202 protein-coding genes, 1 pseudogene, 1 riboswitch and 1 other annotated feature (2 of these 205 cut by a window edge) are annotated in these 230,686 nt (G+C 58.3%); of the genes and pseudogenes, 108 read left to right on the forward strand and 95 right to left on the reverse strand.

Annotated features, from left to right (window positions below; all coding sequences use genetic code 11):
• Positions 1–537, reverse strand: partial view of an MDR efflux pump AcrAB transcriptional activator RobA gene (gene robA / locus ABLU95_RS15055; RefSeq protein WP_004204217.1) — the 5' portion only. The gene continues 333 nt to the left of window position 1, outside the view; 537 of the gene's 870 nt are visible here — the first part of the coding sequence; its start codon is at positions 535–537; its stop codon lies beyond the left edge, outside the window.
• Positions 538–746: 209 nt separating this feature from the next.
• Between robA and creA the strand changes: the two genes are divergently transcribed.
• From creA to creD, 4 genes are read left to right on the forward strand one after another with little or no spacing between them, the layout of a single operon-like run.
• Positions 747–1,220 (forward strand): protein CreA, encoded by a 474-nt coding sequence (creA, locus tag ABLU95_RS15060; RefSeq protein ID WP_009309170.1) that lies wholly within the window; start codon positions 747–749, stop codon positions 1,218–1,220.
• Between the two features lie 12 nt (positions 1,221–1,232).
• Positions 1,233–1,922 (forward strand): two-component system response regulator CreB, encoded by a 690-nt coding sequence (gene creB / locus ABLU95_RS15065; RefSeq protein WP_023291904.1) that lies wholly within the window; start codon positions 1,233–1,235, stop codon positions 1,920–1,922.
• Positions 1,922–3,346 (forward strand): two-component system sensor histidine kinase CreC, encoded by a 1,425-nt coding sequence (gene creC / locus ABLU95_RS15070; RefSeq protein ID WP_101993058.1) that lies wholly within the window; start codon positions 1,922–1,924, stop codon positions 3,344–3,346. The genes creB and creC overlap by 1 nt, the downstream gene beginning before the upstream one ends.
• A 59-nt stretch (positions 3,347–3,405) precedes the next feature.
• Positions 3,406–4,764 carry a cell envelope integrity protein CreD gene (gene creD / locus ABLU95_RS15075; protein ID WP_065883312.1) on the forward strand — a complete coding sequence of 453 codons (1,359 nt, stop codon included), beginning with the start codon at positions 3,406–3,408 and terminating at the stop codon, positions 4,762–4,764.
• 63 nt (positions 4,765–4,827) lie between these two features.
• On the opposite strand, the gene arcA is transcribed toward creD, so the two are convergent.
• The gene (arcA, locus tag ABLU95_RS15080) at positions 4,828–5,544 is read right to left on the reverse strand and encodes a two-component system response regulator ArcA (protein ID WP_002887843.1); all 717 of its coding nucleotides are present in this window, start codon (positions 5,542–5,544) and stop codon (positions 4,828–4,830) included.
• A 95-nt stretch (positions 5,545–5,639) separates the two neighbouring features.
• Between arcA and yjjY the strand changes: the two genes are divergently transcribed.
• From yjjY to thrC, 6 genes are all read left to right on the forward strand, one after another.
• On the forward strand, positions 5,640–5,780 hold the full coding sequence (gene yjjY / locus ABLU95_RS15085; RefSeq protein ID WP_004146984.1) for a protein YjjY: 141 nt from the start codon (positions 5,640–5,642) through the stop codon (positions 5,778–5,780).
• Between the two features lie 396 nt (positions 5,781–6,176).
• The gene (locus ABLU95_RS15090) at positions 6,177–6,863 is read left to right on the forward strand and encodes a tRNA/rRNA methyltransferase (protein WP_065883314.1); all 687 of its coding nucleotides are present in this window, start codon (positions 6,177–6,179) and stop codon (positions 6,861–6,863) included.
• 211 nt (positions 6,864–7,074) lie between these two features.
• On the forward strand, positions 7,075–7,143 hold the full coding sequence (gene thrL, locus ABLU95_RS15095; protein ID WP_004222578.1) for a thr operon leader peptide: 69 nt from the start codon (positions 7,075–7,077) through the stop codon (positions 7,141–7,143).
• Positions 7,082–7,199 (forward strand) — a sequence feature (Thr leader region). (Overlaps the previous gene by 62 nt.)
• A 25-nt stretch (positions 7,200–7,224) precedes the next feature.
• Positions 7,225–9,687 (forward strand): bifunctional aspartate kinase/homoserine dehydrogenase I, encoded by a 2,463-nt coding sequence (gene thrA / locus ABLU95_RS15100; protein WP_044525310.1) that lies wholly within the window; start codon positions 7,225–7,227, stop codon positions 9,685–9,687.
• Position 9,688: 1 nt separating this feature from the next.
• Complete coding sequence (gene thrB, locus ABLU95_RS15105; RefSeq protein WP_002887853.1) at positions 9,689–10,618, forward strand: homoserine kinase; 930 nt, start codon at positions 9,689–9,691, stop codon at positions 10,616–10,618.
• 3 nt (positions 10,619–10,621) lie between these two features.
• Positions 10,622–11,902, forward strand: coding sequence for a threonine synthase (thrC, locus tag ABLU95_RS15110; RefSeq protein WP_002887863.1), 1,281 nt, complete (start codon positions 10,622–10,624; stop codon positions 11,900–11,902).
• Between the two features lie 49 nt (positions 11,903–11,951).
• Here thrC and yaaA read toward each other — a convergent pair whose 3' ends face one another.
• Together yaaA and ABLU95_RS15120 are read right to left on the reverse strand one after the other, a co-directional pair.
• Positions 11,952–12,725, reverse strand: a complete 774-nt coding sequence (gene yaaA / locus ABLU95_RS15115; protein WP_032452393.1) for a peroxide stress protein YaaA — start codon at positions 12,723–12,725, stop codon at positions 11,952–11,954.
• 77 nt (positions 12,726–12,802) lie between these two features.
• Positions 12,803–14,233, reverse strand: a complete 1,431-nt coding sequence (locus ABLU95_RS15120; RefSeq protein WP_348879885.1) for a sodium:alanine symporter family protein — start codon at positions 14,231–14,233, stop codon at positions 12,803–12,805.
• 202 nt (positions 14,234–14,435) lie between these two features.
• On the opposite strand from ABLU95_RS15120, the gene tal reads away from it, so the two are divergent.
• From tal to ABLU95_RS15135, 3 genes are all read left to right on the forward strand, one after another.
• Complete coding sequence (gene tal, locus ABLU95_RS15125) at positions 14,436–15,389, forward strand: transaldolase (protein ID WP_004204228.1); 954 nt, start codon at positions 14,436–14,438, stop codon at positions 15,387–15,389.
• Between the two features lie 99 nt (positions 15,390–15,488).
• Entirely contained in the window at positions 15,489–16,076 is a 588-nt protein-coding gene (gene mog, locus ABLU95_RS15130) for a molybdopterin adenylyltransferase (RefSeq protein WP_004204229.1), read from the forward strand.
• Between the two features lie 119 nt (positions 16,077–16,195).
• The gene (locus tag ABLU95_RS15135; protein WP_023291913.1) at positions 16,196–17,497 is read left to right on the forward strand and encodes an MFS transporter; all 1,302 of its coding nucleotides are present in this window, start codon (positions 16,196–16,198) and stop codon (positions 17,495–17,497) included.
• Positions 17,498–17,552: 55 nt separating this feature from the next.
• Here the strand turns inward: ABLU95_RS15135 and satP are convergent, their stop codons facing one another.
• From satP to ABLU95_RS15150, 3 genes are all read right to left on the reverse strand, one after another.
• Positions 17,553–18,119 (reverse strand): acetate uptake transporter, encoded by a 567-nt coding sequence (gene satP, locus ABLU95_RS15140; protein ID WP_032452395.1) that lies wholly within the window; start codon positions 18,117–18,119, stop codon positions 17,553–17,555.
• Between the two features lie 88 nt (positions 18,120–18,207).
• Positions 18,208–18,957, reverse strand: coding sequence for an acidic protein MsyB (msyB, locus tag ABLU95_RS15145; protein WP_348879886.1), 750 nt, complete (start codon positions 18,955–18,957; stop codon positions 18,208–18,210).
• A gap of 28 nt (positions 18,958–18,985) precedes the next feature.
• Positions 18,986–19,390, reverse strand: a complete 405-nt coding sequence (locus tag ABLU95_RS15150; RefSeq protein ID WP_023291916.1) for a DUF2541 family protein — start codon at positions 19,388–19,390, stop codon at positions 18,986–18,988.
• Positions 19,391–19,787: 397 nt separating this feature from the next.
• Here ABLU95_RS15150 and dnaK point away from each other — a divergent pair, with 397 nt between their 5' ends.
• The 8 genes from dnaK (at position 19,788) to nhaR (ending at position 30,702) form a co-directional block, all read left to right on the forward strand.
• Complete coding sequence (dnaK, locus tag ABLU95_RS15155; RefSeq protein ID WP_023291917.1) at positions 19,788–21,704, forward strand: molecular chaperone DnaK; 1,917 nt, start codon at positions 19,788–19,790, stop codon at positions 21,702–21,704.
• Between the two features lie 87 nt (positions 21,705–21,791).
• Positions 21,792–22,925, forward strand: coding sequence for a molecular chaperone DnaJ (gene dnaJ, locus ABLU95_RS15160; protein WP_002887955.1), 1,134 nt, complete (start codon positions 21,792–21,794; stop codon positions 22,923–22,925).
• A gap of 602 nt (positions 22,926–23,527) precedes the next feature.
• On the forward strand, positions 23,528–24,295 hold the full coding sequence (locus tag ABLU95_RS15165; RefSeq protein ID WP_065883321.1) for an outer membrane protein OmpK: 768 nt from the start codon (positions 23,528–23,530) through the stop codon (positions 24,293–24,295).
• A gap of 20 nt (positions 24,296–24,315) precedes the next feature.
• Positions 24,316–25,809, forward strand: coding sequence for a sulfatase-like hydrolase/transferase (locus tag ABLU95_RS15170; RefSeq protein WP_049014573.1), 1,494 nt, complete (start codon positions 24,316–24,318; stop codon positions 25,807–25,809).
• Between the two features lie 99 nt (positions 25,810–25,908).
• On the forward strand, positions 25,909–27,108 hold the full coding sequence (locus tag ABLU95_RS15175; protein WP_086075200.1) for an anaerobic sulfatase maturase: 1,200 nt from the start codon (positions 25,909–25,911) through the stop codon (positions 27,106–27,108).
• Between the two features lie 27 nt (positions 27,109–27,135).
• On the forward strand, positions 27,136–28,404 hold the full coding sequence (locus tag ABLU95_RS15180; protein ID WP_048336371.1) for a cytoplasmic protein: 1,269 nt from the start codon (positions 27,136–27,138) through the stop codon (positions 28,402–28,404).
• A 171-nt stretch (positions 28,405–28,575) separates the two neighbouring features.
• Positions 28,576–29,751, forward strand: a complete 1,176-nt coding sequence (nhaA, locus tag ABLU95_RS15185) for a Na+/H+ antiporter NhaA (protein WP_218810385.1) — start codon at positions 28,576–28,578, stop codon at positions 29,749–29,751.
• A gap of 54 nt (positions 29,752–29,805) precedes the next feature.
• Positions 29,806–30,702 carry a transcriptional activator NhaR gene (nhaR, locus tag ABLU95_RS15190; RefSeq protein ID WP_023291923.1) on the forward strand — a complete coding sequence of 299 codons (897 nt, stop codon included), beginning with the start codon at positions 29,806–29,808 and terminating at the stop codon, positions 30,700–30,702.
• 109 nt (positions 30,703–30,811) lie between these two features.
• Here the strand turns inward: nhaR and rpsT are convergent, their stop codons facing one another.
• Complete coding sequence (gene rpsT, locus ABLU95_RS15195) at positions 30,812–31,075, reverse strand: 30S ribosomal protein S20 (protein WP_002887965.1); 264 nt, start codon at positions 31,073–31,075, stop codon at positions 30,812–30,814.
• 116 nt (positions 31,076–31,191) lie between these two features.
• Between rpsT and ABLU95_RS15200 the strand changes: the two are divergent.
• From ABLU95_RS15200 to ABLU95_RS15235, 8 genes and pseudogenes are all read left to right on the forward strand, one after another.
• Positions 31,192–31,397: pseudogene (locus ABLU95_RS15200) on the forward strand (DUF2575 domain-containing protein); the annotation flags it as partial.
• Between the two features lie 7 nt (positions 31,398–31,404).
• Positions 31,405–32,343, forward strand: a complete 939-nt coding sequence (gene ribF, locus ABLU95_RS15205) for a bifunctional riboflavin kinase/FAD synthetase (RefSeq protein ID WP_218810384.1) — start codon at positions 31,405–31,407, stop codon at positions 32,341–32,343.
• 43 nt (positions 32,344–32,386) lie between these two features.
• Positions 32,387–35,203 carry an isoleucine--tRNA ligase gene (gene ileS, locus ABLU95_RS15210; RefSeq protein ID WP_044525330.1) on the forward strand — a complete coding sequence of 939 codons (2,817 nt, stop codon included), beginning with the start codon at positions 32,387–32,389 and terminating at the stop codon, positions 35,201–35,203.
• Positions 35,203–35,703, forward strand: coding sequence for a signal peptidase II (gene lspA, locus ABLU95_RS15215; RefSeq protein WP_023291926.1), 501 nt, complete (start codon positions 35,203–35,205; stop codon positions 35,701–35,703). Before ileS ends, lspA begins: the two co-directional genes overlap by 1 nt.
• 116 nt (positions 35,704–35,819) lie before the next feature.
• Entirely contained in the window at positions 35,820–36,269 is a 450-nt protein-coding gene (gene fkpB / locus ABLU95_RS15220; protein ID WP_023291927.1) for an FKBP-type peptidyl-prolyl cis-trans isomerase, read from the forward strand.
• A gap of 1 nt (position 36,270) precedes the next feature.
• Positions 36,271–37,221 carry a 4-hydroxy-3-methylbut-2-enyl diphosphate reductase gene (gene ispH / locus ABLU95_RS15225; protein WP_002887979.1) on the forward strand — a complete coding sequence of 317 codons (951 nt, stop codon included), beginning with the start codon at positions 36,271–36,273 and terminating at the stop codon, positions 37,219–37,221.
• 67 nt (positions 37,222–37,288) lie between these two features.
• Positions 37,289–38,203 carry a ribonucleoside hydrolase RihC gene (rihC, locus tag ABLU95_RS15230; protein ID WP_065882784.1) on the forward strand — a complete coding sequence of 305 codons (915 nt, stop codon included), beginning with the start codon at positions 37,289–37,291 and terminating at the stop codon, positions 38,201–38,203.
• A 29-nt stretch (positions 38,204–38,232) separates the two neighbouring features.
• Positions 38,233–38,598 (forward strand): DUF805 domain-containing protein, encoded by a 366-nt coding sequence (locus ABLU95_RS15235; protein WP_065882783.1) that lies wholly within the window; start codon positions 38,233–38,235, stop codon positions 38,596–38,598.
• Here the strand turns inward: ABLU95_RS15235 and ABLU95_RS15240 are convergent.
• On the reverse strand, positions 38,546–39,475 hold the full coding sequence (locus tag ABLU95_RS15240) for a LysR family transcriptional regulator (protein WP_218810383.1): 930 nt from the start codon (positions 39,473–39,475) through the stop codon (positions 38,546–38,548). The genes ABLU95_RS15235 and ABLU95_RS15240 overlap by 53 nt on opposite strands.
• 92 nt (positions 39,476–39,567) lie before the next feature.
• Here ABLU95_RS15240 and ABLU95_RS15245 point away from each other — a divergent pair, with 92 nt between their 5' ends.
• On the forward strand, positions 39,568–40,197 hold the full coding sequence (locus tag ABLU95_RS15245) for an alanyl-tRNA editing protein (RefSeq protein ID WP_348879889.1): 630 nt from the start codon (positions 39,568–39,570) through the stop codon (positions 40,195–40,197).
• Between the two features lie 5 nt (positions 40,198–40,202).
• Here the strand turns inward: ABLU95_RS15245 and ABLU95_RS15250 are convergent, their stop codons facing one another.
• From ABLU95_RS15250 to citS, 6 genes are all read right to left on the reverse strand, one after another.
• Positions 40,203–40,907, reverse strand: coding sequence for a response regulator (locus tag ABLU95_RS15250; RefSeq protein WP_048296651.1), 705 nt, complete (start codon positions 40,905–40,907; stop codon positions 40,203–40,205).
• Positions 40,900–42,528, reverse strand: coding sequence for a sensor histidine kinase (locus tag ABLU95_RS15255; protein ID WP_048296653.1), 1,629 nt, complete (start codon positions 42,526–42,528; stop codon positions 40,900–40,902). The genes ABLU95_RS15250 and ABLU95_RS15255 overlap by 8 nt, the downstream gene beginning before the upstream one ends.
• Positions 42,529–42,692: 164 nt before the next feature.
• Positions 42,693–43,994 carry an oxaloacetate decarboxylase subunit beta gene (locus ABLU95_RS15260; RefSeq protein ID WP_023291143.1) on the reverse strand — a complete coding sequence of 434 codons (1,302 nt, stop codon included), beginning with the start codon at positions 43,992–43,994 and terminating at the stop codon, positions 42,693–42,695.
• 15 nt (positions 43,995–44,009) lie between these two features.
• Positions 44,010–45,779, reverse strand: a complete 1,770-nt coding sequence (gene oadA, locus ABLU95_RS15265) for a sodium-extruding oxaloacetate decarboxylase subunit alpha (protein ID WP_348879891.1) — start codon at positions 45,777–45,779, stop codon at positions 44,010–44,012.
• 15 nt (positions 45,780–45,794) lie between these two features.
• Complete coding sequence (locus ABLU95_RS15270) at positions 45,795–46,046, reverse strand: oxaloacetate decarboxylase subunit gamma (protein WP_048296656.1); 252 nt, start codon at positions 46,044–46,046, stop codon at positions 45,795–45,797.
• A gap of 160 nt (positions 46,047–46,206) precedes the next feature.
• The gene (citS, locus tag ABLU95_RS15275; protein ID WP_023291938.1) at positions 46,207–47,547 is read right to left on the reverse strand and encodes a citrate/sodium symporter CitS; all 1,341 of its coding nucleotides are present in this window, start codon (positions 47,545–47,547) and stop codon (positions 46,207–46,209) included.
• A 256-nt stretch (positions 47,548–47,803) separates the two neighbouring features.
• Here citS and citC point away from each other — a divergent pair, with 256 nt between their 5' ends.
• From citC to folA, 12 genes are all read left to right on the forward strand, one after another.
• Positions 47,804–48,832: a [citrate (pro-3S)-lyase] ligase gene (citC, locus tag ABLU95_RS15280; protein ID WP_348879894.1), complete on the forward strand. Its 1,029-nt coding sequence runs from the start codon at positions 47,804–47,806 to the stop codon at positions 48,830–48,832.
• Positions 48,833–48,862: 30 nt separating this feature from the next.
• Complete coding sequence (gene citD / locus ABLU95_RS15285) at positions 48,863–49,156, forward strand: citrate lyase acyl carrier protein (RefSeq protein ID WP_023291940.1); 294 nt, start codon at positions 48,863–48,865, stop codon at positions 49,154–49,156.
• Positions 49,153–50,022 carry a citrate (pro-3S)-lyase subunit beta gene (gene citE / locus ABLU95_RS15290; RefSeq protein WP_023291941.1) on the forward strand — a complete coding sequence of 290 codons (870 nt, stop codon included), beginning with the start codon at positions 49,153–49,155 and terminating at the stop codon, positions 50,020–50,022. The genes citD and citE overlap by 4 nt, the downstream gene beginning before the upstream one ends.
• A 10-nt stretch (positions 50,023–50,032) precedes the next feature.
• Entirely contained in the window at positions 50,033–51,559 is a 1,527-nt protein-coding gene (gene citF / locus ABLU95_RS15295) for a citrate lyase subunit alpha (RefSeq protein ID WP_348879896.1), read from the forward strand.
• 18 nt (positions 51,560–51,577) lie between these two features.
• Positions 51,578–52,486, forward strand: a complete 909-nt coding sequence (gene citG, locus ABLU95_RS15300) for a triphosphoribosyl-dephospho-CoA synthase CitG (RefSeq protein WP_032453157.1) — start codon at positions 51,578–51,580, stop codon at positions 52,484–52,486.
• A 226-nt stretch (positions 52,487–52,712) separates the two neighbouring features.
• The gene (dapB, locus tag ABLU95_RS15305) at positions 52,713–53,534 is read left to right on the forward strand and encodes a 4-hydroxy-tetrahydrodipicolinate reductase (RefSeq protein ID WP_348879898.1); all 822 of its coding nucleotides are present in this window, start codon (positions 52,713–52,715) and stop codon (positions 53,532–53,534) included.
• Between the two features lie 457 nt (positions 53,535–53,991).
• Positions 53,992–55,140: a glutamine-hydrolyzing carbamoyl-phosphate synthase small subunit gene (gene carA / locus ABLU95_RS15310; RefSeq protein WP_023291945.1), complete on the forward strand. Its 1,149-nt coding sequence runs from the start codon at positions 53,992–53,994 to the stop codon at positions 55,138–55,140.
• Between the two features lie 17 nt (positions 55,141–55,157).
• Positions 55,158–58,382 carry a carbamoyl-phosphate synthase large subunit gene (gene carB, locus ABLU95_RS15315; RefSeq protein WP_004204267.1) on the forward strand — a complete coding sequence of 1,075 codons (3,225 nt, stop codon included), beginning with the start codon at positions 55,158–55,160 and terminating at the stop codon, positions 58,380–58,382.
• Between the two features lie 169 nt (positions 58,383–58,551).
• Complete coding sequence (locus ABLU95_RS15320) at positions 58,552–58,785, forward strand: YgdI/YgdR family lipoprotein (RefSeq protein WP_002888059.1); 234 nt, start codon at positions 58,552–58,554, stop codon at positions 58,783–58,785.
• A gap of 131 nt (positions 58,786–58,916) precedes the next feature.
• Positions 58,917–59,450, forward strand: a complete 534-nt coding sequence (kefF, locus tag ABLU95_RS15325) for a glutathione-regulated potassium-efflux system oxidoreductase KefF (RefSeq protein ID WP_004204269.1) — start codon at positions 58,917–58,919, stop codon at positions 59,448–59,450.
• A complete protein-coding gene (gene kefC, locus ABLU95_RS15330) occupies positions 59,443–61,308 on the forward strand; it encodes a glutathione-regulated potassium-efflux system protein KefC (RefSeq protein ID WP_348879900.1) in 1,866 nt (621 codons plus the stop codon). The genes kefF and kefC overlap by 8 nt, the downstream gene beginning before the upstream one ends.
• Positions 61,309–61,481: 173 nt before the next feature.
• Positions 61,482–61,961 carry a type 3 dihydrofolate reductase gene (gene folA / locus ABLU95_RS15335; protein ID WP_004204271.1) on the forward strand — a complete coding sequence of 160 codons (480 nt, stop codon included), beginning with the start codon at positions 61,482–61,484 and terminating at the stop codon, positions 61,959–61,961.
• Between the two features lie 280 nt (positions 61,962–62,241).
• Here the strand turns inward: folA and apaH are convergent, their stop codons facing one another.
• Genes apaH through lptD form a run of 6 tightly spaced genes read right to left on the reverse strand, consistent with a single transcriptional unit; the run spans position 62,242 to position 68,977 of the window.
• A complete protein-coding gene (gene apaH, locus ABLU95_RS15340; RefSeq protein WP_261901779.1) occupies positions 62,242–63,090 on the reverse strand; it encodes a bis(5'-nucleosyl)-tetraphosphatase (symmetrical) ApaH in 849 nt (282 codons plus the stop codon).
• A gap of 4 nt (positions 63,091–63,094) precedes the next feature.
• Positions 63,095–63,472, reverse strand: coding sequence for a Co2+/Mg2+ efflux protein ApaG (gene apaG, locus ABLU95_RS15345; RefSeq protein WP_004204274.1), 378 nt, complete (start codon positions 63,470–63,472; stop codon positions 63,095–63,097).
• Positions 63,473–63,474: 2 nt separating this feature from the next.
• Positions 63,475–64,296 carry a 16S rRNA (adenine(1518)-N(6)/adenine(1519)-N(6))-dimethyltransferase RsmA gene (rsmA, locus tag ABLU95_RS15350; RefSeq protein ID WP_023291950.1) on the reverse strand — a complete coding sequence of 274 codons (822 nt, stop codon included), beginning with the start codon at positions 64,294–64,296 and terminating at the stop codon, positions 63,475–63,477.
• Positions 64,293–65,282 (reverse strand): 4-hydroxythreonine-4-phosphate dehydrogenase PdxA, encoded by a 990-nt coding sequence (gene pdxA, locus ABLU95_RS15355; RefSeq protein WP_023291951.1) that lies wholly within the window; start codon positions 65,280–65,282, stop codon positions 64,293–64,295. The genes rsmA and pdxA overlap by 4 nt, the downstream gene beginning before the upstream one ends.
• Before the next feature lie 5 nt (positions 65,283–65,287).
• Positions 65,288–66,574 carry a peptidylprolyl isomerase SurA gene (gene surA / locus ABLU95_RS15360; protein ID WP_023291952.1) on the reverse strand — a complete coding sequence of 429 codons (1,287 nt, stop codon included), beginning with the start codon at positions 66,572–66,574 and terminating at the stop codon, positions 65,288–65,290.
• Positions 66,575–66,628: 54 nt separating this feature from the next.
• The gene (lptD, locus tag ABLU95_RS15365; RefSeq protein ID WP_032429098.1) at positions 66,629–68,977 is read right to left on the reverse strand and encodes an LPS assembly protein LptD; all 2,349 of its coding nucleotides are present in this window, start codon (positions 68,975–68,977) and stop codon (positions 66,629–66,631) included.
• Positions 68,978–69,220: 243 nt separating this feature from the next.
• On the opposite strand from lptD, the gene djlA reads away from it, so the two are divergent.
• Complete coding sequence (gene djlA / locus ABLU95_RS15370) at positions 69,221–70,048, forward strand: co-chaperone DjlA (RefSeq protein WP_008807470.1); 828 nt, start codon at positions 69,221–69,223, stop codon at positions 70,046–70,048.
• Positions 70,049–70,079: 31 nt separating this feature from the next.
• Here djlA and ABLU95_RS15375 read toward each other — a convergent pair whose 3' ends face one another.
• The gene (locus ABLU95_RS15375; RefSeq protein WP_023291954.1) at positions 70,080–70,778 is read right to left on the reverse strand and encodes a response regulator; all 699 of its coding nucleotides are present in this window, start codon (positions 70,776–70,778) and stop codon (positions 70,080–70,082) included.
• Positions 70,768–72,393 (reverse strand): sensor histidine kinase, encoded by a 1,626-nt coding sequence (locus tag ABLU95_RS15380; protein ID WP_348879904.1) that lies wholly within the window; start codon positions 72,391–72,393, stop codon positions 70,768–70,770. Before ABLU95_RS15380 ends, ABLU95_RS15375 begins: the two co-directional genes overlap by 11 nt.
• Positions 72,394–72,716: 323 nt before the next feature.
• Between ABLU95_RS15380 and ABLU95_RS15385 the strand changes: the two genes are divergently transcribed.
• Entirely contained in the window at positions 72,717–74,081 is a 1,365-nt protein-coding gene (locus ABLU95_RS15385) for a 2-hydroxycarboxylate transporter family protein (RefSeq protein ID WP_044520990.1), read from the forward strand.
• A gap of 179 nt (positions 74,082–74,260) precedes the next feature.
• Entirely contained in the window at positions 74,261–74,800 is a 540-nt protein-coding gene (citX, locus tag ABLU95_RS15390; RefSeq protein ID WP_004204286.1) for a citrate lyase holo-[acyl-carrier protein] synthase, read from the forward strand.
• A 42-nt stretch (positions 74,801–74,842) separates the two neighbouring features.
• On the opposite strand, the gene rluA is transcribed toward citX, so the two are convergent.
• The 6 genes from rluA to araB form a co-directional block, all read right to left on the reverse strand.
• Positions 74,843–75,502 carry a bifunctional tRNA pseudouridine(32) synthase/23S rRNA pseudouridine(746) synthase RluA gene (gene rluA / locus ABLU95_RS15395; RefSeq protein WP_023291957.1) on the reverse strand — a complete coding sequence of 220 codons (660 nt, stop codon included), beginning with the start codon at positions 75,500–75,502 and terminating at the stop codon, positions 74,843–74,845.
• 11 nt (positions 75,503–75,513) lie between these two features.
• Entirely contained in the window at positions 75,514–78,420 is a 2,907-nt protein-coding gene (gene rapA, locus ABLU95_RS15400) for an RNA polymerase-associated protein RapA (protein WP_032453828.1), read from the reverse strand.
• A gap of 187 nt (positions 78,421–78,607) precedes the next feature.
• A complete protein-coding gene (gene polB, locus ABLU95_RS15405; RefSeq protein WP_023291958.1) occupies positions 78,608–80,965 on the reverse strand; it encodes a DNA polymerase II in 2,358 nt (785 codons plus the stop codon).
• Positions 80,966–81,141: 176 nt separating this feature from the next.
• The gene (araD, locus tag ABLU95_RS15410) at positions 81,142–81,837 is read right to left on the reverse strand and encodes an L-ribulose-5-phosphate 4-epimerase (protein ID WP_017901201.1); all 696 of its coding nucleotides are present in this window, start codon (positions 81,835–81,837) and stop codon (positions 81,142–81,144) included.
• Positions 81,838–81,974: 137 nt separating this feature from the next.
• A complete protein-coding gene (gene araA, locus ABLU95_RS15415) occupies positions 81,975–83,477 on the reverse strand; it encodes an L-arabinose isomerase (protein WP_023291959.1) in 1,503 nt (500 codons plus the stop codon).
• Positions 83,478–83,487: 10 nt separating this feature from the next.
• On the reverse strand, positions 83,488–85,197 hold the full coding sequence (gene araB, locus ABLU95_RS15420) for a ribulokinase (protein ID WP_101862333.1): 1,710 nt from the start codon (positions 85,195–85,197) through the stop codon (positions 83,488–83,490).
• Between the two features lie 336 nt (positions 85,198–85,533).
• Between araB and araC the strand changes: the two genes are divergently transcribed.
• Complete coding sequence (araC, locus tag ABLU95_RS15425) at positions 85,534–86,379, forward strand: arabinose operon transcriptional regulator AraC (RefSeq protein WP_004204301.1); 846 nt, start codon at positions 85,534–85,536, stop codon at positions 86,377–86,379.
• Between the two features lie 128 nt (positions 86,380–86,507).
• On the forward strand, positions 86,508–87,275 hold the full coding sequence (locus tag ABLU95_RS15430) for a DedA family protein (protein ID WP_348879906.1): 768 nt from the start codon (positions 86,508–86,510) through the stop codon (positions 87,273–87,275).
• Here ABLU95_RS15430 and thiQ read toward each other — a convergent pair.
• The 4 genes from thiQ to sgrR all read right to left on the reverse strand — a co-directional run bounded on the left by thiQ (position 87,265) and on the right by sgrR (position 92,461).
• Positions 87,265–87,963, reverse strand: a complete 699-nt coding sequence (thiQ, locus tag ABLU95_RS15435) for a thiamine ABC transporter ATP-binding protein ThiQ (RefSeq protein WP_348879908.1) — start codon at positions 87,961–87,963, stop codon at positions 87,265–87,267. The two genes, ABLU95_RS15430 and thiQ, sit on opposite strands and share 11 nt — an antisense overlap.
• A complete protein-coding gene (gene thiP / locus ABLU95_RS15440; protein WP_072422266.1) occupies positions 87,947–89,557 on the reverse strand; it encodes a thiamine/thiamine pyrophosphate ABC transporter permease ThiP in 1,611 nt (536 codons plus the stop codon). The genes thiQ and thiP overlap by 17 nt, the downstream gene beginning before the upstream one ends.
• Positions 89,533–90,516, reverse strand: coding sequence for a thiamine ABC transporter substrate binding subunit (gene thiB, locus ABLU95_RS15445; protein ID WP_023291964.1), 984 nt, complete (start codon positions 90,514–90,516; stop codon positions 89,533–89,535). The genes thiP and thiB overlap by 25 nt, the downstream gene beginning before the upstream one ends.
• A gap of 32 nt (positions 90,517–90,548) precedes the next feature.
• Positions 90,549–90,768: riboswitch (TPP riboswitch) on the reverse strand.
• A gap of 37 nt (positions 90,769–90,805) precedes the next feature.
• Positions 90,806–92,461, reverse strand: a complete 1,656-nt coding sequence (sgrR, locus tag ABLU95_RS15450) for an HTH-type transcriptional regulator SgrR (RefSeq protein ID WP_044521013.1) — start codon at positions 92,459–92,461, stop codon at positions 90,806–90,808.
• An 87-nt stretch (positions 92,462–92,548) separates the two neighbouring features.
• Between sgrR and sgrT the strand changes: the two genes are divergently transcribed.
• The gene (sgrT, locus tag ABLU95_RS15455; RefSeq protein ID WP_004204309.1) at positions 92,549–92,701 is read left to right on the forward strand and encodes a glucose uptake inhibitor SgrT; all 153 of its coding nucleotides are present in this window, start codon (positions 92,549–92,551) and stop codon (positions 92,699–92,701) included.
• Positions 92,702–92,978: 277 nt separating this feature from the next.
• Positions 92,979–94,163: a sugar efflux transporter gene (locus ABLU95_RS15460; RefSeq protein ID WP_023291966.1), complete on the forward strand. Its 1,185-nt coding sequence runs from the start codon at positions 92,979–92,981 to the stop codon at positions 94,161–94,163.
• A 44-nt stretch (positions 94,164–94,207) separates the two neighbouring features.
• Here ABLU95_RS15460 and ABLU95_RS15465 read toward each other — a convergent pair whose 3' ends face one another.
• A complete protein-coding gene (locus tag ABLU95_RS15465) occupies positions 94,208–95,518 on the reverse strand; it encodes an MFS transporter (protein ID WP_087848873.1) in 1,311 nt (436 codons plus the stop codon).
• Positions 95,519–95,749: 231 nt separating this feature from the next.
• Between ABLU95_RS15465 and ABLU95_RS15470 the strand changes: the two genes are divergently transcribed.
• Positions 95,750–96,646, forward strand: coding sequence for a LysR family transcriptional regulator (locus ABLU95_RS15470; protein ID WP_004204315.1), 897 nt, complete (start codon positions 95,750–95,752; stop codon positions 96,644–96,646).
• A gap of 37 nt (positions 96,647–96,683) precedes the next feature.
• Here ABLU95_RS15470 and aroD read toward each other — a convergent pair whose 3' ends face one another.
• From aroD to leuL, 9 genes are all read right to left on the reverse strand, one after another.
• Positions 96,684–97,439: a type I 3-dehydroquinate dehydratase gene (aroD, locus tag ABLU95_RS15475; RefSeq protein ID WP_348879912.1), complete on the reverse strand. Its 756-nt coding sequence runs from the start codon at positions 97,437–97,439 to the stop codon at positions 96,684–96,686.
• A gap of 30 nt (positions 97,440–97,469) precedes the next feature.
• A complete protein-coding gene (locus ABLU95_RS15480) occupies positions 97,470–98,684 on the reverse strand; it encodes an MFS transporter (protein WP_032453837.1) in 1,215 nt (404 codons plus the stop codon).
• Positions 98,685–98,694: 10 nt separating this feature from the next.
• Entirely contained in the window at positions 98,695–99,558 is an 864-nt protein-coding gene (locus ABLU95_RS15485) for a shikimate dehydrogenase (protein ID WP_218810372.1), read from the reverse strand.
• A gap of 11 nt (positions 99,559–99,569) precedes the next feature.
• Positions 99,570–101,603 (reverse strand): FAD-dependent oxidoreductase, encoded by a 2,034-nt coding sequence (locus ABLU95_RS15490; RefSeq protein WP_348879914.1) that lies wholly within the window; start codon positions 101,601–101,603, stop codon positions 99,570–99,572.
• 397 nt (positions 101,604–102,000) lie between these two features.
• A complete protein-coding gene (leuD, locus tag ABLU95_RS15495; protein ID WP_048336394.1) occupies positions 102,001–102,606 on the reverse strand; it encodes a 3-isopropylmalate dehydratase small subunit in 606 nt (201 codons plus the stop codon).
• A 10-nt stretch (positions 102,607–102,616) separates the two neighbouring features.
• Positions 102,617–104,017 carry a 3-isopropylmalate dehydratase large subunit gene (gene leuC, locus ABLU95_RS15500; protein ID WP_023291973.1) on the reverse strand — a complete coding sequence of 467 codons (1,401 nt, stop codon included), beginning with the start codon at positions 104,015–104,017 and terminating at the stop codon, positions 102,617–102,619.
• Positions 104,018–104,019: 2 nt separating this feature from the next.
• Positions 104,020–105,111 carry a 3-isopropylmalate dehydrogenase gene (gene leuB, locus ABLU95_RS15505; protein WP_023291974.1) on the reverse strand — a complete coding sequence of 364 codons (1,092 nt, stop codon included), beginning with the start codon at positions 105,109–105,111 and terminating at the stop codon, positions 104,020–104,022.
• A complete protein-coding gene (leuA, locus tag ABLU95_RS15510; RefSeq protein WP_023291975.1) occupies positions 105,111–106,682 on the reverse strand; it encodes a 2-isopropylmalate synthase in 1,572 nt (523 codons plus the stop codon). The genes leuB and leuA overlap by 1 nt, the downstream gene beginning before the upstream one ends.
• Positions 106,683–106,777: 95 nt before the next feature.
• Positions 106,778–106,864 carry a leu operon leader peptide gene (gene leuL, locus ABLU95_RS15515; RefSeq protein WP_017901192.1) on the reverse strand — a complete coding sequence of 29 codons (87 nt, stop codon included), beginning with the start codon at positions 106,862–106,864 and terminating at the stop codon, positions 106,778–106,780.
• A 614-nt stretch (positions 106,865–107,478) separates the two neighbouring features.
• On the opposite strand from leuL, the gene leuO reads away from it, so the two are divergent.
• The 23 genes from leuO to mutT all read left to right on the forward strand — a co-directional run bounded on the left by leuO (position 107,479) and on the right by mutT (position 134,796).
• Entirely contained in the window at positions 107,479–108,447 is a 969-nt protein-coding gene (gene leuO, locus ABLU95_RS15520) for a transcriptional regulator LeuO (protein WP_072140386.1), read from the forward strand.
• 394 nt (positions 108,448–108,841) lie between these two features.
• Positions 108,842–110,566 carry an acetolactate synthase 3 large subunit gene (gene ilvI, locus ABLU95_RS15525; protein ID WP_218810370.1) on the forward strand — a complete coding sequence of 575 codons (1,725 nt, stop codon included), beginning with the start codon at positions 108,842–108,844 and terminating at the stop codon, positions 110,564–110,566.
• A 2-nt stretch (positions 110,567–110,568) separates the two neighbouring features.
• Positions 110,569–111,060, forward strand: coding sequence for an acetolactate synthase small subunit (ilvN, locus tag ABLU95_RS15530; protein WP_002888536.1), 492 nt, complete (start codon positions 110,569–110,571; stop codon positions 111,058–111,060).
• A gap of 181 nt (positions 111,061–111,241) precedes the next feature.
• The gene (gene cra / locus ABLU95_RS15535; RefSeq protein WP_004145952.1) at positions 111,242–112,246 is read left to right on the forward strand and encodes a catabolite repressor/activator; all 1,005 of its coding nucleotides are present in this window, start codon (positions 111,242–111,244) and stop codon (positions 112,244–112,246) included.
• A gap of 640 nt (positions 112,247–112,886) precedes the next feature.
• Positions 112,887–113,345: a division/cell wall cluster transcriptional repressor MraZ gene (gene mraZ / locus ABLU95_RS15540; protein WP_004204327.1), complete on the forward strand. Its 459-nt coding sequence runs from the start codon at positions 112,887–112,889 to the stop codon at positions 113,343–113,345.
• Positions 113,346–113,347: 2 nt separating this feature from the next.
• Entirely contained in the window at positions 113,348–114,289 is a 942-nt protein-coding gene (gene rsmH / locus ABLU95_RS15545; protein ID WP_004204328.1) for a 16S rRNA (cytosine(1402)-N(4))-methyltransferase RsmH, read from the forward strand.
• Positions 114,286–114,651 carry a cell division protein FtsL gene (gene ftsL, locus ABLU95_RS15550; protein ID WP_002888550.1) on the forward strand — a complete coding sequence of 122 codons (366 nt, stop codon included), beginning with the start codon at positions 114,286–114,288 and terminating at the stop codon, positions 114,649–114,651. Before rsmH ends, ftsL begins: the two co-directional genes overlap by 4 nt.
• A 15-nt stretch (positions 114,652–114,666) precedes the next feature.
• Positions 114,667–116,433, forward strand: coding sequence for a peptidoglycan glycosyltransferase FtsI (locus tag ABLU95_RS15555; RefSeq protein ID WP_023291977.1), 1,767 nt, complete (start codon positions 114,667–114,669; stop codon positions 116,431–116,433).
• Positions 116,420–117,907, forward strand: a complete 1,488-nt coding sequence (gene murE, locus ABLU95_RS15560; protein WP_023291978.1) for a UDP-N-acetylmuramoyl-L-alanyl-D-glutamate--2,6-diaminopimelate ligase — start codon at positions 116,420–116,422, stop codon at positions 117,905–117,907. The genes ABLU95_RS15555 and murE overlap by 14 nt, the downstream gene beginning before the upstream one ends.
• A complete protein-coding gene (gene murF / locus ABLU95_RS15565) occupies positions 117,904–119,262 on the forward strand; it encodes a UDP-N-acetylmuramoyl-tripeptide--D-alanyl-D-alanine ligase (RefSeq protein ID WP_348879917.1) in 1,359 nt (452 codons plus the stop codon). The genes murE and murF overlap by 4 nt, the downstream gene beginning before the upstream one ends.
• Positions 119,256–120,338, forward strand: a complete 1,083-nt coding sequence (gene mraY / locus ABLU95_RS15570) for a phospho-N-acetylmuramoyl-pentapeptide-transferase (RefSeq protein WP_004204335.1) — start codon at positions 119,256–119,258, stop codon at positions 120,336–120,338. The genes murF and mraY overlap by 7 nt, the downstream gene beginning before the upstream one ends.
• 2 nt (positions 120,339–120,340) lie before the next feature.
• Positions 120,341–121,657: a UDP-N-acetylmuramoyl-L-alanine--D-glutamate ligase gene (gene murD, locus ABLU95_RS15575; protein ID WP_023291980.1), complete on the forward strand. Its 1,317-nt coding sequence runs from the start codon at positions 120,341–120,343 to the stop codon at positions 121,655–121,657.
• A complete protein-coding gene (ftsW, locus tag ABLU95_RS15580) occupies positions 121,657–122,931 on the forward strand; it encodes a cell division protein FtsW (protein WP_004204337.1) in 1,275 nt (424 codons plus the stop codon). Before murD ends, ftsW begins: the two co-directional genes overlap by 1 nt.
• On the forward strand, positions 122,928–123,998 hold the full coding sequence (gene murG, locus ABLU95_RS15585) for an undecaprenyldiphospho-muramoylpentapeptide beta-N-acetylglucosaminyltransferase (RefSeq protein ID WP_032429099.1): 1,071 nt from the start codon (positions 122,928–122,930) through the stop codon (positions 123,996–123,998). Before ftsW ends, murG begins: the two co-directional genes overlap by 4 nt.
• A gap of 47 nt (positions 123,999–124,045) precedes the next feature.
• Positions 124,046–125,521 (forward strand): UDP-N-acetylmuramate--L-alanine ligase, encoded by a 1,476-nt coding sequence (gene murC, locus ABLU95_RS15590; protein WP_023291982.1) that lies wholly within the window; start codon positions 124,046–124,048, stop codon positions 125,519–125,521.
• Entirely contained in the window at positions 125,514–126,434 is a 921-nt protein-coding gene (locus ABLU95_RS15595; protein ID WP_085551405.1) for a D-alanine--D-alanine ligase, read from the forward strand. Before murC ends, ABLU95_RS15595 begins: the two co-directional genes overlap by 8 nt.
• 1 nt (position 126,435) lies before the next feature.
• Positions 126,436–127,266, forward strand: a complete 831-nt coding sequence (ftsQ, locus tag ABLU95_RS15600) for a cell division protein FtsQ (RefSeq protein ID WP_004204342.1) — start codon at positions 126,436–126,438, stop codon at positions 127,264–127,266.
• Positions 127,263–128,525, forward strand: a complete 1,263-nt coding sequence (gene ftsA, locus ABLU95_RS15605) for a cell division protein FtsA (protein WP_004204343.1) — start codon at positions 127,263–127,265, stop codon at positions 128,523–128,525. Before ftsQ ends, ftsA begins: the two co-directional genes overlap by 4 nt.
• Before the next feature lie 62 nt (positions 128,526–128,587).
• The gene (ftsZ, locus tag ABLU95_RS15610; protein ID WP_002888628.1) at positions 128,588–129,739 is read left to right on the forward strand and encodes a cell division protein FtsZ; all 1,152 of its coding nucleotides are present in this window, start codon (positions 128,588–128,590) and stop codon (positions 129,737–129,739) included.
• 100 nt (positions 129,740–129,839) lie between these two features.
• Positions 129,840–130,757, forward strand: coding sequence for a UDP-3-O-acyl-N-acetylglucosamine deacetylase (lpxC, locus tag ABLU95_RS15615; RefSeq protein ID WP_002888632.1), 918 nt, complete (start codon positions 129,840–129,842; stop codon positions 130,755–130,757).
• A 323-nt stretch (positions 130,758–131,080) separates the two neighbouring features.
• The gene (gene secM / locus ABLU95_RS15620; protein ID WP_196531386.1) at positions 131,081–131,578 is read left to right on the forward strand and encodes a secA translation cis-regulator SecM; all 498 of its coding nucleotides are present in this window, start codon (positions 131,081–131,083) and stop codon (positions 131,576–131,578) included.
• A gap of 62 nt (positions 131,579–131,640) precedes the next feature.
• On the forward strand, positions 131,641–134,346 hold the full coding sequence (gene secA, locus ABLU95_RS15625) for a preprotein translocase subunit SecA (RefSeq protein WP_023291985.1): 2,706 nt from the start codon (positions 131,641–131,643) through the stop codon (positions 134,344–134,346).
• Positions 134,347–134,403: 57 nt separating this feature from the next.
• The gene (gene mutT / locus ABLU95_RS15630; RefSeq protein WP_004204347.1) at positions 134,404–134,796 is read left to right on the forward strand and encodes an 8-oxo-dGTP diphosphatase MutT; all 393 of its coding nucleotides are present in this window, start codon (positions 134,404–134,406) and stop codon (positions 134,794–134,796) included.
• 52 nt (positions 134,797–134,848) lie between these two features.
• Here the strand turns inward: mutT and yacG are convergent, their stop codons facing one another.
• The 3 genes from yacG to coaE are packed head-to-tail and all read right to left on the reverse strand — an operon-like array spanning position 134,849 to position 136,416.
• Positions 134,849–135,043 carry a DNA gyrase inhibitor YacG gene (gene yacG, locus ABLU95_RS15635; protein WP_004204348.1) on the reverse strand — a complete coding sequence of 65 codons (195 nt, stop codon included), beginning with the start codon at positions 135,041–135,043 and terminating at the stop codon, positions 134,849–134,851.
• A 9-nt stretch (positions 135,044–135,052) separates the two neighbouring features.
• Positions 135,053–135,796, reverse strand: a complete 744-nt coding sequence (gene zapD, locus ABLU95_RS15640) for a cell division protein ZapD (protein WP_017901182.1) — start codon at positions 135,794–135,796, stop codon at positions 135,053–135,055.
• Positions 135,796–136,416 carry a dephospho-CoA kinase gene (gene coaE / locus ABLU95_RS15645; protein WP_032453842.1) on the reverse strand — a complete coding sequence of 207 codons (621 nt, stop codon included), beginning with the start codon at positions 136,414–136,416 and terminating at the stop codon, positions 135,796–135,798. Before coaE ends, zapD begins: the two co-directional genes overlap by 1 nt.
• A 344-nt stretch (positions 136,417–136,760) precedes the next feature.
• Between coaE and ABLU95_RS15650 the strand changes: the two genes are divergently transcribed.
• Positions 136,761–137,804, forward strand: a complete 1,044-nt coding sequence (locus ABLU95_RS15650) for a GMP reductase (protein ID WP_023291988.1) — start codon at positions 136,761–136,763, stop codon at positions 137,802–137,804.
• Between the two features lie 36 nt (positions 137,805–137,840).
• Here ABLU95_RS15650 and hofC read toward each other — a convergent pair whose 3' ends face one another.
• The 4 genes from hofC to nadC all read right to left on the reverse strand — a co-directional run bounded on the left by hofC (position 137,841) and on the right by nadC (position 141,938).
• Positions 137,841–139,046 carry a protein transport protein HofC gene (hofC, locus tag ABLU95_RS15655; RefSeq protein ID WP_048336404.1) on the reverse strand — a complete coding sequence of 402 codons (1,206 nt, stop codon included), beginning with the start codon at positions 139,044–139,046 and terminating at the stop codon, positions 137,841–137,843.
• Entirely contained in the window at positions 139,036–140,421 is a 1,386-nt protein-coding gene (gspE, locus tag ABLU95_RS15660) for a type II secretion system protein GspE (protein WP_023291990.1), read from the reverse strand. Before gspE (ABLU95_RS15660) ends, hofC begins: the two co-directional genes overlap by 11 nt.
• A gap of 10 nt (positions 140,422–140,431) precedes the next feature.
• Entirely contained in the window at positions 140,432–140,863 is a 432-nt protein-coding gene (gene ppdD / locus ABLU95_RS15665) for a prepilin peptidase-dependent pilin (protein ID WP_004204358.1), read from the reverse strand.
• A 181-nt stretch (positions 140,864–141,044) separates the two neighbouring features.
• Positions 141,045–141,938 carry a carboxylating nicotinate-nucleotide diphosphorylase gene (nadC, locus tag ABLU95_RS15670; RefSeq protein WP_023291991.1) on the reverse strand — a complete coding sequence of 298 codons (894 nt, stop codon included), beginning with the start codon at positions 141,936–141,938 and terminating at the stop codon, positions 141,045–141,047.
• A gap of 133 nt (positions 141,939–142,071) precedes the next feature.
• On the opposite strand from nadC, the gene ampD reads away from it, so the two are divergent.
• Together ampD and ampE are read left to right on the forward strand one after the other, a co-directional pair.
• Positions 142,072–142,635 carry a 1,6-anhydro-N-acetylmuramyl-L-alanine amidase AmpD gene (gene ampD / locus ABLU95_RS15675; protein ID WP_023291992.1) on the forward strand — a complete coding sequence of 188 codons (564 nt, stop codon included), beginning with the start codon at positions 142,072–142,074 and terminating at the stop codon, positions 142,633–142,635.
• Positions 142,632–143,486 (forward strand): beta-lactamase regulator AmpE, encoded by an 855-nt coding sequence (gene ampE / locus ABLU95_RS15680; protein ID WP_032453846.1) that lies wholly within the window; start codon positions 142,632–142,634, stop codon positions 143,484–143,486. The genes ampD and ampE overlap by 4 nt, the downstream gene beginning before the upstream one ends.
• A 220-nt stretch (positions 143,487–143,706) precedes the next feature.
• On the opposite strand, the gene ABLU95_RS15685 is transcribed toward ampE, so the two are convergent.
• From ABLU95_RS15685 to aroP, 3 genes are all read right to left on the reverse strand, one after another.
• Complete coding sequence (locus ABLU95_RS15685) at positions 143,707–144,657, reverse strand: family 43 glycosylhydrolase (RefSeq protein ID WP_032453847.1); 951 nt, start codon at positions 144,655–144,657, stop codon at positions 143,707–143,709.
• A complete protein-coding gene (locus tag ABLU95_RS15690; protein WP_017901173.1) occupies positions 144,657–146,063 on the reverse strand; it encodes an MFS transporter in 1,407 nt (468 codons plus the stop codon). Before ABLU95_RS15690 ends, ABLU95_RS15685 begins: the two co-directional genes overlap by 1 nt.
• Before the next feature lie 183 nt (positions 146,064–146,246).
• Positions 146,247–147,617 carry an aromatic amino acid transporter AroP gene (gene aroP, locus ABLU95_RS15695; RefSeq protein ID WP_023291995.1) on the reverse strand — a complete coding sequence of 457 codons (1,371 nt, stop codon included), beginning with the start codon at positions 147,615–147,617 and terminating at the stop codon, positions 146,247–146,249.
• A gap of 644 nt (positions 147,618–148,261) precedes the next feature.
• On the opposite strand from aroP, the gene pdhR reads away from it, so the two are divergent.
• The 5 genes from pdhR to ABLU95_RS15720 all read left to right on the forward strand — a co-directional run bounded on the left by pdhR (position 148,262) and on the right by ABLU95_RS15720 (position 155,835).
• Positions 148,262–149,041, forward strand: a complete 780-nt coding sequence (pdhR, locus tag ABLU95_RS15700; RefSeq protein ID WP_002888699.1) for a pyruvate dehydrogenase complex transcriptional repressor PdhR — start codon at positions 148,262–148,264, stop codon at positions 149,039–149,041.
• Positions 149,042–149,178: 137 nt separating this feature from the next.
• Complete coding sequence (gene aceE / locus ABLU95_RS15705) at positions 149,179–151,842, forward strand: pyruvate dehydrogenase (acetyl-transferring), homodimeric type (protein WP_023291996.1); 2,664 nt, start codon at positions 149,179–149,181, stop codon at positions 151,840–151,842.
• A 14-nt stretch (positions 151,843–151,856) separates the two neighbouring features.
• Positions 151,857–153,755 carry a pyruvate dehydrogenase complex dihydrolipoyllysine-residue acetyltransferase gene (gene aceF, locus ABLU95_RS15710; RefSeq protein WP_023291997.1) on the forward strand — a complete coding sequence of 633 codons (1,899 nt, stop codon included), beginning with the start codon at positions 151,857–151,859 and terminating at the stop codon, positions 153,753–153,755.
• Positions 153,756–153,961: 206 nt separating this feature from the next.
• Positions 153,962–155,386, forward strand: a complete 1,425-nt coding sequence (gene lpdA, locus ABLU95_RS15715; RefSeq protein ID WP_002888731.1) for a dihydrolipoyl dehydrogenase — start codon at positions 153,962–153,964, stop codon at positions 155,384–155,386.
• A 164-nt stretch (positions 155,387–155,550) separates the two neighbouring features.
• Positions 155,551–155,835, forward strand: coding sequence for a hypothetical protein (locus ABLU95_RS15720; RefSeq protein ID WP_044521032.1), 285 nt, complete (start codon positions 155,551–155,553; stop codon positions 155,833–155,835).
• A gap of 44 nt (positions 155,836–155,879) precedes the next feature.
• Here the strand turns inward: ABLU95_RS15720 and ABLU95_RS15725 are convergent, their stop codons facing one another.
• The gene (locus ABLU95_RS15725; RefSeq protein ID WP_044521033.1) at positions 155,880–156,686 is read right to left on the reverse strand and encodes a DUF2950 family protein; all 807 of its coding nucleotides are present in this window, start codon (positions 156,684–156,686) and stop codon (positions 155,880–155,882) included.
• Positions 156,687–156,697: 11 nt separating this feature from the next.
• Positions 156,698–158,332: a DUF3300 domain-containing protein gene (locus tag ABLU95_RS15730; RefSeq protein WP_348879919.1), complete on the reverse strand. Its 1,635-nt coding sequence runs from the start codon at positions 158,330–158,332 to the stop codon at positions 156,698–156,700.
• A gap of 431 nt (positions 158,333–158,763) precedes the next feature.
• Here ABLU95_RS15730 and acnB point away from each other — a divergent pair, with 431 nt between their 5' ends.
• Both acnB and yacL read left to right on the forward strand, forming a co-directional pair.
• The gene (gene acnB / locus ABLU95_RS15735; RefSeq protein ID WP_218810364.1) at positions 158,764–161,361 is read left to right on the forward strand and encodes a bifunctional aconitate hydratase 2/2-methylisocitrate dehydratase; all 2,598 of its coding nucleotides are present in this window, start codon (positions 158,764–158,766) and stop codon (positions 161,359–161,361) included.
• A gap of 187 nt (positions 161,362–161,548) precedes the next feature.
• Positions 161,549–161,911 (forward strand): protein YacL, encoded by a 363-nt coding sequence (gene yacL, locus ABLU95_RS15740; protein WP_004204373.1) that lies wholly within the window; start codon positions 161,549–161,551, stop codon positions 161,909–161,911.
• Positions 161,912–162,067: 156 nt separating this feature from the next.
• Here the strand turns inward: yacL and speD are convergent, their stop codons facing one another.
• The 5 genes from speD to ABLU95_RS15765 form a co-directional block, all read right to left on the reverse strand.
• Positions 162,068–162,862: an adenosylmethionine decarboxylase gene (speD, locus tag ABLU95_RS15745; RefSeq protein ID WP_004204375.1), complete on the reverse strand. Its 795-nt coding sequence runs from the start codon at positions 162,860–162,862 to the stop codon at positions 162,068–162,070.
• A 24-nt stretch (positions 162,863–162,886) separates the two neighbouring features.
• Positions 162,887–163,747, reverse strand: a complete 861-nt coding sequence (speE, locus tag ABLU95_RS15750) for a polyamine aminopropyltransferase (RefSeq protein WP_004204376.1) — start codon at positions 163,745–163,747, stop codon at positions 162,887–162,889.
• 147 nt (positions 163,748–163,894) lie between these two features.
• Entirely contained in the window at positions 163,895–165,085 is a 1,191-nt protein-coding gene (locus ABLU95_RS15755) for an FKBP-type peptidyl-prolyl cis-trans isomerase N-terminal domain-containing protein (RefSeq protein WP_348879948.1), read from the reverse strand.
• Positions 165,086–165,738: 653 nt separating this feature from the next.
• Positions 165,739–166,149 carry a hypothetical protein gene (locus tag ABLU95_RS15760; protein WP_023292003.1) on the reverse strand — a complete coding sequence of 137 codons (411 nt, stop codon included), beginning with the start codon at positions 166,147–166,149 and terminating at the stop codon, positions 165,739–165,741.
• Between the two features lie 245 nt (positions 166,150–166,394).
• A complete protein-coding gene (locus ABLU95_RS15765) occupies positions 166,395–166,742 on the reverse strand; it encodes a YacC family pilotin-like protein (protein ID WP_004204381.1) in 348 nt (115 codons plus the stop codon).
• Between the two features lie 145 nt (positions 166,743–166,887).
• On the opposite strand from ABLU95_RS15765, the gene cueO reads away from it, so the two are divergent.
• Positions 166,888–168,489, forward strand: coding sequence for a multicopper oxidase CueO (gene cueO / locus ABLU95_RS15770; RefSeq protein WP_101978481.1), 1,602 nt, complete (start codon positions 166,888–166,890; stop codon positions 168,487–168,489).
• Between the two features lie 75 nt (positions 168,490–168,564).
• Here cueO and ABLU95_RS15775 read toward each other — a convergent pair whose 3' ends face one another.
• Complete coding sequence (locus ABLU95_RS15775) at positions 168,565–170,955, reverse strand: glucose/quinate/shikimate family membrane-bound PQQ-dependent dehydrogenase (protein WP_032455031.1); 2,391 nt, start codon at positions 170,953–170,955, stop codon at positions 168,565–168,567.
• Positions 170,956–171,034: 79 nt separating this feature from the next.
• On the opposite strand from ABLU95_RS15775, the gene ABLU95_RS15780 reads away from it, so the two are divergent.
• Positions 171,035–171,154: a hypothetical protein gene (locus ABLU95_RS15780; protein WP_032426021.1), complete on the forward strand. Its 120-nt coding sequence runs from the start codon at positions 171,035–171,037 to the stop codon at positions 171,152–171,154.
• A gap of 4 nt (positions 171,155–171,158) precedes the next feature.
• On the forward strand, positions 171,159–171,695 hold the full coding sequence (gene hpt / locus ABLU95_RS15785; protein ID WP_004204384.1) for a hypoxanthine phosphoribosyltransferase: 537 nt from the start codon (positions 171,159–171,161) through the stop codon (positions 171,693–171,695).
• Positions 171,696–171,743: 48 nt separating this feature from the next.
• Here the strand turns inward: hpt and can are convergent, their stop codons facing one another.
• Entirely contained in the window at positions 171,744–172,406 is a 663-nt protein-coding gene (gene can / locus ABLU95_RS15790) for a carbonate dehydratase (RefSeq protein WP_004204385.1), read from the reverse strand.
• A gap of 178 nt (positions 172,407–172,584) precedes the next feature.
• Between can and ABLU95_RS15795 the strand changes: the two genes are divergently transcribed.
• From ABLU95_RS15795 to ABLU95_RS15810, 4 genes are all read left to right on the forward strand, one after another.
• Positions 172,585–173,511, forward strand: a complete 927-nt coding sequence (locus ABLU95_RS15795) for an ABC transporter ATP-binding protein (protein WP_004204387.1) — start codon at positions 172,585–172,587, stop codon at positions 173,509–173,511.
• Positions 173,508–174,278 (forward strand): ABC transporter permease, encoded by a 771-nt coding sequence (locus ABLU95_RS15800; protein ID WP_004204389.1) that lies wholly within the window; start codon positions 173,508–173,510, stop codon positions 174,276–174,278. Before ABLU95_RS15795 ends, ABLU95_RS15800 begins: the two co-directional genes overlap by 4 nt.
• A 122-nt stretch (positions 174,279–174,400) precedes the next feature.
• Positions 174,401–174,841 (forward strand): PTS sugar transporter subunit IIA, encoded by a 441-nt coding sequence (locus ABLU95_RS15805; RefSeq protein ID WP_065882749.1) that lies wholly within the window; start codon positions 174,401–174,403, stop codon positions 174,839–174,841.
• Positions 174,842–174,899: 58 nt separating this feature from the next.
• A complete protein-coding gene (locus ABLU95_RS15810) occupies positions 174,900–176,153 on the forward strand; it encodes a polysaccharide deacetylase family protein (RefSeq protein WP_065804799.1) in 1,254 nt (417 codons plus the stop codon).
• A gap of 36 nt (positions 176,154–176,189) precedes the next feature.
• On the opposite strand, the gene panD is transcribed toward ABLU95_RS15810, so the two are convergent.
• The 9 genes from panD to thpR form a co-directional block, all read right to left on the reverse strand.
• Positions 176,190–176,570 (reverse strand): aspartate 1-decarboxylase, encoded by a 381-nt coding sequence (gene panD / locus ABLU95_RS15815; protein ID WP_004204397.1) that lies wholly within the window; start codon positions 176,568–176,570, stop codon positions 176,190–176,192.
• 93 nt (positions 176,571–176,663) lie between these two features.
• Positions 176,664–177,518, reverse strand: coding sequence for a pantoate--beta-alanine ligase (panC, locus tag ABLU95_RS15820; RefSeq protein WP_004204399.1), 855 nt, complete (start codon positions 177,516–177,518; stop codon positions 176,664–176,666).
• Between the two features lie 11 nt (positions 177,519–177,529).
• Positions 177,530–178,321: a 3-methyl-2-oxobutanoate hydroxymethyltransferase gene (gene panB / locus ABLU95_RS15825; RefSeq protein WP_023292010.1), complete on the reverse strand. Its 792-nt coding sequence runs from the start codon at positions 178,319–178,321 to the stop codon at positions 177,530–177,532.
• Positions 178,322–178,440: 119 nt separating this feature from the next.
• Positions 178,441–178,920, reverse strand: coding sequence for a 2-amino-4-hydroxy-6-hydroxymethyldihydropteridine diphosphokinase (folK, locus tag ABLU95_RS15830; protein ID WP_048296707.1), 480 nt, complete (start codon positions 178,918–178,920; stop codon positions 178,441–178,443).
• Positions 178,917–180,311 (reverse strand): polynucleotide adenylyltransferase PcnB, encoded by a 1,395-nt coding sequence (pcnB, locus tag ABLU95_RS15835; protein WP_348879950.1) that lies wholly within the window; start codon positions 180,309–180,311, stop codon positions 178,917–178,919. Before pcnB ends, folK begins: the two co-directional genes overlap by 4 nt.
• 62 nt (positions 180,312–180,373) lie before the next feature.
• The gene (gluQRS, locus tag ABLU95_RS15840; protein WP_048296709.1) at positions 180,374–181,255 is read right to left on the reverse strand and encodes a tRNA glutamyl-Q(34) synthetase GluQRS; all 882 of its coding nucleotides are present in this window, start codon (positions 181,253–181,255) and stop codon (positions 180,374–180,376) included.
• 59 nt (positions 181,256–181,314) lie between these two features.
• Positions 181,315–181,770 carry an RNA polymerase-binding protein DksA gene (dksA, locus tag ABLU95_RS15845; RefSeq protein WP_002888845.1) on the reverse strand — a complete coding sequence of 152 codons (456 nt, stop codon included), beginning with the start codon at positions 181,768–181,770 and terminating at the stop codon, positions 181,315–181,317.
• Between the two features lie 162 nt (positions 181,771–181,932).
• Entirely contained in the window at positions 181,933–182,649 is a 717-nt protein-coding gene (gene sfsA, locus ABLU95_RS15850) for a DNA/RNA nuclease SfsA (protein ID WP_023292014.1), read from the reverse strand.
• Positions 182,649–183,185 carry an RNA 2',3'-cyclic phosphodiesterase gene (thpR, locus tag ABLU95_RS15855; protein WP_023292015.1) on the reverse strand — a complete coding sequence of 179 codons (537 nt, stop codon included), beginning with the start codon at positions 183,183–183,185 and terminating at the stop codon, positions 182,649–182,651. The genes sfsA and thpR overlap by 1 nt, the downstream gene beginning before the upstream one ends.
• 72 nt (positions 183,186–183,257) lie before the next feature.
• On the opposite strand from thpR, the gene hrpB reads away from it, so the two are divergent.
• Positions 183,258–185,687, forward strand: a complete 2,430-nt coding sequence (gene hrpB, locus ABLU95_RS15860) for an ATP-dependent helicase HrpB (protein WP_348879921.1) — start codon at positions 183,258–183,260, stop codon at positions 185,685–185,687.
• 47 nt (positions 185,688–185,734) lie between these two features.
• Here the strand turns inward: hrpB and ABLU95_RS15865 are convergent, their stop codons facing one another.
• Genes ABLU95_RS15865 through ABLU95_RS15930 form a run of 14 tightly spaced genes read right to left on the reverse strand, consistent with a single transcriptional unit; the run spans position 185,735 to position 197,478 of the window.
• The gene (locus ABLU95_RS15865; protein WP_023292017.1) at positions 185,735–186,535 is read right to left on the reverse strand and encodes an A24 family peptidase; all 801 of its coding nucleotides are present in this window, start codon (positions 186,533–186,535) and stop codon (positions 185,735–185,737) included.
• Positions 186,536–186,549: 14 nt separating this feature from the next.
• Positions 186,550–187,278 (reverse strand): type II secretion system protein N, encoded by a 729-nt coding sequence (locus ABLU95_RS15870; RefSeq protein ID WP_023292018.1) that lies wholly within the window; start codon positions 187,276–187,278, stop codon positions 186,550–186,552.
• A complete protein-coding gene (locus ABLU95_RS15875) occupies positions 187,268–187,753 on the reverse strand; it encodes a type II secretion system protein M (protein WP_080901681.1) in 486 nt (161 codons plus the stop codon). Before ABLU95_RS15875 ends, ABLU95_RS15870 begins: the two co-directional genes overlap by 11 nt.
• Positions 187,746–188,942 carry a type II secretion system protein GspL gene (gene gspL / locus ABLU95_RS15880; RefSeq protein WP_289553024.1) on the reverse strand — a complete coding sequence of 399 codons (1,197 nt, stop codon included), beginning with the start codon at positions 188,940–188,942 and terminating at the stop codon, positions 187,746–187,748. The genes ABLU95_RS15875 and gspL overlap by 8 nt, the downstream gene beginning before the upstream one ends.
• The gene (gene gspK / locus ABLU95_RS15885; RefSeq protein ID WP_086075014.1) at positions 188,935–189,915 is read right to left on the reverse strand and encodes a type II secretion system minor pseudopilin GspK; all 981 of its coding nucleotides are present in this window, start codon (positions 189,913–189,915) and stop codon (positions 188,935–188,937) included. Before gspK ends, gspL begins: the two co-directional genes overlap by 8 nt.
• Positions 189,912–190,508: a type II secretion system minor pseudopilin GspJ gene (gspJ, locus tag ABLU95_RS15890; RefSeq protein WP_348879924.1), complete on the reverse strand. Its 597-nt coding sequence runs from the start codon at positions 190,506–190,508 to the stop codon at positions 189,912–189,914. The genes gspK and gspJ overlap by 4 nt, the downstream gene beginning before the upstream one ends.
• Positions 190,505–190,870, reverse strand: a complete 366-nt coding sequence (gene gspI / locus ABLU95_RS15895) for a type II secretion system minor pseudopilin GspI (RefSeq protein ID WP_032452553.1) — start codon at positions 190,868–190,870, stop codon at positions 190,505–190,507. The genes gspJ and gspI overlap by 4 nt, the downstream gene beginning before the upstream one ends.
• Complete coding sequence (gene gspH / locus ABLU95_RS15900; protein WP_065882744.1) at positions 190,867–191,382, reverse strand: type II secretion system minor pseudopilin GspH; 516 nt, start codon at positions 191,380–191,382, stop codon at positions 190,867–190,869. The genes gspI and gspH overlap by 4 nt, the downstream gene beginning before the upstream one ends.
• Complete coding sequence (gene gspG / locus ABLU95_RS15905; protein ID WP_002889054.1) at positions 191,382–191,804, reverse strand: type II secretion system major pseudopilin GspG; 423 nt, start codon at positions 191,802–191,804, stop codon at positions 191,382–191,384. Before gspG ends, gspH begins: the two co-directional genes overlap by 1 nt.
• 20 nt (positions 191,805–191,824) lie before the next feature.
• The gene (gspF, locus tag ABLU95_RS15910; protein WP_065882743.1) at positions 191,825–193,039 is read right to left on the reverse strand and encodes a type II secretion system inner membrane protein GspF; all 1,215 of its coding nucleotides are present in this window, start codon (positions 193,037–193,039) and stop codon (positions 191,825–191,827) included.
• 1 nt (position 193,040) lies between these two features.
• Positions 193,041–194,534 carry a type II secretion system ATPase GspE gene (gene gspE / locus ABLU95_RS15915; RefSeq protein WP_044521064.1) on the reverse strand — a complete coding sequence of 498 codons (1,494 nt, stop codon included), beginning with the start codon at positions 194,532–194,534 and terminating at the stop codon, positions 193,041–193,043.
• Complete coding sequence (pulD, locus tag ABLU95_RS15920) at positions 194,531–196,504, reverse strand: GspD family T2SS secretin variant PulD (RefSeq protein ID WP_023292027.1); 1,974 nt, start codon at positions 196,502–196,504, stop codon at positions 194,531–194,533. The genes gspE (ABLU95_RS15915) and pulD overlap by 4 nt, the downstream gene beginning before the upstream one ends.
• A gap of 9 nt (positions 196,505–196,513) precedes the next feature.
• Positions 196,514–197,356, reverse strand: coding sequence for a type II secretion system protein GspC (gene gspC / locus ABLU95_RS15925; RefSeq protein WP_348879929.1), 843 nt, complete (start codon positions 197,354–197,356; stop codon positions 196,514–196,516).
• Entirely contained in the window at positions 197,341–197,478 is a 138-nt protein-coding gene (locus ABLU95_RS15930; protein ID WP_168380065.1) for a hypothetical protein, read from the reverse strand. Before ABLU95_RS15930 ends, gspC begins: the two co-directional genes overlap by 16 nt.
• A gap of 184 nt (positions 197,479–197,662) precedes the next feature.
• On the opposite strand from ABLU95_RS15930, the gene pulA reads away from it, so the two are divergent.
• Entirely contained in the window at positions 197,663–200,953 is a 3,291-nt protein-coding gene (gene pulA / locus ABLU95_RS15935; RefSeq protein WP_348879930.1) for a pullulanase-type alpha-1,6-glucosidase, read from the forward strand.
• 255 nt (positions 200,954–201,208) lie between these two features.
• Positions 201,209–201,766, forward strand: a complete 558-nt coding sequence (gene gspB / locus ABLU95_RS15940) for a type II secretion system assembly factor GspB (protein ID WP_065882740.1) — start codon at positions 201,209–201,211, stop codon at positions 201,764–201,766.
• Positions 201,767–201,805: 39 nt separating this feature from the next.
• Here gspB and gspS read toward each other — a convergent pair whose 3' ends face one another.
• Positions 201,806–202,180, reverse strand: coding sequence for a type II secretion system pilot lipoprotein GspS (gspS, locus tag ABLU95_RS15945; protein ID WP_023292031.1), 375 nt, complete (start codon positions 202,178–202,180; stop codon positions 201,806–201,808).
• 62 nt (positions 202,181–202,242) lie between these two features.
• A complete protein-coding gene (locus ABLU95_RS15950) occupies positions 202,243–202,389 on the reverse strand; it encodes a hypothetical protein (RefSeq protein ID WP_044521095.1) in 147 nt (48 codons plus the stop codon).
• A gap of 377 nt (positions 202,390–202,766) precedes the next feature.
• Between ABLU95_RS15950 and mrcB the strand changes: the two genes are divergently transcribed.
• The 5 genes from mrcB (at position 202,767) to fhuB (ending at position 211,476) form a co-directional block, all read left to right on the forward strand.
• Positions 202,767–205,322 carry a bifunctional glycosyl transferase/transpeptidase gene (gene mrcB, locus ABLU95_RS15955; protein ID WP_032455574.1) on the forward strand — a complete coding sequence of 852 codons (2,556 nt, stop codon included), beginning with the start codon at positions 202,767–202,769 and terminating at the stop codon, positions 205,320–205,322.
• 234 nt (positions 205,323–205,556) lie between these two features.
• Positions 205,557–207,764, forward strand: coding sequence for a ferrichrome porin FhuA (fhuA, locus tag ABLU95_RS15960; protein WP_032452784.1), 2,208 nt, complete (start codon positions 205,557–205,559; stop codon positions 207,762–207,764).
• A 45-nt stretch (positions 207,765–207,809) separates the two neighbouring features.
• Positions 207,810–208,607, forward strand: a complete 798-nt coding sequence (fhuC, locus tag ABLU95_RS15965) for a Fe3+-hydroxamate ABC transporter ATP-binding protein FhuC (protein WP_086075010.1) — start codon at positions 207,810–207,812, stop codon at positions 208,605–208,607.
• The gene (fhuD, locus tag ABLU95_RS15970) at positions 208,607–209,497 is read left to right on the forward strand and encodes a Fe(3+)-hydroxamate ABC transporter substrate-binding protein FhuD (RefSeq protein ID WP_348879931.1); all 891 of its coding nucleotides are present in this window, start codon (positions 208,607–208,609) and stop codon (positions 209,495–209,497) included. Before fhuC ends, fhuD begins: the two co-directional genes overlap by 1 nt.
• The gene (gene fhuB / locus ABLU95_RS15975) at positions 209,494–211,476 is read left to right on the forward strand and encodes a Fe(3+)-hydroxamate ABC transporter permease FhuB (RefSeq protein WP_086075008.1); all 1,983 of its coding nucleotides are present in this window, start codon (positions 209,494–209,496) and stop codon (positions 211,474–211,476) included. Before fhuD ends, fhuB begins: the two co-directional genes overlap by 4 nt.
• A gap of 173 nt (positions 211,477–211,649) precedes the next feature.
• On the opposite strand, the gene hemL is transcribed toward fhuB, so the two are convergent.
• The gene (gene hemL / locus ABLU95_RS15980; RefSeq protein ID WP_017900647.1) at positions 211,650–212,930 is read right to left on the reverse strand and encodes a glutamate-1-semialdehyde 2,1-aminomutase; all 1,281 of its coding nucleotides are present in this window, start codon (positions 212,928–212,930) and stop codon (positions 211,650–211,652) included.
• A gap of 180 nt (positions 212,931–213,110) precedes the next feature.
• Here hemL and clcA point away from each other — a divergent pair, with 180 nt between their 5' ends.
• Together clcA and erpA are read left to right on the forward strand one after the other, a co-directional pair.
• Positions 213,111–214,529, forward strand: a complete 1,419-nt coding sequence (clcA, locus tag ABLU95_RS15985; RefSeq protein WP_348879932.1) for a H(+)/Cl(-) exchange transporter ClcA — start codon at positions 213,111–213,113, stop codon at positions 214,527–214,529.
• Between the two features lie 81 nt (positions 214,530–214,610).
• On the forward strand, positions 214,611–214,955 hold the full coding sequence (erpA, locus tag ABLU95_RS15990; protein ID WP_002889275.1) for an iron-sulfur cluster insertion protein ErpA: 345 nt from the start codon (positions 214,611–214,613) through the stop codon (positions 214,953–214,955).
• An 82-nt stretch (positions 214,956–215,037) separates the two neighbouring features.
• Here erpA and ABLU95_RS15995 read toward each other — a convergent pair whose 3' ends face one another.
• Genes ABLU95_RS15995 through mtnN form a run of 3 tightly spaced genes read right to left on the reverse strand, consistent with a single transcriptional unit; the run spans position 215,038 to position 217,192 of the window.
• Positions 215,038–215,664: a TRIC cation channel family protein gene (locus ABLU95_RS15995; RefSeq protein WP_023292038.1), complete on the reverse strand. Its 627-nt coding sequence runs from the start codon at positions 215,662–215,664 to the stop codon at positions 215,038–215,040.
• A 36-nt stretch (positions 215,665–215,700) separates the two neighbouring features.
• Positions 215,701–216,501 carry a vitamin B12 ABC transporter substrate-binding protein BtuF gene (gene btuF, locus ABLU95_RS16000; RefSeq protein ID WP_023292039.1) on the reverse strand — a complete coding sequence of 267 codons (801 nt, stop codon included), beginning with the start codon at positions 216,499–216,501 and terminating at the stop codon, positions 215,701–215,703.
• Positions 216,494–217,192, reverse strand: coding sequence for a 5'-methylthioadenosine/S-adenosylhomocysteine nucleosidase (gene mtnN / locus ABLU95_RS16005; protein ID WP_023292040.1), 699 nt, complete (start codon positions 217,190–217,192; stop codon positions 216,494–216,496). The genes btuF and mtnN overlap by 8 nt, the downstream gene beginning before the upstream one ends.
• A gap of 83 nt (positions 217,193–217,275) precedes the next feature.
• On the opposite strand from mtnN, the gene dgt reads away from it, so the two are divergent.
• From dgt to cdaR, 3 genes are all read left to right on the forward strand, one after another.
• The gene (dgt, locus tag ABLU95_RS16010; RefSeq protein WP_087776506.1) at positions 217,276–218,790 is read left to right on the forward strand and encodes a dGTPase; all 1,515 of its coding nucleotides are present in this window, start codon (positions 217,276–217,278) and stop codon (positions 218,788–218,790) included.
• Positions 218,791–218,924: 134 nt separating this feature from the next.
• Positions 218,925–220,358: a serine endoprotease DegP gene (gene degP / locus ABLU95_RS16015; protein ID WP_023292042.1), complete on the forward strand. Its 1,434-nt coding sequence runs from the start codon at positions 218,925–218,927 to the stop codon at positions 220,356–220,358.
• 166 nt (positions 220,359–220,524) lie between these two features.
• On the forward strand, positions 220,525–221,682 hold the full coding sequence (cdaR, locus tag ABLU95_RS16020) for a DNA-binding transcriptional regulator CdaR (RefSeq protein ID WP_023292043.1): 1,158 nt from the start codon (positions 220,525–220,527) through the stop codon (positions 221,680–221,682).
• 119 nt (positions 221,683–221,801) lie between these two features.
• Here cdaR and ABLU95_RS16025 read toward each other — a convergent pair whose 3' ends face one another.
• The 4 genes from ABLU95_RS16025 to map form a co-directional block, all read right to left on the reverse strand.
• Positions 221,802–222,188 (reverse strand): DUF3461 family protein, encoded by a 387-nt coding sequence (locus ABLU95_RS16025; protein ID WP_002889292.1) that lies wholly within the window; start codon positions 222,186–222,188, stop codon positions 221,802–221,804.
• Between the two features lie 107 nt (positions 222,189–222,295).
• A complete protein-coding gene (gene dapD, locus ABLU95_RS16030) occupies positions 222,296–223,120 on the reverse strand; it encodes a 2,3,4,5-tetrahydropyridine-2,6-dicarboxylate N-succinyltransferase (protein WP_002889295.1) in 825 nt (274 codons plus the stop codon).
• Positions 223,121–223,150: 30 nt separating this feature from the next.
• A complete protein-coding gene (gene glnD, locus ABLU95_RS16035; protein ID WP_087776504.1) occupies positions 223,151–225,814 on the reverse strand; it encodes a bifunctional uridylyltransferase/uridylyl-removing protein GlnD in 2,664 nt (887 codons plus the stop codon).
• Between the two features lie 57 nt (positions 225,815–225,871).
• The gene (gene map, locus ABLU95_RS16040; RefSeq protein WP_004204446.1) at positions 225,872–226,666 is read right to left on the reverse strand and encodes a type I methionyl aminopeptidase; all 795 of its coding nucleotides are present in this window, start codon (positions 226,664–226,666) and stop codon (positions 225,872–225,874) included.
• Positions 226,667–226,989: 323 nt separating this feature from the next.
• On the opposite strand from map, the gene rpsB reads away from it, so the two are divergent.
• The 5 genes from rpsB to ispC form a co-directional block, all read left to right on the forward strand.
• Positions 226,990–227,715, forward strand: coding sequence for a 30S ribosomal protein S2 (gene rpsB / locus ABLU95_RS16045; protein ID WP_004204447.1), 726 nt, complete (start codon positions 226,990–226,992; stop codon positions 227,713–227,715).
• 119 nt (positions 227,716–227,834) lie between these two features.
• Positions 227,835–228,686, forward strand: coding sequence for a translation elongation factor Ts (tsf, locus tag ABLU95_RS16050; protein WP_004151930.1), 852 nt, complete (start codon positions 227,835–227,837; stop codon positions 228,684–228,686).
• A gap of 147 nt (positions 228,687–228,833) precedes the next feature.
• On the forward strand, positions 228,834–229,559 hold the full coding sequence (gene pyrH, locus ABLU95_RS16055) for a UMP kinase (protein ID WP_002889306.1): 726 nt from the start codon (positions 228,834–228,836) through the stop codon (positions 229,557–229,559).
• Between the two features lie 150 nt (positions 229,560–229,709).
• The gene (gene frr / locus ABLU95_RS16060; protein ID WP_002889308.1) at positions 229,710–230,267 is read left to right on the forward strand and encodes a ribosome recycling factor; all 558 of its coding nucleotides are present in this window, start codon (positions 229,710–229,712) and stop codon (positions 230,265–230,267) included.
• 228 nt (positions 230,268–230,495) lie between these two features.
• Positions 230,496–230,686, forward strand: partial view of a 1-deoxy-D-xylulose-5-phosphate reductoisomerase gene (ispC, locus tag ABLU95_RS16065; RefSeq protein ID WP_044521082.1) — the 5' portion only. 1,012 nt of this gene lie beyond the right edge of the window; the window shows 191 of its 1,203 coding nt (coding positions 1–191); the start codon lies at positions 230,496–230,498; the stop codon falls past the right edge of the window.

The raw sequence follows: 230,686 nt of genomic DNA on the forward strand, positions 1-230,686 counted from the left end.
ATAGAGCACCGGGGGGATCGACGGCGAGTTGCCGAGGAAATCGCGCCAGAACTGGACCCGCATCTGGTTGCGGAAGTCGGAGATTTCCTCCAGCTTACAGGTATAGCTCTGGGTTACCCCCAGCAGTTGAGTCGTGGGCAGGGCGACAAATTCATGTTTCGGCAGGGTAAACTCGCCAAGACGCAGCGGCGGACGCATACCGAACGAGCTCCAGTCCGGCGAGCGGCGGTAGAGCGCCGGCGTCAGCGAGAACTGCTTCTTAAACGCCCGGGTGAAGGTCTGCTGGGAGTCGAAACGGTACTGCAGCGCAATATCAAGGATTGGACGGGCGGTAAGGCGTAATGCGACAGCTGATTTCGACAACCGGCGCGCGCGAATATAGGCACCGATGGCATGGCCGGTGACATCCTTAAACATTCGCTGCAAATGCCACTTGGAATAACCCGCCTTCGCCGCCACATTGTCCAGAGAAAGCGGCTGATCCAGGTGACCTTCCAGCCAGCTAAGGAGATCGCGAATAATCCCTGCTTGATCCATAAAATGTCCCCATCCTTAAACACAGGTGCCTGATATTAAAGTAGCGGATAATAGCATTTTTTGATGTTTTAGCATTCAGTGTTTTTTTTGCTTTTAAATGCGGTAGGTCCGTGGATCTGAACGAGAATTTTGTAAAGCTGTGATCTATAAACCTTTTCCGCAAAGTGCGTGATAATCACTCAGCTATATTTTTTAAGAATGGTAACAATATGAAATACAAGAAGTTTGCGATGGGCCTGCTGCTGCTGGCCGGCTGCCAGGTCGCTCAGGCGGAGCAGATTGGTTCCGTGGATACGGTCTTCAAATGGTTAGGGCCGGATCACAAAATTGTCGTCGAAGCCTTTGACGATCCGGATGTGCAGAACGTGACCTGCTATATCAGCCGGGCGAAGACCGGCGGGATCAAAGGCGGGCTGGGTCTGGCGGAAGATACCTCCGACGCGGCCATCTCCTGCCAGCAGGTCGGGCCGATTGAGCTGACGGACAAAATCAAAAATGGCAAAAGCCAGGGCGACGTGGTGTTCCAGAAGCGCACCTCGCTGGTGTTTAAAAAGCTACAGGTCGTTCGCTTCTATGATGCGAAACGCAATGCGCTGGTCTACCTGACCTATTCGGATAAAGTGGTTGATGGTTCGCCGAAGAACGCCATCAGCGCCGTGCCGATTATGCCCTGGAATAAATAAACGGGAGCGCGCATGCAGCAGCCACGGATTTGGTTAGTTGAGGATGAACAGAGTATCGCCGATACCCTGGTTTATATGCTCCAGCAGGAGGGCTTCCAGGTCACCGTCTTTGACCGCGGGTTGCCCGCGCTGGAGGCGGCGGCGCATCAGGCGCCCGATGTGGCCATCCTCGACGTCGGCTTGCCGGATATCAGCGGCTTCGAGCTCTGTCGGCGCCTGCTGACGCGCTTTCCGGCGCTGCCGGTGCTGTTTCTGACGGCGCGGAGCGACGAGGTCGATAAGCTGCTGGGGCTGGAAATCGGCGCTGACGATTACATCGCCAAGCCGTTTTCGCCGCGCGAAGTCTGCGCGCGGGTGCGCAGCGTGCTGCGGCGGCTGCAAAAATTCGCCGCGCCTTCGTCGGTAGTTCGCGTCGGCGAGTTTGTGCTTGACGAGCAGGCGGCGTCGATAAGCTGGTTCGGCCAGCCGCTGAACCTGACGCGCTATGAATTTCTGCTGTTGAAAACGCTGCTTCACGCGCCCGGTCGCGTCTTCTCCCGCCAGCAGCTGATGGAGCTGGTGTGGAGCGATGCCTGGGAAAGCCTCGACCGCACCGTCGACACCCACATCAAAACCCTGCGCGCTAAACTGCGGGTCGTTAATCCTGAGGTGGCGCCAATCAATACCCATCGCGGGATGGGCTACAGCCTGGGGCGCGGCTGATGCGCATCGGCATGCGCCTGCTGCTGGGCTATTTTCTTATCGTCGCGATCGCCGCGTGGTTTGTACTGTCGATCTTTGTCCAGGAAGTCAAGCCGGGCGTGCGCCGGGCCACGGAGGGAACCCTCAACGATACCGCCACCCTGCTGGCGGCGCTGGCGCGTGAGGACCTGCTGGCGGCAAACCCGCAGCAGGGCAGGCTGGCGCAGGCCTTTCACCAGCTCAACCAGCAGCGGCTCAACGCCAATATTGGCGGAATTAAAAAGGTGCGGAATGAGTACCGCGTCTATCTGACCGATGCCCGGGGCAAGGTGGTGTTTGACTCGAGCGGAGAGGCGACAGGGCAGGACTATTCACGCTGGAACGACGTCTGGCTCACCCTGCGCGGCCAGTACGGCGCGCGCAGTACGCGCAGCGATCCGCATGATGAAGCCAGCTCGGTGATGTATATCGCCGCGCCGGTGATGGATAAGGGGCGGATTATCGGCGTGCTGAGCGTCGGTAAACCCAACCTGGCGATGACGCCGGTCATTCAGCGCAGCGAGCGGCGGATCCTCTGGGCCGGCGGCGCTCTGCTGGGCATTGCCCTGTTGATTGGCTGCGGCGTCGTCTGGTGGATCAATTTCTCTATCGGCAAGCTGGTGCGCTATGCGGACTCGGTGACCGCTGACCGCCCGCTGCCGCTGCCGGAGGTCGGCAGCAGCGAACTACGTAAGCTGGCCCAGGCGCTGGAGAGCATGCGGGTGAAGCTCGAAGGCAAAAACGCCATCGAAAACTATGTCTATGACCTGACTCACGAGCTGAAAAGTCCGCTGGCGGCCATCCGCGGTGCGGCGGAGATCCTGCGCGAAGAGCCGCCGCCTGCGGTGGCGGCGCGGTTTACTGAGAATATCCTCGCGCAAAATACTCGCATGCAGCTGTTGGTGGAGCGGTTGCTCCAGCAGGCGCGACTGGAAAGCCGGCTGGAGATAAAGCCGCAGCCGGTGTCGATAGATGCGCTATACCAACGGCTGGCGGAAGAGCGCGACATCGCCCTGGCGGCGAAAGCCATCACCCTGCGCTGGCAGGAGAGTGGGATGCTGGTCAATGGCGATGGCGAACTGCTGTCCCAGGCGCTGGGCAATCTGCTCGACAACGCGATTGATTTTACCCCCCAGGGGGGCGAGATCGCCCTGGCAGTAGAGAAACGAAATGCAGAGGTGCGACTGAGCGTAACGGATAACGGATGCGGTATTCCGGAGTATGCCCTGACGCGGATCTTTGAGCGGTTCTACTCGCTGCCGCGTGAAGACGGCCACAAGAGCAGCGGCCTTGGGCTGGCCTTCGTTCGTGAAGTCGCGCGCCTGCATCACGGCGATATCCGTCTACACAATCGGCCCGAAGGCGGCGTGGTCGCCACGCTGAGACTTCACCGTCCCTTCACATAGCTTCAAATTCCCCCCACACAACCGCCCTATTGTGAGGCCATTACGATAGGGAGAAAGCTATGTTGAAATCACCGTTATTCTGGAAAATTACCACGTTAATAGGCTGTATTGTGCTGTTATCTCTGCCTTTGATGATAGTCAGGGAGCTCATCAATGAGCGGGCTGATTATCGCAGCGAGGTTGTGGATGCCATTGAACAGAGCACCAGCGGCTCGCAAAAACTCGCCGGGCCGCTGATCGCTATTCCGGTAACCGAGACGCTGACCCGCAGGGAGAACCAAAAAGAGGTCGAATATCAGCGGAGCTGGGAGTACTACTGGCTGCCGGAGTCTCTGGCGGTCACCGGCAAACAGACCGTGGAGTCGAGAAGGGTGGGCATCTACAGCGGACAGGTCTGGCATAACGCCCTGCAGATCAAGGCCTCCTTCGATCCGCTGCGTCTGGCGTCATTGCGAAAAACGAATATCTCCCTGGGCCAGCCGCGGCTGGTGGTGAGCGTCGGCGATGCCCGCGGCATTGGCGCCATTCATGCCCCGGAGGTTAACGGCAGCCTATTAAGCGTGGAGCCTGGGCTGGGGATCAGCGGCGATGGGGCGGGCATCCATATGCCGATGCCTGCGCTGGCGGAGGACAACAAGCCGCTTGAGATCGCTTTTTCGCTCGATCTGAACGGGACGGGCGCATTTTCACTGGCGCCGCTCGGGCGCAACAGCGAGCTGCAGCTGACCAGTAACTGGCCGCATCCCGGCTTTCTCGGCAGCTTCCTGCCAACGAAACGCGAAGTGAATACTGCCGGCTATCGCGCCCACTGGCAAAGCAGCTGGTTCGCCAACGATATGGGCAGCTATTTCAAGGATGATATGGAGATCCCGTGGTCGCGCCTGCCGGCGTTCAGTGCCGATGTCATGTCGCTTGCCGACCAGTACCAGCTAACCGACCGGGCGACAAAATATGCCATCCTGTTAATCGGGCTGACGTTTATGGCCTTTTTCGCTTTCGAAAGCCTGACCCATCGCTCCCTGCATCCGATGCAATATTTGCTGGTGGGCTTATCGCTGGTGCTGTTTTACCTGGTGCTGCTGGCGCTTTCGGAGCACATTGGCTTTACCGCCGCCTGGCTGGCCGCCAGCCTGTCCGGCGCGGTGATGAACGGGATCTACCTCCAGGCGGTGCTCAGGGGATGGCGTAACAGCTTGCTGTTTGTCGCGGCGCTGCTGCTGCTGGACGGGGTGATGTGGTTTCTGCTGCATTCCGAGGACAGTGCGCTGCTCTTGGGTACCGGGGTGCTGGTGCTGGCGCTAAGCACTCTGATGTTTTTGACCCGGCGAGTGGACTGGTATGCGTTATCGTTACCGAAAGGCAGTGTGCCTCCGCCGCCGTCTGCCGATGACGACAAACTGCGCCTCTGGAAAGAGTGACGGCATAAAAAAACGGCGCCCTCGGGGCGCCGTTTTCACATCATGGCTGCGGAATAAATCGCATTATTCCTGCAGATCGCCACAGAAACGGTAACCTTCACCGTGAATGGTAGCGATGATTTCCGGGGTATCCGGAGTGGATTCGAAGTGTTTACGAATCCGACGAATGGTCACGTCAACGGTACGGTCATGCGGCTTCAGCTCGCGACCGGTCATTTTCTTCAGCAGCTCGGCACGAGACTGAATTTTGCCCGGGTTTTCGCAGAAGTGCAGCATCGCGCGGAATTCACTGCGCGGCAGCTTGTACTGTTCGCCGTTCGGGCTGACCAGGGAACGGCTGTTGATATCGAGTTCCCAGCCGTTGAACTTGTAGCTTTCCACGCTGCGACGCTCTTCGCTCACGGTACCGAGGTTCATGGTACGGGAGAGCAGGTTGCGCGCGCGGATAGTCAGTTCACGCGGGTTAAACGGTTTAGTGATATAGTCGTCAGCGCCGATTTCGAGGCCAAGGATCTTATCCACTTCGTTGTCGCGACCGGTTAAGAACATCAGCGCGACGTCAGCCTGCTCGCGCAGCTCGCGCGCCAGCAGAAGACCATTTTTACCCGGCAGGTTGATATCCATGATCACCAGGTTGATATCATTTTCAGACAGGATCTGATGCATTTCCGCGCCATCGGTCGCTTCGAATACATCGTAACCTTCTGCTTCGAAAATACTTTTTAACGTGTTGCGTGTTACCAACTCGTCTTCAACGATAAGAATGTGCGGGGTCTGCATGTTTGCTACCTAAATTGCCAACTAAATCGAAACAGGAAGTACCAAAGTCCCTGACCTGCCTGCTGCATGTCGCAAATTAACATGCGCGGCGTAACATGACTAAAGTACGTAATTGCGTTCTTGATGCACTTTCCATCAACGTCAACAACATCATTAGCTTGGTCGTGGGTACTTTCCCTCTGGACCCGACGGTGTCAAAAACGGCTGACATCCTAACCATTTTAACAGCAACATAACAGGCTAAGAGAGGCCGAACACCCAATAAAACTACGCTTCGTTGACATATATCAAGTTCAATTGTAGCACGTTAACAGTCTTGTGAAATCATTGCATCGCCATGCTCTTTATAGTCACAATCTTTACCCGGCTCAACTAGTTGCGTGGATAAATTAATAAATACAGTGAATCCAATGCCTGCAACGATGCGTCAGGTGAAATTTCATTGCCCATCATATGGATAAATGGGTTCTGTTAACATACTCCTTGTCATGGCCTCCTGAGAACAGTTTAGATTTTTTTATGGGTAAGAAAACGCAATTTTAGTGATTTTTGTTGCAAATTTGTAAATTTTCACCGCGTAAAATGCGGGGCTCCGCGCCTCGACAACGCCTGAGAGAGAGAAAAAAACCGCAATGCGTTTAACGATTATTTTAGTCGGTCCTGCCCGGGCCGAGAACGTCGGCGCCGCCGCCAGGGCGATGAAAACCATGGGATTTCGCGATCTGCGGATCGTGGACAGTGAAGCCCATCTGGCGCCGGCGGCACGCTGGGTGGCGCACGGCTCAGGCGACATCCTCGATGGTATCACCACCTATTCCACCCTTGCCGAGGCGCTGCACGACGTCGATTTTACCGTCGCCACCACCGCCCGCAGTCGCGCGCGGTTTCACTATTACGCCACGCCGCAGCAGCTGTTGCCGCTGCTGGAGGAGAAGGCGAACTGGATGACCCATACCGCGCTGGTATTTGGCCGTGAAGACGCCGGATTAACCAATGAGGAGCTGTCCCTGGCCGATGTGCTGACCGGCGTGCCGATGGCCGCGGATTATCCTTCGCTAAACCTCGGTCAGTCGGTGATGGTCTACTGCTATCAATTAGCATCGCTTATGCAACAACCGGCGCCCGCCGCCGCCGCGGCAGACCATCATCAGCTGCAGGCGTTGCGCCTGCGCGCCCTGGCCTTGCTTTCGCGTCTGGGCGTGGAGGATGATGCCAAACTGGCCGACTGGCTGTCGCAACGAATGGGGCTGCTGCAGCAGCGCGACACGGCAATGTTGCATCGTTTGCTGCATGATATTGAAAAAAACCTGTCAGAATAAAGCTCTGTCATATATTTTAATTATGGTTGTATGTGCTGTTTTTGCGGGGGATGTTCCGCCGATCTGGATGTTTTTCCTTGTCGGGGTGGCGCAATACGTAAGCTTGCTGAAATGAGGTTAATTGAGAAATTCATTGACTTAAGAGGGCAGATACTTTAACCAATATAGGCAGGACACACAGACAGATAAAAATACAGAGTACACAACATCCATGAATCGCATCGGCATGATTACCACCATTATCACCACCACCATTACCACAGGTAACGGTGCGGGCTGACGCGTACAGGAAACACAGAAAAAAGCCCGCACCTGAACAGTGCGGGCTTTTTTTTTGACAAGAGATCAAGGGGTAAGAACCATGCGAGTGTTGAAGTTCGGCGGTACATCAGTGGCAAATGCGGAACGGTTTCTGCGGGTTGCCGATATTCTGGAGAGTAATGCCAGGCAGGGGCAGGTAGCGACCGTCCTGTCTGCCCCGGCGAAGATCACCAACCATCTGGTAGCGATGATTGAAAAGACCATTGGCGGCCAGGATGCCCTCCCCAATATTGCCGACGCTGAACGCATTTTTACCGAACTTCTTCAGGGCCTTGCCGACGCCCAGCCCGCTTTCCCGCTCGCCCAGCTGAAAGCCTTTGTTGAGCAGGAGTTTGCTCAGATTAAGCATGTCCTGCACGGTATCAGCCTGCTGGGTCAGTGCCCGGACAGCGTCAATGCCGCGCTGATCTGCCGAGGCGAAAAGCTCTCCATCGCCATCATGGCGGGTCTGCTGGAAGCCCGTGGTCATAAAGTCAGTGTGATTAACCCGGTGGAAAAACTGCTCGCGGTGGGCCACTATCTGGAATCCACGGTCGATATCGCCGAATCCACCCGCCGCATCGCCGCCAGCCAGATCCCGGCAGACCATATGATCCTGATGGCCGGGTTTACCGCCGGCAATGAGAAGGGCGAGCTGGTGGTGCTGGGGCGCAACGGCTCCGACTATTCGGCTGCGGTACTGGCCGCCTGCCTGCGCGCCGACTGCTGCGAAATCTGGACCGATGTCGACGGCGTGTACACTTGCGACCCGCGCCAGGTGCCGGATGCGCGTCTGCTGAAATCGATGTCTTATCAGGAGGCGATGGAGCTCTCCTACTTTGGCGCGAAAGTGCTGCACCCGCGCACCATCGCTCCTATCGCCCAGTTCCAAATCCCATGTCTGATTAAAAATACCGGCAACCCGCAGGCGCCGGGAACGCTCATCGGCGCCAGCCGCGACGAGGACGATCTGCCGGTCAAAGGCATCTCTAACCTCAACAACATGGCGATGTTCAACGTCTCCGGGCCGGGGATGAAAGGCATGGTCGGCATGGCGGCCCGCGTCTTCGCCACCATGTCCCGCGCCGGCATCTCGGTCGTGCTGATCACCCAATCCTCTTCCGAGTACAGCATCAGTTTCTGCGTGCCGCAGAGCGACTGCGCGCGTGCCAAACGGGCGATGGAAGATGAGTTTTATCTCGAGCTGAAAGAGGGGCTGCTGGAGCCGCTGGCCATTATGGAGCGTCTGGCTATTATCTCGGTGGTGGGCGACGGAATGCGCACCCTGCGCGGTATCTCGGCAAAGTTTTTTGCCGCGCTGGCCCGCGCCAATATCAATATCGTGGCGATTGCCCAGGGTTCATCCGAGCGCTCCATTTCGGTGGTGGTCAGCAATGACGACGCCACCACCGGCGTGCGCGTGACCCATCAGATGCTGTTCAACACCGACCAGGTGATCGAAGTGTTCGTCATCGGCGTCGGCGGCGTCGGCGGCGCGCTGCTGGAGCAAATCAAACGCCAGCAGAGTTGGCTGAAGAGCAAACATATCGATCTGCGCGTTTGCGGCGTGGCCAACTCTCAGGCGCTGCTGACCAGCGTGCATGGTCTGAATCTGGAAAACTGGAGTGAGGCGCTGGCGGAGGCGAAAGAACCCTTTAATCTCGGTCGCCTGATCCGCCTGGTAAAAGAGTACCACCTGCTGAATCCGGTGATCGTCGACTGTACCTCCAGCCAGGCGGTCGCCGATCAGTACGCCGACTTCCTGCGCGAAGGTTTCCATGTGGTCACGCCGAATAAAAAGGCCAATACCTCTTCGCTGGATTATTATCATCAGCTGCGCCACGCCGCGAGCAGCTCGCGCCGCAAGTTCCTCTATGACACTAACGTTGGCGCTGGCCTGCCGGTGATTGAGAACCTGCAGAACCTGCTCAACGCCGGCGATGAACTGCGCCATTTCTCCGGGATCCTCTCCGGCTCTCTGTCGTTTATCTTCGGCAAGCTGGATGAAGGCGTGAGTTTCTCGGCGGCGACGGCGATGGCCCGTGAGATGGGGTATACCGAGCCGGATCCGCGCGACGATTTATCCGGGGTGGATGTCGCGCGTAAGCTGCTGATTCTGGCCCGTGAGACTGGACGTGAACTGGAGCTGTCGGACATTATCGTCGAGTCGGCGCTGCCGGCGGACTTCGACGCCAGCGGTGATGTTGAGACCTTTATGGCCCGCCTGCCGTCGCTGGATGATGCGTTCGCCTCGCGGATCGCTAAGGCGCGCGATGAAGGTAAAGTCTTGCGCTATGTCGGTAACATCGAAGAGGATGGTACCTGCCGGGTGAAAATTGCCGCCGTTGACGGCAACGATCCGCTGTTCAAAGTCAAAAATGGCGAGAACGCGCTGGCCTTTTACAGCCACTATTATCAGCCATTGCCGCTGGTGCTGCGCGGCTATGGTGCCGGGAACGACGTCACGGCGGCCGGTGTATTCGCCGACCTGCTGCGCACCCTTTCCTGGAAGTTAGGAGTTTAAGATGGTCAAAGTATATGCCCCGGCTTCCAGTGCCAATATGAGCGTCGGGTTTGATGTGTTGGGCGCGGCGGTCACGCCGGTCGATGGCACGCTGCTTGGCGACAACGTCACTGTCGAAGCGGCGGAGCAATTCAGCCTGCAGAATCTGGGACGCTTCGCCAGTAAACTGCCGACGGCGCCGCAGGAGAACATTGTTTACCAGTGCTGGGAAAGCTTTTGCCGGGAGATCGGTAAAACGGTGCCGGTGGCGATGACCCTGGAAAAAAACATGCCGATTGGCTCCGGGCTGGGCTCCAGCGCCTGCTCGGTGGTCGCCGCGCTGGTGGCGATGAACGAGTTTTGCGGTAAGCCGCTGAACGAGACGCGCATGCTGGCGCTGATGGGGGAGATGGAAGGGCGTATCTCCGGCAGCATTCACTACGACAACGTGGCGCCGTGCTATCTTGGCGGCATGCAATTGATGATCGAAGAGAACGGGATTATCAGCCAGCAGGTGCCCGGGTTTGATGAGTGGCTGTGGGTGCTGGCCTATCCGGGGATTAAAGTATCTACCGCCGAAGCGCGGGCGATTCTGCCGGCGCAGTACCGCCGTCAGGATTGTATCGCTCATGGTCGCCACCTCGCGGGCTTTATTCACGCCTGCTACACCCGCCAGCCGCAGCTGGCGGCAAAATTGATGAAAGATGTGATTGCCGAACCGTACCGAACCAAACTGCTGCCGGGCTTTAGCGAAGCGCGTCAGGCGGCCATGGAGATGGGCGCCCAGGCTTGCGGCATCTCCGGCTCTGGCCCAACGCTGTTCGCGTTGTGCGATAAGCCGGACACCGCACAGCGCGTCGCCGACTGGCTTGGCGCGCACTATCTGCAGAATCAGGAAGGCTTTGTTCATATTTGCCGGCTGGACACGGCGGGCGCACGCGTAGTGGGATAACCAATGAAACTGTATAACTTAAAAGATCACAATGAGCAGGTCAGCTTTGCGCAGGCCGTTACCCAGGGACTTGGCAAGCATCAGGGCCTGTTCTTTCCGCACGATCTGCCGGAATTCAGCCTGACTGAAATCGACGACATGCTGGCGCAGGATTTTGTCACCCGCAGCGCCAAAATTTTATCCGCCTTTATCGGCGATGAGATCCCGCAGGATGTCCTGCAGCAGCGGGTCCGCGCGGCGTTTGCGTTTCCGGCGCCGGTGAGCAAGGTTCAGGAGGATGTCGGCTGTCTGGAGCTGTTCCATGGCCCCACGCTGGCGTTCAAGGATTTCGGCGGCCGCTTTATGGCGCAGATGCTGACCCACATCGCGGGCGATAAGCCGGTCACCATCCTCACGGCGACCTCTGGCGATACCGGGGCGGCGGTGGCGCATGCTTTCTACGGACTGCCGAACGTTAAGGTAGTGATCCTCTACCCGCGCGGCAAGATCAGCCCGCTGCAGGAGAAGCTGTTCTGTACTCTCGGCGGCAACATTGAAACCGTGGCGATTGACGGCGACTTCGACGCCTGCCAGGCGCTGGTGAAGCAGGCGTTTGACGATGAAGAACTGAAGGCGACGCTGGGGCTCAACTCGGCTAACTCCATTAACATCAGCCGCCTGCTGGCGCAGATCTGCTACTACTTCGAAGCGGCGGCGCAGCTGCCGCAGGAAGCCCGCAATCAACTGGTGATTTCCGTGCCGAGCGGCAACTTCGGCGATCTGACCGCCGGTCTGCTGGCGAAGTCGCTGGGTCTGCCGATCAAACGCTTTATCGCCGCCACCAATGCCAACGACACCGTTCCGCGCTATCTGCAGGGCGGCGAGTGGGCGCCAAAAGCCACCCAGGCGACGCTGTCCAACGCCATGGACGTCAGCCAGCCGAACAACTGGCCGCGTGTCGAAGAGCTGTTCCGCCGTAAAATCTGGCGTCTCAGCGAGCTGGGCTATGCCGCGGTCGATGATGAGACCACCAAAGCGGCAATGCGTGAGCTGAAGGCCATCGGCTACATCTCTGAGCCGCACGCGGCGATTGCCTGGCGCGCGCTGCGCGATCAGCTGCAGCCGGGAGAGTACGGTCTGTTCCTCGGCACCGCCCATCCGGCGAAGTTCAAAGAGAGCGTGGAGGAGATCCTGCAGGAGACCCTGCCGCTGCCGAAAGAGCTGGCCGACCGCGCCGACCTGCCGCTGCTGTCTCACAACCTGCCGGCGGATTTCGCCGCGCTGCGTAAGCTGATGATGGGCTAAATCCTTACCGTCCCCCTGTTGCGTCGATCGCCGTAGGGGGACCGTTTACTTACTGCTCGTGGCGTTTAAACACCAGTTCGCCTTTCTCCGACGCCTCCGCATCAAAGAAATAGCCTTCGCTATTAAAGGATTTCAGCTGTTCCGGCTGGGTTAAGCGGTTTTCAATAATGTAGCGACTCATCAGGCCACGGGCCTTCTTGGCATAGAAGCTTATCACTTTGAATTTGCCGTTCTTCTCATCGAGGAATACCGGCTTGATCAGCTGGCCCTGCAATTTTTGCGTTTTCACCGATTTAAAATATTCATCGGAAGCCAGGTTGATGACGATATCGTCGCCCTGAGCCTGCAGCGCCTGATTCAGCTTCTCGGTAATGGTCTCGCCCCAGAACTGGTATAGATCTTTGCCGCGGGGGTTTTCCAGACGGATCCCCATCTCCAGGCGGTAGGGCTGCATCAGGTCCAGCGGACGCAGCACGCCATACAGGCCGGAGAGCATGCGCAGGTGTCGCTGGGCGAAGTCAAAGTCGTCCTCGGTGAGCGTCTCTGCCTGCAGGCCGGTGTAGACATCGCCCTTAAAGGCGAGGATCGCCTGGCGGGCATTTTGCGGCGTAAAGTCAGGGTGCCAGTCGTGGAAACGGGTGGCGTTCAGATCCGCCAGCTTGTCGCTGATGCTCATCAGCTTGCCGATTTGCGGCGCGGTCAGCTGACGGGCGATGCTGATAAGCTGTTGAGAATACTCGAGGAGTTCGGGCTGGGTATAGCGAGTCGTTGCCAGCGGGCTTTGATAATCGAGCGTTTTAGCAGGTGAAATCAGAATCAGCATATCCAGTCCTTGCAGGTAATTTCGACGAATTTTAACAAAAAAAGTGCATGGTGGGATCGATAGCTGCGATTGCCGCGCTATTCGCGCGGCAGTTCATTCCACGCGCCGGGGGCCAGCTGTTGGTGAATCTCAGGATAGCGCGACGCATCGAAAGTGGGCTGAATGCCCAGCTGGCGCTGACGCAGATAATCACTGGCGATAATCCGCACCGTCGGGGAGAGCAACAGGATGGCCGTCAGGTTGGTCATCGCCATCAGCGCCATAATGATATCCGCGCTCTGCCAGACGACCGGCAGGCTAACCAGGGTTCCCAGCAGCACCATCAGGACGGTAAGTATCCGCAGCGCCCAGATATAGCGCGGCTTATCCAGGCGCAGAAAGACCAGATTATTTTCCGCGTACAGGTAGTTGGCGACGATAGAGCTAAAGGCGAACAGCAGCACGATGAAAGCGATAAAACCCGCCCCCCAGCCCCCGACCAGCATGCTCATCGCATGCTGCAGGGCCTGGATGCCGTTGAGCGTATACTCATTGTCGGGGTGGGGCGCCAGCATGACGATAATCGCGCTAGCGGTACAGATGACGATGGTATCGATAAACACGCCAATCATCTGCACGATACCCTGCGCCGCCGGGTGCGGCGGCCAGGAGGCGGCGGCTGCGGCGGCGTTAGGCGAAGAGCCCATTCCTGCTTCATTGGAGAACATGCCGCGCTGAAAGCCGCTGGTCAGCGCCTGGCTGATGGTGTAGCCCACCGCGCCGGCGGCGGCTTCCTGCCAGCCGAAGGCGCAGCGAAAGATGGTGGCGAAAATCGTCGGCAGGGCGGTGATATGCCACAGGCCGATAATCAGGCTGGTGGCGATCCACAGCAGCGCCATGATGGGGACGATCCACTGCATCAGGCGCGCCACACCGCGTAAACCACGGAGGATGGCCAGCAGAACGACAACGGCCAGCACGCCGCCGCTGACTGCCGCCGGCAGATCGAACGCATAGCGCAGGGCATGGGCCACGGAGTTGGCCTGTACGGTATTGAAGATAAAGCCATAGGCCAGCAGCAGGAGGATCGAAAACAGAACGCCCATCCAGCGCATGCCGAGCCCGCGCGCCATATACCAGGCCGGACCGCCGCGAAACTGCCCGCGGCTATCGCGCTCTTTATACAGCTGGGCAAGGGAACATTCGGCGAAGCTGCTGGCCATGCCGAGCAGGGCGGAGACCCACATCCAGAATACGGCGCCGGGCCCGCCGGCGGCGATAGCCAGCGTAACGCCGGCAAGATTGCCGCTGCCGACTCGCGCAGCAAGGCTGGTACAGAGCGCCTGAAAGGAGGTTAAACCGCCCGGCTGCGGGTGCAGGCTTTTTTTCAGGCTGCGGCCAAATTTGCGCACGTAACGGAACTGAATACCCCGGGTTTGCCAGCTAAACCAGATACCGGCGCCCAGTAGCAGATAAATCATCACTGAGCCCCAGAGTATTTCATTGATAAATGAGAGAAAATCAGGCATTAAACATCCTCTTGTCCATGCCGGCACGCCAGTGTAAGCGTTACCAATTAAGTGACAATCCTTGCGCTTTCAGCAAATTAATCTGCATAGTTTATCACACTCTGCGCTCTTCTCTCGTCGGCGGTTGCGCTGACCCGGCAGCGTGTTATCATCTGGGCAGACCGGTTACATCCCCTTAACTGCTGTTTAAGAGAAATATATCATGACGGATAAATTAACTTCTCTGCGTCAGTACACCACTGTCGTCGCTGACACCGGAGATATTGCGGCAATGAAGCTGTATCAGCCTCAGGATGCCACCACCAACCCTTCCCTGATCCTCGGCGCGGCTCAGATCCCTGAGTACCGTAAGCTGATTGACGACGCTGTGGCCTGGGCTCGTAGCCAGAGCAGCGATCGCGCGCAGCAGATCCTCGATGCTTCCGACAAGCTGGCGGTGAACATCGGTCTCGAAATCCTGAAACTGATCCCGGGCCGTATCTCCACCGAAGTGGATGCGCGTCTCTCCTACGACACCGAAGCGTCTATCGCTAAAGCCAAGCGCATCATCAAGCTGTATAACGACGCGGGCATCAGCAACGATCGTATTCTGATCAAGCTGGCTTCCACCTGGCAGGGCATTCGCGCCGCTGAACAGCTGGAAAAAGAGGGCATCAACTGCAACCTGACGCTGCTGTTCTCCTTCGCTCAGGCTCGCGCTTGCGCCGAAGCGGGCGTCTTCCTGATTTCGCCGTTCGTTGGCCGTATCCTCGACTGGTACAAAGCCAATACCGATAAAAAAGAGTACGCGCCGGCAGAAGATCCGGGCGTGGTTTCCGTCAGCGAAATCTACGAGTACTACAAGCAGCACGGTTATGAAACCGTGGTGATGGGCGCCAGCTTCCGTAACGTTGGCGAAATTCTGGAACTGGCTGGCTGTGACCGCCTGACCATCGCCCCGGCGCTGCTGAAAGAGCTGTCCGAAAGCGAAGGCGCCGTTGAGCGTAAACTGGTATATACCGGTGAAGTGAAAGCGCGTCCGGAGCGTATTACCGAATCTGAGTTCCTGTGGCAGCATAACCAGGATCCGATGGCGGTAGACAAACTGGCGGAAGGTATCCGTAAGTTTGCGATCGACCAGGAAAAACTGGAAAAAATGATCGGCGAACTGCTGTAATCCCGCATGTGGCCGACGTCCGTCGGCCACATTACACTGTCTGTCCCGCCAGCAGCAGTGTATCATTTCGTTTAACGCCACAGTTTGAACGGAATAACCATGAATACCTTACGAATCGGCTTAGTTTCCATTTCCGATCGCGCCTCCAGCGGCGTCTATCAGGACAAAGGCATCCCGGCACTGGAAGAGTGGCTGGCGCGTGCCCTTACCACCCCTTTTGAACTGCAGACTCGCCTGATTCCGGATGAGCAGGTCATTATTGAGCAAACGCTGTGCGAACTGGTTGACGAGATGGGGTGCCATCTGGTGCTGACCACCGGCGGCACCGGCCCGGCGCGTCGCGATGTGACGCCCGACGCCACGCTGGCGATTGCCGATCGCGAGATGCCGGGCTTTGGCGAGCAAATGCGCCAGGTTAGCCTACACTTTGTGCCGACGGCGATCCTTTCCCGGCAGGTCGGGGTGATCCGCAAGCAGGCGCTGATCCTCAATCTTCCCGGACAACCGAAAGCGATTCAGGAGACCCTGGAAGGGGTGAAAGATGCTGACGGCAACGTGCTGGTGCACGGTATTTTCGCAAGTGTACCTTATTGTGTACAGTTGCTGGAGGGGCCTTATGTGGAAACCGATGGCCGTGTGGTAGAAGCATTTCGTCCCAAAAGTGCCCGACGCGAAACTTTATCCTGAATTTGATGCATTTGTGACATAACATGCATCGCTGATGGTGTGCCGTTTTATTTACGATATAGTGCTGTTTACTTTACACACTATAAAATACGCTGCACGCCTCAGGATGAAATCGCGTTATGTCATATGCAAACCGACCGCTCAACCGCCAGGATTATAAAACGCTGACGCTGGCCGCCCTTGGCGGCGCGCTGGAGTTTTATGACTTTATCATCTTCGTTTTCTTCGCCGCCGTCGTCGGCGAGCTCTTCTTCCCCGCGGATATTCCGGAATGGCTTCGCCAGGTACAGACCTTTGGCATTTTCGCCGCCGGTTACCTGGCGCGTCCGCTGGGGGGGATCATCATGGCCCATTTTGGCGATCTGGTAGGCCGCAAGAAAATGTTTACCCTCAGCATCCTGCTGATGGCGCTGCCGACCCTGGCGATTGGTCTGCTGCCGACCTACAGCTCGGTGGGCATCGTCGCGCCGCTGCTGTTACTGCTGATGCGTATTCTGCAGGGGGCGGCGATCGGCGGCGAGGTGCCTGGCGCCTGGGTGTTTGTCGCCGAGCATGTTCCGGAAAAACGCATTGGTATCGCCTGCGGCACGCTGACGGCCGGCCTGACCGTAGGCATCCTGCTGGGATCGGTGGTAGCGACGCTTATCAACACCAGCCTGACGCCGCAGGGGATCCACGACGGCGGCTGGCGGATCCCCTTCCTGCTGGGAGGCGTATTTGGTCTGGTGGCGATGTATCTGCGCCGCTGGCTGCAGGAGACGCCGATTTTTCTTGAGATGCAGCAGCGCAAAGCGCTGGCGCAGGAGCTGCCGGTAAAAGCGGTCGTCCTCAAGCACCAGAAGGCGGTGGCGGTCTCTATGCTGCTGACCTGGCTGCTGTCGGCAGGCGTGGTGGTGGTGATCCTGATGTCGCCGGTCTGGCTGCAGAAACACTATGGCTTCGCCCCGGCGATAACCCTGCAGGCCAACAGCATTGCCACGATTATGTTGTGCATCGGCTGTCTGCTCGCCGGGCTGGCGGCGGACCGCTTCGGCGCCAGCCGCACCTTTATCGTCGGCAGCCTGCTGCTGGCGGTTGCCAGCTGGGCGTTTTACCACCTGTCTGGCGCCAGCCCGCAGCGGCTGTTTCTGCTCTACGGCACGGTGGGACTCTGTGTGGGCGTGGTGGGGGCGGTGCCTTATGTTATGGTGCGGGCCTTCCCGGCGGAAGTGCGCTTCACCGGCATCTCCTTTTCCTACAATCTGTCGTACGCGATTTTTGGCGGCCTGACGCCAATTGCCGTCACGATGCTGATGGGGGTGTCGCCGATGGCCCCGGCCTGGTATGTGCTGGCCTTGTCGCTGATGGGGCTGGGATTAGGTATCTGGCTGCGTCAGGGGCTGACGGCGGCGAGGTTGCCGGAAGGGGAGCTGCAGCGCTAAGCAGGTTTGCCGATGATGACCAGCCGCCGCCCTGTTACAGGGCGGCGGCGGAAGATTAACGCGGTTCGCCGATCGGCAGCACGGTGCGGCCGAACTGCTCGTTCAGCACTTCGCCCATCGCCAGGTAAATGGCGCTGGCGCCGCAAACCAGGCCGACCCAGCCGGCAACTTTCACGATGCCTTCGTTATCCACCAGATGACCAATCGCCAGCAGCGCAAACAGCACCGTCAGGCTCAGGAACACGAACTGCAGCATGCGTGCGGCTTTCAGCGTACCGAAGAACATGAACAACGTAAAAATACCCCACAGGCCGAGATACATGCCGAGGAAGTGCGCGTTCGGCGCATCAGCCAGGCCCATTTTCGGCATCAGGAGAATAGCAACCAGCGTCAGCCAGAAGCTGCCGTAGGAGGTAAAAGCGGTCAAGCCAAAGGTGTTGCCTTTTTTGTATTCCAGCAGGCCGGCAAAAATTTGCGCAATGCCGCCGTAAAAAATGCCCATCGCCAGGATAGCTACATCGAATGCGAACAGGCCGCTATTCGCCAGGTTAAGCAGAATAGTGGTCATGCCGAAGCCCATAAGGCCCAGCGGTGCCGGATTAGCCAACTTAGTGTTGCCCATAATTCCTCAAAATTATCATTAAAAGGGAAGCATTACCCCGCGACTTGGCGGCGGGGCGCGGCATAATAATGAGGCGCGGAAAGGCTGTCTATGATCTGGCGGGGTATTTTTCACCAATTTCAGTTGTGCCCGACGACGAGTGGAGCATTTGTCGTAAACAGGCAATATGCAGAACCGCGGGGATGGTGACCCGATAAGCGCTGCCGCTTACCGCTTTCACGCTGTTCAGCGCGGCGCCAAGCGGCCCCCCCAGCCCGGCGCCGCGTACCAGGCCATGGCCGATGACGCTCACGGCGGCGTGCGTGCGCAGAATGGCGGTTAACCGCTCATCGAGTAGCAGGGCAACGCCTTCACTCAGCTTGCGGCGCCTCAACAGATGGGGCAGCAGGCTTTCCAGCTCATGACTCCGGCACTCCACCGCGGCGAGAAACTGCGTTTTTTGTTCCTCATCCAGCTTATTCCAGCTGTGCTGCAGAAAATGCGTCAACAACTGTTGCTCGATCTGCGGCGTCGTCATCTGTTTATCGACCTTCGCCTTTAGCCTTTTACACACATCCAGCAGGATGGCGCGATAAAATTTGCCATGGCGGCGCAGCGTATTGGCGATGCTGTCGCCGCCGAAATGCTGTAGCTCGCCGGCGATCAACTGCCAGTTGCGGCGATAGCGCTCCGGGTGGCCCTCCATAGACAGAAAGGTCTCGTTGCGCAGCAGCGTACTGGAGATACGGGGTTTGCCATTTTCCCCGTGGGTCAGAATACGGGTAAACGCTTCCAGATGCGCCTCGCTGCACTCAGGCAGAAAGGCGAGATCGTCATCATCCAGATAGTTAATATGCATAACGTTTTCTCTCGGGCAGGGGACGACGTTAGTCGTCGCCGATAATTTTCAGTGAGGCCATATCTGAGGAGTTGACCGTGTGGCCGGAGAAGGCGATTTTTTTCACACAGCGCTTGTTGTCGTTATCGCTGTTGAGGGAGATCCAGCCGGTGGTGTGGCCCTCTTTGATCCCGGCGGGCACGTTCAGGGTGTGGCTGGCGCCGTGGCTGGCCTTAAAGTAGACCGTTGCTCCGGAGAGCTGAATATCGCCGCGTTCGGCGCTGAGCTGAATACGTTTGACCACCCGGCAGACGGGAAGCTTCAGCGTCAGATCGTTGGTCTCATTGCGCGGCATGGCTATCACGCCGAGGATCTTATGGTCGTTGGCGGCCGCCGAGGTGATAACTGACACGCTAAGGATAAGCCCCGCTGAAAGCCGGAATAGTGATTTCATTAATCTGTCCCCTGAATAAGTAAAGTGCGAGGGCGGGGATCTTATCACTGCGAAAACGGGGCTTTTAGCGCACAAGTATTGCGTTTTATGTCAATGATATTATGAATATATTCGGTTTTTTTTATTCGTTACTTGTATGGGTGTTTCGCCATCTTTTTTGCCGCCCGACAACATCGTTTGCTAAGCCATCGACGGCAGCGGGCGAGGGCGTCGGCTGGCCTCCGACAAAAAATTTTTCTGCTTGCCCCTTGATGCCGGGGTGGGCGACCCCATCTTGTAGTCAACCGCAGTGAAGAACCTGAAAAAAAATGATGTCTGGGCAGTTGAAACCGCACGTTTCGCCCTTATTACAGGTTCACAACCACATGTTGATCGAATTTTTAGTGGAGACGTTTAGATGGGTAAAATTATTGGTATCGACCTGGGTACTACCAACTCTTGTGTAGCGATTATGGATGGCACTACTGCACGCGTGCTGGAGAACGCCGAAGGCGATCGCACCACGCCTTCTATCATTGCCTATACCCAGGATGGTGAAACTCTGGTTGGTCAGCCGGCTAAACGTCAGGCAGTGACAAACCCGCAAAACACCCTGTTTGCGATTAAACGCCTGATTGGCCGCCGCTTCCAGGACGAAGAAGTTCAGCGTGACGTTTCTATCATGCCATACAAAATTGTTGCCGCAGACAATGGCGACGCATGGCTGGATGTGAAGGGCACCAAAACTGCACCGCCGCAGATCTCTGCTGAAGTGCTGAAAAAAATGAAGAAAACGGCTGAAGATTACCTGGGTGAACCGGTAACTGAAGCGGTAATCACCGTACCGGCTTACTTCAACGATGCGCAGCGTCAGGCAACCAAAGATGCTGGCCGTATCGCCGGTCTGGAAGTCAAACGTATCATCAACGAACCGACCGCGGCCGCGCTGGCGTACGGTCTGGATAAAGAAGTGGGCAACCGCACGATAGCGGTTTACGACCTCGGTGGTGGTACTTTCGATATCTCTATTATCGAAATCGACGAAGTTGATGGCGAAAAAACCTTCGAAGTACTGGCGACCAACGGTGATACTCACCTGGGCGGCGAAGACTTCGATACCCGTCTGATCAACTACCTCGTTGATGAATTTAAGAAAGATCAGGGCATTGACCTGCGCAACGACCCGCTGGCGATGCAGCGCCTGAAAGAAGCCGCTGAGAAAGCGAAGATTGAACTCTCTTCTGCTCAGCAGACCGACGTTAACCTGCCGTACATCACGGCAGACGCGACCGGTCCGAAACACATGAACATCAAAGTGACGCGTGCGAAACTGGAAAGCCTGGTAGAAGACCTGGTCAACCGTTCCATCGAGCCGCTGAAAGTAGCCCTGCAGGATGCCGGTCTGTCCGTTTCCGATATCAACGACGTCATCCTCGTTGGTGGTCAGACTCGTATGCCGATGGTGCAGAAAAAAGTGGCCGAGTTCTTTGGTAAAGAACCGCGTAAAGACGTTAACCCGGATGAAGCCGTGGCGATCGGCGCTGCCGTTCAGGGCGGTGTACTGACCGGTGATGTGAAAGACGTTCTGCTGCTCGACGTGACCCCGCTGTCGCTGGGTATCGAAACCATGGGCGGCGTGATGACTGCGCTGATCAGCAAAAACACCACTATCCCGACCAAGCACAGCCAGGTGTTCTCTACCGCTGAAGACAACCAGTCCGCGGTTACCATCCATGTGCTGCAGGGTGAGCGTAAACGCGCGTCTGATAACAAATCTCTGGGTCAGTTCAACCTGGATGGCATTAACCCGGCGCCGCGCGGCATGCCGCAGATCGAAGTGACCTTTGACATCGATGCTGACGGTATCCTGCACGTCTCCGCGAAAGACAAAAACAGCGGTAAAGAGCAGAAGATCACCATCAAAGCGTCTTCCGGTCTGAATGAAGAAGAAATTCAGAAAATGGTTCGCGAAGCGGAAGCTAACGCCGAATCTGACCGTAAGTTCGAAGAGCTGGTACAGACCCGTAACCAGGGCGACCATCTGCTGCACAGCACTCGCAAGCAGGTTGAAGAAGCAGGCGATAAACTGCCGGCTGACGACAAAACTGCCATCGAGTCTGCGCTGACCGCGCTGGAAACTTCGCTGAAAGGTGAAGACAAAGCGGACATCGAAGCGAAAATGCAGGCGCTGGCGCAGGTTTCCCAGAAGCTGATGGAAATCGCCCAGCAGCAGCATGCGCAGCAGCAGGCGGGTTCCGCTGACGCTCAGGCGAGCAACGCGAAAGACGACGATGTTGTCGACGCTGAGTTCGAAGAAGTGAAAGATAAAAAATAATCGCCCTTTGAACGGGTAAAACACTGGCACGGGCGAAGAGGTTTCCTCTCCGCCCGTGCACGCATGTTAAGGGGCTGAAAAACACCGATGGCAAAGCAAGATTACTACGAGATTTTAGGCGTCTCCAAAACAGCGGAAGAGCGTGAAATCAAAAAGGCTTATAAGCGCCTGGCCATGAAGTATCACCCGGACCGTAACCAGGGTGATAAAGAGGCCGAAGCCAAATTTAAAGAAATCAAAGAAGCGTATGAAATCCTGACTGATGCCCAGAAGCGTGCGGCCTACGATCAGTACGGCCATGCGGCCTTTGAGCAGGGCGGCATGGGCGGCGGCGGCGGTTTTGGCGGCGGTGCGGACTTCAGCGATATCTTTGGCGATGTTTTCGGCGATATCTTTGGCGGCGGACGTGGCCGGCAGCGCGCGGCGCGCGGCGCCGATCTCCGTTACAACATGGAGCTGACGCTGGAAGAAGCGGTTCGTGGCGTCACCAAAGAGATCCGTATTCCGACGCTGGAAGAGTGCGACGTCTGCCACGGCAGCGGCGCCAAAGCAGGCAGCAAACCGCAGACCTGTCCAACCTGTCATGGCGCGGGCCAGGTACAGATGCGTCAGGGCTTCTTTGCGGTACAGCAGACCTGTCCGCACTGTCAGGGACGCGGTACGCTGATTAAAGATCCGTGCAATAAATGTCATGGTCACGGCCGTGTTGAGAAGACCAAAACCCTGTCGGTTAAAATCCCGGCGGGCGTGGATACCGGCGACCGGATCCGTCTGGCGGGCGAAGGCGAAGCCGGCGAGCATGGCGCACCGGCAGGGGATCTGTACGTTCAGGTTCAGGTGAAGCAGCACGCTATCTTTGAGCGTGAAGGTAATAATCTGTACTGCGAAGTGCCGATCAACTTCACCATGGCTGCGCTGGGCGGTGAGATTGAGGTCCCGACGCTCGACGGTCGCGTCAACCTGAAAATTCCGGGTGAAACCCAGACCGGCAAGCTGTTCCGCATGCGTGGGAAAGGCGTGAAATCCGTTCGCGGCGGCGCGCAGGGCGATCTGCTGTGCCGGGTGGTGGTGGAGACGCCGGTGGGGCTGAACGAGAAGCAGAAGCAGCTGCTGAAGGAGCTGCAGGAAAGCTTCGGCGGCCCGACCGGGGAAAACAACAGCCCGCGTTCGAAAAGCTTCTTTGACGGTGTGAAGAAGTTTTTTGATGATTTGACTCGTTAATCATTTCCGTCATTGCTGATAAAAAGCCTGAGATTGAGAAATCCCAGGCTTTTTTATTTGTTCTTGATGCATCCATTAATTTAACTCTTTGATTCAGAATCTTTATTTTATTGAATCAGGAGTATTAACAGCGTTCTTCCCATTGATTTATTTTCCCCTCATGGCATAACCTACATGCATTTAATATATGTGCAGTTAATCTCAATAGGGCTTTATTATTTATAACATGAATAATTGATGGTCTGGTCATTTCGATGTTGCTGGGGCATTATGTCTTAATCATCCAGGATAAAGCCCGAACGTTTCATCTGTGGTTGCCCAAATGGGTATTGTCGGACGTCGCTCATATCAATAACGTCCTTACGCGCCAGTTATGACAAAAATAGGTAACAGACAAGTGCGTTATGATCGTGCCGGATATTTATAAATAATAACTTACCCTCACTAAAACAACATATTTTGACACATGCCTGATAATACCCATCGTCCCTTTTGATATGAGATTTTCATCACTATTTTGACGGTGTGTTTCGCTAACAATAAGCGCCGCAGAAAAGTAGTGTATGGCTATGGACGAATTATAACTTTGGGAAATACTTTCAATGCCTCGGATAAAAAATACGCTATTGGCTTGTACGATACTTGCAGCATCCTCGGGCTTTAGTCACTCCGTACAAGCATCTTTGGACTACCAATATTCTTTTGGATCGATTAATGCAGGTTATGCTGACTGGAACAGCGGCTTTGTCGATGTAGGTCGTGGTGAAGTCTGGAAAGCCACAGCTGATTTTGGCGTCAATTTTAAAGAAGCTGAATTCTATTCTTTTTTTGAAAGTAATGTACTCAACCATTCTGTCGCGGGGCGTAACCATACGGTTTCAGCGATGACGCATGTTCGCCTTTTTGGCTCTGACTATACGCTCTTTGGCAAGATTTATGGCCAGTGGGAAAATACGTGGGGGGATGATCTGGACATGTTTTATGGTCTTGGTTATCTGGGATGGTCCGGGAAATGGGGATTCTTTAAACCTTACCTCGGACTCCACAATGAGTCGGGTGATTATGTTTCGCCAAAATATGGACAAACAAGCGGCTGGAACGGGTATGTGCTGGGCTGGACGGCAGCTTATAACTTCACACTGTTTGACGAGAAATTTGTTCTGTCAGACTGGAATGAAATTGAATTTGAGCGAAATGACGCCTACGCGGAACAGCAACACGGTGATTATGGCATTAATGGCGGTTTAACGCTGGCCTGGAAGTTTTATCCTCGCTGGAAGGCAACGGTAACCTGGCGTTATTTTAAAAACAAATTAGGTTATGACGGCTTTGGCGATCAAATGATTTATATGGTTGGGTATGAATTTTAAAAAATGTCAAAGGAGTTAAAATGAAAAGAACAGTTGTTGCCAGTATGATTGGGCTGGCGCTATGTGCCGGGAGCGCGCTGTCAACAGCACATGCCGCAACAGAAAAGCGTCCTAATTTGGTTATTATTCTGGCTGATGATTTAGGGTATGGCGATCTTGCAACTTATGGACATCCCATTGTCAAAACCCCGAATATCGACAAACTGGCGCAGGAAGGGGTGAAATTCACCGATTATTATGCGCCTGCGCCGCTGTGCTCTCCCTCCCGTGCGGGTCTGTTAACCGGTCGTATGCCATTTCGTACCGGTATTCGCTCATGGATCCCGGAAGGCAAAGATGTTGCATTAGGGCGTAATGAACTGACCATCGCCAATCTGTTGAAACAGCAGGGCTATGACACGGCGATGATGGGCAAACTGCACCTGAATGCAGGGGGAGATCGTACCGATCAACCCCAGGCAAAAGATATGGGGTTTGATTACAGTCTGGTGAATCCGGCGGGATTTGTCACGGATTCCACGCTGGATAATGCCAAAGAGCGTCCTCGCTACGGGGTGGTGCATCCGACAGGATGGCTACGCAATGGGCAACGAATTGGTCGCGCAGATAAAATGAGCGGTGAATTTGTCAGCTCTGAAGTGGTGAACTGGCTGGATAATAAGAAAGATGATAAGCCGTTCTTCTTATATGTCGCGTTTACTGAGGTGCACAGCCCGCTGGCTTCGCCGAAGAAGTATCTCGATATGTACTCGCAATATATGAGCGCGTACCAAAAACAGCATCCAGACCTGTTTTATGGCGACTGGGCTGATAAACCGTGGCGTGGCACGGGGGAGTACTACGCGAACATCAGTTACATGGATGCTCAGGTCGGTAAAGTGCTGGATAAAATTAAGGCAATGGGCGAAGAAGACAACACCATCGTGATTTTCACCAGTGACAATGGCCCGGTAACGCGTGAGGCGCGTAAGGTGTATGAGCTGAACCTGGCGGGTGAGACCGATGGTTTGCGTGGCCGTAAAGATAATCTGTGGGAAGGCGGCATCCGCGTTCCGGCGATTATTAAATATGGCAAACATCTGCCGCAGGGGATGGTGACGGATACGCCGGTTTCCGGTCTTGACTGGATGCCGACGCTGGCGAAGATGATGGATTTTACACTCCCGAACGATCGCACGTACGATGGCCAGTCTTTGGTTCCGCTGCTGGAACAGAAGCCGCTGGAGCGTAATAAGCCGTTGATCTTCGGCGTTGATATGCCATTCCAGGACGATCCAACCGATGAGTGGGCGATCAGGGATGGCGACTGGAAAATGATCATCGATCGTGAAAATAAACCGAAGTATCTCTACAACCTGAAGACCGACCGTTACGAAACGCTCAATCAGATTGGCAAACGGCCGGATATTGAGAAACAACTGTACGATAAGTTCCTGAAGTATAAAGCAGACATCGATAACGATTCGTTAATGAAAGCCCGTGGCGATAAGCCGACGCCGGTCACCTGGGGCTAACCGAATAACCATAAAACCGTAGTATGCCACTTAGGGCGATGCCCGCCTGATTCGGTGTTTAAACTGAATCAGGTTCTTTTTATTGGGATGGATATAGCGATCATGCGAAGAAAGAGCTGTCAGGTCATGATTAAACCGACAGGTTCAGTATGCAATCTTGATTGTAAGTACTGCTTCTATCTGGAAAAGGAAAAGCTCTACCCGGAGCGAAAGCGCAACTACAGAATGTCAGACGAGATGCTGGAACGCTTCATTAAACAACATATTGCCGCGCAAGAGGTTGATGAGGTGATTTTTGCCTGGCAGGGCGGAGAACCGACGTTGATGGGGCTACCTTTTTATCGCCGGGCGATCGAACTCCAGCAGCGTTATGCTGCGGGAAAAACGATTGTGAATACCTTCCAGACGAACGGCATTTTGATCGACGACCAATGGGCTGAGTTTTTTCGGGCCAATCAATTCCTGGTCGGTATTTCCATTGACGGCGATGCAGCCTTGCATGACGAATGGCGCGTTACGCGCTCGGGAAAAGCGACGCATGCGAAAGTTGAACAGGCCATACAATGTCTGCACCGCCACGGCGTTGAATTTAATACGCTGACGGTTGTTAATCAGAGCAATATGCGCCATCCGCTTCAGGTATATCGCTATCTGAAGAGCATCGGCAGCCGTTATATGCAATTTATCCCTTTGGTGGAAAGAAGCAGCGAAAAGAGCGGCCTTGGGCTGGCGCACCCTGAGGACAGGCAAACAAAAATGATGCCGTGGTCGGTTGATCCGCTACAGTTTGGCCATTTTCTTAACGCTATTTTTGATGTATGGGTCCGCGAAGACATTGGCGACATAGGCATACAGATGTTTGAACAGACGCTTGCCGCCTGGTGTGGGTTGCCTCCCCAGGTATGCGTATTCGCGCCAACCTGCGGCAGCGCGTTTGCGATGGAGATGAACGGCGACGTTTATAACTGCGATCATTTTGTTTATCCGCAGTACAGGCTGGGAAATATTCAGGATACAACGCTACATGCGATGAATAATAGCGCGCAAAACCAGCAGTTTGGTGATGATAAAAGCCACTCAATGGCGCAGGAGTGTCGCTCTTGTCAGTGGCAATTTGCCTGCTACGGCGGCTGCCCCAAGCACCGCTTCTTGCAATCCGCGACGGGCGAGAGAAACCACAACTATTTGTGCGCAGGCTATAAAGCGTTTTTCTCTCATAGCGCGGTGACTATGAGCGCGATGAAAACGCTCCATCAGAATGGTTTTTCACCGGCAGAGATAAAATCAATATTTGTTTGAAAATCATACCGTCACAGGGAGTTAATCATGTTTTCTCAGGTTAATGTCGATAGCTGCAAAACGCCAGGCTGCAAAAATCTGGGCGTGTTGAACAGCCCGGATTACCAGAACCAGGGGAAAAATGTGTTATGCAGGGCATGTGGTTTTCATTTTCCTGTGATTTCGGCAAGATCGCTGAATCTTTTTCGCCAGTCGGTAAATCGGGTATGGAAAGGGTTGATAAAATCCTGCCCCGGATGCGGCGGCGTCTCACTAAAAAAGTATGGCTTTTCCGCGCAGGGGGAGCCACGCGTCTGCTGCCAGCAGTGCCATAAAACATTTCTTTATCCCGTCAGATATAAAACCGATCCGCGCCAGGATTATCTTGCCGCACTCATCCAGGATGGGGCTTCGCTGGCGGATATCCGATCCGCCCTTGCGTTAGACAGTACCGGACTAAGCCGTGAATTACAGAAGTTATCCCGCAGGGCAAATCAGGCGGAACGTGAGTTTGCCTTTCCCGCTTTCGACATTACCCTCAGCACCCGCGCTTTTCGGGTTAAATTTAACGGCGGTGACAATTTTCTGTATGTGCTGGTCACCGCCGAGGAGACTACCGGTCGGATTATATCCGTAACAACCAATTATTCACTCCAGCCCGTTGAAACGGAGTATCAATACCACTCTTATTACGAAGAGCGCCTGCCGCCCGGTACGCTGGTACATCTTGTGCAACGGAAAGAAGCGATAACGATGCGGCGCGCAACGCTTTTTGATGTGGATTACGGACCGGCGGCGTTATACAAAAACGATCCGGGGATGCTGGTCAAACCCGTATTGCCGGCTTATCGCCATTTTGAATTAGTCAAAACACTGACAGATGCACGTTCCCTCAATATTCAACACTACATCGATCAGGAATGTTTTATATTAGGTGGCTGCCTGATGGCGAATTTGCAGCAGGTTCAACAGGGGCGATGCCATATCTCATTTGTCAGAGAGCGAGGCATGACGCCGCCGCTGCATGATATCCCGCCGCGCCTGTTTATGGGCGGAGGGAACCGCAACAATGTCTGGCGGACCTTCTCTACACGGGACTATGCGATGGCGGTTTGTAACCTAACCGGCAATAAAAAAACGGCCAATCTGCGGCACGCCACGTTAAATGGCGCGACGAAATTTATTCAATACCTGCACGCGCATCCTTTTTTGCCGCAGCTAAATCGTCTGTCTCCGGCGAACGTGACCGTGACGCTGGATTGTCTGAAATATGAATATAATAAAAGACAGAAAATGTGGGACGATCTGCGCGGTTAATTCTGCTTTCGTCAACGCCTGGCCTTTTGCTGCCCAGTCTATCATTGTCTTATCCCTCCTCTTTAACTCGTAAAAATCGAGTATTGGCGCAATTTAAATCTGATTTTTTCGAGTTATCAGTCTGTGTATTATACTTTTATCGAGTTATTCACCAACAGGATGAAAGTAAAAGTGAAACATCTGCAACGATTCTTCAGTAGCGATGCTTCCGGCGGCATTGTCTTAATCATCGCCGCGGCGCTGGCGATGGTCATGGCCAATACCAGCGTGTCCAGCGGTCTGTATCACTCCTTCCTTGATACGCCTGTACAGCTGCGGGTGGGGGCGCTGGAGATCAACAAGAATATGCTGCTATGGATCAATGATGCCCTGATGGCGGTGTTCTTCTTGCTGATTGGCCTGGAGGTTAAACGCGAGCTGATTCAGGGCTCGCTGGCGAGTCGCCGTCAGGCGGTCTTTCCGGTGATTGCCGCGCTCGGCGGGATGATCGTCCCGGCGCTGGTCTATCTGGCCTTTAACGCTCAGGATCCTGTCGCCAGAGAGGGTTGGGCGATCCCGGCGGCGACGGATATTGCCTTTGCCCTCGGCGTGCTGGCGCTGTTAGGCAGCCGCGTCCCGACGGCGCTGAAGATTTTCCTGATGGCGCTGGCGATTATTGATGACCTTGGGGCTATCGTGATTATCGCGCTGTTTTATACCCACGACCTGTCAATGCTCTCGCTGGGCGTGGCGGCGGCGGCGATTGCGGTGCTGGTGGTTCTGAATCTGAGCGGCGTGCGACGCACCGGGATCTATATTCTGGTCGGTGCGGTGCTGTGGACCGCGGTGCTGAAGTCCGGCGTTCACGCGACGCTTGCCGGGGTCATCGTTGGCTTTATGATCCCGCTCCAGGAGAAGCAGGGTCAGTCACCGGCTAAAGTGCTTGAGCATGTCCTGCATCCGTGGGTGGCGTTTATGATCCTGCCGCTGTTTGCCTTCGCCAACGCGGGCGTCTCGCTGCGGGGGGTTACGCTTGATGGACTGACGTCGCTGCTGCCCCTGGGTATCATGGCCGGCCTGTTTATCGGTAAGCCGCTGGGGATCAGCCTGTTCTGCTGGCTGGCCCTGAAGCTGAAGTGGGCCTCGCTACCGGAGGGGACCACCTGCCGGCAGATTATGGCGGTGGGCATTCTGTGCGGGATTGGCTTTACGATGTCGATTTTTATCGCCACGCTGGCCTTCGGCAATGTCGATCCCGCGTTAATTAACTGGGCCAAGCTTGGCATCTTAATTGGATCGGTGGTATCAGCTGTTACCGGCTACCTCATACTGCGTCAGCGCGTAACGGATACTCGCCTCGCGGTATAACCTTTCTGCAGGAGGGCCTGCCAGGCTCTCCTGGACATTATCAGGGAGAGAAGCATGTCACATATCAACTACAACCATCTGTACTACTTCTGGCACGTCTATAAAGAAGGGTCTGTCGTGGGCGCGGCGGAGGCGCTGTTTCTGACGCCGCAGACCATTACCGGGCAGATCAAAGCGCTGGAGGAGCGTCTGCAGGGTAAGTTATTTAAGCGCAAGGGAAGAGGGCTGGAGCCGAGCGAGCTCGGGGAGCTGGTCTTTCGCTATGCCGACCGGATGTTTACCCTGAGCCAGGAGATGCTCGACATCGTCAACTACCGCAAAGAGTCGAATCTGCTGTTTGACGTCGGCGTGGCCGATGCGCTATCGAAACGGCTGGTCAGCGGCGTACTGGATGCCGCCGTTGTCGAAAGCGAGCAGATCCATCTGCGCTGTTTTGAATCCACCCATGAGCTGCTGCTGGAGCAGCTGAGCCAGCATAAGCTCGATATGATTATCTCTGACTGCCCGATCGACTCGACGCAGCAGGAAGGGCTGTTTTCGGTGAAGATTGGCGAGTGCAGCGTCAGCTTCTGGTGCATGAACCCGGCGCCAATGAAGCCGTTCCCGGCCTGTCTTGAAGAGCGACGGCTGCTGATCCCTGGTCGACGCTCAATGCTGGGACGTAAGCTGCTGAACTGGATTAACGTGCAGGGGCTGAAGGTGGAGATCCTCGGCGAGTTTGACGACGCGGCGCTCATGAAAGCCTTCGGCGCCGCGCATAATGCGATTTTTGTCGCGCCGACGCTCTACGCGCATGATTTCTACCATGATGAATCGATTGTCGAAATTGGCCGCATGGATAGCGTGATGGAGGAGTATCACGCCATTTTCGCCGAACGGATGATTCAGCATCCGGCGGTACAGCGCATCTGCAATCGCGATTATTCGTCGCTGTTTACTGAACCCAGATAGCCGGAAAGCGTGGGCTGGCGTGGCTCAGGTCGCGCCAGGACGGGAAAGATGACAGGCATAAAAAAACCCGCTTTCGCGGGTTTTTTCACAAAGCGACAACAAGCAGCGATTAAGCCAGTTTGTTGATCTGAGCGGTCAGGTTAGCCTTATGACGCGCAGCTTTGTTTTTGTGGATCAGACCTTTAGCAGCCTGACGGTCCACGATCGGTTGCATTTCGTTAAATGCTTTTTGTGCAGCAGCTTTGTCGCCAGCTTCGATAGCTGCGTATACTTTCTTGATGAAAGTACGCATCATAGAGCGACGGCTAGCGTTGTGCTTGCGAGCCTTTTCAGACTGAACGGCGCGCTTCTTAGCTGATTTGATATTAGCCAAGGTCCAACTCCCAAATGTGTTCTATATGGACAATTCAAAGGCCGAGGAATATGCCCGTTTAGCCTTCTTTTGTCAATGGATTTGTGCAAATAAGCGCCGTTTAACACCACAGCGCTTCATTACGTAGTGATGGCGCAAGATTCTACCAGCTTGTCGCAGGCGAATACAGCTTTTCCACCATAAAAATCGCCGGGGGCGGGCGGTTTTCCCGCTGACTCGCGCTGAGTGAATGAATTCCTGAGAACTTTCGTTGCCGAGGAGCAATCGCTGGTTAACGTTGACAGTTGTACAAGGTATACTCGGACGATTTTCACTGTTTTGAGCCAGACATGAAGCTGATACGCGGCATACATAATCTCAGTCAGGCCCCGCACGGGTGCGTGCTGACCATTGGCAATTTTGACGGCGTGCATCGTGGGCATCAGGCGCTGCTGCAGCGCTTGCGCGAAGAGGGCCGCCAGCGCGGTTTACCGGTGGTGGTGATGATTTTCGAACCCCAGCCGCTCGAGCTCTTTGCCGCCGATAAAGCCCCGGCGCGGTTGACCCGCCTGCGTGAAAAGCTGAGCCATCTGGCTGAAAGCGGGGTCGACTATGTGCTTTGCGTTCGCTTCGACCGCCGGTTCGCCGCGCTGACGGCGCAGGATTTTATCAGCGAACTGCTGGTGCGCCGCCTGGGCGTGCAGTTCCTTGCCGTCGGTGACGATTTCCGCTTTGGCGCTGGTCGCCAGGGGGATTTCTTGTTATTACAAAAGGCGGGGGCGGAATACGGCTTCGACGTCACCAGCACCCAAACCTTCTGCGAAGGCGGGGTGCGAATCAGCAGCACGGCGGTGCGTCAGGCGCTGGCCGATGACGATCTCCTGCTGGCGGAGACGCTGCTCGGCCATCCGTTTAGCATTTCCGGACGCGTCGTGCATGGCGACGAACTGGGCCGTACCATAGGTTTTCCGACGGCGAACTTACCGCTGCGTCGTCAGGTTTCCCCGGTTAAAGGGGTCTATGCGGTAGAAGTGACAGGGCTGGGCGACAAACCGATCGCCGGCGTCGCCAATATTGGCACCCGTCCAACGGTAGCGGGCGTGCGTCAGCAGCTCGAAGTGCATCTGTTGGACGTTGTAATGGACCTCTACGGTCGCCATATCAATGTAGTACTGCGTAAAAAGATACGTAATGAGCAGCGGTTTGCGTCGCTCGACGAGCTGAAGGCGCAAATCGCACGTGATGAGTTAACGGCCCGCGAATTATTTGGGCTGACCAGCCAGGCCTGAGCCACTGGTGTTTATCAAACCGAAATACGGAACCGAGAATCTGATGAGTGACTATAAATCGACCCTGAATTTGCCGGAAACAGGGTTCCCTATGCGTGGCGACCTCGCCAAACGCGAACCGGGAATGCTGGCGCGTTGGACCGATGATGACCTGTACGGCATCATTCGTGCAGCCAAAAAAGGCAAAAAAACCTTCATTCTGCATGATGGCCCTCCTTATGCGAATGGCAGTATTCATATTGGTCACTCGGTTAACAAGATTCTGAAAGATATTATCGTTAAGTCCAAAGGACTGACGGGCTATGACTCGCCTTACGTTCCGGGCTGGGACTGCCACGGTCTGCCGATCGAGCTGAAAGTAGAGCAGGAATACGGCAAGCCGGGCGAGAAGTTCACCGCCGCAGAATTCCGCGCCAAGTGCCGCGAATATGCCGCTCTGCAGATCGAGGGTCAGCGTAAAGATTTCATCCGTCTCGGCGTGCTGGGCGACTGGTCGCATCCGTATCTGACCATGGACTTCAAAACCGAAGCCAACATCATTCGCGCGCTGGGTAAAATCATCGGCAACGGTCACCTGCATAAAGGCGCCAAGCCGGTGCACTGGTGCGTAGACTGCCGTTCCGCGCTGGCGGAAGCGGAAGTGGAGTATTACGACAAGACTTCTCCATCCATCGACGTAGCGTTCCACGCGGTAGATAAAGCCGCGGTGCTGGCGAAATTCGGCGTCGCCGACGTCAACGGCCCGGTGTCGCTGGTTATCTGGACCACCACCCCGTGGACCCTGCCGGCTAACCGCGCCATCTCCCTGTCGCCAGAGTTCGACTATGCGCTGGTGCAGGTGGACGGCCAGGCGCTGATCCTGGCGAAAGACCTCGTTGAGAGCGTGATGAAGCGCGTTGGCGCGGCCGATTACACCATCCTGGCGGCGGTGAACGGCGCCGAGCTTGAACTGATGCGTTTCCAGCACCCGTTCCTCGATTTCGACGTGCCGGCGATCCTTGGCGACCACGTGACGCTGGATGCCGGTACCGGTGCGGTGCATACCGCCGGCGGCCACGGTCCGGACGATTACACGATCAGCCAGAAATACGGTCTGGAAATCGCTAACCCGGTTGGCCCGGACGGGGCTTATCTGCCAGGCACCTATCCGTCTCTGGACGGTATCAACGTCTTCAAAGCCAACGATATCATCGTTGAGATGCTGCGAGAGCGCGGCGCGCTGCTGCATGTGGAAAAAATGCAGCACAGCTATCCGTGCTGCTGGCGACACAAGTCGCCAATCATCTTCCGCGCCACCCCGCAGTGGTTCGTGAGCATGGATCAGAAAGGTCTGCGCGCGCAGTCCCTTAAAGAGATCAAAGGCGTGCAATGGATCCCGGACTGGGGCCAGGCGCGTATCGAATCGATGGTCGCCAACCGTCCTGACTGGTGCATCTCCCGTCAGCGTACCTGGGGCGTGCCGATGTCGCTGTTCGTGCATAAAGAAACTCACGAACTGCACCCGCGTACCCTTGAGCTGATGGAAGAAGTCGCGAAGCGTGTTGAAGTCGACGGCATCCAGGCATGGTGGGATCTCGATTCCCGCGACATCCTTGGCGATGACGCTGACAGCTACGAGAAAGTGCCGGATACCCTCGACGTCTGGTTTGACTCCGGGTCGACCCACTCTTCCGTGGTTGACGTGCGTCCGGAATTCGCCGGTCACGCCGCCGATATGTATCTGGAAGGCTCCGACCAGCATCGCGGCTGGTTCATGTCCTCTCTGATGATTTCCACGGCGATGAAAGGCAAAGCGCCATATCGTCAGGTACTGACCCACGGCTTCACCGTCGATGGTCAGGGCCGCAAAATGTCCAAGTCTATCGGCAACACCGTTAGCCCGCAGGACGTGATGAACAAGCTGGGCGCCGATATCCTGCGCCTGTGGGTGGCTTCCACCGACTACACTGGCGAAATGGCGGTTTCTGACGAGATCCTCAAACGCGCCGCGGACAGCTATCGTCGTATCCGTAACACCGCGCGCTTCCTGCTGGCCAACCTGAACGGTTTCGATCCGGCAAAAGACATGGTCAAACCGGAAGAGATGGTGGTGCTGGATCGCTGGGCGGTCGGCTGCGCGCAGGCGGCACAGGAAGATATCCTGAAAGCCTACGAATCCTACGACTTCCACGAAGTGGTGCAGCGCCTGATGCGCTTCTGCTCCATTGAGATGGGCTCGTTCTACCTCGACATCATCAAAGACCGTCAGTACACCGCCAGGGCGGACAGCGTGGCACGTCGCAGTTGCCAGACCGCGCTGTTCCACATCGTGGAAGCGCTGGTGCGCTGGATGGCGCCGATCATGTCCTTCACCGCGGACGAAATCTGGGGTTACCTGCCGGGCGAGCGTGAGAAATACGTCTTTACCGGCGAATGGTATCAAGGTCTCTTCGGTCTGGCCGACGACGAAGCGATGAATGACGGCTTCTGGGATGAGCTGCTAAAAGTCCGTGGCGAAGTCAACAAAGTGATTGAACAGGCGCGTGCGGATAAGAAAGTCGGCGGCTCGCTGGAAGCCTCGGTGACGCTGTATGCTGATGCCGATCTGGCCGCTAAGCTCAACGCGCTGGGCGATGAATTGCGATTTGTCCTGTTGACCTCCGGGGCGAACGTCGCAGACTATGCGAGCGCGCCTGCTGATGCCCAGCAGAGCGAACTGCTCAAAGGGCTGAAAGTCGCATTGAGCAAAGCTGAAGGTGAGAAATGCCCGCGCTGCTGGCATTACACCACCGATATCGGCAAGGTGGCGGAACACGCGGAAATCTGCGGACGCTGTGTGAGCAACGTCGCCGGTGACGGCGAGCAACGTAAATTCGCCTGATGAGTAAATCGATCTGTTCAACGGGGCTACGCTGGCTGTGGGTGGTCGTAGCCGTGCTGATTATCGATCTGGGCAGCAAATTCCTGATCCTCCAGAACTTCGCTCTGGGGGAGACGGTTCCGCTGTTCCCGTCGCTTAATCTGCATTATGCCCGCAACTATGGCGCGGCCTTTAGCTTCCTCGCCGACAGCGGCGGCTGGCAGCGCTGGTTCTTTTCCGGGATCGCCATCGGCATTTGCGTGGTGCTGACGGTGCTGATGTACCGTTCGAAGGCGACGCAAAAGCTGAACAATATTGCCTACGCCCTGATTATCGGCGGCGCGCTGGGCAACTTGTTCGATCGCCTGTGGCACGGCTTTGTGGTCGATATGATCGACTTCTACGTCGGCGACTGGCACTTCGCCACTTTCAACCTCGCCGATAGCGCTATCTGCATCGGCGCGGCGATGATTGTGCTGGAAGGCTTCCTGCCGAAACCGACCGCAAAAGAGCAGGCGTAAATGTTAATGCCGGGTGGCGCCACGCCAGCCCGGCCTACAGAATGTGTGGTCTCCCGTCGCCCGGTAAGCGTAGCGCCTCCGGCCAACAGGTGACCGAAAACAAGCGAGCAATTTGCATGTCTAAATCCGTACAGAGCAACAGCGCGGTTCTCGTTCACTTCACGCTGAAGCTGGACGATGGATCCACCGCCGAGTCCACCCGTAACAATGGCAAACCGGCGCTGTTTCGCCTCGGCGACACCTCCCTGTCTGAGGGGCTGGAGCAACAGCTTCTTGGTCTGAAAGAGGGCGAGAAAAAGGCCTTTTCGCTGGAGCCTGACGCCGCATTTGGCGTCCCGAGCCCGGACCTGATTCAGTATTTCTCTCGCCGCGAGTTTATCGACGCCGGCGAGCCGGAGATCGGCGCGATTATGCTCTTTACCGCAATGGATGGCAGCGAAATGCCTGGCGTGATCCGTGAAGTGAACGGCGATTCCATCACCGTCGACTTCAACCATCCGCTGGCCGGGCGCACCGTTCATTTTGATATTGAAGTGCTGGAGATCGATCCGGCGCTGGAGGATTAACATGCAGATCCTGTTGGCTAACCCGCGCGGCTTTTGCGCTGGCGTTGACCGCGCTATCAGCATTGTAGAAAACGCGCTGACGCTGTACGGCGCGCCGATCTATGTTCGTCATGAAGTGGTGCATAACCGCTATGTGGTGGATAGCCTGCGTAAGCGCGGCGCCATTTTTATCGAACAGATCAGCGAAGTACCGGATGGCGCGATCCTGATCTTCTCCGCTCACGGCGTATCGCAGGCGGTACGGAATGAAGCGAAGAGCCGCGATCTGACGGTGTTCGACGCCACCTGTCCGCTGGTGACGAAAGTGCATATGGAAGTCGCCCGCGCCAGCCGCCGTGGCGAAGAGTCGATTCTGATCGGCCATGCCGGACACCCGGAAGTCGAAGGCACTATGGGGCAGTACAATAACCCGCAAGGGGGCATGTACCTGGTCGAGTCGCCGGAAGACGTTCTCAAGCTGGAAGTCAAAAACGACGCCCGGCTGTCGTTTATGACCCAGACCACCCTCTCGGTGGACGATACCTCTGATGTGATTGACGCGCTGCGCGCGCGTTTCCCGAAAATCGTCGGCCCGCGCAAAGACGACATTTGTTATGCCACCACTAACCGTCAGGAAGCGGTGCGCGCGCTGGCGGAGCAGGCTGACGTGGTGCTGGTGGTTGGTTCGAAAAACTCCTCCAACTCAAACCGCCTCGCCGAACTGGCGCAGCGGATGGGTAAGGCGGCTTACCTGATTGACGATGCCTCCGATATTCAGGAAGCGTGGGTCAAGGATGCGGCCTGCGTCGGCGTGACGGCGGGCGCGTCGGCGCCGGATATTCTGGTGCAGAACGTCATTACCCGCCTGCAGGAGCTGGGCGGCGGCGAAGCCGTACCGCTGGAAGGCCGGGAAGAGAATATCGTCTTTGAAGTGCCGAAAGAGCTGCGTGTGGATGTCCGTGAAGTAGAGTAAGTTCTTTCCGTCAGCAGTATGAGAAGATGCCAGACTTAACGTCTGGCATTTTTTTTAGGGAGAAACCATGCGCTTACCGATCATTCTTGATACAGACCCGGGCATCGACGATGCTGCCGCTATTGCCGCGGCGCTGTTCGCCCCTGAGCTGGATCTGCAGCTGATGACCACCGTGGCGGGCAATGTCTCGGTAGAGAAGACGACCCGTAATGCGCTGCAGCTGCTGCACTTCTGGCATGCCGATGTGCCGCTGGCGCAGGGCGCCTCGATGCCGCTGGTGCGTCCCCTGCGCGATGCCGCCTCGGTGCATGGCGAATCCGGTATGGAAGGGTATGACTTTGTTGAGCATCACCGGCAGCCGCTGGCGAAGCCGGCCTTCCAGGCGATCCGCGATGCGCTGATGCATGCTGCCGAGCCGATCACTCTGGTGGCGATTGGCCCATTAACCAATATTGCGCTGCTGCTGACCCAGTATCCCGAATGCGTGTTCAACATTCGCCGGCTGGTGATCATGGGCGGCTCGGCGGGCCGGGGCAACTTTACGCCGAATGCCGAATTCAATATTGCCATCGACCCGGAAGCCGCCGCGAAAGTCTTCCACAGCGGGCTGGAGATTGTCATGTGCGGACTGGACGTCACCAATCGGGCGCTGCTGACGGCGGATTATCTGGCGACCCTGCCGACGCTGAATCAGACCGGTAAAATGCTCCATGCGCTGTTTAGCCACTATCGCAGCGGCAGTATGAGCAGTGGTCTGAGAATGCACGATCTCTGCGCTATCGCCTGGCTGGTCCGCCCGGAACTGTTCACCCTACAGCCGTGTTTTGTGGCGGTGGAGACGCAGGGAACCTGGACCGCCGGCGCCACGGTGGTGGATATCGAAGGGCGACTGGGCCAGCCGGCCAATGCCCAGGTGGCGCTGGATATCGATGTCGAAGGGTTTCAGCGCTGGGCGGCGGAGGTGATCGCCCTGGCGCCGTAATACTCACCCAATCTTCAAGGAGAGAAGTGATGACCTATGGACAGGCGTATTTAAGCGGCTGGAAAGAGACCTTTAATTTTAGCGGCCGGGCCAGCCGACAGCAGTTCTGGACGTTTTTTCTTATCAATCTACTGATCGCCAGCGCGCCGCTGGCCGTCTGGTGGCTGGCAACCAGCATTAACCCTCAATACGGCATCCTCAGTTTTGTTGTTATTCCCTTTGCTGCGCTGTGGTTGCTGCTGATGACTCTCCCTCTGCTGGCGATCGGCTGCCGGCGGATGCATGATATCGGCCGCTCCGGGCTCTGGTTCGTGCTGGGGATTATCATTCCGTGGTTTGCGGTTATTTCGCTGGCGCTATGCTGCCTGCGTTCAGCGTCGGCACCGTCTCGCTGAGATAATCAATCATCGCCCGCATTCTGGCGGGCATATGCTTATCTCCCGTCCAGAGCAGCCACAGATCGCCAGAGTAGCTGCTGATAAATTCCCATTCGGGCAGCACCTGCACGATGTCGCCATTCGCCAGCGCCTCGCGGGCGGTGAACAGCGGCAGGCTGCCGATCCCTAAATGCTGTCTGACCGCGTCGAGGCGCACGGCGGTATGGTTGGCGGCGTACCGCCCGTATGTTTGCACCGTTTCGGTTCTCCCTTCCCGACGGAACTTCCAGCGCGCGTCGGCGGGCGTTTCGCCAAGGCTGATGCAGCTGTGCGCGCGCAGTTCCTGCGGCGTGCGCGGCATACCGTGGCGCTGTAAATAGGCCTCAGTGGCGCAGATAACGTGCGTGACTGGCATCAACGGTTTGCCATGCAGACCGGGCGAGGGGGTATCGGTGATGCGTAACGCCAGATCGATACCGTCATCGATAAAATCCAGAGAGCGATCTTCCAGCCGCAGGCAGACGTCAACCTGCGGGTAACGCTGAAAAAACGCCATCATCAGCGGATGGATCACGAAGCGGCCGACGGCTTTCGGTACGCTGAGCGTCAGCTTTCCCTGGGCGACCGTTTGGCGACTGCCGGCGGAATCCATCGCCTGTCGCGCCGCTTCCAGCATCTGCTGGGCATGCTGATACACCGTTTCCCCGGCATCGCTCAGACGCAGCTTGCGGGTGGTACGCTGCAGCAGTTTGCAGCCCATCTCTCGCTCCAGCCGCGACACGCTGCGGCTAACGGCGGAAGGGGTAATGCCGCTCTGGCGGGCGACGGCGGAGAAGCTGCCCTGGTCGACGATCTGGACGAAAAGGGCAAGGTCGGGCAGGAGGCTGAGATTCATTTGTGCTCCCGGAGCAAGAGTGCATTGGCGGGTGATAGGATTATCGCTGTCGGTATTAATAATATACTGGGCGGACAGAGAGGAGAATCACTATGACTGAACGGGTTTATTACACCAGCGACGCTACCGATGGGCGCGCCCAGATCATCGCCTGCACTGCGGAAGCGGATGGCCGCTACGCCATCGAACTGGATCGGACGCTGTTTCACCCGCAAGGGGGCGGTCAACCGGCGGATCGCGGCTGGATAGCTGGTCAGGCCGTTGAGACGGTTATTGTGCGTGGCGACAGCGTGCTGCATATTCTGTCGCAACCGCTTCCCCTCGGTGAAGTGGAGATGAGAATAGATGCCTCCGCGAGACAACTGTATGCCCGCCTGCATTCCGCCGGCCACCTGCTTGGCCTGGCGGGCGAACAGCTTGGCTGGCAACCGGTGAAAGCGCACCACTGGCCTGGCGAGGGGCGGATCGCTTTCACCGGCGGGAACCACGCCGTGATACCCGACGCCAGCGCGCTGCTGAGCCAGGTGAAGGCATGGCAGGCGCAGGACCTCCCGCGTCAGGTGATCTTCGCTGAGGGTTTGCGCATGGTGGGGTTTGGCGAACTGCCCGCCTATCCCTGCGGTGGCACACATGTCGCCCGCCTGGCGGAACTGGGCGACATTCTTATCAGTCAGATTAAGATGAAGAAGGGGCAGCTGGTGGTCAGCTATTCCCTGGCGTAAACGTTTCAGACCTGCTCAGGGGAGGTCTGTTTGCCGCGATAAATACGCTCCGGTCGACCAACCTTGCCGTAGCTGATTTCCGCTTCCAGAAAGTCGTTCTTCACCCCTTGTTCCAGATAACGGCGGGCGGTGGTTTTGCTGCTGCCAAGGATACGCGCCAGCGAGTCGGCGGTATGCACCACCGCCGGGTCGGCAAACAGCTGGAGTACGCGCTGAAAGGTGCTTTCATCGATTCCGCGTAGCGGTGCGCTGGCCGGTTCCGTCTGTTCCCGAGCCTGAATATTAAACAGCGCATCGACGTGGATCTGGCTGGCCTGTTCGCTGGAACGCAGCGAGCTGCGATAGCGAGCGAAGCGCTCCAGGGTGTGCTGCAGGCGCTGATAGTGCACCGGCTTAATCAGATAGTCGAACACCCCCAGGCGCAGTGCTTCGCTGATGGTATCCATATGATTATCAGCGGTAATAAAGATAATCCGCCCCTTGTAATGGGTACTGACCGCATGGCGGATCAGGTCGATACCTTTGCCGTCAGGTAAGAAATTATCCAGCAGGATCAACTGCGGTTGATACAGTCTGAGTTGTTTCCTGGCGCTCTCGAGTTTATCCGCAATGCCAATGACGTCGAACTGGGGAAACTGTTTGATGTTATCCACCAGGATCTCCGCCAGCATAGGTTCGTCTTCAACGATAAGAGTGGTGATGCTATCCATGATGTTCATCTCGGGTCAGGGGAATATAAAGAGTAAAGATGGTGCCAAAAGGAATGTTATTTTCGACGACGATGCTGCCGCCTGCCTGTTCCACGTAGCTGCGAACCAGCCAGAGTCCGATGCCATGATCTTTGCTGACGCTGCTGGTGACGCCGCGCTCGAAGATCCGATCGCGCAGCGTCTCGTCAATGCCGCATCCCTGATCGGCGACCTCGATAATCACCTCGTGGCCGTCACTGTTGATCAGGCACTCTATCTGCCTTGAGCCCTGCGGCTGTTGCAGGCTGGCATTGTAGGCGTTATCAAGCAGATTCCCCACGATCGAGATCCATTCGTTGTGAGAAAGGGCGGTGGGTAATCTGTCGACGAAGCAGGCTGGATCGAAAATCAGCTCAAGTCCAAGCTCTTTGGCCCGGTAATATTTGCCGATCAACAGCCCGGCCAGGTGGTTGTCCTGGAAGTTACGCGCGATAAAATCGATGACCTTCTGGTGACTTTCCGACTGCTGTTGGATCAGATCCAGCGCATGATCGTAGCGTTTAAGAAACAGCAGGCCGGCGATGGTGGAGATCAGATTGCGATGCTCATGCTGCACGGCGCGCAGGTTATCGGCATATTGTTGTACCTGGCTAAGCTGCAGGCTGAGGGTGTTGATATCGTCTTTACTACGAAAGCTGATCACCCAGCCCTGTGGCTCATTATTTAAGATCACCGCCATCCGGCTGGCGATCACTTTGATCTGATTGAAGGTGACGATCTCGTCTTTTTTATTGGTCTGCGGCGCATCGTAGAAGAAAGCCTCCTGCGAAATCACGCTGCTGATCCCTTTACCGATAAGCGTCGTTTCCGGTTGGCTCAGGTTGAGCAGCCGGCGGGCAGTCTGATTAATCGCGGTGATCTTGTAACGGGAGTCGATGGCGATAAGCCCTTCGAACACGGATTCAAACAATACGCTTTGCTGGATCAACAACTGCGACAGCTGTTGGGGTTCCATATTCAGCATCTGCTTTTTGATATGCAACGAGAAGCGGCGGGCGCAGTAGAGCAGGAGCAGTAACATGATCGCCATCGGGATCAGCAGCGAGCTTATCTGCAGGCTGAGCCAGTTTTCTAACTGTTCAATGGTATAGCCTACCGACACAATGCCGATCACCTTGCCGGTCTCGTCCTGAATCGGTGATTTACCGCGCAGCGAGGAACCCAGCGAGCCTTTGCGCACTGACACGTAGCTTTTCGCGTTTAATAGTGCTTCATCGCTGTCGCCGCCCTCCATTGATTTGCCGATTTCATCAGGGTTGACGTGATAGAGGCGCTGGCCGCTAGCATCACCGACGGTGATATAGGTGGCGTCGGAGAACGAACGCATGGGGTCGATAAGCGCTTTGATTCTGGCGAGGTCGCGTTTCTGAACCGCCTCGACCAGCTCCGGCATCGCCGAAATCTGCATTGCCTGAATCAGCGCCCGCTGCCCGACCTGGTAATGCAGACGCTCTTCGGTAATGTCGGTCAGATACCATGACATCGCCAGCATAACGATCGTCGAGGTGAATAAGATCAGCAGGAAGATGCGATTCTGAAACGATCGCCTGGCAAACCAGTGGGTGATTTTTCGGGTATACATAGCGCCAATAGACATTAAATGATTAGTTTCCCCGTTTCGCGGCCCGAGAACCCGCAGATGGCGCACAGAACCGCTAATTTCAGAAAAGTGATCGATGGCAAAGGGCGTTGTTAATCCTGACCCGGAGGCGGGGCAACGGCCACGCCTCCGGGGAGGACGCCGGCCTACATCGCCAGCACGTACTTGAGCATCACCCCGGCGGCGATCGCCGAGCCGATCACCCCCGCCACGTTCGGGCCCATCGCGTGCATCAGCAGGAAGTTCTGCCCGTCCGCTTCCAGACCCACCTTGTTCGACACCCTGGCCGCCATCGGCACCGCCGACACCCCGGCTGAACCGATCAGCGGGTTGATCGGGTTCTTACTGAACCTGTTCAGCAGCTTCGCCATCAGCACCCCGGCGGCGGTCCCCACGCAGAAGGCGATCACCCCCAGCAGCAGGATCCCCAGGGTCTGCGGCTGCAGGAACTTGTCCGCCACCAGCTTGGCCCCCACCGACAGCCCGAGGAAGATGGTCACGATGTTGATCAGCGCGTTCTGCACCGTATCGCTCAGCCGCTCCACCACCCCGCTCTCGCGCATCAGGTTGCCGAAGCAGAACATTCCCAGCAGCGGCGCGGCGTCCGGCAGCAGGAGCGCCACCAGCAGCAACAGCACCGCCGGGAAGAGGATCTTCTCCCGCTTACTCACCGTACGCAGCTGCACCATGCGGATCTTCCGCTCCTTATCCGTGGTCAGCGCCTTCATGATCGGCGGCTGGATCAGCGGCACCAGCGCCATGTAGGAGTAGGCGGCCACCGCGATGGCCCCCAGCAGCTCCGGCGCCAGCTTGCCCGACAGGTAAATCGCCGTCGGGCCGTCGGCGCCGCCGATGATGCCGATGGCCGCCGCCTGCGGCAGGGTGAACGAAATCAGGCCGAAGTAGTTCAGCGTCAGCGCCCCGAGGACGGTGGCGAAGATACCGAACTGCGCCGCCGCCCCCAGCAGCAGGGTGCGCGGGTTGGCCAGCAGCGGGCCGAAGTCGGTCATCGCCCCGACGCCCATAAAAATCACCAGCGGCGCGATGCCCGAGCCAATCGCCACCTTATAGAAGATGGCCAGCACCCCGGCGGAGTAGCCCATGTCTACCGCCAGGCTCTCCATCTGCCCCTGCACCGACGGCAGGGCCAGGGCCAGCGCCTCCTTAATGGCGTGGACGTCCGGCGCGCAGTGGAGCTTCGCGGCAATCACCGCCAGCTGCGCCGGGTCGTGGTGGGCCAGCAGGCTCTCCAGGGCGCTCAGCGCCAGGCCGGCCTCCGGGATGTTCGACAGCAGGCCGCCGAAGCCAATCGGCAGCAGCAGCAGCGGCTCGAACTTCTTCGCAATCGCCAGCCAGAGCAGCAGCAGGCTGACCAGCAGCATCACCGCCTGGCCGAACCCCAGGTGCATCAGCCCCATCCCCTGAATCAGGGCGTTCAGACTTTCCATTTCCGCTCCTCGTCGTTACGCCAGCTGCAGCAGGGTGTCGCCGACCGCCACCGCATCGCCGGCTTTCACCGCGATACCGCGGACGGTCCCGGCATGAGCGGCGCGGATTTCGGTTTCCATCTTCATGGCTTCCAGAATCAGCAGCACGTCGCCTTCGGCCACGCTCTGACCCTCGCCGGCAATCACTTTCCAGATAGTGCCCGCCAGCGGCGCGGTGACCGGGGTGCCGGCGCCGGCCGGGGCGGCGGCAGGAACCGGTGCGGAAGACGGGGTGGCCGCCGTCAGCTGGCTGACGTCGCCGCCGTCGCTGACCTTCACCACAAAGGCTTTGCCTTCCACTTCCACGGTGTAGATACCGGAGGCGGCAGGCTGCCCGACTTTTGCCACCGGCTGCGCGGCTTCCAGCTGCGGCAGCGGTTCAAAGGCCGCCGGGTTATGGCGGTTTTCGAGGAACTTCAGGCCGGGCTGCGGGAACAGGGCCACGGTGAGCACGTCGTCGATGGCGTTCTCCGCCAGCTGAATATTCTTCTCCTGCGCCTGGTGCTTCACATCGGCTTCCAGCTGCGCCAGCTCCGGCTTCAGCAGGTCCGCCGGGCGGCAGGTGATGGCTTCAGCGCCGTCCAGTACGCGGGCCTGCAGGGCGGCGTTCACCGGCGCCGGCGTGTGGCCGTACTCACCTTTCAGAATGCCCGCCGTTTCTTTAGCGATGGTTTTATAGCGCTCGCCGGTCAGGACGTTGAGCACCGCCTGGGTGCCGACAATCTGCGAGGTCGGGGTGACCAGCGGGATGAAGCCGAGGTCCTCGCGCACGCGGGGGATTTCCGCCAGTACCTGGTCGAGTTTGTCCGCGGCGTTCTGCTGCTTCAGCTGGCTTTCGAGGTTGGTGAGCATCCCGCCCGGGACCTGGGCGACGAGGATACGGCTGTCGGTGCCCTTCAGCTGGCCCTCGAAGGCGTGGTACTTCTTACGCACTTCGCGGAAGTACGCCGCGATGCTCTCCAGCTTGTGGATATCCAGCCCGGTGTCATATTGCGTGCCGGCGAGGGTGGCCACCAGCGCCTCGGTGGCCGGGTGGCCGTAGGTGGCGCTCATCGAGGAGATGGTGGTATCGACGCCGTCGACGCCGGCTTCAATGGCCTTCAGCAGGGCCATCTCCGCCATGCCGGTGGTGGCGTGGCAGTGCAGGTGCAGGGTGACGGCAAAGCGTTTTTTGATTTCGCTGACCAGCTCAAAGGCGGCGCCGGGGGTGAGAATGCCGGACATGTCTTTAATCGCGATGGAGTCGACGCCGGTCTCCAGCAGCTGTTCGGTGAGGTCGAGCCAGGTCTGCAGGGTGTGGGCCGGGCTGGTGGTGTAGCTCAGGGTGCCCTGGGCGTGGGCGCCGTGGCTGCGGACCGCCTGCAGGGCGGCCTGCATGTTGCGCGGGTCGTTCATGGCGTCGAAGACGCGGAAGACGTCCATGCCGTTTTTGACGGCGCGCTCCACGAAGCGTTCGACCACGTCGTCGGCGTAGTGACGGTAGCCGAGCAGGTTCTGGCCGCGGAGCAGCATCTGCAGCGGGGTTTTCGGCATCGCCTTTTTCAGCTCGCGCAGGCGGACCCACGGGTCCTCGCCGAGGAAGCGGATGCAGGCGTCGAAGGTGGCGCCGCCCCAGCACTCCAGCGAGCGGTAGCCGACGTCGTCAAGCTGAGCGGCGACGGGGAGCATATCGTCGAGACGCAGACGGGTGGCGAACAGGGACTGGTGGGCGTCGCGCAGGACGACATCGGTAATGGCAACGGTCATGAATTCCTCCGTGAATTAAGGGTGAAGACGGCGGTGGTGGTGAATGGCGGCGACAATCGCCGGCGTTAAGCGGGCGAAGTCGTCGGCGGGCGCAACGGCGGGCAGTGGCGTCGCTTTTGGCGCCGCAGCCGGTTCGGGGAAGAAGCGGTTGACGGCGGCGGACATCCCCTGGATGGCGAAAATCAGCAGAAACAGAAACGCCAGCACGAACCCCATGCCGAGGCACATCAGGGTGAAGCCTTCACCCAGCAGTACAGCTTCAGTCATTGAAAGACCCTAAAGTAAGGGCACGACGGCGTGTTTGAAGGTTAACCAAACGATACTTCCGGCTAAGGAGTAGGGGGGATTTCCCGAAGCCGCCCCCGGCTCTGGCCCCTGACTGGCATCGCTGTGGTTGACGCTCAAACATCGCCATCGTGCGTGTTGGTTACATCATCATGCCGAACACAATGCTGGCGATGACCAGCACAATACCGCCGCCCAGACGGGAGGAGATTTGCGCATAAGAGATAAGATTCATACGGTTACAGGCAGAGAGCACTTCCAGGTCGCCTGAGCCGCCGCGGTTAGCCATGCACAGGCCTGCGGTGATGGCGGATTCGATCGGGAAGAAGCCAATCATCCAGCCGCCGATGGCCGCCCCGACGACAGCACCCACGACGATTACCGCAGCGATGATGACGTTCGCGAAGGTAATCGCGTCGATAATTTCCTGCAGGTCGGTGTAGCACACGCCGACCCCGACCATCAGTACCCACAGCAGCTGCTTAGAGAAGAAGTCAGACAGGCGTTTGGCCCCGGCTTTGATCTCCGGCGAGCAGAGGCCGGAAGCGTTCAGCGCCGCGACGATCAGCACCATCCAGGCGAAATAGTGGATTGAGACACCGCCAATGCTTGGCAAAATTTTCTTGGCAATGACGTAGGCCAGCAGGAAACAGGTGGTGGCGAGCACCAGGCCGACTGCCGTTTCGCGATGGGTAATCTGGCCTGCTTTTTCATCATCATCAACTTTAAAGGAGGCTTTACGTACCAGTTCGCCTTCCCCGCTCAGCCAGGTGTGTTTTTTACCGATAATATCGAGCAGCGCGGCAAAAACGATGGCGAAGATATTGGCGATGGTCAGAATGGCAATCGCGGTGGAGTAGTACTCTTCACGGGAGCGGCCGGTGACGGAGTGATAAATTTCGGACAGCGGAACCGCGCCTGCGCCGTTACCGCCGCCCATAATCGGCAGGACGTACAGCATCATGATGCGGTCTACGGAAATACCGAAGCACAGGCCGATGATAATCCCGAAGATAGATGCGCCGAGGATCCCCATAAGGATCGTCGGAATATAACCCAGCAGCGATTTCAACAGCAGTTTACGGTTAACCGAGAGAATGGCGCCAGTTATCAAAACTGCGATGAATAAGTTCAGGAAGTTGCTTTTATCCATCACATTAGTGATTGCATCAATTTCTTTTTGGGTAAAAATGCCTGCGTAAACGAAATAAGCGGCGACGAGGAAGATCATCACCGGCGCGCCGCCAATATATTTATTAAATATCGGCAGCCGCTTGCCAATCTCGCCAAAGATGGCGCCGATAATAAACATAATGGCAAAGCCGCCAACCAGGTCGGTGGGTAACGCATTAAAGAAGTGGGAAAGTAATAGCGTAATTAACGCAAACGCATAAAGGGGTAACGGCATGCCGAAGATTTTAAATCCCAGCAGGTCGCTTACGCCCTTTTTCTCCGTCGCCGGAGCCTGGCTCATGTTAGTCATAAACGTTATCCTGTTTATCAATGAAGTAATAAGACCGGCGCATAGTAATAAATAGATTCAGTGTTAAGGTGTGATAACCTTCACTGAATACTCGTGTTTTTAATTAATTTAATTATTTTTATTATGCTGAATGAATTAACAACATAAAAACCATAAAGCCAATTAAGCGACGGGAAAAATTGTGATTTAAATACAAGAATCGATAGCCGAACGCTGGCGAAATACAGGTCGTTTTGGAATAACGAAGCGCTAAAAAATGACTCTGATATTAAAACGCGTTCTGCTACGGAAGGATAAATCGCGGCGAGAGGCGATTGACCTCTTTCTCCGTCAGCATCAGCTCTCATTAGAGGCTGATTGCGAAATGGCCATTGTCGCCGAGTATCAGCAGCGGCTGGTCGGCTGCGGCGCCATCGCCGGCAACGTCCTGAAGTGCATCGCTATCGACCCCTCGCTGCAGGGGGAGGGGCTGAGCCTTAAGCTGCTGACAGAATTACTCACCCTGGCCTACGAGCTGGGGCGCAGTGAACTGTTTTTATTCACTAAGCCCTGTAACGCCGCGCTCTTTGCCGGCGCCGGATTCTGGCCAATCGCGCAGGCCGGCGATCTCGCCGTGTTACTGGAAAATAGCCGCGAACGGCTGACCCGCTACTGCCGCCAGCTGGCGATGTACCGTCAGCAGGGACGCAAAATAGGCGCTATCGTGATGAACGCCAACCCGTTCACGCTCGGCCACCGCTGGCTGGTGGAGCAGGCGGCCCGTCAGTGCGACTGGCTACACCTGTTTGTGGTGAAAGAGGATGCCTCCCGTTTCACGTATCAGGATCGCTACACGCTAATCGAAAAAGGGATTGCCGGCATCGACAAGGTAACGCTGCATCCCGGTTCGGCATACCTCATCTCGCGGGCCACCTTCCCCGGCTACTTCCTCAAAGAACAGGGGGTGGTGGATGACTGCCACAACCAGATCGATCTCCAGCTGTTCCGCGAACATTTAGCCCCGGCTCTGAAGATAACCCATCGTTTTGTCGGCACTGAGCCGCTGTGTTCGCTGACCCGCCATTACAACCAGCGTATGAAAGCGTTGCTGGCAGCGCCAGGCGACGCGCCGCCTGTTGAGGTGGTTGAGCTGGCGCGAATCGAAAAAAACGGCGGGCCGATATCGGCTTCCAGGGTGCGCGAACTGTACCGGCAGCGCAACTGGCAGGCGGTGGCGGCGCTGGTGCCGCCGGGAACCCTCTCTTTTCTGATGCAACTGGCGGAAAGCGAACATCAAACCGCCTGATTTTTACGCCATAACAAAGGATTTGCCTCTATGGAAATGAAGATTGACGCCCTGGCCGGCACGCTGGAGTCCAGCGATGTGATGGTCAGGATTGGGCCGGCGACGCAGCCGGGCATTCAACTGGAGATCGACAGCATTGTGAAGCAGCAGTTTGGCGATGCGATTGAGCAGGTGGTCAGAGAAACCCTGACGCAGCTCGGCGTTAGCCAGGCCAACGTGGTGGTGGATGATAAAGGGGCGCTGGAGTGCGTTCTGCGCGCCCGGGTTCAGGCTGCGGCCCTGCGCGCGGCGCAACAGTCTCAATTGCAATGGAGCCAGCTATGAAACCACGTCGCAGTATGCTGTTTATCCCCGGCGCCAATGCCGCCATGTTAAGTACTTCATTCGTTTACGGCGCCGATGCGGTGATGTTCGACCTTGAAGATGCCGTTTCGCTGCGCGAGAAAGATACCGCTCGCCTGCTGGTGTATCAGGCGTTGCAGCATCCGCTGTATCAGGATATCGAAACCGTGGTGCGCATTAACCCGCTAAATACGCCGTTTGGTCTGGCCGACCTGGAAGCGGTGGTACGCGCGGGTGTGGACATGGTACGTCTGCCGAAAACCGACAGCAAAGAAGATATTCATGAACTGGAAGCCCACGTTGAGCGGATTGAACGCGAGTGCGGCCGGGAAGTGGGTAGCACCAGGCTTATGGCGGCCATCGAGTCGGCGCTGGGGGTGGTAAACGCGGTCGAGATCGCCCGCGCCAGCCCGCGTCTGTCGGCCATCGCGCTGGCGGCCTTCGACTACGTTATGGATATGGGCACCTCCCGCGGCGACGGCACTGAGCTGTTCTATGCCCGCTGCGCCGTGCTGCATGCTGCGCGGGTCGCCGGCATCGCCGCCTATGACGTCGTGTGGTCGGATATTAATAATGAAGAGGGCTTCCTCGCGGAAGCGAATCTGGCGAAGAACCTCGGCTTCAACGGGAAATCACTGGTCAACCCGCGCCAGATCGAACTGCTGCACCAGGTCTATGCCCCGACGCGAAAAGAGGTCGACCATGCGCTGGAGGTGATTGCCGCGGCGGAAGAGGCAGAGTCGCGCGGTCTGGGCGTGGTGTCGCTGAACGGCAAGATGATCGATGGACCGATTATCGACCACGCGCGCAAAGTGGTGGCGCTTTCAGCTTCCGGTATTCGTGATTAAGGGGAATAAGATGAAAGAGACAGTAACAATGCTTAATCAGCAGTATGTGATGCCGGAAGGATTGACCCCTTACAGCGGCGTGACGGCGAAAAGCCCATGGCTGGCCAGTGAGACGGAAAAGCGGCGGCGTAAAATCTGCGACTCGCTGGAAACGGCAATCCGTCGTTCCGGCCTGCGAAACGGCATGACCATCTCGTTCCACCACGCGTTTCGCGGCGGTGACAAAGTGGTCAATATGGTGGTGGCGAAGCTGGCGGAGATGGGCTTTCGCGATCTGACCCTGGCGTCCAGTTCGCTTATCGACGCTCACTGGCCGCTGATCGAGCATATTAAAAACGGCGTGATCCGCCAGATCTACACCTCCGGCCTGCGCGGGAAGCTCGGCGAGGAGATCTCCGCCGGGCTGATGGAAAATCCGGTACAGATCCACTCTCACGGTGGTCGCGTACAGCTGATCCAAAGCGGTGAGTTGTCCATTGACGTGGCGTTCCTCGGTGTTCCCTGCTGCGATGAGTTTGGCAATGCCAACGGCTTTAGCGGTAAGTCGCGCTGCGGCTCGCTGGGCTACGCGCGCGTTGATGCGGAACATGCCAAATGCGTCGTGCTGTTGACCGAAGAGTGGGTGGACTACCCTAACTACCCGGCCAGTATCGCCCAGGATCAGGTGGATCTGATCGTTCAGGTGGACGAAGTAGGCGATCCGGAAAAAATCACCGCTGGCGCCATTCGTCTGACCAGCAATCCGCGCGAGCTGCTGATCGCCCGCCAGGCGGCGAAGGTGGTTGAACACTCCGGTTACTTTAAAGAGGGATTCTCGCTGCAGACCGGCACCGGCGGCGCCTCGCTGGCGGTGAGCCGCTTCCTGGAAGACAAAATGCGCCGCAACGGTATCACCGCCAGCTTCGGCCTTGGCGGCATCACCGGGACGATGGTCGATCTGCATGAGAAAGGGCTGATTAAAACGCTGCTCGACACCCAGTCGTTCGATGGCGATGCGGCGCGCTCGCTGGCGCAGAACCCGAACCACGTCGAAATCTCTACCAATCAGTATGCCAGCCCGGGTTCCAAAGGGGCCTCCTGCGAGCGCTTAAACGTGGTAATGCTCAGCGCGCTGGAAATTGACACCGACTTTAACGTCAACGTGATGACCGGCTCCAATGGCGTGCTGCGCGGCGCGTCAGGCGGCCATAGCGATACCGCCGCCGGCGCGGATTTGACCATCATTACTGCGCCGTTAGTTCGCGGCCGCATTCCCTGCGTCGTGGAAAAGGTGCTGACCCGCGTGACGCCGGGAGCCAGCGTGGATGTGCTGGTCACCGACCATGGCATTGCGGTAAACCCGACGCGCCAGGACCTGATCGACAATTTACGCAACGCCGGTATTGCGCTGATGACCATTGAGGAACTGCAGCAGCGCGCGGAGTTGCTGACGGGCAAACCGAAAGCGATCGAATTTACCGACCGGGTGGTGGCGGTAGTCCGCTATCGCGACGGTTCGGTCATCGATGTGATCCATCAGGTGAAAAACAGCGACTAAGCGCAGAGGGGAAAGGCTATGAGCGACGTGTTAATTCAACCTCCGCGTGTGCTACGCGGAAAACCACTGAGCGCCGAAGAGGTGGTCAGCGCGGTAGAGCGCGCGCTGTTGACCGAAGTTCGCCTGACCCCTAAGCCCGGGCTGGTGGATATTCGTAACGCTGGCGCGCACCGGGATATGGATCTGGCCTCGTTTGAGGCCAGTACCGCGGTGGTGGCGCCGTGGATGGAGAAGTTTTTTATCATGGGCCACGATACCGCGGCGGTCGCGCCGGAGCAGGTGTTGATGATGCTGCGTCCGGTGGGAATGGCCTGCGAGAACGATATGCTGGAGGTCACCGGCGGGGTGAATACCCATCGTGGGGCGATCTTCGCTTTTGGCCTGCTCAGCGCGGCAGCGGGCAGGCTGGTCTCGAAAGGCGAGCCGATAGAGCAGCACCGGCTTTGCGACCAGGTGGCGCGCTTCTGTCGCGGCATGGTTATGCAGGAATTGTCCTCCGCCAGTGGGGAACGGCTGAGCAAAGGCGAGATGCATTTTCTGCGTTACGGCTTCTCCGGCGCCCGCGGCGAGGCGGAGAGCGGATTCCTGACTGTGCGCACCCAGGCATTACCGGTCTTTAACCGCATGATGGAGGAGACCGGCGATAGCAATCTGGCGCTACTGCAAACCCTGCTGCATCTGATGGCATGGAATGATGACACCAACCTGGTGTCACGCGGCGGGCTGGCCGGATTGAACTATGTCCAGCAGGAGGCGCAGCGGCTGCTGTGGCAGGGCGGCGTGCTGGCTGACGGTGGGCTGGAGGCGTTGCGCCAGTTTGATGACGATCTGATTGCCCGCCATCTTAGCCCCGGCGGTAGCGCCGATCTGCTGGCGGTGACCTGGTTTTTATCCGCGTTTCCCGCCGGCGCGCTTTTCCCGCTGTAACCCTCTGCAACATGGCCCTCGCCCGCACCGTGCGGGCGGGGCATCATCATTCGCATCCTGGTTCTCACTGCGTAAACGAGGAATTGCGGCACAATCATATAGTTTTTACTGATATCGTCCGCCGTTTGTCATAAATTTCTAATTATCGGCGTTTTTGAGTAGCGGCCCGCTGACGGGCTGGTTACTCTGAAAACAATTTACGTAATGTTAACAAAAGAGAATAGCTATGCATGATGCACAAATCCGCGTGGCCATCGCCGGCGCGGGCGGCCGGATGGGACGCCAGTTAATTCAGGCTGCGCTGCAGATGGATGGAGTGGCGCTGGGCGCGGCGCTGGAGCGTGAAGGATCCAGCCTGGTGGGCAGCGACGCCGGCGAGCTGGCGGGCGCCGGCAAAGCGGGCGTCACGGTGCAGAGTAGCCTGACGGCGGTAAAAGATGATTTCGACGTGTTGATCGATTTTACCCGCCCGGAAGGCACGCTGAACCATCTGGCGTTTTGCCGCGACCACGGCAAAGGGATGGTCATCGGCACCACCGGTTTTGACGCCGCTGGCAAGCAGGCGATTAGCGATGCCGCGCAGGAGATTGCCATTGTCTTTGCCGCTAACTTTAGCGTCGGCGTCAATGTTCTGTTAAAGCTGCTGGAGAAGGCGGCGAAGGTGATGGGCGACTACACCGACATCGAAATTATCGAAGCGCACCATCGGCATAAAGTGGATGCGCCGTCAGGCACCGCGCTGGCGATGGGCGAAGCGATCGCCGGGGCATTGAACAAAGATCTCAAGGACTGCGCGGTCTACAGTCGTGAAGGCCACACTGGCGAACGCGTCCCGGGCACCATTGGCTTCGCGACCGTCCGCGCGGGGGATATCGTCGGTGAACATACAGCGATGTTTGCTGATATTGGCGAACGTATTGAGATCACCCATAAAGCCTCCAGTCGGATGACATTTGCTAATGGTGCGGTTCGCTCTGCATTGTGGCTGAAAGGCAAGAAAAATGGCCTTTTTGATATGCGTGACGTGCTGGAACTGAATAGTTTATAACGATTATTACCCATCGTGATGTGGTTATTGCTATCAATAAGTTATTGATGCAAGGGGCAATATTTTGTTGCCCTTTTTTATTTTTAGCTGTTTTTGGTTGTTGTTCATCTGAGAAGGCTATAAGTGTGGGTCATGTTCGGTTTTTTAGTGAATGAAATGTAAATTTTGACCATTTGGTCCACTTTTTTGCCGCTCAGCGCCAGGTTTTACACTCTTCGCCGTCCGCAAGCGTTTTCTCAGCCAGGTTTGTTGATCTTTTTGGCGTAAAAATCACGTGTTATGCGCCAGTGGCGTAAAATGACATTAAAAATCTCCGCTTTAAGTTGACTTTTATCCGACATCTCTCCAGAATGCCGCCGTTTGCCAAAAATCTGCGGGCAACAGATTTGCATTGATTCAGATCGTGTTTATGAATTAATATGCAAATAAAGTGAGTGGATATTCTCTGGAGGATGTTTTGATTAAGTCAGCGCTATTGGTTCTGGAAGACGGAACCCAGTTTCACGGTCGGGCCATCGGGGCAACCGGCACGGCGGTTGGGGAAGTCGTTTTCAATACTTCAATGACCGGTTATCAAGAAATCCTCACTGATCCTTCCTATTCCCGCCAAATCGTCACTCTTACTTATCCTCATATTGGTAATGTCGGCACCAACGCCGCCGATGAAGAATCTTCTCAGGTACATGCTCAGGGTCTGGTTATTCGCGACCTGCCGCTGATTGCCAGCAACTTCCGCAGTACCGAAGATCTCTCTTCCTATCTGAAGCGCCATAACATCGTGGCGATTGCCGATATCGATACCCGCAAGCTGACGCGTCTGCTGCGTGAGAAAGGGGCGCAGAACGGCTGCATCATCGCGGGCGACAGTCCGGATGCCCAGCTGGCGCTGGAAAAAGCGAAAGCGTTCCCTGGCCTGAACGGCATGGACCTGGCGAAAGAAGTGACCACCGCAGAAACCTACAGCTGGACGCAAGGCAGCTGGACCCTGGCGGGCGACCTGCCGGAAGCGAAAGCGGAAAGCGAGCTGCCGTTCCACGTCGTCGCGTATGACTTCGGCGCGAAACGCAACATCCTGCGCATGCTGGTTGACCGCGGCTGCCGCCTGACGGTGGTGCCGGCGAAGACTTCGGCGGCGGATGTGCTGGCGCTCAATCCGGACGGCATTTTCCTCTCCAACGGTCCTGGCGACCCGGCGCCGTGTGATTACGCTATCGACGCGATTGAAAAATTCCTGGAGACCGATATTCCGGTGTTCGGCATCTGCCTCGGCCATCAGCTGCTGGCGCTGGCGAGCGGCGCCAAGACCATTAAGATGAAGTTCGGCCACCACGGCGGCAACCACCCGGTGAAAGATATTGATAATAACGTGGTGATGATCACCGCCCAGAACCACGGTTTCGCCGTGGATGAGGCGACGCTGCCGGCCAACCTGCGCGTGACCCACAAGTCGCTGTTCGACGGCACCCTGCAGGGGATCCATCGCACCGACAAGCCGGCGTTCAGCTTCCAGGGCCACCCTGAAGCGAGCCCGGGGCCGCACGATGCCGCGCCGCTGTTCGACCACTTTATCGAGTTAATTGAGCAATACCGTCAGTCCGCGAAATAATCAGGAGTAAAAGAGCCATGCCAAAACGTACAGACATAAAAAGTATCCTGATTCTGGGCGCGGGCCCGATTGTTATCGGTCAGGCGTGCGAGTTTGACTACTCCGGCGCCCAGGCCTGTAAAGCCCTGCGCGAAGAGGGCTACCGCGTTATCCTGGTGAACTCTAACCCGGCGACCATCATGACCGACCCGGAAATGGCCGATGCCACCTACATCGAGCCGATTCACTGGGAAGTGGTGCGCAAAATCATCGAAAAAGAGCGCCCGGACGCGGTGCTGCCGACCATGGGCGGCCAGACGGCGCTGAACTGCGCGCTGGAGCTGGAGCGTCAGGGGGTGCTGGCTGAATTCGGCGTGACCATGATTGGCGCCACCGCCGATGCGATTGACAAGGCCGAAGACCGTCGCCGTTTCGATATCGCGATGAAAAAAATCGGTCTCGACACCGCGCGTTCCGGTATCGCCCACACGATGGAAGAGGCGCTGGCGGTAGCGGCTGACGTCGGCTATCCGTGCATCATCCGTCCGTCGTTCACCATGGGTGGCACCGGCGGCGGCATCGCCTATAACCGCGAAGAGTTCGAAGAGATTTGTACCCGCGGCCTGGATCTCTCTCCCACCAACGAGCTGCTGATTGATGAATCGCTGATCGGCTGGAAAGAGTATGAGATGGAAGTGGTGCGCGATAAGAACGACAACTGCATCATCGTCTGCTCTATCGAAAACTTCGACGCCATGGGGATCCATACCGGTGACTCCATCACCGTTGCGCCGGCGCAGACCCTGACCGACAAAGAGTACCAAATCATGCGTAACGCCTCGATGGCGGTGCTGCGTGAAATCGGCGTCGAAACCGGCGGCTCTAACGTTCAGTTCGCGGTCAACCCGAAAAACGGTCGCCTGATCGTAATCGAAATGAACCCGCGCGTTTCCCGCTCCTCGGCGCTGGCCTCCAAAGCCACCGGCTTCCCGATTGCTAAAGTGGCCGCCAAGCTGGCGGTAGGTTACACCCTCGACGAGCTGATGAACGACATTACCGGCGGCCGTACCCCGGCTTCCTTCGAGCCGTCCATCGACTACGTGGTCACGAAAATCCCACGCTTTAACTTCGAAAAATTCGCCGGCGCCAACGACCGTCTGACTACCCAGATGAAGTCCGTCGGCGAAGTGATGGCGATTGGCCGTACCCAGCAGGAGTCCTTGCAGAAAGCGCTGCGCGGTCTGGAAGTGGGCGCCACTGGCTTCGACCCGAAAGTGAGCCTCGACGATCCGGAAGCGCTGACTAAAATCCGCCGCGAACTGAAAGACGCCGGCGCTGAGCGTATCTGGTACATCGCCGACGCGTTCCGCGCGGGCCTCTCGGTTGACGGCGTCTTCAACCTGACCAACATCGACCGCTGGTTCCTGGTGCAGATTGAAGAGCTGGTCCGTCTGGAAGAGAAAGTGGCGGAAGTGGGCATCAACGGCCTCGACGCTGACTTCCTGCGCACCCTGAAGCGTAAAGGCTTTGCCGATGCGCGTCTGGCGAAGCTGGCGGGCGTGCGGGAAGCGGAAATCCGCAAACTGCGCGACCAGTATGATCTGCACCCGGTCTACAAGCGCGTGGACACCTGCGCCGCGGAATTCGCCACCGATACCGCCTATATGTACTCCACTTATGAAGAAGAGTGCGAGTCCAACCCGTCCGTTGACCGCGATAAAATCATGGTCCTCGGCGGCGGCCCGAACCGTATCGGTCAGGGTATCGAATTCGACTACTGCTGCGTACACGCCTCGCTGGCGCTGCGCGAAGACGGTTACGAGACCATCATGGTCAACTGTAACCCGGAAACCGTCTCTACTGACTACGACACTTCCGACCGTCTGTACTTCGAGCCGGTCACCCTGGAAGACGTGCTGGAAATCGTGCGCATCGAGAAGCCAAAAGGCGTTATCGTGCAGTACGGCGGCCAGACGCCGCTGAAGCTGGCGCGCGCTCTGGAAGCCGCAGGCGTACCGGTTATCGGTACCAGCCCGGACGCTATCGACCGTGCGGAAGACCGTGAGCGCTTCCAGCACGCGGTTGACCGTCTGAAGCTGAAGCAGCCGGCGAACGCCACCGTCACCGCCATTGAACAGGCGGTAGAGAAAGCGAAAGAGATTGGCTACCCGCTGGTGGTGCGTCCGTCTTACGTGCTGGGCGGCCGGGCGATGGAGATCGTCTATGACGAGCAGGATCTGCGCCGCTACTTCCAGACTGCGGTCAGCGTCTCCAACGACGCGCCGGTGCTGCTGGACCGCTTCCTCGACGACGCGATTGAAGTGGATGTCGATGCTATCTGCGATGGCGAAATGGTGCTGATTGGCGGCATCATGGAGCATATCGAGCAGGCAGGCGTTCACTCCGGCGACTCCGCCTGTTCCCTGCCAGCCTACACGCTGAGCAAAGAGATTCAGGATGTGATGCGCGAGCAGGTGCAGAAGCTGGCCTTCGAGCTGCAGGTTCGCGGTCTGATGAACGTCCAGTTCGCGGTGAAAGATAACGAAGTCTATCTGATTGAAGTCAACCCGCGTGCGGCGCGTACCGTGCCGTTCGTCTCCAAAGCCACCGGCGTACCGCTGGCGAAAGTGGCGGCGCGCGTGATGGCCGGTAAGACGCTGGCGCAGCAGGGCGTGACCAAAGAGATCATCCCGCCGTACTACTCGGTGAAAGAGGTGGTTCTGCCGTTCAACAAATTCCCGGGCGTTGACCCGCTGTTAGGGCCAGAAATGCGCTCCACCGGGGAAGTGATGGGCGTCGGCCGCACCTTTGCCGAAGCGTTCGCCAAGGCGCAGCTGGGCAGCAACTCGACCATGAAGAAACAGGGGCGCGCGCTGCTCTCCGTCCGCGAAGGCGACAAAGAGCGCGTGGTCGACCTGGCGGCGAAGCTGCTGAAGTTTGGTTTCGAGCTGGATGCAACCCACGGCACGGCGATTGTGCTGGGCGAAGCCGGCATCAACCCGCGTCTGGTGAACAAGGTGCATGAAGGCCGTCCGCACATTCAGGACCGTATCAAGAATGGCGAATATACCTACATCATCAACACCACCGCAGGTCGTCAGGCGATTGAAGACTCCAAGCTGATTCGCCGCAGCGCCCTGCAGTACAAAGTGCACTATGACACCACCCTGAACGGCGGCTTTGCCACCGCGATGGCGCTGAACGCTGACGCCACCGACAAGGTGATTTCGGTTCAGGAAATGCACGCGCAAATCACCAAATAAGCGCTCCGGCCTGGCCGGATAGCAACAAACCTGGGCTGACGACATCGTCAGCCCATTTTTTTTGGCTGCGGCCATCTTCAGAGAGTTCTGCTTTTAACCCCCTGTCGGGTCAGGCTAACTATAGTTAGCACCATAACGATACCTATTGATGAAAAGACAGGAGGATACAATGCGGAACAATATTCTGGTGGCATCCGCGCTGGCAGCGACGGCAATCATGTTCGTGGCCGGTTGCTCATCGAATCAGTCGATCAAAACCACCGACGGCAAGACCATTGTCACCAGCGGTAAACCGCAGGTGGATGATGATACCGGTCTGGTCTCCTACAAAAATGCCGAAACCGGACGCGTGGAGCAGATTAACCGCGATCAGGTGAAATCCATGGATGAGCTGGATAATTAAGGCCTGACGTTTTCCATTCAGGCGCGCGTTACGTACACCACCGCGACATAAATCACAGTTATCATTGTAAGCGGTTCGCTTAACTGTCTACACTCTTGCTGATTACGACAAGAGCTAACGCAGGCCAATCAATGATTCTGATAATTTATGCGCATCCTTATCCGCAGCATTCTCATGCGAATAAGCGAATGCTTGAACAAGCAGGGACGCTTGAAGGCGTAGAGATACGCTCCCTTTATCAACTCTATCCCGACTTTAATATCGATGTCGCCGCCGAGCAGGCGGCGCTCGCCCGTGCCGATCTGGTTATCTGGCAGCACCCGATGCAGTGGTATAGCGTGCCGCCGCTGCTGAAGCTGTGGATGGACAAAGTGCTGTCGCACGGCTGGGCCTATGGCCATAACGGTATTGCGCTGCGCGGTAAATCGCTGATGTGGGCGGTGACCACCGGCGGCGGTGAAAGCCACTTTGATATCGGTTCGTTTCCCGGTTTTCCGGTGCTGGCGCAGCCGCTGCAGGCCACCGCGCTTTACTGCGGGATGAAATGGCTGCCGCCGTTCGCCATGCACTGCACCTTTATCTGCGATGACGAAACGCTGCAGGCGCAGGCCCGCCACTATCGTCAACGCTTAATCGACTGGCAGGAGGCACATCAGAATGGATAGCCATACGCTGATACAGGCGCTGATTTACCTTGGCGCCGCGGCGCTGATTGTGCCCATCGCCGTCCGCCTTGGGCTTGGGTCGGTGCTGGGCTATCTCATCGCCGGCTGTATTATCGGGCCGTGGGGGCTGCGGCTGGTGACCGACGCCGAGGCGATTCTGCACTTTGCCGAGATTGGCGTGGTGCTGATGCTGTTCGTCATTGGTCTGGAGCTGGATCCGCAGCGTCTGTGGAAGCTGCGCGCTTCGGTGTTTGGCGGCGGCGCGCTGCAGATGGTGGCCTGTGGGGTATTGATCGGCCTCTTTTGCATGCTGCTGGGCCTGCGCTGGCAGGTGGCCGAGCTGATCGGTATGACCCTGGCGCTCTCCTCAACCGCTATCGCCATGCAGGCGATGAATGAGCGCAATTTGACGATGTCGCAGATGGGGCGCAGCGCCTTCGCGGTGCTGCTGTTCCAGGATATCGCGGCGATCCCGCTGGTGGCGATGATCCCGCTGCTGGCGGCCAGCGGCGGCGCCACTTCGCTGATGGCTTTTGCCCTCTCCGCGCTGAAGGTGGCCGCGGCGCTGGCGCTGGTGGTGGTTCTGGGGCGCTATCTGACCCGTCCGCTGCTGCGCTTTGTCGCCCGTTCCGGTCTGCGCGAAGTGTTCAGCGCCGTGGCCCTGTTCCTGGTCTTCGGCTTTGGGCTGTTGCTGGAAGAGGTGGGGCTGTCGATGGCGATGGGGGCGTTTCTCGCCGGGGTGCTGCTGGCCAGCTCCGAGTATCGCCATGCGCTGGAGAGCGATATTGAGCCGTTTAAAGGCCTGCTGCTGGGGCTGTTCTTTATCGGCGTCGGGATGTCGATTGATTTCGGCACCCTGGTTACCCATCCGCTGCGTATTGTGATTTTGCTGGTGGGTTTCCTGGCGATAAAAATGCTGATGCTGTGGCTTATCGCCAGACCGCTTGGCGTGCCTCGCGCCCAGCGCCGCTGGTTTGCGGTGCTGCTGGGGCAGGGGAGTGAGTTCGCGTTTGTGGTCTTTGGCGCCGCGCGGATGGCGGAGGTGCTGGACGGCGAATGGGCAAAGGCGCTGACCCTGGCGGTGGCGCTGTCGATGGCGGCAACCCCCATTCTGCTGGTGCTGCTGACCCGTCTGGAGAAATCGTCCAGCGGCCAGGCGCGTGATGCGGACGAGATTGATGAAGAGCAGCCGCGGGTGATTGTCGCTGGCTTTGGCCGCTTCGGGCAGATCGCCGGGCGACTGCTGCTCTCCAGCGGGGTGAAGATGGTGATCCTCGATCACGACCCGGACCATGTTGATACCCTGCGCAAATTTGATATGAAGGTCTTCTACGGCGATGCCACCCGGGTCGATCTGCTGGAGTCGGCTGGCGCCGAAAAGGCGGAGGTGCTGATCAATGCCATTGACGATCCGCACGTCAGCCTGGAGCTGGTGGCGAGGGTAAAAGAGCATTTTCCGCATCTGCAGATTATCTCCCGCGCCCGCGATGTTGATCACTATATCCAGCTGCGTCAGGCTGGCGTCGAAGCCCCGGAGCGTGAAACCTTCGAGGCGGCGCTGAAATCCGGCCGGATGACGCTGGAGGCGCTGGGGCTCGGCGCGTATGAAGCGCGCGAGCGGGCCGATCTGTTCCGTCGCTTCAACCTGCAGATGGTCGAAGAGATGGTGGCGATGGCGGAAAACGATGCGGCGTCGCGGGTGGCGGTCTTCAAGCGGACCAGCGATATGCTGACCGGCATCATCAGCGAAGATCGTCATCATCTGTCGCTGGTGCAGCGTCACGGCTGGCAGGGGACGGAAGAGGGTAGGCACACCGGCGATATCGCCGATGAGCCGGAAAATAAGCCCTCCGCCTGACGTTAATCAGTAACATTTTGTTTTCGTTTGGATCCTGTTCTGGCGGCCCACGGCACGAACGTGGGCTTGCCAGCAAATCAGAAAATTTTCTTATTCTTTACCCTCCGGCCAGTCGACGAAGTTGTACGCTTTCCGTATAGTGGCGACAATTTTTTGTACTCAGGAATGAATGAATGATCAGTCTGATTGCGGCGTTAGCGGTAGATCGCGTCATTGGTATGGAAAACGCCATGCCATGGAACCTGCCTGCCGATCTCGCCTGGTTCAAACGCAACACATTAAATAAGCCAGTAGTGATGGGGCGTCTGACCTGGGAATCCATTGGGCGCCCGTTGCCGGGGCGTAAAAATATCGTGATCAGCAGCAAGCCAGGCAGCGACGATCGCGTGCAGTGGGTCTCCTCCGTTGACGAAGCGATTGCCGCCTGCGGCGATGTGGAAGAGATCATGGTGATCGGCGGTGGTCGGGTTTATGAGCAGTTCCTGCCGAAGGCGCAGAAGCTCTATCTGACCCATATCGATGCGGAAGTGGAAGGCGATACCCATTTCCCGGATTACGATCCGGACCAGTGGGAATCGGTGTTCAGCGAGTTTCATGACGCCGACGCGCAGAACTCCCACAGCTACTGCTTTGAGATCCTCGAACGCCGTTAAGCGGGAAGGATAGCAATGAAAAAACCCCGGTCGCGTCTGGCGTGACCGGGGTTTTCTTTGGCGTGAATTCAGCGCGGATGCCGCTGCCACTATTTTTTCTACGCCAGGTTTCCCGTCGCGGGGTGCGTCTTTCCGGAGCGCTGCCCGGGGTGACAAATGGCACCTAAACGTAGGTCGGGTAAGGCGTTAGCCGCCACCCGACACAAACGAGGCTCCGCGCCCGCAGTTCTTGCCCGGCGGCGCTGCGCTTGCGCGGGCCTGGGGGACGGCGCATGTTACTTCAGGACGCGACGGCTTCGCCTTCGTCGAGGCTTTTCTGCCGGTTCGACGGCTGGGTAAAGTACTGCTTATCCTCCCAGCGCAGGCAGGTGAGTTCCCCCCCCCAGCAGCAGCCGGTATCCAGCGCGTAAATGCCCTCCGGCGTACCGCGTCCCTCCAGCGATGCCCAGTGACCAAAGGCAATGCTGTAGGCACTGCTGACCGGTCCCGGAATGGCAAACCACGGCTTCAGCGGCGCCGGGGCGTCCTCGGGTGCTTCTTTCGAGTACATATCCAGCTGGCCGTTCGGGAAGCAGTAGCGCATGCGGGTGAAGGCGTTAGAGATAAAGCGCAGGCGCGCCAGGCCGCTCAGCTCGTTGCTCCAGTGATTCGGCATGTCGCCGTACATGGCATCGAGGAAGAAAGGATAGGAGTCGCTGGAGAGCACCGCTTCTACATCGCGCGCGCACTGCTGGGCAGTCTCCAGATCCCACTGCGGGGTGATGCCAGCGTGGGCCATCACCAGCTTTTTCTCTTCGTCCACCTGGAGCAGCGGCTGACGACGCAGCCAGTTGAGGAGCTCATCGGCATCCGGCGCTTCCAGCAGTGATTTCAGACGATCCTTCGGCTTGTTGCGGCTGATGCCGGCGAAGACCGCCAGCAGGTGTAAATCATGATTGCCCAGCACCAGTCGCACGCTGTCGCCCAGAGATTTGACATAGCGCAGAACCTCCAGCGACCCCGGGCCACGGGCCACCAGATCGCCGGTCAGCCACAGCGTATCGATCTCCGGGTCGAATTCAACCTGCGCTAATAATGCGATCAGTTCATCGTAGCAACCATGAACGTCGCCAATAAGGTATGTTGACATTGTTTTAATGAATGAGCGTTGGAACTGCGAGACGGAAAACAGGGATCTCGATACGGAACGGCGCGCCGTCGATATCGATCATCTCATAATGACCCTGCATGGTTCCCAGCGGCGTTTCAATGACCGCGCCGCTGGTATATTGATATTCACCGCCGGCGGGAATATGCGGTTGCTCGCCGACCACCCCTTCACCCTGAACTTCAGTCTCACGACCGTGGCCGTTAGTGATGAGCCAGTAGCGGCCAAGCAGCTGAACCTGACTCCGCCCCAGATTGCGAATGGTGACGGTATAAGCGAAGACGTAGCGCTCTTCTTCCGGAGAAGACTGCGATTCGATATAGACGCTTTGCACCTGAACGCAAACACGAGGCGAATTGATCATGGTTAGCTCTCCTTCGATGGCAGATTGTCAGACAGCCAGTTGGCCATCTGGCAGTACTGCGCCACGGAAATATTTTCTGCACGCATGGCCGGGTCGATGCCCAGCTCGGTCAGCACGTCCACGCTGAACAGATTGCCGAGACTGTTGCGGATGGTCTTGCGGCGCTGGTTGAACGCTTCGGTGGTGATGCGGCTCAGCACCCGGATCTCTTTGACCGGATATGGCATCGTGCTGTGCGGCACCAGGCGGACCACCGCGGAATCGACCTTAGGCGGCGGGGTAAACGCGCTCGGCGGCACTTCGAGTACCGGGATCACCTGGCAATAATATTGCGCCATCACGCTTAACCGACCATACGCCTTACTGTTCGGTCCGGCAACCAGACGATTCACCACTTCCTTCTGCAGCATAAAGTGCATATCGGCAATGGCATCAGTATAGCTGAACAGATGGAACATCAGCGGGGTCGAAATATTGTACGGCAGGTTGCCGAAGACGCGCAGCGGCTGACCCATTTTCTCCGCCAGTTCGCCGAAGTTCATGGTCATCGCATCCTGCTGATAGATGGTCAGCTTCGGCCCGAGGAACGGATGCGTTTGCAGGCGGGCCGCCAGATCGCGGTCCAGCTCGATAACGGTCAGCTGGTCAAGGCGTTCACCGACCGGCTCGGTCAGCGCGGCGAGACCGGGGCCGATTTCAACCATCGCCTGGCCTTTCTGCGGATTAATCGCCGAGACGATGCTGTCGATCACAAACTGATCGTTGAGGAAGTTCTGCCCGAAGCGTTTACGGGCTAAATGGCCCTGATGGACTCGATTATTCATTGGGTATTAACAATCATTTTGATGGCGAGATTAAGCGCCGTGATAAAACTGCCGACGTCCGCTGTTCCCTGGCCCGCTAATTCCAGCGCGGTGCCGTGGTCGACGGAGGTACGAATAAAAGGTAAACCGAGCGTAATATTCACGCCGCGGCCAAAGCCCTGGTATTTTAGCACGGGCAGGCCCTGATCGTGGTACATCGCGAGTACCGCATCGGCATGGTCAAGGTATTTGGGCTGAAAAAGGGTGTCAGCTGGCAGCGGACCGCTGAGGTGCATCCCCTTCGCGCGCATCTCTTCCAGCACCGGAATGATGGTGTCTATCTCTTCCGTTCCCATATGACCGCCTTCGCCAGCGTGCGGGTTAAGCCCGCAAACCAGCACATGCGGCTGGGCAATGCCAAATTTCGTGCGCAGGTCGTGATCGAGAATCGTGATGATCTCGCGCAGCAGGTCGGGCGTTATCGCCTCGCTGATGGCTTTCAACGGCAGATGGGTCGTCACCAGCGCCACCCGCAGCTCCTCGGTCGCCAGCATCATCACCACTTTGCTGGCCTGCGCGCGCTCTTCGAAGAACTCGGTATGACCGGTGAAGGCGATGCCGGCGTCGTTGATGTTGCCTTTGTGCACCGGGCCGGTCACTAACGCCGCAAATTCGCCGCTCAGGCAGCCGTCGCAGGCGCGCGCCAGCGTCTCGACTACGTAGGCGCCGTTTTGTACGTTCAGCACGCCGGGCTCCGCCGGGACGCTCAGCGGTACGTTAAGCAGCGTCAGCGTACCGGCACGCTGCGGAACGGGCGGTTGCGCAGCATCGTATGGCAGGAGAGATAAAGGAAGACCGAGCCTCTGGGCTCGGTCAGTTAACAGGGCGCCATCGGCGCAGATCACCAGCTCAACTGGCCAGTCGCGCTGGGCAAGCTGCACGACCAGGTCAGGGCCAATCCCGGCGGGTTCGCCGGGCGTGATAACAACTTTACGGGTTTCAGGCATCGATATTAGTTGCTCAGAATTTTAACATACGCACTGGCGCGCTGTTCCTGCATCCAGGTTGCCGCTTCTTCAGAGAATTTGCGGTTCATCAGCATACGGTAAGCTCGATCTTTCTGCGCGGCGTCGGTTCTGTCGACCTGACGGCTATCCAGCAGTTCGATCAGATGCCAGCCGAAGGAGGAGTGCACCGGTCCGCTGGTCTGCCCTTTGTTCAGACGCATCAGCGCATCGCGGAACGCCGGGTCGAAGATATCCGGCGTGGCCCAGCCTAAATCACCGCCCTGGTTCGCCGAGCCTGGATCTTCAGAATACGCTTTCGCCGCTTTAGCGAAGGTGGTTTTCCCGCTCTTAATGTCGGCGGCAATCTGCTCCAGCTTAGCCTGAGCCTGCGCATCGTTCATGATTGGCGATGGCTTCAGCAGAATATGACGGGCATGCACTTCGGTGACGGAGATGTTCTGGGTCCCGCCGCGCAGGTCATTCACTTTCAGAATATGGAAGCCGACGCCGGAACGGATCGGACCGACGATATCCCCTTTCTTCGCGGTGCTTAACGCCTGGGCGAAAATGCCCGGCAGCTCCTGGATACGACCCCAACCCATCTGGCCGCCCTTCAGCGCCTGTTGGTCGGCGGAGTAGGTGATCGCCAGTTTACCGAAGTTGGCGCCGTTGCGCGCTTGCTCAACGATGGCATTCGCTTGCTCCTGAGCCGCGGCGACTTCATCAGAGGTCGGGTTCTCCGGCAGCGGGAGCAGGATGTGGCTCAGGTTAAGCTCGGTGCTGGCGTCGTTCTGGTCGCCGATCTGTTTGGCCAGCGCTTCCACTTCCTGCGGCAGCACGGTGATGCGACGACGCACTTCATTGTTACGCACTTCCGAAATCAGCATCTCTTTACGGATCTGGTTACGGTAGGTGTTGTAGTTGATGCCTTCATAGGCCAGACGGCTGCGCATCTGATCCATGGTCATATTGTTTTGTTTGGCGATGTTGGCGATGGCCTGATCGAGCTGGTCGTCAGAGACCTTCACGCCCATCTTCTGCCCCATCTGTAACACGATCTGGTCCATGATCAGTCTTTCGAGGATCTGATGGCGCAGGGTCGCGTCATCCGGTAGCTGTTGGCCAGCCTGACCAGCATTGAGCTTAACCGATTGCATCAAACCATCGACGTCGCTTTCCAGTACGACGCCATTATTGACGACGGCCGCTACTTTATCGACCACCTGGGGGGCAGCGAAACTGGTATTCGCGATCATGGCGATACCGAGAAGCAGCGTTTTCCAGTTCTTCATACTTTTTCCATTTCGATTAACCGCAAATGCGGATGATGTTGTAAACCAGCCGCATCACAGGGAGCTCTGGTACGGTAAAATGTTCGAACGCAGCATCTGCTGGGTGCCGAGGCCGTAATTAGAGCTCAGACCGCGCAATTCGATATTGATTCCGAAGGTGTTGTCGTATTTGCTCTCGCCGCCATTGTTGTTGCTATCCCAACCGTTGACTTTACGTTCGTAGCCAAGACGGATGGCGTAGCAGCAGGAGTTATACTGGACACCCAACATCTGGTTTGCTGCTTTCCGGGTATTGGTATCGTAGTAGTAGGCCCCGACCACGGACCAGCGATCGACGATCGGCCAGCTGGCGGTCATCCCCACCTGCGAGATACCCTCTTTATATTGCGCCGCAGTGGAATATGACGGCAGCGTGGCCTGAATATATTCCGGGCTGGCGTAACGATAGTTAAGCTGGACTAAGCGGTTTTCATCGCGACGGTATTCAATGGTGCCGTTGCCGGTTGCGACGTTATCCAGACGCGTATCGTACTGGATCCCGCCGCGCAGACCCCAGTTATCGGCAATGCGCCAGTAGGTGTCGCCGGCCCATACCAGTGAACCCGTGGTGTCGTTGTTCTCCCAGTTGATGTTGTCATCACCGGTGCGTGACTCGGTGAAATAGTAGATTTGACCAACGGAAATGTTAAAACGTTCCACCGCGGCGGCGTCATACACGCGCGAGGTGATACCGGTAGTGACCTGATTGGCCGACGCGATGCGGTCCAGACCGCTATAGGTACGGTCGCGGAACAGGCCGGTGTAGTCCGACTGCAACAGCGTGGAGTCGTAGCTGCCGATTTCACTCTGATCGCGGTACGGTACGTACAGATACTGCATGCGCGGTTCCAGCGTTTGGGTGAATCCCTCCTGCAGGTCGCGCTCAAAGACCATTTTGCCGTCGATTTTAAACTGCGGCATCACGCGGCTAACGGACTCTTTGTAGTCCGTACCGTTGGCGGCGTTGTACTTATCAAGATTGCTCTGCTGGTAGTGGGTCGCCAGCAGCTTGGCTTCGGTATTCAGACTCCCCCAGCCGTTGGACAGCGGCAGGTTGATCGTCGGTTCGAAGTGAACGCGGGTCGCTTCCGGCATGTTGTTATTCGAGTTAACAAAATGGGCGACCTGGCCGTACAGATGGGTATCGAACGGACCGACATCGTTCTGGTAGTAGTTGATGTCGAGCTGCGGCTCAGCCGAGTAGGAGTTGCTCGACTCCCGATCGAAGACCTGGAACTGCTTGGTTGAGACCGTGGCGTCAAAGTTCTGATTGACATACCCGGCGCTGAATTTCTGCGTCGCATAGCCGTCGGTACTGGAACCATACTTCGAGCTGAAATCGTTGAAGTAGTCAGGATCGCTGACCTTGGTGTAGTCAGCGTTCAGACGCCACACCTGATCGATAACCCCGGAGTGGTTCCAGTAGAACAGCCAGCGGCGGCTGTTGCTGTCGCTGGAGTGGTCGTCTTCGTAGACTTTATCCGACGGCAGGTAGTCAAACTCCGTTAAGCCGCTGCCGAGCTGGGTCAGATAGCGGAATTCGTTTTCCCACATCACGCCGCCGCGCTTGTTCATATAGTGCGGGGTGATAGTGGCATCGAAGTTTGGCGCGATGTTCCAGTAGTACGGCAGGGAGAATTCCACGCCGTTTTTGGTGCTGTATTTCGCGTTCGGGATCAGGAAGCCTGAACGACGCTTATCGCCCACCGGCAGCTGCAGGTAGGGGCTATAGAAAATCGGCACGGAGCCAAGCTTGAAACGGGCGTTCCAGATCTCGGCAACTTGCTCTTCGCGATCGTGGATGACTTCGCTGCCCACGACGCTCCAGGTGTCGGAGCCCGGCAGACAGGAGGTAAAGCTGCCGTTTTCCAGAATGGTATAGCGGTTTTCGCCGCGCTGTTTCATCAGGTCAGCGGTGCCGCGTCCCTGGCGTCCGACCATTTGATAATCGCCCTGCCAGACGTTGGTATCTTTGGTATTCAGATTCGACCAGGCTTTTGGCCCTTTGAGGATCACCTGGTTATCGTCGTAGTGCACGTTGCCCAGCGCGTCCACCGTGCGCACCGGCTGCGCCTGGCCCGCGGCCTGCTGCTGATGCAGCTGAACTTCGTCGGCGCGGAGGCGGCTATTCCCCTGGTTAATATCGACGTTGCCGGTAAAGACGGCGTTGTCCGGGTAGTTGCCCTTCGCATGATCGGCGTTAATCGTCACCGGCAGATCGCCAGGCCGACCTTCCACGAGCGGACGATCATAGCTTGGCACGCCAAGCATACATTGCGTTGCGAGATCGGCAGCGAGGCCTTGTTGGCTATACAAGGCGCTGGCAATCATCGTAGCCAGGAGGCTGGGAATACGTTTTTTCATACGTTGTATTTATTGTTCCATCATCTTGTGGCAGCGGCTTGCAAACGGTCAGAGCCTAACTTACTCAACTTTATCACGCTAGTGTTAATCCTGCCCGTTTCGAGCCCGAGCGTTAGGCACCCTGTTGAATGACGAGTATGATAAAGCAAATTATAGGCTATGTCCCACAATTGACCGAGGCGCGAGTGCCGGGTAACGTGCGGTCATATTCGTGCTTAACGGCGACAAACAGTTGGGGAGTCTATGCAGTATTTGGGTAAAGTGATTGGCGTGGCAGTGGCTTTGCTGATGGGCGGTGGGTTCTGGGGCGTGGTGCTCGGCTTCCTGGTCGGCCATATGTTTGACCGGGCGCGCAGCCGCCGGTTGAATCTCTTCGCCAATCAGCAGGAGCGTCAGTCGCTCTTCTTTTCCACCACCTTTGAAGTGATGGGGCATCTGACCAAGTCCAAGGGCCGCGTTACCGAAGCGGATATTCACGTCGCCAATGTGCTGATGGATCGCATGAATCTGCACGGCGCTTCGCGCACCGCGGCGCAGCAGGCGTTTCGCGACGGCAAGGCCGACAATTATCCGCTGCGCGAGAAGATGCGCCAGCTGCGCAGCGTCTGCTTTGGCCGCTTCGATCTGATTCGGATGTTTCTGGAAATTCAGCTGCAGGCGGCGTTCGCTGACGGCGAACTGCACCCTAACGAACGTGAAGTGCTGTTCGTCATCGCCGATGAGCTTGGCATCTCCCGCGCCCAGTTCGATCAATTCCTGCGAATGATGCAGGGCGGCGCCCAGTTCGGCGGCGGTTCGCAGCAGCAATCTTATGGTCAGCACGGCGGCAACGCCGGCTGGCAGCAGGCGCAGCGCGGTCCAACGCTGGAGGACGCCTGCAACGTGCTGGGGGTGAAACCGACTGACGACGCGGCGACGGTGAAGCGCGCCTATCGTAAGCTGATGAACGAGCACCATCCGGACAAGCTGGTGGCGAAAGGGCTGCCGCCGGAGATGATGGAGATGGCCAAACAGAAAGCCCAGGAGATCCAGAAAGCCTGGGAGCTGATTAAAGAGCAGCGCGGCTTCTGAGTCTTCCAGCCCCTCCCGCCCGGCGAGGGGGTTAGCGTTTGGCCTGTGCGCGGCGATACAGCCGCCGCGGATGGCCGATTTTTCCGTACAGCATCTCCACCTCCAGAAAACCGGTCTCAACGCCGTGTTCAAGATAGCGGCGGGCGGTGGTTTTGCTGAGCCCGGCGGCGCTGACCACCTCATCAACGGAAAAGCAGTGCGCTTCCCGGCCGCTAAACAGACCCTGCACCAGCGCCAGCGTTTTCTCTTCAATCCCTTTGCTGCCACTATCCATACGATAGTTCTTCGCCTGCAGTTGATAGAGGGAATCGACGTTCTGCTGATCGACGATTTTCCACTCCCGCTGCTGATCGTAGAACTGGATAAAACGCTCCAGCGACTGGCTCAGCCGCTTCCATGATACCGGCTTAAGAATATAGTCGAAGGCGCCGTTGCGGATGGCCTGGCTGCAGGTTTCCATATCGCTGGCGGCGGTGATAAAGATCACCGAGCATTGGCTGGTCGCCAGCGCCGGGTCGGTCATCAGCGTCACCCCTTTGCCGTCCGGCAAATAGTTATCCAGCAGCACCAGCTGCGGCGGCGTGGCGTGGAGCAACTGACGGGCCTGAGCGAGGGAGGCCGCCATGCCCGCCAGCCGCAGGCGCGGGTGTTTCTGCACAAGCTCGGCGTGCAGGCGCGCCAGCTCGCTCTCATCTTCAATGATTAACACATCGACCAGGTCATGATGCATCGTGGGCCTCCGGTTGCGGACAGGCGGGCGCGTCGGCCGGGATAAACAGGGTGAAGATCGTTCCCCGCGGCGCGTTATCGGCGACTTCGATGGTGCCGCCCGCCTGAGTGACATAATGTTCAATAAGATACAGACCAATGCCGTGATCGCCACGGGTTTTGGTGGTGATGCCGCGTTCAAAAATGCGCTCGCGGATATCGGGGCGGATGCCGACGCCGCGGTCGGCCACTTCGATAATCAGCTCCCGGGCGTTGAGCTGGATCAGGACTTCCACCGGCTCATGAGGAAGCTCGGCGCGCTGCGTGGCTTCGATGGCGTTATCCAGCAGGTTGCCGATGATGGAGATCAGTTCGGATTCCATCAGCGACGGCAGCGGACGGTCAATGCGGCAGGCCGGGTCGAAGCTCAGCGCCACGCCTTTTTCGCGGGCGCGAGTGGCTTTGCCGAGCAGCAGACCGCACAGCGTCGGCGAGTGGAAGTGCGAGGAGATAAAGTCCAGTAGCTCCTGAGCATGCTCCGACTGGGCCTGAATATAGCGGATCGCTTCGTCATAATGGCCCATATGCAGCAGGCCGGAGAGGGTGGTCATCCGGTTGAGCTGCTCGTGGCGCATGATGCGAAGATTGTCGACATAGCGCTTCACCTGGCTCAGCTGGGCGGTGAGGGCATTGATTTCATTGCGGTCACGAAAGGTAATCACCCAGCCCTGCAGGGTATTCTCCAGCATAATGCGCACCCGACTGGCGAGCACGGTCAACTGGTTGAAGCGGCACAGTTCATCATGGGTGTCGCGCTCAAGCATGTCGCCGCTGGCGAAAAAGGGCTGCGGGGAAATCACGCTGTCGATGGACTGGCCGCGCAGCTGACGGGCGGGCTGGCTGAGTCCCAGCAGGCTGCGGGCGGCATGGTTAATCACCTCAATGCGCCGCTGGCGATCGATGACGATCACCCCCTCAAAGATCGACTCCATCATCGCCTTTTGCTGGCGCACCAGCAGGCCTATCTCCCGCGGCTCGAGCGAAAAAATCTGTTTCTTGATGCTGCGGGTAAAGTACCAGGAGAAGATAAACAGGGCGGTGAGCAGCAGGACGGCGGCGATAAAAATATTGATCACTTTGCTCAGGGTAATGCTGTCGAGATAGCTGGTGAGGTAGCCGACGGAGACAATGCCGATCACCCGCCCCGCGTCATCGACGATGGGCGTTTTACTGCGCAGCGAGACGCCCAGGCCGCCTTTGCGAATGGTGGTAATGGACTTTCCCTCCAGTACCGCCTGGTTGTCGCCGCCGACCAGCCGCGTGCCGACCCACTCCGGATGGACGGAATGAAACAGATGCATCCCCTGGCGGTCACCGATGACGATAAAGCTGGCGTCGCTATGGGCGGCGATTTGCTGCATAAACGCCTCAATCGCCTGCGGGTCATGCCGGCTGACCTGCTGACGTAAATTTGGCATCAGGGCTATCTCTTCGGCCTGAATTTTGGCCCGGGCGCTCATTTCCTGATAAAGCTGGCGGCTGGCGTCAAAGTAATAATAAATACCCAGCGCGATAAACAGGACTGAGAAAAAAGCGACCAGCGAAATAAACAGCTTATATTGAAAAGATAATTTCATAGGTCCCGGACGACGTATTCACCATACCGGCACTCTATCATTTTTCTGTCACGTGACGTAAATGTTAAGGGAAAGTTGTGATCAGCGGCGCAGGCGCCGGCTGTCGCCAGTAGTCGCGGCGGAAATAACGCGTGGCGGGAAATAAAAACCATAAAAACCACGATAATAAATCAGAGATATATCACCCCTGCGCGGATCAGCGAATAGAAACCATAAAAACCATAGTGACCATTAAAACTTCTTTTTTAATTCGGGGAGCTTCACATTAACGACGCCGCTGTCCCTTTACGCTGAAAATGAATAATAACGACAGGGCTGAATTTATGAGCACCACAGACAACGCATTCTCTGCAACCCTTGAACCGATCAATACGCCGAAAACCACGCTCAGGCAGCGCTGGTGGCACATCATGGATAACTGGAAGGTAGGGATCGTCCCGCTGCCGCTGTTTCTGCTGGCCGGGGGGCTGATCGCTCTCGACTGCCTTGGCGGTAAACTGCCGAGCGATATCGTGGTGATGGTGGCTACGCTGGCTTTCTTTGGCTTCGCCTGCGGCGAGTTTGGCAAACGCCTGCCGGTGCTGGGAAAACTCGGCGCGGCGGCGATCTGCGCCACTTTTATTCCTTCCGCGCTGGTCCATTACGGCCTGCTGCCGGACGTGGTCGTTGAATCCACCACCAAATTCTATAAATCCACCAACATCCTCTATCTCTATATCTGCTGCATTATCGTCGGCAGCATCATGAGTATGAACCGCACCACCCTGATTCAGGGCTTCCTGAAGATCTTCTTCCCAATGCTGTGCGGCGAGGTGGTCGGCATGCTGGTGGGCATCGGCGTCGGCACGCTCTTGGGCATGGAGCCGTTCCAGGTGTTCTTCTTTATCGTGCTGCCGATCATGGCCGGCGGCGTAGGGGAAGGGGCGATCCCGCTATCGATGGGCTACGCCGCGCTGATGCATATGGAGCAGGGAGTGGCCCTGGGCCGGGTGTTGCCGATGGTGATGCTCGGCAGCCTGACGGCGATCGTCATCTCCGGCTGCCTCAACCAGCTCGGCAAGCGCTTCCCGCATCTGACCGGCGAAGGGCAGCTGATGCCGAACCGCAGCCATGAAACCCGCAGCCTCGGCGAGAGCGAAGGCGTGAGCGGCAAAACCGACGTCGGGACGCTGGCCTCCGGCGCGCTGCTGGCGGTGCTGCTGTATATGATGGGGATGCTCGGCCACAAACTGATTGGTCTGCCGGCGCCGGTGGGCATGCTGTTTCTCGCGGTGCTGTTAAAGCTGGCTAATGTGGTTTCTCCGCGCCTGCAGGAGGGATCGCAGATGGTGTATAAATTCTTCCGCACCGCGGTCACCTACCCGATCCTCTTTGCCGTCGGCGTGGCGATCACCCCGTGGCAGGAGCTGGTGAACGCCTTCACTTTCACCAACCTGCTGGTGATCGTCAGCACCGTCTCCGCGCTGGTGGCGACCGGTTTCCTGGTCGGTAAAAAGATAGGGATGCACCCGGTCGATGTGGCGATTGTCTCCTGTTGCCAGAGCGGGCAGGGCGGCACCGGCGATGTGGCGATCCTGACCGCCGGCAACCGCATGAGCCTGATGCCGTTCGCGCAGATCGCTACCCGGATTGGCGGGGCGATAAATGTCTCGCTGGGGTTGCTGTTCCTCAGCCACTATCTGGCGTGATATAACGCTACGCTCAGCGATAAACCTGCTATTTTCCGCTACAGAACGCCGAAAATATCTGCGTTCTGTATCCTAAATGCTCCGCATTTAGCGTTACAATCAGCGCGCGATCGGCTATCGCAACCATCATCATGACAGTCCAGGCGCTGTCGCATTTATCATATGTAGGAGAGGAATTAATGTCAGTGGATACTCCCGCCCAGGCGGGCGTCAGCATCGACGCATTGCTGGCGGCGAAAGAGCAGCGTGCAGCCCGCCAGGCCGACTGGTTGGCCCATTATCAGCAGCCTGTTATTTCCCTGACCCTGGTGACCCCCGGGGCGGTGAAGGACAGCATTCGCTATCGCAACATGATGGGCGTAGCCCTCCAGGCCTGCGATCAACTGCTGTGGAAGCACCGCTGGCAAACGCTGGATCGTCAGGTGCTGTGGCTGCCGACCGGGCCTGAAGCGCTGTGGTGCGTGGCGCACCCGGCCAGCGAAATCAAAGCGATGTGCAGTACGCTGGAGCAGAGCCATCCGCTGGGACGCTTGTGGGATATCGATGTGATCTGTCCGCAGAGCGGGCAGGTGGGACGCCAGTCGCTGGGCGAGTCGCAGCGCCGCTGCCTGCTGTGCGATGAGCCGGCGCACGCCTGCGCGCGCAGCCGTCGTCACGACACCGATCTCGTCGTTGCCCGCGTTGAGCAGATGATTGACGCGTGGTTTGCCCGCGATTAACGGGTCAGTATTCCCCGGCGGCAAAGCGCTGCCGGGTAGGTCCTAAAAGTCGATCGGCGCGCGGAAGGTCATCGCGTTGCCGTAGGCGGGGTGGGTAATGGTGAGCGTCTCGGCGTGCAGCAGCAGGCGCGGGGCCATCGCCAGCGCCTCAGGCGTGGCGTAAAAGCGGTCGCCAAGGATCGGATGCCCCAGCGCCAGCATATGCACGCGCAGCTGGTGCGACCGTCCGGTAATCGGCTTCAGGCGCACGCGGGCGGTGTTATCTTCCGCGTACTCCAGCACCTCATACTCGGTCTGCGCCGCTTTGCCGGTTTCATAACACACCTTCTGCTTTGGCCGGTTCGGCCAGTCGCAAATCAGCGGTAAATCCACCAGGCCCTCCGCCGGCTGCGGATGGCCCCAGACGCGGGCGATGTACTGCTTCTTCGGCTCGCGCTCGCGGAACTGACGCTTCAGTTCGCGTTCCGCCGCCTTATTCAGCGCCACCACAATCACGCCGCTGGTGGCCATATCAAGGCGATGCACCGATTCGGCCTGCGGGAAGTCGCGCTGAATGCGCGTCATCACGCTGTCTTTATGTTCATCAAGACGACCCGGCACGGACAACAAGCCGCTCGGCTTGTTGACCACCATGATGTGCTCATCCTGATACAGGATCACCAGCCAGGGATCCTGCGGCGGATTGTAGTTTTCCATCGCCATTTTGCGTTCCGTTACTGGTGAGTGACGACGATCAGACGCAGCGCGTCCAGACGCCATCCGGCCTGTCCCAGCGCCTCCAGCACCTGCTGGCGGTTACTTTCAATCGCCGCCAGTTCGTCGTCACGGATGTTCGGGTTGACCGCCTTCAGCGCTTCCAGACGGGAGAGTTCCGCCGTCAGCTTATCGTCGGCTTCGCTACGCGCCGCGTCGATCAGCCCCTGCGCCGCCTTGGCGATCTGCGCTTCGCCCTGCTGCAGAATGGCGTGAACGTCCTGTTGAACCGCGTTGACCAGCTTGCTGCCGGTGTGGCGATTGACCGCGCTCAGCTGGCGGTTGAAGCTTTCAAACTCCACCTGGCCGGCGAGATTGTTGCCGTTTTTATCCAGCAGCATGCGAACCGGGGTCGCCGGCAGGAAGCGGTTGAGCTGCAGCTGCTTCGGCGCCTGCGCTTCGACCACGTAGATCAGCTCCAGCAGCAGAGTGCCGACCGGCAGCGCCTTGTTCTTCAGCAGGGAAATGGTGCTGCTGCCGGTATCGCCGGAGAGGATCAGGTCGAGGCCGTTGCGGATCAGCGGGTGCTCCCAGGTGATGAACTGCGCGTCTTCACGCGACAGCGCCACGTCACGCTCAAAGGTGATAGTGCAGCCGTCCTCCGGCAGACCCGGGAAGTCCGGGACCAGCATATGGTCGGAAGGGGTGAGGACGATCAGGTTTTCGCCGCGGTCGTCCTGGTTGATGCCGACGATATCGAACAGGTTCATCGAGAAGGCGATCAGGCTGGTGTCGTCATCCTGCTCTTCGATGCTCTCCGCCAGGGCCTGGGCTTTCTCGCCGCCGTTGGAGTGGATCTCCAGCAGACGGTCGCGGCCCTGCTCCAGCTGCGCTTTCAGGGCGTCATGCTGCTGGCGGCAGGACTTGATCAGATCGTCAAAGCCGTCGGTGGATTCCGGCGCCGCAAGGTAGTTGATCAGCTCGTCATGGACGCTGTCGTAGACGGTCCGTCCGGTCGGGCAGGTATGTTCGAAGGCGTCGAGACCTTCGTGGTACCAGCGCACCAGCACCGACTGCGCGGTCTTTTCCAGGTACGGGACGTGGATCTGGATATCGTGCGCCTGGCCGATACGGTCGAGACGGCCGATACGCTGCTCCAGCAGATCCGGGTTAAACGGCAGATCGAACATCACCAGATTGCTGGCGAACTGGAAGTTACGTCCTTCGGAACCGATCTCAGAGCACAGCAGCACCTGGGCGCCGGTGTCTTCTTCGGCAAACCACGCCGCGGCGCGGTCGCGTTCGATAATCGACATTCCTTCATGGAACACGGCGGCGCGGATACCTTCGCGCTCGCGCAGCACCTGCTCCAGCTGCAGCGCGGTGGCGGCCTTGGCGCAGATCACCAGCACCTTCTGCGAACGGTGGCTGGTCAGGTAGCCCATCAGCCACTCAACGCGCGGGTCGAAGTTCCACCAGGTGCCGGTATCGCCTTCAAATTCCTGATAGATCTGCTCCGGATAGAGCATGTCGCGCGCGCGCTCTTCCGCGGTTTTGCGGGCGCCCATGATGCCGGACACTTTGATGGCCGTCTGGTACTGGGTCGGCAGCGGCAGGCGAATGGTGTGCAGCTCGCGTTTCGGGAAACCTTTGACGCCGTTACGGGTGTTACGGAACAGCACGCGGCTGGTGCCGTGGCGGTCCATCAGCATCGAGACCAGCTCCTGGCGCGCGGCCTGGGCGTCTTCGCGATCGCTGTTGGCAGCCTGCAGCAGCGGCTCGATATCCTGCTCGCCGATCAGATCGCCGAGGGTATTGAGTTCGTTATCGCTCAGCTTGTTGCCCGCCAGCAGCAGGGCGACGGCGTCGGCCACCGGACGGTAGTTCTGCTGTTCTTCGACAAACTGCGCGAAATCGTGGAAGCGGTTCGGATCCAGCAGGCGCAGGCGCGCAAAGTGGCTCTCCATCCCCAGCTGTTCCGGCGTCGCGGTCAGCAGCAGAATGCCCGGCACGCGCTCGGCCAGCTGTTCAATGGCTTGATATTCGCGGCTCGGCGCCTCTTCGCTCCACACCAGGTGGTGCGCTTCATCGACCACCATCAGGTCCCACTCGGCGTCGCACAGATGCTCCAGACGCTGCTTGCTGCGGCGCACGAAGTCTAAAGAGCAGATCACCAGCTGTTCGGTTTCAAACGGGTTATAGGCGTCATGCTGCGCTTCGGCGTAGCGCTCGTCGTCAAACAGCGAGAAGCGCAGGTTGAAGCGGCGCAGCATCTCCACCAGCCACTGGTGCTGAAGGGTTTCCGGGACCACAATCAGTACGCGCTCGGCGGCGCCGGAGAGCAGCTGCTGGTGCAGGATCATCCCGGCTTCGATGGTTTTACCTAAGCCCACTTCATCGGCCAGCAGGACGCGCGGAGCGTGACGACGACCCACATCGTGGGCGATGTTCAGCTGATGCGGGATCAGGCTGGTGCGCTGGCCGCGCAGGCCGCTCCACGGCATGCGGTACTGCTCGCTCTGGAACTTGCGCGCGCGGTAGCGCAGGGCAAAGCGGTCCATGCGGTCGATTTGGCCGGCGAACAGGCGGTCCTGCGGCTTGCTGAACACCAGTTTGCTGTCGAGCAGCACTTCACGCAGGGTGACGTTCGCTTCCTGGGTATCGAGGCGGGTGCCGGTGTAGGACAGCAGCCCGTTCTCTTCATGCACTTTGTCAACGTGGAGCTGCCAGCCTTCGTGGCTGGTAATGGTGTCGCCCGGGTTAAACATCACGCGAGTGATCGGGGAATCGTTGCGTGAGTACAGACGGTTTTCGCCGATGGCGGGGAAGAGGAGAGTGACCATGCGCGCATCCAGCGCTACCACCGTCCCTAATCCTAGTTCGCTCTCTGTGTCGCTAATCCAGCGTTGACCAAGTGTAAAAGGCATATATGTTCGGCTCTTTAGTTCTTTAATTGCAGGCAATAGTTGATCATCCCCATGTACAACCGGAGATGCGTCAAAATTGGGGCCAGGAATGGAAAGGGCGCTATATTACTGGATGGCAGAACGTTCGTCACGTCCTCCTCACGGTTCATTTTCAGGCTTCTGCGCCCGCAGAATGGGTGTGAAAAAATCAAAATAGCCCCAGCTGTCCTGTCACTATTGTAGCAAAGTCGTCGTTGACGAAGGGCAGGATCCCTTCCGCTACCGGCTGCAGCTGCTTTGACAAATAGTGGTCGTAATCGAGCGGCGATTGCTGATAATCCACCGGTTCCGGGCCGCCGGTGGTCCAGACGTATTTGATGGTGCCGCGCTGCTGATACTGCTGCGCCCGACCCCGCTTCAGGTTGTGCTCATCGGCAAGCCTCGCGGCGCGCACGTGAGGCGGCACGTTGCGCTGATACTCCGCCAGCGGCCGGCGCAGGCGTTTGCGATAAACCAGCTGCTCATCGAGCTCGCCGTTCATCAGCCTGGCGATAGTCTCCCGCACATAATCCTGATACGGCTGGTTGCGGAAGATGCGCAGGTACAGCTCCTGCTGAAACTGCTGGGCCAGCGGCGTCCAGTCGGTGCGCACCGTTTCCAGCCCTTTGAAAACCATGCGCTGGCCGTCGCCCTCCTGAATCATGCCGGCGTAACGCTTCTTGCTGCCGGTATCGGCGCCGCGGATCGTCGGCATCAGAAAACGGCAGAAGTGGGTTTCGTATTCCAGCTCCAGGGCGCTGGTAAGCTGGCTTTTGCCAAGCTCTTGCGCCCACCAGGCGTTGACATCGTTCACCAGCGTCCGGCCAATCTCCGCCGCCTGCGCTTCGCTGTGCGGGCGCTTAAGCCAGACGAAGGTGGAGTCGGTATCGCCGTAGATAACGTCATAGCCTTTGGCTTCAATTAACGCTTTGGTCTGACGCATGATCGCGTGGCCGCGCATGGTGATCGACGAGGCGAGACGCGGGTCGAAGAAGCGGCAGGCGCTGGTGCCCAGTACGCCGTAAAAGGCGTTCATGATTATCTTCAGCGCCTGGGATAGCGGCTTATTGTGCCGGCGCTTGGCTTCATCGCGGCCATGCCAGATCTGGCTGACAATCCCCGGCAGGCAGTGCTTGTCTCGCGAGAAGCGGGCGCCGAGGAAGCCCTCAATGCTGTGCTGGTCATCGGGCTGCGCCAGACCCTCCACCAGGCCGACCGGATCGATTAAAAAGGTGCGAATGATCGACGGATACAGGCTCTTGTAGTCCAGCACCAGCACCGAGTCATACAGACCGGGGCGGGAGTCCATCACATAGCCGCCGGGGCTCGCCTGCGGCGGCACGTCGCCGAGGTTCGGCGCCACGTAGCCCAGGCGGTGCATGCGCGGAAAATAGAGGTGGCTGAAGGCGGCGACCGAGCCGCCGTGGCGATCGGCGGGCAGGCCGTTGACCGTCGCTCGTTCGAGCAGAAACGGCATGATCTCCGTTTTGTGGAAGATCCGCGTCACCAGCTCGCAGTCCTGCAGGTTATAGATGGCCAGCGCCGGTTTATCGTCATGGAAGCGGCGATCGATCTCATCCATCCGATCCCACGGGTTGTCGATGGCTTTACCTTCGCCCAACAGCTCGCGCGCCACCGCCTCCAGCGAAAAGGAGGAGAAATTCCAGAACGCCGATTTCAGCGCCTCGATACCGTCGATAATCAGCCGGCCGTTGGCCTGGGCGAAGAAGACGCCGTTCTTAAAGCCGTGCTCGCGCCACTCCAGCTCGCTGTTGCCGCGGCCGAGCCGCAGCGGGATACGATAGCGTTCGGCATGCTTTTGCAGGACGCGCAGATCAAACTGCACCACGTTCCAGCCGATCAGCACGTCGGGGTCGTGATCGGCAAACCAGGCGTTGAGCTTTTCCAGCAGCAGGGGGCGACTGGCGACGTAGACCAGATCGAAATCGACGTCTGGCGGCGTTTCCGGTTCGGGGCCCAGCATGTAGACCACCCGCTGACCGCAGCCTTCCAGGCCGATGCAGTACAGCTCGCCGTGACGGCTGGTTTCGATATCCAGCGACACCCATTTCAGCGGCGGGCGATAGTCAGGATGGGGTTTCATGCGCGCGTTGACCAGATGCGGGCCACGCGTTTCGCCTTCCACCCACACCGGGGCGGTAATAAAGCGCTCCATCAGGTAGCGCTCCGGCGGACGGATATCGCCCTCATAGAGGGTGACGCCGCTGTCGCGGAGCATCTTCTCCAGACGCATCAATTGACGATGGGCGCGGCAGTAGAGGCCGACCACCGGCTGGCGGTGGAAATCTTTCAGGGCCAGCGGGGCGAAGCGGAAGCCTTTCTCACCCTGCAGCAGTCGCTCAGCCTGCGCCCGCTGCGCGGCGGGGATAAAGGCGACGGACTCCTGCGGCGGCAGCGTGACCTGCAGCGGGCCGTCGTCGGTGGCCAGCCAGAAGGACAGCTCGGTGCCTTGCGGAGTGTCCCGCCAGTGACGGGTGAGTAAAAAACCTGCTCGTGGCTGGGTCACGGGTGCTCTCAACGATAAAAAACCAGGCCTGATTATAGCCTGGTTTCTCAGGAGGTGCTGGGGTTTTATACAGGTACTCGGCGCTAATGTGGCGCCGGATTTCGGCTTGCGCGCTTATCCGGGCTACCCGACGCGGCAGAGCCGTAGCCCTGCCAGGCGCAGCGCGAGCAGGGTGATTATTGGCCGTAGTAGGCTTTAGCCCCGTGCTTACGCAGATAGTGTTTATCCAGCAGGGTCTGCTGCATATCCGGCAGCTGCGGCGCCAGCTGGCGGCAGAAGATGCCCATATACGCGATCTCTTCCAGCACGATGGCGTTATGCACCGCGTCTTCGGCGTTTTTACCCCATGCGAACGGGCCGTGGGAATGAACCAGCACGCCGGGCATCTGCGCCGGGTCGATCTCGCGCTGGCGGAAGGTTTCAACAATCACCTTGCCGGTTTCCCATTCGTATTCGCCATTGATCTCCGCATCGGTCATCAGCCGGGTGCAGGGCACCGGGCCATAGAAATAGTCGGCGTGGGTGGTGCCGGTCGCCGGAATAGCTTGCCCGGCCTGCGCCCAGATGGTGGCGTGGCGCGAATGGGTATGCACAATGCCGCCCAGCGTCGGGAAAGCCTGATACAACAGGCGATGGGTCGGGGTATCCGACGAGGGCTTTTTCTTACCCTCCACCACTTCGCCGCTCTCCAGACTGACCACCACCATATCGTCGGCGGTCATTACGCGATAATCCACGCCGGAGGGTTTGATAACCAGAACGCCCTGGTCGCGGTCGACGGCGCTGACGTTGCCCCAGGTTAAGGTCACCAGATTATGCTGCGGCAGCGCTAAGTTGGCTTCCAGAACCTGGCGTTTAAGATCTTCTAACATAGTGTGCTCCGAATAGCAGGCGAGTCGGGTATCCCTCACCCCGGCCCTCTCCCGGCGGGAGAGGGAGGAAGGCGGCATCGCGCCCGGCCGGTACCCTCTCCCCGGCGGGGAAAGGGGTAGGGTGAGGGGACGACCTTTTAGCGTTTTGAACCGTAATAGACTTCATTCCAGCGCAGCGCGTCTTTAAAGGCCGGCAGACGGGTATCGTTGTCGATGACGGTCAGCTCGATATCATTCAGCTCGGCGAACTGGCGCATATCGTCGAGGTTCAGCGCATGGCTGAAGACGGTATGGTGCGCGCCGCCGGCGATGATCCAGGCTTCCGAAGCGGTACGCAGATCCGGCTGCGCTTTCCACAGGGCGTTGGCCACCGGCAGCTTCGGCAGATCGTGCGGCGTCGGGACGGTTTCAATGGTGTTGACCAGCAGACGGAAGCGGTCTCCCAGGTCGATCAGGCTGGCGACAATCGCCGGGCCGGTCTGGGTATTGAAGATCAGGCGCGCCGGATCCGCTTTGCCGCCGATGCCCAGCGGCTGGACGTCGAGGATCGGTTTCTCAGCGGTGGCGATCGTCGGGCACACTTCCAGCATGTGCGAGCCGAGCACCAGATCGTTGCCATTGTCGAAGTGGTAGGTGTAATCCTCCATAAAGGAGGTGCCGCCCTGCAGACCAGTTGACATCACCTTCATGATGCGAAGCAGAGCGGCGGTTTTCCAGTCGCCCTCGCCGGCAAAGCCGTAGCCCTGCTGCATCAGGCGCTGTACGGCGAGACCCGGGAGCTGTTTCAGGCCGTGGAGATCTTCAAAGGTGGTGGTAAAGGCGTGGAAACCGCCCTGTTCGAGGAAGCGTTTCATCCCCAGCTCAATGCGCGCGGCGTCCAGCACGTTCTGGCGCTTGTCGCCGTGAACCTGCGCCGCCGGGGTCAGACGGTAGCTGCTCTCGTATTCATCGACCAGCGCGCTGATATCGCCGTCGCTGACGCTGTTGACCACCTGCACCAGATCGCCGACCGCCCAGGTGTTCACTGAGAAGCCAAACTTGATCTGCGCCGCGACTTTATCGCCGTCGGTCACCGCCACTTCACGCATGTTATCGCCGAAACGGCACACTTTCAGATGACGGGTATCCTGTCTGGAGACCGCCTGGCGCATCCAGCCGCCGATGCGCTGGTGGGCCTCTTTATCCTGCCAGTGGCCGGTCACCACGCTGTGCTGCTGGCGCATACGGGCGCCGATGAAGCCGAACTCGCGGCCGCCGTGTGCGGTCTGGTTCAGGTTCATAAAGTCCATATCGATGCTGTCCCACGGCAGCGCGGCATTGTACTGCGTATGGAACTGCAGCAGCGGCTTGTTGAGGATGGTCAGGCCGTTGATCCACATTTTTGCCGGCGAGAAGGTATGCAGCCAGACCACTAACCCGGCGCATTTGTCATCGTAGTTGGCGTCGCGGCAGATATGGGTGATCTCGTCCGGGGTAGTGCCCAGCGGCTTGAGGACCAGTTTGCACGGCAGTTTGGCTTCCGCATTCAGGCTGTTCACCACATGTTCGGCATGCTTCGTCACCTGGCGCAGGGCTTCCGGGCCGTAGAGATGTTGGCTGCCAATAACGAACCATACTTCATAGTTATCAAAAATCGTCATTTTCGTATCCTTAATGGGTGAGCGCTGCCTGAGATTGCGGGGCTTTTTCCGCCTTTGCAGCCGAAGGGAGATAGTGTTGTTCGGCGCTGACCGACCACTGCTGGTAGCGCTGATAGAGTTGTTCGAAACGTTGCGCCTGCGCCGGGCGTGGCTGCAGGGTGGTTTCCACCTGGCTTGCCATCCGCTGCTGGGCGGCGGGAATATCGTCATAGACGCCGGCGGCGACGGCGGCGAAGATAGCCGCCCCCAGCGCACAGCACTGATCGGAGGCGACAATCTGCAGCGGGCGGTTCAGCACGTCGCAGCAGGCCTGCATGATGACCTGGTTTTTCCGTGCGATACCGCCGAGCGCCATGACGTTGTTAACCGGGATCCCCTGCTCGGTGAAGCACTCCATAATGGCGCGGGCGCCGAAGGCGGTGGCGGCGATCAGTCCGCCGAATAGCGCCGGCGCGTCGGTGGCCAGGTTAAGGTCGGTGATCACCCCTTTCAGGCGCTGGTTGGCATTCGGCGTGCGGCGGCCGTTGAACCAGTCAAGCACTACCGGCAGATGATCGAGCGATGGGTTACTGGCCCAGGCTTCGGTGAGCGCCGGCAGTAACTGTTTTTGGCTGGCTTTGATTTGTTCGCGCAATTCCGGATGCTGCTGGGCCAGCTGTTCCAACGGCCAGCCGAGGATGCGCCCAAACCAGGCGTAAATATCGCCGAAGGCGGACTGGCCTGCCTCCATACCGATAAAGTGCGGGACCACGCTGCCGTCGACCTGGCCGCAGATGCCTTTGACCGTGCGGTCGCCGACGCTCTCTTTATCGGCAATCAGAATGTCGCAGGTGGAGGTGCCGATGACTTTCACCAGCGCGTTAGGCTGGGCGCCGGCGCCAACGGCGCCCATATGGCAGTCGAAGGCGCCGCCGGAGATGGCCACGGTCTGCGACAGACCCAGGCGCTGGGCCCACTCTGCGCTTAGCGTGCCGACCGGCACATCGGCCGTCCAGGTATCGGTGAACAGCGGCCAGGCCAGATGCTGGTTAATGATGGGATCAAGCTCATCGAAGAAGCTGGCCGGCGGCAGACCGCCCCAGCTCTCATGCCACAGCGATTTATGCCCGGCGCTGCAGCGGCCGCGGCGCAGATCCTGCGGACGCGTAGTGCCGGAGAGCAGGGCGGGCACCCAGTCGCAAAGCTCCACCCACGAGGCGGCTGCCTGGGCGACGGCGCTATCTTCCCGGGTGACATGGAGGATTTTGGCCCAGAACCATTCGCTGGAGTAGATCCCGCCGATATAGCGCGAGTAATCCTCTTTGCCCGGCTGGTGGCACAGGCGGGTGATCGCCTCGGCTTCCTCGACCGCGGTATGATCCTTCCACAGGACAAACATGGCGTTAGGGTTGTCAGCGAATTCTTCGCGCAGCGCCAGCACGTTGCCCTCGGCATCAACGGGAGCCGGGGTTGAGCCGGTGCTGTCGACGCCAATGCCCACGACGTCGGCGCGCTGTTCGGCGCTCAGGGAGGCAAGTACGCTTTTCAGCGCCGCTTCCATGGACTCGATGTAATCTCGCGGGTGGTGGCGGAAGCGGTTGTTCGCGCCATCGCAATACTGTCCTTCCCGCCAGCGCGGATACCACTCCACGCTTGCCGCCAGTTCTGCGCCGGACGCGCATTCCACCGCCAGGGCGCGGACTGAGTCACTACCAAAGTCGAGGCCAATCGCAATTGCCATCTTGTTACTCCATGCAGAAATCATTCATGCAGCAACAGTAGATATCCCCGGCAAAAACCGTCAGGCCGGATTCGCTAATCTTATGGATTATTTTGCTGTCACTTCGCAAAGTGTGACGCCGTGCAAATATTCGATGTGGACTTTCCTGCCGTATTTATAGACACTTTTGTTACCCGGCATATCCCGGTGGAATGCACGCTGCTGGCGCTTTTTTCGCTTGCTGTGCGGCTTTTTAGCGAAATTTCCACCGCCGTCGCAGTCGTGACAGGGCCGAGAGCGATAAAATGATGAATATGGACAATTGGTGTCACTAATACCTTCGGGAGAACCACGCGTATGGCCGAAACGCAAAACGATCCGCTGCTGCCGGGCTACTCTTTTAACGCTCATCTGGTCACCGGCCTGACGCCGATTGAGGCGCAGGGATACCTGGATTTCTTTATCGACCGCCCGCTGGGTATGAAAGGCTATATCCTCAACCTGACGATCCGCGGCGAGGGCGTAATCAACAACCACGGCGAGCAGTTTGTCTGCCGGCCGGGCGATATGCTGCTGTTCCCGCCGGGGGAGATCCATCATTACGGCCGCCATCCCGACGCCAGCGAGTGGTATCACCAGTGGGTCTACTTCCGCCCGCGCGCCTACTGGCACGAGTGGCTCAACTGGCCGACGATCTTCGCCCAGACCGGCTTTTTCCGTCCGGACGAGCAGTGGCAGGCGCGCTTTGGCGAGCTGTTCGGCCAGATCGTCGATGCCGGACAGGGGGCGGGGCGCTATTCCGAACTGCTGGCGATTAATCTGCTGGAACAGCTCCTGCTGCGGCGGATGGAGGCGATCAACGAATCGCTGCATCCGCCGCTGGATAACCGGGTGCGCGACGCCTGCCAGTACATCAGCGACCATCTGGCGGACAGCCATTTTGATATCGCCAGCGTCGCCCAGCACGTCTGCCTGTCGCCCTCGCGCCTGTCGCACCTGTTCCGCCAGCAGCTGGGGATCAGCGTCCTCGGCTGGCGGGAGGACCAGCGTATCAGCCAGGCCAAACTGTTGCTGAGCACCACGCGGATGCCGATCGCCACCGTCGGGCGCAACGTCGGCTTTGAAGATCAGCTCTATTTTTCCCGCGTGTTCAAAAAATGCACCGGCGCCAGCCCGAGCGAATTCCGCGCGGGATGTGAATAAAAAGTAAAGAAAGTGAAATGATGACCCGCTTAAATGTCACAGCCAGTAAACTATTAAGACAATTGGTGGCTTGACGACGGCGCGATGGCTTCGGAGAATCCGGGCTTCGTTTTTTAACCGGGTACATTATGCAAGCATTGCTCGAACACTTTATTACCCAATCCACGGTCTACTCGCTGTTAGCCGTGATGCTGGTGGCCTTTCTCGAGTCGCTGGCGCTGGTGGGGCTTATCTTACCCGGAACGGTGATGATGGCCGGCCTTGGGGCGCTGATTGGCGGCGGTGAGGTTAACTTCTGGCAGGCGTGGCTGGCGGGGATCGTGGGCTGTCTGCTGGGCGACTGGATCTCATTCTGGCTCGGATGGCGCTTTAAAAAGCCGCTGCACCGCTGGTCGTTCATGAAGAAAAACCGCGCCCTGCTGGAGAAAACCGAGCATGCGCTGCACCAGCACAGCATGATCACCATCCTGATTGGCCGCTTTGTCGGGCCGACGCGTCCGCTGGTGCCGATGGTCGCCGGGATGCTCGACCTGCCGGTGGCCAAATTCGTGCTACCAAATATTATCGGCTGCCTGCTCTGGCCGCCGCTCTATTTCCTGCCTGGCATTCTCGCCGGGGCGGCGATTGATATTCCGGCCGATGAAAACAGCGCCAGCTTTAAATGGCTGCTGCTGGGGGCGGCGCTGCTCGCCTGGCTGGCAGGGTGGCTGTGCTGGCGGCTGTGGCGGAGCGCGAAAACGTCTGGCGATCGGCTGACCCGCTGGCTGCCGCGCGGGCGTCTGCTGTGGCTGACGCCGCTTATGGTCGCGCTGGCGGCAACGGCGTTAACGTTTGTCTTCCGCCATCCGCTGATGCCGGTCTATCTGGCGATCCTGCACAAGGTTATTACGCGCTGATCCCCATCAGATGCGAGGCGCTGCTGTGGCCGCTTAACAGCTCGGCGGTAGCGCCATCCCAGACAATGCGCCCTTCGGCGACCACAATCGAGCGCGGCGCAATGCGCGCGGCATCTTCCACGCTGTGCGAGACCATCAGCAGGGTGAGCTGCTGCTGCTCGCAGACATCAGCCACCAGCGCCAGCATCTCCTGGCGCAGCGCCGGGTCGAGCGCTGAGAAGGGTTCATCCAGCAGCAGCACTGGCTGCTGGCGCACCAGACAGCGGGCCAGCGCCGCGCGCTGCCGTTGACCGCCGGAGAGCTCTCCCGGCAGGCGTTCAAGCAGGTCATCAATTCCCATCTGGGCGGCAATCGCCGTGACTTTCTGCTGCTGTTCGCGGCTCAGTTTCAGGCCAGGGTGGATCCCGAGACTGATATTCTGCCGAATGGTCAGATGGTTAAACAGGTTATTCTCCTGGAACAGCATCGAAACCGGACGCTGCGCCGGCGGCGTCGCGTGATGCGTCTCGCCGTTAATCTGCAGGCTGCCGCTGGCGGGCGGCAGAAAACCGGCGATCAGATTCAGCAGGGTGCTCTTTCCGGCGCCGCTGGGGCCGAGCAGCGCGATGCGCTCGCCGCGCGCGACGTCGAGAGTAAAGCGCATCGGCAGATGCTGGTACAGCCAGGTTACATCATTGAGTTTTAGCATCACGCCCCGGAAGTTTTTCAATCAGCGTAAATAATAAGAAACAGAGCAGCAGCAGAAGCAGGGCGGTGACGGCGCCGTCCTGGCTGCGGTAGGCGCCTATCTGCTGGTACAGATAGAAAGGCAGGGTGCGGAACGCCTCGTTGCCGAACAGCGCCACCACGCCGAAGTCGCCAATCGACAGCACGCAGGCGAAGGCTAACGCCTGGGCCAGCGGGCGCCGGAGCGCGCGAAGTTCGATGACCCGCAGCCGCGCCAGGCCTTCGATCCCCAGCGACTGGCAGAGCATGCTGTAGCGGACGGCAATGTCGCGCATCGGGTTTTCCAGCACTTTAAGCGCGTAGGGGATCGCCATCAGGGCATTGGTAAAGATGACGATGCCGTCGGCGGACTCCGGCAGGCCGATGCTGTTATTGAGCAGCAGGAAGAAGCCGGTAGCCAGCACGATGCCCGGCATGGCAAGGATCAGCATGCCGCTCAGCTCCATCGCCTGCCCGGCCAGCGGCCGCTGACGGGCGCGCAGCTCGCGACTGCTCCATAGCAGCATCATCGTCAGGGTCACGCTCAACAGCCCGGCGGCAATGGCGATGCGCAGAGAAGTCGTCAATGCCTGCCAGAGGGCGGGCTGCGCCAGCACGTCCAGCATGTTGCGGTTGATCCCGTCGACGATGACCGCCAGCAACGGCGGCAGCAGAAGCAGCAGGGCGGCGCCGATCAGCAACCCATCGCTCAGCCGGCTATGCAGGCGATCGTCAGGGTCGCGCCAGCCGCGGACATGGCTGACGCCGATAGCCACTGCTTTACTGAGACGCTGGCTGAGCAGCACCAGCCCGAGGCAGCAGAGCATCTGGATCAACGCCAGCATCGCCGCTCGCGCCGGATCGTAGTCAAAGCTCAGCGCCTGGTAGATAGCCAGCTCAATGGTGGTGGCCTTCGGGCCGCCGCCCAGCGACAGCACGGTGGCGAAGCTGGCGAAGCAGAGCATAAAAATCAGCGCGGCGACGGCGGGAATGTGCCGGCGCATCCATGGCCATTCGACGAGGCGGAAGAAGGCATAGCCGCGCATGCCAAGCTGGGCGGCAATTTGCCGCTGCTCGCCGGGAATGTTCTCCAGCGCCTGCAGCAGCAGGCGGGTGGCCATCGGCATATTGAAAAAGACGTGCGCCAGCAGGATGCCCTGCAGGCCATAAGGCGAGAAATCCCACTGCCAGCCGAAAGCGTGAAACAGCGAGGCCAGCCAGCCCTGGCGGCCATAGACGCTGAGGATGCCGAACACCGCCACCAGCACCGGCAGGATCAGGGTCATCGCGCACAGGCGCAGCAGCAGGGTGCGGCCGGGGAAGCGACGCCGATAAAGCGCGCGGGCGAGAAAGACGGCCGGGCCCACCGAAAGCAGCGCTGAGAGCGACGCCTGCCAGAAGGAGAAGCGCACCACGTGCCAGAGGTAGCTATCGCTGAAAACCGTCTGCCAGCCCGCGCCGGGCGCGCTGAACCACAGCGCCAGAAACGCCGCCAGCGCGACGGCGCAGAGCAGCGTGGCGGCGAACAGGCCCGGCAGCAGCCCGCTAAGGTTTAGCGGCTGACGGCGCGTTGCCATGCGCTAATCCAGGTCTGACGCTCGCTGGCGACCTGCTGCGGGGTAAACGTCAGCGTGGTCTGCGGCTTCACCAGGGTTGCAAAACCGGCCGGCAGCGCGACCTGGGTCACCGGATACATCCAGTTGCCGGTAGGGATGGCGTTCTGGAAGCCAGGAGATACCATGAATTTGAGGAATTTCTCCGCCAGTTCCGGCTGCTTGCTGGCGGCGGTGCGGGCGGCAACTTCGACCTGCAGATAGTGGCCTTCGGCGAAGTTCGCCGCCGCATAGTGGTCTTTTTTCTCTTCAATAATGTGGTAGGCCGGCGAGGTGGTGTAGCTCAACACCAGGTCGCTTTCGCCTTTCAGGAACAGACCGTAGGCTTCGCTCCAGCCCTTGGTGACGGTAACGGTCTTCGCCGCCAGCTTCTGCCAGGCCTCGGGCGCTTTATCGCCATAGACTTTTTGCATCCATAGCAGCAGCCCCAGCCCCGGGGTGCTGGTGCGCGGATCTTCATAGATGACGCGCCACTTCTGCGGGCTCTCGACCAACTCTTTCAGGCTTTTCGGCGGATTGGCCAGTTTGTTTTTGTCATAGACGAAGGCGAAATAGCCGTAATCGTAGGGGACAAAGGTGTCGTTATCCCAGCCGCCCGGCACGCTGACCGCGCTGGCGGGAACGTGGCTTTTAGCGAACAGCTGACTCTGCGCCGCGGCTTCCAGCAGGTTGTTATCCAGGCCCAGCACGACGTCAGCCTTGCTGTTCTTGCCTTCCATGCGCAGACGATTCAGCAGCGAAACGCCATCTTCCAGCGCGACGAACTTCAGCTCGCAGCCGCAGTCCGCTTCAAACGCTTTTTTGACCGCCGGGCCGGGGCCCCAGTCGGCAGAGAAGGAGTCATAGGTATAGACGGTGAGGACAGGCTTAGCCAGAGCGGGCATGGCGACCAGCGCCAGCAGCGGGAGTAATTTTTTCAACACTTTGCACCTCAGAAAAAAGGGGTGGCAAAGGATTTTGAGTGAGCCTCAAATCCCTTCGCCGGCGTTATCCGGATCAGGTTCGACGGGTATTTTCTCAGCCCATACGCTTCATCCTTCAAGCCGCATCTGCGTTAGCTTCGCGCGTTCACCCCAGTCACATAGCTATCTATGCTCCAGGGGATTCACCCGCTTGCTGCCTTGATGCAACTTGAATGATATTGCGTATGTTTATTAGCACCCCGTTGAGAACGGCCTTAGTGTAATGATTTTGTCAGATGACGGAAAGCGCTTACGGCTCCGGCGGCGCAAACCATGCGGATTTAAAATCGAACCAGCCGAGGGTGTTCATCCGCACGCCGCGCATACTGCGCTGGCCCTGAATCATCAGCCAGTGATGGATCAGCGGCACGATATGCTGGCTGGCCAGCAGACGCTGACTCCAGGTAGCCGGATTAAACTCTCCCGCGCGCCAGCGGCTGGCGTCTTCCTGCCAGTCGATGGGGATGCAGCGCTGAATCAGCGGGACTTCGTACAGATAGGCGAATAGCGAGAATTCGATCGGCAAGGTGAAGTTAACGCTGTTGAGCCAGATATCGCTGACCACCTCGCCGCGATGCCAGGCATCGTACTCCAGCTCCTGGATCTCCAGCTTCACCTGGTGCGCCGCCAGCAGGTCGCGCATGATCCCGCCGATCACCCGATGTTCGACGTGATCGCGGTAGTAGGTGAGGGTAACCGTCTCCAGGCCCGCCGGCTTGTCGCAGGCGTGGTTGCTGGCGTGATGCCAGCGCGGCAGCAGGCCGTAAGCGGGAAACCAGTTGCCCTGGTAAAGCTCGCCCGCGTGGTAGAGCAGGTTCGCGGGCTGGAACAGATAGCTTAACCAGCGGCGCACCGCCTCGTTGGCGCCCAGCGGGCTTCGTGAGTCGAACAGCAGGTAGTAGCACCCCTCTTCCAGACGACTTTCCACCGCCTTTTCGCTTTCGGTATTGCCCTGCAGCGTCAGGCCGCCGTTGGGCTCTTCGCTAATTTCCGGTAGCACCCAGACGTTCACCTCATCGATCAGCGCCCGGTAGCCAAAATAGTCCTCAAAGGCGTGGATCTTGAGCTGGTTCTGATTGTTGCGCACCACGGCATACGGGCCGGTGCCGACCGGCATCGAAGAAAAGTGGTTCATGGTCCGCCACTCCTGCGGCAGCACCATCGCCGGCACCTGGCCCAGCAGCCAGGGCAGCCAGCGGTCGGGCTGGCGCAGATGAATATCCAGGGTCCAGGCGGTGGGCGATTCAATGCGTTCGATATGCGAATAGAGCGGCAGGGCATTGCTGCGCTGCAGAGAAGCGATCACATCGGTCATCTCCAGCTCACGGCCATGGTGAAAATGGATGCCTGGCCGGAGGAAAAAGCGCCAGTGGGTGGGCGTCAACTGCTGCCAGTGGTGGGCAATATCGGCTTCCAGTTCCCCATTTTCCTCATTTACCCGCGTCAGAGCGCTGAATATTTGCCGGGCGATATGGGTTTCCGAACGTCGCAGCGCGCTGCCGGGCAGTAAATTCTTCATTGGCCGGTAGTAGAGCACGCGCAGGATGTGCCGCCCCTGGCGGAAGCTGCGCCCGAGATGCGAGACCAGCATCTGACGGACGGCGGCTTTATCGCCGACCAGCTGCACCAGCTGATCGATGCGATCCTGCTCAAGCAGATCTTCGGCACGCTGCTGCTGCAGGGCGAGGCCGGTATAGAGAAAGGTCAGCCGCGAGCGTTTTCCGCGGCCAGCCTCCGCCTCCCAGGTCAGCCAGCCGCGGGACTCCATCATATTGAGCAAAGTGCGCATGTGGCGGCGCGAGCAGCTCAGCATTTCCGCCAGCTCGTTGAGGGTGGTCTCCTGCGACTTGCCGTCGCAGCACTGCCATAGACGGATGAACTGTTGTTGCAGACGGCCGGAAGACATAAAAGGGGAACTCCTGCGCAAAACTCAGCAATTTATTACTCCCCATATTAAGCCAATAATGAATCCCGATGAAGCGAGGAGGTGAATATGATGAGGTCTACCGCAAAATCGTTCTACCAGCGCTACTTTTCTGCGACGCAGGAAGCGTCCTGGCTGGCCCGCCTGATGGCAGGACGACAGCAGGAAATTCTGGGAGAACTGATGCAGTGGGGAGTGACGTCAAAGACCTCTGATCATTGACTTGCAGACATCATGTGTGACTGAGTATTGGTGTTATACTCGTCGTTTTTCAAGCTGCAGGTGCGCGCGCTCGCCCGGGTTTATCGCTGTCGATGCTCCCAGAGCCCTATGTTCTGGCCGCGTGAATCGCCCCTACGGGACTCACCCTTTCGGAGCCAGCGCAAAAACGGTTAACCGTTTGTCCTGCAACGTGAATTCCAAAGAGTATAGAATCACCCGCCAGCAGAAAGCCTCTGCTGGCTTTTTTCGTTTACTTCGCGTGTGTTAAGGACATTTCATGCTGTGGTTGATGACGATGGGACGACGGCTAAACGGCGTCTATGCCGCCTTTATGCTGGTTGCTTTTATGATGGGCGTGGCGGGCGCATTGCAGGCGCCGACGTTGAGTTTGTTTCTCAGCCGCGAAGTGGGGGCGCAGCCGTTCTGGGTGGGCCTGTTCTACACCGTGAATGCGATAGCCGGGATCCTGGTGAGTCTGGCGCTGGCCAAACGCTCCGATAGCCGCGGCGACCGACGGCGGTTAATTATGTTCTGCTGCCTGATGGCGGTAGGCAATGCGCTGCTGTTTGCCTTCAACCGCCACTATCTGACGCTGATCACCTGCGGGGTGATGCTGGCATCCATCGCTAACGCCGCCATGCCGCAGCTCTTTGCCCTGGCGCGGGAATATGCCGACAGCTCGGCGCGGGAAGTGGTGATGTTCAGCTCGGTCATGCGTGCCCAGCTGTCCCTGGCGTGGGTGATTGGCCCGCCGCTGGCCTTTATGCTGGCGCTCAACTATGGCTTTACCACCATGTTCTCCATTGCGGCGGGCATCTTTGTGATCAGCCTGGCGCTGATTGCCGTCAAACTGCCCTCGGTTCCGCGCGTGGAGCAGCCCTCGGAAGAGGCGGAGGCGCTGGCGCAGGCCGGCGGCTGGCAGGACAAGAACGTACGCATGCTGTTTATCGCCTCCACCCTGATGTGGACCTGCAACACCATGTATATCATTGATATGCCGCTGTGGATCAGCAGCGATCTCGGGCTTCCCGACAGCCTGGCCGGGATCCTGATGGGCACCGCCGCCGGGCTGGAGATTCCGGCGATGATCCTCGCCGGCTACTACGTGAAGCGCTTTGGTAAACGTAAAATGATGGTGGCGGCGGTGGCGGCCGGTGTGCTGTTTTATCTGGGGCTGATCCTGTTTCATGGCCGTACGGCGCTGCTGGCCCTGCAGCTGTTCAACGCCATCTTTATCGGCATTATCGCCGGGATCGGCATGCTGTGGTTCCAGGATTTAATGCCGGGGCGCGCGGGGGCGGCGACCACCCTGTTTACCAACAGTATTTCCACTGGCGTGATCCTGGCCGGCGTGATGCAGGGGGCGCTGTCGCAAAGCTATGGCCACGCCAGCGTCTACTGGACGATCGCCGCGATTTCGCTGGTGACGCTGTTTTTAACCAGCAAGGTAAAGGATATCTGACCGTCCTCTTCGCCCCGGCGCGCAATTCGCCGGGGCCGCCGGGTTTACTTCAGTTCGATTCGCTTGATGTCGCCGATGATAAAGATGTAGGCAATCACGCCGATCAGCGCCGTCAGGCCGACGTAGATCAGTGCGTAAAAGAAGTTACCCGTAGCGGAGATAATCACGCCAATTATCAGTGGGGCTATAATCGACGCCATATTAGCGCAGAAATTAAATATACCGCCGGTCAGGCCTGCCATATTTTCCGGGGCAATATCAGAAATTAACGTCCAGCCCAGGCCAACCATTCCCTGGCCAAAAAACGCCACCGACATGATAATAATAACGGTGCTGTTGGCGCTCACCCAGTTCGCCGCAATAATACAGCTGGAGAGTAATAATCCGGAAATTATTGGTAACTTCCGACTGATGTTGACGGAGCCGGTTTGCTTCAGCAGTCGGTCCGAGATCCAGCCGCCGAAGAGGATGCCGATGGCGGCGGCGAGGAACGGCCAGGTGGCGAAGAAGCCAACGTGCAGCCAGGGAAGATGGCGCTCGTTGGCCAGATAGCTGGGAAACCACGTCAGGAAAAACACCAGCGTGGTGTTGCCGGCAAACTGACCCAGACTGGCGCCGAGGATCTGGCGACAGCCCAGCAGGCGCCTGGCGTCACGCCAGTTAAATGGAACGTTCTGGATTTTATTGTCAATGCCGTTTGCGCCGATATAATCCAGCTCCGCTTGATTAGCCGTGCGCGATTCATGGGGTTCGTGATAAAAACGCCACCACACCAAAGTAAATAAAATACCTAATCCGCCGGTGAGGAAAAAAAGCGTTCTCCAGCCATGATGTTCGAGGATTAAAAATAACAGCGGCGAGAAGGCCGCCAGTCCTATATATTCACCAACCGTATATGTTGCCGTCGCCCGCGCGCGCTCATGCTGCGGGAACCAGGTGCTGACGATGCGGCTGTTGGCCGGGAAGCAGGGCGCTTCGCTGACGCCGAGTCCCAGGCGCAGAAGCAGCAGAGATTTAAGCCCGAGGGTGAAACTTTGCAGCAGGGTAAACAGCGACCAGAAGAAAATTGACAGGGCATAGGTCAGTTTGTTGCCGAAGCGGTCTAAAAACATGCCGCCGGGGATCTGCGCCAGGGCATAGGTCCAGGCAAAGGCGGAGAAAATGATGCCCATCATCGCCGGATCGATATGAATTTCCTGGGTTAACTGTGGGGCAACGATACCGAGGATGGTGCGGTCGAGATAATTGATCATCGTTCCGACGGACAACAGCAGTAAAATAACTATCCGAACGCGGCTTCTTTTTTTCGTCCCCGATGAGGAAGTGAGGACTTCCTGAGAGTTTGACATACTCATAGCGAGTTCCTTTAAAGTTTAAAATATTTTTGCATATATTTGTATATGCAAAAATATCTCCGGGAGCTATAGGTAGTATCTATGAATGGCAACGCTTTGTGGCACATTCATCCGCTTCAGAAAATAATATTTGATGCACCGCCAATATTTTCCCGCGCGTGCGCATTATTGGTGGCTTGCATGGTATATTAGCATCAGTGGATTTATTCTTATATTATACGGGCAAAAATAATGAACCTAAAGCAACTTTATTATTTTAAACGTCTGTCTGAAACTGAACATTATACCGAAGCGGCCTCCAGTCTGTGCATCACCCAGCCTTCGCTAAGCCATGCGATATCAGAGCTGGAGAAGGAGTTAGGGGTCGCGCTGTTCGCCAGACAGGGGCGGAACGTTAAAATTACGCAAAACGGCAAGCGGTTTCTGCCGTATGTCGAAGATGCGCTGGCCTCACTGGAAAATGGCCGCACAGTTTTGCAAAAAAACGGCGCTGAAAATAAAGAAAACATTCGTATCGCCTTTATTTACACGATGGGCGAATATGTTGTTCCGCAGTTAATTAATAAATATTCTCTTTCACCTGAATTTCACAACGTGACTTTTTCTTTTACTCAAGGGACCTCGCTGACGCTGTTGCAGGAGCTGAAAGCGGGAAAAGTCGATCTGGCGATCTGCTCTTATATTGCCGATGAACCCGATATCGATTTTATTCCGGTTATTCAGCAGGAGCTGGTGGTGGTGACCGCCAGGGATCATCCGCTGGCCCGGCTGTATGAACATGAAGTCGACCTCGTGGAGACGATTCATTATCCCTATATCTATTTTTCAGAAAATAGCGGCTTACGTCCGTTTATCGATAATGTATTTATGCAGCAAAAGCTGGTGCCGGAGATTGCCTGCTACGTGGAAGAGGATACCGCGATGGCCGGGCTGGTCAGCATTGACTACGGGATCGCGATCATGCCGCGGATCTCGGCGCTCTCCCATTACAACGTCCATATCCTGAAGATTAAAAACACCCTCCCTCCGCGCTATATCTATCTGGCGACCATGAAAGACCGCGGACTTTCCCCTGCGCTGCAGTCGTTTAAAAATGTGGTCATCCACGACAGCCAGAAGATCTGTTAGCGAATAGCCCGGAGAGGTCCTCCGGGCTGAGGGGTTATCAGGAGAGAATATCCATCACTTCACGCAGCTTGTCGATGGCGATCTGTCCCGGCGCGGAAGCCTGACCCACGGTACCGAAGGTCATGGCTGAGCCAAAAAGACGCCCGGTCACCCGGCTGACGCCGCCCGATTTTCCCATCGACATGGTGATCAGCGGGCGGGTGGCATACTTCTCTTTCATGGTCAGCGTGGCGGCGAGCAGGGTCAGAACGTCCTGCGGCGATTGCGGCATCACCGCGATCTTCGGCAGATCGGCGCCCAGATCCTGCATGCGGCGCAGGCGATAGATGATATCTTCCTGGGCGGGGGTCTTATGAAAATCATGGTTACTCATGATCACTTTGACGCCCGCGGCATGCGCATCGTCAACCAGCGCGCGGATCTGCGCTTCATCATTGAACAGCTCGATATCGATGACATCAACCAGGCCACTGCGCGCCGCTTCGCGGTTGAGCGCGAAGTAGGCGTCGTCGCTGAGCTCGGTCTCGCCGCCTTCTTTCTTGCTGCGGAATGTGAACAGCAGCGGCAGCGCTTTCAGCGCGCCACGGATTTCCGCCAGCGCGGCCATCACCTGAGCCATCTCTCTGACCTGAGTAAAGTGGTCAACGCGCCATTCGATGATAACGGCGCCGGCGTCGACCAGGCCGTGGGCGTTACCCAGTATTTCATCCAGCGTTTTGCCGATCAGCGGTACACAAATTAAGGTTTCCCCTTCCTGGAAGGTGATGTTCTTTACGGTAACTGCATTTGTCATGTAGGCATCCATTATTATTCGCGTTGAACCTCAGGCGGTGACTGCGGTGGGTGATACTTTTTGCGCCGCCCGAGCCTGCAGTTGACGATAGCCGATGTACAGGGCGATCACAAAGCCGATCACGGCGATCGCAAAATCAAACCACATAATGCTGGCAATACTGATCTGCGAAAGTTTGGCGGTGATCAGCGGGATCGTGAAGCTGGCGATACTGCCGGCGGTGTAGAAGATGCCGGTTGCCTTGCCTTTCCCGTTCGGGAAGCTCATCGCCATGATCGTCGCTCCCAGCTGTAGCACTCCGCCCGCGGCGGCAAAGCCGATGACAAAGGCGAAGCCGGTAACCATCATCGGCGTCGGGAACAGGCACACCAGCAGCAGCGAGACCATCGACAGGCCAGTATAGATGATCATGGCGACGGCAGAGCTGAACACCTCTTTGACGAAGGCGGCGGTCACGAAGACGCAGACCAGCGACCCGACGGTATAGATGCTGAGCAGCTTAATCGCCGAGGCATAGGGCAGGCCGACCACGAACTGACCGTACTGCGCCAGCCACTGGCTGACCAGATAGAAGGTCGCCATGCCGATGTAGCCGTACAGGGTGAAGATCACCATATCCAGTTTGTTGGCCTGCGGACGGGCGGAGGTTTCCGCCTGTGGCCCTGGGGTGGCCTCTTTTTTCGCCGCCTGGCTATCCGGGAACGGCATTTTGAGCAAATAGAGGCCGCTCACAACAAACAGCGCCGCCGCAATCACGAACGACCAGCCGAACCACAGATTCGCCCAGATCAGGAAGCTGATAATGAACGGCAGCAGGAACTGTCCGGCGGAGACGAAGGCTTTGATCAGCACGTTGGCCCGGCTGGCGGAGTGCGGGAAAGATTCCATCAGCGCCGGATAGGTGCCGGAGTCGAGGAAGCTGTTCGCCAGGCCCGCCATAATGCCGAAGACATATGCCAGATAGATATTTTTGGTCAGCAGAATGCCGATAAAAAAGATCAGATAGCTGAGGATCCCCAGATAGATAAAGGGCTTACGACCAAAGCGATCCGACAGAAAGCCGGTCACGATGGTCGCCAGTTTGCCGATCCCTAACGAGGAGATCACCACTGATACGCCGGCAGCGTCTGTTCCCCACTGCTCCTGGAGATGGGCCATGTTGAGGGTGATCAGCAGCACCCCCATGCCATGAATCAGGTAGTTGAGGTACAGCCCTGCCGCGGTAGGGACGTATTTATTTTTCATCGCTTGCCCCTTAGAACAGGATGCTTTTGATGTAATCAACCGGCATCTGTTTACCCGTCCAGATTTCGAACGCGCGCGCGCCTTGCCACAGCATCATCCCGAGGCCGTTTAGCGTACGGCAGCCTTTTTCCTCAGCCACTTCCAGCAGGTGGGTTTTGCGCGGGTTGTACACGACGTCGGAGACGATCAGGTCCGGACGCAGGAAGCTGTCGTCCGGGAGCAGCATCTGGCCTTCGAACGGCTTCATGCCGACCCCGGTGGCATTGGTCAGGATCACGCTGCTGTCGATTTCGGCACGCAGTTTGTCATGATCGTCGAGATCGAACAGATGGATCTCGCAGCGCGTGTTGTTGCGGATCTTGGCTACCGTTTCTTCGGCGTTGGCGAAGAATTTATCGCGACGGTTGAAGATCGAGATCGCTTTCACGCCATCCAGTGCCGCCTGGACGCAGAGCGCGGTCGCCGCGCCGCCGGCGCCGAGCACGGTCATCTTCTTGCCAATAATATCGATACCCGCTTCGCTAAGGGCGCGCATATAGCCGGTGCCGTCGGTAATATGCCCGGTCAGTACGCCGTCGTCATTGACCACGGTATTCACCGCCCCGACCAGCTGCGCCGCCGGCGAGAGCTTATCGAGATACTGGCAAATCTCGGTTTTGTTCGGCATAGAGACGTTAAAGCCGCGCAGCTTCAAAGCCCGGAAGCCCTGCACAACGTCTTTCAGCTCCTGATTACCGACTTCAAAAGCCAGGTAGACGTAGTCCAGCCCGAGATGGGCGAAAGCCTCGTTGTGCATGGTGGGCGACATGCTGTGGCGAATCGGGGTGGCGATCAGACCAATCAGCTCAGTGTGTCCAGTAATACGTTCTGCCATGACAAAAATCCTCAATAAGTTAGAAAGGGAATTCGTTGTGCTTCGCGGCTGCCCAGCGCACCCATGTCTTCGAGGGTGTCCAGCACGTTGCGGCCTTCGCGGATGCCGTCGATAATGCGTCGCGCCATCACGCTGTCGCCGATATTCATGATTTTGACGTTATTGGCATTGGCCCAGCGCTCGATCTCGTCGAGACCCGTCCGGTTGGCGCGCATCCCCAGGCAGACAAAGCCGTAGTCGAAGGGGATATCGAAGGTATGCTGTGTATTTTTCACCTGGAAATGGTCGGCAGCCACCGCCATCAGTTGCGTATTCATGTGCTGTTCGACCTGGTGCTCGTCGAGCATGTTCAACATGGCATTCCTGGTAATGATGTCGAGATCGCGACCGGCGGCGTCCTGCATTTCGATTAATACCGCTAGCGCGCCGCGAGCGGTAAAGTATTCGATGACGTCAAGGCCAACGGCGCCCGCGCCGACAACGGCGATGCGTTTGCCCTCGACATGGGTAAATTTCGCCAGATTGTCGATCATGCCGGTAATGGAAAAGACCTTGCCTTCCGCGGCGTCAATATTCTCCCGCAGTCCTGCAATAGGCGGCAGCAGGGGGGTCGAGCCGGTGGCATTGACGATCAGATGCGGACGCAGGGCGGAAACCGAGGCCACGTCTGCCCGTTTGCCGACCTGCAGCATCAGGTTGTCCAGCGCGGCGATGCGGTTTTTCATAAACTGCGGGAAATCCGCGATGCGTTTTTTCTCCGGCAGACGGGCGATATCGCTGGCGAGACCGCCGACGTGATTTTTCGCCTCCAGCAGCCAGGTGTGGCAGCCGACTTCCGCCGCGGTGCAGGCGGCCTCCATCCCGGCAGTGCCGGCGCCGATGACGACCACGTTCGTTTCGCGATTAACGCGCCGCGTTTTGTAGGTATCGCCGTGAATGATGTCCGGGTTAATTGAACAGCGCAGCGGGCGCGAGCGGGCGATGCGATGGTCGGCGCAGCCGATGTTGCAGGAGATGCATTTGCGCATCAGGCGTTCTTTACCGCTTTGCACCTTCTGCACCCACTCCGGCTCGGCAATCAGACCGCGACCAATGGCAATGAGATCGGCATCGCCGCTGGCGAGGATATCCTCGGCCACCTGCGGGGTACGGATATTGCCGGCGATGACCGTGGGCTTATGGAATTTATCGCGCACCGCGCGGGAGAGATAACGCTTCCAGCCATCCTCCAGCGACATCTGGTCGATTTGCAGATTCAGGTTGTCGTTCTGCGCCGCCGAGACGTTGATGATATCGACCTTCTCCTGGCAGAGCTCAAGGATGCGCAGAGAATCTTCGAGGGTATTGCCGCCCTTGAGGAAGTCGTCGGCGCTAATGCGCAGGCTGACCGGAAAACGCGGCCCGACGCAGGCGCGAACTTTATCGACAATCAGACTTAATATCCGGGCGCGGTTTTCGACGCTGCCGCCAAATTCATCGGTGCGCTTGTTAAATAGCGGCGATAAAAACTGGCTAATTAAATAGGAGTGGCCAGCATGAATTTCGACGCAGTCAAAACCCGCGCGACGAACGCGCTCTGCGGCGTCACCGAATTTTTCCACCGCGTGATAAATTTCCTCATGGGTCATTGGCCGCGGAATATTACCGTGCTTTTTCGAGGGCATCGTCGAGGAGGAGAGCGGTGTCTGACCTTCGAGGCGGTAGGCATAAGCCGAAGCGCCTGCGTGATTTAACTGAATGGATACGCAGGCGCCATGTTTATGCAGGGTCTCGGTTAATTTAAACAGCCGCGGGATATATTGATCGTTATCGATCCGCAGCTGGGTGGTGCCGTTGGAGGCGAAAGGGAAATCAATACAGATGTTTTCGATGGTGATAAGCCCGGTGCCGCCTTTGGCCCGCAGTTCGTAGTATTCCAGCTGTTCCTGCGAGACCTCGCCATTGAGCGTGGCCATATTGGTGCCCATCGGGGGCATAATAATGCGGTTTTTTAGCGTCATGCCGTTGATGGTCAACGGACTGAAAAGGTGCGGATAGTGGCTCATCTCTTCTCTCCACAGGAGGCCGGGAAGCCGCTATGCGGGGGCCCGGGCGTGTCCTTAGTTAATATTTCTCTGTGGGAAAAGATAGCGAGGCGAAAAATCGAAAAATAATGCTTTTTTTTGCTGTGAGCTATAGGGGTTCTCTATGAGATTAACGCTTTTTTCACATTGTTATATTTTTATATTAAACACTCGTACCTTATTTTTACTTGCAGTGAAGGGATAATACATAAACCACGCAGGTCAGGGGGAGGAAAGCGGAATCATTCGTCTTTATCGCGTGGGGCAGGCCAACGTCATGGGCTGACGCTCGGCGAAGCAATATTGTTTTTTGTGCGTAAGATCTCAATTTTCTGCCGCAATAAACTAAAAAGCCCGGTCAAATGACCGGGCGCGAAGATTAATTCATAAACGCCGGCAGCTTGTGCTCATAGTCGGAAATAGCCGCTTCATGTTGCAGCGTCAGGCCGATGCTATCCAGGCCATTGAGCATGCAGTGGCGACGGAAATCGTCGATCTTAAAGCTGTAGGTTTTATCCCCCGCTTTAACCACCTGCGCTTCCAGGTCCACTTCAAACGTAATGCCCGGTTTGGCCTGCACCAGTTTGAACAGCTCGTCGACCTGCTCATCGCTCAACGTCACCGGCAGCAGCTGGTTGTTGAAGCTGTTGCCATAGAAAATATCGGCAAAGCTTGGGGCGATAACGACTTTAAAACCGTAATCGGTCAGCGCCCACGGCGCATGCTCGCGCGAGGAGCCACAGCCGAAGTTTTCCCGCGCCAGCAGGATAGATGCGCCTTTGTACTCAGGAAAGTTCAGCACGAACTCCGGGTTCGGCTGTTGACCTTTATCGTCGAGGAAGCGCCAGTCGTTGAACAGGTGCGCGCCAAAGCCGGTGCGGGTCACTTTCTGCAGAAACTGCTTGGGAATGATCGCGTCGGTATCGACGTTTGCAGCATCCAGCGGAACCACCAGGCCGGTATGTTGGGTAAATTTCTCTGCCATGATGGTCTCCTTACTTCAGATTACGGATATCGGCGAAATGGCCGGTCACAGCTGCCGCCGCGGCCATTGCCGGGCTCACCAGGTGCGTGCGTCCGCCGCGGCCCTGGCGGCCTTCAAAATTACGGTTGCTGGTGGAGGCGCAGCGCTCGCCCGGGTTCAGGCGGTCGTTGTTCATCGCCAGACACATAGAGCAGCCCGGTAAGCGCCACTCAAAGCCGGCTTCGATGAAGATCTTATCCAGGCCTTCCGCTTCCGCTTGCGCTTTCACCGGACCGGAACCCGGCACCACCAGCGCCTGGACGCCCGGCGCCACTTTACGCCCTTTGGCGATTTCCGCCGCCGCGCGCAAATCTTCGATACGCGAGTTGGTACAGGAGCCGATGAATACTTTATCGATAGCCACTTCCGTCAGCGGAATGCCGGATTTCAGCCCCATATAGGCCAGCGCTTTCTCGGCGCTGGCGCGTTCCACCGGGTCGCTGAACGACGCAGGATCGGGGATATTATCGCTGACCGAAATCACCTGGCCCGGGTTGGTGCCCCAGGTCACCTGCGGGGCAATCTCAGCCGCCTGCAGCGTCACTACGGTGTCAAATGTGGCGCCGTCGTCGGTTTTCAGGGTTTTCCAGTACGCCACCGCATCGTCAAAATCTTTGCCTTTCGGCGCGTGCAGACGGCCGCGTACGTAATTGAAGGTGGTTTCATCCGGCGCGACCAGGCCCGCTTTCGCGCCCATCTCGATCGCCATGTTGCACAGGGTCATACGGCCTTCCATGCTCAGATCGCGGATCGCTTCGCCGCAGAACTCCACCACGTGGCCGGTGCCGCCGGCGCTGCCGGTTTTACCAATGATCGCCAACACGATATCTTTGGCGGTGATGCCCGGCGCCGCTTTGCCTTGCACTTCGATTTTCATGGTTTTCGCACGACCCTGTTTCAGGGTCTGGGTCGCCAGCACATGCTCTACTTCGGAGGTGCCGATGCCGAAGGCCAGCGCGCCGAAGGCGCCGTGGGTGGCGGTATGGGAGTCGCCGCACACAATGGTCATCCCCGGCAGGGTAACCCCTTGTTCCGGGCCCATCACGTGAACGATGCCCTGGTACGGGTGGTTCAGATCGTACAGCTCAACGCCGAACTCTTTACAGTTCTTAATCAGCTCCTGCATCTGAATGCGGGCCATCTCGCCGGACGCGTTAATATCTTTGGTCTGCGTCGAGACGTTGTGATCCATGGTGGCGAAGGTTTTACCCGGCTGGCGCACCTGGCGGCCGTGGGCGCGCAGGCCGTCAAAGGCCTGCGGGGAGGTGACTTCATGCACCAGATGGCGGTCGATATACAACAGCGGAGTTTCGTTTTGCGCCTCATACACCACGTGCGCATCAAACAATTTTTCGTATAACGTCTTCGCCATGATTACACCCCTTCTGCGACATAGCGGGCAATGATATCGCCCATTTCATCAGTGCTGACCGCCGCCGTGCCGCGCGCTAAATCGCCGGTACGAACGCCTTCCTCCAGAGCGCGGTTAATCGCGCTTTCAATCGCGCTCGCCGCCTCGTCAGCGTCGAGGCTATAGCGCAGCAGCAGCGCCAGGGAGAGGATCTGCGCGATCGGGTTAGCGATATTTTTGCCGGCGATATCCGGCGCCGAGCCGCCCGCTGGCTCGTACAGGCCGAAACCTTGTTCGTTGAGGCTGGCGGAGGGCAGCATACCCATCGAGCCGGTGATCATTGCGCACTCGTCGGAGAGGATGTCGCCGAACAGGTTGGAGCACAGCAGCACGTCGAACTGGGACGGATCTTTAATCAGCTGCATGGTGGCGTTATCGATATACATATGCGCCAGCTCAACGTCCGGATACTCCTTGCCGATCTCGGTGACGATTTCGCGCCACAGAATGGACGACTGCAGGACGTTGGCTTTATCGATGGAGGTCACTTTGTGACGACGTTTACGGGCGGATTCAAACGCGATGCGCGCGATACGTTCGATTTCAAAGCGGTGATACACCTCGGTATCAAAAGCTTTCTCATGCTGACCGCTGCCTTCGCGACCTTTCGGCTGGCCGAAGTAGATGCCGCCGGTCAGTTCGCGAACGCAGAGAATGTCGAAGCCGTTGGCGGCGATGTCGGCGCGCAGCGGGCAGAACTCTTCCAGACCCTGATACAGTTTGGCCGGGCGCAGATTGCTGAACAGTTTAAAGTGTTTACGCAGCGGCAGCAGGGCGCCGCGCTCTGGCTGTTCTGCGGGCGGCAGGTGTTCCCACTTCGGGCCGCCGACGGAGCCGAACAGGATCGCGTCCGCCTGCTCGCATCCGGCGACGGTCGCCTGCGGCAGGGGAGTTCCCTGACGGTCGATGGCCGCGCCGCCGACGTCGTACTGGCTGGTGGTAATGTGCATGGCAAAACGTTGGCGCACGGCTTCCAGTACTTTCATCGCCTGGTTCATCACTTCCGGGCCAATGCCATCACCCGGCAAAACGGCAATATGGTAATTCTTCGACATTACACGGTTTCCTTATTGTTCTCTTTATTCTGAGCTTTGCGTTGCAATTCTTTTTCGACTTCGGCGGCGCGCCAGATGTTGTTCAGCACGTGAACCATCGCTTTGGCTGACGACTCTACGATATCCGTTGCCAGACCAACGCCGTGGAAACGGCGACCGTTGTAGTCAACGACGATATCCACCTGGCCCAGGGCGTCTTTGCCGTGGCCTTTCGCGCTTAAGCCATATTTCACTAATTCAATGTTGTAATCGGTGACGCGGTTAATCGCCTGGTAGATAGCATCAACCGGACCGTTGCCGTTGGCGGCTTCCGTTTTGATCTCATCCCCGCAGACCAGCTTGATCGAGGCGGTGGCGATATCGCTGGAGCCGGACTGAACGTTGAAGTAATCCAGGCGGAAATGCTCCGGCTCTTCCTGCTGCTTGTTGATAAAGGCCAGCGCTTCCAGATCGTAATCGAAGACCTGGCCTTTTTTGTCCGCCAGCTTCAGGAACGCGTCGTACAGGTGATCCAGGTTGTAATCGCTCTCCTGGTAGCCCATCTCTTCCATCCGGTGTTTCACCGCCGCGCGGCCGGAGCGGGAAGTCAGGTTCAGCTGCACCTGGTTCAGGCCGATGGATTCCGGGGTCATGATTTCGTAGTTTTCGCGGTTCTTCAGCACGCCGTCCTGGTGGATACCGGAGGAGTGGGCGAAGGCGCCGGTGCCGACGATGGCTTTGTTCGCCGGGATCGGCATGTTGCAGATCTGGCTGACGGTCTGGCTGGTGCGCCAGATTTCATGGTGGTTGATATTGGTGTGCACGTTCATGATGTCTTTGCGCACTTTAATCGCCATGATGACCTCTTCCAGCGCGCAGTTGCCGGCGCGCTCGCCGATACCGTTCATCGCGCCTTCTACCTGGCGGGCTCCGGCGTGGACCGCGGCGAGGGCGTTGCCGACGGCAATACCCAGGTCATCATGGGTATGGACGGAGATAATGGCTTTGTCGATATTCGGTACGCGCTCATACAGGCCGCTGATAATGTTGGCGTACTCGAACGGCATGGTGTAGCCGACGGTATCCGGAATATTAATGGTGGTGGCGCCAGCGTTAATCGCGGCTTCCACGACGCGAGCCAGGTCAGCAATCGGCGTACGGCCGGCGTCTTCACAGGAGAACTCGACATCGTTAGTGTAGTTGCGCGCCCGCTTCACCATATAAACCGCGCGTTCAATGACCTCATCCAGGGTGCTGCGCAGTTTGGTGGCGATATGCATCGGCGAGGTGGCGATGAAGGTGTGGATACGGAACGCTTCGGCCACCTTTAAGGATTCCGCCGCCACGTCGATATCTTTCTCGACGCAGCGCGCCAGGGCGCATACGCGGCTGTTTTTGATGGTGCGCGCGATGGTCTGCACGGATTCAAAATCGCCCGGAGAAGAAACCGGGAAACCGACTTCCATCACGTCAACACCCATGCGCTCGAGGGCCAGAGCGATCTGCAGCTTCTCTTTGACACTCAGGCTTGCCTGTAACGCTTGTTCGCCATCACGTAAGGTCGTATCGAAAATAATGACTTGCTGGCTCATGGTTTGGATCCTTAGTCTGTGTCCTGGCGCCTTGTTGACGAGCATAAAAAAACCCGCGCCAAGGCGCGGGTTTTATAGTCTTGCTGGAAGATGACTTAACGCTGAACGTCGCCCAACAGCCTACCGCGCAAATGGCATGCGTTTAGTAGTAGTAGGCTGGTGATGCGAGTGGTGCGAATCATTGCGTCAAACTCCAGATGAAATCGTTATGCTTTTAGAGTTACTGGATAGCCGTTTCAAAGTCAACCCCTGGCATGGAAAAAGCGTTTTTGGTCCGCGGCGTGAATTAGCTAATTGTGCTGATGTTAGCCCTTTTTTGCCGAAGATCCTATTTTGGACCTGCGGGGGCGCACAGGGATATGTTTCATTTGAAAATGCACTTTGCATTAAAGGCCTCGCTCACGATGCGCCGCGAGCGAAGCGGTAAAAAATCGCTATCTGAATGAAATAATTATATTTATTTTTCGTGTGAATATGTCTACCCCTTAGCGGATCTTTTTTCAATGATAAATAGTTGTTAATTTTATGGGGTGGAAAATAAAATACTTTATTATTGCTTAAGTTACAGTTAATCATTGGTGTTGTTTTTATTTTCCTGGATTATGGTTAGACTCATCTTCATTAAGTAACTCATATTGTTTGAGCAGTTTATTTATTCCGGTGGTACCGGTTTGACACTGCCACTCATAGCCTTGATATATTCCTAAAATACACCTTTGCTATTTTGCAAATGTCATTGGCATGATAAATGATATTTTCGGCGCTAATTATAGCGGTTTAGTAAAGGGAATTCATCGTGACGGCGGAACTAGATATGTTAATTGAAAGTCCAGAATATAAATCAGCCCCCGGACAGGAAGTCGTAAAACCTCAACTACGGATGGTTGATCTCAATCTGCTTACCGTTTTTGATGCGGTTATGCAGGAACAGAATATTACCCGTGCCGCCCATACGCTCGGCATGTCTCAACCGGCGGTGAGCAACGCGGTTTCACGTCTGAAAGTGATGTTTAATGATGAGCTGTTTGTGCGCTATGGCCGCGGTATTCAGCCGACGGCGCGGGCCTATCAGCTGTTTGGCTCAGTGCGTCAGGCGCTGCAGCTGGTACAAAACGAATTGCCAGGCTCCGGTTTTGAACCCTTGAGCAGTGAGCGTGTTTTCAATCTGTGCGTCTGTAGCCCGCTGGATAACATCCTGACGTCGGTGATTTTTAATAAAGTCGCCGAAATCGCGCCCAATATCCATTTAGTCTTTAAATCAGCGCTTAATCAAAATACGGAACATCAGTTACGTTATCAGGAAACGGAATTTGTGATCGGTTATGAAGAATTTCGTCGTCCTGAGTTTGCCTGTGTACCGCTATTCAAAGATGAAATGGTTCTGGTGGCTAGCCGCAACCATCCGCGTATCTCCGGACCGGTGATGGAGGCTGATATTTATCGCGAGGAGCATGCCGCGGTGGCTCTCGATCGGTATGCCTCATTCAGTCTGCCGTGGTATGACACCGCCGATAAACAAGCGCGCATCGCATATCAAGGTAATGCGATGGTCAGCGTATTAAACGTGGTGTCGCAAACGCAGATGGTGGCCATTGCGCCGCGCTGGCTGGCAAATGAGTTTGCCGATAAGTTAGCGCTGCAAATATTACCTCTGCCGCTGAAGGTGAATAGCCGGACCTGCTATCTCTCCTGGCACGAAGCGGCGGGTCGCGATAAAGGTCATCAGTGGATGGAAGAGCTGCTGGTGGATATTTGTCAGCGCTGAGCCGATGGCAATAAGCATGAAAGGGGCTTCGGCTCCTTTTTTTATATGATTTAATTACAATAATGCAGAATTTTATGCTGTTTACCCTTTCGGTTGCTCTCCGCCCGTTAACAAAAAATGGATCAATTCCTGCTATCGCGCCTTTTCTCCGAGTATTTACTATTCTCTTTTCTTATATCTGAAGCATTCCACCATATTTTCCTCTCTCCGCTTGTTTTTCTTCTTATTCTACTTAGAAAGCATCTCCGGTGGCGAATTGCCTGCCTGCTGGCGAGCAGTTATGGTAGTGGCATGCAGTCCATTCACCTCAGTGCGGAGGGGTACTCCTTCGCATCGTGCGAGCGCGCGGAAATTGAGTTCCGCTGTCGTAAAACAATAAGCCTGGAGGCAAACCATGGAGATGTTGTCAGGAGCCGAGATGGTCGTCCAATCGCTTGTCGATCAGGGCGTCAAGCAAGTATTCGGCTATCCCGGAGGCGCAGTCCTCGATATCTATGATGCGTTACATACCCTTGGCGGTATCGATCATGTGCTGGTTCGCCACGAGCAGGCGGCGGTGCATATGGCGGATGGCCTGGCGCGAGCGACCGGGGAGGTCGGTGTGGTGCTGGTGACCTCAGGGCCTGGGGCGACGAACGCCATCACCGGTATCGCGACGGCCTATATGGACTCTATCCCGCTGGTGATCCTCTCCGGGCAAGTGGCGACATCGCTTATCGGCTACGATGCCTTCCAGGAGTGCGACATGGTGGGGATTTCCCGCCCGGTGGTGAAGCACAGTTTCCTGGTGAAGCAGACCGAAGATATTCCCGGCGTGCTGAAGAAAGCCTTCTGGCTGGCGGCCAGCGGTCGCCCCGGGCCGGTGGTGGTCGATCTGCCGAAGGATATACTCAATCCGGCGAAGAAACTGCCGTACGTCTGGCCAGACGCGGTCAGCATGCGCTCGTATAACCCGACGACCAGCGGTCATAAAGGCCAGATCAAACGCGCCCTGCAGACCCTGGTGGCGGCGAGCAAGCCGGTCGTCTACGTCGGCGGCGGGGCGATCAATGCGCATTGCGAACCTCAGCTGCGCGAGCTGGTGGAAAAGCTGAAGCTGCCGGTGGCCTCCTCCCTGATGGGGCTGGGCGCTTTCCCGGCGACGCACTCGCAGGCGCTGGGGATGCTGGGCATGCACGGCACTTATGAAGCCAACAAGACCATGCACCATTCAGACGTGATTTTTGCCGTCGGCGTTCGCTTTGACGATCGGACCACCAATAACCTGGCCAAATACTGTCCGAACGCAACTGTGCTGCATATCGATATCGATCCGACCTCAATCTCGAAAACCGTGCCAGCAGATGTGCCGATCGTCGGCGATGCCCGGCTGGTGCTGGAGCAGATGCTGGAGCTGCTGGAGCAGGAAGAGGCGCAGCAGCCGCTGGACGACATTCGCGACTGGTGGCAGCAGATTGAGCAGTGGCGCGCCCGCCATTGCCTGCGCTACGACGACCAGAGCGACAAGATCAAACCGCAGGCGGTGATAGAAACGATCTGGCGCCTGACTCAGGGCGATGCCTATGTCACTTCCGATGTGGGTCAGCACCAGATGTTCGCCGCCCTCTATTACCCCTTCGACAAGCCGCGGCGCTGGATTAACTCCGGTGGCCTCGGCACCATGGGCTTTGGCCTACCGGCTGCGCTGGGGGTCAAAATGGCTCTGCCGGACGAAATGGTCGTCTGCGTGACCGGTGACGGCAGTATCCAGATGAACATTCAGGAACTCTCTACTGCGCTGCAGTATGAGCTGCCGGTCCTGGTGCTTAACCTTAACAACCGCTATCTGGGGATGGTGAAGCAGTGGCAGGATATGCTCTATTCCGGGCGCCACTCGCAGTCCTATATGGAGTCGCTGCCGGACTTCGTTCGTCTGGCGGAAGCCTACGGCCACGTTGGGATCCGCATCAGCGAGCCGCAGGAGCTGGAGACGAAGCTTGCAGAAGCCCTGGAGCAGGTGCGACAGCGCCGGCTGGTGTTTGTCGATGTCACCGTCGACGGCAGTGAGCATGTGTACCCCATGCAGATCCGCGGCGGCGGCATGGATGAAATGTGGTTGAGCAAAACGGAGAGGACCTGATTATGCGCCGGATATTATCGGTATTACTGGAAAACGAATCGGGCGCATTGTCCCGCGTTATCGGCCTCTTTTCCCAGCGCGGCTATAATATAGAAAGCCTGACTGTCGCCCCGACGGACGATCCGACCCTCTCCAGGATGACCATCCAGACCGTGGGCGATGAAAAAGCGATCGAGCAGATTGAAAAGCAGCTGCACAAGCTGGTGGATGTCCTGCGGGTCAGCGAGCTGGGGCAGGGGGCTCATGTCGAACGCGAAATCATGCTGGTGAAGGTCCAGGCCAGCGGTTACGGCCGTGAAGAAGTGAAGCGCAACACCGAAATCTTTCGTGGACAGATTATCGACGTGACGCCTTCTATCTATACCGTTCAACTCGCCGGCACCAGCGATAAGCTCGACGCTTTCCTGGCCTCCCTGCGCGATGTCGCTCGGATCGTGGAAGTGGCTCGCTCCGGCGTGGTCGGCCTGTCTCGCGGTGATAAAATCATGCGCTGAGGATCGGGAACTGATGCAAAAATAGCCCGGCAGCGACTGTCGGGCTTTTTTTTTTGCGAAATCAGTAGGAACTGTAAGCGAAAGCGGTTGCTGCGCTAACTATTCTGCGCTTAGATGTTATAAAAAGGGTTCCATACCTGAATAATGGTTATGTTTGGCACTTCTTACCCAAGGGGCAATTGTGAAACTGGATGAAATCGCCCGGCTGGCCGGTGTTTCAAGAACCACCGCGAGCTATGTGATTAATGGCAAAGCGAAGCAGTACCGCGTAAGCGACAAAACGGTCGAAAAAGTGATGGCTGTCGTGCGAGAGCACAACTATCACCCGAATGCGGTCGCTGCTGGCCTGCGTGCAGGACGCACACGCTCTATCGGTCTGGTGATCCCGGATCTGGAGAACACCAGCTATACCCGCATTGCAAATTATCTGGAGCGGCAGGCGCGCCAGCGCGGTTATCAGTTGCTGATTGCCTGCTCGGAGGATCAGCCCGATAACGAAATGCGCTGTATCGAGCATCTCCTACAGCGCCAGGTGGACGCCATCATTGTTTCCACCTCGCTGCCGCCGGAGCACCCTTTCTATCAGCGCTGGGCTAACGATCCGTTTCCGATTGTCGCCCTCGACCGCGCCCTTGACCGCGAGCACTTCACCAGCGTCGTCGGCGCTGACCAGGATGATGCCGAGATGCTCGCCGCCGAGTTGCGGACTTTTCCCGGCGAAACGGTGCTTTATCTGGGCGCGCTGCCGGAACTGTCGGTGAGCTTCCTGCGCGAGCAAGGCTTCCGTAAAGCCTGGCAGGACGATCCGCGTGAGGTGCATTATCTCTATGCCAACAGCTACGAGCGAGAAGCGGCGGCCCAGCTGTTTGAGAAATGGCTTGAAACCCATCCGATGCCGCAGGCGCTGTTCACCACCTCTTTCCCGTTGCTGCAGGGCGTCATGGATGTGACGCTGCGCCGTGAGGGTAAACTGCCTTCCGAGCTGGCGATCGCCACCTTCGGCGATAATGAGCTGCTCGATTTCCTGCAGTGTCCGGTACTGGCCGTGGCCCAGCGCCATCGCGATGTCGCTGAGCGGGTGCTCGAGATCGTCCTCGCCAGCCTCGATGAACCGCGCAAGCCGAAGCCGGGCCTCAGCCGTATTCGTCGTAATCTTTATCGCCGCGGCAGCCTGAATCGCCGTTAAGGGCGCAATATCGTCAGCACCCAGGATTAATCCTGGCAGGCCTGCCAGAGAGCAGGCCGTTGGCGATAAATCAGGCAACTGACGTCCAGAATGCAAAACTGAATATATTTCAGACAAATCCCTAAACTTCTTTACGCGTTATTTTGTTTTATTCGCTGGCAATCGTTTTGTGACTCAAAACGGGACACAAAAAATGATTGTGCCGGCTTTAATTGTATTATTTTGTTACATTCACCAGGTTAATTGCTGAATTAACACCCATTTTGTTAGCCCCAACCTTTCTCTCCTGCCTTATCCCGCGCCTGGTCAGCCCTTCAGCCAGCAACAGGTACTGTTAACGGCCGGCATAATGGCCTAAAATGCCGCTCGCGTCGCAAACTGACACTTTATATTTTCCCGCCGAAGATATTTTGATGTTTATAACTGTTACGAGTTTGTTGGTTATTTTCTTACACGTATTCATAACGTTAATTTGCCTCGCCTGTTGATGATTTTTTCATCAGGGCTAATGTCGGCTGTAAATAATGGGTTTTTGAGCTCCGTTGGCATTCGTGCTGGCTTGACAAGCTTTTCCTCCGCTCCGTAAACTCCTTGTGGTGGGAATTTGTGGGATAAAGTGGCGAAAAGGGGTGAGGCTGGCATGTTCCGTGGAGCAACGTTAGTCAATCTCGACAGCAAAGGCCGCCTGGCCGTGCCAACGCGCTATCGCGATGGGCTGATCGAGGACGCTGCCGGTCAATTGGTATGCACCATTGACATTCATCACCCGTGCCTGCTGCTTTATCCATTGCCTGAATGGGAAGTCATCGAGCAGAAATTGTCGCGTTTATCGAGCATGAATCCCGTTGAGCGGCGCGTACAGCGTTTGCTTCTGGGTCATGCCAGCGAATGTCAGATGGATAATGCCGGTCGCTTGCTGATAGCGCCGGTGTTACGGCAGCATGCCGGGCTGACAAAAGAAGTGATGCTGGTCGGGCAGTTTAATAAATTTGAACTGTGGGACGAAACGACCTGGTATCAACGGGTCAAGGAAGATATCGACGCTGAGCAGTCCGCGACCGGTGAACTGTCGGAGCGCCTGCAGGATTTGTCTTTATAAAAATGATGGAAAATTTTAAACACACTACGGTACTTCTGGATGAAGCCGTCAACGGCCTCAATATTCGTCCAGACGGTATCTATATTGATGGTACCTTTGGTCGCGGCGGTCACTCGCGCCTGATCCTCTCCCAACTGGGAGCGGAAGGACGCTTGCTGGCAATCGATCGCGATCCTCAGGCGATTGCCGTCGCGCAAACCATCGATGATCCCCGCTTTTCCATCGTACATGGTCCATTTTCACAGCTTGCTGAGTACGTCGGCGAGCGCAATCTTACCGGTAAGATCGACGGCATTCTGCTCGATCTTGGCGTCTCTTCCCCGCAGCTTGACGATGCGGAACGCGGCTTTTCCTTTATGCGCGACGGGCCGCTGGATATGCGCATGGATCCGACGCGCGGTCAGTCCGCGGCCGAATGGCTGCAGACCGCTGAAGAAGCGGATATCGCCTGGGTGATTAAAACCTTCGGCGAAGAGCGTTTCGGTAAACGGATCGCCCGCGCGATCGTCGAACGTAATCGCATTGCACCGATGACCCGCACCAAAGAGCTGGCGGAGGTCATCGCCGCGGCGATGCCGGTAAAAGATAAGCACAAACATCCCGCGACCCGTACCTTCCAGGCGGTGCGCATTTGGGTAAACAGTGAACTGGAGGAGATAGAGCAGGCGCTAAAAAGCTCGCTCAGCGTGCTGGCCCCGGGCGGGCGGCTGTCGATCATTAGTTTTCATTCGCTGGAAGATCGCATTGTAAAGCGCTTTATGCGTGAGCAAAGCCGCGGTCCGCAGGTTCCGGCGGGAATACCGATGACCGAATCGCAGCTCAAAAAACTGGGCGGCCGTGAGTTACGAGCACTAGGTAAGTTGATGCCGGGCGAAGAAGAGGTGGCAGAGAATCCACGTGCCCGTAGTTCAGTGCTGCGTATCGCAGAGAGGACGAACGCATGATCGGCAGAGTGACAGAGGCCTTAAGCAAAGTTAAAGGGTCGATTGGAAGCAACGAGCGCCATGCTTTGCCTGGCGTGATCGGGGACGACCTTCTGCGGTTTGGGAAACTGCCACTCTGCCTGTTCATTTGCATCATTATTACGGCGATTACCGTGGTCACCACCGCGCACCACACGCGCCTGTTGACCGCGCAGCGTGAACAACTGGTTCTGGAACGCGACGCCCTGGACATTGAGTGGCGCAACCTGATCCTCGAAGAGAACGCGCTCGGCGATCACAGTCGGGTTGAACGGATCGCGACCGAGAAGTTGCAGATGCAACACGTCGATCCATCACAAGAAAATATCGTTGTACAGAAATAAGGATTATTGCGACGGATGAAAGCAGCGCCAAAAACGCCAAAAGCAAAACGTCAGGAAGAACAGGCCAACTTTATCAGTTGGCGTTTTGCGTTGCTGTGCGGCTGCATTCTGCTGGCGCTGACTTTCCTGCTGGGGCGCGTTGCCTGGCTACAGGTGGTCAGCCCGGATATGCTGGTGCGTCAGGGCGATATGCGTTCCCTGCGCGTACAGGAAGTGTCCACCGCGCGCGGGATGATTACCGACCGCTCCGGACGTCCACTGGCGGTCAGCGTGCCGGTGAAAGCTATCTGGGCCGATCCGAAAGAACTCCATGATGCCGGCGGGGTAACCCTGGATACGCGCTGGAAGGCGCTGGCGGATGCCCTCAATATGCCGCTGGATCAGCTGGCGACGCGCATCAATACCAATCCGCGGATGCGTTTCATCTATCTGGCGCGTCAGGTTAACCCTGACATGGCCGACTACATCAAAAAACTGAAGCTGCCGGGCATTCATCTGCGTGAAGAATCCCGTCGTTACTACCCTTCCGGGGAAGTGACCGCTCACCTCATCGGTTTTACCAACGTCGACAGCCAGGGGATTGAAGGGGTCGAAAAAAGCTTTGATAAATGGCTCACCGGCCAGCCGGGCGAGCGTATCGTGCGTAAAGACCGCTATGGCCGGGTAATTGAAGACATCTCTTCCACCGACAGCCAGGCGGCGCACAACCTGGCGCTGAGCATCGATGAGCGTCTGCAGGCGCTGGTCTATCGTGAGCTGAACAACGCCGTGGCCTTTAACAAAGCCGAGTCCGGCAGCGCGGTGTTAGTGGACGTGAACACCGGCGAAGTGCTGGCGATGGCCAACAGCCCGTCCTACAACCCAAACAACTTCGCCGGCACGGCGAAAGACACCATGCGTAACCGCGCCATCACCGACGTCTTCGAACCGGGTTCGACGGTGAAGCCGATGGTGGTGATGACGGCGCTGCAGCGCGGTATCGTCAACGAAAATACCGTACTCAATACCGTGCCTTATCGAATTAACGGCCACGAAATTAAAGACGTGGCGCGCTACAGCGAATTGACCCTGACCGGGGTGCTACAGAAGTCGAGTAACGTCGGTGTTTCTAAGCTGGCGTTAGCGATGCCGTCCTCAGCGTTAGTAGATACTTACTCACGTTTTGGGCTTGGAAAGGCGACCAATTTGGGGTTGGTCGGAGAACGCAGTGGCTTATATCCTCAAAAACAACGGTGGTCTGACATAGAGAGGGCCACCTTTTCTTTCGGCTACGGGCTAATGGTAACCCCGTTACAGTTAGCGCGAGTCTACGCAACGATTGGCAGCTACGGCATCTATCGCCCGCTGTCGATTACCAAAGTTGATCCACCGGTTCCGGGCGAGCGTGTCTTCCCGGAATCACTCGTTCGTACCGTCGTTCATATGATGGAAAGCGTGGCGCTGCCCGGCGGCGGCGGCGTGAAAGCGGCGATCAAAGGTTATCGCATCGCGATTAAAACCGGTACGGCGAAAAAAGTGGGGCCGGATGGCCGCTATATCAACAAATATATTGCTTACACCGCAGGCGTTGCGCCCGCCAGCCATCCGCGCTTTGCGCTGGTGGTGGTGATCAACGACCCGCAGGCAGGTAAATACTACGGTGGCGCCGTTTCCGCGCCGGTGTTCGGTGCCATCATGGGCGGCGTATTGCGCACCATGAACATCGAACCGGATGCGCTGGCAACGGGCGAAAAAAGTGAATTTGTAATTAATCAAGGCGAGGGAACAGGTGGCAGATCGTAATTTGCGCGACCTTCTCGCTCCATGGGTGCCAAACGCACCGGAGCGCATTCTGCGAGAGATGACGCTGGACAGCCGGGTGGCGGCTTCCGGCGATCTCTTTATCGCGGTACAGGGTCATCAGGCGGACGGGCGTCGTTATATCCCGCAGGCGATAGCGCAAGGTGTGGCTGCCATTATTGCTGAAGCGCAGGGCGAAGCGAAAGACGGTGAGATCCGTGAAATGCACGGCGTGCCGGTTATCTACCTGAGCCAGCTTAACGAACGTTTATCGGCGCTGGCCGGGCGTTTTTATCATCAGCCGTCGCAGCAGCTGCGTCTGGTGGGCGTGACCGGTACCAACGGCAAAACCACCACCACCCAGCTTCTGGCGCAATGGGCGAAACTGCTCGGCGAAACCAGCGCGGTGATGGGGACCGTCGGCAACGGGCTGCTGGATAAAGTGGTGCCGAGCGAAAACACCACCGGCTCTGCGGTCGATGTTCAGCACGTGCTTTCCGGCCTGGTCGAGCAGGGGGCAACCTTCGGCGCGATGGAAGTCTCTTCCCACGGGCTGGTGCAGCACCGCGTGGCGGCCGTGCAGTTTGCCGCCTCGGTATTTACCAACCTGAGCCGCGACCACCTCGACTACCATGGCGATATGGCGCACTACGAAGCGGCGAAATGGCTGCTGTACTCCACCCACCATTGCGGCCAGGCCATCGTCAACGCTGACGATGAAGTCGGTCGTCGCTGGCTGGCGAAGCTACCGGACGCGGTGGCGGTGTCGATGGAAGATCATATCAATCCGAACTGCCACGGCCGCTGGCTGAAGGCCACCGCGGTCAACTATCACGACAGCGGCGCCACCATCCAGTTTGACTCCAGCTGGGGCAACGGTGAAATCGAAAGTCGCCTGATGGGCGCCTTTAACGTCAGCAACCTGCTGCTGGCGCTGGCCACGCTGCTGGCGCTGGGCTATCCGCTGGCCGATCTGCTGAAAACGGCGGCTCGTTTACAGCCGGTATGCGGCCGTATGGAAGTGTTCAGCGCGCCCGGTAAACCGGCCGTGGTGGTGGATTATGCCCATACGCCTGACGCGCTGGAAAAAGCGCTGCAGGCCGCGCGCCTGCACTGCAGCGGCAAGCTGTGGTGCGTCTTCGGCTGCGGCGGAGACCGCGACAAAGGCAAGCGTCCGCTGATGGGCGCGATTGCTGAAGAGTTCGCCGATATCGTGGTCGTCACTGACGACAACCCGCGTACCGAAGAGCCGCGGGCGATTATCAACGATATTCTGGCCGGCATGCTCGATGCAGGTCATGCAAAAGTGATGGAAGGCCGTGCGGAAGCGGTCACCAACGCCGTGATGCAGGCGCAGGAGAACGACGTGGTGCTGGTGGCGGGTAAAGGCCATGAAGATTACCAGATCGTCGGCAACCGTCGTCTGGATTATTCCGACCGCGTCACCGTCGCGCGTCTGCTGGGAGCGGTAGCATGATTCGCTTTACGTTAAGCCAGCTCGCCGCGATCGCTCATGGCGAACGGCAGGGTAGCGATATCGCTATCGACGAGGTGACCACCGACACCAGTAAAATCACGGCGGGCTGCCTGTTTGTGGCGCTGAAAGGCGAGCGTTTCGACGCCCATGATTTTGCCGAACAGGCGAAAGCGGCAGGCGCCGGCGCGCTGCTGGTGAGCCGTCCGCTACCCTGCGATCTCCCGCAGGTGATCGTGAAAGATACCCGGCAGGCTTTCGGCGAGTTGGCCGCCTGGGTACGTCAGCAGGTGCCGACACGCGTCGTCGCCCTGACCGGCTCGTCCGGTAAAACCTCGGTCAAAGAGATGACCGCGGCGATCCTCAGCCAGTGCGGCAACACGCTGTATACCGCCGGCAACCTGAACAACGATATCGGCGTGCCGATGACCCTGCTGCGTCTGACCAAAGAACATCAGTACGCGGTGATTGAGCTTGGCGCCAACCACCAGGGCGAAATCGCGTGGACCGTCAGCCTGACGCGTCCGGAAGCGGCGCTGGTCAACAACCTTGCCGCCGCGCACCTTGAAGGTTTCGGCTCGCTGGCGGGCGTGGCGAAGGCGAAGGGCGAAATCTATACCGGTCTGCCGGAAAACGGCATCGCCATTCTCAATGCCGACAACAACGACTGGCTGAACTGGCAGGCGGTGATTGGCGATCGCAAAGTGTGGCGCTTCTCGCCGAACGCGGCCAACAGCGATTTCACCGCGACTAACGTGCAGATCACCAGCCACGGCACCGAATTTACGCTGCAGACCCCAACCGGCAACGTTGACGTACTGCTGCCGCTGCCGGGACGCCACAACATCGCTAACGCGCTGGCGGCGACCTCGCTGGCGATGGCGGTAGGCGCCGATCTGGCGGCGGTGAAAGCCGGTCTGGCGCAGCTGCAGGCCGTTCCGGGACGTCTGTTCCCGATCCGCCTGACCGAGAGTCAGCTGCTGCTGGATGACTCCTATAACGCTAACGTCGGTTCGATGACCGCGGCGGTGCAGGTGCTGTCAGAGATGCCCGGCTTCCGGACGATGGTGGTCGGCGATATGGCGGAGCTTGGCGCGGAAAGCGCGGCTTGCCATCGTGAAGTCGGCGAAGCGGCGAAAGCGGCAGGGCTGGATTGTGTTCTCAGCGTCGGCGCCTTGAGCGCGGATATCAGCCGCGCCAGCGGCGTGGGCGAACATTTTAACGATAAAGCTGCCGTGGTGGCTCGCCTGCGCGAGCTGCTGGCGGAGCATAAGATAATGACCATTTTAGTGAAGGGTTCACGTAGTGCCGCCATGGAAGAGGTAGTACGCGCATTACAGGAGACTGGGACATGTTAGTATGGCTGGCCGAACATTTGGTCAAATATTATTCCGGCTTTAACGTCTTTTCGTATTTGACGTTTCGCGCCATCGTCAGCCTGCTGACCGCGCTGTTCATCTCTCTGTGGATGGGCCCGCGCATGATCGCCCGTCTGCAAAAACTCTCCTTCGGCCAGGTGGTTCGTAACGACGGTCCGGAGTCCCACTTCAGCAAACGCGGCACGCCGACCATGGGGGGGATCATGATCCTCACCGCGATCACCGTGTCAGTGCTGCTGTGGGCTTACCCCTCCAACCCGTACGTCTGGTGCGTGCTGACGGTATTAATCGGCTACGGGATCATCGGCTTCGTTGATGACTACCGTAAAGTGGTGCGCAAAGACACCAAAGGCCTGATCGCCCGCTGGAAATATTTCTGGATGTCGGTGATCGCGCTGGGCGTGGCGTTCGCGCTCTATCTGGCCGGGAAAGACACCCCGGCGACCGAGCTGGTGGTGCCGTTCTTTAAAGACGTTATGCCGCAGCTGGGGCTGTTCTATATCCTGCTGGCCTACTTCGTGATCGTCGGCACCGGCAATGCGGTTAACCTGACCGACGGTCTCGACGGCCTGGCGATCATGCCCACCGTCTTCGTCGCGGCGGGTTTTGCGCTGGTGGCGTGGGCGACCGGTAACATGAATTTCGCCAACTACCTGCACATCCCCTATCTGCGCCACGCCGGCGAACTGGTGATCGTCTGTACGGCGATCGTCGGCGCGGGGCTGGGCTTTCTGTGGTTTAACACCTATCCGGCGCAGGTCTTTATGGGCGACGTCGGTTCGCTGGCGCTCGGCGGCGCGCTGGGCATTATCGCCGTGCTGCTGCGTCAGGAATTCCTGCTGGTGATTATGGGCGGCGTTTTCGTGGTGGAGACCCTGTCGGTGATCCTGCAGGTCGGCTCCTTTAAGCTGCGCGGTCAGCGTATCTTCCGCATGGCGCCGATCCACCACCACTATGAACTGAAAGGCTGGCCGGAGCCGCGCGTTATCGTGCGCTTCTGGATTATTTCGCTGATGCTGGTGCTGATTGGCCTGGCGACGCTGAAGGTACGTTAATCATGGCAGATTATCAGGGTAAAAAAGTCGTCATTATTGGGCTGGGCATGACCGGCCTGTCATGCGTGGACTTTTTCATGGCGCGCGGCGTAACCCCGCGCGTGATGGACACCCGCGTCGCGCCTCCCGGGCTGGATAAATTGCCTGAATCGGTCGAATGCCATGTCGGCGGCCTCAATGATACCTGGCTGCTGGCGGCGGATCTGATTGTCGCCAGTCCCGGCATCGCGCTGGCTCATCCTTCGTTGAGCGCGGCGGCGGACGCTGGCGTAGAGATCGTTGGCGATATCGAACTGTTCTGCCGCGAAGCGCAGGCGCCGATCATCGCCATTACCGGCTCGAACGGCAAAAGCACCGTCACCACCCTGGTGGGCGAGATGGCGAAAGCGGCCGGGGTTAACGTCGGCGTGGGCGGCAATATCGGCCTGCCGGCGCTGATGCTGCTGGATACCGATCGTGAGCTGTATGTCCTGGAGCTCTCCAGCTTCCAGCTGGAAACCACCTCCAGCCTGCAGGCGGTGGCGGCAACCATCCTCAACGTGACTGAGGACCATATGGACCGCTACCCGCTGGGGCTGCAGCAGTATCGCGCGGCGAAGCTGCGGATTTACGAGAATGCGAAGACCTGCGTGGTCAACGCGGACGATGCGCTCACCATGCCGGTACGCGGCGCGGACGATCGCTGCATCAGCTTTGGCGTCGATGTCGGTGACTACCACCTTAACCGTCAGCAGGGCGAGACCTGGCTGCGCGTTAAAGGTGAGAAAGTCCTCAATGTAAAAGAGATGTCTATCACGGGTCAGCATAACTACAGCAACGCCCTGGCGGCGCTGGCGCTGGCCGATGCCGCGGGCCTGCCGCGTGCCAGCAGCCTGAAGGCGCTGACCACCTTTACCGGCCTGGCGCATCGCTTCCAGCTGGTGCTGGATCACAACGGCGTGCGCTGGATTAACGACTCGAAGGCAACCAACGTCGGCAGTACCGAGGCGGCGCTGAACGGCCTGCAGCTTGATGGCACGCTGTATCTGCTGCTGGGCGGCGACGGCAAGTCCGCTGATTTCACCCCGCTGAAGCGCTACCTTGGCGGCGATCGTATCCGCCTGTACTGCTTTGGTCGCGACGGTGCCGAGCTCGCCGAGCTGCGTCCTGAGGTGGCGGTACAAACTGAAACCATGGAACAGGCGATGCGTCAGATTGCGCCCCTGGTGAAAGCGGGCGACATGGTTCTCCTGTCGCCGGCCTGCGCCAGCCTGGATCAGTTTAAGAACTTTGAACAACGGGGCGAGATGTTTGCCCGCCTGGCGAAGGAGTTAGGTTGATGCGTTTCTCTCTCCCACGCCTGAGAATGCCGCAACTGAGCTTGCCTCGGTTGAGACTGCCGCGACTGCCGGGGATGTTTATCTTCGCCTGGCTGTTCGCCGCGCTGAAAGGCTGGGTGATGGGCTCGCGCCCAAAAGATAACGACAGTCTGGTGATGTATGACCGGATGCTGCTGTGGCTGACCTTCGGCCTGGCGGCGATCGGCTTTATTATGGTGACCTCGGCGTCAATGCCGGTGGGGCAGCGTCTGGCGAACGATCCTTTCCTCTTCGCCAAGCGTGACGGCCTGTACATTGTGCTGGCCTTTGTCCTCGCGCTGGTGACGCTGCGACTGCCGATGGATTTCTGGCAGCGCCACAGTACCGCGATGCTGATCGCCTCGATCGTCATGCTGCTGATCGTGCTGGTGGTGGGTAGCTCGGTAAACGGTGCATCGCGCTGGATCGCCCTCGGTCCGCTGCGCATTCAGCCGGCGGAGTTCACCAAGCTGTCGCTGTTCTGCTACATCGCCAACTATCTGGTGCGTAAAGCTGATGAAGTGCGCAACAACCTGCGCGGCTTCTTAAAACCGATGGGCGTGATTTTCGTGCTGGCGATCCTGCTGCTGGCGCAGCCTGACCTCGGTACGGTGGTGGTGCTGTTCGTCACCACGCTGGCGATGCTGTTCCTCGCCGGCGCCAAGCTGTGGCAGTTCATCGCCATTATCGGCATGGGCATCTCGGCGGTGGTCCTGTTGATCCTCGCCGAACCGTACCGTATTCGCCGCGTGACCTCCTTCTGGAACCCGTGGGAAGACCCGTTCGGCAGCGGCTACCAGCTGACCCAGTCGCTGATGGCCTTTGGCCGCGGCGAGATGTGGGGGCAGGGACTCGGTAACTCGGTGCAAAAACTGGAGTATTTGCCGGAAGCGCACACTGACTTTATCTTCGCCATCATCGGCGAAGAACTCGGTTATATCGGTGTGGTACTGGCGCTTTTAATGGTATTCTTCGTCGCTTTCCGCGCCATGTCGATTGGCCGAAAAGCGCTGGAGATCGATCATCGCTTCTCCGGCTTCCTCGCCTGTGCGATTGGTATCTGGTTTAGCTTCCAGGCGTTAGTTAACGTCGGGGCGGCGGCGGGGATGCTGCCGACGAAAGGTCTGACGCTGCCGCTGATCAGTTATGGTGGTTCCAGTCTGCTGATTATGTCGACGGCCATCATGTTGTTGTTGCGAATTGATTATGAAACGCGTCTGGAAAAAGCCCAGGCGTTTACACGGGGTGTTCGATGAGCGGTCAGGAAAAGCGGTTGATGGTGATGGCGGGCGGTACCGGCGGGCATGTGTTCCCGGGACTGGCGGTCGCGCACCATCTAATGGACCAGGGCTGGCAGGTTCGCTGGCTGGGTACCGCCGATCGTATGGAAGCGGATTTAGTGCCGAAAAACGGCATCGAGATTGATTTTATCCGTATCTCCGGCCTGCGTGGCAAAGGGATTAAAGCACAGCTGCTGGCGCCGGTGCGGATCTTCAACGCCTGGCGTCAGGCGCGGGCGATCATGAAGCGTTTCCAGCCGGACGTGGTGCTGGGCATGGGCGGCTATGTGTCCGGGCCTGGCGGTCTGGCGGCGTGGTCGCTGGGGATCCCGGTGGTCCTCCACGAGCAAAACGGCATTGCCGGCCTGACCAACAAGTGGCTGGCGAAGATTGCGAAGAAAGTGATGCAGGCGTTTCCAGGCGCCTTTCCGCATGCGGACGTGGTCGGGAATCCGGTGCGCACCGATGTGCTGGCGCTGCCGCTGCCGGGGCAGCGTCTGGTGGGCCGTCAGGGGCCGATTCGCGTACTGGTGGTCGGTGGCTCTCAGGGCGCGCGCGTCCTGAACCAGACCATGCCGCAGGTGGCGGCGAAGCTCGGCGATACGGTGACCATCTGGCATCAGAGTGGTAAAGGCGGCCAGCAAACCGTGCAGCAGGCCTATGCCGCCGCGGGGCAGCCGCAGCATAAAGTGACGGAATTTATTGATGATATGGCCGCGGCGTATGCCTGGGCAGATGTCGTGGTTTGCCGTTCCGGCGCGCTGACGGTTAGCGAAATCGCGGCCGCGGGCTTACCGGCGCTGTTTGTACCGTTCCAGCACAAAGATCGTCAGCAGTACTGGAATGCGCTGCCGCTGGAGAAAGCCGGCGCGGCGAAAATTCTCGAACAGCCGGCATTCACGGTAGAGGCGGTAGCCTCTACTCTGGCGAGCTGGGATCGGGAAACCTTGCTGGATATGGCGGAACGAGCGCGTGGCGCTTCGATTCCGGACGCTACCGAGCGGGTAGCAGAAGAGGTCAGCGCCGTAGCTTTGGCGCGCTAATTGCGGTGATTTTCACCGCCCGAATACAGAAGTTGATGGCGTAAAGAATGAATACACAAGATTTGGCAAAACTGCGTTCCATAGTGCCCGAGATGCGTCGCGTCCGGCACATTCACTTTGTCGGCATCGGCGGTGCCGGTATGGGCGGTATTGCCGAAGTGTTGGCTAATGAAGGTTACCAGATCAGCGGCTCCGACCTGGCGCCGAATCCGGTGACCCAGCAGCTGTCGCAGCTTGGCGCCACCATTTATTTCAACCATCGCCCGGAAAACGTGCGCGATGCCAGCGTTGTGGTCGTTTCCAGCGCGATTTCCGCCGATAACCCGGAAATCGTCGCCGCGCACGAAGCGCGCATCCCGGTGATCCGCCGTGCGGAAATGCTGGCGGAGCTGATGCGCTTCCGTCACGGGATCGCGATTGCCGGAACTCACGGCAAAACCACCACCACCGCGATGGTGTCCAGTATTTACGCCGAAGCCGGGCTGGACCCGACCTTCGTCAACGGCGGGTTGGTGAAAGCGGCGGGCGTGCATGCCCGTCTCGGCCATAGCCGTTACCTGATTGCGGAAGCGGATGAGAGCGATGCGTCGTTCCTGCATCTGCAGCCGATGGTCGCGATTGTGACCAACATCGAAGCCGACCATATGGATACCTACCATGGCGACTTCGAAAATCTGAAGCAGACCTTTATTAATTTCCTGCACAACCTGCCGTTCTACGGACGCGCGGTAATGTGCGTGGACGATCCGGTTATTCGTGAACTGCTGCCGCGCGTCGGCCGGCAGATCACCACCTACGGTTTCAGCGACGACGCCGACGTTCGCGTAGAAGACTACCGTCAGGTTGGGGCGCAGGGGCATTTCCGCCTGGTGCGTCAGGATAAAGAACTGCTGCAGGTGACGCTCAATGCTCCGGGACGCCATAACGCGCTGAACGCGGCGGCGGCGGTTGCCGTGGCGACGGAAGAGGGGATTGACGATCAGGCGATCCTGCGCGCGCTGGAAAGCTTCCAGGGTACCGGCCGTCGCTTCGACTTTCTTGGCGAATATCCGCTGACGGAAGTCAACGGCAAAGCGGGCAGCGCGATGCTGATCGATGACTACGGTCACCACCCGACGGAAGTCGACGCCACTATCAAAGCGGCGCGTGCCGGCTGGCCGGATAAAAATCTGGTGATGGTATTCCAGCCGCACCGTTATACCCGTACTCGCGATCTGTACGATGATTTCGCCAACGTGCTGACCCAGGTCGATGCGCTGCTGATGCTCGATGTCTACCCGGCAGGCGAAGCGCCGATCCCGGGCGCCGACAGCCGCTCGCTGTGCCGTACGATCCGCGGTCGCGGTAAAGTCGACCCGATTCTGGTATCCGACCCGGCGCAGGCCGCGGCGATGCTGGCGTCGGTGCTGACCGGCAACGATTTAGTGCTGGTGCAAGGTGCCGGAAACATTGGAAAAATCGCCCGTCACCTGGCTGAAATCAAACTGATCCCGCAAAAAACGGAGGAGGAGCGCCATGGCTGATAAAATCGCGGTGCTTTTCGGTGGAACCTCCGCTGAACGTGAAGTGTCGCTGAATTCAGGCGCCGCGGTGCTGGCCGGGCTGCGTGAAGCCGGGGTGGATGCCCATCCGGTTGACCCGCGCGATGTCGATATTACCCAGTTGAAAAAGCTGGGCTTTAAGAAAGCGTTTATTGCACTCCACGGCCGCGGCGGGGAAGATGGCACGCTGCAGGGGCTGTTGGATCTGATCCAGCTGCCTTATACCGGCAGCGGCGTGATGGCTTCGGCGATTTCAATGGATAAACTGCGCAGCAAATGGCTGTGGCAGGGGGCCGGATTACCGGTCGCGCCGTGGGTGGCGCTGACCCGCGCCCAGTTTAGCGCCGGATTATCTGCTGATGTCGAACAGCAGATTGCGGCGCTGGGTCTGCCGCTCATCATCAAGCCCAGCCGCGAAGGCTCCAGCGTTGGGATGTCGAAAGTCAGCGAAAGCTGTGATTTAGCGAGTGCACTCGCGCTGGCTTTTCAGCATGATGATGAAGTTTTGGTCGAAAAATGGCTCAGTGGGCCGGAATTTACCGTCGCCATCGTCGGTGAAGAAATTTTACCGTCAATACGTATCCAGGCGGCTGGAACCTTCTATGATTATGAGGCGAAGTATCTCTCTGATGAGACGCAATATTTCTGCCCAGGATTGGAAGATCCAGCGCGTGAGTCAGCCATTCAGAGCCTGGTGCTTAAAGCCTGGAATGTTCTGGGTTGCAAAGGCTGGGGCCGTATTGACGTCATGCTGGACAGCGATGGCCAGTTTTATCTGCTGGAAGCGAATACTTCCCCGGGCATGACCAGCCATAGCCTTGTACCGATGGCGGCGCGTCAGGCAGGAATGAGCTTCTCCCAGCTTGTTGTACGAATTCTGGACCTGGCGGGGTGATATGTCGCAGGCTGCGCTGAATACGCGGAACCATGAAGAGGACGTTTCTTCTTCGCGTCGGAGTAATGGAACGCGGCTGGCAGGGATCGTTTTCCTGCTGGCGGTGCTGTTTACCGTGCTGGTCAGCGGGTGGATGGTTCTTGGCTGGATGGAAGACGCGCAGCGTTTACCGCTGTCGAAGATGGTGGTGACCGGTGAGCGTCACTATACGCGCAATGATGACATCCGCCAGGCGATCCTGGCGCTGGGTTCGCCGGGCACCTTTATGACTCAGGATGTGAACATCATTCAGAGTCAGATTGAACGTCTGCCATGGATTAAGCAGGCGAGCGTCCGAAAGCAGTGGCCCGATGAATTGAAGATTCATCTGGTTGAATATGTGCCGATTGCACGCTGGAATGATCAACATATGGTGGATGCAGAAGGAAATGCCTTCAGCGTGCCGGCGGATCGCACCAGCAAACAGAATTTACCGATGTTATATGGCCCGGAAGGCAGCGAGAACGAAGTGCTGCAAGGGTACCGTGACATGGGGCAGGTGCTGGCAAAGGATAAATTCACGTTGAAAGTGGCGGCAATGACCGCCCGTCGTTCCTGGCAGTTGACGCTTAATAATGACATTAAGCTCAACCTTGGCCGTGGCGACACCATGAAACGGCTTCAGCGCTTTATGGAACTCTACCCGGTTCTTCAGCAGCAGGCGCAGACCGACGGCAAACGGATTAGCTACGTTGATTTGCGTTATGACTCGGGTGCGGCAGTGGGCTGGGTACCTGCTCCCGCAGAGGAAACTAATCAACAACAGAATCAGGCACAGGCAGAACAACAATGATCAAGGCGACGGACAGAAAACTGGTAGTTGGACTGGAGATTGGCACCGCCAAGGTGGCCGCTTTAGTAGGGGAAGTTCTGCCCGACGGCATGATTAATATCATCGGCGTGGGCAGTTGCCCATCGCGTGGTATGGATAAAGGCGGTGTGAACGACCTCGAGTCGGTGGTGAAATGCGTACAGCGCGCCATCGACCAGGCCGAACTGATGGCGGATTGCCAGATTTCATCAGTTTATTTGGCTCTTTCGGGTAAACATATAAGCTGTCAGAATGAAATCGGGATGGTACCGATTTCGGAAGAAGAAGTGACGCTGGACGACGTCGAGAACGTGGTCCATACCGCGAAGTCAGTTCGCGTACGCGATGAGCATCGCGTCCTGCACGTGATTCCGCAGGAATACGCCATTGACTACCAGGAAGGGATAAAAAACCCGGTAGGACTGTCCGGCGTGCGTATGCAGGCGAAGGTACATCTGATTACCTGCCATAACGATATGGCGAAAAACATTGTTAAAGCGGTGGAACGTTGTGGTCTGAAAGTTGACCAACTTATTTTCGCCGGTTTAGCGGCCAGTTATTCCGTATTAACAGAAGACGAACGTGAGCTGGGCGTCTGCGTGGTGGATATTGGCGGTGGTACAATGGATATCGCCGTCTATACCGGCGGCGCGCTGCGTCACACCAAAGTGATCCCGTACGCGGGCAATGTGGTGACCAGCGATATCGCCTATGCCTTCGGTACGCCGCCGAGCGACGCCGAAGCCATTAAGGTTCGTCACGGTTGCGCATTGGGTTCCATCGTCGGTAAAGACGAAAACGTCGAAGTACCGAGCGTAGGCGGACGGCCGCCGCGTAGCCTGCAGCGTCAGACGCTGGCTGAGGTGATTGAACCGCGCTATACCGAACTGCTTAATCTGGTCAATGAAGAGATCCTGCAGCTGCAGGAACAGCTCCGCCAGCAGGGGGTTAAACACCATCTGGCGGCGGGGATTGTGTTAACCGGCGGCGCGGCGCAAATTGAAGGTCTGGCGGCCTGTGCGCAGCGCGTGTTCCATACTCAGGTGCGCATTGGCGCGCCGCTGAACATCACCGGTTTAACGGACTATGCCCAGGAGCCGTATTATTCGACGGCGGTGGGGCTGCTGCACTACGGAAAAGAGTCACATCTGAGTGGTGAAGCGGAAGTCGAAAAACGCGTGACGGCGTCGGTGGGCTCGTGGATTAAGCGACTCAACAGCTGGCTGCGAAAAGAGTTTTAATTTTTTAAGAGAACGCAGACAATTAGCGTTCTCAGGCGACAGGCACAAAACGGAGAGAAACTATGTTTGAACCTATGGAACTGACCAACGACGCGGTGATTAAAGTCATCGGCGTCGGTGGCGGCGGCGGTAATGCCGTTGAACACATGGTGCGCGAGCGCATTGAGGGTGTTGAATTCTTCGCGGTGAACACCGATGCGCAGGCGCTGCGTAAAACGGCTGTTGGCCAGACTATCCAGATCGGTAGCGGTATTACCAAAGGTCTGGGCGCTGGCGCGAACCCGGAAGTCGGCCGTAATGCGGCGGACGAAGACCGTGAAGCGCTGCGTGCGGCCCTTGATGGCGCAGACATGGTGTTCATCGCGGCAGGCATGGGCGGCGGTACCGGTACCGGCGCGGCGCCTGTTGTTGCCGAAGTGGCTAAGGATCTGGGGATCCTCACCGTGGCGGTGGTCACTAAGCCGTTTAATTTTGAAGGCAAGAAGCGCATGGCGTTTGCTGAGCAGGGGATCACCGAGCTGTCCAAGCACGTTGACTCACTGATCACCATCCCGAACGACAAGCTGCTGAAAGTACTTGGCCGCGGCATTTCTCTGCTTGACGCGTTCGGCGCGGCAAACGACGTCCTCAAAGGCGCGGTGCAGGGTATCGCCGAACTGATCACCCGTCCGGGCCTGATGAACGTCGACTTCGCGGACGTCCGTACCGTGATGTCAGAAATGGGCTACGCGATGATGGGCTCCGGCGTGGCGAGCGGTGAAGACCGTGCGGAAGAAGCGGCTGAAATGGCTATCTCTTCTCCGCTGCTGGAAGATATCGACCTGTCCGGCGCGCGCGGCGTGCTGGTTAACATCACCGCGGGCTTCGACCTGCGTCTGGATGAGTTCGAAACCGTGGGTAACACCATCCGCGCATTTGCTTCGGATAACGCTACCGTGGTTATCGGTACCTCTCTGGACCCGGATATGAACGACGAACTGCGCGTCACCGTAGTGGCGACCGGTATCGGCATGGACAAGCGTCCGGAAATTACCCTGGTGACCAACAAACAGGTTCAGCAGCCGGTGATGGATCGCTACCAGCAGCACGGTATGTCCCCGCTGACGCAAGAGCAGAAGCCGGCGGCAAAAGTGGTGAACGACAATACGCCGCAAACCGCGAAAGAGCCGGATTATCTGGATATCCCAGCCTTCCTGCGTAAGCAAGCCGATTAAGAATCGACTGGAAGTTGGGCATCTGCGCTCTTTGTGCTAAACTGGCCTCCCGATAGTGGTGTACACTTCGGTTGGATAGGTAAATTGGCGAGATTATACGATGATCAAACAAAGGACTCTTAAACGTATCGTTCAGGCGACTGGTGTCGGTTTGCATACCGGCAAGAAAGTCACACTGACGTTACGCCCTGCGCCGGCAAATACCGGGGTCATCTATCGTCGCACCGACTTGAATCCACCGGTAGATTTTCCGGCTGATGCCAAATCTGTGCGTGATACCATGCTCTGTACTTGCCTGGTTAATGAGCATGACGTGCGGATTTCTACGGTTGAACACCTGAACGCCGCATTGGCTGGCCTGGGTATCGACAACATTATTGTTGAAGTCGATGCACCGGAAATCCCGATTATGGACGGCAGTGCGGCTCCGTTCGTTTATTTGTTGCTGGACGCCGGCATCGATGAACTGAACTGCGCCAAGAAATTTGTACGTATCAAAGAGACGGTTCGCGTCGAAGATGGCGACAAATGGGCTGAATTCAAACCGTACAATGGTTTTTCGCTGGACTTTACCATCGATTTTAACCATCCGGCGATTGATGCCAGCACCCAGCGCTATACGCTGAACTTCTCGGCCGATGCGTTCATGCGTCAGATTAGTCGTGCGCGTACCTTCGGTTTCATGCGCGATATCGAATATCTGCAGTCCCGCGGCCTGTGCCTGGGCGGCAGCTTCGATTGTGCCATCGTTGTTGACGATTATCGCGTACTGAACGAAGACGGTCTGCGCTTTGAAGACGAATTTGTTCGCCACAAAATGCTGGATGCGATCGGTGACCTGTTTATGTGTGGTCACAACATTATCGGCGCATTCACGGCGTACAAATCGGGTCACGCGTTGAATAACAAACTGCTGCAGGCTGTTCTGGCAAAACAGGAAGCCTGGGAGTATGTGACCTTCGAAGACGACGCAAAACTGCCAATGGCGTTCCGCGCACCGTCGATGGTTTTGGCGTAAGCCTGACCATTCAGTAAATTCGACTGGTAACCTGGTACTCTCTCCGACCAGGGAACCAGTCGTTTTTCTTTTATAGCCTCTTCCCGTTATTTTTCGCTGCGATTTCTGGGTAATAATTAGCGCGCGTTCGCTGCTTTATTAAGCGTTTTCCCCGGGCAACAGCCTTCATTCATGCTGCCTCAGCGCGCTATTAATGTTAGTATTTGAGCGCAAAATTATTTCTCCGGGTTGCTTTACCCCGTGGACATCAGGTTGTCCTGCGAAAAACGTTAATAAAGAGACAGCCTGAACGACAACGGGTATACCAAAGAAAGGTAATGAACGTGAGTGGATTGCTGACGCGCTGGCGACAGTTTGGCAGACGGTATTTTTGGCCGCATCTCCTGTTGGGGATGGTCGCGGCCAGCCTCGGCCTGCCTGCGCTAAGCAACGGCCATGAGACCGCGACGCCAGCGAAGGCGACCGCCAGCAACCATAATCCGAGCAAAGTTAATTTCTCCCAGCTGGCGCTGCTGGAGACGAATCGCCGGCCAAACTTTACCGTCGACTACTGGCATCAGCACGCCATTCGCACCGTTATTCGTCATCTCTCTTTCGCCATGGCGCCGCAGGCCTTGCCGGTGGCGGAAGAAGCGTCCCCGCTGCAGGCGCAGCATCTGGCGCTGCTCGACACGCTCAGCGCGCTGCTGACGCAGGACAGCACGCCGCCGGTGGTGTTCCGCCAGGCGGCGTATATCCCTTCCTCATATTCTGCCTTCCGCGTCAGCGCCTGGATAAGCCAGGTGGCGGGGATCCGCGCAGGGCCTCAACGTCTCAGCTGAAAATAACCACGGACTATCCTATTTTTTGTGACTCCGCGCCGCGGGGCGTTTGAGATTTTATTATGCTTATTAAAATGTTAACCAAGGTTTTCGGCAGCCGTAACGACCGTACGCTGCGTCGTATGCGCAAAGTCGTCAATATCATCAACGGTATGGAACCGGCGATGGAAAAACTCTCTGATGACGAGCTGAAAGCGAAAACCGCTGAATTCCGCGCGCGCCTGGAAAAAGGCGAAGTGCTGGAAAACCTGATCCCTGAAGCTTTCGCCGTCGTTCGCGAAGCCAGTAAGCGCGTGTTCGGCATGCGTCACTTCGACGTTCAGCTGCTGGGCGGTATGGTGCTTAACGATCGCTGCATCGCAGAGATGCGTACCGGTGAAGGTAAAACCCTGACCGCGACCCTGCCGGCCTACCTCAACGCGCTGACCGGCAAAGGCGTTCACGTGGTGACCGTCAACGATTATCTGGCCCAGCGTGACGCCGAAAATAACCGCCCGCTGTTCGAATTCCTCGGCATGACCGTTGGCATCAACATGTCCGGCCTGCCGGCGCCGGCGAAGCGTGAAGCCTACGCTGCCGATATCACCTATGGCACCAACAACGAATACGGCTTCGATTACCTGCGCGACAACATGGCCTTCAGCCCGGAAGAGCGCGTTCAGCGTAAACTGCACTATGCGCTGGTGGATGAGGTGGACTCCATCCTGATCGATGAGGCGCGTACCCCGCTGATCATTTCCGGCCCGGCGGAAGACAGCTCTGAAATGTACCGCAAGGTCAACAAGATCATTCCACACCTGATCCGTCAGGAAAAAGAGGATTCGGACACCTTCACCGGCGAAGGCCACTTCTCGGTGGATGAAAAAGCGCGTCAGGTTAACCTGACCGAACGCGGTCTGGTACTGATTGAAGAGCTGCTGGTACAGGAAGGCATTATGGATGAAGGTGAGTCCCTGTACTCCCCGACCAACATTATGCTGATGCACCACGTTACCGCCGCGCTGCGCGCCCATGCGCTGTTCACCCGCGACGTTGACTACATCGTTAAAGATGGTGAAGTTATCATCGTTGATGAGCACACTGGCCGTACGATGCAGGGCCGCCGCTGGTCCGATGGCCTGCACCAGGCCGTTGAGGCCAAAGAGGGCGTGGAGATCCAGAACGAGAACCAGACCCTGGCCTCTATCACCTTCCAGAACTATTTCCGTCTGTATGAGAAACTGGCGGGGATGACCGGTACCGCCGATACTGAAGCCTTTGAATTCAGCTCCATCTACAAGCTGGATACCGTGGTCGTCCCGACCAACCGTCCGATGATCCGTAAAGACATGGCGGATCTGGTCTATATGACCGAAGCGGAAAAAATTCAGGCGATTATCGAAGATATTAAAACCCGTACCGCAGCCGGTCAGCCGGTGTTGGTGGGGACAATCTCGATCGAGAAATCGGAAGTGGTTTCCCGTGAGCTAACCAAAGCCGGCATTAAGCACAACGTTCTGAACGCCAAATTCCACGCCAGCGAAGCGGACATCGTCGCCCAGGCAGGCTATCCTTCCGCGGTGACCATCGCTACCAACATGGCGGGCCGTGGTACCGATATTATGCTCGGCGGTAGCTGGCAGGCGGAAGTCGCGGCGCTGGAAAACCCAACGCCTGAGCAGATTGAACAAATCAAAGCCGACTGGCAGGTGCGCCACGATGCGGTACTGGCCGCAGGCGGCCTGCACATCATCGGTACCGAGCGTCATGAATCACGCCGTATCGATAACCAGCTGCGCGGCCGTGCCGGTCGTCAGGGGGATGCCGGTTCTTCCCGCTTCTACCTGTCGATGGAAGATGCCCTGATGCGTATCTTCGCCTCCGATCGCGTATCCGGCATGATGCGTAAACTGGGGATGAAACCCGGCGAAGCCATTGAGCACCCGTGGGTCACCAAGGCTATCGCCAACGCACAGCGTAAAGTCGAGAGCCGTAACTTCGATATTCGTAAGCAGCTGCTGGAATATGATGATGTGGCCAACGACCAGCGCCGGGCAATTTACACCCAGCGTAACGAACTGCTGGACGTGTCTGATGTCAGCGAAACCATCAACAGCATCCGCGAAGACGTGTTTAAGGCGACTATCGATGCCCATATTCCGCCGCAGTCGCTGGAGGAAATGTGGGATATCGAAGGCCTGCAGGAGCGTCTGAAAAACGACTTCGACCTCGACCTGCCAATCAAAGAGTGGCTGGATAAAGAGCCGGAGCTGCATGAAGAGACCCTGCGCGAACGTATTCTGCAGAGCGCGGTAGAGACCTACCAGCGTAAAGAAGAAGTGGTCGGCGCCGAAATGATGCGCCACTTCGAGAAAGGCGTGATGCTGCAGACCCTGGATTCGCTGTGGAAAGAACACCTGGCGGCGATGGACTACCTGCGCCAGGGTATCCACCTGCGCGGCTATGCGCAGAAAGATCCGAAGCAGGAGTACAAGCGCGAATCGTTCTCTATGTTTGCCGCGATGCTGGAGTCACTGAAGTATGAAGTGATCAGCACCCTGAGCAAAGTGCAGGTGCGGATGCCGGAAGAAGTCGAGGCGATGGAGCAGCAGCGTCGTGAAGAGGCCGAGCGCCTGGCGCAGATGCAGCAGCTCAGCCATCAGAGCGATGATGAAGCCGCTGCACAGGATCTGGCGGCGCAAACCGGCGAACGTAAAGTGGGGCGTAACGATCCCTGCCCGTGCGGTTCCGGTAAAAAATACAAACAGTGCCATGGCCGTCTGAGCTAAGGGCTGATAAAAAAACAAAGGCGCAGAGTTCTGCGCCTTTTTTATGGAGCTGATTCAATGAAAAAACTGCAAATCGCCGTAGGGATAATTCGCAATCCAGAAGGCGACATCTTTATTACCCAGCGCGCCGCCGATGCCCATATGGCGAATAAACTGGAGTTCCCGGGCGGGAAGATTGAATCTGCTGAAACGCCAGAGCAGGCATTGATCCGCGAGCTACAGGAAGAGGTGGGGATTACGGTCACCACGTTTTCACTATTTGATAAGCTGGAGTATCAGTTCCCCGATCGCCACATTACGCTGTGGTTTTTCCTCGTGGAAAGCTGGGAAGGCGAGCCCTGGGGCAAAGAGGGGCAGCCGGGACAGTGGATGGCGCGGCAGGCGCTGGATCCGGCGGCGTTTCCCCCGGCGAATGAACCGGTTATCCGCAAACTTATCGCCCAGGGCTGAGCCCCGGGTCGGGAGACTAACCCAACAGGCGTTGGGTTAGCGTGCCGTCAAATCAGGGCTGCTGTTCGCTCCAGTCATCGCTATCGGAGAGATCGCCCGCGCTGGGGATGCGCTTCTCCTCTGCTGCCCATTCTCCCAAATCGATCAGCTGGCAGCGCTTGCTGCAGAACGGACGATAGGGGCTTTGTTCACCCCATACCACATTTTTGCCGCAGGTCGGACAATTGACGATAGTCTCTTCTGACATGTTATCTCCTTAACAGCAGGCCAGTTCAAAATCAAAGCGCTCCGGCACGATCCCATACTCACTGTCCAGCGGCAGGAAGCGGATGGCGAAACGGCTCTTATGGCCGGAGATCTGCGGATAAAGCTGGTGGGCCAGATCGAGACGCAGGCGCAGCAGATCGGCATCTTCGCCATTATCCTGATAAAAGCCATTGAGGCTGGTCTGTTTGCGAAACTGCCCGGAGTTACGGATCAGATCGAGGATCAGGCTCAGGGACTGGACCAAAGGATCGAGGCTGGCAAGCCAGCTGGCCACCTGCTCGTCACGATGCGCCTGCGGCATATGGAGCCAGATATGCAGGGTCGGTAAATCGAAGCTGCAGCAGCCTCCAGGGATACTCAGACGCTGACGCACTAGCGCAATCAGGCGATCTTCACGCAGAAACTGACCAATGCGCGGCGCGGCCATCAGGGTGCTGGAAGACTGCTTGAGCTGCTGGCGCAGCGCGTTAATACGCTCCTGATCGACTCCCGGCACTTCTGCCCAGGACTGGAGCTTACGCTGCTGGCGCTCCAGCTCTTTGACCAGATCGGTACGCACCTCGCCGCGCTCCAGGACATCCAGCAGATCGCCGGCGTTACGGAAAAAATGGAGCGCATCGGCATGGCTGGCAATCATCGGATGGAAAGCCATCTGCTGGATCAGAAATTCGATGCGCAGCCAGGTGCGCATTTTCTCATTAAGAGGATGTTCAAACAGAACGGGGGTATGCATTACGAGTTTTCCTGTGAGGCGGCCTGCGATGCCAGCGTTAAATACTTTTCGTGCAGGCGGGCAACATCCGATGCCACTGCATCCGGCGTGCCAGTGTTTTCAATAACATCGTCCGCGACGGCCAGGCGCTGCTCGCGCGTGGCCTGGGCGGCAAGAATATGTTCAGCATGTTCGCGGCTGACCTTATCGCGCAGCATGGTGCGTTCGATTTGCGTCTCTTTTGGCACATCGACGACCAGGACGCGATCGGCCTGGCTGGACAGGCGGTTTTCGACCAGCAAAGGTACGACCCAGAGGAGATAAGGGGAGGTGGCGGCCTGCATCTGGCGGCGCGTTTCCTGCTGAATTAGCGGATGCAACAGCGCGTTGAGCCAGGCTTTTTCCTCCACCTGAGCAAAAATTTTTTCCCGCAGCAGACGGCGGTTTAGCGTGCCGTCGGGAGCAATCATCTGTGGCCCGAAGTGGCCGGCAATGGCCTGGAGCGCCGGGGTGCCGGGTTCGACTACCTGGCGGGCGATAACATCGGCATCGATAACGTTAATCCCGAGCTGCGCGAAGGCGTCGGCAACCGTACTTTTACCGCTGCCAATCCCGCCTGTTAACGCGACTGTGTACCCCATATCTTCTGACCCTGAAACGGATTGCTCGTATTTTTTGGTATTCAGACAGCGAGGACGGGCAGTATGCCGGAGAGGCGACAGCGATCTTGTCGTGATGGCCCCGTGCCAACCGGGAGCGCCGTCCGCTATTCTGTTTATTTTAATCAAGCAAATCAAATGGTTAAAAATAATACGCTGGCGGGTGGAGACATAAGCGCTTTTTTCTCCATTCACCAGGTAAATTTATACGATTGTAGCGTAAAAAAAGTGAAAATCGCAGTCTTGCGCGGGCCTGATTCGTGCGTATGATAACGTCACTGGAGTTGTGCTCTCACATTAATGCCATTAACCCCAGGAATTCGCACATGCGTATTGAAGAAGATCTGAAGCTTGGTTTCAAAGACGTTCTTATCCGCCCGAAACGCTCTACCCTCAAAAGCCGTTCTGATGTTGAGCTGGAACGTGAATTCACCTTTAAACATTCAGGCCTGACCTGGTCCGGCGTGCCGATTATTGCGGCAAACATGGATACCGTCGGCACCTTCAGCATGGCGAAAGCGCTGGCCACTTTTGGCATTCTTACCGCAGTACACAAGCACTACACCGCAGAAGAATGGCAGGCGTTTGTCCAGAGCGTATCCGCAGACGTTCTCAAGCATGTGATGGTTTCCACCGGTACTTCCGACGCGGATTTCGATAAAACGCAACAGATCCTCTCTGAGAACCCACAGTTGAATTTTGTGTGCATTGACGTCGCCAATGGCTACTCTGAACACTTCGTACAGTTTGTGGCGAAGGCGCGCGAAGCCTGGCCGCAAAAAACCATTATCGCGGGGAACGTGGTCACCGGTGAAATGTGCGAAGAGCTGATCCTCTCCGGCGCCGATATCGTCAAAGTTGGCATTGGCCCGGGGTCCGTTTGCACCACCCGTGTCAAAACCGGGGTCGGCTACCCGCAGCTCTCCGCTGTGATCGAGTGTGCTGATGCTGCACACGGCCTTGGCGGCCAGATCATCAGCGATGGCGGTTGCACCATGCCGGGCGATGTGGCGAAAGCCTTCGGCGGCGGCGCTGATTTCGTGATGCTCGGCGGTATGCTGGCGGGCCACGAAGAGAGCGGCGGTACTGTGGTTGAAGAGAACGGTGAAAAATTCATGCTGTTTTACGGTATGAGCTCCGAGTCGGCGATGACCCGCCATGTGGGCGGTGTCGCGAAATACCGCGCGGCGGAAGGGAAAACCGTGAAGCTGCCGCTGCGTGGCCCGGTGGACAATACCGCGCGCGACATTCTCGGCGGCCTGCGTTCAGCCTGCACCTACGTTGGCGCCTCGCGACTGAAAGAGCTGACCAAACGCACCACCTTTATCCGCGTTCAGGAACAAGAGAACCGGGTATTCAACAGCCTGTAACCGGCTGCGCTGGCGCCTGCGCGGTGCCAGCGTTTCTCATCCTCCCGCCCCGCCAATGGCATCGCCCAGGTGAAAAACGGGCAAATACATCGCCACCACCAGGATCCCAACCAGCGAGCCGGTTATTACCAGCATCAGGGGTTCCAGATGCGCAGCCAGACTGTCGGCTCGCTGATGGGTCTGCTCACGATGATGATGCGCCAGGTTTTCCAGCATCTGATCCAGCGCCCCCGCGCTTTCCCCCGTACGGATGAGCTGCAGACACAGCGGTGTAAATCCGCCGCAGCGGCTTAACGCCTGCCAGATCGGATCCCCCTGAACGATCAGCGCGCGGGCCTGCGCCAGGCGCTGGCGCCACAGCGGGCACGACAGGGTCTCTTCAACGCTTTGCAGCCCCTGCAGAAAGCTGATACCAGCGCTTTGGGTTAACGCCAGAACGGTGAATATCAGGCTCAGCTGTTGGCCGCCGATCAGGGGGCCGACGAGAGGGAGCGCGTTAAGCAGCTGCTGGCGACGCAGCAGCCAGTCGGCGCGCTGCCGGACCAGCTGGTTGAGCAGCAGCGGGCTCAGCAGAAAGGCCAACAGCAACGGCCAGCCGCGGCTCAGCATGTCGCCTGCCGCAATAACCATTCGCGTCAACAACGGCAGCGGCGTATTGAACGTCTGGTAGATGGCGGTGAATTCGGGAAGGACAAAATAGAGCATTCCAAGCACCACCAGCAACGCCAGAGTGAGCACGATTAGCGGGTAGCGCAGCGCCTTTTTGACCTTGCCGGCAAGCCGCTGCTGCTCCTGCTGCTGGTTGGCCAGCTGCTGGCAGCAAATATCGAGTTTGCCCGTCAGTTCGCCGGTGCTAATCATCGCCAGATACAGTGGCGGAAAAGCCTGCGGCCACTGCGCCAGTGCGGCAGAGAAGGCTACGCCCTGGGCCAGTTCGCGGCCCAGCGCCTCAAGCAGCGCCTGCCACTGCGCATGCGGTTGCTGCTGCGCCAGCAGCGATAACCCTTCCGCCAGCGGTAGCCCGGCCTGCAGCAGGGTTGCCAACTGGCGGATGGTTTCGCTGCTGTAGCGCGGGTGCCACAGGCTTTGCTTCACCGAACAGCGGCGTATAGCCAGCGGCATGATGCGCTGCTGCTGGAGGTGATGCAGCACCTCCGGACGACAGGCTTGCCATAGCATCCCCTGACAAGGAGCGCCTTGTGCATCGACGCCTCGCCAGCGCCAGAGACGCTTAGTCGCCATGGGGGATCCCCAGCACCCGCACCACCTCTTCGAGGCTCGTCAACCCCTGTTCGATAGCCTGACATCCGCTTTCAAAGAGCGTCATCATGCCCGCGGCTCGCGCCAGAGATTCGATCTCAAGGGCGTTGAGTCCCTGGACTATCCCCTGACGTAGCCCCGGGGTGACAGGCAAGACCTCGAACAGCGCCAGACGGCCATGATACCCGTGATAACAGTTTTCGCAGCCTGCTGCCTGCCAGCGCGGTAGCGGGCGGGGCCACAGACTGTGCGGCAGGTCGGCGGCGCTGCCGGCATTGCGCCGGCAGTGGGGGCACAGCTTGCGGACCAGACGCTGGGCGATAACCAGCGAGAGCGCAGAAGAGATCATCCAGCGGGCGATGCCCATTTGCTGCAGGCGAGTGAGGGTTTCGCTGGTGGAATTGGTGTGCAGGGTAGAGAGCACCAGATGGCCCGTTTGAGCGGCTTTCAGCGCGATTTCAGCGGTTTCGGCATCGCGGATTTCACCCACCATCACAATATCCGGGTCCTGGCGTAACAGGGCGCGCAGCACGCTGTGAAAGGTCAGCCCGGCGCGCGGATTGATTTGCGTCTGGTTCATCCCGGCGATAGGGATCTCCAGAGGATCCTCGACGCTACAGATGTTCACTTGCTCTCGGTTTCGGGCCTGCAGGGCGCTGTAGAGGGTCACCGTTTTCCCGCTTCCGGTTGGGCCCGTGACCAACAGCAGCCCCTGCGGCTGATTCAGGGCCTGGCGAAAGGCCGCCAGCTGAGAGGATGAGAGGCCGAGAGCCTCCAGATCCAGCGCCTGGTCAACCTGATGCAGAAGGCGCAGGACAATTTTCTCGCCATAGCGGCAGGGCAGGGTGGCGATGCGAAAGGAGAGCGGCCGTCCGGCGAGGTTCAGCGCGAACTGGCCATCCTGCGGCAAACGATGCTCGGCGATATCGAGATTGGCCATCACCTTGAGTCGTGCGATAACCGGCGCGGCCAGCTCGGGCGCCAGCAGCGGCAGAGCGTGTAGCACGCCATCGACACGCAGGCGGATCCTTAAGTGCGCTTCCGTGGGCTCGATATGAATATCGGACGCCCGCTGACGCAGGGCCTGCTCGAGGATCTGGTTGACCCGCTCGGCGATGTTTTCCGGCCCTGCATTTTGCGCCAGCAGCGCCTGCTTTTCCTGGACTTGCAGGCGCTTATCCATCTGCTCCTGGCTCCAGCATTCAATATCGATCCGTTTTTGCGTCGCGAAACGCAGTGCCTCCATTAGCTCCGTCGGTGGGGTATCGACCACCGCAATGGATATCGTCTGCTCATCGCTGTGCAGCAGCAGGGCGTGATGGCGACGACAGAGAGGGATCAGCTGTTCTGTTTTCATGTTGTCGCCCTCACTTCACCCGGAAGACGTCTTCGCAGGCCTGCTGAAGTGCGCTGTTGTCGGTGATAGTGCAGACCCGCTGCCAGCCGGTGACGCCTTCGGCGTTATCCCAGGTCGGGGTCAGGGTGACGCCCAGTCCGTTGAGACTTTCCTGGCCGGTGAGGGTAACGACTCCTTTGGCCACGCTCATGGCGGAGAGGTAGCGCGTGGTTGTTGGCGAGGGGATGCCATTGCTGCCGCCGTCGCATGTCGTCAGGCCGCCATGATCGAGCGCGCAAAGTTCGATTGCCGTCCGGTAGGGGACAAAGGTCTGCAGCAGGTCGGTGAGGGCGGCTTTACGCAGGTAGTTCTGGTAGGCCGGGATGCCGATGGCGCTGAGAATGGCGATGATGCCGATGACCACCATCAGTTCAATCAGGGTAAAACCTCGTTGTTTATCCATAAGTCGCTCCTTGTTGTGACAGGAGCACTGTGACGGGATTCTGGGGGGCAGGCGAGGAGACGAAAACGATCCGGGAAACCGGGTTCCAGGGTTTTTACCGGGATTGCATGGCGAGCAAGAGCGACTGCGAGTCGGGTCGCAAATTCAGGCCTTCACGCCCGGAAGCGTGAAGGCCAAATCCTCAGCGGAAACGCATCGACAGGTCGAGCGCCTGCACATGTTTGGTCAGGGCCCCGACGGAGATATAGTCGACCCCGGTCTCGGCAAATTCGCGGATAGTGTCAAAGGTGACGTTGCCGGAGACCTCCAGCGCCGCCTGGCCAGCGGTGATTTTCACCGCCTCGCGCATCAGGTCGGTGGTGAAGTTATCGAGCATAATGATATCGGCCCCGGCTTTTAACGCCTGCTCCAGCTCATCCAGCGTTTCCACTTCCACTTCCACCGGCACATCAGGATGCAGCCAGAATGCCTTCTCCACCGCCTGACGGATCGAGCCGGAGGCGATGATGTGGTTTTCTTTAATCAGGAAAGCGTCGAACAGCCCCAGACGATGGTTGGCGCCGCCGCCGCAGAGAACCGCGTATTTCAGCGCGGTACGCAGCCCTGGCAGCGTTTTACGCGTATCCAGGAGTTGGGTTTTGGTGCCGGCCAGCAGGTCGACATAGCGGCGGACGACGCTGGCGACGCCGGAGAGGGTTTGCACAAAGTTCAGCGCCGTACGTTCGCCAGTGAGCAGAATGCGCGATGGGCCTTCCAGCTCGAACAGGGGTTGATCGGCTTTGACCGCGTCGCCATCGGCGACGTGCCAGGTGATCGTCACGTCGTCACCGGCGAGCTGAATGAAGACCTCTTCCACCCAGCGTTTACCACAGAAGACGCCATCTTCGCGGGTAATGACCACCGCATGCGAGCGTGCATCCTGCGGCAATAATTGTGCGCTAATATCGTTGCTGGCGTCGACTTCGCCGCCCAAATCTTCCCGCAGGGAGTGTGCGACAGCATCGGTAATATCGAGATTAATTCGTTCCAGCAGCACGTCACGGCGGCGGTCGGGGTTGTAACGACGAGGCGACATGATAAAGCTCCAGATAGATAAGATTCAGAAGTGGGAAACATGCTAACCTGAACGACGTTTCAGTACCATACACACTTCATCCTTTGGGCCGGCGTGTGGCCCGGAAGCATGAGTTCGCGAAAGGAGATCCCGCATGCAGTTGAACGAGGGATGGCTGGTCGGCGCGCGTCGGGTTCCCTCGCCGCACCATGACTGCCGTCCGGATGAAGAAGCCCCTTCCTTACTGGTAGTGCATAACATTAGCCTGCCACCAGGTGAATTTGGTGGTCCATGGATTGACGCGCTGTTCACCGGCACCCTGGATCCGCACGCGCATCCTTTCTTTGCCGAGATCGCTCATCTGCGCGTTTCGGCGCATTGTCTGATTCGGCGTGATGGTGAAATCGTGCAGTATGTGCCTTTCGATAAGCGTGCGTGGCATGCGGGGGTCTCCTGCTATCAGGGGCGCGAACGCTGCAATGACTTTTCCATCGGCATAGAGCTGGAAGGCACGGATACCCTGGCGTATACCGATGCGCAGTACCAGCAGCTGGCGGCGGTGACGGATCTGCTTATCACGATTTATCCTGCCATCGCCACAAACATCACGGGCCATAGCGATATCGCGCCCGTGCGCAAGACAGACCCGGGACCGGCCTTTGACTGGAAAAAATTTCGTGCGCTGCTCAGCGCGCCGTCAGAAAAGGAGACCTCATGACGCTGTTTACTACGCTGCTGGTGCTTATCGCTGAACGCCTGTTTAAACTGGGCGAACACTGGCAGCTTGATCATCGGCTGGAGGTGGTGTTCCGCCGGATAAAACATTTCTCGTTGCCGGGAACGCTGCTGATGACCCTGGTCGCCGTCGCGGTGGTCTACCTCATTCAGCGCTTGCTGCAGGGGCAGCTGTTCAACGTACCGCTGCTGGTGTTCTGGATCTTGCTGGGTCTGCTGTGCATCGGCGCCGGCAAGGTTCGGCTGCACTATCATGCCTATCTGAAAGCGGCGTCGCGCAATGACAGCCGCGCCTGCGATGCGATGGCCAGCGAGCTGACGTTGATCCATGGCGTCCCGCCGGGCTGTGATGAGCGCGAGTACCTTAGCGAACTGCAAAATGCGCTGTTATGGATTAACTATCGTTACTACCTGGCGCCACTCTTTTGGTTTGTGGTGGGTGGGGCGTGGGGGCCGCTGACGCTTATCGCTTATTGCGTTCTGCGTGCCTGGCAGACGTGGCTGGCGCGCTACCAGACGCCGCATCACCGTTTACAGTCTGGAATCGATGGTATCCTGCATATTGTCGACTGGCTGCCGGTGCGTCTGGTGGGGGTTGTCTATGCCCTGGTGGGGCATGGAGAGAAAGCGCTTCCGGCGTGGTTTGCATCGTTAGGCGACCGCCATTCGTCGCAGTATCAGGTATTGACCCGCCTGGCGCAGTATTCCCTGGCCCGTGAACCGCACGTGGATAAAGTGGCGACCCCAAAGGCCGCGGTGTCGATGGCCAAGAAAACCTCGCTGGTGGTGGTGGTGATCATGGCGCTGCTGACGATTTACGGCACCCTGGTGTAACGGCCTGCGCCCGTACTCTATCTGTCAGGATACCCCACCTGCGTGGCTTTGATTGCCGGATGGCGCTGCGCTTATCCCGCCTGGGGCTCACACCACGCAGGCCGGCAAGCAACAGCGCCGCCGGGCGCTATATCTGACGCCGCGCTTGTCATGTTGCCGGGGGGCGGCTTCGCCTGACCCGGCCTGGAGAACCCGCGCCTGCGGGCAGCATACCGAACCGCTACAGCGTATCCGCCGGCGGGATGCCGAAGTCGGGCATGCCGTCCTCTCTCCAGGAGACGAGTTTTAGCCGCGTATGACGATTGGGATCATACAGCGGGTCGCCTTCAATCTCGGTGTAATTCCGCGCGTGATATACCAGCACATCTTCCCCCGCCGGCGTTTGGGTAAAACTGTTATGGCCCGGGCCATACTGGCGGTTTTCATAGCTGGTCCGGAACACTGGCTGCGGGGCTTTATGCCAGTTTTCCGGCTGCAGCGGATCGGCCTCCCGGTCGATCCAGAGCAATCCCATGCAGTAGTTTTCATCGGTGGCGCTGGCGGAATAGCTGATGAAAAGCTTATCGCCATGCACCAGCACCGCGGGTCCTTCATTGACCTTAAATCCCCGGCACTCCCAGTCGAACTCCGGCTTGCTCAGCATGACCGGCTCGCCTTTTAGCGTCCACGGGTTGGCCATTTCAGCGAGATACAGGTTTGAGTTGCCCTCGATATGCGGAGATTTTTGCGCCCATAGGTACCAGCGTTTGCCCTGATGGATAAAGGTGGTGGCATCGAGGGCGAAGGTATCGAAAGGCGTCACCACCTGGCCTTTTTCCTGCCAGCGGCCGGTCAGCGGATCGCTGTCGGCGCACTCGATAACGAACATGCGATGCTGGAACATGCCCAGCGCATCCAGATCGTGGGTATGGGTGGCGGCAAAATAGATATACCACTTACCGTCTATCTCATGTAGCTCCGGCGCCCAAATCAGCTGGCTCATCGGCCCGCTTTGCGGTGCGCGCCACACCACTACCGGCTCAGCATCGCGCAACCCCTCCAGGGTTGCCGCGCGCCGGATCTCCAGCCGGTCGTATTCCGGCACTGAGGCAATAAAGTAGTAATGATTCAGGTGGCGCAGAATAAAGGGATCTGCGCGTTGCTCAATAAAGGGGTTTGGCCAGTTGTTCATCAGGCTTTCCTTACGTGTTCACTGGTTTTCAGTTCCTGGTATTCATTCAGCTCGCTGTAGTTGCTGCGGCGCTTCTCTAAATCGCTCTGAATCTGGCGCATCAGGGTGCGGTCAACTTTAAGCAGGCGCACCACGCCGGCGGTGATCAGGTAGCCGACGCCGGGGATGACCGAGAACAGCAGCACGATGCCGTTGAGGGCCGAGGCGCTCTGCGCTTTGGCGCCGGCGTCGTAGCCGTACCATGACAGCAGGAATCCGACCATCGCCCCGGCGACCGCCAGGCCGACTTTAAGGAAAAACAGATTGCCGGAGAAGCTAATACCGGTGATGCGCTTGCCGGTTTTCCACTCGCCGTAGTCGTCAACATCGGACATCAGCGACCAGTGCAGCGGGGAGGGGATCTGATGCAGGATATTGAGCAGGAAGTAGAGCACCATAATCAGCGTGGTGGCGTGCGGATTAAAGAAATAGAAGGCGCAGGAGAAGATCGCCAGCACGATGTTGGTCCAGAAGAAGACCTGCAGTTTGCACCAGCGGTCGGTGAGGACTTTTGCCAGCATGCTGCCAATCATCATCCCGACCACGCCGAGGCTGATAAACAGCGTGGCAAAATGGGTGCTTTGCCCCATCACCCAGGTGACGTAGTACATGGTGGCGGCCATGCGGATAAAGCCCGGACAGACGTTGCATAGCGTGAGCAGCAGGATGCGTACCCACTGGTCATTTTTCCACACGTCTTTGAGATCTTTTTTCAGTTCATCATTGGTCTGCACCGCCGGGTGGATGCGTTCGCGCACGGTGGCGAAGCAGAACAGGAACATACACATGCCGATAAAGGCCAGCACGGTCATCGCCATCTGATAGCCTTTCGCTTTATCGGCGCCGCCGAACCAGTCGGCCATGGGCAGCAGCGTCAATGACAGCAGCAGCGTGGCGATACCCACCATCACGAAACGATAGGACTGGCAGGCAACACGTTCTTTCGGGTCGGCGGTCATCACCGTTCCCAGCGAGCAGTAGGGTATATTAATCGCGGTATAGGTAATCGACAGCAGAAAGTAGGTAACAAACGCATAGATGACTTTGCTGTTATAGGTCCACTCAGGAGTGGTGAACATCAGCACGCTGAACAGGGCGTAGGGGAAGGCAATCCACAGCAGCCATGGACGAAAGCGACCATATTTACTGCGGGTGCGGTCGGCGAGGGCGCCCATGATCGGGTCGGTCACCGCATCGATGACGCGCACCGACAGCAGCAGTACGCCCACCAGCGCCGGCGCCAGGCCGAAGATATCGGTATAAAAATAGTTAACAAACAGCATGATGGCGCCAAAGATGATATTGCATCCGGCATCCCCCATCCCATAACCAATCTTTTCTTTTATTGAAAGTCTATTGTCTGCCATGTGCGGTCTCTCCGTTGCAGTATGGAGAGAATTATTGGCTGCTATCGAGAGAATTACGTTGCAGGAACGCGTTGACGATATGGATAAATAAGCTATGGAAGGGAAAGTGTGAAGCAGATAACAATGCTCTGCGCCCGTTATTAAGGGAGGGCGCAGAGCAAAGAGAATTATTGATGAGATGTATTATTGTGCTTTTACGGTGGCGGCGGCTTTCTGTTTAAACAGATAACCCACGCCCAGCACTGCGATCCATACAGGGATCAGCCAAACGGAAATCGCCATCCCCGGGGTCATCAGCATAATGATCAGCACCGCGGCCATAAACAGCAGGCACACCCAGTTACCCAGCGGGTAGAAGAGGGCGGGGAAGCGGGTGGTGACGCCCTGCTGCTGTTTGGCGCGACGGAATTTGATATGCGCGAGGCTGATCATCGCCCAGTTGATCACCAGGGCGGAGACCACCAGCGCCATCAGCAGGCCAAATGCGGATTCCGGCGCCAGGTAGTTGATCAGCACACACAGGGCGGTGACCACGGCGGAGACGAGAATGGTATTGACCGGCACGCCGCGTTTGTCGACGCTGAGCAGCGCTTTCGGCGCGTTCCCCTGCTGGGCAAGGCCGAACAGCATACGGCTGTTGCAGTAGACGCAGCTGTTATACACCGACAGGGCCGCCGTCAGCACCACCACGTTGAGGGCGTTTGCCACCAGCGTATCGCCAAGCTCATGGAAAATCAGGACGAACGGACTGGTGTCCGCGGTCACGCGCGTCCACGGCAGCAGCGAGAGCAGGACCGCCAGCGAACCAACATAGAAGATCAGGATACGGTAGATAACCTGGTTGGTGGCTTTCGGAATGCTTTGCTCCGGGTTATCCGCTTCCGCCGCGGTGATACCCACCAGCTCGAGACCGCCGAAGGAGAACATAATGATCGCCATCATCATCACCAGCCCGGTAAAGCCGTGCGGCAGGAACCCGCCTTGATCCCACAGGTTACGTACCGTCGCCTGCGGGCCGCCGTTGCCGCTGAACAGCAGCCAGCCGCCGAACAAAATCATCGCCACGACGGCGACCACTTTGATAATGGCAAACCAGAACTCCATTTCACCGAACACTTTCACGTTGGTCAGGTTAATGGCGTTGATGGCGATGAAGAAAACCGCCGCTGAGGCCCAGGTCGGGATTTCCGGCCACCAGAACTGGATATATTTGCCGACGGCGGTCAGTTCCGCCATTGCCACCAGGACATACAGCACCCAGTAGTTCCAGCCGGAGGCGAAGCCGGCAAAGCCGCCCCAGTATTTATAAGCAAAGTGGCTAAACGAACCGGCTACCGGCTCTTCCACCACCATTTCGCCCAGCTGACGCATGATCAGAAAGGCGATAAAACCGGCAATCGCGTAACCAAGAATGATACCCGGGCCGGCGGACTGAATGACGGACGCGCTCCCCAGAAACAGGCCGGTGCCGATAGCCCCGCCCAGCGCGATGAGCTGGATATGGCGGTTTTTGAGGCCGCGCTTCAGCCGATCGCCGTGCTGTTGACCTTCCATATGAAACCTCGTGTGTGGTTATTTTTTGTGTACGTCATCCGTCAGGTTGCTGCTTCACTGCTGTCCCTGCCAGAAAGCATAGCCAGCGAAAATTTGGGCGAAGTGGCCCACTTTTTACCTGAGTGATGGCGCGCACATATTGTTGTGTTTGTGTATTTTTCGACTTCCGTTTCTGTATTGTTTTGTTTACGGAAGGCGGTGCAGTAATTCAGAAAAGGGCCTTTCGTCTCAGGGAGAATAGTGGTAAGCGCGTTTGAATGCACCTGCTTTATGAAGGGATGATGACCATGTGTTTAAAAAGACATCAATAGACACATTCAGTATTATTCCGACGCATTGTTCTCATTTGGTTATTTATTCGTATTTACTGCTTTTATATTCACTTATCTGGTCGTTGAATCGGTTCAGATAGCGTAATTTTTCGTTTCCATTAAGTTAATGCTACCTCTTTATGAGTAAACGTAACATTTGTGCAAGGTTACATTTCTGAAATGTTATTTCTGTAAGGTTGTTAAAATGTCCGTGGTTTACTGATTTCAATCAAAACCTGTATGGACAGAAGGTGAATACTTTGTTACTTTAGCGCTACGAACTTTAAATTGGTAAGACCAATTGACTCCGGGCTAATGGCAGAGACAGGGAATATGGCCTACAGCAAAATCCGCCAACCAAAATTATCCGATGTGATAGAGCAGCAGCTGGAGTTTCTGATCCTTGAGGGGACCTTGCGCCCCGGTGAAAAACTCCCGCCTGAACGCGAACTGGCTAAACAGTTCGACGTTTCCCGCCCCTCGCTGCGTGAGGCGATTCAACGCCTCGAAGCCAAGGGCCTGTTGCTTCGTCGTCAGGGAGGTGGAACGTTTGTACAGAGCCGCCTGTGGCAGAGCTTCAGCGATCCGCTGGTCGAGCTGCTGTCCGATCACCCTGAATCCCAATTCGATCTGCTTGAGACCCGTCACGCGCTGGAAGGCATTGCGGCTTATTACGCGGCGCTGCGCAGCAATGATGAAGATCGCGACCGTATCCGCGAGCTGCATCAGGCTATTGAGCGGGCTCAGCAGTCGGGCGATCTGGACGCCGAGTCCGGCGCCGTCGTCCAGTACCAAATCGCCGTCACCGAGGCGGCACACAATGTGGTTTTGCTCCATCTGCTAAGGTGTATGGAGCCGATGCTGGCGCAAAACGTGCGTCAGAACTTTGAATTGCTGTATGCCCGCCGGGAAATGCTCCCGTTGGTCAGCAACCATCGCACTCGCATTTTCGAGGCGATAATGGCCGGGGAGCCGGAGCAGGCGCGTGAGGCGTCGCACCGTCACCTGGCGTTCATTGAGGAAATTTTGCTGGACCGTAGCCGTGAGCAGAGTCGTAGAGAACGCTCGCTGCGTCGTTTACAGCAACGAAAGGACGAGAACTCCGGTTCTTAAGCGCCATTTTTAGAGCGCGGCAACTAAACGCAGAACCTGTCTTATTGAATTTTTGGTTGTTCAAAGGTGAAGAACGAAGAGTTCAATGGGACAGGTTCCAGATTAATCAACGATTAGATAGATAAGGAATACCCCCCATGTCAGAACGTTTACCAAATGACGTGGATCCGATCGAAACTCGCGACTGGCTACAGGCGATCGAATCGGTCATCCGTGAAGAAGGTGTTGAGCGCGCTCAGTATCTTATTGACCAACTCCTTTCTGAAGCCCGCAAAGGCGGGGTGAAAGTGGCTGCTGGCGCATCGACCGGCGGTTACGTAAACACTATTGCCGTTGAAGATGAACCGGAATATCCGGGTAATCTGGATCTGGAACGTCGTATCCGTTCTGCGATCCGCTGGAACGCCATCATGACCGTTCTGCGCGCATCGAAAAAAGATCTCGAACTGGGCGGCCACATGGCTTCTTTCCAGTCTTCCGCCACCTTCTACGAAGTGTGCTTCAACCACTTCTTCCGCGCACGCAATGAGCAGGATGGCGGCGACCTGGTGTACTTCCAGGGTCACATCTCTCCGGGCGTTTATGCGCGTGCTTTCCTGGAAGGTCGTCTGACTGAAGAGCAGATGAACAACTTCCGTCAGGAAGTTCACGGTAAAGGTCTGTCCTCTTATCCGCACCCGAAACTGATGCCGGAATTCTGGCAGTTCCCGACCGTTTCTATGGGCCTGGGCCCAATCGGGGCGATTTATCAGGCTAAATTCCTGAAATATCTGGAACACCGTGGTCTGAAAGACACCTCCAAACAAACCGTTTACGCGTTCCTGGGCGACGGTGAGATGGACGAGCCGGAATCTAAAGGCGCGATCACCATCGCGACCCGTGAGAAGCTGGACAACCTGGTCTTCGTTATCAACTGTAACCTGCAGCGTCTTGATGGCCCGGTCACCGGTAACGGCAAAATCATTAACGAACTGGAAGGCATCTTCGCGGGCGCTGGCTGGAACGTTATCAAGGTTATCTGGGGCGGTCGTTGGGATGAGCTGCTGCGTAAAGACACCAGCGGTAAGCTGATTCAGCTGATGGAAGAAACCGTTGACGGTGACTACCAGACCTTCAAATCCAAAGACGGCGCTTATGTGCGCGAGCACTTCTTCGGTAAATATCCGGAGACCGCCGCGCTGGTTGCCGACTGGACTGACGAGCAGATTTGGGCTCTGAACCGCGGCGGCCACGATCCGAAGAAAGTTTACGCTGCACTGAAGAAAGCGCAGGAAACCAAAGGCAAAGCGACCGTCATCCTCGCCCATACCATCAAAGGTTACGGCATGGGTGATACTGCTGAAGGTAAGAACATCGCTCACCAGGTTAAGAAAATGAACATGGACGGCGTTCGCTACGTCCGCGATCGTTTCAACGTGCCGGTTGCCGATGCCGATCTGGAAAAACTGCCGTACGTAACCTTCCCGGAAGGTTCCGAAGAGCACACCTATCTGCACGCTCAGCGTCAGAAACTGCACGGCTATCTGCCGAGCCGTCAGCCGAACTTCACTGAGAAGCTGGAGCTGCCGACGCTGGAAGATTTCCGCCCGCTGCTGGAAGAGCAGAATAAAGAGATCTCTACCACTATCGCGTTCGTTCGTGCCCTGAACGTGATGCTGAAGAACAAATCCATCAAAGACCGCCTCGTGCCGATTATCGCCGACGAAGCGCGTACTTTCGGTATGGAAGGTCTGTTCCGTCAGATCGGTATCTACAGCCCGAACGGTCAGCAGTATACCCCGCAGGACCGTGAGCAGGTTGCTTACTACAAAGAAGACGAAAAAGGCCAGATCCTGCAGGAAGGGATCAACGAGCTGGGCGCAGGCGCATCCTGGCTGGCTGCGGCGACCTCTTACAGCACCAACAACCTGCCGATGATCCCGTTCTACATCTACTACTCGATGTTCGGGTTCCAGCGTATCGGCGACCTGTGCTGGCAGGCAGGCGACCAGCAGGCTCGCGGCTTCCTGATCGGTGGTACTTCCGGTCGTACGACGCTGAACGGCGAAGGTCTGCAGCACGAAGATGGCCACAGCCATATTCAGTCTCTGACTATCCCGAACTGTATCTCTTACGATCCGTCCTACGCCTACGAAGTGGCGGTCATCATGCATGACGGCCTGGAGCGTATGTACGGTGAGAAACAAGAGAACGTTTACTACTACATCACGACCCTGAACGAAAACTACCACATGCCGGCGATGCCGGAAGGCGCCGAGGAAGGTATCCGTAAAGGTATCTACAAACTCGAAACCATCGAAGGTAGCAAAGGTAAAGTTCAGCTGCTGGGCTCCGGTTCTATCCTGCGTCACGTCCGTGAAGCAGCGCAGATCCTGGCGAAAGACTACGGCGTGGGCTCTGACGTGTACAGCGTCACCTCCTTCACCGAACTGGCGCGTGATGGCCAGGATTGCGAACGCTGGAACATGCTGCACCCGCTGGAAACCCCGCGCGTGCCGTACATCGCTCAGGTGATGAACGACGCTCCGGCTGTGGCATCCACTGACTATATGAAACTGTTCGCCGAGCAGGTTCGTACTTACGTACCGGCTGACGATTACCGCGTACTGGGTACCGATGGCTTCGGTCGTTCCGACAGCCGTGAAAACCTGCGTCACCACTTCGAAGTTGATGCTTCCTATGTGGTCGTTGCAGCGCTGGGCGAACTGGCTAAACGTGGTGAAATCGATAAGAAAGTGGTCGCTGACGCTATCGCGAAATTCGACATCGATGCAGAAAAAGTTAACCCGCGTCTGGCGTAAGAGGTAAAAGAATAATGGCTATCGAAATCAAAGTACCGGACATCGGGGCTGATGAAGTTGAAATCACCGAGATCCTGGTCAAAGTTGGCGACAAAGTAGAAGCTGAACAGTCGCTGATCACCGTAGAAGGCGATAAAGCCTCTATGGAAGTCCCGTCTCCGCAGGCTGGCGTCGTAAAAGAGATTAAAGTCTCCGTCGGCGACAAAACCGAGACTGGCAAACTGATTATGATTTTCGATTCCGCCGAGGGTGCAGCAGCCGCTGCACCTGCGCAGGAAGAGAAGAAAGAAGCCGCTCCGGCCGCTGCTGCGCCAGCCGCCGCCGCGGCAGCGAAAGAAGTGCACGTCCCGGATATCGGCGGCGATGAAGTTGAAGTCACCGAGATCATGGTTAAAGTGGGCGACACCATCGCCGCTGAGCAATCCCTGATCACCGTAGAAGGCGATAAGGCCTCTATGGAAGTGCCAGCGCCGTTCGCGGGTACCGTGAAAGAGATCAAAATCAACACCGGCGATAAAGTATCCACCGGCTCCCTGATCATGATCTTCGAAGTCGCGGGCGCTGCGCCTGCGGCCGCTCCGGCACAGGCTGCCGCTCCGGCTGCCGCGGCACCGGCTGCTGCTGCCGGCGCGAAAGACGTTAACGTCCCGGACATCGGCGGCGACGAAGTTGAAGTCACCGAAGTGATGGTGAAAGTCGGCGATAAAGTGGCTGCTGAGCAGTCCCTGATCACCGTCGAAGGCGACAAAGCGTCTATGGAAGTGCCGGCGCCGTTCGCGGGCACCGTCAAAGAGATCAAAATCAGCACCGGCGATAAAGTCAAAACCGGCTCCCTGATCATGGTCTTCGAAGTGGAAGGCGCTGCGCCTGCCGCCGCTCCGGCTCAGGCTGCTGCACCGGCACCGGCTGCTGCACCGGCTCAGGCTGCTAAGCCTGCCGCGGCGCCGGCTGCGAAAGCAGAAGGCAAAACCGAATTCGCTGAAAACGATGCTTACGTTCACGCGACTCCGCTGATTCGCCGCCTGGCGCGCGAGTTCGGCGTTAACCTGGCGAAAGTGAAAGGCACCGGCCGTAAAGGTCGTATCCTGCGCGAAGACGTTCAGGCCTACGTGAAAGAAGCCGTTAAACGCGCTGAATCCGCACCGGCGGCTGCCGCTGGCGGCGGTATCCCGGGCATGCTGCCATGGCCGAAGGTTGACTTCAGCAAGTTCGGCGAAATCGAAGAAGTGGAGCTGGGCCGTATCCAGAAAATCTCTGGTGCTAACCTGAGCCGTAACTGGGTCATGATCCCGCACGTTACCCACTTCGATAAAACCGATATCACCGATCTGGAAGCGTTCCGTAAGCAGCAGAACGCCGAAGCTGAGAAGCGTAAACTGGACGTGAAATTCACCCCGGTTGTCTTCATCATGAAAGCTGTGGCCGCTGCGCTTGAGCAGATGCCGCGCTTCAACAGCTCGCTCTCCGAAGATGGTCAGCGCCTGACGCTGAAGAAATACATCAACATCGGTGTGGCGGTTGATACCCCGAACGGTCTGGTGGTTCCGGTCTTTAAAGACGTGAACAAGAAGAGCATCACCGAGCTGTCTCGCGAACTGACCACCATCTCGAAGAAAGCGCGCGATGGCAAACTGACGGCGGGCGAAATGCAGGGCGGTTGCTTCACCATCTCCAGCATCGGCGGCCTGGGTACGACCCACTTCGCGCCGATTGTTAACGCGCCGGAAGTGGCCATCCTCGGCGTGTCTAAGTCCGCGATGGAGCCGGTATGGAATGGTAAAGAGTTCGTGCCGCGTCTGATGCTGCCGATCTCTCTGTCCTTCGACCACCGCGTGATCGACGGTGCTGATGGTGCCCGCTTCATTACCATCATCAACAACACCCTGAGCGACATTCGCCGCCTGGTGATGTAATCGAAAAAGCCGGCCTGACGGCCGGCTTTTTTCTGATAACCTCAGGCTGTTTGGGATTATCAGCAACAAAGGACAAAATCGTTTGCCGTTTGTTGTTTAAAAATTGTTAACAATTTTGTAAAATACACGCGGATAGAACGTCCCGGTGGACTTGGGCGTAAGAATAATAGCGTCAGACCCGCCGGATATAAATTACAGAGGTCATGATGAGTACTGAAATCAAAACTCAGGTCGTGGTACTTGGGGCAGGTCCTGCAGGCTACTCTGCAGCTTTCCGTTGCGCTGATTTAGGTCTGGAAACCGTCATCGTAGAACGTTACAGCACCCTCGGTGGGGTGTGCCTGAACGTGGGTTGTATCCCTTCTAAAGCGCTGCTGCACGTGGCAAAAGTTATCGAAGAAGCGAAAGCGCTGGCCGAACACGGCATCGTTTTCGGCGAACCGAAAACTGACATTGACAAGATCCGCACCTGGAAAGAAAAAGTCATCACTCAGCTGACCGGTGGTCTGGCTGGCATGGCCAAAGGGCGTAAAGTGAAGGTGGTTAACGGTCTGGGTAAATTCACCGGCGCTAACACCCTGGAAGTGGAAGGCGAAAACGGCAAAACCGTGATCAACTTCGACAACGCCATCATCGCGGCGGGTTCCCGTCCGATTCAACTGCCATTTATCCCGCATGAAGATCCGCGCGTATGGGACTCCACCGACGCCCTGGAGCTGAAATCCGTACCGAAACGCATGCTGGTCATGGGCGGCGGTATCATCGGTCTGGAAATGGGTACCGTATACCATGCGCTGGGTTCAGAGATTGACGTGGTTGAAATGTTCGACCAGGTTATCCCGGCGGCCGATAAAGACGTGGTGAAAGTCTTCACTAAACGCATCAGCAAGAAATTCAACCTGATGCTGGAAACCAAAGTGACTGCCGTTGAAGCGAAAGAAGACGGTATTTACGTTTCCATGGAAGGCAAAAAAGCGCCAGCGGAAGCACAGCGTTACGACGCCGTACTGGTGGCTATCGGTCGCGTACCGAACGGCAAAAACCTCGACGCAGGCAAAGCGGGCGTGGAAGTGGACGATCGTGGCTTCATCCGCGTTGACAAACAAATGCGCACCAACGTGCCGCACATCTTTGCTATCGGCGATATCGTCGGTCAGCCGATGCTGGCGCACAAAGGCGTCCACGAAGGTCACGTTGCCGCTGAAGTTATCTCCGGCCTGAAACACTACTTCGATCCGAAAGTGATCCCGTCCATCGCCTACACCGAGCCAGAAGTGGCATGGGTCGGCCTGACTGAGAAAGAAGCGAAAGAGAAAGGCATCAGCTACGAAACCGCCACCTTCCCGTGGGCGGCTTCCGGCCGTGCTATCGCTTCCGACTGCGCAGACGGTATGACCAAACTGATCTTCGACAAAGAGACCCACCGTGTTATCGGCGGCGCGATTGTCGGCACCAACGGCGGCGAGCTGCTGGGTGAGATCGGCCTGGCTATCGAGATGGGCTGTGACGCTGAAGACATCGCGCTGACTATCCACGCTCACCCGACTCTGCACGAGTCTGTTGGCCTGGCGGCAGAAGTCTTCGAAGGCAGCATCACCGACCTGCCGAACGCCAAAGCGAAGAAAAAGTAACTTTTTCTTTCAGGCAAAAAGCATAAGCGGCTCCCGGAGCCGCTTTTTTTATGCCTGATGTTTAGAACTATGTCGCTATTCATAAACCGCTACACCTCATACATACTTTGTAAATAGTCACTCAGTAAACTTATAGGTAGTTAACGATATCGATGAGGTGTGTGATGAAACGCTTTTTAACCAGTGCGCTGGTCGCAGCAACGTGCTTATCCGGTGTAGCCTGCGCGGCTGACGCCACGATTCCATGGGCGGATAACAGCGGCGGCACGGAAACGACCCATATCGCGGCGATGGGCCAGGATCTGAATGCCCAGCATCAGCAGGTGACGAAGACCAGTGAAGGGGTATGGGCGGCGAATTCCGGCAGCATCAGCGCTGACGAAGCGGCATTGTCCAGTACGAAACCAGCCTTTGCCGGCGATCCGTCTCTGATGCCCCACCAGGGCTAAGTGAATGAAAACGCCCGGTTGCGTATACGTAACCGGGCGTTTTTTTATGGCTTGACCACCTGCCAGCCGGCGTCAGCATCGGGGGCAAAGCGCGTTATCGCCTGGGCCTTTGCCGCACTCTCTTCACCGAGATTGGCCTGATAAACCGTATCGTGCTGATCGATCATAAAGCTCATCACGCCGGTTTCCCCCCACGCCACCGGCCATGCCAGCAAGGCGACGCTCTGCTCATCTCTACCGGTGATAATGCGGAAGCGGTAGCCATGGTAGCCGCTGCCGGGTACCGTCGGGCTAAAGGCGGGCCCAAGCGGACTTGGCGCTTCGCCCGGCGAGGTGGGCCAGTACAGACCATCTTTTTTGCCTTCGCTACTGATGATTTTCTGCGCCCAGCGGTGGTTCAGTTGATAGTAATCCTGCTGGGCGTCAACGTAGGCGTGCATGGCGGCTATTGCCGACAGTTCATTACGGCCGATAGCGCGGGTGAGGATCTCCTCTTCGCCAGCGGCCATATCAAAGCGCCAGCCCTGGGATGATTTGACGATGGGGACGGGCAGGCGCCATGCTTCGCTACCAACGTCGAGCCAGGCGTTATCACCCTGCTGCACAATCACATGTTTCACCTGCCAGTCGCGCTGGAAGCGGTCGACGGCAGTGGGGTCGATCCCGTCGGGGGGTAAAAAATGCTGCCAGTTATCGCCAAGCACCTCGCTCAGCGCCGCGTCATTTTGCTGGCCGATCGCCTCGGCCAGCGCGCTCGCGGCCTGCTCGGGGGTGGCATATTGTTGCTGGGCGAAGGCGGCAAGCGGTGACAGCATTAACGTGAACAGGGCAATAGGTAATGGGTTTCTCATTCTGCTCATCCTCAGCGGCGGCGTAGTTCATGGTGTTCAGAAAGACGCTCTCTGGCGCCGTCGCGCTGCTCGCGGTTTACGCTGGAAAACTGACGACTCTGTCGTCCCCGTTCCTGCTGCGCTTGCCAGGAGGGGGCGCGGCTTTCGTTGCCGCTAAGGGCGCTGGCGCGCAGATGATTGACCGTCTGCTGACGCTGGGCGGGCGTGGCGGAATGGAGCTGCTGCCGGCGCTGTTGCTGCTGCGGTGTAGCATTCTGCTCGTGGTTCTTAATGGTTTCCCTACGCTGCTGTTGCTGCGGCGTCGGGTTTTTCAACTGTGCTTTCGCCGCGTCTCGACGCTGCTGGGTTGATGTCGGCGCGCTGTCGTAACCGCGGTAGTTGCTGCGCTGGGTGGCTTGTTTCAACTGCGCCGAGGCCGCCTGACGCTGGGCATCGCGCGAGGGTGTGTTTGCCGCCAGGTTGCCTGCCGTGGCGGTCGACGCGCTGCGCTGCTGAAGCTGGGTCATTGCCGCCTGGCGCTGCGCCTCACGATCGACCGGCGCATGCTGGGTCGCGCTCAGTCCGCCGGATACGTTGGTCTGATGAAAGCGCTGGGCGACGGTATTATCGGGGTATGGCACGTGACCGCGATAGGCGGGATTGTGCTGCCAGTTTACGTGATCGCCCGGCAGGTTTTGTCCGGTAATGCGGTTAAAATTATTCACATTGATATTGATGTTATCGCCATTATGCGAGTAATCCCCGCGGTGGTAGTCGTCATCGTGATGGTGGTAGTCATCATCATCATCCCAGTCGATGCTGCTGAACAGCGCCCAGGTGGTCGCCACGCCCAGGCTGTAACCGAATCCTTTCACGAAGCTATCGGTAAACTGCTCCCCGGGAGGGGGCGGCAGATAGACCGGAGGATAGGCGCTATTCGGCCAGGTACCATAGACGGTGGAGGGGTTGTAGTTGGGAACATAGACCACCTGCGGGTCGGTCGGTTCTATTTTTATGACCTGGGTCGGCGCAGGCGCCGCCGCGGTAGTGCTTGACGTTGATACGGTGCTGCTTTTCGAAGTGGTGGCCGGCACAGGCGCCGCTGCGGCGACAATCACTTTTTGCTGCGGCGTGGATTTCAGCGTCCCTGTCTCCTGGGCGATGGCACGCAGGCGTTGCACCGAGTCCATCACATCATGCGGCTGGGCCAAAAACGCATTACCCAGATTTTCCACCCAGGGCGGATTCTCACCCATCATCGCCAGCAGGGCAGGGAAAGCGACAAGCGATTTGACGCTGGGATCCCATGGCTGGCTGGCAACTGCCTGAACGGCGGGATCCCCTTTCATGGTAGGGTTATCCTGGGACCACAGCACCGCCTGCATGACGTTGTCCGGGTAGGTGGAAGCCATCAGCACCTGCGACAGCAGTCTGTCCGGGTAGAGCGCGATGGGGGCTACCCACTGGTCAATCTGCGCCTGGGTGTAGGTGGCGGCCACTGGCTGCGCGGCGGCGGGTGCGGCTGGCGTTGGCGCTGGCGCAGGCTGCGCCGTCGGCTGAGTGACCGTCTCTGGAGTACGGCTTTGCACATAGAGTGTTCCCGCCGCCGCGAGTAAGCCAGCGCTACAGAGCAGGGCGATAATATGGGGTTTGAACGGCAGTGACATAGAAGCTCCTGACCCAAAAAGTAACCCATCTCGCTAAAGTATCGGCGAAAACGGCGCGTTTGCTGAGTATAAGTAAGCGGTATGGCTTTTTATTGATGATTGTTGGGATCGGTCCATGGCGTTGTACGCGGAAAGGAATTTTTGTCGCGGGATTTGAACAGAAAGCCTGCAATATCCTGCCCTTAACGATTCAGCTAAATTTTAATGTTGCTTTTTTGTAAACAGATTAACACCTTTCAAAAATCCTGCTATGCTGCCGACGCGGTATCGGGCATTTACCCTACAAACTGCTGTCTCACAGGAGCGTGAAGAAAATCGCCCAGCCACTAAATCCTTCAAGATGCGTCAAGGCGGCAAACTGCCAATACCGAAGCAGATTGATTGAAGAGGTGTAGGCCGCATTATGACAATGAGAAGCGAGGAGAACCGTCGTGCTAGAAGAATACCGTAAGCACGTAGCTGAGCGTGCCGCCATGGGGATTGTTGCCAAACCCTTAGATGCAACCCAAATGGCCGCGCTGGTAGAACTGCTGAAAAACCCGCCTGCGGGCGAAGAAGAATTCCTGTTAGACCTGCTGATTAACCGTGTACCGCCGGGCGTCGACGAAGCCGCCTATGTTAAAGCTGGATTCCTTGCCGCGATCGCCAAAGGCGAAACGACCTCCCCCCTGGTTACCCCTGAAAAAGCCGTTGAACTGCTGGGCACCATGCAGGGCGGTTATAATATCCACCCGCTGATCGATGCCCTGGACGACGCGAAACTGGCGCCGATTGCCGCGAAAGCGCTGTCCCATACTCTGCTGATGTTCGATAACTTCTACGACGTGGAAGAGAAAGCGAAAGCGGGTAACGAGCACGCTAAACAGGTTATGCAATCCTGGGCCGACGCTGAGTGGTTCCTGAACCGCCCGCAGCTGGCAGAGAAAATCACCGTTACCGTTTTCAAGGTCACTGGCGAAACGAACACCGATGACCTGTCTCCGGCGCCGGATGCCTGGTCGCGTCCGGATATCCCGCTGCACGCCCTGGCGATGCTGAAAAACGCCCGCGAAGGCATTGAACCGGATCAGCCGGGCGTGGTTGGCCCGATCAAACAGATCGAAGCCCTGCAGCAGAAAGGCTACCCGCTGGCCTACGTCGGCGATGTGGTCGGGACCGGCTCTTCACGTAAATCGGCCACCAACTCGGTGCTGTGGTTTATGGGCGACGATATCCCGAACGTGCCGAACAAGCGCGGCGGCGGCCTGTGCCTGGGCGGCAAAATCGCGCCAATCTTCTTCAACACCATGGAAGATGCGGGCGCGCTGCCTATCGAAGTGGATGTGTCAAACCTGAACATGGGCGACATCATCGACGTTTACCCGTTCAAAGGCGAAGTGCGTAATCACGAGACCAACGAACTGCTGGCCAGCTTCGAGCTGAAAACCGATGTGCTGATCGACGAAGTCCGTGCCGGCGGCCGTATCCCGCTGATCATCGGTCGCGGCCTGACCACCAAAGCACGTGAAGCGCTGGGCCTGCCGCACAGCGATGTCTTCCGTCAGGCTAAAGACGTGGCGGAAAGCACCCGCGGCTTCTCTCTGGCGCAGAAAATGGTTGGCCGCGCCTGCGGCGTTGCCGGTATCCGCCCGGGCGCCTACTGCGAGCCGAAAATGACCTCCGTCGGTTCTCAGGACACCACCGGTCCAATGACCCGTGATGAACTGAAAGACCTGGCGTGCCTGGGCTTCTCCGCTGACCTGGTGATGCAGTCCTTCTGCCACACTGCGGCCTATCCGAAGCCGGTTGACGTCACCACGCATCATACTCTGCCGGACTTCATTATGAACCGCGGCGGCGTCTCGCTGCGTCCGGGCGATGGCGTGATCCACTCCTGGCTGAACCGCATGCTGCTGCCGGATACCGTGGGCACCGGCGGCGACTCCCACACCCGTTTCCCCATCGGTATCTCCTTCCCGGCGGGCTCTGGTCTGGTGGCCTTCGCCGCCGCGACCGGCGTGATGCCGCTGGATATGCCGGAATCGGTGCTGGTGCGTTTCAAAGGTAAAATGCAGCCGGGCATTACGCTGCGCGACCTGGTCCACGCGATCCCGCTGTACGCCATCAAGCAGGGCCTGCTGACCGTTGAGAAGAAAGGTAAGAAAAACATCTTCTCTGGCCGCATCCTTGAGATTGAAGGTCTGCCGGATCTGAAAGTGGAGCAGGCGTTCGAGCTGACCGATGCCTCCGCTGAACGTTCTGCTGCAGGTTGCACCATCAAGCTGAACAAAGAGCCGATCGTTGAGTATCTGAACTCCAACATCGTCCTGCTGAAGTGGATGATCGCCGAAGGCTACGGCGACCGCCGTACCCTGGAGCGTCGTATCCAGGGCATGGAGAAATGGCTGGCGGATCCGCAGCTGCTGGAAGCCGATGCTGACGCGGAATACGCGGCAGTGATCGACATCGATCTGGCGGATATCAAAGAGCCGATTCTGTGCGCGCCGAACGATCCGGACGATGCCCGCCTGCTGTCTGACGTACAGGGCGAGAAAATCGACGAAGTGTTCATCGGCTCCTGCATGACCAACATCGGCCACTTCCGTGCCGCCGGTAAGCTGCTGGACAGCCACAAAGGCCAGTTGCCGACTCGCCTGTGGGTGGCGCCGCCAACCCGTATGGACGCCGCGCAGCTGACCGAAGAAGGTTACTACAGCGTATTTGGTAAGAGCGGGGCGCGTATCGAAATCCCTGGCTGTTCCCTGTGTATGGGTAACCAGGCGCGCGTCGCCGACGGTGCGACGGTGGTTTCCACCTCTACCCGTAACTTCCCGAACCGTTTAGGTACCGGCGCTAACGTCTATCTGGCCTCTGCCGAGCTGGCAGCGGTGGCTTCTCTGCTCGGTAAACTGCCGACGCCGGAAGAGTACCAGACCTTCGTGGCGCAGGTGGATAAGACAGCGGAAGATACCTATCGCTATCTGAACTTCAACCAGCTGGATCAGTACACTGAAAAAGCTGACGGCGTGATCTTCCAGACCGCGGTGTAAAACTATCCGGTCAGCCCGGCTGACCGTTTGGCTACAAACTCCCCAATGCCCGGTGAACATTGCATCACCGGGCATTTTTATTTCCAAACCTCCTGCCTGTTACGCTTTTTTTCTTTCGGTCTGCTGCGATAATTACTCCATGGGTACAGTGCAGCGGTGACGCATTGCCCTTGCAGAGGAAAAGACGATGGACTACGAATTTCTGCGCGATATTACCGGAGTGGTAAAGGTGCGAATGTCGATGGATCACGAGGCGATTGGCCACTGGTTCAACGAGGAGGTGAAAGACAATCTTGCTCTGCTTGACGAAGTGGAGCAGGCTGCGCGCACCGTGAAAGGCAGTGAACGTTCCTGGCAGCGTGCCGGACATGAATATACGCTGTGGCTGGATGGCGAAGAGGTGATGATCCGCGCCAATCAGCTGGAATTTTCCGGCGACGAAATCGAGGAGGGGATGAGCTACTACGACGAAGAAAGCCTCTCTCTGTGCGGTGTTGAGGATTTCCTGCAGGTGGTTGCCGCCTATCGTGAGTTTATGCAGCAGCGTTGATGACTCGTTTTGCGCCGGGCTGCGGAAAACCGTAGCCCGGCTAAGCGTCGCGTGCGCAGGGCACATCTCCGGGTCGCGACGAGTACCTTTCCCCCGCTTCCAGCCGGCGCAGAACCCAGGCCCGGCAAGCAAAAGCGCCGCCGGGCATTTGAGGCATTACACGGCAGGAATATTGCGGCCGTAGTAAATCTCGCGCATCTCTTTCCACAGCAGGTCGGTAATGACCTTGCGCTCTTCAGCGGTCAACTCTTCCGGTCGGGTATGGAACATGTAGTGCTTAAGGTCGAACTCCTTAAGCAACATTTTGGTATGGAAGATATTTTCCTGATAAACGTTGACGTCGACCATGTCATACAGCGACTTCATATCGTCAGACATAAAGTTCTGAATTGAGTTGATTTCATGATCGATAAAATGCTTCATCCCATTGATGTCGCGGGTAAAGCCACGCACGCGGTAGTCAATGGTCACAATGTCCGATTCCAGCTGGTGAATCAGATAGTTCAGCGCTTTGAGCGGTGAAATAACCCCGCAGGTAGAGACTTCGATATCGGCGCGGAAGGTGCACAGGCCGCCTTCCGGGTGGCTCTCCGGATAGGTATGCACGCAGATATGGCTTTTATCGAGATGGGCGACCACGGTTTCAGGCAGCGGGCCGGGGTGTTCGGTCTGGTCGATAAGCCGCGGGTCGACGGGCTCTTCGCTTACCAGAATGGTCACGCTGGCGCCCTGGGGTTCATAATCCTGGCGGGCGATATTCAGGATATTAGCGCCAATAATAGAGCAGGTTTCGCTCAGGATCTCTGTCAGGCGATTGGCATTATAAAGTTCGTCGATATAGGCGATGTAGCCGTCGCGCTCTTCTGCCGTTTTGGCGTAACAGATATCGTAGATACAAAAACTCAGGCTTTTGGTCAGGTTGTTAAAGCCGTGCAGCTTCAATTTTTTCAATTTAGTTCACCCCCTTATTTCGCTTCACGGTGCGGACAGAGCATCATGCAGATACTGTGGTAAGGCGAAGGCCGCCGTATGGATTGCCGGATTGTAGTAACGGCAGGTCAGGTTGGCTTTGTGAAAGCGCGCCTGAATGATTTCGCTGGAAAGATGGCGCAGCGCCTCGTTGTCGCTCGCCCAGGCAAAGGTCATAATCCCGCCGTAATAGGTCGGAATCGCCGCCTGGTAGAAGCTGACGTCGCGAAAATAGTGGCTCAGTTTGCGATGGCTGCCGACCGCTTCATCCTGCTGGAGGAAGCAGACGCCGTTCTGCGCAACGAAAATCCCTCCCGGATTCAGGCAGCGTTTGCAGCCTTCATAAAAAGCCGAGGTGAAGAGGCTTTCCCCCGGGCCAATAGGGTCGGTACAGTCTGAAATGATCACATCAAACGTTTGCGTCGTCTGGTTAACAAAATTGACGCCGTCATCAATCACCAGCGTAAAGCGCGGATCGTCATAGGCGCCGGCGCTATGGTTGGGCAGGTACTGGCGGCAGAATGAGACCACCCCGGCGTCGATTTCCACCATGGTGATGCTTTCGATGCTGCGATGACGAGAGACTTCGCGCAGCATCGCGCCATCGCCGCCGCCGATGATCAGGACATGCTTGGCGTTGCCGTGAGCCAGTAGCGGCACGTGGGTCATCATTTCGTGATAGATAAACTCATCGCGTTCGGTGGTTTGCACGACGCCATCCAGCGCCATCACCCGTCCAAAGGCGCGGTTGTCAAAGATGATCAGATCCTGATGATCGGTTTTTTCGTGGTACAGCACGTTATCAACGCTAAAGTACTGACCAAAATGGTCATGCAGCGTTTCATGCCACAGTGGATTATCGGCCACGGTGAGGCTCCTCCTTCGTTAACATCTGTTACACCCGTAAAACGAGTGCAACATCATAGACAACTATAGATGAGGATGCACGGCGGTTATTGCAGCAATGCGGCAGGAATAACCGCACCGCCCGGAGAGGGCGGTGGGGAGACAGGGCTATTTTGCCGGCGCGGGTTGGCTATCCACTATCCGCACGGAATAGACCATGGTGGCGCCTGGGGGGATCTTCGGTGGCAACCCTTTACTGCCATAGGCTTTGTCGGGCGGGACGACCAGCGTCACGGAGCCGTGGTTCTGCAGGCGCTTCAGCGGCCCGCGAAATACCGGGGGATAGGCATCCAGTTTCTGGGTAAGCGCCTGATCTTTCGTCTCCATATCATTGATCACCGTTCCGTCCGTCAGCATCTCTTTGATCACCACGGTCACCAGATCGTTGCCGCTAATTTTTCCTTTACCCGGGTAATCGATACGGCTGTAGACGCCCTCTTTGAAGACCACACCTTTTTTGCGCGCAAACGCCTGCTGGTATTTCTGACCGGCGCTGATGTTTTTCTGCTCGATTTTATTCAGGTTCTGGAAAACCTGCTGTGAAATGTCAAACAGCGCTTTATTACGCGCCTGTTCGCCGAGGCGAAGCTGGCCGCTGAAAGCATCTTCGATGCCCTGCAGCACCAGGCCAGCGTCGACGTTAACTCCCTGAGTGCGACGAGTCGTGAGGACGTTAAGCGCCTCTGTACCCATCGAGGCGCCGATGGCGTAAGCCTGCTGTTCACCTGGCGCGCTGAGTTTGGCGGCGGTTTTGCCGGTGGTATTTCTCGGCGTGACCGTCAGCTGCGTCCGCAGCAGCTGGATTTCATCCTCTTTCATCCGCAGCTGGGCGTTATCTTTGTCCGCCTGCAGGCGATAGGCCGCCACTATGGCCGCCATCTCGGGGGGCTCATCTTTTGCCGCCACGGCGGCATCGGCGCGGCTCGATGGCGCTTTCTCCGCCGCGGCGAGCCGGTTAGCCAGCGACTGCTTATCGGCGTTAAGGGTTTTGATCTGGTCGAGGGCGGTCTGCTTCTCTTTTTCCGCCGCCGCCAGCTGGTTGACCAGCGGCTGTTTGTCGGCGTTAAGTGCTTTGACCTGGTCGAGGGCGGCCTGTTTCTCTTTTTCGGCCGCCGTCAGCCGGTTGACCAGCGGCTGTTTATCAGCGTTAAGAGTTTTGACCTGGTCGAGAGCAGCCTGCTTCTCTTTTTCCGCCGCCGCCAGCCGGTTAGCCAGAGACTGCTTATCGGCGTTAAGGGTTTTGACCTGGTCGAGGGCGGTCTGCTTCTCTTTTTCCGTCGCCGCCAGCCGGTTGACCAACGGCTGTTTGTCGGCGTTAAGGGTTTTGACCTGGTCGAGGGTGGTCTGCTGCGCCTTCTCTGCCGCGGCGAGCCGGTTAGCCAGCGTCTGCTTATCTGTATTCAGAGCGGTGAGGCTGGCGCTGAGCCGTTTATTTTCAGCTGCGGCTTGCTGAAGCTGTAACGTTAATTGTTGGATCTGCTTCAGCGCGGCGGCCTGACTTTGCTGCAGAGTCGTATTCTGGACTGCGCCTTCTTTTTTAATTAACGCCTCATTTTTCGCGGTGGCGGCGGTTAAGGCGATCTGTAATTCTTTTATTTTGTTATTTAAGGCCGCATGCTCATTCGCGATGGAGGTTTCTGTGGCCGGAGTGTTAGCAAGCTGTTTTTTTAATTGCTGAATAGTTTTATTTTTTTGCTCAATCGTCGCCTGCTGGCTGACGATTCTTTTTTGCAATTGTGCGGTATTGGGCGTCTTTTTTTTATTATCCGCAGGTTGACGATCGCCTGACGTTTGCTTTGCGGTTGCAGCATCGCTTTTTTCATGCGCCTGGGTTTGCTGCTGGGCGTAGTCAAGAAACGCCGGCGCGGCGCCGGCGAAGAAAGGTGTTGAAAGCGCCAGCGCCGCGACGAACATCAGCAGGGGCGCGTTGAGGGTCAGCGTGGCGGCTCTGTTCATGGCTGCTTGCTTTCACCCCGCTGTACCAGGCTATCGATTAGCGTTTTCTGAATATCGGCGCACAATTTGATGGATTTAAACTGATACATGGAGTCAATGCCAAGCCGGGTGGGATCCGCCACTTTCTCGCGCACGCTGTTATATTGTGACGCCGCACGCACTAAGGCATTGAAGTCATTGCTGAGTTTGGTTGCCTGCTGTGGGTTAACCTCTTTTAGCGAGTCCAGCGCCTGTCGGCAGGATTCAATGCGCGCTTGTTCGCTGGCCGCTCGCTCCTGCTCTGCCTGCTGCTGCGACGTTAGCGGGGTGGTGAGCGGTTTTACCTGCTGGCGAGGGGCGGTATTGCTACAGCCGGCTAATAACATAGCGGCAAGTGGAATAATACGAAGAGTCAGCGAGATATTCACAATTTCAGTCCATGAAGTAGATATATTTTCAACGGATTCTAAAAGGCTGCTTTTTATTTTGCAATATATCATCTGGGATATTTTATTATTTTTATCTGGCAGGGCTGTTAGTACGGGTTTAATTTATTTATTGGCTTGATATATTGCGAGGTAGATAAAATTTATTTTGTATAAAATAATAATGGTAAATACTAAAGGCGGGTGAGTCGGGGAAAAGCGCGGCGCGTTGCCGCCCGCGCGGGAAATTATTTGACGTAAGCCAGCAGGCTAAGTGAATCGCGGGCCAGCGCTTTACATTTTTTCGCCGTCGGAAGGTTAATGCCGCTGAGATCGCGATAGCTGTCTTCGCCAAGGGCTTTCATGTTGTAGCTGTCGTAGTTGCTCAGATCCCATTGGTTCTGCTGAGCAAAGAACACCAGGGCGCGACGGATCTGCGTGTTGGGCAGGTTCTGGTAGCCACAGTCGTTTTTCAGAAACACAAAAACCGCGGTTAAATCAGCCATGTCTTCCGCTTCTGATTCGCTGAGCGCGTAGCTGTTGGCGGAGAGAGTAAGCAGGCTGCCGAGTACCATTGTTCTGAAAAGCGTCTTCATTTTTTCTACCGTTAGATCACCGACGCTTCAAATTAGCATACTTCTTTACACAGCGCCGATCTTTATTCTTACTCTTCTGCTTGACCTTCCCGTTACGGTAGGGTTTAAGCTCAAATATTCGCCCGCAGAATAAAAGGATGTGAATATGCAACGTCGAGACTTCCTCAAACTGACCGCTGCGGTCAGCATGGCCAGCGCGTTACCGCTTTGGAGCCGTGCGGTCTTTGCGGCCAGTCGCCCGGCCCTGCCGGTACCGCCGCTGTTGACGGCTGATGCGCGCAACCGTATCGCGCTGACCATCCAGGCGGGCAAAACGCAGTTTGGCGCTTTGAACGCCACCACCTGGGGGTATAACGGTTCGCTACTGGGTCCCACGCTGCAGCTGACGCAGGGGAAGGCTATCACGGTGGACATTACCAACCAGCTGGCAGAGGAGACGACGCTGCACTGGCATGGTCTGGAGGTACCCGGCGAGGTCGACGGAGGACCGCAGGGGGTCATCGCCCCGGGCGCCACTCGGACGGTGAGCTTCACGCCAACGCAGCGGGCGGCCACCTGCTGGTTTCACCCGCATCAGCACGGGACCACCGGTCGGCAGGTGGCGATGGGGCTGGCGGGGCTGGTGCTGATCGAGGATGAAGAGAGCGGACGCCTGCTGTTGCCGAAGCAGTGGGGAATCGATGATGTACCGGTGATTGTTCAGGACAAGAAGTTTACCGCCGCTGGCGAAATTGATTATCAGCTGGATGTGATGAGCGCTGCCGTCGGCTGGTTTGGCGATACGCTGCTGACCAATGGCGCTCTCTATCCTGAACATGCCGCCCCGCGAGGCTGGCTACGTCTGCGCTTGCTGAACGGCTGTAATGCCCGTTCCCTCAATTTTGCGACCAGCGATAAGCGCCCGCTGTACGTGGTGGCCAGCGACGGCGGTCTGCTGGCAGAGCCGGTGAAGGTCAATGAATTACCGGTCTTGATGGGGGAGCGTTTTGAGGTGCTGGTGGACACCAGCGACGGCAAACCTTTTGATCTGGTGACCCTGCCGGTGAGCCAGATGGGCATGGCCATTGCGCCTTTTGATAAGCCACAGCCGGTACTGCGCGTCCAGCCGCTGGTCATTCCTGCCTCCGGTAAGCTGCTGGATACCCTGGCCGCTATGCCGGCGCTACCTTCTCTGACGGGGCTGACGCAGCGTCAGCTCCAGCTGTCGATGGATCCGATGCTCGACAGGATGGGCATGCAGGCGCTGATGGAGAAATATGGCGATCAGGCGATGGCAGGAATGGATCACGGCATGATGGGGCATGGCGGGATGGGCGACATGGGGAATATGCACCATGGCGACATGAGCAACATGAACCACGGGTCCGGCATGGATCATGGCATGTCGTCGGGCAAGGGATTTGATTTCCATAACGCCAACCGCATCAACGGCAAAGCCTTCGACATGAATGTGCCGATGTTCGCCGCCGCCAGAGGCCAGTATGAGCGCTGGGTGATTTCGGGTAAGGGCGACATGATGCTGCATCCGTTCCATATCCACGGCACCCAGTTCCGCATCCTGAGCGAAAACGGCAAGCCGCCAGCGGCGCATCGTCGCGGCTGGAAAGACACCGTGCGTGTGGAAGGGGACGTGAGTGAAGTATTAGTGAAGTTTGATCATCCGGCGCCGAAGGAGTTTGCCTATATGGCCCACTGCCACCTGCTGGAACATGAAGACACCGGGATGATGTTGGGGTTCACGGTTTAGGGCGGTATAGCCCGGGCGCGTGGGAGAGGGGATAAAGACAAAAAAAAACGGCAACTTTCGTTGCCGTTTTGCGTTTTATTTCGCCTCATCCGGGAGCGCATAGGCGACGATATAATCGCCCATTTTGGTCCCGAACGAGCCGTGACCGCCGGCAGAGATGACAACATACTGTTTGCCATTCACTTCGTAGGTCATCGGGGTGGCCTGACCGCCGGCTGGCAGACGGGCTTCCCACAGCTTCTCACCGTTGCTCATATTGTACGCGCGCAGGTAGTTATCCGCGGTCGCGCCGATGAACAGAACGTTGCCCGCGGTGGAGATCGGACCGCCCAGCATCGGCATACCCATGGTGAATGGGAGTTTAACCGGCATCGGGAACGGCAGGCTGTCCTGCGGGGTACCGATACGTTTTTTCCATACCACTTCGTTAGTTTTCAGATCCAGCGCGGAGATATAGCCCCAGGCCGGCTGTTTGCACGGCAGACCGAACGGCGACAGGAACGGGTTCAGGGTGACGCCGTACGGGACGCCGTACTGCGGCTGCACGCCGGACTCGGTGCCTGAGCCTTTCGCATCTTTCGGCGGCTCCATTGGGTTGCCCGGGCCGCGTGGGATCAGTTTAGAGACGAACGGCAGCGCCATCGGGTTGGCGATAGCCACCTGACGGTTCGGATCGACGGAGATACCGCCCCATTCAAACATCCCCAGGTTACCCGGGAAGACGAGGGTGCCCTGCTCAGATGGCGGGGTGAAGATACCCTCATAGCGCATCTGATGGAAAATCACGCGGCACACCAGCTGGTCGAACATGGTGGCGCCCCACATGTCCGCCCCGGTCAGATCTTTCTTCGGACGGAAGCTCAGATCGGAGAACGGCTGGGTTTTGGCGACGTAATCGCCTTTGGCGGCGCCCTGCGGAACCGGTTTTTCCGGGGCAGGGACCACCAGCTCGCCGTTACGGCGATCCAGCACGAAGATGTTGCCGGTTTTCGCCGGAGCATAGACGACCGGCACGGTTTTGCCGTTGACTTCAATGTCAGCCAGCGTCGGCTGGGAAGGCATGTCCATATCCCACAGATCGTGGTGGACGGTCTGGTAGCTCCAGGCCAGCTTACCGGTGGTGGCGTTCAGCGCGACAATCGAGCTGGCATAGCGCTCTTGCTCCGGCGTGCGGTTACCGCCCCAGATATCCGGAGTGGTCACGCCCATCGGCAGATAGACCAGATCCAGTTTGGCGTCGTAGGCGGCAGGCGCCCAGGAGTTGGGTGAGTTGAGCGTGAAGTGATGCTCATCGCTTGGGATGGCGTTCGGATCTTTCGCGCCCGGATCGAAGGCCCACAGCAGTTTACCAGTATTCACATCAAAGCCGCGGATCACGCCTGACGGCTCGCGGGTAGAGAAGTTATCGGTAACTGCGCCGGCAATCACGATGGTCTTATCGGTGATAATCGGCGGGGAAGTGGGTTCATACATGCCCGGCGTGGTCACCGGCATGTTGGTCTGCAGGTTGAGAATACCTTTGTTGGCAAAGGTTTCGCACAGCTTACCGTTGTCGGCGTTCACTGCGAACAGGCGACCATCGTTCACCGGCAGGATAATGCGGCGCGGACAGTCGGCGACGACGTCGGCAGGGGCGTTATCCGCTTTCGCTTCGTGATACGAGACACCGCGGCAGGTGACGTGCTGGAACGACGGGTCGGCGTTCAGCTGCGGGTCAAAATGCCACTTCTCTTTACCGGAGGCGGCGTCAAGCGCGAACAGACGCTGGTGGGCGGTACACAGGAAGAGCGTGTCGCCGACTTTAATCGGCGTCACTTCGTTAGTGATTTCACCCGGATCGTTCGGCTGTTTCAGGTCGCCGGTGCGGAACACCCAGGCTTCCTTCAGGTTCTTCACGTTGTCGGCGTTAATCTGCTTCAGCGGGGAGAAGCGCTGGCCTTCCTGGTTGCGGCCATAGGCCGGCCAGTCGCCGTCAGCAACGTTGGAGATCGGCGCCGCCGGGGTGGCGTCGGCGCTCAGAGTGCCGTTGATCTCCTGCGGGTCGTTAAAACCGGCCCAGGTCAGCATGCCGCCGCTGATCAGCAAGGCGACGACCAGCGCGCCTACGGCGCCAGCGGAAGGCACCGGCAGACGACGCCAGACAAAGGGCAGGATCAGCCAGATACCAAAGAAGACGAGGATATCGCTACGCGGCGTCAGCGCCCAGAAGTCGAAGCCGACTTCCCAGACGCCCCAGATCATGGTTGCCAGCAGCAGCGCGGCGTACAGCCACAGCGCAGCGCGCTTGCCGCGGAACAGCATCACGGTCACGCCCAGCATCACCAGACCGGCGACGGGGTAGTACCAGGAGCCGCCAAGCACGACCAGCCATGCTCCGCCGATTAAAAGATAGAGGCCGCAGAACGCTGCAAATAGCGCAGTCAGCGTCACCAGGAGCCTTGATTGTTGAGACTTTGTTTCAGCCATAGAAAGTTACTCATGTGTTTGTTAATTTTTTAACTGCAATTAATTATAGGTTTTAACAAGTGTGATCGGAATCACAAATATGGCTTTATTAATCCCTGCACCGCAGATTTCTTTTTGCTGGTATACTGGATGGCTTGCCGGTCATCGTCGGGGCGAAAGCAGCGGCTTTGATGATTTATATTTAGAATCAAATGGTTAGTCTTATGAAACATACTGTAGAAGTGATGATCCCGGAATCCGAGATCAAAGCGCGCATCGCGGAACTGGGTCGTCAAATCAACGAACATTATCAGGACAGCGGCAGCGAAATGGTGCTGGTGGGGCTGCTGCGCGGCTCGTTTATGTTCATGGCCGACCTGTGCCGTGAAGTGCAGGTGCCGCATGAAGTCGATTTTATGACCGCCTCGAGCTACGGCAGCGGCATGTCCACTACCCGTGATGTGAAAATCCTCAAAGATCTGGACGAAGACATCCGTGGTAAAGACGTTCTGATCGTGGAAGATATCATCGACTCCGGCAATACCCTGTCTAAAGTGCGTGAGATCCTCAGCTTGCGCGAGCCGAAGTCGCTGGCCATTTGTACGCTGCTGGATAAACCAAGCCGCCGTGAAGTGAATGTTCCGGTTGAGTTCGTCGGTTTCGCCATTCCGGACGAGTTCGTGGTGGGCTACGGTATCGACTACGCTCAGCGCTACCGCCATCTGCCGTATATCGGCAAAGTCACCCTGCTGGACGAGTAAGGGGATATCCCACTCTGGCGCGCGCGCCAGAGTGGCTAAGTCTGAAGGCTATTTGTGGTTGATGTGCTTGATCTTGAGGTTGGAGATCCCGTGGCGATAGCGCTGTTCAAGGGTTTCCCGGCTCACGGCGGTCACATCCAGATCGCGCAGCAGTCCGTCGTGAATGCCATATGCCCAGCCGTGGATGGTCACCTTCTGTCCGCGCTTCCACGCCGATTGCATAATCGTCGAATGTCCCAGGTTGTACACCTGCTCCATTACGTTCAGTTCACAAAGGGTATCCAGACGGCGCTCCTCCGGCATTTCCCCCAGCAGCGAGCTGTGTTTAAACCAGATATCGCGGATATGCAGCAGCCAGTTGTCGATGAGCCCCAGCTCCGGGTTCTCCACCGCCGCCTGTACGCCGCCGCAGCCGTAGTGGCCGCAGATAATAATGTGCTCGACTTCGAGAACATCGACGGCATACTGCACCACCGACAGGCAGTTGAGGTCGGTGTGGATCACCAGATTCGCCACGTTACGATGCACAAACAGTTCGCCTGGCTCCAGGCCGGTGAGTCGCTCAGCGGGAACGCGGCTGTCAGAACAGCCAATCCACAGGAAGCGCGGTTTCTGCGTTTGCGACAGTTTCTCAAAAAAGCCGGGGTCCTCTTCCACCAGCATTTTTGACCATAGTGCATTGTTGCTGATGAGTGTATCTATATCATTCATGGACGTTATCGGCCTGTAACCAAGTAAGTGCGTTGCGCTAATATAGGGTAAGCTCACCTTTTTTAAAACCATCTTAACCCGTGATGCTTCCGGCTGCAGATGCGCTGGCCGCGCCACTACAGCGCAAACGTCAGTCAGGCGGGTTAATGACGTGTCATGACACGAGAAGAGATATTTAATGACCATTGCTCTGGAATTAAAACAGCTCAAAAAAACCTACCCCGGCGGGGTTCAGGCACTGCGGGGAATTGACCTGCAGGTTGAAGCGGGGGATTTCTATGCCCTGCTGGGCCCGAACGGGGCGGGAAAATCCACGACGATCGGCATCATCAGCTCGCTGGTGAACAAAACCTCCGGTCAGGTCAATGTCTTTGGCTACGATCTGGAGAAAGATGTCGTCAACGCCAAGCGCCAGCTTGGCCTGGTGCCGCAGGAGTTTAACTTTAACCCGTTCGAGACCGTGCAGCAGATCGTCGTTAACCAGGCGGGCTACTACGGCGTTGAGCGTAAAGAAGCCATCGCCCGCAGCGAAAAGTACTTAAAACAGCTCGATCTGTGGGAAAAACGCAGCGAACGCGCGCGGATGCTTTCCGGCGGGATGAAGCGCCGCCTGATGATCGCTCGCGCGTTGATGCATGAGCCGAAGCTGCTGATCCTCGACGAGCCGACCGCCGGCGTCGATATCGAACTACGCCGCTCGATGTGGGGCTTCCTCAAGGATCTCAACGATCGCGGAACCACCATTATTCTGACCACTCACTATCTGGAAGAGGCCGAAATGCTGTGCCGCAACATCGGCATCATCCAGCACGGTACGCTGGTGGAAAACACCTCGATGAAAGCGCTGCTGTCGAAGCTGAAATCAGAGACCTTTATTCTCGACCTCGCGCCAAAAAGCCCGGTGCCGAAGCTCGAGGGCTACCAGTATCAGCTGGTCGATACCTCGACGCTGGAAGTGGAGGTCCTGCGCGAGCAGGGGATTAACAGCGTTTTCGCGCAGCTGAGCGCCCAGGGGGTGCAGGTATTGAGTATGCGTAACAAAGCCAACCGTCTGGAAGAGCTGTTTGTCACCCTGGTGCATGAGCGAAAAGGAGAGTCAGCATGATGCAGCTTTATTGGGTCGCGCTGAAAAGCATCTGGACCAAAGAGATCCACCGTTTTATGCGCATCTGGGTGCAGACGCTGGTGCCGCCGGTGATCACCATGACCCTGTACTTCGTGATTTTCGGTAACCTGATCGGGTCGCGCATCGGCGAGATGCATGGCTTTACCTACATGCAGTTTATCGTGCCGGGCCTGATCATGATGGCGGTGATCACCAACGCTTACGCCAACGTCGCCTCGTCGTTCTTCAGCGCCAAGTTTCAGCGCAACATTGAGGAGCTGCTGGTGGCGCCGGTGCCGACGCACGTGATTATCGCCGGCTACGTGGGCGGCGGGGTGGCGCGCGGGCTGTGCGTGGGTATCCTGGTGACCGCGGTGTCGCTGTTCTTTGTGCCGTTCCAGGTTCACTCCTGGCTGTTTGTCGCCCTGACGCTGCTCCTCACCGCGGTGCTGTTCTCGCTGGCCGGACTGCTGAACGCGGTGTTTGCCAAGACCTTCGATGACATCAGCCTGATCCCGACCTTTGTGTTGACGCCGCTGACCTATCTCGGCGGGGTGTTCTACTCGCTGACCCTGCTGCCGCCGTTCTGGCAGGGGCTGTCGCATCTGAACCCCATCGTCTACATGATCAGCGGCTTCCGCTTCGGCTTCCTCGGTATCAACGATGTGCCGCTGGTGACCACCTTTGCGGTGCTGGTGGTCTTCATCGTCGCCTTCTATCTCCTCTGCTGGTCGTTAATCCAGCGCGGTCGCGGCCTGCGTAGCTGATACTCATCACGGTTAGCGCTTCCGGACGTCAATACGCGAAGCGCTAACCGCTTATCTTTGACCCCCATCACCGATACGCCATCTTCCCCTTGCTACATTATTGGCTGGCTAAGGAGGGAAGCATGCTTGGTTGGGTCATTACCTGCCACGATGAGCTGGCGCAGGAGATGCTGGATCGTCTTGAACAAAAATTTGGTCCGCTGGCCCAGTGCCGGGCGGTCAATTACTGGCGCAATCTCAGCAGCAATATGTTGAGCCGGATGATGTGCGATGCGCTGCATGCCACCGACTCCGGGGACGGGGTCATTTTCCTAACCGACAGAACCGGCGCGGCGCCTTATCGGGCCGCGGCGCTGATGAGCCACAAACATACCCACTGCGAAGTGATCTCCGGCGTCAGCTATTCATTACTTGAAGGAATGTATCTGCTGCGGGACACGTTAAGCAGCGAGGCGTTTCGCCAGGCTATCGTCAGCGCGGGGGGGCCGATGGTGAGCAGCCTGTGGCATCAGCAGCAGAAGAACCCCCCGTTCCGGTTGCGTCATGATACCTTTGGAAATTAAGCAGCGGGACAGATGCCGCTTTTGTTACAATAACCGCCGTTGATGGTTTACCGGTTCGATGCGCATGCTTGCCCGATTTTTTACTCTGCTTCTTTTACTGACCTCACTCAGCGCCTCCGCCAGTCTGCTTAGCCAGCAGGGCAAACCTGTGCGCTATATGCAAACCACCGAAGACGCGGTGATCTGGGCGCAGGTGGGGAACCATGTGGTCAGCGTGGGCAATGTGCGTGCCGGGCAGATCCTCGCGGTTGTCCCGACGGCGGCTGATTACTATGAGTTTCGCTTCGGCTTCGGCACCGGGTTTATTGACAAGGGCCATCTGGAGCCAGTGCAGGGGAAGCAGCGGGTGGAGGACCGTCTGGGGGATCTCAATAAGCCGCTGAGTAACCAGAATTTACTCACCTGGAAAGATACACCGCTCTATGACGCTCCCTCAGTGAGCAGCGCGCCGTTCGGCACGCTGGCCAATAATCTGCGCTATCCGATCCTCAGCAAGCTGAAAGACCGCCTCAATCAGACCTGGTTTCAGATCCGCATTGGCGATCGGCTGGCGTGGGTCAGCAGTCTGGATGCGCAGGAGGATAACGGGATCCCCGTGCTGACCTATCACCATATTCTGCGTGACGAAGAGAACACCCGTTTCCGCCATACCTCGACCACCACCTCGGTACGCGCCTTCAATAACCAGATGACCTGGCTGCGGGATCAGGGGTATACCACGCTGACCCTGTATCAGCTGGAAGGCTACGTGCGCAATAAAATTAACCTTCCGGCGCGGGCAGTCGCCATTACCTTCGATGACGGTTTGAAATCGGTAAACCGCTACGCCTATCCGGTGTTGAAACAGTATGGCTTCCACGCCACCGCTTTTATTATCTCTTCGCGCATCAAGCGTCATCCGCAGCAATGGGATCCGAAATCGCTGCAGTTCATGAGCATTTCTGAGCTCCGGCAGATCCAGGACGTCTTTGACATTCAGTCGCATACCCACTTCCTGCACCGGGTAGACGCCGGCCGGCGGCCGATCTTATTCAGCCGCAATTACCATAATATTCTGTTTGATTTTGCCCGTTCGCGCCGGGCGCTGAGTCAGTTTAATCCACATGTGCTCTACCTTTCCTATCCCTTCGGCGGCTATAACGCCACGGCGGTGCAGGCGGCGAATGACGCCGGGTTTCATATGGCGGTGACGACGGTGCGTGGGAAGGTGAAGCCGGGGGACAATCCGTTTCTGCTAAAGCGGTTATATATCTTACGCACGGATTCGCTGGAGACGATGTCGCGGCTGATCAGTAACCAGCCGCAGGGGTAAACTTCGGCGCTGCGCCTGAGCGCAGCGCCGTGGTCATCAGGCGACCTGCACCGGAATCGCTTTCGCCTGGCGCTTCATTTCGTTGTCGCCTTCGAAGTAGGCGATGTTGGGCTGCCAGCGGCGCGCCTCTTCGTCAGACATGGTGACGAAGCTGGCGATGATCAGGATATCGCCGACGCTGGCGCAGTGCGCGGCGGCGCCGTTAACGGAGATGATTCTGGAACCCCGCTCGGCGGCAATGGCGTAGGTGGAGAAACGGTTGCCGTTGGTGACGTTCCAGAGGTGAATGGTCTCATTCTCCAGAATACCGGCCGCATCCAGGAAATCCTGGTCAATGGCGCAGGAACCTTCATAGTGCAGGTCAGCCTGCGTCACTTTTACGCGGTGGAGCTTGCCCTGCAGCATATTACGCATCATAACTTCTACCCTTCAACCTTAATGTAGCAGAGCGGACACGACGTCCGCCCTGAGAAAAGCCCGGGCAAGTATTGCCCGATTTTTACCCGCTGTCTACTGACCGAGCGTGACGATCTGGTTGTCGATCAGGCGGGCCTGACCGAGCCAGGCGGCCATCAGGATCACCGCGCGCTGGCTGGCGTCGGTCAGCTCAAGCAGGGTGTCGGCATCGCGGATCTGAATGTCGTCGGCGCGGAAACCTTTCTCGTTCAGCTCCTGCTCGGCGATAGCGATGATCTCGTCGAGCTGACGGTCGCCGGCGGCCAGTTTTTCCGCCACCGCGCTCAGCACTTTATACAGACCGGGGGCGATTTTGCGCTGGTCGGCGGTCAGATAGCCGTTACGCGAGCTCAGCGCCAGGCCATCCTTCGCGCGGACGATCGGCACGCCGATAATATCGATATCGTAGCCCATGTCGGCAACCATCTTGCGGATCAGCGCCAGCTGCTGGAAGTCTTTCTCGCCAAAGCAGGCGACGTCTGGCTGAACCAGGTTGAACAGCTTACTGACGATGGTCGACACGCCGCGAAAATGGCCCGGACGGCTGGCGCCTTCCAGCATAGTGGACAGGCCGGGGACGTCGACGTAGGTCTGGCCTTCGGTGCCCTGCGGGTAGACTTCCGCCGGCGTCGGCGCGAAGACAAAGTCGACATGACGCTTGTTCAGCTTTTCGCAATCATCCTGCAGGGTGCGCGGGTAGCGCGCCAGGTCATCGGCGCGGTCAAACTGCATCGGATTGACGAAAATACTGACCACCACCACGTCCGCGCTGGCTTTGGCTTCATCAACCAGCTTCATATGACCATCATGCAGGTTGCCCATCGTCGGGACCAGCGCGATACGCTTGCCTTCCTGACGCAGACGGCGGATATGCTGACGCAGCAGCAGCACGGATTCTATAATCAGCACAACAAGACTCCTTAATGGAAACTGTGTTCTTCGCCCGGATAGACCCCGGATTCGACTTCGGCAATATACTGCCGCACCGCGGCGCGGATGTCGCCCGCCTCGGCAAGGAAATTCTTGGCAAATTTCGGAATGTGGCCGCCGGTAATGCCGAAAGCGTCATGCATCACCAGGATCTGCCCATCGGTGACGTTGCCCGCGCCGATGCCGATCACCGGAATGGTCAGGGCTTCGGTGATGCGTTTCGCCAGGGCGACCGGCACGCATTCCAGCACCAGCAGCTGCGCGCCTGCCGCTTCCAGCGCTAACGCGTCTTCAAACAGGGTCTGCGCCGCATCGCCGCGGCCCTGCACTTTATAGCCACCGAATACGTTCACCGACTGCGGCGTCAGGCCGAGGTGGCCGCAAACCGGCACCGCGCGTTCCGCCAGCATCCTCACGGTCTCGGCCAGCCAGGCGCCGCCTTCGAGTTTGACCATATTGGCGCCAGCGCGCATCACGATGGCGGCATTTTCGAAGGTCTGCTCCGGCGTAGCGTAGGCCATAAACGGCAGGTCGGCGAGCAGCAGGCTGTTCGGCGCGCCGCGGCGGACGGCGCGGGTGTGATAGGCGATATCTTCCACGGTGACCGGCAGGGTAGAGTCGTGACCCTGCACCGTCATTCCCAGCGAGTCGCCCACCAGCAGCACATTAATGCCTTCATCGGCGAACAGCTTCGCGAAGCTATGGTCGTAGGCGGTAATGGTGGCAAAGCGCTTCTTTTCCTGTTTGCATTTCTGCAGCAGGGCAATGGTGGTCGGTTTCATAACATTTCCTGATGATGAAAGTCATATTAACCGGCATTCTAACAGCAGCATTTAGAGGGGCAATGATTTTGGGCAACCGATTACGACGATCGCCGTAAATGCTAAAAAAGGAGAGGGAATTACCAGATAGCGGGTTTTGTCGCGCCGAGATCATCCAGTACGGTACGCAGCGCAGGGCCGTCAGGAAAGCGGAGGTCCGGGGCGATCTCGAACAGCGGCCAGAGCATAAAGCCGCGGTTTTTCATATCGTAGTGCGGAACGGTCAGACGCTCGCTGTTAATGACCGCATCGCCAAACAGCATGATATCGAGATCGAGGGTGCGCGGCCCCCAGCGTTCGGCTTTGCGCACCCGACCCTGCTGCAGCTCAATGCGCTGGGTGTGATCGAGCAGCGCCTCGGGGGCCAGCGTGGTTTCCAGCGCGACGGCGGCGTTGAGATAATCCGGCTGATCCTGCGGGCCCAGCGGCGGCGTGCGGTAGAACGAAGAGACGTTCACCACGCGGCTGTAAGGTATTTCGCCCAGGGCGCGGATAGCCGCCTGCACCTGCGCCAGTGGCGAAGCGAGGTTACTGCCGAGGGCGATATAGACCAGGGTCATGCGTTACCCTGGCGCGGCGCGCGCTTGCGCGGACGGCGGTGGCGACGGCGCGGCGCCGGATCGTCCCCGAGGTCGTTGAGCATATCTTTTTGCGCTGGCGGCGCGGCGACCAGGAATTCGCCCCACCATTTGGTCAGACGCTGCAGTTCGCCGTTGTTTTCAGCGCCGGCGCGTAGCTCCAGCAGATCGTAGGCGGCGCGGAATTTCGGATGCTCCATCAGCTTCCAGGCGCGTTTGCCCTGGCGACGGGACATGCGCAGCTGCAACTGCCAGATATCGCGGATCAGGGTGGTGATGCGCTTAGGGATCGCCAGCGTACGGCAGGCTTCGTCCAGTACGTCGTTCATCGCCAGCGCGAAGGCGTCATAGTACGCCAGGCCGCTCTCCTGAGCGATTTTTTGCGCTGTTTCCAGCAGCGGATACCAGAACATCACCGAGAAGAGGAAGGCCGGATTGACGCGCATGTCGTTATGAATGCGGGTGTCGGTGTTCTTCAGCACCTGGTTGATGATCCGCTCCATCGGGCTATCGCCGCGCTCGGTAAAGTAGCGGGTGATGGTCGGGAACAGCGGCTGGAACAGGTTGTATTCCCGCAGCAGCAGGTAGGTCTGATAGCCATGCCCGGCCTGCAGCAGCTTGAGCACTTCTTCGAACAGGCGCGCCGGCGGCACGTCGTGGAGCAGGGCGGCCAGCCGCGGCAGCGGTTCGGCCGTTTCCGGGCTGATGGTCATATCCAGCTTGGCGGCGAAGCGCACCGCGCGCAGCATGCGTACCGGATCCTCGCGATAGCGGGTTTCCGGATTGCCGATCAGGCGGATCACGCCGTCCTGCAGATCCTTCATGCCGCCGACGTAGTCGCGCACGGTAAAGTCCGCCACGCTGTAATAGAGGCTGTTTATGGTGAAGTCGCGACGCTGGGCGTCCTCTTCGATCGAGCCGAAGATGTTATCGCGCAGCAGCATGCCGTTCTGGCCCCGCTGGGAGGTGACGCGATCGGTAGTATGTCCTTCGTGATGGCCACGGAAGGTAGCGACCTCAATGATTTCCGGCCCGAACATCACGTGCGCGAGGCGGAAACGGCGCCCGACCAGACGGCAGTTGCGGAACAGCTTACGCACCTGATCCGGCGTGGCGTTGGTCGTGACGTCAAAATCTTTTGGCTTTTTGCCAAGCAGCAGGTCGCGGACGCCGCCGCCGACCAGCCAGGACTCGTAGCCCGCCTTGTTGAGGCGGTACATGACCTTGAGGGCGTTTTCACTGATATCTTTGCGGGAAATAGCATGCTGCTCACGCGGGATCACCGTCATAGGCGTTGGTTCGACGGCGGCTTCTGCCTCGCGCTCCTCACGGCTTAGCACCTTACGGCAAAAATTAGCGACTCGGGTAAAAATGGTGCACCTCGTAGTGTCAGACGGACTTCAGATCAACTGTACAGTGTAAAAATAGCGGCTAATCATAGCTCAGCGGGAGCCATTTGAGAATGCTCGATTTTCGCGGGCTGCCAGTTGGCGACGGCCTGGGCGAGTAAATCAGCGACGCTCAGGGCCTGCCACTCCCCGGCGATCTCCTGATTCAGAAAGCGGAGCGCGCGGACGATTTCGGGGCGCGGATCGCCTTCCGGCAGCGCCGGCGCGTGGTTTTGTTTAGAGAGCTTATTGCCGTCGGCATTGAGGGCCAGCGGCAGATGGAGGTAGTCCGGCGCCTGCCAGCCAAAATGCTGATACAGCGAAATCTGCCGCACCGTCGGCTCAATCAGATCGGCGCCGCGGACGATCTCGGTGATCCCCTGAAAGTGATCATCGACCACCACCGCCAGGTTGTAGGCAAACAGCCCGTCGCGACGGTGGATAATAAAATCTTCACGCGCCAGCGGCTCGTTGGCGACCAGCGTGCCGCGCAGGCGGTCGGTGAACTGCAGAACCGGACGGGTCTGGCGCAGACGCAGCGCGGCGTTTTCCGCCCCCAGGCCAAGGTCGCGGCAGTGACCATCGTAGATCCCGCCTACGGCGTGGATCCGCGCGCGGGTGCAGGTGCAGTAATAGCTCAGCCCTTGCTCCCCCAGCCAGGCCAGCGCCTCGCGGTAGGCTTCGTGCCGTTGCGACTGCCAGAGCACTTCGCCGTCCCAGTGCAGACCGTAGTGGTCGAGCTGGCGCAGGATGGTGTCGGCGGCCCCGGGGACTTCGCGCGGCGGGTCGATATCTTCAATACGAACGCGCCAGATACCCTGGTTCGCGCGGGCTTGCAGGTAGCTGCCGAGCGCGGCGATCAGAGAGCCGAAGTGGAGTTCGCCGGAGGGGGAGGGAGCAAAGCGCCCTATATAGCGTGAGTCAGTCATGATACGGACAACAGAACCAGGCGGGAGAGACTCCCGCCAGAGAGTGAGGCAGCAGGGGATTAGCCCGCCATCTGTTTTTCGCGAATTTCCGCCAGGGTTTTGCAGTCAATGCACAGATCCGCTGTCGGACGCGCTTCCAGACGGCGAATACCGATCTCCACGCCGCAGGATTCGCAGTAGCCGAAGTCTTCGTCTTCAACTTTTTTCAGCGTTTTCTCGATCTTTTTGATCAGTTTACGTTCGCGGTCGCGGTTACGCAGCTCCAGGCTGAACTCTTCTTCCTGGGCGGCACGGTCTACCGGGTCCGGGAAGTTAGCAGCTTCATCCTGCATGTGCGATACGGTGCGATCCACTTCATCCCTGAGTTGATTACGCCATGCTTCAAGAATACGCTTGAAGTGCGCCAGCTGGGCTTCGTTCATATACTCTTCGCCCGGTTTCTCTTGGTACGGCTCCACCCCAGCGATGGCGAGAATACTCAGGGACGATGTTTTACGGTTTTGCCCTTCTTGCATGTTGCTTCTCCTTAACACGCACTATCGATCCCCATGTGGGGGAAAATCAGGCCGCTATAAATAGCAGATGCTTTTCCGGATAGCAATTATCTAAACGTTACACTTGACAACCCTGTGAAGAAAAGCGTATTCGCGCTTGCGACCCGAACACTATTTAGCCACTTATTTACCGGGGTTTAACACCACGGCGATCGGCTTATTCAGAGTCATCCTCGTCGTAGAAAGTTCCGCTTTCCAGGCGAGAATTTCCACCCCCTTGTCGCGGGCTTCTGTTAACAGCTGTGCGTATCTGGCATCAATATGATGCGCGGGAGAGAAACGGTCAATTGCCGAATGCAGGACGGCAAATAAAATCACCGCGCGGTCGCCATTTGCCGCGACGGCCATCAGCTCCCGCAGGTGCTTCTGACCGCGCGTGGTCACCGCATCGGGAAAATAACCGTATTCTTTCTCCGCCAACGTAACCGATTTCACTTCAATATAGCAGTTTTGGCGATCATCTGCCTGTAACATAATATCGATACGGCTATTCTCTGCGCCATATTTCACTTCGCTTTTCAGCTGGTTATAGCCTGAAAGTTCAGGGATTATTCCGGCGGAAATCGCCTCTTTCGCCAGCGTATTCGCGCGCAGCGTATTGACGCAAATAACGGCGCCCTGCTGCGTTTCAGTTAATTCCCAGGTGTGGGCATATTTGCGCTTCACATTGTCAGAGGTGGAATACCAGACGGTGTCGCCCGGGGCGGCGCAGCCGGTCATCGCCCCGGTATTCGGGCAGTGGAGCGTCAGCTCGCGGCCATCGGGGGTCACCACGTCGGCAAGAAATCGTTTGTAACGTTTAAGCAAAATGGCGGGCTGCAACGGCGGATCAAACTGCATCAACTTTCCTTATCAAACGGATAATGTTCCAACGCCGTGTAGCGCGTACGCCCCCGGCTAAAGCTGGATTCATAGAGCACGAACTCGTTCACCGGAAACGTCCAGCGAAAGCCGGGCGGCGGGATCGGCACCGCCTGGCGGGCGTCGCGCCACAGGGTAATATGCGGATGAAACGGCTGCGGACTCTGATAGCAGCCGCTGCGCGCCGCCTGAGCGCGCAGCATGCTGGCGAGCTGCAGCAGGCCGCGCGGCGGCTGACGGGTCCCGAGCCAGACCACCCGCGAGCGCAGCCACTGTCCGGCATCGTCCAGCGTCAGGGTAAAGCCCGGCGGCTGGAGGCGGCCGGCGAGGGCGGTCAGCGCCCGCTGTTTTTCCGCGCTCACCTCGCCGAGAAACGCCAGCGTGAGGTGAAGGTTATCCGCCGCGACGGGCCTGCCGGCATCCTCCGGGAAGTGCGTTGCCCGCCACTGGACAATCTGTTTGCGGATGGCAGGCGGCAGTTCAATCGCAAAAAACAGCCTTTTCGGCTCAGACATGATAGAGACTCGGTAATGAATTAGGGGGATGCTACAATGCGAGCCCCTGAATGTTAACCCCCGGAGCCTTTTGTGTCCTCATTGCCGGTTGCCGCCGTCCTCCCAGAACTGTTATCTGCCCTGCAGCATGCGCCGCAGGTTTTGCTCAATGCGCCGACCGGCGCCGGGAAGTCGACCTGGCTGCCGCTGCAGATCCTTGCCGAGGGCAACATCACGGGACGCATTATCCTGCTGGAGCCGAGGCGTCTGGCGGCGCGCAATGTCGCGCAGCGGCTGGCTGAACTGCTCGGCGAAAAGCCGGGGGAGACCGTGGGTTACCGCATGCGCGCCGAAACCTGCGTCGGACCGCAGACCCGCCTGGAGGTGGTCACGGAGGGGATCCTGACGCGCATGATCCAGCGCGATCCCGAGCTGACGGGCGTGGGGCTGGTGATCCTTGATGAGTTTCACGAGCGCAGCCTGCAGGCGGATCTGGCGCTGGCCCTGCTGCTTGATGTCCAGCAGGGGTTACGTGACGATCTCAAACTGCTGATTATGTCGGCGACCCTCGATAACGAGCGCCTGCAGCGTCTGCTGCCGGAGGCGCCGGTGGTGGTCTCGGAGGGGCGCGCTTATCCGGTGGAGCGTCGCTTCAGCCCGCTCTCCGCGCACCAGCGTTTTGATGAGGCGGTGGCGGTAGCGGCGGCGGAGCTCCTGCGGCATGAACAAGGGTCGATGCTGCTGTTTCTGCCCGGCGTCGGCGAGATCCAGCGCGTTCTCGACCAGCTGACGGAGCGCGTGGCGGAGGATGTCATCCTCTGTCCGCTGTATGGCGCGCTGCCCCTGAGCGAGCAGCGCAAAGCGATCCTCCCGGCGCCGGCCGGGAAGCGCAAAGTGGTGCTGGCCACCAACATTGCCGAGACCAGTTTGACCATCGAGGGCATCCGCCTGGTGGTCGACAGCGCCCAGGAGCGTATTGCCCGCTTTGACCCGCGCACCGGCCTGACCCGGCTGGTGACGCAGCGCATCAGCCAGGCATCGATGACGCAGCGCGCCGGACGCGCCGGTCGTCTCTCCCCAGGGATCTGCCTGCATTTGCTTGGCAAAGAACAGGCCGAACGAGCGGCGGCGCAGAGCGAACCGGAGATCCTGCACAGCGATCTGTCGGCGCTGTTGCTGGAGCTGCTGCAGTGGGGGTGCCACGATCCGGCTGCGCTGGCCTGGCTGGATCAGCCGCCGGCGGTGAACCTGGCCGCCGCGCGCCGCCTGCTGGAGGCGCTCTCGGCGCTGGACGGCGAGCGGCTGTCGGCGTTTGGCCGCAAAATGGCGACTCTCGGCAACGAGCCCCGGCTGGCGGCGATGCTGGCCGCTGCGCAGACCGATGACGAGGTGGCAACGGCGGCCAGGCTGGCGGCGATCCTCGAGGAGCCGCCGCGCGGCGGGCTGGTGGATTTGGCCGCCGTCTTTTCCCGTCAGCAGGCCAACTGGCAGCAGCGGGCGCAGCAGCTGATGAAGCGTCTGGCCTGCCGCAGCGGCCAGCCCGACGCCGGACGAATGGCTGCGCTACTGGCGTCGGCCTTCGCCGACCGCATCGCCCGTCGCCGCGGTCAGGAGGGGCGCTATCAGCTGGCGAACGGCATGGGCGCGATGCTTGACGCCGACGACGCGCTGGGCCGCCATGAGTGGCTGATCGCCCCGCTGCTGCTGCAGGGCAGCGCCTCGCCGGATGCCCGCATGCTGCTGGCTCTGCCGGTGGATATCGGCGAGCTGATCGCCGCCCGTCCCGAGCTGGCGCAGCGTTCCGACACGGTGGAGTGGGATGAAGCGCAGGGGACGCTGAAAGCCTGGCGGCGGACCGTGACGGGCCAATTGGTGATCAAGACCCAGCCGCTGGCGAAGCCTTCTGAAGCGGAGCTGCATCAGGCGATGCTCAACGGTATTCGTGAGAAAGGCCTTGCGGTGCTCAACTGGACGCCAGAGGCCGAGCAGCTGCGACTGCGGCTGCAGTGTGCGGCGCAGTGGCTGCCGGAAGAGGCATGGCCCGCGGTGGATGACGCTTCGCTGCTGGCCTCGCTGGAGGCATGGCTGCTGCCGCAGATGAACGGCGTTCACTCGCTGCGGGCGCTGAAGGCGTTGGATCTGCGTCAGGCGCTACAGGACTGGCTGCCGTGGCCGCTGCGCCAGAAGCTGGATCGCGAGCTGCCGACGCACTATACCGTGCCGACCGGCAGCCGTCTGGCGATCCGATACCATGCGGAGAACCCGCCGGCGCTGGCGGTGCGTATGCAGGAGATGTTCGGCGAGGCCACGACGCCGGTTATCGCCGAGGGGCGGGTGCCGCTGGTGCTGGAGCTACTGTCGCCCGCCCAGCGTCCGCTGCAGATCACTCGCGATCTCAGCGCCTTCTGGCAGGGAAGCTACCGCGAGGTGCAAAAAGAGATGAAGGGACGTTATCCGAAACACGTCTGGCCGGACGATCCGGCCAACGCCGCCCCGACCCGGCGCAGCAAAAAATATTCGTAGCCCCAGGCGCCGGGCGGCATTCTGCCCGGCCAGGCGAACCACTCACGCTAGACCATCTGCTGCCAGAGAAAAACGCCCCCTCCCGCCAGCGCCAGCCAGGGGCCGAAGGCCAGCGGCTGCTGCAGCGACTGCCGGGTCCACAGGCGCTGCAGCAGGGTCCACGCCAGCCCGCTGGCCGAGGCGAGCAACAGCACCTGCGGCAGAGCCTGCCAGCCGCACCAGGCGCCCAGCGCCGCCAGCAGCTTAAAATCGCCATAGCCCAGGGCCTCTTTGCCGGTCAGCAGGCGGAACAGCCAGTAGACCGACCACAGCGCCAGATAACCGGCCATCGCCCCGGCGACCGCGTCCGGCAGCGCAATGTACACCTCGTTAAGATTAAATAGCAGTCCGGCCCACAGCAGGGGCAGGGTCAGGCGATCGGGCAGCAGCTGGGTTCGGGCGTCAATCCGCGCCAGTATCAGCAGGAAGGAGAGCAGCACCAGGCCGCCCGCCAGCGCCAGGCCCGGCGCGAGCAGCGCCCCGGCGAGGATAAACAGCAGGCCGGTGGCCAGCTCGGTCAGCGGATAGCTCCACGAGATGCGCGCCTGACAGCAGCGGGCGCGACGGCCTAGCCAGAGGAAGCTGAGCAGCGGGATATTGTCCCGCCAGGCTATCGGCTGGCGACACTGCGGGCAGGATGAGCCCGGCGTGCTGAGGGTTATCGGCTCGTCGTCCGCGGTTTGGGTCAGCATGCGCGGCAGACGGTAGATCACCACGTTGTAAAAGCTGCCCAGCGCCAGGCCGAACAGCAGCAGGAAACCATACCAGACAAGGGGAAAATGCAGCGATAATGCGGCTAATGTCGTCATTTTTGCTCCTTTAATCACCATTTTCCCTGCAGCTGCCACGGCGTCGGGCCCGGGGCGTTTTTCGCCATCGGGCGGGTGACCAGCAGCGCCAGCAGGGGCGGCATCCCCTGACGGGGCTGTAGCGTACCGCGAAACAGATAGCGGCCATCGGGCGACAGGGTTCCCTGGCCGCTGAGGCTCAACTGATGAGAATCCTGGCGGATGGCCAGCGCCACGGCGCCGTTCGCCGTACAGCTTAAGGCGCCACTGACCTGGGCCAGCTCCAGGCTACCGACCGGAGAGTGCAGCCGGGCCTGACGCCACTGCGCGCGTCCGGCGGTGATTTGCCGGCAGCGCCCCTCGCTGAAGTGCGCTTCGGCCAGGCTGAAAGTGACCTCTCCCTCGGCGCTGACGGGCATAGTCGGCGTTAGCCAGCGTCCAAGCAGGCTGGCGGGGGCGGTGAGCCGCCCCTCCTGCAGACGCAGATCGCGGATGCCCCACAGCCGGGCCTGACCCTCCACGCCGCGGGGATCGCTGAGCGCGATCTGCCAGCCAGCCAGGGTGAGCGACCACGTCAGCCGCTCAAGTCGCACGCCGCGCCAGGAGACCGACTGCGCCGCGCCGCGCCAGATGCTGCCGCTAAGGTTGGCCACCTGTACCTCGGGCGGCAGCATCGGGACTAACAGACGCGCCGGGGCGGTGGCGGTCAACCACAGCAGATAGAGCGCCAGCAGTAGCCCACCTGCGAGCCCGTTAGCTTTCATCGTCGCGCTCCAGCAGCAGATGGTTGACCGTGACCCAGCCCGGCCGCGACGGCTGCCCGGTTACGGACAGCGAGATCGCGTTGACGCCGCGCATCGCCGGGGCGTCCAGCCAGTCCATTAGCGCCTGGAAGGCGCAGGGCTGAAGGGTGACCTGCAGACGTTTCCCCTGCGGCTGCAGACGAACGACTTCCAGCCCGTGGCTCGCCGCCTCGCGCATCACCAGCGCGGTGAGCGCCTCTTTTGCCGCCGGCGCGGGCTGCTGGCTGAGCTGCTGCAGGCGCGGACCCTGCTGCGTCATCCAGCGCAGGCTGGCCTGCTCTTTCACCAGGGTTTGCCGCCACTGCGCCTCGCGGGCCCGCCAGGGCTGCCACAGCCCGTACCAGAGGGCGCAGGCTGTCAGCAATCCCGCCAGGCCGAGCAGCAGGCGCTGCTCCGACAGCGTGCGCTGCCGCCACCAGATGAGCAGATTAGCCATCGTTTTCCTCCAGCGTCAGTTGTCCCTCAATGCCATCCGGCCTGGTGGTCATGTCGCCTGGCCGGACACGAAACCGCGGCTGCGCTCGCTGGGTAAACTGCTCCAGCGCCCGGGAAGAGGCCGCGGCGATATCCAGCTGCAGACGGTTGCCTGCGGCATCCCAGCTCAGCGCCCGCAGGCGGATCCCCGGCGTTTCGCTGATGATGTTTTGCAACGCGCTGAGGCGGTCGACGAGGGGAGCATGCTGCGCCTGACGGGCAAGGCTTTGCAGATGCTGCTGCATCTGCAGTCGCGGGTTAATCACCTTTTTCTCCGTTGGAAACCAGCGATGATAGTAGGCCCGGCTGGCCTGTCGGGCGGCCTCGGCCTGGCGCGCCAGATCGCGATGATCCAGCACGCTGTTCACCGCCGCCAGCAGCGCCAGGGCCAGCGCGGCATACCGCGCCGGACGCCAGCTCGTCTGATCAGGCCGCCGACGGCGGACGGCGAACTCCCCCTGCAGCAGACTGAGCTTCTGCGCCGCCGGATGACTTGCGGCGAGGGAGAGCAGCGTCTGCGCAGGCTGCGCGCGCCACTCTCCCGGCGCCGCGGGGGGCGGCGAATAGCTGTCGATGACGTGCTCTTCCGCCTCGCCCTGCAGCAGCTCCGCCAGCCAGGGGCTTTCCGCCGCCATGCCGGCCCATGGCTGGTGGCGGATCAGCCACTGGTCGTCCGCCTGCACCGCGCTCCACGCCGGCGGTTGCCAGGGCAGGGCCAGCACATCGGGCGTCAACGCCAGGGGCCGTAGCGAGAGCGACTCGCAGCGCGCCAGCCAGTCGCGCATTTTTTGCCGCTGCACGGCGACGATCTCGCACTGGGCCTGCTGGCGGTGGAGCAGGGCAAAATGGGTGGCTTCCACCTCGTCGGCCAGCTGCTCTTCCAGCAGGAAGGGGGCCACCTGCAGCGGCGGTTTACGCAGGCCCGCCGGCAAGGTGAGGGTGTGAAACGCGCAGTCGCTGGCCGGGATCAGCACCCAGGCCGGGTAATGCGCCGCCAGCGTCGGGAAAGGGCTGGCGTCGTCAGCCGGCCACCGGCCGCTGGCTTCGTGGTGCGGCTCGCCGGGGGCGAAGAGTTGCCAGTGCAGCGGCGCCTGCCCGGGGGCGAAGCGCACGATCAGCATGGCCTGGGGGGAAGCGTTAAACTTATTCATCAACCACCATAGAAAGTCCGTATCGCCGCTGGACGACGGTAAAGGCGCGCCCCTCCTGTTGCAGGACGCTGTGCAGCTGAAAGCGAAGGTTGCCGGTCACCACGGTGAAGGCGGCGATAAAGCGTGCGCTGTGCACCGTCAGCCACGGACGGGCGAGCGTGGTATCGGTTTTCTGCAGCGTCGGCTGCGCGAGAAAGGCGGCGACGCTGCTCCACCCGGTTCGCGGGCGGTTGTACAGCAGCTGTTGCGCCTCCTGCAGCGTCAGATCGCCGGGAAAGAGGGCCGCCAGCAGGGCGGCCTGGGAGGGGCGCAGGGTGTTGACATTGACCTGCAGCGCATCATCCGGCTGGACGCAGACGAAGGGGAGCAGGCGCTGATAGAGCGCGGCGTCCATTCCGGCCAGCAGGCGCAGCTCGCTGACATCCTGCATCGGCTGGTTGGCGGCGAGATAGCCCGGGGTTTGCGCCATATAGACCTCGTCTTCCGCGCCGTTCAGCCGCGGCTGGCCGTCGCTGTCCGTCCAGTCGCCGAGGGCGGCGGCGATCTGGCTGGCGCGAAGCGGCGACTCGCCGAGCAGCGCCAGCAGCCGGGCGAAGACGTCGGTCGGGTAGGGCGTACCGCCGCTGGTCTCATCCGCGCGATGGTTGATGGCATTGAGATTAAAGCAGGCGTGCCCGTCGCGGATCGTGGCGAGGATTTCGCCATCGTCGAGGGTAAAGCGGCGCCCCTCCTGCGCCCAGGTTTGCGCCAGGTTCGTTTGACTGGGCGAGTCCAGCGCGTCGCGTTGCAGTAGCGCGGCGGCCATGTTTTCCGCCGCCAGGGCGTACCATCTGGCCTGCAGATTATCGAGGGTCACGGCGGTGTGTTGATACATGACCGAGGTGCGTTCGGTCATGGCGCTGGCGAGGATCATCATCAGGGCGAGGATGAACAGCACCATCAGGAGCGCGACGCCGCGTTGCCGATTTTTCACTGGCCGCCTCCCGGGGTGAGTAAAAACAGGCGGGTTATCTCCCCGCTGTTCGCCAGCGTCAGGGTGATCTCCAGCCCCTGCGGCAGCGACTGCGAGCGGTCCCAGGTCTCCTGCCAGCGCCCCTCGGCATAAAACCGCAGGCGAAACGCCGTCACCTCGCGTAGCAGCACCCGGACCGTCGGCTGGCTGCCGGTCAGCGGATCCTGTTGATCGAAGCTGAGCCGTTCAAGCTGCTGCTGGCGCAGGCGGTAGCTGACGTTCTGGATCTCCGAGCGCGGGAGGATCCCTAGCGGATTCGGCCAGCCGCTGCGGCTGAAGGCCAGCCCCCAGTCGTCGCTCTGCAACTGGAAACGTCCGGCGAAGAAAAGCGTGTCGCTGTTTCTGGCGCGACGGGGAATGATGTGCGTGACATCATCGGCGATCTGGCGAAAGGCGCGCTGGAGGGCGGCGATCTGCTTGCTCTTCTCGCGGGTCAGGCCATCGGCGCGGATGACATTCTGCAGCACCATCACGGCGGCGGCGCTGAGGACGGCGAGGATAGCCAGCGCCAGCAGCGTTTCAATCAGGGTGAAACCGCGCATTTTCGTTATCATGGCGAAGTCACCCAGGTGCGCAGCGTCGCCAGCGGCGCGGGATCGCTTTTTTGCCGCCGGACCTCCACGTCCAGCGCCCGCAGCTGCGGCAGCGCGGTTTCCACCCCCTGCCAACGGACGAACCAGCGCGTCCCGGCGGCCTCCACGGTGGTTTCGGACCAGCTGAGGGCGGGCCAGCGTTTCTCCAGCCGCAGCTGCACCAGCTGATTATCCGCCAGCCAGCTGGCGAGGATTTTCTCTTCCATACGCCCAAGCTGGCGCGTCTGTTGCAGGGTGGACTGCATCACCGCCAGGCCGGCGAGGGCGAAAATCACCAGCGCGACCATCACTTCGATAAGCGTCATTCCGCTCTCGCGTTTCATGGCTGCTCCCGCGCCGCCAGCGGCTGACTGTCGCCCTGGGCGTCGATGTTGATGCCCGTCGCGGCGTCAATCCGCAGCTGAAACGGCGTGACTTCGCCGCCGGGGAAGATGATCACGTCGGGCTGCTCGCCCGGCGTCCACGCCTGGCCGTCGGGAAAGCGCAGCGTCAGTCTGGCCTGCGGGAGGGTTTCCGCCGTGGTGGCGCGCCCGGCCTGCAGCGGCAGCCACTGCGCGTTGCCCCAGCGGTCGTCAGCCGCCGCCGGGGCGCCTTCGTCTGCAGGCTGCAGGCGCATAAACTGCCAGCGGTCAGGGTGGATGACGATCCCGAAGAGCTGGCCGGTTTGCTGCCCGCGCTCGCGGACAAAGTCCAGCTGCGCCTGAAAGCGCGCCAGGATCTGCGTGGCCTCCTGGGTACGGGCGGAGGGAAACGCCAGCAGCACCATGCTGGCGCTGACGCCGATCAGCAGCAGGACCAGCATCATTTCCAGGAGGGTGAAACCGCGCTGAGACACTATTTCTTCCCGAGGGTCCAGTTGCCGATGTCGTCATTGGTGTCGGGCATCCCGTCCGGGCCGACGCTGAAGACGTCGATGGCGCCATGCTGACCGGGGCTTAACAGCTGATACTCATTTCCCCACGGGTCCTGCGGCAGGCGGCGGATATAGCCCCCTTCCGGGTAGTTGCGGGCATGCGGCTCGGCGGCCGGGGCGGTCACCAGCGCCTGCAGTCCCTGTTCGGTATTCGGGTAGCGGCTGTTGTCCAGCTTATACATGTCCAGCGCCCCCTCGAGTGCCACCAGATCGCTGACCACCTTCTGGCGGTCCGCTTTCTCCTTGTTGCCCATCAGGTTAGGTACCACCAGGCTGGCGAGGATGCCGAGAATGACGATCACCACCATAATTTCCAGTAACGTGAAGCCGCGTTGCCGTTGCATAGTTTTCTCCATTAATACAGTCACATACTCATAAGGGTATTCAGTTGCAGGATCGGCTGCAGGATGGCCAGCACGATAAACAGCACCATGCCGGCCATGGTGACCACCAGCAGGGGCTCAAACAGGCTGAGGGACATCTGGATCTGCGCGCTCAGCTCCCGGTCCTGGTTCTCCGCCGCGCGCTCCAGCATGGCGGTCAGCTCACCGCTCTGCTCGCCGCTGGCGATCATGTAGCGCATCATCGGCGGAAACAGCGCCGTGGCCTCCAGCGCGCGATGCAGGCTGACGCCCTCGCGCACCGATTCGCTGGCGGTCTCCAGCTGGCTGCGCGCCCAGGCATTGCTGAGGACGCCGGCGCTGATGCGCATCGACAGCAGCAGCGGCACCGCGCTGGCGTTGAGAATGCTTAAGGTGCGGGCGTAGCGCGCGCTGTTGACGCTGCGCGTCACGCGGCCGAGGACCGGCAGACGCAGCAGCGCCCGGTCCCAGGCGAGCCGCCGGGCGGGCTGGCGCAGCAGATAGCGCAGCCCCAGCAGCGCCAGGAATGACAGCAGCACCAGCCAGGGGCCCGCGCTGCGCACAATGTCGCTCAGGCTCATCAGCAGCCGGGTAGAGAAGGGCAGGGCCTGTTTTAGATGGACAAACTGCTCGACGACTTTCGGCACCACGGTGGAGAGCAGAATGGCGATCACGCTGATGGCGACCAGCGTCAGCACGATGGGGTAGATCATCGCCTGTAGCAGGCGGGCGCGAAGCTGCTGGCGCTGCTCGGTATAGTCCGCCAGCCGGTTCAGCACGCCGTCGAGATGGCCGGAGGTTTCGCCGGCCGCCACCATGGCGCAGAACAGGCCATCGAAACAGGAGGGATAGGCGCGCATCGCCTCCGCCAGCGAATGGCCTTCAAGCACTTTGCTGCGCACCCCGGCCATTAACGTTCTCAGCGACGCCTTTTCGCACTGCTGGGCGACGGCATCGAGCGCTTTTTCCAGCGGAATGCCGGCGGCGACCAGGGTGGCCAGCTGGCGAGTGAGCAGGGCTAAATCACCGGCGCTGGTGCGCCGGGCGATCAGCCCGCCGCGCCACAGCCGGCTCGCCGGGTCGGCGGCGGCCACTTCCAGCGCCAGCCAGCCCTTGTCCCGCAGCAGCTGGCGGGCGTGGCGGGCGGAGTCGGCCTGTTGAACGCCGCGGCGGGTTTTGCCCTGCGCGTCCAGCGCCTGATAGCGAAAGAGGGCCATCTCAGACGCTGTCCGCCGTTTGCTGTTCGGTGACCCGCATCACCTCCTCCCAGCTGGTGATCCCCGCCAGCGCTTTATCGCGCCCGGCATGGCGCAGGGTCTGCCAGGCTGGCCCCAGCTGCTGGATCAGGGTGATCTCATTTTCGCCGCGATGAATGGCGGCGCGGACGCGGTCGTCAATGAGCAGCAGCTCGTGAATGCCGGTGCGTCCGCGATAGCCGGTGAAATTACACCGGGCGCAGCCTTTTGGCTGCCACAGCGGCGTACCGGCCGGGACCGCCATCTGCCGGGCGGCGTCAGCATCCGCCTGCCAGGGCTGACGACAGTGCGGGCACAGCCGACGCACCAGCCGCTGCGACATCACCGCCAGTAGCGAAGTAGAGAGTAAAAAGGGCTCCACTCCCATATCCTGCAGGCGGGAAACGGCCCCCAGCGCGCTGTTGGTGTGCAGCGTCGACAGCACCAGGTGGCCGGTCAGCGAGGCCTGGACGGCGATCTGGGCGGTTTCGCCATCGCGGATTTCGCCCACCAGCACCACGTCCGGATCCTGGCGCAGAATGGCGCGCAGGCCGCGGGCGAAGGTCATCTCGACTTTGGCGTTGACCTGGGTCTGGCCGATGCCTTCCAGCTCATACTCCACCGGATCTTCAATGGTCATGATGTTGCGCTCCCGGGCGTCGAGGCGGCTGAGGGCGGCGTAGAGCGTTGTGCTTTTCCCGGATCCGGTCGGTCCGGTGACCAGAATGATGCCGTGTGGCCGGGCGATCAGCGCGTCGACCTGGTCAAGCAGGGCGGGGGGCATGCCCAGCGTCTGCAGATCCAGGTTGACGCTGTTTTTGTCCAGCAGGCGCAGCACCACGCGTTCGCCGTGGCTGGAGGGCAGGGTGGAGACGCGCACGTCTATCGCCCGCCCGCCGATACGCAGCGCCATGCGGCCATCCTGGGGCACCCGTTTTTCGGCAATGTCCAGGCTCGCCATCACCTTGATGCGCGAAATGAGCAGCGCGGCCAGCCGCCGCTGCGGGCGCAGAATTTCCCGCAGCACGCCGTCGACGCGAAAGCGAATTTGCAAATGGCGCTCATAGGTTTCGATATGGATATCGGAGGCTTTCTCTTTGATGGCCTCGGTGAGCATGGCGTTGATCAGACGGATAATCGGCGCATCGTCTTCGCTGTCGAGCAGATCGTCGGTATCCGGCAGCTCTTCGGCGAGGGTATAGAGGTCAAGCTCATTGCCGATGTCGGCCATCATCCGGTGCGCTTCCGCCGAGTCGCGCTGATAGCTGAGCACCAGCACTTTCTCGAACGCTTCCGGCGCCAGACGGCTGACGCTCATCGGCCCGTCCGCCAGGCGGCGCGCTTCCAGCAGCGCCCGGGCGGCGGTATCAGCGCGGCACAGCGCTTCGCAGCGTTCGCCGTCGCTGAGCAGCACCAGATGGTGCGCGCGGGCCCACGCGAAGGGCAACAGCGGACGGCGTTCGGCAGCTGGCGTCATGGGCGGCCTCCGAGGTTAAAGGCGTCAATGGCGGCGCTAACCTGGCGGAAGGCCTGGGTCTCCTGCTGCGGATAGATGTGCAGCAGATCGTTGCTGAGCGATGCTTCGCTGCTCTCTTTGCCCCGCTGTTTGGTTTGCGCATCGTTGAAGGCGGTGTACTGGCCGGAGGAGGCCCGGCGGTACTCATCGCGGTCGCGAATAATGGTCGGGCGGATAAACAGCATCAGGTTGCGTTTCGACACTTTCTTGCTGTCGGAGCGGAACAGCGCGCCGATCACCGGGATGTCGCCGAGCAGCGGCACTTTGTCGGCGCTATCGGTGACGCTTTTATCCAGCAGCCCGCCAACCACCACCGTTTCGCCGCTACCCACCAGCACGGCGTTATTCACCGTCCGGGTATTAAAGGTCGCCCCGAGATCGCTGCTGGTGCTGGAGGCCGAATCGGCGACGCTCGATACTTCCTGCTCAATCTCCAGCAGCACGGCATCGCCTTCGTTAATCTGCGGTTTCACCTTCAGCTTAATGCCCACGGTTTTGCGCTCGACGGTATTGAAGATGTTGTCGCCGGAGGTGGTTTGCGAGCCGGTTAACACCGGGACTTCCTGGCCGACGTTGAAGGTGGCTTGCATATTGTCGAGGGTGACGATGCTGGGGGTGGCCAGAATATCGTTCTTGGTACTGCTGGAGAGGGCGGTGAGCAGCATCGCCCAGTTCCCCTGGTAGAAGCCGGCGGCGATACCGTTAAACGAGCCGAGGGCGCTGGCCAGCGAGCTGCTGATGGTGCCGTCTTTGTTGTACTGGTTGGCGCCGGCGATCGCGGTGGAGATCGGCAATCCGCTGTTGGTAAACTGGGTCATGCCGGCGTTTTTATTGGCCCACTGGATACCGAGGTTGAGTCCGTCGGCATCCTGCACTTCGGCGATAATCGCCTCCACCAGCACCTGCGGGCGGCGGATATCCAGCTGGGCGATCACCCGCTCCAGATCGTTCATCACGTCCGGCGCCGCGGTGACGATCAGGGCGTTGGTCTGGCCGTGGGCTTTGATAATAATATTTTTATCGATCGCGGCCACCGGCTTGGCGCTTTGCTTATCGTTCTGCAGCGAGCTGCTGATCCCGGTCAGGACCTCCACCAGATCGGCGGCTTTGGCGTACTTCAGGTAGATCACTTTGGTGTTGCCCTGCACCGCCTGCTGGCGGTCGAGCTGTTTGATCATGGCGATAATGCGCTGGCGCGAGTTTGGCTCGCCGCTCACCAGCACCGAGTTGGTGCGCTCATCGGCCACCACGTTCGCCACCATCGATCCCGGCAGCGCCGACTTGCTGGTGTCTTTATTGAGTTCGGTAACCAGTTTGACCACCTCCGCGGCGGAGGCCCAGGAGAGAGGCACGGTCACCACGCTGCGATCCCCGGCGTTGTCGACGCGTTCGACAATGGTCAGCAGGCGTTTGATCACCGCCGCGCGGCCGGTCATCAGCAGGACGTTGGAAGGTTCATAATGGACCACGCTGCCGGCGCCAGCGTTATCGTTCAGCTGGCGGAGCAGCGGCGCGAGATCGCGAGCGGCGACGTTGGTCAGGGGCACCACCCGGGTGACGACCTCATCGCCTTCGCCCGGCGCGGCCTCGCTGGCGACCGGAACGGCCGAGGTCTTGGCGTCTTTGGCGCGGACCACCTTCAGCACGCCGTTATTCATATTAATCACGGCGAAGCCATATACATCCAGCACGCTGAGGAAGAATTGATAATATTGCTCTTCATTGAGCATATCGTAACTGCGCACGGTGATAGTGCCGCGTACGCTGGGATCGATAATCACCGTTTTATTCAGGTTTTTGCTGACGGTATTGATAAATTCCTGGATATCGGTGCCTTTAAAACTGGCGGAAAATTCCTCCGCGGCGGCCGGAGAAAATAGCAGCGGGGTTAATATCAGCAGCGCAGGAAGCATTTTTCGCAGGCGTTTCATGGTTGGCAATTATTCATCCCCCAGGGAGAAAGCAATATCGTGTCGTTGGCCTTCCCGCTCAACGGTTAGCGTTATTTCGGTCATATCGGCCAGATTCTGCAGCGCCTGTTGCGCTTGTTCCTGATCGCGTAAATCGATGCCATTTAAGGCGATCGCCAAATCATTTGCCTGCAGGCCGGCCTGGCGAAACAGCGAGGCATCTTTGCCAGGGTTAAGTCGGTAGCCCTGCAGTTTGTCGCCGCTGAGTACCGGCGAAATCGTTAAATAAGTGAGGATATTTTGCGGCTGCTCACGGAGTCGCTTCATAAGGGGCGGACGGGGCGCGGCGGCGGGCGATGACGACGACGCGCGGGTATCGTTAAATAATAAAATGGCCTCCTGGCGCCCCTGATAGTTGACGATGATCCGGTCTGGCAGGATGGCAGCGATCTGTGCATCGTATCCTGGGGTGGTATCGCCGACGCTAAGGCTAACCTGCTGATTTCCTTTTTCAATAATCGCGATGGAACGCGCCGGGTTGCTGCTGGCGAGCAGCCCGGCCAGGCGTAGCTTCAGGCTGGAAACCGGCACCTGATCGAGGCTGGTGGCCTCCGCTGGCGCGGGGGGATTTTTCGTCGCCAGGCCAAACAGGGTAAATGCGGGCCGCACGTTTTTTAATTCCGGTTCCGCTGCCGGAGGCGCGGTTAACGGCAGGGCGGAAATATCCTCAGAACTGACAGGGAATACCACTCGCCAGGTTAATTTCGCCAGCTGCGGAATGGCGGTTATTAATATGATGAGCGTCACAAATCGGGGTAATAATTTAATTACCCCTTTATTTATATTTGTTAACCCCATCACAGAAATCGGCATTTTAATTCCTTTGCTAATTTATTTTTCTGCACGCTGGCGTAATACCCTACCGAAACAGGTAGGTGATTATTGGCTTTTGAATGAATTATTGCCGGAGAGTGGCGATAAGCGTGGCGAATCATAATCAGTTTGCGGTTTGCGGTCGTCATTCCCTTTATTCATTTACTCCCCCGGCTTCCTACGCCCCCCTCTCATTTGTGGGGGATGATTGCGCCTGAGAAAGCAAAAATATCTAATTAGCGCGCTGTAAAGATATTCATCCTTTCTTACCTTTTATAATTTAATAAGCATATTAGGGACTATCGAATGCTCAGATATACCTGTCATGCCCTATTTCTTGGATCGTTAGTATTATTGAGTGGCTGTGATAACAGCTCTTCCTCCTCTTCCTCTGGCTCACCTGGCGAACCCGGTAATCCTGGCACGCCCGACCCGCAGGATGTCGTCGTCCGTTTACCGGACGTTGCCGTCCCTGGCGAAGCGGTACAGGCCTCTGCCAACCAGGCTGTCATTCATCTCGTCGATATCGCCGGCATCACCAGCAGCACGCCGGCCGACTATGCCAGCAAAAACCTCTATCTGTGGAATAACGAAACCTGTGATGCGCTGAGCGCGCCGGTGGCGGACTGGAATGATGTCAGCACCACGCCGACCGGCAGCGACAAATATGGCCCTTACTGGGTGATCCCGCTGACTAAAGAGAGCGGGTGTATCAACGTGATCGTCCGCGATGGCACCAATAAGCTTATCGACAGCGACCTGCGCGTCTCTTTCAGTGATTTCACCGATCGGACGGTATCGGTCATCGCCGGCAACAGCGCGGTCTATGACTCCCGCGCCGACGCCTTCCGCGCCGCCTTTGGCGTGGCGCTGGCCGATGCGCACTGGGTCGATAAGACCACTCTGCTGTGGCCGGGCGGGGAAAATAAACCCATTGTGCGTCTCTATTACAGCCATAGCAGTAAGGTGGCCGCCGACAGTAACGGCGAATTTACCGATAAGTATGTCAAGCTGACCCCGACCACCGTCAGCCAGCAGGTGAGCATGCGCTTCCCGCATCTCGCCAGCTATCCTGCCTTTAAGCTGCCGGATGACGTCAACGTCGAGGAATTGCTGCAGGGCGAGACGGTGGCGATATCCGCCGAAAGCGACGGGATACTGAGCTCCGCCACCCAGGTGCAGACCGCCGGCGTGCTGGATGATACCTATGCCGCCGCCGCCGAGGCGCTGAGCTATGGCGCCCAGCTGACCGATAGCGGCGTGACCTTCCGCGTCTGGGCGCCCACGGCGCAGCAGGTCGAGCTGGTGCTCTACAGTGCGGACAAGAAAGTGGTTGCCAGTCACCCGATGACCCGCGACAGCGCCTCCGGCGCCTGGTCCTGGCAGGGAGGGAGCGACCTGAAAGGCGCGTTCTACCGCTACGCGATGACGGTCTACCACCCGCAGTCGCGCAAAGTCGAGCAGTACGAAGTGACCGATCCCTACGCCCACAGTTTGTCGACCAACTCGGAGTACAGCCAGGTGGTCGATCTGAACGACAGCGCGCTGAAGCCGGAAGGCTGGGACGGGCTGACGATGCCGCACGCGCAGAAAACCAAAGCTGACCTGGCGAAGATGACGATCCACGAATCGCATATTCGCGATCTCTCCGCCTGGGATCAAACCGTTCCTGCGGAGCTGCGCGGTAAGTATCTGGCGCTCACCGCCCAGGAGAGCAATATGGTCCAGCATCTGAAGCAGCTGTCGGCCTCGGGCGTGACCCATATTGAGCTGCTGCCGGTCTTCGATCTGGCGACGGTCAATGAGTTCAGCGACAAAGTCGCCGATATTCAGCAGCCGTTCAGTCGCCTGTGCGAGGTCAACAGCGCGGTGAAGAGCAGCGAGTTCGCGGGCTATTGCGACAGCGGTTCGACGGTTGAAGAGGTGCTGACTCAGCTGAAGCAGAACGACAGTAAGGATAACCCGCAGGTGCAGGCGTTGAATACGCTGGTGGCGCAGACCGACTCCTATAACTGGGGCTACGATCCGTTCCACTACACGGTACCGGAAGGATCCTACGCCACCGACCCGGAAGGCACGGCGCGCATTAAAGAGTTCCGCACCATGATTCAGGCGATCAAGCAGGATCTGGGAATGAACGTCATTATGGACGTGGTGTACAACCACACCAACGCCGCCGGCCCGACCGACCGCACCTCGGTGCTGGATAAGATCGTCCCCTGGTACTATCAGCGTCTGAACGAAACCACCGGCAGCGTGGAATCGGCCACCTGTTGCTCCGACTCGGCGCCAGAGCACCGGATGTTCGCCAAGCTTATCGCCGATTCACTGGCGGTATGGACCACCGATTATAAGATCGATGGCTTCCGCTTCGACCTGATGGGCTACCACCCGAAAGCGCAGATCCTCTCGGCCTGGGAGCGCATTAAAGCGCTGAACCCGGATATCTACTTCTTTGGTGAAGGCTGGGATTCCAACCAGAGCGATCGCTTTGAAATTGCCTCGCAAATCAATCTCAAAGGCACCGGGATCGGCACCTTCTCCGATCGTCTGCGCGACGCCGTGCGCGGCGGCGGACCGTTCGACTCCGGCGATGCATTGCGCCAGAACCAGGGCGTGGGCAGCGGGGCCGGCGTTCTGCCGAATGAGCTGACCACCCTGACCGACGATCAGGCGCGCCATCTCGCCGATCTGACCCGTCTCGGCATGGCCGGTAACCTTGCGGACTTCGTGCTGATCGACAAAGACGGCGCGGTGAAGAGAGGCAGCGAGATTGACTATAACGGCGCGCCTGGCGGCTACGCGGCTGATCCGACGGAAGTCGTGAACTATGTGTCAAAACACGACAACCAGACGCTGTGGGACATGATCAGCTACAAAGCCGCTCAGGAGGCGGATCTCGACACCCGCGTCCGGATGCAGGCGGTGTCGCTGGCCACGGTCATGCTCGGCCAGGGGATCGCCTTTGACCAGCAGGGCTCGGAGCTGCTGCGCTCCAAATCCTTTACCCGCGACTCGTATGATTCCGGCGACTGGTTTAACCGCGTGGATTACTCCCTGCAGGACAACAACTACAACGTTGGTATGCCGCGCAGCAGCGATGATGGCAGCAACTATGACATCATCGCCCGCGTGAAGGACTTGGTGGCCACCCCGGGTGAAGCCGAGCTCAAGCAGATGACCGCGTTTTATCAGGAGCTGACCGCGCTGCGTAAGTCATCTCCGCTGTTTACCCTCGGCGACGGCGCGACGGTGATGCAGCGTGTGGACTTCCGCAATACCGGCGCCGATCAGCAGACCGGTCTGCTGGTGATGACCATCGATGACGGGATGCAGGCTGGCGCCAGTCTGGACAGCCGCGTCGACGGCATCGTGGTGGCGATTAACGCCGCCCCGGAAAGCCGGACGCTGCAGGATTTCGCCGGCATATCGCTCCAGCTGAGCGCCATCCAGCAGGCGGCGGGCGACCGTTCGCTGGCCAGCGGCGTGCAGATTGCCGCTGACGGCTCGGTCACGCTGCCGGCCTGGTCGGTTGCCGTTCTCGAATTGCCGCAGGGCGAATCGCAGGGCGCCGGCCTGCCGGTGAGCAGTAAATAACGTGACGTGGGGCGCCCGTAAGGGCGCCTCTGGCTGATGACAAACCTGGTTTGATACTGTGCCGCCTTTCTGCCGGGTGGCGGCTTTCGCCTTACCCGGCCTGTGAAGGACTGCAATATCAAACCGTTATGCAGTTAGCTGTAGGCCCGCGCAAGCGCAGCGCCGCCGGGCAATCCCTGAAGATTGCGCTTTGTCAGCCGTTTGGGGCGCCCGTAAGGGCGCCTTCTCGTTATCGTGAGGGAACAGGAGATCGTGGTGATTGTTCGTGATGACAGTGAAAGAGGGATCCCCCCGTTGGTGGCGCATCAGCCGCCTTCCGCGCAGGCGGACGCGCCGGTGATCCGCGGCCGGATGGTGCAGATCCCAGGCTGGATTATCCCGCTGTACGCCGGATTATTATTCGCGCTCGGCTGGTTTGGCGGCGAGCAGTGGCGTCATCCGGCACCGCCGCAACCGCTGCCCTTGCCGGTGGCGCATGCGGCGCTTCTGCCGTTAACCGCTGCCGGAGAGGCCGCGCCAAAGACGCCGCCGCCGGCGACAAAACCCAGCGCGCCCGCCGCGCCGGTGGTGGACAGCGATACGCTGCCGCCTCTGCGCTATAGCGCGCATGTCTACGCCTCGTTAGCGGAAAAGCGCAGCATTGTGTTAAATGGCAAAGCGTGGACGGAGGGCGACTCCCCGCTGCCCAATCTGGTGGTGGAGCAGATCCAGCAGGATGTGACGATCTTTAGCTTCAACGGCACGACCTTTACCCTCGCGGCGCTGGAGGACTGGCCCGGCGGGAAAATTGACGAGGAGCCGAAAGGCGAATAAGGGGCACGCGCAATAAAATGCGCGTTGAAGATATTTTGCTTAGTCGCCGCGCAGGCTGGCAATAAAGGGAGCAAGCTGGCGATTAAATTGACTGCACTGCGCGGCTTCCGGGGTGCTGTCCTGTAAAAGCTGTTGGTAAAGCCGGTCGCTATTTTGGCTTAACGTTGCCGGGTCAATATTTCCCCAGCCGCGCGCTTTACCGACATTCACCGCCGCCCGATAAATAGCTTCATCGGCGGGCAGATCGCTACGATTACATTTATTCTTGAGATAGCGCGTTCCTGCCGCCACGGACGAGAGCTGCTCGAGCTGCGCCTGGCTACTGATGGCCGGACTGAGCGTTGAGGCGGGTTTCTGTTGGCAGCCAGAGAGCACGGCCACCACGCAAAGCGGAAATATAAGCGGAATGCGCATAGTAGAGTAATCAAAATAATGAATCACTGGCCGCTAGTTTAACAAATATTTCCCTGGTGTCATCATAAAATATGATTCTGCATAAATGTTAACAGGCTCTCATTTTTATTGGCAGAAACTCGATTAATCCCCTTTACTTCTTTCAATAATAAACATTGGCGGCCGGAAAATATATTTTCTGCGGCAGATGATGCCGCCGCATTTGGCATCAGGGCGAGCGTCATTTTTTATGTTATTAAAAAACATACTCTTTCCCATCTTGTTACGTGAGTACGAGGTAAAATGCTGGTTAAGAATGTCGCATTTTAGTGCTATCCTGTATGCCCTGAACATTACGTGCTATGTTCTGACTCATTCTGCCAGTGATGCGTTTAACACAATGATTTTATGGTGAATTTTTATTGTTAGTATCATGTGAAACGAAGCAAACCAACCCTTTGAAAGATGGCGGCGCGTTCTGCCCGCCAGCAGGTTGTCGTCCCGAGGGTAAGCAGCCAGGACGTTAATTTGAGAGATTTCTTCTTCCTCTGAACAGGGGAAGTATTGAGAATCAGGCCTTTGCGCCTGAACGTTGCGGAGAAAAAGCATGGCGGGAGATGACCGCGAGCCTATCGGACGTAAGGGAAGACCCTCACGTCCGACAAAACAGAAAGTCACCCGTCGCCGGGTCCGGGAAGAGGACTACGACGACGAGTATGATGACGATGATTATGAGGATGAGAAACCGGTGCCGAGAAAAGCCAAAGGCAAAGGTGGCAAGCCTCGTCGTAAGCGCAGCTGGCTGTGGCTGCTGGTCAAGCTGGGGATTGTCTTCGCGGTGCTGATTGCCGCCTATGGCGTCTACCTCGACCAGAAAATCCGCAGCCGCATTGACGGTAAAGTCTGGGAGCTGCCGGCCGCGGTCTATGGCCGAATGGTGAACCTTGAGCCGGACATGCAGATCAGCAAAAACGAGATGGTGCGTCTGCTGAACGCCACCCAGTATCGTCAGGTCAGCGCGATGACGCGTCCTGGCGAATATACGGTGCAGGCCAACAGCATCGAGATGATCCGCCGTCCGTTCGATTTCCCGGACAGTAAAGAAGGGCAGGTGCGCGCGCGTCTGACCTTCGACGGCGACCATCTGGAAACCATCGAGAATATGGATAACAACCGCCAGTTCGGTTTCTTCCGCCTCGATCCGCGGCTTATCACCATGCTGCAGTCGCCGAACGGCGAGCAGCGTCTGTTCGTGAAGCGCAGCGGCTTCCCCGACCTGCTGGTGGATACGCTGCTGGCGACCGAAGACCGCCACTTCTACGAGCACGATGGTATCAGCCTCTATTCCATCGGCCGTGCGGTGCTGGCGAACCTGACGGCAGGCCGGACGGTGCAGGGGGCAAGTACCCTGACCCAGCAGCTGGTGAAAAACCTGTTCCTCTCCAGCGAACGCTCCTACTGGCGTAAAGCCAACGAAGCGTACATGGCGCTGATCGTCGACGCCCGCTACAGCAAGGATCGCATCCTTGAGCTGTATATGAACGAGGTGTACCTCGGTCAGAGCGGCGATAACGAAATTCGCGGCTTCCCGCTGGCCAGCCTGTACTACTTTGGCCGTCCGGTGGAAGAGCTGAGCCTCGACCAGCAGGCGCTGCTGGTGGGGATGGTGAAAGGGGCCTCGGTCTATAACCCGTGGCGCAACCCGAAACTGGCCCTTGAGCGACGCAATCTGGTGCTGCGCCTGCTGCAGCAGCAGCAGGTCATCGACCAGGAGCTGTACGACATGCTGAGCGCGCGTCCGCTGGGTGTGCAGCCGCGTGGCGGGGTGATTTCACCACAGCCGGCGTTTATGCAGATGGTGCGTCAGGAGCTGCAGGCGAAGCTGGGCGATAAAGTGAAAGATCTCTCCGGCGTGAAGATCTTTACGACCTTCGACTCGGTGGCGCAGGATGCCGCGGAAAAAGCGGCCACCGAAGGGATCCCGGTACTGAAGAAACAGCGCAAGCTGGCAGATCTGGAAACCGCCATGGTGGTGGTGGACCGCTTTACCGGTGAAGTGCGGGCGATGGTCGGCGGCGCGGAGCCGCAGTTCGCCGGCTACAACCGTGCGATGCAGGCCCGCCGGTCGATTGGTTCTCTGGCCAAGCCGGCGACCTATCTGACCGCGCTGAGCCAGCCGAACCAGTATCGCCTGAATACGTGGATCGCCGATGCGCCAGTGACTATTCGCCTGTCCAACGGCCAGACCTGGTCGCCGCAGAACGACGATCGTCGCTTCAGCGGCCAGGTGATGCTGGTGGATGCCCTGACCCGTTCGATGAACGTGCCGACGGTTAACCTCGGGATGGCGCTGGGCTTGCCGGCGGTGGTCGATACCTGGACCAAACTCGGGGCGCCGAAGAATCAGCTCAACGCCGTGCCGGCGATGCTGCTTGGCGCGCTGAACCTGACGCCAATTGAAGTGGCCCAGGCCTTCCAGACCATCGCCAGCGGCGGCAACCGTGCGCCACTCTCCGCCCTGCGGTCAGTGATTGCGGAAGATGGCACGGTGCTGTATCAGAGCTACCCGCAGGCGGAGCGCGCGGTGCCTGCCCAGGCGGCCTACATGACGCTGTGGACCATGCAGCAGGTGGTGCAGCGCGGGACGGGGCGTCAGCTGGGCGCGAAGTATCCGGGCCTCCATCTGGCGGGGAAAACCGGGACCACCAACAATAACGTCGATACCTGGTTTGCCGGGATCGACGGTAGCCAGGTGACCATCACCTGGGTGGGTCGCGATAATAACCAGCCAACCAAACTGTACGGCGCCAGCGGTGCGATGTCGATTTACCAGCGTTATCTGGCGAACCAGACGCCAACGCCGCTGGTGCTGACGGCGCCTGAAGACGTGGTCGACATGGGCGTGGACAGCAACGGCAACTTCGTCTGCAGCGGCGGTATGCGTTCGCTGCCGGTGTGGACGACGCAGCCGGATGCGCTGTGCCGCCAGGGCGAGATGATGCAGCAGCAGCAGTTGCAGCAGCAGGAAGCGAACAACCCGTTCAATCAGTCCGGGCAGCAGCAGCCTCAGCAGCAACAGCAGCAGCAACAGCAGCCGCCGAAGCAGCAGGAGAAGAGCGACGGCGTCGCGGGCTGGATCAAGGATATGTTCGGCAGTAACTGATTTAAGCCCTAAGACCAGACCCCTTAAGACGAAAGTATTAAGGGGTTTTTTTATGCCTGTAAAAAAGTTAACGGCTCTTTAACTCCATAATAACTATCTGGTTATTAATTCAGCCTTCAACCCGCAGCGACAGGCATATCGCTTGCCTTGCCTTCAACGTTTCGCCTATTATATCGCCCGTCATAATAATAATTCTCGTTTACGTTATCATTCACTTTCATCAGAGATATACCCATGGCGCGTCCAAAAACTGCTCAGCCAAACCACTCGCTGCGTAAAGTCGCAGCTGTAGTAGCCACGGCGGTTAGCGGCATGTCTGTCTACGCACAGGCAGCAGAACAACCGAAGCAAGAAGAAACCATCACCGTCGTTGCTGCCCCGGCCGCCCAGGAAAGCGCCTGGGGACCGGCGCCGACCATCGCGGCGAAACGCTCCGCCACGGCGACGAAAACCGATACCCCGATAGAAAAAACGCCGCAGTCTGTGTCGGTGGTGACGCGCCAGGAGATGGAGATGCGCCAGCCGACGACGGTAAAAGAGGCGCTCTCCTATACGCCAAGCGTCTTCTCCACCCGCGGCAGTTCGACCACCTATGACGTGGTCACCATTCGCGGCTTCACCACCTCGACGACCGTCAACACCAACCAGTATCTGGACGGCATGAAGCTGCAGGGGAATAACTACTCTGAAGTCTCCATGGATCCTTACTTCCTGGAGCGCGTGGAAGTGATGCGCGGGCCAACCTCGGTGCTGTACGGCAACAGCAACCCGGGCGGTATCGTCAGCATGGTCAGCAAACGCCCGACCACCGAGCCGCTGAAAGAAGTGCAGTTTAAGATGGGCACCGACAATCTGTGGCAGACCGGGTTTGACTTCAGCGACGCCATTGATGATGCCGGCGTCTGGTCCTACCGCCTGACCGGCCTGGGCCGCAGCCAGGATGCCCAGCAGCAGATGGCGAAATCGACCCGCTACGCGGTGGCGCCCTCCTTTAGCTGGCGTCCGGATGATAAAACCGACTTCACCTTCCTGAGCAACTTCCAGAATGATCCGGATGCGGGCTACTACGGCTGGCTGCCGCGCGAAGGCACCGTGGTGCCGTATTACGACGCCAACGGTAAGGCGCATAAGCTGCCGACCGATTTCAACGAAGGCGAGGCGGATAATAAAATCTCCCGCCGCCAGAAGATGGTGGGCTACAGCTTCTCCCATCAGTTCGATGACACCTTTACCGTGCGGCAGAACCTGCGCTATGCCGATGTGCATACGCTCTATCGTTCGGTGTACGGCAACGGCTATGTCGCGCCGGGCTACATGAATCGCGCCTATGTGCGATCCGACGAGCACCTGAACACCTTCACCGTCGATACTCAGCTGCAGTCTGATTTCGCCACCGGCGCGGTTAGCCATACCCTGCTGACCGGCGTGGACTACTCGCGGATGCGTAACGATGTGGATGCCGACTACGGGACGGCGGATCCCATCAGCATGAACAATCCGCAGTACGGCAACCCGAATATTCAGGTCACCTTCCCGTACGCGGTGCTCAACCGGATGGAGCAGACTGGCCTGTACGCGCAGGATCAGATGGAGTGGGATAAATGGGTGATGACCCTGGGCGGCCGTTACGATTACGCCACGACCTCAACGTTAACCCGCGCCACCAACAGCCTGGCGGAGAACCACGACCAGCAGTTCAGCTGGCGCGGCGGCATCAACTACCTGTTCGATAACGGTATCTCTCCGTACTTCAGCTACAGCGAATCGTTTGAACCGGTATCGGGCGCCAGCAGCAGCGGTAAGCCGTTCGATCCGTCGCGCGGTAAGCAGTATGAAGCCGGCGTGAAATATGTGCCGAAAGATATGCCGGTGGTGGTCACCGCGGCGGTCTATCAGCTGACCAAAGACAAGAACCTGACGGCGGATCCGGCTAACCAGGCGTTCAGCATCCAGACCGGCGAAATCCGCTCCCGTGGCCTTGAGCTGGAGGCGAAGGCGGCGGTGAACGCCAATATTAACGTCACCGCAGCCTACAGCTACACCGATGCGGAGTACACTCACGATACAGTGTTCAACGGCAAACGTCCGGCGGAAGTGCCGCGTAACATGGCCTCCCTGTGGGCGGATTATACCTTCCACGAAACCGCGCTGAGCGGTCTGACGATTGGGGCCGGGGCGCGCTATATCGGTTCAACGGTCAGCTACTACAAAAATGACACCAGCACCGGTAAGAAAAATGATGCCTTTAGTGTGGCCGGTTATGCGCTGATGGATGCGACGGTGAAATACGATCTGGCGCGCTTTGGCCTGCCGGGCTCGTCGGTCGGCGTCAACGTCAACAACCTGTTCGACCGCGAATATGTCTCCAGTTGCTACAGCGAATACGCCTGCTACTGGGGGGCCGGACGTCAGGTCGTCGCCACCGCCACCTTCCGTTTCTAACCACCTACGGGCGCGGTTCGCCGCGCCCTTTATCAGGTTATCGCTATGCAGGAACAGACTCCGCACGCAGAAACCACCTTCGCGCTGGATCGCGTCACTTTCCGTGTGCCTGGCCGCACGTTGCTCCATCCGCTCTCGCTCACCTTCCCGGCCGGAAAAGTCACAGGCCTGATCGGCCATAATGGCTCCGGCAAGTCGACGTTACTGAAAATGCTTGGCCGCCATCAGCCGCCTTCCGCAGGCGATGTGCTGCTGGACGGCCAGCCGCTGGAGAGCTGGGGCAGCAAAGCCTTTGCCCGCAAAGTGGCCTATCTGCCGCAGCAGCTGCCGCCGGCCGAAGGTATGACGGTGCGCGAGCTGGTGGCGATCGGCCGCTATCCGTGGCACGGCGCGCTGGGTCGCTTTGGCGCGGCGGACCGCGAGAAAGTGGAAGAGGCGATTGCGCTGGTAGGGCTGAAGCCGCTCGCCCATCGTCTGGTGGACAGCCTCTCCGGCGGCGAACGTCAGCGGGCGTGGATCGCCATGCTGGTGGCGCAGGATAGCCGCTGTCTGCTGCTCGATGAACCCACCTCGGCGCTGGATATCGCCCATCAGGTTGATGTCCTCGCGCTGGTGCATCGTCTCAGCCAGCAGCGCGGCCTGACGGTGATCGCCGTCCTGCACGACGTTAATATGGCGGCCCGCTACTGCGACTATCTGGTGGCCCTGCGCGGCGGGGAAATGATCGCCCAGGGGACGCCGGTGGAACTGATGCGCAGCGATACCCTGGAACAAATCTACGGCATCCCGATGGGGATCCTGCCGCACCCGGCCGGCGCGGCGCCGGTAAGCTTTGTCTATTAATGATGACCCCGACTCAGATAACCCGACGTCGCCTGCTGACCGCGATGGCGCTCTCGCCGCTGCTGTGGCAGATGCGCGGCGCGCAGGCGGCGAACGTTGACCCGCAGTGTGTGGTCGCCCTGGAGTGGCTGCCGGCGGAGCTGCTGCTGGCGCTGGGCGTCACGCCTTACGGCGTGGCCGATATCCCTAACTATCGCCTGTGGGTGAACGAGCCCGCGCTGCCCGACTCGGTGATCGATGTCGGTTTGCGCACTGAACCCAATCTTGAGCTGCTGACGCAGATGAAACCGTCGTTTATCGTCTGGTCAGCAGGCTACGGCCCGTCGCCGGAGAAGCTGGCGCGTATCGCCCCCGGTCGCGGATTCACCTTTAGCGACGGCAAACGCCCGCTGGCGATGGCTCAGCGCTCGCTGCTGGAGATGGCTGACCTGCTGGGCAAACCGCAGCAGGCTCAGCGCCACCTGGCGGAGTTTGAGGCGCTGATGGCGAACCTGAAGCCGCGCTTTGCCGGACGCGGCGACCGTCCGCTGCTGATGATCTCCCTGCTCGATCCGCGCCACGTTCTGGTGTTTGGCGAAAACTGCCTGTTCCAGGAGGTGCTAGACCGCTTTGGTATTAAAAACGCCTGGCGCGGCGAAGCGGCGTTCTGGGGCAGCGTTAGCGTTGGCATCGACCGGCTGGCGGCGTTTAACGAGGCCGATGTGATCTGTTTTGATCATGGTAACGAGCGGGAGATGACCCAGCTGCAGGCGACCCCGCTGTGGCAGGCGATGCCGTTCGTGCGCGCGGGGCGCTTTCAGCGCGTTCCGGCGGTGTGGTTCTATGGCGCGACGCTGTCGGCGATGCATTTTGCCCGCGTGCTGGCCGAGGCCCAGGGGAGTCCGGCATGAATACGCGTATTTCACCATTAGCCAGTATCCTGCTGGCCGCGCTGCTGGTTGCCGCCTTCGCGTTGAGTATCGTCAATCTCAATGTCGCCTTGCCCTATGCGCAATGGCGGCAGGCGCTGCGGCAGCCGGATAGCGATCAGATTGCCCAGATGCTGTTTCATTACAGCCTGCTGCCGCGGGTGGCCGTTTCACTGCTGGTGGGGGCCGGGCTGGGACTGGTCGGCGTACTGTTCCAGCAGGTGCTGCGCAATCCGCTGGCGGAGCCGACCACCCTTGGCGTCGCCACCGGCGCGCAGCTGGGGATAACGGTCACCACGCTGTGGGCCATCCCTGGCGTGCTGGCGTCGCAGTTTGCCGCGCTGGCCGGGGCCTGTCTGGTGGGTGCGCTGGTGTTTGGCGTCTCCTGGGGCAAGCGTCTGTCGCCGGTAACGCTGATCCTGGCGGGACTGGTGGTCAGCCTCTACTGCGGGGCGCTTAACCAGCTGATGGTGATTTTCCATCACGACCAGCTGCAGAGTATGTTCTTGTGGAGCACCGGGACGCTAACGCAAACCGACTGGAGCGTGGCGCAGCGCCTGTGGCCGCAGCTGCTGGGCGGGGCGATACTCACCCTGCTGCTGCTGCGTCCGCTGACTCTGATGGGGCTCGATGACGGGGTGGCGCGCAACCTGGGGCTGGCGTTGTCTCTGGCGCGCCTCGGCGCCCTGACGCTGGCGATCGTGATGAGCGCGCTGCTGGTCAACGCGGTCGGGATTATCGGCTTTATCGGCCTGTTCGCGCCGCTGCTGGCGAAAATGCTCGGCGCCCGTCGACTGCTGGCCCGGCTGCTGCTGGCGGCGCTGATCGGCGCGCTGCTCCTGTGGCTTTCCGATCAGGTGATCCTCTGGCTGAGCCGGGTATGGCGGGAAGTCTCCACCGGCTCGGTCACCGCCCTGATTGGCGCGCCGCTGCTGCTGTGGCTGCTGCCGCGGCTGCGCAGCATCAGCGCCCCGGTGATGAACGGCGGCGATAACGTGCAGCCTGAGCGCTATCACGTGCAATGGTTTGTTCTCGGGGGCGTCGCGTTGCTGCTGCTGGCGATGAGCGTGGCGCTGGCCTTTGGTCGCGATGCCCACGGCTGGCTGTGGGCTCACGGCGATCTGCTGGAGCAACTGCTGCCCTGGCGCTGGCCGCGGGTGCTGTCGGCGCTGTTCGCCGGGGTGATGCTGGCGGTCGCCGGATGTATTATCCAGCGCCTGACCGGCAACCCGATGGCCAGCCCGGAAGTGCTGGGCATCAGCTCCGGCGCCGCCTTTGGCGTGGTGCTGATGCTGTTCTTCGTGCCTGGCGACGCCTTTGGCTGGCTGCTGCCGGCCGGGAGCCTTGGCGCGGCGGCCACCTTGCTGATCATTATGCTGGCCGCCGGGCGGGGCGGTTTCTCGCCGCATCGGATGCTGCTGGCGGGGATGGCGCTCAGTACCGCCTTCACCATGCTGCTGATGATGCTGCAGGCCAGCGGCGATCCGCGCATGGCGCAGATCCTGACGTGGATCTCGGGGTCGACCTACAGCGCGACGCCGGAGAGGGTGATACGCAGCGGCGCGGTGATGCTGGTCCTGCTGGCGCTGGCGCCGCTCTGTCGCCGCTGGTTAACCATCCTGCCGCTGGGCGGGGAAGCGGCGCGGGCGGTGGGCATGGCGCTGACGTCATCGCGGATTGTTCTGCTGCTGCTGGCGGCCTGCCTGACGGCGGCGGCGACGCTGACCATCGGCCCGCTGAGCTTCGTCGGGCTGATGGCGCCGCATATTGCGCGCATGATGGGCTTCCGGCGAACGCTGCCACATATGGTGATCTCCGGACTGACTGGCGGGCTGCTGCTGGTCTTCGCCGACTGGTGCGGACGGATGATCATGTTCCCGTACCAGATCCCGGCGGGGCTGCTGTCGACCTTTATCGGCGCGCCGTACTTTATCTATTTGCTGAGGAAGCAGAGCCGCTAACGCGTGGCGTTTGCGCGAAAGCACCCGGATAGCGACGCATTGCGCCTTATCCGGGCTACCGGACGGTGCCGTTTTTTGTCGGGTGGCGGCTAACGCCTTACCCGACCTGCGGTCCGTGCCATGGCGAGTATGGTAGGCCGGGTAAGCGGAGCGCCACCCGGCATGCAGGGAGCTTACAGTTTGGCAAATACCCGGCGCGCGGCGTCGATGGTATTGTCGATATCTTCCTCGCTGTGGGCGACGGACATAAAGCCGGCCTCAAACGCTGACGGCGCCAGGTACACGCCTTCCTCCAGCATCAGATGGAAGAAGCGCTTGAAGCGTTCGACGTCGCACTTCACCACGTCCTGATAGCAGGTGACGGTTTCGGCATCGGTAAAGAAGATGCCGAACATGCCGCCGACGTTATTGACCACCAGCGGGATCCCGGCGTCACGCGCCGCATCCAGCAGGCCTTGCGCCAGCTGGTTGGTCAGCTCGGTGAGGGTTTCATGCACGCCCGGCTGCGCCACTTCGCTTAAGCAGGCGAAGCCGGCGGCCATGGCGATCGGGTTACCGGAGAGGGTTCCGGCCTGGTAGACCGGACCGGTGGGCGCCAGCGCGTCCATCACCTCGCGACGGCCGCCGAAGGCGCCTACCGGCATCCCGCCGCCGATGATTTTCCCGAGACAGGTCAGATCCGGCTCCACGCCGTAATAAGCCTGCGCGCCCGCCAGCGCCACGCGGAAGCCGGTCATCACTTCGTCGATGATCAGCAGGGCGCCAAATTCGTCGCACAGCGCGCGCAGGCCCGGCAGGAACTCCGGCTGCGGCGGAATGCAGTTCATATTCCCGGCGACCGGCTCGACGATGATGCAGGCGATATCCTGCGGATACTGCTCGAACGCCGCGCGCACGGAGGCGAGGTCGTTATAGGTGCAGGTCAGGGTATGTTTGGCGAAATCAGCCGGCACGCCCGGCGAGTTCGGCTGGCCGAGGGTCAGCGCGCCGGAACCGGCTTTCACCAGCAGGCAGTCGGCATGGCCGTGGTAGCAGCCTTCGAACTTGATGATCTTGTCGCGGCCGGTGAAACCGCGCGCCAGGCGAATCGCGCTCATGGTGGCTTCGGTACCGGAGTTCACCATGCGCACCATATCCATGGTCGGCACCAGCTCGGTCACCAGCGCCGCCATTTTTACTTCCATTTCGGTCGGCGCGCCAAAGCTCAGGCCGCGGGACGCCGCCTCGATCACCGCGTTGCGGATCGCCGGATGGTTGTGGCCCAGCACCATCGGACCCCAGGAGCCGACATAATCGATATAGGCTTTCCCATCCACGTCATAGAGGTAAGCGCCATCCGCGCGTTCGATAAACAGCGGGGTGCCGCCGACGCCGGTGAAGGCGCGGACCGGCGAGTTAACGCCGCCGGGGATCAGTTCCCGCGCAGCGTGGTACAGATTTTCAGATTTGCTCATGGCCAGGGTCCTGGTTCGTGAAAAATGTTTTATCGGCTATTCTAAGTTATTCCAGGATGGTTATGAAAGTTTTGCCCAATTGAAACAATGTGCCGCAAGGGCATTTTTTTGACGACGCAGCGCGCCGGGGCGGCTAAAATGCCTCTCTCTTCATTTGTATTACCAATAATTGATAATGGCATGAAAGCAGAAACTCCCTCTTTTGAAGCACATCAGTTCGTGCGGGTGCGTCGCGGCGATGCGGTGCGCCGGTTGATTCAGCGCGATAAAACGCCGCTGGCGGTGCTGTTTATGGCGGCGGTGGTCGGCACGCTGGCCGGGCTGGTGGGCGTGGCGTTTGAAAAGAGCGTGAACTGGGTGCAGAACCAGCGGATCGGCGCGCTGGCGCAGGTGGCGGACCACTGGTATCTGGTCTGGCCGCTGGCGTTTATCTTGTCGGCGCTGCTGGCGATGGTCGGCTATTTCCTCGTGCGCCGCTTTGCGCCGGAGGCTGGCGGATCGGGGATCCCGGAAATCGAAGGGGCGCTGGAGGAGCTGCGGCCGGTGCGCTGGTGGCGCGTGCTGCCGGTGAAATTCATCGGCGGCATGGGGACCCTGGGCGCCGGAATGGTGCTGGGACGCGAGGGGCCGATGGTGCAGCTTGGCGGCAACATTGGACGCATGGTGCTGGATATTTTCCGCATGCGCAGTCCGGAAGCGCGGCACACGCTGCTGGCGACCGGTGCGGCGTCGGGGCTCTCAGCGGCCTTTAACGCGCCGCTGGCCGGTATCCTGTTTATCATCGAAGAGATGCGCCCGCAGTTCCGCTACAACCTGATCTCCATTAAAGCGGTTTTTACCGGCGTGATCATGTCGAGCATTGTGTTTCGCATTTTCAACGGCGAGGCGGCAATTATAGAGGTGGGAAAGCTGAGCAATGCCCCGGTGAATACCCTGTGGCTGTACCTGGTGCTGGGGATGCTGTTTGGCTGCTTTGGCCCGCTGTTTAATTTTCTGGTGCTACGCACCCAGGATCTGTTCCAGCGCATTCACGGCGGCAACATCAAAAAATGGGTGTTAATTGGCGGGGTCATCGGCGGGCTTTGCGGCCTGCTGGGGTTGATGCAGCCCTCCGCGGTGGGGGGCGGCTTTAACCTGATCCCCATCGCCGCCGCCGGTAACTTCTCCGTCGGTTTGCTGCTGTTTATCTTTATTGCCCGCGTGGTGACCACGCTGATCTGCTTCTCTTCCGGCGCGCCGGGCGGCATTTTCGCCCCGATGCTGGCGCTCGGCACGCTGCTGGGCACGGCGTTCGGCATGGCGGCTATTCCGCTGTTTCCGTCCTACCATCTCGATGCCGGCACCTTCGCCATCGCCGGCATGGGGGCGCTGCTCGCCGCCTCGGTGCGCGCGCCGCTGACCGGGATTGTGCTGGTGCTGGAGATGACCGATAACTATCAGCTCATTTTGCCAATGATTATTACCTGCCTTGGCGCAACACTACTGGCGCAATTCCTCGGCGGTAAGCCTTTGTATTCGACCATTCTGCAACGTACTCTGGCGAAGCAGGAGGCCGAGCAGGCGGCAAAAGCGCAGCAGGCACCCCGGGAGAAAACTTGAACGATTTACCAGGGTATTAGATAATGGCTCAAAAGGTCCGGTTATTCTTTAACCGGCCGGAAGTATCAATGGGAGCAAAAAATGAGTGATGACGTAGCGTTGCCGCTGGAGTTTACCGAAGCCGCAGCCAATAAAGTAAAACACCTGATTGCGGATGAAGATAATCCGAACCTGAAACTGCGCGTGTATATCACCGGCGGCGGTTGCAGCGGTTTCCAGTATGGCTTCACCTTCGACGATCAGGTGAACGAAGGGGATATGACCATTGAGAAACAGGGTGTCGGCCTGGTGGTTGACCCGATGAGCCTGCAGTACCTGGTCGGCGGCTCTGTCGACTATACCGAAGGGCTGGAAGGTTCACGCTTTATCGTGACCAACCCGAACGCGAAAAGCACCTGCGGCTGCGGGTCCTCGTTCAGCGTTTAAAGCGAGCGCGGCAGGGGGCTTTTTCTCGCAGCGAGAGGGCGCCAACGCTAAAAACGGTAACCTCAGGGTTACCGTTTTGCTTTTATGAACGTCCGTTATCGTCCAGGGCAAATGTCGGCAGCTTCAGGTGCCAGCGGATCGCCGCCAGCCGGATCGCCAGGGTCACCACCATCCCCATCATCGCCGAATTCTCCAGCGGGAGATGGAAGGTGTCGTGCGCGGTGGCGTGGACAATGCCGCCGACAATACAGGCGGTGGCGTAGATCTCGGTGCGCAGAATCATAGGAATTTCGCGCGCCAGCACGTCGCGGATTATCCCGCCGCCAACGCCGGTCACCACCCCCATGCATACCGCTACCAGCGGGCCGCTGCCGGCGAGAAAGGCTTTATTGACGCCGATGCCGACAAACACCGCTAAACCGACGGCGTCGAGCACCGGCAGGATCCATTTCGGCAGCCGGCGCGGCTGGCGGACCAGCAGGATGGTCAGCATGCTGGTGACCATCGCCACCACCAGATCGGTGGGATCTTTGACCCAGAATACCGGGCCATTCGCCAGCGCCATGTCGCGGATGGTTCCGCCGCCCACCGCCGTCACCACGCCTAACACCAGCACGCCAAACGGGTCCATGCGTAATTTTCCGGCCAGCAGAACGCCGGAGATCGCGAAAACGGCCGTGCCAATAATATCCAGCCAATAGACAAGCATCGTTGATTCCCACTGAACATCCGCTTTACCGGATGGTTATTTTACCTGGTCGAGCGCCGCACAAAGTTGTTTGGCGGCGAGGATAATACGTGGGCTTGCGCGTTCAAACCAGTCGCTGTGTAACGCAATCAACGAAATGGTGAGCTGATGTTGCCAAAAGCGCTGCGCCTCGGCGATGCGGCTGGCGTCGCCGGTCACCACAATCGCCTGCGGCTGACGGGCCAGCACCTGTTCGCGGCTCACCTGCGGCCAGGGAACACGGCTGGCGGCAAAGATATTCTCGCCGCCGCACAGCCTCAGCACCTGATCCTGAATCGAGCCGGGGCCGCTGGTGAACAGCGGGGCGGAACCGAACTGCAGGAAGACGCGTTTCTTCGGCGCGCTGGCATAGCGCGCTTTCAGCGCATCGTATTCCTGCTGCATCGCCTGCGCCGCCTGCTGCGCTTTTTCCGGCTGCGGGCTCCACTTCGCCAGTTGACGCAGGGTGGCGATGATCTCTTCGATGGTCGAAGTCTGCACCCAGAGGACGTGGATCCCCAGGGACTGCAGCTGGTTAACCTGACGTTCGGCATTACCGCCGCGCCAGGCCAGCACCAGGTCTGGCTTTAACGCTACGATGCGCTCCAGGTTCATCCCCTGCCAGCTGGCAACCTGCTCAATCGTTTTGGCCTGCGGCGGATAATCGGAATAGCTACTGACGCCGACCGGCGTGATCCCGGCGGCAAAGGCCAGTTCGGTATTGGCGGGGGAGAGGGTGATCACCCGCGGCGCGGCCAGCAGCCACGCCGGGGCGAGTAACAGCAGCGCGGCAAGCGCGAAGGAGAGCGACTTAGCCACGTGCCAGGTTCTGGACCAGATTCTCCACCATCAGGGTGGACTGTCGGGCGGCGACCGCAAGGAACTCCTCAAAGCTGAGGTGAGACTGCTGGTCGGCCACATCGGAGATGGCGCGAACCACCACGAAGGGAACCTTAAAGTTATGGCAAACGTGAGCGATAGCGGTCGCTTCCATTTCCACAGCGATCGCCTGCGGGAAATTATGGCGGATCTTCGCCAGACCGACAGAGCCGTTAATGAAGGCATCGCCGCTGACGATCAGGCCGCGAACGGCATTGAGATCTAACGCGTTAATGCAGCTCTCCGCGGCGGCCACCAGTTTTTCGTCCGCTTTAAAGCCCGCCGGGCAGCCAGGCAGCTGGCCGTACTCATAACCGAAGGCGGTGACGTCGGCGTCGTGGTAGCGCGCTTCATCGGAGACGACGATATCGCCGACCTTCAGCGTCGACGCCAGGCCGCCGGCAGAGCCGGTATTAATGATCACGTCAGGCTGGCAACGCTCCAGCAGCAGGGTCGCGCCCATCGCCGCCGCCACTTTCCCGATACCAGACTTCAGCAGCGCGACGTCAACGCCGTGAAGTTGGCCGGTATAGATTTCGCTCCCGCCAATAGTGATAGTCTGGCGGTTTTCGATTTTGTCGCGCAGAAGGGTAACTTCCTCTTCCATAGCGCCAATAATGCCAATTTTCATAGATTTACTCGCGATGTGTCAGGTTTAGTTGCATAGTCTATCATGCGCTTAAGGGGAAGCGTATTGCTCGCGCGGGAGAGGCTATGGCAAAGATTGATTTTCGCAACAAGATAAACTGGCGTCGACGCTTCCGTTCGCCGCCGCGTGTCGAGACGGAGCGCGACATCCTGCGGATCTTCGAAAGCGATCGGGGACGGATCGTCAACTCGCCGGCCATCCGTCGCTTACAGCAAAAAACTCAGGTCTTCCCGCTGGAGCGCAACGCGGCGGTGCGTACCCGTCTGACCCACTCGCTGGAGGTGCAGCAGGTGGGGCGTTACATCGCCAAAGAGGTACTGAGCCGGCTGAAAGAGCAGAGGCTGCTGGAAGAGTATGGCCTGGAAGAGCTGACCGGGCCATTCGAGAGCGTCGTGGAGATGGCCTGCCTGATGCACGATATCGGCAACCCGCCGTTTGGCCATTTTGGCGAGGCGGCGATTAACGACTGGTTCCGCCAGCGTCTGGCGCCCGGCGATGCGCTCGGGCAGCCGCTGACCGACGATCGCTGTGAAGTGCAGGCATTACGCCTGCAGGAGGGGGAAACGTCGCTTAACGCGCTGCGCCGCAAAGTGCGCCAGGATCTCTGTTGCTTTGAGGGCAACGCCCAGGGCATTCGTCTGGTCCATACGCTGATGCGCATGAATCTGACCTGGGCGCAGGTCGGCTGTATTCTGAAATATACTCGTCCGGCGTGGTGGTCCGAGGCGACGCCAGCCAGCCACAGTTATTTAATGAAGAAGCCTGGCTACTATTTAGCCGAAGAGGAGTATGTGGCGCGCCTGCGTAAAGAACTGGATCTGGCGCCTTACAATCGGTTCCCATTAACCTGGATTATGGAAGCCGCGGATGACATCTCATATTGCGTCGCGGATCTCGAGGACGCGGTGGAAAAACGTATTTTCAGCGCTGAGCAGCTTTATCAGCATCTTTACGACGCCTGGGGCAGCCATGAAAAAGGATCGTTATTCTCGCAGGTGGTGGAAAATGCCTGGGAGAAATCACGAGCCAATTCCCTGAAGCAGAGCGCGGAAGATCAGTTTTTTATGTATTTGCGGGTGAACACGCTGAATAAGCTGGTGCCCTACGCGGCGCGCCGATTTATTGACAACCTGCCGGCCATCTTTACGGGTGACTTTAATCATGCGCTGCTCGAGGACGACAGCGATTGCAGTCAGCTGCTGGAGCTTTATAAAAATGTGGCGATGAAACAGGTGTTTAGCCATCCGGATGTCGAGCAGCTGGAATTGCAGGGCTACCGGGTGATCAGCGGCCTGCTGGATATCTATCAGCCGCTGCTGAAATTATCACTGCAGGATTTCAGCGAATTAGTGGCGCAGGAGCGGGTACGGCGTTTACCCATTGCCTCCCGGCTGTATCAGAAACTTTCAACCCGCCACCGGCTGGCCTATGTGGAAGCGGTAAATAAGCTCGCGCGCACAGCGCCTGAATTTGCGCTGATGGAATACTATTATCGCTGCCGTCTGATTCAGGATTATATCAGCGGGATGACGGATTTATATGCGTGGGATGAATATCGACGACTGATGGCGGTGGAATAGGCTGGAGTTTTGTAAAGATGGACAATAAATTTTTACTTTTTCCAGAAACTTAATTCCGGAACTTAGCGCTATAAAATGACTCTGATAGTCACGTACACAGCAACTTTCGTTTTCTGATATTGAGATTGAAACTGATGAAAAAAACCACGTTAGCAATGAGTGCACTGGCTCTGAGTTTAGGTCTGGCATTGTCCCCGCTCTCTGCGAGCGCGGCGGAAACGGCATCTTCGGCCACTAACGCGCAGCAGATGCCAAGCCTGGCCCCGATGCTGGAGAAAGTGATGCCGTCGGTGGTGAGCATTAACGTTGAAGGTAGCACCACCGTTAATACCCCACGGATGCCGCGTAACTTCCAGCAGTTCTTTGGCGATAACTCGCCGTTCTGCCAGGATGGTTCTCCATTCCAGAGTTCGCCGTTTTGCCAGGGCGGCGGACAGGGCGGTCAGCCTGACGGCGGCCAGCAGCAGAAATTCATGGCGCTGGGCTCCGGCGTGATTATTGATGCGGCCAAAGGGTATGTGGTGACCAACAACCACGTCGTGGACAACGCCACCACGATTAAGGTCCAGCTGAGCGATGGTCGTAAGTTTGATGCCAAAGTCGTGGGTAAAGACCCGCGCTCTGATATCGCGCTGATTCAGATTCAGGATCCGAAAAACCTGACGGCAATTAAGCTTGCCGACTCTGACGCGCTGCGCGTCGGCGACTACACCGTGGCTATCGGTAACCCGTTCGGTCTGGGCGAAACCGTGACCTCCGGGATTGTTTCCGCGCTGGGTCGTAGCGGCCTGAACGTGGAAAACTACGAAAACTTTATCCAGACCGATGCGGCGATTAACCGCGGGAACTCCGGCGGCGCGCTGGTGAATCTCAACGGCGAGCTGATCGGCATCAACACCGCCATTCTGGCGCCGGACGGCGGCAACATCGGTATCGGTTTTGCTATCCCGAGCAACATGGTGAAAAACCTGACCGAACAGATGGTGAAATATGGCCAGGTGAAACGCGGCGAGCTCGGCATCATGGGCACCGAACTGAACTCTGAGCTGGCGAAAGCGATGAAAGTCGACGCCCAGCGCGGCGCCTTCGTCAGCCAGGTGATGCCGGGGTCGGCGGCCGCGAAAGCGGGCATTAAAGCCGGCGACGTGATCACCTCCCTCAACGGGAAGGCGATCAGCAGCTTCGCCGCGCTGCGTGCTCAGGTCGGCACCATGCCTATCGGCAGCAAGGTTGAGCTTGGCCTGCTGCGCGATGGCAAACCGGTGACCGTCACCGTCGAACTGCAGCAGAGCAACCAGACCCAGGTTGACTCCAGCACCATCTTCAACGGGATTGAAGGGGCGGAAATGAGCAACAAGGGTCAGGACAAAGGCGTGGTGGTCAATAATGTGAAAGCCGGCACCCCGGCGGCGCAGATTGGCCTCAAGAAAGGCGACATCATTGTCGGGGCCAACCAGCAGCCGGTGAAAAACATCGCCGATCTGCGGAAAATCTTCGACGCCAAACCGTCCGTGCTGGCGCTGAACATTCAGCGCGGCGACGCCTCCATCTACCTGCTGCTGCAGTAATCGTCAGCGCTTGATCCCAGCCCCTTCCCTCGCCGAGGGCAGGGGCTTTTTTTCGTTCTGTGACCGCTTCCACAACTCCACATATCTCATCCGGGCTTCGGGCATATGCACAATGCAGCAGGGCGACGACTCTTTTATGCTGGTGCCCTGCAAAGGGGAGGATTACATGGCTGGCTGGCATCTCGATACCAAAATGGCGCAGGATATTGTGGCGCGGACGATGCGCATCATCGATACCAACATCAACGTGATGGATGCCCGCGGGCGGATTATCGGCAGCGGCGATCGGGAAAGGATTGGTGAATTGCACGAAGGCGCGCTGCTGGTGCTTTCCCAGGGGAGGGTGGTGGATATCGACGACGCGGTGGCTCGCCATCTGCACGGGGTGCGCCAGGGCATTAACCTGCCGCTGCGCCTGGAGGGGGAGATCGTCGGGGTGATCGGCCTGACCGGCGAGCCGGAGTCGCTGCGAAAATATGGCGAGCTGGTGTGCATGACGGCAGAGATGATGCTGGAGCAGTCGCGACTGATGCATCTCCTGGCGCAGGACAGCCGTCTGCGCGAAGAGCTGGTGATGAACCTGATTCAGGCGGAAGAGCATACCCCGGCGCTGAACGAATGGGCTCAGCGATTAGGCATCGACCTGAATCAGCCGCGCGTGGTGGCGATGATTGAGGTGGACAGCGGCCAGCTCGGCGTAGACAGCGCGATGGCGGAACTACAGCAGCTGCAGAACGCGCTGACCACGCCCGATCGCCATAATCTCGTGGCCATTGTCTCGCTCACGGAAATGGTGGTGCTGAAACCGGCGCTGAACAGCTTTGGCCGCTGGGACGCCGACGATCACGTCCGGCGCGTCGAGCAGCTTATCGCCAGGATGAAAGAGAATGGCCAGCTCCGTTTCCGCGTGGCGTTGGGCAACTTCTTCACCGGCCCCGGGAGTATCGCCCGCTCTTACCGTACCGCTCGCACGACGATGATGGTGGGCAAGCAGCGGATGCCGGAGAGCCGCTGCTATTTCTATCAGGATTTGATGCTGCCGGTGCTGCTTGACAGCCTGCGCGGCGGCTGGCAGGCCAATGAGTTGGCTCGTCCGCTGGCGCGTCTCAAGGCGATGGATAACAACGGACTGCTGCGGCGAACGCTGCAGGCGTGGTTTCGCCATAATGTGCAGCCGCTGGCGACGTCGAAGGCCCTGTTTATTCATCGGAATACGCTGGAGTACCGGTTGAATCGTATTTCGGAGCTGACGGGGCTGGATCTTGGCAGCTTTGACGACCGGCTGCTGCTGTATATCGCGCTGCAGCTGGATGAACAACGCTAAGGCGTGAAGGTAAAAAAATGCCGGGTAGCGACTCGCCATACCCGGCCTGGACGATGCATGCTGTCGGTAGCGGTTTGATACCGCCAGCCCGGTCAGGCGACGCGCCGCCGGGGATGCGCTTACTTACGGGTGAGCTTTTCCAGATCGGCTTCGATTTCGCTGATCTTATTGGTGACCACGCTTTCCAGATGGCGTAAATCGTCGAGGATTTTACGCTTGAGATCGATTTCAGTGCGATCGCGCTGGCAGATCTGATCCAGCTCATCGATGACGTAGCGCAGATTGGGGCTGATCTCCTGGACCTCTTTGTAGCCCTGGCCGACGCCGTCGGCGACGACGGTTTTGCGCTGACGCGGATATTTGAACTTCACGCTCTTGGCGAAGAATTCGCCTTTGTCTTTCTGAAAATAGATTTTCAGAATGTCGTTGTTAGCTTCCTGCCGCAGGCTATAGCGATCGATCTCATCAGGGTTGGTAATGCCAAGACTTTTCAGATTATCGTACATAACGGTACCTTTGATAGCATCATAACCATTGAATAATTAACGAAAAAATCCATTCTCGCCAGCATCAAATATCAAAAAAGCGGGATATCTCCCGCTTTTTATTTGCTTTAGTCGATGGTGCGCAGCAGTTCGTTAATGCCGACCTTGCCGCGAGTTTTAGCATCGACTTTCTTCACGATCACTGCGCAGTACAGACTGTATTTACCATCTTTCGACGGCAGGTTGCCTGACACCACTACCGAGCCAGCCGGCACGCGGCCGTAGAAGACTTCGCCGGTTTCTCGATCGTAGATTTTGGTGCTCTGACCCAGGTAAACGCCCATGGAGATCACGGAGCCTTCTTCGACAATCACCCCTTCAACTACTTCAGAGCGCGCGCCGATGAAGCAGTTGTCTTCGATGATGGTCGGGTTCGCCTGCAGCGGCTCCAGTACGCCACCGATGCCGACGCCGCCGGACAGGTGAACGTTTTTACCGATCTGCGCGCAGGAGCCGACGGTGGCCCAGGTGTCAACCATGGTGCCTTCGTCAACGTAGGCGCCGATGTTAACGTAGGACGGCATCAGCACGGTGTTGCGGGCGATAAACGCGCCCTGGCGCACCGCTGCCGGCGGCACCACGCGGAAACCTTCTTTCTGGAAACGCGCTTCGTCATAGTCAGCGAATTTCATCGGTACTTTATCGAAGTAGCGGCTTTCCGCACCATCGATAACCTGGTTATCGTTAATACGGAAAGAGAGCAGTACCGCCTTCTTCAGCCACTGATGCGTCACCCACTGACCGTCGATCTTCTCAGCGACGCGCAGCGCGCCGGAATCCAGAAGGGCAATAACCTGGTTAACCGCTTCGCGGGTCACGGTATCCACATTGGCCGGCGTGATGTCGGCGCGACGCTCAAAGGCGGACTCAATAACGTTCTGTAACTGCTGCATTGTTTCTTTCCATTCACTAAAAAAAATACGTCACCCTTTATCGTTTGGATTGAGGGCCGCTGTCAACCGTTGTTGCACTTCTTGTTGCAGCTCATTATTAAGGGCACGCCGGTCGGCGGTAGCGATTATAAATAAATCTTCTACTCGCTCACCAATTGTCGTAATTCGCGCCCCGTGAAGCGAAATTCCGAGGTCGGCGAACACCTGACCGACGCGGGCGAGCAGCCCGGGCTGGTCAAGGGCAATCAGCTCGAGAAACGATTTGCGATCGGTATGGGTCGGCAGGAAATTCACCTCGGTGTCAACCGAAAAATGACGCAGCTTTGCCGCCTGACGACGGGGCGCCGGGGGCTCCCAACTGCGCTGGGTGATGGTCTGTTCCAGACCCTGGCGGATCGCCTCGTGGCGGTCGGCGGACAGCGGACTGCCGTCAGGCTCAAGGACGATAAAGGTATCCATCGCCATGCCGTCGCGGGTGGTGAAGATCTGCGCGTCGTGGACGCTGAGGTTGCGACGGTCCAGTTCGCCACACACCGCGGCGAACAGGTAAGGGCGATCCGGGCTCCAGATAAAAATCTCCGTTCCGCCGCGAGTGGCCTGCGAGCTCAGGAGGATCATCGGCTTATTCAGATCGTGGCGCAGCAGGTTGCGGGCGTGCCAGGCGAGCTGCGTCGGCGTATGTCGTACGAAATAGTTGGCGCGGCAGCGGTTCCAGATTTGATGCAGCGCCTCTTCATTAATATTGTCCATCCGCAGCAGGGCCAGCGCCTGCAGCTGATGATGACGCACCCGTTCGCGCATGTCCGGGGTGCTTTGCATGCCGCGACGCAGCTGTTTTTCAGTGGCGAAATAGAGTTCGCGCAGCAGGCTCTGCTTCCAGCTGTTCCACAGGGTTTCGTTGGTGGCGCAGATATCGGCGACGGTCAGGCACACCAGATAGCGCAGGCGATTTTCCGTTTGCACCTCCTCGGCGAACTGCTTAATCACCTCCGGATCCTGAATATCGCGCCGCTGGGCGGTGACCGACATCAGCAGGTGGTGACGCACCAGCCAGGCGACCAGCTGCGTTTCACGGGAGTTCAGCCCGTGCAGTTCGGCAAATTTCAGCACATCCTGTGCGCCGAGGATCGAGTGGTCGCCGCCGCGCCCTTTGGCGATGTCGTGGAACAGGGCGGCGATTAAAATCAGCTCCGGGTGCGTTAAGCGCGGCCACAGTTCCACGCACAGCGGGTGGCGGCTACGGGTCTCTTCTTTAGCAAAGCTCTCCAGCTTGAGCATCACGCGGATGGTGTGTTCATCGACGGTGTAGGCGTGAAACAGGTCGAACTGCATCTGGCCGACGATATGGGACCACTGCGGCATATAGGCCCACAGCACGCTGTGACGATGCATCGGCAGCAGTCCGCGACTCACTGCCCCCTGATGGCGCAGCATGCTGAGAAAGAGCGTGCGCGCCTCCGGGATATAGCACAGCGGCTGGGTCAGATGGCGGCGGGCGTGGCGCAGATGGCGCAACGTCGTGGAGTAGATGCCGGTGATGGTGCTGTTGCGCACCATGATATAAAACATGCGCAGAATGGCCTGCGGCTCGCGAATAAACAGCGTATCGTCACGCAGATCGATCAGCGTGCCGCGCAGCTGGAAATCATCATCGATCGGGCGCGGTTTTTCATCCTCGGTCAGGGCGAGGATGGCCTCTTCAAACAGCTGCAGCAGCATCTGGTTCAGCTCGCTTACCCGGCGGGTGACGCGGAAGAAGTCCTTCATCATATGCTCAATCGGCTGGTTGCCGTCGCCTTCATAGCCGAGCCGCCGGGCGACGCTGAGCTGGCGGTCGAAAAGCAGGCGGTTGTCATAGCGAGTGAGTTCGAGATGCAGCGCGAAGCGGATACGCCACAGCTGGTGCAGACACTCGTTGAGCTCATTGCGCTCGGCCTCGGTCAGAAAGCCGAAGCCGACCATCTCATCCATCGAGGTGGCGCCGAAATGGCGGCGAGCCACCCACTGTAGCGTATGGATATCGCGCAGGCCGCCGGGGCTGCTTTTCACGTCCGGCTCGAGGTTATAGCTGGTGCCGTGATAGCGCTGATGACGGACGTTCTGCTCTTCGACTTTCGCGGCGAAGAACTTTTCTGATGGCCAGAAGCCGTCGCTAAAAATATGTTTTTGCAGTTCAAGGAACAGCGCGACGTCGCCGATCAGCAGGCGCGATTCGATTAAGTTGGTGGCGACGGTGAGATCCGAAAGCCCTTCCAGCAGACACTCTTCGAGAGTGCGCACGCTGTGGCCTACCTCCAGTTTGACGTCCCACAGCAGCGTCAGCAGTTCGCCGACCTTTTGCGCCTGGTCGTCCGGCAGCTTTTTGCGGCTGAGGATCAGCAGATCGACGTCAGAGAGCGGATGCAGCTCGCCGCGGCCATAGCCGCCGACAGCCACCAGCGCCAGGTCGCAGACGGATTCAAAGCCGCAGGCGATCCACAACCGCTGCAGCAGCTGGTCGATAAATTCGGTGCGCGCCGCAATGAGCTGCTCCGCGGCGATACCGGCGTCAAACGCCTCGCCCAGCCAGTGCTGAAAGGTATCGATGTGCGCCTTAATTGCAGCACAGTTCAGATCGCCCTGCGGCCAGCTCACCGGAGGTTCCGGCGGGATGGGCAGAAGGGGGGAGGCTGTGTCAGGTAATGAGTTGCTCATCGCGTCACCATAAGAAAAAACTATCTAATAAAAAAGCCGGCGGGCGCCGGCTTTTCATCATTCATCGTGCGAGATTATCGCCGGGATGGTGTCATCCTTACGTAGCGTCAGAATTTCGCAGCCGTTGTCTGTCACCACAATAGTATGCTCGTACTGCGCAGACAAGCTCCGGTCTTTGGTTTTCACCGTCCAGCCGTCTTTCATGCTGCGGATCTCTTTTTTACCGGCGTTGACCATCGGCTCGATGGTGAAGGTCATGCCTGGTTTGAGCACGACGTTGGTTTCCGGCGAGTCGTAGTGCAGCACCTGCGGCTCTTCATGGAAGCCGCGGCCGATGCCGTGACCACAGTATTCGCGAACCACGGAGAACCCTTCCGCTTCCACATATTTCTGGATCGCCGCGCCGATGGTGCGCAGGTTGATGCCCGGCTTCACCATCTTCAGCGCCAGGTACAGACTTTCCTGAGTGATGCGGCACAGGCGCTCGCCGAGAATCGTCGGTTTGCCAACGATAAACATTTTGGAGGTATCGCCATGGAAATCATCTTTAATGACGGTCACGTCGATATTCACGATATCGCCATCTTTCAGCAGCTTGCCGTCGTCAGGGATACCGTGACAGACCACTTCGTTGACCGAAATGCAGACGGATTTCGGATAGCCGTGATAGCCGAGACAGGCGGAAATGGCCTTCTGCTCGTTAACGATATAGTCGTTACAGATACGGTCCAGTTCGCCAGTGCTGACGCCCGGCTTAACCCAGGGTTCGATCATTTCCAGCACTTCAGCGGCCAGACGACCGGCAACGCGCATTTTTTCAATATCTTCAGATGTCTTAATAGAGATAGCCATGGAGTATGTCCAGCAGTGTCGATATTTTCGACAATAATAGAGTAAGTCCTGTCAATGGTAACAGTCCGGGCAGGCTGGTGCCAAACTGAGAATCATTAACAGCACGTGACGTCAACAAGAGTTGGTGTCTGGATGGATTTTGTGATATAAAGCGCGCCGGACTTCCGTTCCATCTCAGATACACAAGGATGGGACGTAAGCGACATCGCTCACTTTGTGTAATAACACACACGTATCGGCACATATTCCGGGGTGCCCTTCGGGGTCGGTAATATGGGATACGTGGAGGCATAACCCCAATTTAATCTATAGAGGTTTTAAACATGGCAACTGTTTCCATGCGCGACATGCTCAAGGCTGGTGTTCACTTCGGTCACCAGACCCGTTACTGGAACCCGAAAATGAAGCCGTTCATCTTCGGTGCGCGTAACAAAGTTCACATCATCAACCTTGAGAAAACCGTACCGATGTTCAACGACGCTCTGGCTGAACTGAACAAGATCGCTGCTCGTAAAGGTAAAATCCTTTTCGTTGGTACTAAGCGCGCTGCAAGCGAAGCGGTAAAAGACGCTGCTCTGAGCTGCGACCAGTTCTTCGTGAACCATCGCTGGCTGGGCGGTATGCTGACTAACTGGAAAACCGTTCGTCAGTCCATCAAACGTCTGAAAGACCTGGAAACTCAGTCCCAGGACGGTACTTTCGACAAGCTGACCAAAAAAGAAGCGCTGATGCGTACTCGTGAGCTGGACAAGCTGGAAAACAGCCTGGGCGGTATCAAAGACATGGGCGGCCTGCCGGACGCACTGTTCGTTATCGACGCTGACCACGAGCACATCGCTATCAAAGAAGCAAACAACCTGGGCATCCCGGTATTTGCTATCGTTGATACCAACTCTGATCCGGACGGCGTAGACTTCGTTATCCCGGGTAACGACGATGCAATCCGCGCAGTAAGCCTGTACCTGGGCGCTGTTGCTGCTACCGTTCGTGAAGGTCGCTCTCAGGACCTGGCTTCTCAGGCGGAAGAAAGCTTCGTAGAAGCTGAATAATAAGGTTTAAGCCCTTATTAGTACCGTGTATGAATAGGGGCCCATTACCGGCCCCTTTTTTCAATTTACGCTGTTTGGCCGTTGGCCGGGCAGTATCCACATCTCCCGAGGATTTTAGAATGGCTGAAATTACCGCTTCCCTGGTAAAAGAGCTGCGCGAACGTACTGGCGCAGGCATGATGGATTGCAAAAAAGCGCTGACTGAAGCGAATGGCGACATCGAGCTGGCAATCGAAAACATGCGTAAATCCGGCGCGATCAAAGCGGCGAAGAAAGCAGGCAACGTGGCTGCTGACGGCGTGATCAAAACCAAAATCGAAGGCAACTACGGTTACATTCTGGAAGTTAACTGCCAGACTGACTTCGTTGCTAAAGATGGTGGTTTCCAGGCATTTGCTGACAAAGTACTGGACGCCGCTGTTGCGGGTAAAATCTCCGACGTTGAAGTTCTGAAAGCGCAGTTCGAAGAAGAACGTGTTGCCCTGGTTGCTAAAATCGGTGAGAACATCAACATCCGTCGTATCGCTGTTCTGGAAGGCGACGTTCTGGGCAGCTACCAGCACGGTGCGCGCATCGGCGTTCTGGTTGCCGCTAAAGGCGCTGACGAAGAGCTGGTTAAGCAGCTGGCAATGCACGTTGCCGCAAGCAAGCCGGAATTCGTTAAGCCGGAAGACGTGTCTGCTGAAGTGGTAGAGAAAGAGTACCAGGTTCAGCTGGACATCGCGATGCAGTCCGGTAAGCCGAAAGAAATCGCAGAGAAAATGGTTGAAGGCCGCATGAAGAAATTCACCGGCGAAGTTTCTCTGACTGGTCAGCCTTTCGTCATGGAGCCGAGCAAATCTGTTGGTCAGCTGCTGAAAGAGCACAACGCTGACGTGACTGGCTTCATCCGCTTTGAAGTGGGCGAAGGCATCGAGAAAGTTGAGACTGACTTTGCAGCAGAAGTTGCTGCGATGTCCAAGCAGTCTTAATTTTTACAAGGAGCCGCCTGAGGGCGGCTTCTTTTTGCGCCCATTTTGTAAATTCAGCCAACTGCTTATAGTGACCGCGCTGAAATGCGACATACAATGTCGCCGGAATTCTCACATCTCATTCGTTGACAGTCTCAGGAAAGAAACATGGCTACCAATGCAAAACCCGTCTACAAACGTATTCTGCTGAAATTAAGTGGCGAAGCGCTGCAGGGCTCAGAAGGCTTCGGTATTGATGCAAGCATACTTGACCGCATGGCTCAAGAGATCAAAGAGCTGGTTGAGCTGGGTATTCAGGTTGGCGTAGTAATTGGTGGCGGTAACCTGTTCCGTGGTGCTGGTCTGGCGAAAGCGGGTATGAACCGCGTTGTGGGCGACCACATGGGCATGCTGGCTACGGTTATGAATGGCCTCGCGATGCGCGATGCGCTCCACCGCGCCTATGTGAACGCTCGTTTGATGTCCGCCATTCCGCTGAACGGCGTGTGCGACAACTACAGCTGGGCAGAGGCGATCAGCCTGCTGCGCAACAACCGCGTGGTGATCCTTTCCGCGGGTACCGGCAACCCGTTCTTTACCACCGATTCCGCAGCCTGCCTGCGCGGGATTGAAATTGAAGCCGATGTGGTGCTGAAAGCCACCAAGGTTGACGGCGTATTCACCGCCGATCCGGCCAAAGATCCTTCCGCCACGATGTACGATCAGCTGACCTACAGCGAAGTGCTGGAAAAAGAGCTGAAAGTGATGGATCTGGCGGCCTTCACCCTGGCGCGTGACCATAAATTGCCGATTCGCGTCTTCAACATGAACAAACCTGGCGCGCTGCGTCGCGTGGTGATGGGCGAAAAAGAAGGCACATTGATCACGGAATAATTCCCGTCAGCGCCAAATCCGGGTAAGATTCCGCTTTACTTTCGCGGGGATATTACCCGGTGATTTTCATTAAATCTGACTATACTTAGCTCATTTTCCGACGGGTGCCCCGTCTGGTCTGACTGAGACAAGCTTTCAAGGATTCGTAACGTGATTAGCGATATCAGAAAAGATGCTGAAATCCGCATGGAAAAATGCGTCGAAGCATTCAAAAACCAAATCAGCAAAATTCGCACGGGTCGTGCTTCTCCGAGCCTGCTGGACGGGATTGTTGTTGAATACTACGGTACGCCGACCCCGCTGCGCCAGCTGGCCAGCGTCACCGTCGAAGACTCCCGTACCCTGAAAATCAACGTCTTTGACCGTTCTATGTCCGCGGCTGTTGAAAAAGCGATCATGGCGTCCGACCTCGGTCTGAACCCAAGCTCTGCCGGTAGCGATATTCGTGTTCCGCTGCCGCCGCTGACCGAAGAGCGTCGTAAAGATCTGACCAAGATCGTGCGTGGTGAAGCTGAGCAGGCGCGCGTTGCCGTACGTAACGTTCGCCGCGACGCCAACGACAAAGTCAAAGCGCTGCTGAAAGAGAAAGAGATCAGCGAGGATGACGATCGCCGTTCTCAGGACGACGTGCAGAAAATGACTGACGCCGCCATCAAGAAAGTTGACGCGGCGCTGGCAGACAAAGAAGCGGAACTGATGCAGTTCTGATGCTCTGCCCTTACTCGGGCCTGACAGCGTCTGGCCTGAGTAAAATCCGAAACGCCGTACAGAAGACTGTACGCTCAATTCTCGGGATTGCGTTGCGACCGCTGGCCTTGTAGCCTTTAGCGCTAAGTTGAAGGCCTGATGCCGCCGTCTTATCCCTGATAATTGCTGCGTAGGGGCTTGCTGGCGGCGTTTTGCTTTTTATTCTGTTTCCACTCTTCTGGACGTCTCATGAAGCAATTAACCGTTCTCGGTTCGACCGGCTCCATTGGCTGTAGCACGCTGGACGTGGTACGCCATAATCCCGGTCGCTTTTCCGTCGCCGCGCTGGTCGCGGGGAAAAACGTTGACCGTATGGTTGAACAATGCCTTGAATTTACCCCCCGTTACGCCGTGATGGACGATGCGCAAAGCGCTGAGCG

Source organism: Klebsiella sp. GG_Kp146 (genome assembly GCF_040061975.1).
Classification (GTDB): domain Bacteria; phylum Pseudomonadota; class Gammaproteobacteria; order Enterobacterales; family Enterobacteriaceae; genus Klebsiella; species Klebsiella quasipneumoniae.

Coding starts and splice junctions, on each gene's coding strand:
- arcA (WP_002887843.1), bottom strand. CDS start 5,544: ATGCAGACCCCGCACATTCTTATCGTTGAAGACGAGTTGGTAACACGC.
- kefC (WP_348879900.1), top strand. CDS start 59,443: ATGGATAGCCATACGCTGATACAGGCGCTGATTTACCTTGGCGCCGCG.
- cdaR (WP_023292043.1), top strand. CDS start 220,525: ATGGCTGGCTGGCATCTCGATACCAAAATGGCGCAGGATATTGTGGCG.
- oadA (WP_348879891.1), bottom strand. CDS start 45,779: ATGACCGTTGCCATTACCGATGTCGTCCTGCGCGACGCCCACCAGTCC.
- folK (WP_048296707.1), bottom strand. CDS start 178,920: ATGACCCTGGTCTATATCGCCCTCGGCAGTAACCTCGCTTCGCCACTG.
- thiP (WP_072422266.1), bottom strand. CDS start 89,557: ATGGCAACGCGCCGTCAGCCGCTAAACCTTAGCGGGCTGCTGCCGGGC.
- creA (WP_009309170.1), top strand. CDS start 747: ATGAAATACAAGAAGTTTGCGATGGGCCTGCTGCTGCTGGCCGGCTGC.
- rihC (WP_065882784.1), top strand. CDS start 37,289: ATGCGCTTACCGATCATTCTTGATACAGACCCGGGCATCGACGATGCT.
- mraY (WP_004204335.1), top strand. CDS start 119,256: ATGTTAGTATGGCTGGCCGAACATTTGGTCAAATATTATTCCGGCTTT.
- ftsZ (WP_002888628.1), top strand. CDS start 128,588: ATGTTTGAACCTATGGAACTGACCAACGACGCGGTGATTAAAGTCATC.
- ABLU95_RS15470 (WP_004204315.1), top strand. CDS start 95,750: ATGAACCTAAAGCAACTTTATTATTTTAAACGTCTGTCTGAAACTGAA.
- ABLU95_RS15595 (WP_085551405.1), top strand. CDS start 125,514: ATGGCTGATAAAATCGCGGTGCTTTTCGGTGGAACCTCCGCTGAACGT.
- araB (WP_101862333.1), bottom strand. CDS start 85,197: ATGGCAATTGCGATTGGCCTCGACTTTGGTAGTGACTCAGTCCGCGCC.
- creC (WP_101993058.1), top strand. CDS start 1,922: ATGCGCATCGGCATGCGCCTGCTGCTGGGCTATTTTCTTATCGTCGCG.
- leuD (WP_048336394.1), bottom strand. CDS start 102,606: ATGGCAGAGAAATTTACCCAACATACCGGCCTGGTGGTTCCGCTGGAT.
- araC (WP_004204301.1), top strand. CDS start 85,534: ATGGCCGAAACGCAAAACGATCCGCTGCTGCCGGGCTACTCTTTTAAC.
- ABLU95_RS15375 (WP_023291954.1), bottom strand. CDS start 70,778: ATGCATCATGACCTGGTCGATGTGTTAATCATTGAAGATGAGAGCGAG.
- murD (WP_023291980.1), top strand. CDS start 120,341: ATGGCAGATTATCAGGGTAAAAAAGTCGTCATTATTGGGCTGGGCATG.
- ribF (WP_218810384.1), top strand. CDS start 31,405: ATGAAGCTGATACGCGGCATACATAATCTCAGTCAGGCCCCGCACGGG.
- fhuB (WP_086075008.1), top strand. CDS start 209,494: ATGAATACGCGTATTTCACCATTAGCCAGTATCCTGCTGGCCGCGCTG.
- ABLU95_RS15995 (WP_023292038.1), bottom strand. CDS start 215,664: ATGCTTGTCTATTGGCTGGATATTATTGGCACGGCCGTTTTCGCGATC.
- ABLU95_RS15235 (WP_065882783.1), top strand. CDS start 38,233: ATGACCTATGGACAGGCGTATTTAAGCGGCTGGAAAGAGACCTTTAAT.
- msyB (WP_348879886.1), bottom strand. CDS start 18,957: ATGCATATTAACTATCTGGATGATGACGATCTCGCCTTTCTGCCTGAG.
- ABLU95_RS15805 (WP_065882749.1), top strand. CDS start 174,401: ATGCTTGGTTGGGTCATTACCTGCCACGATGAGCTGGCGCAGGAGATG.
- can (WP_004204385.1), bottom strand. CDS start 172,406: ATGAATGATATAGATACACTCATCAGCAACAATGCACTATGGTCAAAA.
- citS (WP_023291938.1), bottom strand. CDS start 47,547: ATGACTAACATGAGCCAGGCTCCGGCGACGGAGAAAAAGGGCGTAAGC.
- aroP (WP_023291995.1), bottom strand. CDS start 147,617: ATGGAAGGTCAACAGCACGGCGATCGGCTGAAGCGCGGCCTCAAAAAC.
- ABLU95_RS15460 (WP_023291966.1), top strand. CDS start 92,979: ATGCTGTGGTTGATGACGATGGGACGACGGCTAAACGGCGTCTATGCC.
- nhaR (WP_023291923.1), top strand. CDS start 29,806: ATGTCACATATCAACTACAACCATCTGTACTACTTCTGGCACGTCTAT.
- lspA (WP_023291926.1), top strand. CDS start 35,203: ATGAGTAAATCGATCTGTTCAACGGGGCTACGCTGGCTGTGGGTGGTC.
- surA (WP_023291952.1), bottom strand. CDS start 66,574: ATGAAGAACTGGAAAACGCTGCTTCTCGGTATCGCCATGATCGCGAAT.
- ftsW (WP_004204337.1), top strand. CDS start 121,657: ATGCGTTTCTCTCTCCCACGCCTGAGAATGCCGCAACTGAGCTTGCCT.
- zapD (WP_017901182.1), bottom strand. CDS start 135,796: ATGCATACCCCCGTTCTGTTTGAACATCCTCTTAATGAGAAAATGCGC.
- ABLU95_RS15865 (WP_023292017.1), bottom strand. CDS start 186,535: ATGACGACATTAGCCGCATTATCGCTGCATTTTCCCCTTGTCTGGTAT.
- ABLU95_RS15430 (WP_348879906.1), top strand. CDS start 86,508: ATGCAAGCATTGCTCGAACACTTTATTACCCAATCCACGGTCTACTCG.
- lptD (WP_032429098.1), bottom strand. CDS start 68,977: ATGAAAAAACGTATTCCCAGCCTCCTGGCTACGATGATTGCCAGCGCC.
- ABLU95_RS15135 (WP_023291913.1), top strand. CDS start 16,196: ATGTCATATGCAAACCGACCGCTCAACCGCCAGGATTATAAAACGCTG.
- dgt (WP_087776506.1), top strand. CDS start 217,276: ATGGCAAAGATTGATTTTCGCAACAAGATAAACTGGCGTCGACGCTTC.
- gspJ (WP_348879924.1), bottom strand. CDS start 190,508: ATGATAACGAAAATGCGCGGTTTCACCCTGATTGAAACGCTGCTGGCG.
- ABLU95_RS15730 (WP_348879919.1), bottom strand. CDS start 158,332: ATGTCACTGCCGTTCAAACCCCATATTATCGCCCTGCTCTGTAGCGCT.
- gspE (WP_044521064.1), bottom strand. CDS start 194,534: ATGACGCCAGCTGCCGAACGCCGTCCGCTGTTGCCCTTCGCGTGGGCC.
- gspE (WP_023291990.1), bottom strand. CDS start 140,421: ATGAAAACAGAACAGCTGATCCCTCTCTGTCGTCGCCATCACGCCCTG.
- yacL (WP_004204373.1), top strand. CDS start 161,549: ATGGACTACGAATTTCTGCGCGATATTACCGGAGTGGTAAAGGTGCGA.
- kefF (WP_004204269.1), top strand. CDS start 58,917: ATGATTCTGATAATTTATGCGCATCCTTATCCGCAGCATTCTCATGCG.
- dapD (WP_002889295.1), bottom strand. CDS start 223,120: ATGCAGCAGTTACAGAACGTTATTGAGTCCGCCTTTGAGCGTCGCGCC.
- mog (WP_004204229.1), top strand. CDS start 15,489: ATGAATACCTTACGAATCGGCTTAGTTTCCATTTCCGATCGCGCCTCC.
- ABLU95_RS15165 (WP_065883321.1), top strand. CDS start 23,528: ATGCCTCGGATAAAAAATACGCTATTGGCTTGTACGATACTTGCAGCA.
- araA (WP_023291959.1), bottom strand. CDS start 83,477: ATGACGATTTTTGATAACTATGAAGTATGGTTCGTTATTGGCAGCCAA.
- cueO (WP_101978481.1), top strand. CDS start 166,888: ATGCAACGTCGAGACTTCCTCAAACTGACCGCTGCGGTCAGCATGGCC.
- hpt (WP_004204384.1), top strand. CDS start 171,159: ATGAAACATACTGTAGAAGTGATGATCCCGGAATCCGAGATCAAAGCG.
- hofC (WP_048336404.1), bottom strand. CDS start 139,046: ATGGCGACTAAGCGTCTCTGGCGCTGGCGAGGCGTCGATGCACAAGGC.
- gspF (WP_065882743.1), bottom strand. CDS start 193,039: ATGGCCCTCTTTCGCTATCAGGCGCTGGACGCGCAGGGCAAAACCCGC.
- pulA (WP_348879930.1), top strand. CDS start 197,663: ATGCTCAGATATACCTGTCATGCCCTATTTCTTGGATCGTTAGTATTA.
- sfsA (WP_023292014.1), bottom strand. CDS start 182,649: ATGCAGTTTGATCCGCCGTTGCAGCCCGCCATTTTGCTTAAACGTTAC.
- apaH (WP_261901779.1), bottom strand. CDS start 63,090: ATGTCAACATACCTTATTGGCGACGTTCATGGTTGCTACGATGAACTG.
- creD (WP_065883312.1), top strand. CDS start 3,406: ATGTTGAAATCACCGTTATTCTGGAAAATTACCACGTTAATAGGCTGT.
- ftsA (WP_004204343.1), top strand. CDS start 127,263: ATGATCAAGGCGACGGACAGAAAACTGGTAGTTGGACTGGAGATTGGC.
- yaaA (WP_032452393.1), bottom strand. CDS start 12,725: ATGCTGATTCTGATTTCACCTGCTAAAACGCTCGATTATCAAAGCCCG.
- map (WP_004204446.1), bottom strand. CDS start 226,666: ATGGCTATCTCTATTAAGACATCTGAAGATATTGAAAAAATGCGCGTT.
- ABLU95_RS15875 (WP_080901681.1), bottom strand. CDS start 187,753: ATGGCTAATCTGCTCATCTGGTGGCGGCAGCGCACGCTGTCGGAGCAG.
- panD (WP_004204397.1), bottom strand. CDS start 176,570: ATGATGCGTAATATGCTGCAGGGCAAGCTCCACCGCGTAAAAGTGACG.
- fhuD (WP_348879931.1), top strand. CDS start 208,607: ATGATGACCCCGACTCAGATAACCCGACGTCGCCTGCTGACCGCGATG.
- ABLU95_RS15795 (WP_004204387.1), top strand. CDS start 172,585: ATGACCATTGCTCTGGAATTAAAACAGCTCAAAAAAACCTACCCCGGC.
- ileS (WP_044525330.1), top strand. CDS start 32,387: ATGAGTGACTATAAATCGACCCTGAATTTGCCGGAAACAGGGTTCCCT.
- mraZ (WP_004204327.1), top strand. CDS start 112,887: ATGTTCCGTGGAGCAACGTTAGTCAATCTCGACAGCAAAGGCCGCCTG.
- citX (WP_004204286.1), top strand. CDS start 74,261: ATGTCAGTGGATACTCCCGCCCAGGCGGGCGTCAGCATCGACGCATTG.
- ABLU95_RS15555 (WP_023291977.1), top strand. CDS start 114,667: ATGAAAGCAGCGCCAAAAACGCCAAAAGCAAAACGTCAGGAAGAACAG.
- gspG (WP_002889054.1), bottom strand. CDS start 191,804: ATGCAACGGCAACGCGGCTTCACGTTACTGGAAATTATGGTGGTGATC.
- citG (WP_032453157.1), top strand. CDS start 51,578: ATGAGCGACGTGTTAATTCAACCTCCGCGTGTGCTACGCGGAAAACCA.
- ABLU95_RS15685 (WP_032453847.1), bottom strand. CDS start 144,657: ATGAACAACTGGCCAAACCCCTTTATTGAGCAACGCGCAGATCCCTTT.
- sgrR (WP_044521013.1), bottom strand. CDS start 92,461: ATGTCTTCCGGCCGTCTGCAACAACAGTTCATCCGTCTATGGCAGTGC.
- mutT (WP_004204347.1), top strand. CDS start 134,404: ATGAAAAAACTGCAAATCGCCGTAGGGATAATTCGCAATCCAGAAGGC.
- dksA (WP_002888845.1), bottom strand. CDS start 181,770: ATGCAAGAAGGGCAAAACCGTAAAACATCGTCCCTGAGTATTCTCGCC.
- ABLU95_RS15250 (WP_048296651.1), bottom strand. CDS start 40,907: ATGGATAGCATCACCACTCTTATCGTTGAAGACGAACCTATGCTGGCG.
- rsmA (WP_023291950.1), bottom strand. CDS start 64,296: ATGAATAATCGAGTCCATCAGGGCCATTTAGCCCGTAAACGCTTCGGG.
- ABLU95_RS15490 (WP_348879914.1), bottom strand. CDS start 101,603: ATGAGCCACTATCCGCACCTTTTCAGTCCGTTGACCATCAACGGCATG.
- murC (WP_023291982.1), top strand. CDS start 124,046: ATGAATACACAAGATTTGGCAAAACTGCGTTCCATAGTGCCCGAGATG.
- degP (WP_023292042.1), top strand. CDS start 218,925: ATGAAAAAAACCACGTTAGCAATGAGTGCACTGGCTCTGAGTTTAGGT.
- secA (WP_023291985.1), top strand. CDS start 131,641: ATGCTTATTAAAATGTTAACCAAGGTTTTCGGCAGCCGTAACGACCGT.
- rapA (WP_032453828.1), bottom strand. CDS start 78,420: ATGCCTTTTACACTTGGTCAACGCTGGATTAGCGACACAGAGAGCGAA.
- leuC (WP_023291973.1), bottom strand. CDS start 104,017: ATGGCGAAGACGTTATACGAAAAATTGTTTGATGCGCACGTGGTGTAT.
- ABLU95_RS15950 (WP_044521095.1), bottom strand. CDS start 202,389: ATGCCAAATGCGGCGGCATCATCTGCCGCAGAAAATATATTTTCCGGC.
- fhuC (WP_086075010.1), top strand. CDS start 207,810: ATGCAGGAACAGACTCCGCACGCAGAAACCACCTTCGCGCTGGATCGC.
- fhuA (WP_032452784.1), top strand. CDS start 205,557: ATGGCGCGTCCAAAAACTGCTCAGCCAAACCACTCGCTGCGTAAAGTC.
- folA (WP_004204271.1), top strand. CDS start 61,482: ATGATCAGTCTGATTGCGGCGTTAGCGGTAGATCGCGTCATTGGTATG.
- ABLU95_RS15775 (WP_032455031.1), bottom strand. CDS start 170,955: ATGGCTGAAACAAAGTCTCAACAATCAAGGCTCCTGGTGACGCTGACT.
- sgrT (WP_004204309.1), top strand. CDS start 92,549: ATGATGAGGTCTACCGCAAAATCGTTCTACCAGCGCTACTTTTCTGCG.
- panB (WP_023292010.1), bottom strand. CDS start 178,321: ATGAAACCGACCACCATTGCCCTGCTGCAGAAATGCAAACAGGAAAAG.
- ABLU95_RS15930 (WP_168380065.1), bottom strand. CDS start 197,478: ATGATTCGCCACGCTTATCGCCACTCTCCGGCAATAATTCATTCAAAA.
- fkpB (WP_023291927.1), top strand. CDS start 35,820: ATGTCTAAATCCGTACAGAGCAACAGCGCGGTTCTCGTTCACTTCACG.
- gspS (WP_023292031.1), bottom strand. CDS start 202,180: ATGCGCATTCCGCTTATATTTCCGCTTTGCGTGGTGGCCGTGCTCTCT.
- leuB (WP_023291974.1), bottom strand. CDS start 105,111: ATGTCGAAGAATTACCATATTGCCGTTTTGCCGGGTGATGGCATTGGC.
- dnaJ (WP_002887955.1), top strand. CDS start 21,792: ATGGCAAAGCAAGATTACTACGAGATTTTAGGCGTCTCCAAAACAGCG.
- pdxA (WP_023291951.1), bottom strand. CDS start 65,282: ATGCCTGAAACCCGTAAAGTTGTTATCACGCCCGGCGAACCCGCCGGG.
- ABLU95_RS15120 (WP_348879885.1), bottom strand. CDS start 14,233: ATGCCTGATTTTCTCTCATTTATCAATGAAATACTCTGGGGCTCAGTG.
- ABLU95_RS15380 (WP_348879904.1), bottom strand. CDS start 72,393: ATGAAATTATCTTTTCAATATAAGCTGTTTATTTCGCTGGTCGCTTTT.
- ABLU95_RS15810 (WP_065804799.1), top strand. CDS start 174,900: ATGCGCATGCTTGCCCGATTTTTTACTCTGCTTCTTTTACTGACCTCA.
- dapB (WP_348879898.1), top strand. CDS start 52,713: ATGCATGATGCACAAATCCGCGTGGCCATCGCCGGCGCGGGCGGCCGG.
- murG (WP_032429099.1), top strand. CDS start 122,928: ATGAGCGGTCAGGAAAAGCGGTTGATGGTGATGGCGGGCGGTACCGGC.
- ABLU95_RS15465 (WP_087848873.1), bottom strand. CDS start 95,518: ATGAGTATGTCAAACTCTCAGGAAGTCCTCACTTCCTCATCGGGGACG.
- ABLU95_RS15725 (WP_044521033.1), bottom strand. CDS start 156,686: ATGAGAAACCCATTACCTATTGCCCTGTTCACGTTAATGCTGTCACCG.
- dnaK (WP_023291917.1), top strand. CDS start 19,788: ATGGGTAAAATTATTGGTATCGACCTGGGTACTACCAACTCTTGTGTA.
- pdhR (WP_002888699.1), top strand. CDS start 148,262: ATGGCCTACAGCAAAATCCGCCAACCAAAATTATCCGATGTGATAGAG.
- ampE (WP_032453846.1), top strand. CDS start 142,632: ATGACGCTGTTTACTACGCTGCTGGTGCTTATCGCTGAACGCCTGTTT.
- ABLU95_RS16025 (WP_002889292.1), bottom strand. CDS start 222,188: ATGTACGATAATCTGAAAAGTCTTGGCATTACCAACCCTGATGAGATC.
- erpA (WP_002889275.1), top strand. CDS start 214,611: ATGAGTGATGACGTAGCGTTGCCGCTGGAGTTTACCGAAGCCGCAGCC.
- leuA (WP_023291975.1), bottom strand. CDS start 106,682: ATGAGCCAGCAAGTCATTATTTTCGATACGACCTTACGTGATGGCGAA.
- ilvN (WP_002888536.1), top strand. CDS start 110,569: ATGCGCCGGATATTATCGGTATTACTGGAAAACGAATCGGGCGCATTG.
- ABLU95_RS15780 (WP_032426021.1), top strand. CDS start 171,035: ATGGCTTTATTAATCCCTGCACCGCAGATTTCTTTTTGCTGGTATACT.
- ABLU95_RS15870 (WP_023292018.1), bottom strand. CDS start 187,278: ATGAAAGCTAACGGGCTCGCAGGTGGGCTACTGCTGGCGCTCTATCTG.
- ABLU95_RS15170 (WP_049014573.1), top strand. CDS start 24,316: ATGAAAAGAACAGTTGTTGCCAGTATGATTGGGCTGGCGCTATGTGCC.
- ABLU95_RS15690 (WP_017901173.1), bottom strand. CDS start 146,063: ATGGCAGACAATAGACTTTCAATAAAAGAAAAGATTGGTTATGGGATG.
- leuL (WP_017901192.1), bottom strand. CDS start 106,864: ATGATTCGCACCACTCGCATCACCAGCCTACTACTACTAAACGCATGC.
- apaG (WP_004204274.1), bottom strand. CDS start 63,472: ATGATCAATTCGCCTCGTGTTTGCGTTCAGGTGCAAAGCGTCTATATC.
- gspL (WP_289553024.1), bottom strand. CDS start 188,942: ATGAATAAGTTTAACGCTTCCCCCCAGGCCATGCTGATCGTGCGCTTC.
- citD (WP_023291940.1), top strand. CDS start 48,863: ATGGAAATGAAGATTGACGCCCTGGCCGGCACGCTGGAGTCCAGCGAT.
- rpsB (WP_004204447.1), top strand. CDS start 226,990: ATGGCAACTGTTTCCATGCGCGACATGCTCAAGGCTGGTGTTCACTTC.
- rluA (WP_023291957.1), bottom strand. CDS start 75,502: ATGGCGATGGAAAACTACAATCCGCCGCAGGATCCCTGGCTGGTGATC.
- ABLU95_RS15255 (WP_048296653.1), bottom strand. CDS start 42,528: ATGTATACCCGAAAAATCACCCACTGGTTTGCCAGGCGATCGTTTCAG.
- ilvI (WP_218810370.1), top strand. CDS start 108,842: ATGGAGATGTTGTCAGGAGCCGAGATGGTCGTCCAATCGCTTGTCGAT.
- glnD (WP_087776504.1), bottom strand. CDS start 225,814: ATGAGCAACTCATTACCTGACACAGCCTCCCCCCTTCTGCCCATCCCG.
- gspC (WP_348879929.1), bottom strand. CDS start 197,356: ATGCCGATTTCTGTGATGGGGTTAACAAATATAAATAAAGGGGTAATT.
- thrA (WP_044525310.1), top strand. CDS start 7,225: ATGCGAGTGTTGAAGTTCGGCGGTACATCAGTGGCAAATGCGGAACGG.
- ftsL (WP_002888550.1), top strand. CDS start 114,286: ATGATCGGCAGAGTGACAGAGGCCTTAAGCAAAGTTAAAGGGTCGATT.
- ABLU95_RS15765 (WP_004204381.1), bottom strand. CDS start 166,742: ATGAAGACGCTTTTCAGAACAATGGTACTCGGCAGCCTGCTTACTCTC.
- ABLU95_RS15240 (WP_218810383.1), bottom strand. CDS start 39,475: ATGAATCTCAGCCTCCTGCCCGACCTTGCCCTTTTCGTCCAGATCGTC.
- lpxC (WP_002888632.1), top strand. CDS start 129,840: ATGATCAAACAAAGGACTCTTAAACGTATCGTTCAGGCGACTGGTGTC.
- ABLU95_RS15720 (WP_044521032.1), top strand. CDS start 155,551: ATGAAACGCTTTTTAACCAGTGCGCTGGTCGCAGCAACGTGCTTATCC.
- rsmH (WP_004204328.1), top strand. CDS start 113,348: ATGATGGAAAATTTTAAACACACTACGGTACTTCTGGATGAAGCCGTC.
- ABLU95_RS15260 (WP_023291143.1), bottom strand. CDS start 43,994: ATGGAAAGTCTGAACGCCCTGATTCAGGGGATGGGGCTGATGCACCTG.
- aceE (WP_023291996.1), top strand. CDS start 149,179: ATGTCAGAACGTTTACCAAATGACGTGGATCCGATCGAAACTCGCGAC.
- aceF (WP_023291997.1), top strand. CDS start 151,857: ATGGCTATCGAAATCAAAGTACCGGACATCGGGGCTGATGAAGTTGAA.
- coaE (WP_032453842.1), bottom strand. CDS start 136,416: ATGGGGTACACAGTCGCGTTAACAGGCGGGATTGGCAGCGGTAAAAGT.
- mtnN (WP_023292040.1), bottom strand. CDS start 217,192: ATGAAAATTGGCATTATTGGCGCTATGGAAGAGGAAGTTACCCTTCTG.
- thrC (WP_002887863.1), top strand. CDS start 10,622: ATGAAACTGTATAACTTAAAAGATCACAATGAGCAGGTCAGCTTTGCG.
- araD (WP_017901201.1), bottom strand. CDS start 81,837: ATGTTAGAAGATCTTAAACGCCAGGTTCTGGAAGCCAACTTAGCGCTG.
- aroD (WP_348879912.1), bottom strand. CDS start 97,439: ATGACAAATGCAGTTACCGTAAAGAACATCACCTTCCAGGAAGGGGAA.
- pyrH (WP_002889306.1), top strand. CDS start 228,834: ATGGCTACCAATGCAAAACCCGTCTACAAACGTATTCTGCTGAAATTA.
- yjjY (WP_004146984.1), top strand. CDS start 5,640: ATGACTAAAGTACGTAATTGCGTTCTTGATGCACTTTCCATCAACGTC.
- citC (WP_348879894.1), top strand. CDS start 47,804: ATGACTCTGATATTAAAACGCGTTCTGCTACGGAAGGATAAATCGCGG.
- yacG (WP_004204348.1), bottom strand. CDS start 135,043: ATGTCAGAAGAGACTATCGTCAATTGTCCGACCTGCGGCAAAAATGTG.
- murF (WP_348879917.1), top strand. CDS start 117,904: ATGATTCGCTTTACGTTAAGCCAGCTCGCCGCGATCGCTCATGGCGAA.
- tsf (WP_004151930.1), top strand. CDS start 227,835: ATGGCTGAAATTACCGCTTCCCTGGTAAAAGAGCTGCGCGAACGTACT.
- creB (WP_023291904.1), top strand. CDS start 1,233: ATGCAGCAGCCACGGATTTGGTTAGTTGAGGATGAACAGAGTATCGCC.
- ftsQ (WP_004204342.1), top strand. CDS start 126,436: ATGTCGCAGGCTGCGCTGAATACGCGGAACCATGAAGAGGACGTTTCT.
- ABLU95_RS15385 (WP_044520990.1), top strand. CDS start 72,717: ATGAGCACCACAGACAACGCATTCTCTGCAACCCTTGAACCGATCAAT.
- ABLU95_RS15150 (WP_023291916.1), bottom strand. CDS start 19,390: ATGAAATCACTATTCCGGCTTTCAGCGGGGCTTATCCTTAGCGTGTCA.
- tal (WP_004204228.1), top strand. CDS start 14,436: ATGACGGATAAATTAACTTCTCTGCGTCAGTACACCACTGTCGTCGCT.
- hemL (WP_017900647.1), bottom strand. CDS start 212,930: ATGAGCAAATCTGAAAATCTGTACCACGCTGCGCGGGAACTGATCCCC.
- ABLU95_RS15485 (WP_218810372.1), bottom strand. CDS start 99,558: ATGGCAGAACGTATTACTGGACACACTGAGCTGATTGGTCTGATCGCC.
- clcA (WP_348879932.1), top strand. CDS start 213,111: ATGAAAGCAGAAACTCCCTCTTTTGAAGCACATCAGTTCGTGCGGGTG.
- ABLU95_RS15650 (WP_023291988.1), top strand. CDS start 136,761: ATGCGTATTGAAGAAGATCTGAAGCTTGGTTTCAAAGACGTTCTTATC.
- gluQRS (WP_048296709.1), bottom strand. CDS start 181,255: ATGACTGACTCACGCTATATAGGGCGCTTTGCTCCCTCCCCCTCCGGC.
- satP (WP_032452395.1), bottom strand. CDS start 18,119: ATGGGCAACACTAAGTTGGCTAATCCGGCACCGCTGGGCCTTATGGGC.
- pulD (WP_023292027.1), bottom strand. CDS start 196,504: ATGAAACGCCTGCGAAAAATGCTTCCTGCGCTGCTGATATTAACCCCG.
- carB (WP_004204267.1), top strand. CDS start 55,158: ATGCCAAAACGTACAGACATAAAAAGTATCCTGATTCTGGGCGCGGGC.
- thrB (WP_002887853.1), top strand. CDS start 9,689: ATGGTCAAAGTATATGCCCCGGCTTCCAGTGCCAATATGAGCGTCGGG.
- ampD (WP_023291992.1), top strand. CDS start 142,072: ATGCAGTTGAACGAGGGATGGCTGGTCGGCGCGCGTCGGGTTCCCTCG.
- citF (WP_348879896.1), top strand. CDS start 50,033: ATGAAAGAGACAGTAACAATGCTTAATCAGCAGTATGTGATGCCGGAA.
- ppdD (WP_004204358.1), bottom strand. CDS start 140,863: ATGGATAAACAACGAGGTTTTACCCTGATTGAACTGATGGTGGTCATC.
- ABLU95_RS15090 (WP_065883314.1), top strand. CDS start 6,177: ATGCGTTTAACGATTATTTTAGTCGGTCCTGCCCGGGCCGAGAACGTC.
- mrcB (WP_032455574.1), top strand. CDS start 202,767: ATGGCGGGAGATGACCGCGAGCCTATCGGACGTAAGGGAAGACCCTCA.
- ABLU95_RS15480 (WP_032453837.1), bottom strand. CDS start 98,684: ATGAAAAATAAATACGTCCCTACCGCGGCAGGGCTGTACCTCAACTAC.
- thiQ (WP_348879908.1), bottom strand. CDS start 87,963: ATGCTAAAACTCAATGATGTAACCTGGCTGTACCAGCATCTGCCGATG.
- lpdA (WP_002888731.1), top strand. CDS start 153,962: ATGAGTACTGAAATCAAAACTCAGGTCGTGGTACTTGGGGCAGGTCCT.
- nadC (WP_023291991.1), bottom strand. CDS start 141,938: ATGTCGCCTCGTCGTTACAACCCCGACCGCCGCCGTGACGTGCTGCTG.
- ABLU95_RS15800 (WP_004204389.1), top strand. CDS start 173,508: ATGATGCAGCTTTATTGGGTCGCGCTGAAAAGCATCTGGACCAAAGAG.
- ispH (WP_002887979.1), top strand. CDS start 36,271: ATGCAGATCCTGTTGGCTAACCCGCGCGGCTTTTGCGCTGGCGTTGAC.
- thpR (WP_023292015.1), bottom strand. CDS start 183,185: ATGTCTGAGCCGAAAAGGCTGTTTTTTGCGATTGAACTGCCGCCTGCC.
- citE (WP_023291941.1), top strand. CDS start 49,153: ATGAAACCACGTCGCAGTATGCTGTTTATCCCCGGCGCCAATGCCGCC.
- djlA (WP_008807470.1), top strand. CDS start 69,221: ATGCAGTATTTGGGTAAAGTGATTGGCGTGGCAGTGGCTTTGCTGATG.
- ABLU95_RS15245 (WP_348879889.1), top strand. CDS start 39,568: ATGACTGAACGGGTTTATTACACCAGCGACGCTACCGATGGGCGCGCC.
- ABLU95_RS15180 (WP_048336371.1), top strand. CDS start 27,136: ATGTTTTCTCAGGTTAATGTCGATAGCTGCAAAACGCCAGGCTGCAAA.
- gspI (WP_032452553.1), bottom strand. CDS start 190,870: ATGAAACGCGAGAGCGGAATGACGCTTATCGAAGTGATGGTCGCGCTG.
- ABLU95_RS15320 (WP_002888059.1), top strand. CDS start 58,552: ATGCGGAACAATATTCTGGTGGCATCCGCGCTGGCAGCGACGGCAATC.
- ABLU95_RS15270 (WP_048296656.1), bottom strand. CDS start 46,046: ATGACTGAAGCTGTACTGCTGGGTGAAGGCTTCACCCTGATGTGCCTC.